At 37.5% G+C, this 230686-nt stretch carries 198 protein-coding genes, 25 tRNA genes, 3 rRNA genes, 1 other RNA gene, 2 pseudogenes and 2 riboswitches (1 of these 231 only partly in view); of the genes and pseudogenes, 186 read left to right on the plus strand and 43 right to left on the minus strand.

The annotated features are described in order from the left end of the window. The 3 genes in view from MKX29_RS11925 to MKX29_RS11935 are tightly spaced (at most 20 nt apart) and all read left to right on the plus strand, a layout consistent with a single transcriptional unit that may run on beyond the window. A protein-coding gene (locus MKX29_RS11925) for an HIT family protein (protein WP_224937188.1) crosses the window boundary here: on the plus strand, positions 1 to 229 show its 3' portion. 191 nt of this gene lie to the left of the window's left edge; only the last 229 of its 420 coding nucleotides appear in the window; its start codon lies beyond the left edge, outside the window; it ends in the stop codon at positions 227 to 229. Positions 230 to 249: 20 nt separating this feature from the next. Beyond that, positions 250 to 2454, plus strand: a complete 2205-nt coding sequence (locus MKX29_RS11930) for a capsular polysaccharide export protein, LipB/KpsS family (protein ID WP_341105662.1) — start codon at positions 250 to 252, stop codon at positions 2452 to 2454. Next, the gene (locus tag MKX29_RS11935) at positions 2451 to 3563 is read left to right on the plus strand and encodes a capsular polysaccharide export protein, LipB/KpsS family (protein ID WP_341105665.1); all 1113 of its coding nucleotides are present in this window, start codon (positions 2451 to 2453) and stop codon (positions 3561 to 3563) included. Before MKX29_RS11930 ends, MKX29_RS11935 begins: the two co-directional genes overlap by 4 nt. Here the strand turns inward: MKX29_RS11935 and MKX29_RS11940 are convergent. Next, positions 3560 to 4066 carry a sigma-70 family RNA polymerase sigma factor gene (locus MKX29_RS11940; RefSeq protein WP_341105667.1) on the minus strand — a complete coding sequence of 169 codons (507 nt, stop codon included), beginning with the start codon at positions 4064 to 4066 and terminating at the stop codon, positions 3560 to 3562. The two genes, MKX29_RS11935 and MKX29_RS11940, sit on opposite strands and share 4 nt — an antisense overlap. Before the next feature lie 270 nt (positions 4067 to 4336). Here MKX29_RS11940 and MKX29_RS11945 point away from each other — a divergent pair, with 270 nt between their 5' ends. From MKX29_RS11945 to tagH (MKX29_RS11995), 11 genes and pseudogenes are all read left to right on the plus strand, one after another. Beyond that, the gene (locus tag MKX29_RS11945) at positions 4337 to 5980 is read left to right on the plus strand and encodes a hypothetical protein (RefSeq protein WP_341105669.1); all 1644 of its coding nucleotides are present in this window, start codon (positions 4337 to 4339) and stop codon (positions 5978 to 5980) included. A gap of 102 nt (positions 5981 to 6082) precedes the next feature. Further along, the gene (locus tag MKX29_RS11950) at positions 6083 to 7438 is read left to right on the plus strand and encodes an IS1182 family transposase (RefSeq protein ID WP_191817413.1); all 1356 of its coding nucleotides are present in this window, start codon (positions 6083 to 6085) and stop codon (positions 7436 to 7438) included. A gap of 339 nt (positions 7439 to 7777) precedes the next feature. Further along, positions 7778 to 8662, plus strand: a complete 885-nt coding sequence (gene galU, locus MKX29_RS11955) for a UTP--glucose-1-phosphate uridylyltransferase GalU (protein ID WP_341105671.1) — start codon at positions 7778 to 7780, stop codon at positions 8660 to 8662. 78 nt (positions 8663 to 8740) lie between these two features. After that, complete coding sequence (locus MKX29_RS11960) at positions 8741 to 9922, plus strand: glycosyltransferase family 2 protein (RefSeq protein ID WP_341105673.1); 1182 nt, start codon at positions 8741 to 8743, stop codon at positions 9920 to 9922. Between the two features lie 23 nt (positions 9923 to 9945). Continuing rightward, complete coding sequence (locus MKX29_RS11965; protein WP_341105675.1) at positions 9946 to 11550, plus strand: CDP-glycerol glycerophosphotransferase family protein; 1605 nt, start codon at positions 9946 to 9948, stop codon at positions 11548 to 11550. Between the two features lie 16 nt (positions 11551 to 11566). Then, the gene (locus MKX29_RS11970; RefSeq protein WP_341105677.1) at positions 11567 to 13573 is read left to right on the plus strand and encodes a CDP-glycerol glycerophosphotransferase family protein; all 2007 of its coding nucleotides are present in this window, start codon (positions 11567 to 11569) and stop codon (positions 13571 to 13573) included. 20 nt (positions 13574 to 13593) lie between these two features. Then, the gene (locus MKX29_RS11975; protein WP_341105679.1) at positions 13594 to 15597 is read left to right on the plus strand and encodes a DUF6270 domain-containing protein; all 2004 of its coding nucleotides are present in this window, start codon (positions 13594 to 13596) and stop codon (positions 15595 to 15597) included. 33 nt (positions 15598 to 15630) lie between these two features. Continuing rightward, complete coding sequence (locus tag MKX29_RS11980) at positions 15631 to 18156, plus strand: glycosyltransferase (protein ID WP_341105681.1); 2526 nt, start codon at positions 15631 to 15633, stop codon at positions 18154 to 18156. 165 nt (positions 18157 to 18321) lie between these two features. Beyond that, a complete protein-coding gene (locus tag MKX29_RS11985) occupies positions 18322 to 19155 on the plus strand; it encodes an ABC transporter permease (protein WP_289434674.1) in 834 nt (277 codons plus the stop codon). 14 nt (positions 19156 to 19169) lie between these two features. Next, a pseudogene (tagH, locus tag MKX29_RS11990) lies at positions 19170 to 19955 on the plus strand (teichoic acids export ABC transporter ATP-binding subunit TagH); the annotation flags it as partial. Positions 19956 to 20076: 121 nt separating this feature from the next. Further along, positions 20077 to 21672, plus strand: coding sequence for a teichoic acids export ABC transporter ATP-binding subunit TagH (gene tagH / locus MKX29_RS11995; RefSeq protein ID WP_289434673.1), 1596 nt, complete (start codon positions 20077 to 20079; stop codon positions 21670 to 21672). Positions 21673 to 21723: 51 nt separating this feature from the next. Here the strand turns inward: tagH (MKX29_RS11995) and tagU are convergent, their stop codons facing one another. Continuing rightward, positions 21724 to 22647: a polyisoprenyl-teichoic acid--peptidoglycan teichoic acid transferase TagU gene (gene tagU, locus MKX29_RS12000; protein WP_251162155.1), complete on the minus strand. Its 924-nt coding sequence runs from the start codon at positions 22645 to 22647 to the stop codon at positions 21724 to 21726. Positions 22648 to 22900: 253 nt separating this feature from the next. Between tagU and MKX29_RS12005 the strand changes: the two genes are divergently transcribed. Then, positions 22901 to 25318: an N-acetylmuramoyl-L-alanine amidase gene (locus MKX29_RS12005; RefSeq protein WP_340976538.1), complete on the plus strand. Its 2418-nt coding sequence runs from the start codon at positions 22901 to 22903 to the stop codon at positions 25316 to 25318. Positions 25319 to 26339: 1021 nt separating this feature from the next. Here the strand turns inward: MKX29_RS12005 and MKX29_RS12010 are convergent. Both MKX29_RS12010 and tagD read right to left on the minus strand, forming a co-directional pair. Further along, positions 26340 to 27524, minus strand: a complete 1185-nt coding sequence (locus MKX29_RS12010) for a CDP-glycerol glycerophosphotransferase family protein (RefSeq protein WP_340976536.1) — start codon at positions 27522 to 27524, stop codon at positions 26340 to 26342. Then, positions 27524 to 27916 carry a glycerol-3-phosphate cytidylyltransferase gene (gene tagD, locus MKX29_RS12015; protein ID WP_340976534.1) on the minus strand — a complete coding sequence of 131 codons (393 nt, stop codon included), beginning with the start codon at positions 27914 to 27916 and terminating at the stop codon, positions 27524 to 27526. Before tagD ends, MKX29_RS12010 begins: the two co-directional genes overlap by 1 nt. A gap of 249 nt (positions 27917 to 28165) precedes the next feature. Between tagD and MKX29_RS12020 the strand changes: the two genes are divergently transcribed. The 4 genes and pseudogenes from MKX29_RS12020 to MKX29_RS12035 all read left to right on the plus strand — a co-directional run bounded on the left by MKX29_RS12020 (position 28166) and on the right by MKX29_RS12035 (position 36940). Then, positions 28166 to 31051 (plus strand): CDP-glycerol glycerophosphotransferase family protein, encoded by a 2886-nt coding sequence (locus MKX29_RS12020; protein ID WP_340976532.1) that lies wholly within the window; start codon positions 28166 to 28168, stop codon positions 31049 to 31051. A 101-nt stretch (positions 31052 to 31152) separates the two neighbouring features. Further along, positions 31153 to 32349, plus strand: a pseudogene (locus MKX29_RS12025) (CDP-glycerol glycerophosphotransferase family protein); the annotation flags it as partial. Between the two features lie 348 nt (positions 32350 to 32697). Then, positions 32698 to 35475, plus strand: coding sequence for a glucosaminidase domain-containing protein (locus tag MKX29_RS12030; protein WP_340976530.1), 2778 nt, complete (start codon positions 32698 to 32700; stop codon positions 35473 to 35475). 166 nt (positions 35476 to 35641) lie between these two features. Next, positions 35642 to 36940, plus strand: a complete 1299-nt coding sequence (locus tag MKX29_RS12035; RefSeq protein ID WP_341105685.1) for an O-antigen ligase family protein — start codon at positions 35642 to 35644, stop codon at positions 36938 to 36940. A gap of 61 nt (positions 36941 to 37001) precedes the next feature. On the opposite strand, the gene murJ is transcribed toward MKX29_RS12035, so the two are convergent. Next, positions 37002 to 38537 carry a murein biosynthesis integral membrane protein MurJ gene (gene murJ / locus MKX29_RS12040; RefSeq protein ID WP_289434666.1) on the minus strand — a complete coding sequence of 512 codons (1536 nt, stop codon included), beginning with the start codon at positions 38535 to 38537 and terminating at the stop codon, positions 37002 to 37004. A 99-nt stretch (positions 38538 to 38636) separates the two neighbouring features. Between murJ and MKX29_RS12045 the strand changes: the two genes are divergently transcribed. From MKX29_RS12045 to MKX29_RS12065, 5 genes are all read left to right on the plus strand, one after another. Beyond that, a complete protein-coding gene (locus tag MKX29_RS12045; RefSeq protein WP_341105688.1) occupies positions 38637 to 39368 on the plus strand; it encodes a WecB/TagA/CpsF family glycosyltransferase in 732 nt (243 codons plus the stop codon). 77 nt (positions 39369 to 39445) lie between these two features. Then, positions 39446 to 40552 (plus strand): glycosyltransferase, encoded by a 1107-nt coding sequence (locus MKX29_RS12050; RefSeq protein WP_224937167.1) that lies wholly within the window; start codon positions 39446 to 39448, stop codon positions 40550 to 40552. 144 nt (positions 40553 to 40696) lie between these two features. Then, the gene (locus tag MKX29_RS12055) at positions 40697 to 41746 is read left to right on the plus strand and encodes an MraY family glycosyltransferase (RefSeq protein ID WP_224937166.1); all 1050 of its coding nucleotides are present in this window, start codon (positions 40697 to 40699) and stop codon (positions 41744 to 41746) included. A 528-nt stretch (positions 41747 to 42274) separates the two neighbouring features. Further along, complete coding sequence (locus MKX29_RS12060; protein WP_341105691.1) at positions 42275 to 42607, plus strand: hypothetical protein; 333 nt, start codon at positions 42275 to 42277, stop codon at positions 42605 to 42607. Positions 42608 to 42843: 236 nt separating this feature from the next. Then, positions 42844 to 44192, plus strand: a protein-coding gene (locus tag MKX29_RS12065; protein WP_224935613.1) for an IS3 family transposase whose coding sequence is annotated in 2 segments (ribosomal slippage) — positions 42844 to 43288 and positions 43288 to 44192 — 1350 coding nt in all. Because the reading frame shifts where the segments join, the coding sequence is not laid out codon by codon here. A gap of 69 nt (positions 44193 to 44261) precedes the next feature. Here the strand turns inward: MKX29_RS12065 and MKX29_RS12070 are convergent. After that, entirely contained in the window at positions 44262 to 45368 is a 1107-nt protein-coding gene (locus tag MKX29_RS12070; RefSeq protein WP_341105694.1) for an LCP family protein, read from the minus strand. 88 nt (positions 45369 to 45456) lie between these two features. Next, positions 45457 to 46095: a YigZ family protein gene (locus MKX29_RS12075; RefSeq protein ID WP_341105696.1), complete on the minus strand. Its 639-nt coding sequence runs from the start codon at positions 46093 to 46095 to the stop codon at positions 45457 to 45459. A gap of 337 nt (positions 46096 to 46432) precedes the next feature. On the opposite strand from MKX29_RS12075, the gene MKX29_RS12080 reads away from it, so the two are divergent. The 21 genes from MKX29_RS12080 to hpf all read left to right on the plus strand — a co-directional run bounded on the left by MKX29_RS12080 (position 46433) and on the right by hpf (position 64538). Next, positions 46433 to 47575, plus strand: coding sequence for a sensor histidine kinase (locus MKX29_RS12080; RefSeq protein WP_095371820.1), 1143 nt, complete (start codon positions 46433 to 46435; stop codon positions 47573 to 47575). A gap of 73 nt (positions 47576 to 47648) precedes the next feature. Continuing rightward, positions 47649 to 48332, plus strand: coding sequence for a response regulator (locus MKX29_RS12085; RefSeq protein ID WP_224937162.1), 684 nt, complete (start codon positions 47649 to 47651; stop codon positions 48330 to 48332). A 309-nt stretch (positions 48333 to 48641) separates the two neighbouring features. Then, positions 48642 to 49241 carry a hypothetical protein gene (locus MKX29_RS12090; RefSeq protein WP_341105698.1) on the plus strand — a complete coding sequence of 200 codons (600 nt, stop codon included), beginning with the start codon at positions 48642 to 48644 and terminating at the stop codon, positions 49239 to 49241. 452 nt (positions 49242 to 49693) lie between these two features. Beyond that, positions 49694 to 50533 (plus strand): DegV family protein, encoded by an 840-nt coding sequence (locus tag MKX29_RS12095; RefSeq protein ID WP_341105699.1) that lies wholly within the window; start codon positions 49694 to 49696, stop codon positions 50531 to 50533. Positions 50534 to 50616: 83 nt separating this feature from the next. Beyond that, entirely contained in the window at positions 50617 to 52104 is a 1488-nt protein-coding gene (locus tag MKX29_RS12100) for a DEAD/DEAH box helicase (RefSeq protein WP_289434661.1), read from the plus strand. Next, entirely contained in the window at positions 52097 to 52780 is a 684-nt protein-coding gene (locus MKX29_RS12105) for a ComF family protein (RefSeq protein WP_289434660.1), read from the plus strand. The genes MKX29_RS12100 and MKX29_RS12105 overlap by 8 nt, the downstream gene beginning before the upstream one ends. Positions 52781 to 52838: 58 nt before the next feature. Continuing rightward, positions 52839 to 53246, plus strand: a complete 408-nt coding sequence (locus MKX29_RS12110; protein ID WP_095371824.1) for a TIGR03826 family flagellar region protein — start codon at positions 52839 to 52841, stop codon at positions 53244 to 53246. Between the two features lie 146 nt (positions 53247 to 53392). Further along, on the plus strand, positions 53393 to 53668 hold the full coding sequence (gene flgM / locus MKX29_RS12115; protein ID WP_095371825.1) for a flagellar biosynthesis anti-sigma factor FlgM: 276 nt from the start codon (positions 53393 to 53395) through the stop codon (positions 53666 to 53668). 12 nt (positions 53669 to 53680) lie between these two features. Continuing rightward, the gene (locus MKX29_RS12120; RefSeq protein ID WP_251162137.1) at positions 53681 to 54163 is read left to right on the plus strand and encodes a flagellar protein FlgN; all 483 of its coding nucleotides are present in this window, start codon (positions 53681 to 53683) and stop codon (positions 54161 to 54163) included. 24 nt (positions 54164 to 54187) lie between these two features. After that, entirely contained in the window at positions 54188 to 56047 is a 1860-nt protein-coding gene (gene flgK, locus MKX29_RS12125) for a flagellar hook-associated protein FlgK (RefSeq protein WP_341105703.1), read from the plus strand. A gap of 14 nt (positions 56048 to 56061) precedes the next feature. Next, positions 56062 to 57114, plus strand: a complete 1053-nt coding sequence (gene flgL, locus MKX29_RS12130) for a flagellar hook-associated protein FlgL (RefSeq protein WP_251162135.1) — start codon at positions 56062 to 56064, stop codon at positions 57112 to 57114. Between the two features lie 63 nt (positions 57115 to 57177). Further along, positions 57178 to 57756: a DUF6470 family protein gene (locus MKX29_RS12135; protein WP_289434657.1), complete on the plus strand. Its 579-nt coding sequence runs from the start codon at positions 57178 to 57180 to the stop codon at positions 57754 to 57756. Between the two features lie 12 nt (positions 57757 to 57768). Then, the gene (gene fliW, locus MKX29_RS12140) at positions 57769 to 58221 is read left to right on the plus strand and encodes a flagellar assembly protein FliW (RefSeq protein ID WP_251162133.1); all 453 of its coding nucleotides are present in this window, start codon (positions 57769 to 57771) and stop codon (positions 58219 to 58221) included. Next, positions 58209 to 58436: a carbon storage regulator CsrA gene (csrA, locus tag MKX29_RS12145; RefSeq protein ID WP_251162132.1), complete on the plus strand. Its 228-nt coding sequence runs from the start codon at positions 58209 to 58211 to the stop codon at positions 58434 to 58436. The genes fliW and csrA overlap by 13 nt, the downstream gene beginning before the upstream one ends. 253 nt (positions 58437 to 58689) lie before the next feature. Then, entirely contained in the window at positions 58690 to 59913 is a 1224-nt protein-coding gene (locus MKX29_RS12150; protein ID WP_341105705.1) for a flagellin N-terminal helical domain-containing protein, read from the plus strand. 205 nt (positions 59914 to 60118) lie between these two features. After that, on the plus strand, positions 60119 to 60469 hold the full coding sequence (locus tag MKX29_RS12155) for a flagellar protein FlaG (protein WP_224937149.1): 351 nt from the start codon (positions 60119 to 60121) through the stop codon (positions 60467 to 60469). A gap of 125 nt (positions 60470 to 60594) precedes the next feature. Beyond that, entirely contained in the window at positions 60595 to 62694 is a 2100-nt protein-coding gene (gene fliD, locus MKX29_RS12160) for a flagellar filament capping protein FliD (protein WP_341105707.1), read from the plus strand. An 11-nt stretch (positions 62695 to 62705) separates the two neighbouring features. Then, on the plus strand, positions 62706 to 63104 hold the full coding sequence (gene fliS / locus MKX29_RS12165; protein WP_251162129.1) for a flagellar export chaperone FliS: 399 nt from the start codon (positions 62706 to 62708) through the stop codon (positions 63102 to 63104). Further along, a complete protein-coding gene (locus MKX29_RS12170; protein ID WP_341105710.1) occupies positions 63101 to 63451 on the plus strand; it encodes a hypothetical protein in 351 nt (116 codons plus the stop codon). Before fliS ends, MKX29_RS12170 begins: the two co-directional genes overlap by 4 nt. A gap of 9 nt (positions 63452 to 63460) precedes the next feature. Continuing rightward, on the plus strand, positions 63461 to 63838 hold the full coding sequence (locus MKX29_RS12175) for a hypothetical protein (RefSeq protein WP_180316929.1): 378 nt from the start codon (positions 63461 to 63463) through the stop codon (positions 63836 to 63838). Between the two features lie 151 nt (positions 63839 to 63989). After that, positions 63990 to 64538, plus strand: coding sequence for a ribosome hibernation-promoting factor, HPF/YfiA family (hpf, locus tag MKX29_RS12180; RefSeq protein ID WP_095371838.1), 549 nt, complete (start codon positions 63990 to 63992; stop codon positions 64536 to 64538). A 128-nt stretch (positions 64539 to 64666) separates the two neighbouring features. Here hpf and MKX29_RS12185 read toward each other — a convergent pair whose 3' ends face one another. Beyond that, on the minus strand, positions 64667 to 65314 hold the full coding sequence (locus tag MKX29_RS12185; protein WP_224937145.1) for a GntR family transcriptional regulator: 648 nt from the start codon (positions 65312 to 65314) through the stop codon (positions 64667 to 64669). Between the two features lie 214 nt (positions 65315 to 65528). On the opposite strand from MKX29_RS12185, the gene MKX29_RS12190 reads away from it, so the two are divergent. The 7 genes from MKX29_RS12190 to MKX29_RS12220 are packed head-to-tail and all read left to right on the plus strand — an operon-like array spanning position 65529 to position 72379. Further along, positions 65529 to 66503, plus strand: coding sequence for a metallophosphoesterase family protein (locus tag MKX29_RS12190; protein WP_224937144.1), 975 nt, complete (start codon positions 65529 to 65531; stop codon positions 66501 to 66503). After that, a complete protein-coding gene (locus MKX29_RS12195) occupies positions 66500 to 67285 on the plus strand; it encodes a tyrosine-protein phosphatase (RefSeq protein WP_224937143.1) in 786 nt (261 codons plus the stop codon). The genes MKX29_RS12190 and MKX29_RS12195 overlap by 4 nt, the downstream gene beginning before the upstream one ends. A gap of 21 nt (positions 67286 to 67306) precedes the next feature. Continuing rightward, positions 67307 to 68131: a metallophosphoesterase family protein gene (locus MKX29_RS12200; protein WP_341105716.1), complete on the plus strand. Its 825-nt coding sequence runs from the start codon at positions 67307 to 67309 to the stop codon at positions 68129 to 68131. An 18-nt stretch (positions 68132 to 68149) separates the two neighbouring features. Then, on the plus strand, positions 68150 to 69475 hold the full coding sequence (locus MKX29_RS12205; protein ID WP_341105718.1) for an ABC transporter substrate-binding protein: 1326 nt from the start codon (positions 68150 to 68152) through the stop codon (positions 69473 to 69475). 24 nt (positions 69476 to 69499) lie between these two features. Next, positions 69500 to 70462 carry a carbohydrate ABC transporter permease gene (locus MKX29_RS12210; RefSeq protein WP_341105720.1) on the plus strand — a complete coding sequence of 321 codons (963 nt, stop codon included), beginning with the start codon at positions 69500 to 69502 and terminating at the stop codon, positions 70460 to 70462. A 13-nt stretch (positions 70463 to 70475) separates the two neighbouring features. Continuing rightward, on the plus strand, positions 70476 to 71291 hold the full coding sequence (locus MKX29_RS12215; protein ID WP_251162122.1) for a carbohydrate ABC transporter permease: 816 nt from the start codon (positions 70476 to 70478) through the stop codon (positions 71289 to 71291). Between the two features lie 20 nt (positions 71292 to 71311). Then, complete coding sequence (locus MKX29_RS12220; protein ID WP_289434642.1) at positions 71312 to 72379, plus strand: ABC transporter ATP-binding protein; 1068 nt, start codon at positions 71312 to 71314, stop codon at positions 72377 to 72379. A 255-nt stretch (positions 72380 to 72634) separates the two neighbouring features. On the opposite strand, the gene MKX29_RS12225 is transcribed toward MKX29_RS12220, so the two are convergent. Both MKX29_RS12225 and MKX29_RS12230 read right to left on the minus strand, forming a co-directional pair. Beyond that, positions 72635 to 73063, minus strand: coding sequence for a VOC family protein (locus tag MKX29_RS12225; protein ID WP_289434640.1), 429 nt, complete (start codon positions 73061 to 73063; stop codon positions 72635 to 72637). A 461-nt stretch (positions 73064 to 73524) separates the two neighbouring features. Then, a complete protein-coding gene (locus tag MKX29_RS12230) occupies positions 73525 to 73830 on the minus strand; it encodes a YkvA family protein (protein ID WP_095371847.1) in 306 nt (101 codons plus the stop codon). 351 nt (positions 73831 to 74181) lie between these two features. Between MKX29_RS12230 and MKX29_RS12235 the strand changes: the two genes are divergently transcribed. The 20 genes from MKX29_RS12235 to MKX29_RS12330 all read left to right on the plus strand — a co-directional run bounded on the left by MKX29_RS12235 (position 74182) and on the right by MKX29_RS12330 (position 96972). Beyond that, the gene (locus MKX29_RS12235; protein WP_341105723.1) at positions 74182 to 75249 is read left to right on the plus strand and encodes a YecA family protein; all 1068 of its coding nucleotides are present in this window, start codon (positions 74182 to 74184) and stop codon (positions 75247 to 75249) included. Positions 75250 to 75438: 189 nt separating this feature from the next. Beyond that, positions 75439 to 77964, plus strand: coding sequence for a preprotein translocase subunit SecA (gene secA / locus MKX29_RS12240; protein WP_341105725.1), 2526 nt, complete (start codon positions 75439 to 75441; stop codon positions 77962 to 77964). Between the two features lie 130 nt (positions 77965 to 78094). Next, positions 78095 to 79205, plus strand: a protein-coding gene (gene prfB / locus MKX29_RS12245; protein ID WP_157733891.1) for a peptide chain release factor 2 whose coding sequence is annotated in 2 segments (ribosomal slippage) — positions 78095 to 78166 and positions 78168 to 79205 — 1110 coding nt in all. Because the reading frame shifts where the segments join, the coding sequence is not laid out codon by codon here. Between the two features lie 513 nt (positions 79206 to 79718). Further along, positions 79719 to 80177, plus strand: coding sequence for a hypothetical protein (locus MKX29_RS12250; protein WP_341105727.1), 459 nt, complete (start codon positions 79719 to 79721; stop codon positions 80175 to 80177). A gap of 51 nt (positions 80178 to 80228) precedes the next feature. Continuing rightward, entirely contained in the window at positions 80229 to 80576 is a 348-nt protein-coding gene (locus tag MKX29_RS12255) for a hypothetical protein (protein ID WP_341105729.1), read from the plus strand. 515 nt (positions 80577 to 81091) lie between these two features. Further along, positions 81092 to 81967 carry a YitT family protein gene (locus MKX29_RS12260; RefSeq protein ID WP_289434629.1) on the plus strand — a complete coding sequence of 292 codons (876 nt, stop codon included), beginning with the start codon at positions 81092 to 81094 and terminating at the stop codon, positions 81965 to 81967. Between the two features lie 56 nt (positions 81968 to 82023). Further along, positions 82024 to 82377 (plus strand): cytochrome c551, encoded by a 354-nt coding sequence (gene cccB / locus MKX29_RS12265; protein ID WP_224937129.1) that lies wholly within the window; start codon positions 82024 to 82026, stop codon positions 82375 to 82377. A 527-nt stretch (positions 82378 to 82904) separates the two neighbouring features. Next, positions 82905 to 83591, plus strand: a complete 687-nt coding sequence (gene ftsE, locus MKX29_RS12270; protein WP_251162113.1) for a cell division ATP-binding protein FtsE — start codon at positions 82905 to 82907, stop codon at positions 83589 to 83591. Then, a complete protein-coding gene (gene ftsX, locus MKX29_RS12275; RefSeq protein ID WP_251162112.1) occupies positions 83581 to 84474 on the plus strand; it encodes a permease-like cell division protein FtsX in 894 nt (297 codons plus the stop codon). Before ftsE ends, ftsX begins: the two co-directional genes overlap by 11 nt. An 85-nt stretch (positions 84475 to 84559) precedes the next feature. Next, on the plus strand, positions 84560 to 85948 hold the full coding sequence (locus MKX29_RS12280; protein WP_341105734.1) for a murein hydrolase activator EnvC family protein: 1389 nt from the start codon (positions 84560 to 84562) through the stop codon (positions 85946 to 85948). 289 nt (positions 85949 to 86237) lie between these two features. Then, positions 86238 to 87674: a S41 family peptidase gene (locus tag MKX29_RS12285; RefSeq protein ID WP_445662695.1), complete on the plus strand. Its 1437-nt coding sequence runs from the start codon at positions 86238 to 86240 to the stop codon at positions 87672 to 87674. 497 nt (positions 87675 to 88171) lie between these two features. Next, a complete protein-coding gene (locus MKX29_RS12290) occupies positions 88172 to 89374 on the plus strand; it encodes a PDZ domain-containing protein (protein ID WP_341105736.1) in 1203 nt (400 codons plus the stop codon). A 167-nt stretch (positions 89375 to 89541) separates the two neighbouring features. Further along, a complete protein-coding gene (locus MKX29_RS12295) occupies positions 89542 to 91014 on the plus strand; it encodes an ATP-binding cassette domain-containing protein (RefSeq protein WP_341105738.1) in 1473 nt (490 codons plus the stop codon). A 523-nt stretch (positions 91015 to 91537) separates the two neighbouring features. Further along, positions 91538 to 91972: a MarR family winged helix-turn-helix transcriptional regulator gene (locus MKX29_RS12300; protein ID WP_341105740.1), complete on the plus strand. Its 435-nt coding sequence runs from the start codon at positions 91538 to 91540 to the stop codon at positions 91970 to 91972. A 42-nt stretch (positions 91973 to 92014) separates the two neighbouring features. Beyond that, positions 92015 to 92956, plus strand: coding sequence for a ring-cleaving dioxygenase (locus MKX29_RS12305; RefSeq protein ID WP_289434617.1), 942 nt, complete (start codon positions 92015 to 92017; stop codon positions 92954 to 92956). A gap of 22 nt (positions 92957 to 92978) precedes the next feature. After that, a complete protein-coding gene (locus MKX29_RS12310; protein ID WP_341105743.1) occupies positions 92979 to 93575 on the plus strand; it encodes a flavin reductase family protein in 597 nt (198 codons plus the stop codon). A gap of 14 nt (positions 93576 to 93589) precedes the next feature. Continuing rightward, positions 93590 to 94195: an alpha/beta hydrolase gene (locus MKX29_RS12315; RefSeq protein ID WP_341105745.1), complete on the plus strand. Its 606-nt coding sequence runs from the start codon at positions 93590 to 93592 to the stop codon at positions 94193 to 94195. A gap of 18 nt (positions 94196 to 94213) precedes the next feature. Then, entirely contained in the window at positions 94214 to 94816 is a 603-nt protein-coding gene (locus MKX29_RS12320) for an NADPH-dependent FMN reductase (RefSeq protein WP_224937119.1), read from the plus strand. A 73-nt stretch (positions 94817 to 94889) separates the two neighbouring features. Beyond that, positions 94890 to 95498 (plus strand): NAD(P)H:quinone oxidoreductase, encoded by a 609-nt coding sequence (wrbA, locus tag MKX29_RS12325; RefSeq protein WP_341105747.1) that lies wholly within the window; start codon positions 94890 to 94892, stop codon positions 95496 to 95498. 349 nt (positions 95499 to 95847) lie between these two features. Next, complete coding sequence (locus tag MKX29_RS12330) at positions 95848 to 96972, plus strand: AI-2E family transporter (RefSeq protein WP_224937117.1); 1125 nt, start codon at positions 95848 to 95850, stop codon at positions 96970 to 96972. A 312-nt stretch (positions 96973 to 97284) separates the two neighbouring features. Here the strand turns inward: MKX29_RS12330 and MKX29_RS12335 are convergent, their stop codons facing one another. Continuing rightward, positions 97285 to 97689 (minus strand): hypothetical protein, encoded by a 405-nt coding sequence (locus MKX29_RS12335; RefSeq protein ID WP_224937116.1) that lies wholly within the window; start codon positions 97687 to 97689, stop codon positions 97285 to 97287. A 267-nt stretch (positions 97690 to 97956) separates the two neighbouring features. Here MKX29_RS12335 and uvrB point away from each other — a divergent pair, with 267 nt between their 5' ends. Beyond that, positions 97957 to 99936 (plus strand): excinuclease ABC subunit UvrB, encoded by a 1980-nt coding sequence (uvrB, locus tag MKX29_RS12340; protein ID WP_251162104.1) that lies wholly within the window; start codon positions 97957 to 97959, stop codon positions 99934 to 99936. A gap of 9 nt (positions 99937 to 99945) precedes the next feature. Further along, on the plus strand, positions 99946 to 102825 hold the full coding sequence (uvrA, locus tag MKX29_RS12345) for an excinuclease ABC subunit UvrA (protein ID WP_224937114.1): 2880 nt from the start codon (positions 99946 to 99948) through the stop codon (positions 102823 to 102825). Positions 102826 to 102887: 62 nt separating this feature from the next. On the opposite strand, the gene MKX29_RS12350 is transcribed toward uvrA, so the two are convergent. Next, positions 102888 to 104236, minus strand: a protein-coding gene (locus MKX29_RS12350; RefSeq protein WP_224935613.1) for an IS3 family transposase whose coding sequence is annotated in 2 segments (ribosomal slippage) — positions 102888 to 103792 and positions 103792 to 104236 — 1350 coding nt in all. Because the reading frame shifts where the segments join, the coding sequence is not laid out codon by codon here. Positions 104237 to 104412: 176 nt separating this feature from the next. Between MKX29_RS12350 and MKX29_RS12355 the strand changes: the two genes are divergently transcribed. The 3 genes from MKX29_RS12355 (at position 104413) to MKX29_RS12365 (ending at position 106655) form a co-directional block, all read left to right on the plus strand. Further along, positions 104413 to 104757 carry a hypothetical protein gene (locus MKX29_RS12355; RefSeq protein ID WP_341105752.1) on the plus strand — a complete coding sequence of 115 codons (345 nt, stop codon included), beginning with the start codon at positions 104413 to 104415 and terminating at the stop codon, positions 104755 to 104757. 422 nt (positions 104758 to 105179) lie between these two features. After that, positions 105180 to 106292, plus strand: a complete 1113-nt coding sequence (locus MKX29_RS12360; protein ID WP_251162102.1) for a DUF4097 family beta strand repeat-containing protein — start codon at positions 105180 to 105182, stop codon at positions 106290 to 106292. Positions 106293 to 106310: 18 nt separating this feature from the next. Continuing rightward, a complete protein-coding gene (locus tag MKX29_RS12365) occupies positions 106311 to 106655 on the plus strand; it encodes a phage holin family protein (RefSeq protein WP_095371870.1) in 345 nt (114 codons plus the stop codon). Positions 106656 to 106675: 20 nt separating this feature from the next. On the opposite strand, the gene MKX29_RS12370 is transcribed toward MKX29_RS12365, so the two are convergent. Further along, the gene (locus MKX29_RS12370) at positions 106676 to 107299 is read right to left on the minus strand and encodes a TetR/AcrR family transcriptional regulator (protein ID WP_341105754.1); all 624 of its coding nucleotides are present in this window, start codon (positions 107297 to 107299) and stop codon (positions 106676 to 106678) included. Between the two features lie 157 nt (positions 107300 to 107456). On the opposite strand from MKX29_RS12370, the gene MKX29_RS12375 reads away from it, so the two are divergent. Beyond that, entirely contained in the window at positions 107457 to 108239 is a 783-nt protein-coding gene (locus MKX29_RS12375) for an SDR family oxidoreductase (RefSeq protein WP_224937111.1), read from the plus strand. A 162-nt stretch (positions 108240 to 108401) separates the two neighbouring features. Here the strand turns inward: MKX29_RS12375 and MKX29_RS12380 are convergent, their stop codons facing one another. Further along, positions 108402 to 108833: an amidohydrolase family protein gene (locus MKX29_RS12380; RefSeq protein ID WP_341105756.1), complete on the minus strand. Its 432-nt coding sequence runs from the start codon at positions 108831 to 108833 to the stop codon at positions 108402 to 108404. Further along, the gene (locus MKX29_RS12385) at positions 108787 to 109560 is read right to left on the minus strand and encodes an N-acetylglucosamine-6-phosphate deacetylase (RefSeq protein WP_341105759.1); all 774 of its coding nucleotides are present in this window, start codon (positions 109558 to 109560) and stop codon (positions 108787 to 108789) included. The genes MKX29_RS12380 and MKX29_RS12385 overlap by 47 nt, the downstream gene beginning before the upstream one ends. A 238-nt stretch (positions 109561 to 109798) precedes the next feature. Here MKX29_RS12385 and hprK point away from each other — a divergent pair, with 238 nt between their 5' ends. The 21 genes from hprK to MKX29_RS12490 all read left to right on the plus strand — a co-directional run bounded on the left by hprK (position 109799) and on the right by MKX29_RS12490 (position 128394). Beyond that, entirely contained in the window at positions 109799 to 110734 is a 936-nt protein-coding gene (gene hprK, locus MKX29_RS12390; protein WP_095371874.1) for an HPr(Ser) kinase/phosphatase, read from the plus strand. 34 nt (positions 110735 to 110768) lie between these two features. Then, the gene (gene lgt / locus MKX29_RS12395) at positions 110769 to 111605 is read left to right on the plus strand and encodes a prolipoprotein diacylglyceryl transferase (protein WP_095371875.1); all 837 of its coding nucleotides are present in this window, start codon (positions 110769 to 110771) and stop codon (positions 111603 to 111605) included. 27 nt (positions 111606 to 111632) lie between these two features. Further along, complete coding sequence (locus MKX29_RS12400) at positions 111633 to 112571, plus strand: nucleoside recognition domain-containing protein (protein ID WP_224937302.1); 939 nt, start codon at positions 111633 to 111635, stop codon at positions 112569 to 112571. Further along, positions 112564 to 113214, plus strand: a complete 651-nt coding sequence (gene ppaX / locus MKX29_RS12405) for a pyrophosphatase PpaX (RefSeq protein ID WP_341105761.1) — start codon at positions 112564 to 112566, stop codon at positions 113212 to 113214. The genes MKX29_RS12400 and ppaX overlap by 8 nt, the downstream gene beginning before the upstream one ends. Next, positions 113211 to 113714, plus strand: a complete 504-nt coding sequence (locus MKX29_RS12410; RefSeq protein WP_224937107.1) for an acyltransferase — start codon at positions 113211 to 113213, stop codon at positions 113712 to 113714. Before ppaX ends, MKX29_RS12410 begins: the two co-directional genes overlap by 4 nt. Before the next feature lie 574 nt (positions 113715 to 114288). After that, positions 114289 to 115470, plus strand: coding sequence for an ATP phosphoribosyltransferase regulatory subunit (locus MKX29_RS12415; RefSeq protein WP_341105764.1), 1182 nt, complete (start codon positions 114289 to 114291; stop codon positions 115468 to 115470). After that, complete coding sequence (hisG, locus tag MKX29_RS12420) at positions 115467 to 116111, plus strand: ATP phosphoribosyltransferase (RefSeq protein WP_224937105.1); 645 nt, start codon at positions 115467 to 115469, stop codon at positions 116109 to 116111. Before MKX29_RS12415 ends, hisG begins: the two co-directional genes overlap by 4 nt. After that, entirely contained in the window at positions 116112 to 117401 is a 1290-nt protein-coding gene (gene hisD / locus MKX29_RS12425; protein WP_341105767.1) for a histidinol dehydrogenase, read from the plus strand. It begins immediately after the preceding gene. Further along, complete coding sequence (gene hisB / locus MKX29_RS12430; protein ID WP_341105769.1) at positions 117398 to 117985, plus strand: imidazoleglycerol-phosphate dehydratase HisB; 588 nt, start codon at positions 117398 to 117400, stop codon at positions 117983 to 117985. The genes hisD and hisB overlap by 4 nt, the downstream gene beginning before the upstream one ends. Next, a complete protein-coding gene (gene hisH, locus MKX29_RS12435; RefSeq protein WP_341105771.1) occupies positions 117986 to 118624 on the plus strand; it encodes an imidazole glycerol phosphate synthase subunit HisH in 639 nt (212 codons plus the stop codon). Next, a complete protein-coding gene (gene hisA / locus MKX29_RS12440; protein ID WP_341105773.1) occupies positions 118621 to 119352 on the plus strand; it encodes a 1-(5-phosphoribosyl)-5-[(5-phosphoribosylamino)methylideneamino]imidazole-4-carboxamide isomerase in 732 nt (243 codons plus the stop codon). Before hisH ends, hisA begins: the two co-directional genes overlap by 4 nt. Beyond that, complete coding sequence (gene hisF, locus MKX29_RS12445; RefSeq protein WP_095371884.1) at positions 119342 to 120100, plus strand: imidazole glycerol phosphate synthase subunit HisF; 759 nt, start codon at positions 119342 to 119344, stop codon at positions 120098 to 120100. Before hisA ends, hisF begins: the two co-directional genes overlap by 11 nt. Next, positions 120097 to 120735: a bifunctional phosphoribosyl-AMP cyclohydrolase/phosphoribosyl-ATP diphosphatase HisIE gene (gene hisIE / locus MKX29_RS12450; RefSeq protein ID WP_341105775.1), complete on the plus strand. Its 639-nt coding sequence runs from the start codon at positions 120097 to 120099 to the stop codon at positions 120733 to 120735. The genes hisF and hisIE overlap by 4 nt, the downstream gene beginning before the upstream one ends. Positions 120736 to 121163: 428 nt before the next feature. Then, entirely contained in the window at positions 121164 to 122660 is a 1497-nt protein-coding gene (locus MKX29_RS12455; protein ID WP_224937098.1) for a tetratricopeptide repeat protein, read from the plus strand. 93 nt (positions 122661 to 122753) lie between these two features. Further along, positions 122754 to 123707, plus strand: a complete 954-nt coding sequence (gene trxB, locus MKX29_RS12460; protein ID WP_224937097.1) for a thioredoxin-disulfide reductase — start codon at positions 122754 to 122756, stop codon at positions 123705 to 123707. A gap of 185 nt (positions 123708 to 123892) precedes the next feature. Beyond that, complete coding sequence (locus MKX29_RS12465) at positions 123893 to 124612, plus strand: hypothetical protein (RefSeq protein WP_341105779.1); 720 nt, start codon at positions 123893 to 123895, stop codon at positions 124610 to 124612. A gap of 183 nt (positions 124613 to 124795) precedes the next feature. Next, positions 124796 to 125254, plus strand: a complete 459-nt coding sequence (locus MKX29_RS12470; protein WP_095371889.1) for an NUDIX hydrolase — start codon at positions 124796 to 124798, stop codon at positions 125252 to 125254. A 25-nt stretch (positions 125255 to 125279) separates the two neighbouring features. Further along, positions 125280 to 126170, plus strand: a complete 891-nt coding sequence (gene rapZ / locus MKX29_RS12475; RefSeq protein ID WP_095371890.1) for an RNase adapter RapZ — start codon at positions 125280 to 125282, stop codon at positions 126168 to 126170. Beyond that, positions 126167 to 127135 carry a gluconeogenesis factor YvcK family protein gene (locus MKX29_RS12480; protein ID WP_095371891.1) on the plus strand — a complete coding sequence of 323 codons (969 nt, stop codon included), beginning with the start codon at positions 126167 to 126169 and terminating at the stop codon, positions 127133 to 127135. The genes rapZ and MKX29_RS12480 overlap by 4 nt, the downstream gene beginning before the upstream one ends. A 27-nt stretch (positions 127136 to 127162) precedes the next feature. Beyond that, positions 127163 to 128110, plus strand: coding sequence for a DNA-binding protein WhiA (gene whiA / locus MKX29_RS12485; RefSeq protein WP_095371892.1), 948 nt, complete (start codon positions 127163 to 127165; stop codon positions 128108 to 128110). 20 nt (positions 128111 to 128130) lie between these two features. After that, entirely contained in the window at positions 128131 to 128394 is a 264-nt protein-coding gene (locus MKX29_RS12490; protein ID WP_095371893.1) for an HPr family phosphocarrier protein, read from the plus strand. Positions 128395 to 128852: 458 nt separating this feature from the next. Here the strand turns inward: MKX29_RS12490 and clpP are convergent, their stop codons facing one another. Next, a complete protein-coding gene (gene clpP, locus MKX29_RS12495) occupies positions 128853 to 129452 on the minus strand; it encodes an ATP-dependent Clp endopeptidase proteolytic subunit ClpP (protein ID WP_095371895.1) in 600 nt (199 codons plus the stop codon). 287 nt (positions 129453 to 129739) lie between these two features. On the opposite strand from clpP, the gene MKX29_RS12500 reads away from it, so the two are divergent. Continuing rightward, a tRNA-Arg gene (locus MKX29_RS12500) sits at positions 129740 to 129811 on the plus strand. A gap of 437 nt (positions 129812 to 130248) precedes the next feature. On the opposite strand, the gene MKX29_RS12505 is transcribed toward MKX29_RS12500, so the two are convergent. From MKX29_RS12505 to MKX29_RS12520, 4 genes are all read right to left on the minus strand, one after another. Then, positions 130249 to 130716, minus strand: a complete 468-nt coding sequence (locus MKX29_RS12505) for a hypothetical protein (RefSeq protein WP_224937095.1) — start codon at positions 130714 to 130716, stop codon at positions 130249 to 130251. 117 nt (positions 130717 to 130833) lie between these two features. Next, positions 130834 to 131691, minus strand: coding sequence for a manganese catalase family protein (locus tag MKX29_RS12510; RefSeq protein ID WP_224937094.1), 858 nt, complete (start codon positions 131689 to 131691; stop codon positions 130834 to 130836). A gap of 643 nt (positions 131692 to 132334) precedes the next feature. After that, entirely contained in the window at positions 132335 to 132589 is a 255-nt protein-coding gene (locus tag MKX29_RS12515) for a YueH family protein (protein ID WP_095371897.1), read from the minus strand. 201 nt (positions 132590 to 132790) lie between these two features. Beyond that, a complete protein-coding gene (locus MKX29_RS12520) occupies positions 132791 to 133243 on the minus strand; it encodes a hypothetical protein (RefSeq protein WP_341105782.1) in 453 nt (150 codons plus the stop codon). Positions 133244 to 133433: 190 nt separating this feature from the next. Here MKX29_RS12520 and MKX29_RS12525 point away from each other — a divergent pair, with 190 nt between their 5' ends. The 18 genes from MKX29_RS12525 (at position 133434) to ssrA (ending at position 156488) form a co-directional block, all read left to right on the plus strand. After that, positions 133434 to 133709, plus strand: coding sequence for a hypothetical protein (locus MKX29_RS12525; RefSeq protein WP_224937093.1), 276 nt, complete (start codon positions 133434 to 133436; stop codon positions 133707 to 133709). Between the two features lie 395 nt (positions 133710 to 134104). Next, on the plus strand, positions 134105 to 138301 hold the full coding sequence (locus tag MKX29_RS12530; protein WP_341105784.1) for a S8 family serine peptidase: 4197 nt from the start codon (positions 134105 to 134107) through the stop codon (positions 138299 to 138301). A 332-nt stretch (positions 138302 to 138633) separates the two neighbouring features. Continuing rightward, a complete protein-coding gene (locus tag MKX29_RS12535) occupies positions 138634 to 139866 on the plus strand; it encodes a helix-turn-helix domain-containing protein (RefSeq protein ID WP_341105786.1) in 1233 nt (410 codons plus the stop codon). Positions 139867 to 139949: 83 nt separating this feature from the next. Beyond that, the gene (locus tag MKX29_RS12540) at positions 139950 to 140963 is read left to right on the plus strand and encodes a DUF3231 family protein (protein ID WP_224937090.1); all 1014 of its coding nucleotides are present in this window, start codon (positions 139950 to 139952) and stop codon (positions 140961 to 140963) included. A gap of 9 nt (positions 140964 to 140972) precedes the next feature. Further along, complete coding sequence (locus MKX29_RS12545; protein WP_224937089.1) at positions 140973 to 141440, plus strand: hypothetical protein; 468 nt, start codon at positions 140973 to 140975, stop codon at positions 141438 to 141440. 367 nt (positions 141441 to 141807) lie between these two features. Then, positions 141808 to 141893, minus strand: a riboswitch (cyclic di-GMP riboswitch). A gap of 225 nt (positions 141894 to 142118) precedes the next feature. Further along, a complete protein-coding gene (gene rpoN / locus MKX29_RS12550; RefSeq protein ID WP_341105789.1) occupies positions 142119 to 143453 on the plus strand; it encodes an RNA polymerase factor sigma-54 in 1335 nt (444 codons plus the stop codon). 19 nt (positions 143454 to 143472) lie between these two features. Then, positions 143473 to 143721 carry a glutaredoxin family protein gene (locus tag MKX29_RS12555; RefSeq protein ID WP_341105793.1) on the plus strand — a complete coding sequence of 83 codons (249 nt, stop codon included), beginning with the start codon at positions 143473 to 143475 and terminating at the stop codon, positions 143719 to 143721. A gap of 194 nt (positions 143722 to 143915) precedes the next feature. Beyond that, positions 143916 to 144944: a sugar-binding transcriptional regulator gene (locus MKX29_RS12560; protein WP_224937086.1), complete on the plus strand. Its 1029-nt coding sequence runs from the start codon at positions 143916 to 143918 to the stop codon at positions 144942 to 144944. 15 nt (positions 144945 to 144959) lie between these two features. Then, positions 144960 to 145967: a type I glyceraldehyde-3-phosphate dehydrogenase gene (gene gap, locus MKX29_RS12565; protein ID WP_341105797.1), complete on the plus strand. Its 1008-nt coding sequence runs from the start codon at positions 144960 to 144962 to the stop codon at positions 145965 to 145967. A gap of 284 nt (positions 145968 to 146251) precedes the next feature. Continuing rightward, positions 146252 to 147436: a phosphoglycerate kinase gene (locus MKX29_RS12570; protein ID WP_341105799.1), complete on the plus strand. Its 1185-nt coding sequence runs from the start codon at positions 146252 to 146254 to the stop codon at positions 147434 to 147436. Positions 147437 to 147462: 26 nt separating this feature from the next. Beyond that, positions 147463 to 148224, plus strand: coding sequence for a triose-phosphate isomerase (gene tpiA / locus MKX29_RS12575; protein ID WP_341105801.1), 762 nt, complete (start codon positions 147463 to 147465; stop codon positions 148222 to 148224). Next, entirely contained in the window at positions 148217 to 149749 is a 1533-nt protein-coding gene (gene gpmI, locus MKX29_RS12580; RefSeq protein WP_341105803.1) for a 2,3-bisphosphoglycerate-independent phosphoglycerate mutase, read from the plus strand. The genes tpiA and gpmI overlap by 8 nt, the downstream gene beginning before the upstream one ends. A 90-nt stretch (positions 149750 to 149839) precedes the next feature. Beyond that, positions 149840 to 151135 carry a phosphopyruvate hydratase gene (gene eno, locus MKX29_RS12585; protein ID WP_095371910.1) on the plus strand — a complete coding sequence of 432 codons (1296 nt, stop codon included), beginning with the start codon at positions 149840 to 149842 and terminating at the stop codon, positions 151133 to 151135. A 796-nt stretch (positions 151136 to 151931) separates the two neighbouring features. After that, positions 151932 to 152165, plus strand: coding sequence for a preprotein translocase subunit SecG (gene secG, locus MKX29_RS12590; protein WP_224937080.1), 234 nt, complete (start codon positions 151932 to 151934; stop codon positions 152163 to 152165). Between the two features lie 115 nt (positions 152166 to 152280). Continuing rightward, positions 152281 to 153027 (plus strand): alpha/beta hydrolase, encoded by a 747-nt coding sequence (locus tag MKX29_RS12595; RefSeq protein ID WP_341105806.1) that lies wholly within the window; start codon positions 152281 to 152283, stop codon positions 153025 to 153027. A 77-nt stretch (positions 153028 to 153104) separates the two neighbouring features. Further along, entirely contained in the window at positions 153105 to 155387 is a 2283-nt protein-coding gene (gene rnr, locus MKX29_RS12600) for a ribonuclease R (RefSeq protein ID WP_445662706.1), read from the plus strand. Positions 155388 to 155487: 100 nt separating this feature from the next. Next, positions 155488 to 155955, plus strand: a complete 468-nt coding sequence (smpB, locus tag MKX29_RS12605) for an SsrA-binding protein SmpB (protein WP_095371914.1) — start codon at positions 155488 to 155490, stop codon at positions 155953 to 155955. 173 nt (positions 155956 to 156128) lie between these two features. Next, positions 156129 to 156488, plus strand: a transfer-messenger RNA (tmRNA) gene (gene ssrA / locus MKX29_RS12610). A 68-nt stretch (positions 156489 to 156556) separates the two neighbouring features. Here the strand turns inward: ssrA and MKX29_RS12615 are convergent. The 3 genes from MKX29_RS12615 to MKX29_RS12625 form a co-directional block, all read right to left on the minus strand. Next, positions 156557 to 156973, minus strand: coding sequence for a hypothetical protein (locus MKX29_RS12615; protein WP_341105810.1), 417 nt, complete (start codon positions 156971 to 156973; stop codon positions 156557 to 156559). 251 nt (positions 156974 to 157224) lie between these two features. Further along, positions 157225 to 157626, minus strand: a complete 402-nt coding sequence (locus tag MKX29_RS12620; RefSeq protein ID WP_341105812.1) for an ArsI/CadI family heavy metal resistance metalloenzyme — start codon at positions 157624 to 157626, stop codon at positions 157225 to 157227. Positions 157627 to 157641: 15 nt separating this feature from the next. After that, a complete protein-coding gene (locus tag MKX29_RS12625) occupies positions 157642 to 157944 on the minus strand; it encodes an ArsR/SmtB family transcription factor (RefSeq protein WP_095371917.1) in 303 nt (100 codons plus the stop codon). Between the two features lie 186 nt (positions 157945 to 158130). Between MKX29_RS12625 and MKX29_RS12630 the strand changes: the two genes are divergently transcribed. The 13 genes from MKX29_RS12630 (at position 158131) to MKX29_RS12690 (ending at position 172497) form a co-directional block, all read left to right on the plus strand. Further along, positions 158131 to 158466: an ArsR/SmtB family transcription factor gene (locus MKX29_RS12630; protein ID WP_341105814.1), complete on the plus strand. Its 336-nt coding sequence runs from the start codon at positions 158131 to 158133 to the stop codon at positions 158464 to 158466. A 12-nt stretch (positions 158467 to 158478) separates the two neighbouring features. Next, the gene (locus MKX29_RS12635) at positions 158479 to 159780 is read left to right on the plus strand and encodes an arsenic transporter (RefSeq protein WP_341105816.1); all 1302 of its coding nucleotides are present in this window, start codon (positions 158479 to 158481) and stop codon (positions 159778 to 159780) included. Between the two features lie 12 nt (positions 159781 to 159792). Next, positions 159793 to 160215 (plus strand): arsenate reductase (thioredoxin), encoded by a 423-nt coding sequence (arsC, locus tag MKX29_RS12640; protein ID WP_251162075.1) that lies wholly within the window; start codon positions 159793 to 159795, stop codon positions 160213 to 160215. A 161-nt stretch (positions 160216 to 160376) separates the two neighbouring features. Next, a complete protein-coding gene (locus MKX29_RS12645) occupies positions 160377 to 162278 on the plus strand; it encodes a helix-turn-helix domain-containing protein (protein ID WP_341105820.1) in 1902 nt (633 codons plus the stop codon). Between the two features lie 268 nt (positions 162279 to 162546). Next, positions 162547 to 164718 carry an acetate--CoA ligase family protein gene (locus MKX29_RS12650; protein WP_341105822.1) on the plus strand — a complete coding sequence of 724 codons (2172 nt, stop codon included), beginning with the start codon at positions 162547 to 162549 and terminating at the stop codon, positions 164716 to 164718. Positions 164719 to 164726: 8 nt separating this feature from the next. Then, positions 164727 to 165176 (plus strand): MaoC family dehydratase N-terminal domain-containing protein, encoded by a 450-nt coding sequence (locus MKX29_RS12655; protein WP_251162072.1) that lies wholly within the window; start codon positions 164727 to 164729, stop codon positions 165174 to 165176. Between the two features lie 20 nt (positions 165177 to 165196). Next, the gene (locus MKX29_RS12660) at positions 165197 to 165616 is read left to right on the plus strand and encodes a MaoC/PaaZ C-terminal domain-containing protein (RefSeq protein ID WP_251162071.1); all 420 of its coding nucleotides are present in this window, start codon (positions 165197 to 165199) and stop codon (positions 165614 to 165616) included. 13 nt (positions 165617 to 165629) lie between these two features. Beyond that, on the plus strand, positions 165630 to 166793 hold the full coding sequence (locus MKX29_RS12665; RefSeq protein WP_251162070.1) for a thiolase C-terminal domain-containing protein: 1164 nt from the start codon (positions 165630 to 165632) through the stop codon (positions 166791 to 166793). A gap of 11 nt (positions 166794 to 166804) precedes the next feature. Then, complete coding sequence (locus MKX29_RS12670) at positions 166805 to 167215, plus strand: Zn-ribbon domain-containing OB-fold protein (RefSeq protein WP_251162069.1); 411 nt, start codon at positions 166805 to 166807, stop codon at positions 167213 to 167215. An 18-nt stretch (positions 167216 to 167233) separates the two neighbouring features. Beyond that, a complete protein-coding gene (locus MKX29_RS12675) occupies positions 167234 to 168430 on the plus strand; it encodes an acyl-CoA dehydrogenase family protein (protein WP_289434553.1) in 1197 nt (398 codons plus the stop codon). 21 nt (positions 168431 to 168451) lie between these two features. Then, on the plus strand, positions 168452 to 169585 hold the full coding sequence (locus tag MKX29_RS12680) for an acyl-CoA dehydrogenase family protein (RefSeq protein WP_341105829.1): 1134 nt from the start codon (positions 168452 to 168454) through the stop codon (positions 169583 to 169585). 22 nt (positions 169586 to 169607) lie between these two features. Then, positions 169608 to 171080 (plus strand): aldehyde dehydrogenase family protein, encoded by a 1473-nt coding sequence (locus MKX29_RS12685; protein WP_341105830.1) that lies wholly within the window; start codon positions 169608 to 169610, stop codon positions 171078 to 171080. A 16-nt stretch (positions 171081 to 171096) separates the two neighbouring features. After that, positions 171097 to 172497, plus strand: coding sequence for an MFS transporter (locus MKX29_RS12690; protein ID WP_251162065.1), 1401 nt, complete (start codon positions 171097 to 171099; stop codon positions 172495 to 172497). Between the two features lie 143 nt (positions 172498 to 172640). Here the strand turns inward: MKX29_RS12690 and MKX29_RS12695 are convergent, their stop codons facing one another. From MKX29_RS12695 to MKX29_RS12705, 3 genes are all read right to left on the minus strand, one after another. After that, positions 172641 to 173276, minus strand: a complete 636-nt coding sequence (locus MKX29_RS12695) for a DedA family protein (protein WP_341105833.1) — start codon at positions 173274 to 173276, stop codon at positions 172641 to 172643. Positions 173277 to 173418: 142 nt separating this feature from the next. Continuing rightward, entirely contained in the window at positions 173419 to 174624 is a 1206-nt protein-coding gene (locus MKX29_RS12700; RefSeq protein ID WP_251162063.1) for an MFS transporter, read from the minus strand. A 20-nt stretch (positions 174625 to 174644) separates the two neighbouring features. Further along, a complete protein-coding gene (locus MKX29_RS12705) occupies positions 174645 to 175226 on the minus strand; it encodes a TetR/AcrR family transcriptional regulator (protein WP_341105835.1) in 582 nt (193 codons plus the stop codon). Positions 175227 to 175455: 229 nt separating this feature from the next. On the opposite strand from MKX29_RS12705, the gene MKX29_RS12710 reads away from it, so the two are divergent. After that, complete coding sequence (locus MKX29_RS12710; RefSeq protein WP_095371935.1) at positions 175456 to 175851, plus strand: winged helix-turn-helix transcriptional regulator; 396 nt, start codon at positions 175456 to 175458, stop codon at positions 175849 to 175851. A gap of 40 nt (positions 175852 to 175891) precedes the next feature. Here MKX29_RS12710 and MKX29_RS12715 read toward each other — a convergent pair whose 3' ends face one another. Next, positions 175892 to 176404 carry a type 1 glutamine amidotransferase domain-containing protein gene (locus MKX29_RS12715; protein ID WP_095371936.1) on the minus strand — a complete coding sequence of 171 codons (513 nt, stop codon included), beginning with the start codon at positions 176402 to 176404 and terminating at the stop codon, positions 175892 to 175894. A gap of 243 nt (positions 176405 to 176647) precedes the next feature. Here MKX29_RS12715 and MKX29_RS12720 point away from each other — a divergent pair, with 243 nt between their 5' ends. From MKX29_RS12720 to MKX29_RS12730, 3 genes are all read left to right on the plus strand, one after another. Beyond that, positions 176648 to 177439: an amino acid ABC transporter substrate-binding protein gene (locus MKX29_RS12720; RefSeq protein WP_341105837.1), complete on the plus strand. Its 792-nt coding sequence runs from the start codon at positions 176648 to 176650 to the stop codon at positions 177437 to 177439. Positions 177440 to 177500: 61 nt separating this feature from the next. Beyond that, positions 177501 to 178160, plus strand: a complete 660-nt coding sequence (locus tag MKX29_RS12725; RefSeq protein ID WP_341105838.1) for an amino acid ABC transporter permease — start codon at positions 177501 to 177503, stop codon at positions 178158 to 178160. 15 nt (positions 178161 to 178175) lie between these two features. Beyond that, complete coding sequence (locus tag MKX29_RS12730; RefSeq protein ID WP_341105840.1) at positions 178176 to 178922, plus strand: amino acid ABC transporter ATP-binding protein; 747 nt, start codon at positions 178176 to 178178, stop codon at positions 178920 to 178922. Positions 178923 to 179260: 338 nt separating this feature from the next. Here the strand turns inward: MKX29_RS12730 and MKX29_RS12735 are convergent, their stop codons facing one another. Then, entirely contained in the window at positions 179261 to 179497 is a 237-nt protein-coding gene (locus MKX29_RS12735) for an indolepyruvate ferredoxin oxidoreductase subunit alpha (protein ID WP_224937055.1), read from the minus strand. A gap of 250 nt (positions 179498 to 179747) precedes the next feature. Between MKX29_RS12735 and MKX29_RS12740 the strand changes: the two genes are divergently transcribed. Next, positions 179748 to 180125 carry an ArsR/SmtB family transcription factor gene (locus tag MKX29_RS12740; protein WP_341105844.1) on the plus strand — a complete coding sequence of 126 codons (378 nt, stop codon included), beginning with the start codon at positions 179748 to 179750 and terminating at the stop codon, positions 180123 to 180125. Continuing rightward, the gene (locus tag MKX29_RS12745; protein ID WP_341105846.1) at positions 180122 to 182455 is read left to right on the plus strand and encodes a heavy metal translocating P-type ATPase; all 2334 of its coding nucleotides are present in this window, start codon (positions 180122 to 180124) and stop codon (positions 182453 to 182455) included. Before MKX29_RS12740 ends, MKX29_RS12745 begins: the two co-directional genes overlap by 4 nt. 41 nt (positions 182456 to 182496) lie before the next feature. Here the strand turns inward: MKX29_RS12745 and MKX29_RS12750 are convergent, their stop codons facing one another. Continuing rightward, on the minus strand, positions 182497 to 182694 hold the full coding sequence (locus tag MKX29_RS12750) for a helix-turn-helix transcriptional regulator (RefSeq protein WP_341105848.1): 198 nt from the start codon (positions 182692 to 182694) through the stop codon (positions 182497 to 182499). Positions 182695 to 182812: 118 nt separating this feature from the next. On the opposite strand from MKX29_RS12750, the gene MKX29_RS12755 reads away from it, so the two are divergent. Beyond that, on the plus strand, positions 182813 to 183253 hold the full coding sequence (locus MKX29_RS12755; RefSeq protein ID WP_341105850.1) for an NUDIX domain-containing protein: 441 nt from the start codon (positions 182813 to 182815) through the stop codon (positions 183251 to 183253). A gap of 130 nt (positions 183254 to 183383) precedes the next feature. Here MKX29_RS12755 and MKX29_RS12760 read toward each other — a convergent pair whose 3' ends face one another. From MKX29_RS12760 to MKX29_RS12775, 4 genes are all read right to left on the minus strand, one after another. Continuing rightward, positions 183384 to 184433: an NAD(P)/FAD-dependent oxidoreductase gene (locus MKX29_RS12760; RefSeq protein WP_341105852.1), complete on the minus strand. Its 1050-nt coding sequence runs from the start codon at positions 184431 to 184433 to the stop codon at positions 183384 to 183386. Between the two features lie 163 nt (positions 184434 to 184596). Then, positions 184597 to 185274 (minus strand): molybdate ABC transporter permease subunit, encoded by a 678-nt coding sequence (modB, locus tag MKX29_RS12765; protein ID WP_341105854.1) that lies wholly within the window; start codon positions 185272 to 185274, stop codon positions 184597 to 184599. Beyond that, positions 185255 to 186061 (minus strand): molybdate ABC transporter substrate-binding protein, encoded by an 807-nt coding sequence (gene modA, locus MKX29_RS12770; RefSeq protein ID WP_341105857.1) that lies wholly within the window; start codon positions 186059 to 186061, stop codon positions 185255 to 185257. Before modA ends, modB begins: the two co-directional genes overlap by 20 nt. Positions 186062 to 186146: 85 nt before the next feature. Then, positions 186147 to 187205, minus strand: coding sequence for an ABC transporter ATP-binding protein (locus tag MKX29_RS12775; RefSeq protein WP_341105859.1), 1059 nt, complete (start codon positions 187203 to 187205; stop codon positions 186147 to 186149). A gap of 100 nt (positions 187206 to 187305) precedes the next feature. On the opposite strand from MKX29_RS12775, the gene MKX29_RS12780 reads away from it, so the two are divergent. The 3 genes from MKX29_RS12780 to MKX29_RS12790 all read left to right on the plus strand — a co-directional run bounded on the left by MKX29_RS12780 (position 187306) and on the right by MKX29_RS12790 (position 189669). Continuing rightward, positions 187306 to 188229, plus strand: coding sequence for a helix-turn-helix transcriptional regulator (locus MKX29_RS12780; protein WP_341105860.1), 924 nt, complete (start codon positions 187306 to 187308; stop codon positions 188227 to 188229). Positions 188230 to 188708: 479 nt separating this feature from the next. Then, on the plus strand, positions 188709 to 189359 hold the full coding sequence (locus tag MKX29_RS12785; RefSeq protein WP_341105862.1) for an alpha/beta fold hydrolase: 651 nt from the start codon (positions 188709 to 188711) through the stop codon (positions 189357 to 189359). Between the two features lie 25 nt (positions 189360 to 189384). Beyond that, positions 189385 to 189669 carry a 3-isopropylmalate dehydrogenase gene (locus MKX29_RS12790; RefSeq protein ID WP_224937044.1) on the plus strand — a complete coding sequence of 95 codons (285 nt, stop codon included), beginning with the start codon at positions 189385 to 189387 and terminating at the stop codon, positions 189667 to 189669. Between the two features lie 72 nt (positions 189670 to 189741). On the opposite strand, the gene MKX29_RS12795 is transcribed toward MKX29_RS12790, so the two are convergent. After that, positions 189742 to 190518: a 3-hydroxybutyrate dehydrogenase gene (locus tag MKX29_RS12795; RefSeq protein WP_224937043.1), complete on the minus strand. Its 777-nt coding sequence runs from the start codon at positions 190516 to 190518 to the stop codon at positions 189742 to 189744. Between the two features lie 185 nt (positions 190519 to 190703). Between MKX29_RS12795 and MKX29_RS12800 the strand changes: the two genes are divergently transcribed. From MKX29_RS12800 to MKX29_RS12835, 8 genes are all read left to right on the plus strand, one after another. After that, positions 190704 to 191633 (plus strand): 3-hydroxyacyl-CoA dehydrogenase family protein, encoded by a 930-nt coding sequence (locus MKX29_RS12800; protein WP_341105865.1) that lies wholly within the window; start codon positions 190704 to 190706, stop codon positions 191631 to 191633. A gap of 127 nt (positions 191634 to 191760) precedes the next feature. After that, positions 191761 to 193446 (plus strand): sigma-54 interaction domain-containing protein, encoded by a 1686-nt coding sequence (locus tag MKX29_RS12805; protein ID WP_251162046.1) that lies wholly within the window; start codon positions 191761 to 191763, stop codon positions 193444 to 193446. A gap of 681 nt (positions 193447 to 194127) precedes the next feature. Then, positions 194128 to 195513 (plus strand): GntP family permease, encoded by a 1386-nt coding sequence (locus MKX29_RS12810; RefSeq protein ID WP_095371953.1) that lies wholly within the window; start codon positions 194128 to 194130, stop codon positions 195511 to 195513. Between the two features lie 39 nt (positions 195514 to 195552). After that, positions 195553 to 196251, plus strand: coding sequence for a CoA transferase subunit A (locus tag MKX29_RS12815; RefSeq protein ID WP_224937040.1), 699 nt, complete (start codon positions 195553 to 195555; stop codon positions 196249 to 196251). A gap of 15 nt (positions 196252 to 196266) precedes the next feature. After that, positions 196267 to 196908, plus strand: coding sequence for a 3-oxoacid CoA-transferase subunit B (locus MKX29_RS12820; RefSeq protein WP_095371955.1), 642 nt, complete (start codon positions 196267 to 196269; stop codon positions 196906 to 196908). Positions 196909 to 197367: 459 nt separating this feature from the next. Continuing rightward, complete coding sequence (locus MKX29_RS12825) at positions 197368 to 197694, plus strand: hypothetical protein (RefSeq protein WP_341105868.1); 327 nt, start codon at positions 197368 to 197370, stop codon at positions 197692 to 197694. 116 nt (positions 197695 to 197810) lie between these two features. Then, entirely contained in the window at positions 197811 to 198386 is a 576-nt protein-coding gene (locus tag MKX29_RS12830; protein WP_251162042.1) for a TetR/AcrR family transcriptional regulator, read from the plus strand. 88 nt (positions 198387 to 198474) lie between these two features. Beyond that, positions 198475 to 201579, plus strand: coding sequence for an MMPL family transporter (locus tag MKX29_RS12835; RefSeq protein WP_341105872.1), 3105 nt, complete (start codon positions 198475 to 198477; stop codon positions 201577 to 201579). A 91-nt stretch (positions 201580 to 201670) separates the two neighbouring features. Here the strand turns inward: MKX29_RS12835 and MKX29_RS12840 are convergent, their stop codons facing one another. From MKX29_RS12840 to MKX29_RS12860, 5 genes are all read right to left on the minus strand, one after another. Then, entirely contained in the window at positions 201671 to 202342 is a 672-nt protein-coding gene (locus MKX29_RS12840) for a methionine ABC transporter permease (RefSeq protein ID WP_224937021.1), read from the minus strand. Further along, positions 202317 to 203354, minus strand: coding sequence for a methionine ABC transporter ATP-binding protein (locus tag MKX29_RS12845; protein ID WP_251162039.1), 1038 nt, complete (start codon positions 203352 to 203354; stop codon positions 202317 to 202319). Before MKX29_RS12845 ends, MKX29_RS12840 begins: the two co-directional genes overlap by 26 nt. Before the next feature lie 39 nt (positions 203355 to 203393). Beyond that, positions 203394 to 204215, minus strand: a complete 822-nt coding sequence (locus MKX29_RS12850; protein ID WP_224937019.1) for a MetQ/NlpA family ABC transporter substrate-binding protein — start codon at positions 204213 to 204215, stop codon at positions 203394 to 203396. Beyond that, on the minus strand, positions 204212 to 205327 hold the full coding sequence (locus MKX29_RS12855; protein WP_341105876.1) for an iron-containing alcohol dehydrogenase family protein: 1116 nt from the start codon (positions 205325 to 205327) through the stop codon (positions 204212 to 204214). Before MKX29_RS12855 ends, MKX29_RS12850 begins: the two co-directional genes overlap by 4 nt. 91 nt (positions 205328 to 205418) lie before the next feature. Next, positions 205419 to 205534, minus strand: a riboswitch (SAM riboswitch). A gap of 79 nt (positions 205535 to 205613) precedes the next feature. Continuing rightward, positions 205614 to 206189, minus strand: coding sequence for a hypothetical protein (locus tag MKX29_RS12860; protein ID WP_341105878.1), 576 nt, complete (start codon positions 206187 to 206189; stop codon positions 205614 to 205616). Between the two features lie 211 nt (positions 206190 to 206400). On the opposite strand from MKX29_RS12860, the gene MKX29_RS12865 reads away from it, so the two are divergent. The 3 genes from MKX29_RS12865 (at position 206401) to MKX29_RS12875 (ending at position 210204) form a co-directional block, all read left to right on the plus strand. Then, complete coding sequence (locus tag MKX29_RS12865) at positions 206401 to 206847, plus strand: GNAT family N-acetyltransferase (RefSeq protein ID WP_341105880.1); 447 nt, start codon at positions 206401 to 206403, stop codon at positions 206845 to 206847. Positions 206848 to 206966: 119 nt separating this feature from the next. After that, positions 206967 to 208382, plus strand: coding sequence for a hypothetical protein (locus tag MKX29_RS12870; RefSeq protein ID WP_341105882.1), 1416 nt, complete (start codon positions 206967 to 206969; stop codon positions 208380 to 208382). Between the two features lie 304 nt (positions 208383 to 208686). After that, entirely contained in the window at positions 208687 to 210204 is a 1518-nt protein-coding gene (locus MKX29_RS12875) for a glycine betaine uptake BCCT transporter (RefSeq protein WP_224937014.1), read from the plus strand. A gap of 85 nt (positions 210205 to 210289) precedes the next feature. On the opposite strand, the gene MKX29_RS12880 is transcribed toward MKX29_RS12875, so the two are convergent. After that, complete coding sequence (locus tag MKX29_RS12880; protein WP_341105886.1) at positions 210290 to 211312, minus strand: HAAS signaling domain-containing protein; 1023 nt, start codon at positions 211310 to 211312, stop codon at positions 210290 to 210292. Continuing rightward, positions 211299 to 211646: a PadR family transcriptional regulator gene (locus tag MKX29_RS12885; RefSeq protein ID WP_224939310.1), complete on the minus strand. Its 348-nt coding sequence runs from the start codon at positions 211644 to 211646 to the stop codon at positions 211299 to 211301. The genes MKX29_RS12880 and MKX29_RS12885 overlap by 14 nt, the downstream gene beginning before the upstream one ends. Before the next feature lie 290 nt (positions 211647 to 211936). On the opposite strand from MKX29_RS12885, the gene MKX29_RS12890 reads away from it, so the two are divergent. Together MKX29_RS12890 and MKX29_RS12895 are read left to right on the plus strand one after the other, a co-directional pair. Next, positions 211937 to 213055 (plus strand): mechanosensitive ion channel family protein, encoded by a 1119-nt coding sequence (locus MKX29_RS12890; RefSeq protein ID WP_289434516.1) that lies wholly within the window; start codon positions 211937 to 211939, stop codon positions 213053 to 213055. A gap of 88 nt (positions 213056 to 213143) precedes the next feature. After that, on the plus strand, positions 213144 to 213746 hold the full coding sequence (locus MKX29_RS12895) for a pyroglutamyl-peptidase I (protein WP_224939312.1): 603 nt from the start codon (positions 213144 to 213146) through the stop codon (positions 213744 to 213746). Positions 213747 to 214084: 338 nt separating this feature from the next. On the opposite strand, the gene MKX29_RS12900 is transcribed toward MKX29_RS12895, so the two are convergent. Then, on the minus strand, positions 214085 to 216217 hold the full coding sequence (locus MKX29_RS12900) for an MMPL family transporter (protein ID WP_341105896.1): 2133 nt from the start codon (positions 216215 to 216217) through the stop codon (positions 214085 to 214087). A 97-nt stretch (positions 216218 to 216314) separates the two neighbouring features. Next, the gene (locus MKX29_RS12905) at positions 216315 to 216881 is read right to left on the minus strand and encodes a TetR/AcrR family transcriptional regulator (RefSeq protein ID WP_224939315.1); all 567 of its coding nucleotides are present in this window, start codon (positions 216879 to 216881) and stop codon (positions 216315 to 216317) included. Between the two features lie 521 nt (positions 216882 to 217402). Here MKX29_RS12905 and MKX29_RS12910 point away from each other — a divergent pair. The 32 genes from MKX29_RS12910 to MKX29_RS13065 all read left to right on the plus strand — a co-directional run bounded on the left by MKX29_RS12910 (position 217403) and on the right by MKX29_RS13065 (position 230581). Then, on the plus strand, positions 217403 to 218476 hold the full coding sequence (locus MKX29_RS12910; protein ID WP_341105899.1) for an amino acid ABC transporter substrate-binding protein: 1074 nt from the start codon (positions 217403 to 217405) through the stop codon (positions 218474 to 218476). A gap of 100 nt (positions 218477 to 218576) precedes the next feature. After that, positions 218577 to 219752 carry an amino acid ABC transporter permease gene (locus MKX29_RS12915; protein ID WP_445662707.1) on the plus strand — a complete coding sequence of 392 codons (1176 nt, stop codon included), beginning with the start codon at positions 218577 to 218579 and terminating at the stop codon, positions 219750 to 219752. A gap of 8 nt (positions 219753 to 219760) precedes the next feature. Further along, the gene (locus MKX29_RS12920) at positions 219761 to 220966 is read left to right on the plus strand and encodes an amino acid ABC transporter permease (protein WP_341105904.1); all 1206 of its coding nucleotides are present in this window, start codon (positions 219761 to 219763) and stop codon (positions 220964 to 220966) included. A gap of 14 nt (positions 220967 to 220980) precedes the next feature. After that, positions 220981 to 221760, plus strand: a complete 780-nt coding sequence (locus tag MKX29_RS12925) for an amino acid ABC transporter ATP-binding protein (protein WP_263624454.1) — start codon at positions 220981 to 220983, stop codon at positions 221758 to 221760. A gap of 326 nt (positions 221761 to 222086) precedes the next feature. Further along, positions 222087 to 223635 (plus strand): 16S ribosomal RNA (locus tag MKX29_RS12930). 392 nt (positions 223636 to 224027) lie between these two features. Further along, positions 224028 to 226960, plus strand: a 23S ribosomal RNA gene (locus MKX29_RS12935). Positions 226961 to 227232: 272 nt separating this feature from the next. After that, positions 227233 to 227349: ribosomal RNA gene (gene rrf / locus MKX29_RS12940) — 5S ribosomal RNA — on the plus strand. The 16S, 23S and 5S rRNA genes sit together here with 24 tRNA genes alongside, the layout of an rRNA operon. Before the next feature lie 30 nt (positions 227350 to 227379). Next, positions 227380 to 227454 (plus strand) — tRNA-Glu (locus tag MKX29_RS12945). 4 nt (positions 227455 to 227458) lie between these two features. After that, positions 227459 to 227534, plus strand: a tRNA-Val gene (locus MKX29_RS12950). A 15-nt stretch (positions 227535 to 227549) separates the two neighbouring features. Next, a tRNA-Thr gene (locus MKX29_RS12955) sits at positions 227550 to 227625 on the plus strand. Positions 227626 to 227639: 14 nt separating this feature from the next. Then, positions 227640 to 227715, plus strand: a tRNA-Lys gene (locus MKX29_RS12960). Between the two features lie 9 nt (positions 227716 to 227724). Next, positions 227725 to 227806: transfer RNA gene (locus MKX29_RS12965), tRNA-Leu, on the plus strand. Positions 227807 to 227827: 21 nt separating this feature from the next. Then, positions 227828 to 227902 (plus strand) — tRNA-Gly (locus MKX29_RS12970). Between the two features lie 3 nt (positions 227903 to 227905). After that, a tRNA-Arg gene (locus MKX29_RS12975) sits at positions 227906 to 227979 on the plus strand. Positions 227980 to 227987: 8 nt separating this feature from the next. Then, a tRNA-Pro gene (locus MKX29_RS12980) sits at positions 227988 to 228064 on the plus strand. A 13-nt stretch (positions 228065 to 228077) separates the two neighbouring features. Next, positions 228078 to 228153 (plus strand) — tRNA-Ala (locus tag MKX29_RS12985). 27 nt (positions 228154 to 228180) lie between these two features. Then, a tRNA-Met gene (locus MKX29_RS12990) sits at positions 228181 to 228254 on the plus strand. 16 nt (positions 228255 to 228270) lie between these two features. Further along, a tRNA-Ser gene (locus MKX29_RS12995) sits at positions 228271 to 228363 on the plus strand. A gap of 14 nt (positions 228364 to 228377) precedes the next feature. Then, positions 228378 to 228451 (plus strand) — tRNA-Met (locus tag MKX29_RS13000). Positions 228452 to 228454: 3 nt separating this feature from the next. Beyond that, positions 228455 to 228531: transfer RNA gene (locus MKX29_RS13005), tRNA-Asp, on the plus strand. Between the two features lie 19 nt (positions 228532 to 228550). Continuing rightward, a tRNA-Phe gene (locus tag MKX29_RS13010) sits at positions 228551 to 228626 on the plus strand. A 13-nt stretch (positions 228627 to 228639) separates the two neighbouring features. Further along, positions 228640 to 228723 (plus strand) — tRNA-Tyr (locus MKX29_RS13015). 3 nt (positions 228724 to 228726) lie between these two features. Further along, positions 228727 to 228800: transfer RNA gene (locus tag MKX29_RS13020), tRNA-Trp, on the plus strand. A gap of 6 nt (positions 228801 to 228806) precedes the next feature. After that, a tRNA-His gene (locus MKX29_RS13025) sits at positions 228807 to 228882 on the plus strand. Between the two features lie 16 nt (positions 228883 to 228898). Beyond that, positions 228899 to 228970 (plus strand) — tRNA-Gln (locus MKX29_RS13030). A gap of 4 nt (positions 228971 to 228974) precedes the next feature. Next, positions 228975 to 229045, plus strand: a tRNA-Cys gene (locus MKX29_RS13035). Positions 229046 to 229049: 4 nt separating this feature from the next. After that, positions 229050 to 229131 (plus strand) — tRNA-Leu (locus tag MKX29_RS13040). Between the two features lie 17 nt (positions 229132 to 229148). Continuing rightward, positions 229149 to 229219 (plus strand) — tRNA-Gly (locus MKX29_RS13045). A 7-nt stretch (positions 229220 to 229226) separates the two neighbouring features. After that, a tRNA-Ile gene (locus MKX29_RS13050) sits at positions 229227 to 229303 on the plus strand. A 10-nt stretch (positions 229304 to 229313) separates the two neighbouring features. Further along, a tRNA-Asn gene (locus tag MKX29_RS13055) sits at positions 229314 to 229388 on the plus strand. Positions 229389 to 229403: 15 nt separating this feature from the next. Continuing rightward, positions 229404 to 229477: transfer RNA gene (locus MKX29_RS13060), tRNA-Arg, on the plus strand. Between the two features lie 120 nt (positions 229478 to 229597). Beyond that, positions 229598 to 230581: a tyrosine-type recombinase/integrase gene (locus MKX29_RS13065; protein ID WP_341105908.1), complete on the plus strand. Its 984-nt coding sequence runs from the start codon at positions 229598 to 229600 to the stop codon at positions 230579 to 230581. Positions 230582 to 230686 lie beyond the last annotated feature (105 nt).

The raw sequence follows: 230686 nt of genomic DNA on the forward strand, positions 1-230686 counted from the left end.
CAAAGTGGTTGAAAGCGCATTGAAAGAAATAATTGGCAGTGAACGTTTATATATGACTTCAATGAATGAGCTTGTACGGCATCTTCATTTTCATCTTATCCCACGACTAGAAGGTAGTGCTAAGCGGGGGCTGCCATTTATTTCTGAGGTCATTGGAGGAGTCCCATCCGTATCTCTAAAGGAAATGGATTGGGTCAAAGGATTGAAAACACATTTCGTACATGTATAAAGGAAGGAGGTATTGTACGTATGGGTTGGAAAAAGACAATAAAAAGAGGTTTAAAACAACTTTCACTGAAAAAAGGGAACGAACAAAAGCCATTTATTGAAATGGGAGAGAATTGGAGCAAAACTGAGGCAGTGCCTGTCGCCTTTATGTTCGGCTTTAATCCTTGGAAAAGGGAACATAGCAGCAAATTTTTCTCAGAATATCGCACCGCGTTTGTTTTTGGCCAAGGGGATTTAAAAAGATTGCAACCTTTCATCAGAAAGGCTTCTCAGGTAGTATTTATCGTCTGGGGATTCAAAGAACCTGGAGGGCTAACTGCTTATGCAGCTAAGAAAGGTATTAAAGTCCTTCGTGTGGAAGATGGTTTTGTCCGCTCAGTAGGCTTAGGTGCAGCCCATACGTTTCCTCTATCCATCGCTGTTGATTCAAAGACCCTTTATTTCAATGCTCGGCAACCATCAGATTTAGAAGAATTATTAAATACTTACGAGGTATCAGGAGAAATGTTGCAGCGTGCAAGAGAATGTCGGCTACAGCTTATTCAACAGGGCGTATCAAAATATAACCATACGGCGCAAACTGATATCCAAAAGATTTATGGTGAGAAAAAGTCAAAGAGAATTTTAGTTATAGGGCAAGTAGAAGATGACGCATCCATCCAATATGGACTAGAAGCGAAAATGACCAATAATGATCTCGTTCGTGCAGCTGCAAAAGAGCATCCAGAATGTGAAATCATTTATAAGCCACATCCCGATGTTCTTGGCGGATATCGCAAAGCATTTTCTAATCCAATGGATGTGACCGATGTGGCGAAAGTTGTAACTGAACCGCTTGGTATCGTTGATGCGCTCCAGACGATTGATCATGTATATACGATGACTTCTCTCGTTGGCTTCGAGGCCCTTATTCGCGGTATACCAGTTACTTGTTACGGATCGCCATTTTATGCAGGCTGGGGCTTAACAACAGATAGGCAGCCAAACGCTAGAAGGCAACGGAAGCGTACGATTGACGAGTTATTTGCGATTAGCTATCTTGTGTATCCGCGGTATATGAACCCAGATACCGGTGAACATATTCAACTTGAAGAAGCAATGAAAATCTTAATTAGACAACGTGCAGAGAGTATGGAGCTAGAGGGTGATAAGAAAAGACAAGCACTTGCCTTTTCTGAAGCTGAACAATTATATAAACAAGCATTAAGTTTAGTTTATCAACCTAGAAGAGAGCAAGTGTATATTGAACTCCTAAATGATGCGAGACAATACGAAAAATCCCTGCGGCTAATAGAAGAAAAGCAGCGACAGAACAGCTTACCTGACTCTCTATATTGCGAAAAGGGCATTGCTCATGCCGGTCTTGGGCATTATGAAGCAGCACTTATCTCCTTATTAAAAGTAGAAAAAAAATCTAAGCGACAAATGCTTGCTTTAATCAGATTACTATGGAAGATTGAAGGCCCATCAGATAGGTTATTACAAGCAACAGAAGAGACATTAAAAATGTCGGATGTAGATTTTTCTAAAGAAGATATCATGCAGTTTGCAGCTATCCTTAATCATTGCGGTCACCCCTATAAGGCGAAACGGCTTTTACGGGAGAAACAAATAGAACCAATAGAGGTGCCTTATCTTTCTTTGGCAGTCAATTTTGATTTCGATCAACTAAACGCCTCTACTTATAGTGAAAAAGTGGTTGTCAATCAATTGATTCAATCAGAAGGCCAGTTTCAACAACTGCTGACCACTCCAAAAAAGATAGGTATTATACTAGAAGCGACATCACAAGAGGCGGTGCATCATTTCTGCCAAAAATTTGATACCCTCATCTTTGTCACAAAACCAACCTTTTCATTGGTTGATCGGAACCGTTCATTCGTTATGTTTAGTGCCATTCATCCCGAATTGCATGAGCAGGTGAACTTATCACAGGTGGAATTATTATTATGTAATGAGCCGGGCCTTATTCATCGCTATCCCCATGGCTCAGATTATATGCGTACGCTGATAGAACGAGGTGTGAAGCTAGAATCTTACCCACAAGGTTTGTATCGTGAGTTAGTCAATCAACTCGGCAGAAAACCAAGCGATCGTGAATTATTACTCTTCTGGATCGTTCAACAAACAGGAGAAAAAATAGCCGAGGAACAAATCCTATACTCAGGCAACAGTAAAGACAAGGATATGCTTAAATCCTACATCGTAGAAGGTGTCCTACAGTGAACAAATGGCGAGTATTAGCAAAGAAAGGTGTTAGGAAAGTAAAGGAGCTACGAAAATATACACAAAGCGTTCGCCAAGTGAAAAGGAATAGTGGAACAAAACCGATCGCGTTAGCATTTTACTTTTCCCATTGGAAACAAGAGTGTGTGAAGGAATTTTTTCGTGAATATGAGATTATTTTTATCCCCCATACTTTTACTACTGTTTTTTTACACAGGTTGCTCCGTGTAAAAAGGGAAAAAGTGTTCTTAATATGGGGATCTAAACAACATGTACAGCTAGAAGATATAGCCGAAGCCTATCAAGTTCCCATATATCGTGTTGAGGACGGCTTTGTCCGCTCTGTTGGTTTAGGGGCGCTGCATACATTGCCATACTCCTTATGCATAGACAAGACAGGTATTTATTATGATAGTACACAACCAAGTGACTTAGAGCATTTACTGAATCATCATCATTTTGACCAAGATATCTTAGATCGTGCAGCGCGCATCATAGAAGAAATAAAAGAAAACGGCTTAAGTAAATATAACCATCTTTCAACTAAAGATGTGAATGTAGTCTACGGCAGGAAAGCGAACAAGCGGATATTAGTCATTGGACAAGTAGAAGATGACGCTTCGATTATGATGGGAGCAGCTACACGTTGGACGAACAATGACTTGGTCCGCTTAGCTAGGGAGGAAAATCCTCATGCGCAAATTATATATAAGCCGCATCCTGACGTATTATCTGGTAAAAGACCGCTGCAATCCAATCCAAAAGACGTCACGCATCTAGCACAGATTGTCAGCGAACCAATTAGCTTGCATGATTCACTTAAAACCGTTGACCATGTTTATACCATTACTTCTTTATCCGGTTTCGAAGCACTCATGCGAGGCATTCCCGTTACAACAGTCGGAGCCCCTTTTTACTCCAACTGGGGCTTAACAGATGATCGTCAAATGGTAGCCAGAAGAAAGCGACAACGCACACTTGTAGAAGTATTCGCTGCCGCCTATTTACTTTATCCCAAATATATGAACCCGAATACCAAAGAACCTATCACTCTAGAAGAGACAATCCAATTAATTAATGAAGAAAGGAATGCTCCCGTTCACACTTAGTGGCGCGTTCCTTCTCGCCCCATCTTCTTCCTTAAGGATCTCCGTGCCCCTTCCCGCCACTGCTTCACAGCAGAAATAGACACCCCCTCTTTAATGGCAATCTCTCGAATCGAGTGATCATACATGAGTGTATACCATACCCACTTAAACTGCTTCTCCGTCAAACATCCTCGACAAACCCGCAAAAACTCAAGCTCTACAGTAGAATCATCACTCGTTTCATCACCAACCACCAATAACCAAAACTCTTCCTCAGCCACTACCCACCGCTCTGCGTAGTTAATCGACCGCTTCAACTCATTCAACAATTTCCCCCTCACACAAGCATAAGCATAACTAATAAAAGGCTTTCCCAACCCTTCATCATATCGCTCCCAAGCCTCCCACAAAGCAATCACACCCACCTGATAATATTCCTCTTTCTCCCGATAAATCCCCAAACTCCTCATAATCTTAAAAATCATTGGCTCATACGACTTAAGCACAACCTCAAACTCCTGCACTCTCTATCATCCTTAAAGGAAGCGCGCTTACCGGTTTTTTCCTAGGTAGGGGTAGTTTAAGATATGGGATAGGAAATGAGCAAAACAAAAAAAGTATGGGAAACATCAGTGATTTCAATAAATTTGACATAAATAAACCGAAAATTGACCGTTTTTTTTAAAAAAACAAGATACCTGTAATAATTTTCTCACTTTTTCGATTTAAGTCTCATTGCTAAGTTTGTTTGATATAATCATGTATTGAATATAATCATTTTGGAGGATAAGTTTTTGAAACAATTACAGCTCGAGAGTTTTTATCAGAATGTGTCAAAATATGTGGAGATGGAAGAATGGCAAAATGTCTATAATATATTGAGTGATCGAATAGATGCATTTTTAATGAAGGAAGAACAATTGCTAGACGAACTTAAGAAAATAGAATCCAAAGATAATGAGATATTTCTTCAGTTAGGTTTATATAAGTTTAAAAGTAATAAACAATTTAAGGTACTTAGTTTAAAAAAATATTTTTTACAGCCAAGTATATATTTGAGAACAAAGGTGCAAATAAGTAAAGTTAAACTAAAATTAAGTAATATCCTTATATGGTATATTAACAGTCTAATAGAATTAAAAAAATATAATGAGGCTAAGATAATAATTAGTAAGAATGCTACGAACCCTTCAGATGAAATACTTACATTAGAGGCGAAGCTTGGTTATTTATTAAACGAGAAAGAGTGGAGTATGAATTGCTATCAAAAATTAATAGCAAACAATGTCAAGTTAATAGAAGAAGATTATGTTAACTATCTCGATATTGCAATAGACGATAATATAGATACTGCATATAAAATGGCTAATCAGGCATATGAATATTATCCGAGCAATGAAAAAATTGCATTATACTTCGTAAAAACATCATTTTTAAAAATGAACTGGAAAGAAACTATTAATAGGTTCGAAGAAGTAAAAAAGAAAATAAATCTTTATAATGAAGTTTTATTAATAGGTAGCGTTACAAACCAAATATTGGGAGATAGTAAACAAGCTGAGAGTATAATGAAAGATTTTCTAACAGCAAATGAAGGAGAGTCCATTTATAAATATGATAAACCCTATCTAAAAGTTAATTTGTTAGATAATGGAGAAAGCAGAATTGAATATTATAAGATGACAAAACAAACTAAAGAAATTTGTTTAACATTCGATTCTATAAATATAACTTGGGATAGAAATCCATTTTCGTTTAATTTTATACAAAAATTTGATTTAGATATTATTGCTTTAAGAAGGAGAACAAAAGATAACTATTATCAAGATTTACAGATAGAAAAGTATCATCTTGCTGTAAGGGATATTTTGAAAGGGTATGATAAAACATTTGCATATGGATTTAGTTTAGGTGCTTATGCTGCACTATATTATGCATCAGAACTAAATGCTAGCATTTTATCCTTGTCTCCTAGATTATCGGTGCATCCAAATTATAATGGAAAGCCTAGAAAAAAGACAGTTTTCACCCATCAATCTTTTTTACCTAGAAATGAGTCGATTAAGCCAATAATTATTTATGATCCAAAGGACCAGTTAGATAATAAATATATAGAGACTAATGTAAAAAAATCCTTTCCTAATGGACAATTCATAAAAACACCTTATTCTGGTCACTCGACAGCACCTTATTTGTTATCAATTGGATTATTAAAGAAAACAGTACAAAGTGTATTCGATGGAGAACCAATTCCTATAATTGATAGAAAAAAGAACTTACACTCATATATATATATTAATGAGTTAGCTTCACATTGTTTAAGGAGAAATAAGTTAAATTGGGCGAAGAAATTAATAGACTACTCCTTATCCTTAGAGCCTGATAAAGCAGATACAAAGGAAATAAGTAAAAAAATTTTACAAAAGATGGCTAAATAAATTTAGCCATCTCAGCTTGTAGACAAAGTCTAAGAATTAGACCAAGTCTACAAGCTTTTTTTGTATAATAGAATGGAATCGATTTTTTGTGGGGGATATAAAATGTTATCAAAACACGTTGAAGATGGAAGAAATCAAATTGAAATGGTTGCGTTGGATCAACTTGTTCCAGATGATCATCTGGTCAGGAAGGTTGAACAATCGATTGACTTTGAATTCATTTATGATCTGGTAAAAGATAAGTATTGCTTAGACAATGGTCGACCGAGTGTTGATCCCGTTGTTCTAATTAAAATGGTCTTCATACAATACCTTTTCGGCATACGCTCAATGCGTCAAACCATAAAGGAAATCGAAACCAACGTGGCTTATCGATGGTTTATTGGCTATGGGTTCACCGAGAAGATTCCTCATTTTTCAACCTTCGGTAAAAACTACGCACGACGCTTTCACGATACAGATCTATTTGAACAAATTTTCTATCGCATTCTAAAAGAAGCGATGACCAAGGGATTGGTCGATCCATCCATTGCTTTTATTGATTCTACTCATGTAAAAGCGAACGCTAATAAGAAGAAATTTGAAAAAAAAATAGCCCGAGTCGAAACGAGATCATATCAGAATCAGTTAGATGAAGAGATTAATATCGATCGTGAGAAACACGGAAAAAAGCCCTTCCCCCCGCAGAATAAAGAAGAGTCAAAAGAAATAAAAGTTAGCACGACAGATCCTGAAAGTGGTTATTACGTAAAAGATGAACGCGAAAAACTATTTGCGTATTCGTTTCATACGGCGAGCGACTCCCGTGGGTTTATCTTAGGGTCACTGGTCACCGGAGGGAATGTTCACGATAGTCGGATGTTGGACAAACTCGTCACTCAAGTCACAGATAAAGTCGGTAAGCCCCATTCTATCGCTGTTGATGCAGGATATAAAACACCACACATCGCTAAATTCTTAATGGACCAAGACATCAGACCTGTTATGCCTTATACACGTCCAAAAACGAAAGACGGATATCTTAGAAAATACGAATACGTTTACGATGAATATTTTGACGCCTATCTATGTCCCGAAGGACAAATTCTATCTTACCGTACGACGACAAGAGACGGGTACAAACAATACGCTTCAAATCCTTTGGAATGTAAAGACTGTCCTCTGTTAGAACGTTGTACGCAAAGTAAGAATCATACCAAAATGATTCATAGACATGTATGGCAGGAGTACATAGAGGAAGTAGATCATTTGAGACATACCGAACGTAATAAAACTCTATATGCGAAACGTAAAGAAACGATCGAACGAGTCTTTGCGGACGCAAAAGAAAAGCATGGCATGCGTTGGACGACCTTAAGAGGTATTAAAAAAGTTTCAATGCAGGCGATGCTTACGTTCGCTGCCATGAATCTTAAGAAATTGGCAAACTGGACATGGCGAGGGTCATGTCCAACCTAAAAAAGAAGAAAAATCTTTGACAACAATAGAAAACCCCACCTTCGCTTAATGCAAAGTTGGGGTTTGTCTACGGTCTGAGATGGCTAAATAAATTTAGCCATCTTCTTTTTTGAGTCAATTTATCTGGAGTAGGTATAAAATCTATGTATTTATAACAGAAAATTAAATAAATAGATTTTAAAATCTTACATTTTATGTTATTGTATTTAACATCATCAACATTGTGAAAAAATAGGTAGGAAAATGTAAAATAAATGTTATAATGTAATCTGATTGTATTTTGATATAGGTATTTATAATTATTCTGAAATAATGTTATGGGAGGATGGATGTGTTTATATGAAGAAAGTTAAAAAGGCCATCATTCCTGCTGCCGGACTTGGAACACGTTTTTTACCTGCGACAAAGGCAATGCCTAAGGAAATGCTTCCAATTGTTGATAAACCAACAATTCAGTACATAATTGAAGAAGCAGTAGCTGCGGGAATAGAGGATATTTTAATTGTTACCGGTAAAGGAAAGAGAGCTATAGAAGATCATTTTGATCATGCTCCTGAGTTAGAGTCAAATTTACGAGAAAAAGGTAAAATTGACATATTAAACAAGGTGCAATTTGCTTCAAACCTAGCTAATATACATTATATTAGGCAGAAGGAACCGAAAGGCTTAGGTCACGCTGTTTGGTGTGCACGCAATTTTATTGGTGATGAGCCTTTTGCTGTCTTACTTGGTGATGATATTGTACAAAGTGAAGTACCATGTATTAAACAATTAATTATGCAATATGAGATTACAGAGAAATCTGTAGTTGGTGTTCAAGAAGTGAATTATAATGAAACAGATCGTTACGGTATTGTTGATCCCAAATCATCTACTGGTAGAATGTATGAAGTAAATGGATTCGTTGAGAAACCAATTAAAGGGTTGGCACCTTCAAATCTAGCTATTATGGGTAGGTATATTTTAACGCCTGAAATATTTGGGTTGTTAGAAAAGCAGAAAGAAGGAGCTGGAGGGGAAATCCAACTTACTGATGCTATTGAGGAATTAAATAAATTAGATCAAACCTTTGCATATAATTTTGAGGGGAAACGATTTGATGTTGGAGAGAAGCTAGGTTTTGTTAAAACGACAATTGAATTTGCTCTTCAGCATAATGAGACTAAAGAGGAATTGTTGGATTTTTTAAGCGAAATACTGAAAGAGCAGATGGTTTCCAGATAGACTTTTGTCCCTCAAATTGAGGGACTTTTAATCTTTATAGGAAGTAAAATAATGATATCAAAAAAGAGGTGTGGGTAAGTGACAGTACCATCTATATCGGTGATATTGCCTGTTTATAATGTAGAAAAATACGTAGATGAGTGTTTTGATTCATTATTACATCAAACGATTGGTTTTGAGAATTTGGAAATAATATTTATTGATGATTGTTCAACTGATAGTACAGCAAGTATTTTACAATCTTATGTTGATAAATATACTAATGTAAAAGTGATTCGATTAGAAGTAAACTCAGGTGCTCCAGGAAAGCCAAGGAACGTAGGAATTAATTATGCACTAGGAAAGTACTCGATTTTTCTAGACCCTGATGATTTTTTGCCAAAAAATGCATATGAAATTCTCTATAATAATGCAGAAAAATATGAATCTGAATTTGTCATGGGTAAAATGGAGAGCTTTAGAGATAGCGATCCAAAAAGAAAAACATGGTTACACATAACATTTAGAGATTATTTAATGAAAAAGAGTTATTACAATGTGAATATAAAAATGGTCCCTTTTTTCTTGCAAGTGAAAACAGGGGTTTATTTAAAATTGGTAAAAACAGAATTTATAAAGAAGAATAATTTAAGCTTTATAGAGGGCATGAAAAATGGGGAAGATAAAATTTATGATATGATGCTTTTTACGAAGGCAGAAAAATTTACATACATACCTGAAACAGTATATATGTATAGGACTAGAGATGATGATGAAAATTTGTCAATGACACAGCAAGATCTAGAATCTACTATTCTAAATGATTGTAAAGCTGCTTTAAATATAAGACCCCTCTTAAAAGAAGATGAATATAAATATTTTCAAATTAACGCATTACGCTCTATCTTTTGGAAACTATTAGATCCTGCGTTTAATTCTCTATCAAAAAAGAAAAGACAGGAGTTATTACTTGAAATAAGTTATGTAATGGTAAGTTATGATTCTAATTTAATAAAGAAATATTTTACATTAGAATATCCAATAGTGAGTTTGTTGCAAAAAGGCGAAATTAACCATGCAATGAATTATATACAAATTCATGTTTCAAGAAAATATTGGTATACAGAAACGAACGCGCTAAAAAAACAGTATGATAGACAGGTAGGTTTTTTACAGAGTAAATCTTGGAAGCTTACTAAAACCTTAAGATTAATCAATCAAAAGCGAAGAAATTTATTTCGTAATATAAACTTTAAAAAATATAAAATACAAGAACGCTAAAAAGTATAAGAAGGATTTATATTATGAGAGTGAATCCATTGAAAAAAAGCCCGGAATTAATTTCATATAAACTAACTAATAAGCTGTTAAGAGGCAGAATCAGTTTACAAATTGAACCTAATACACCGTGTTACTCTATACGCTTGATTTTGAAACAAAGAGAGAATGGTAAAGAGATAAATATAGTTGAATTTAATGATGTAGTAAAAAGGGACTTTTGTTTTAATTTTTGTATGAGGTTAAATGAAGTTGAATGGCAAGTCCATTATTATGATTTTTATATAGAGTTTACAGTTGGGGAAGAAAGTAGCCTTTATAGGCTTAAGGTTTTAAAACCCAAAATAAAGCTAAGAGTACATGGTTTCTTATCAAAGCCCCAAGTTTTAATAAACAAAAAATACCACATATCACCTTATATAACATATCATAGCAACTTATCAATTCTTTTTAAGCAGAAAAAATCATATGAAAGTAAAAAAAATAAATATAAGTGGATTATGGCTTTTATTGTATTTGTTATTTTAAGGCCATATTTAGTAAATAAGAAAATTTGGCTAGGATATGAAAAAAATAGTAATTTTGCACAAGATAATGGCTTCAGTTTTTTTAAGTACTGCTATTTAAATGGCCTGAGAAAAAATTATTATTATGTTATAAAAAAGGAATCTCCCGATATTGGTATAGTTAAAGACTATGATGATAAGGTTATATATTTCATGAGTTTTAAATTTATGCTTTATTTCCTGTCATCTTCTTTATTAATTTCTTCTGAATCAAAAGCTCATATATATGATATTAGATTAAATAAAGGACCAATTAGATTCATTCTAAATAGAAAAGAGCACATTTTTTTACAGCATGGAATTATCGGTTTAAAACAGGTTCACCAAATCTTTAATAAAATGAATAAGAATAGCACAAATTTATTTATTACCTCGTCACGATATGAAAAAGACTTAATTAAAAAATATTTTCGTTATAACGAAAATGAAATAGTGATAACTGGTTTATCGAGATGGGATAATTTAAAATCTAAGACAACTAAAAACATGAAAATATTAATAATGCCCACATGGAGAAGTTGGTTAGAAGATTTATCAGTTGAAGAATTTCTAAATACGGAATATTTTTCTTTATATCATCAATTGATTATTGATATTGAAAGTGAGAGAATTCTCAAAAATAATGATATAGAAGTGGTTTTTTTCTTGCATCCTAAATTCACAAAATATAGCAGTTTGTTTAATGGATATAGACAAATAAAAATTAAAAACTATGAGGAAAATTCAGTTAAAGATGAATTAGAAGAAGCTTCACTTCTTATAACAGACTATTCTAGTGTTGCATGGGATTTTTTTTATTTAAAAAAACCAATCATTTTTTTTCAATTTGATCAAAAAGACTATTTGACAAAGCAGGGGAGCTATTTGAAATTAGATAAAGAATTATTTGGTGATGTTGTCTATAACTCTAACGATGTTTTAACTACGATGCAGTCCTATAGGGAGAACAACTTCCAAGAAAAAGAGAAATTTTCAAAAATGAGAACGGAATTTTTTGAGTATATCGATCAAGATAACAACTCCAGAATATTTTTAGCGATAAAAGATTTCTTAGATAAAAGATGATGTATAGGGGGATATTATGGGTTTATCAATTATATATCTTGGAACTAACCAAGATTATGAGACACCTGATTTCTTAAGAAGCATGGAAAGAAAAGGGCAATTAGAGATTGTTGAGAAGGTAGAGAATGGATCTATTTTTTTAAATGATATTAACACTAGTGATTTGTTATTTTTAGATAGAAATTATCAATTCAATGAGTCAAGGTTTACCAAATTTATAGATAGGGTTTTATCAAAGGATAATGAAGTTTATCAAACCGTGTTTAGTACGTCCCTAGGAGTAAAAACATTTGGTATAGATATAATAAGTCCTAGAATAATTAATAAAGCAGCATTGATTAATAAAGGTATAAATAAAATCAATAAACCTTTACTATGGGATATATATGTTGACTTTTATATAAATACTCCAAGTATATATTATTTAGAAAATGTATTAGAAACTGATCGGCATTATACAGTTGATTTAGCAATTACTGATTTATGCGAATTTATAGATGTTGCTGTATTAAAGGAATCGAAAAATAAAAAATTGTTACAAGTACTAGTACAGGATGTATTGAAAATAATTGATAATAAATATTTTACGGAAGAATTGATAGAAACTAAGCAATTTCTACTTTTGAAAAGTGTTAATTCATTATTCAACATCCTAGAAATAGAAGATATTAAAAAGTGGGGGCTAGAAGGGTACATAGATTTTATTGAACTGGTGAAAGATGGATTTTATGAAGAATCAATATATTATATAAGGATTTTAAGGGGTAAAAGACATTGGTACAACTATTTTGGGTTTCTACAAAAGGAAATTAAATCATATCCAATTGAAGAATCTTTGTCATGGAAAATAACAAAGCCGTTAAGGAGTTTGAGCAAAATATTTTCTGATCTCAAAATTAAAGTATTTAAATTATTAATACTAATGATAAGTTTTGTTTATAAAGTAAAATATATTGGAAACGAAGTCTGGTTAATAAGTGAAAGGGCTGATCAAGCCGAAGATAATGGTTATCACTTTTTTAAATATTGTAGAGAAACTTACCCTAATAAAAAAGTTTTTTATTTAATAAATAAAGACTCTAAAGATTTGGAAAAAGTTACAGAATCGGGGAATGTAATAATACATTCAAGCTTAAGACACTGGATATATATGTTAGTAGCAGATAAGTATATAAGTGCATGGGTTTTTAAAGAGACTTCATTTCCGATAGGTAAAATAAATTTCGATAATCTGTTTCAAAAACAAGTCAAAAAGAAAAAGCAAGTTACACTCCAGCACGGTGTTATAATCCATAATATTGCACCTTATTTGGCAAAAGAAGAGTATCACCAGGATTTATTTATATCTAGTTCTAAGATTGAACAAGAAATAATAAGGGATACACTAGGGTATGATGACACCGAAATAAAGATAACAGGTCTAAGCAGATATGATAACTTATACGATATTGAGAATAAAAATCAAATATTAATCATGCCAACTTGGAGAAGAGCACTTTTTCAATTAAATAAGAGTGAGTTTATTAAATCGGATTATTATAATAACTATTATAGATTAATTAGAAACAAAGAATTTTTGGATGTCATTGAAAAAAATAATATACAAGTTAAGTTCTATATACACAATCAAATGCAACAGTTCTTGGAAGATTTTCAATTCGAGCACCCTAATATTGAATTTTTATCTAAGAATGAAACGGTCCTCTCAGAAATAATTAAAGAAAGTTCATTGTTAATTACTGATTATTCTTCAGTGATGGTTGATTTTCTTTATATGAATAAACCGGTATTATTATACCAGTTTGATCCATACAATAACCATCATGGGCCAGTGAAAGAATTATCCTATTCTGACTTTGGTGAGATCCATACTACCAAATCAGAACTAATACGAAGCCTAATTAGTTATTGTGAAAAGGGGTTTCCCATAGAGAAAAAATATGAGGATTTTTCTAGTGAATTTTTCGCTTATAAGGATAAGAATAATAGCGCAAGGATTTATCAAGCCATTGATAATTTATAAAGGTTGTGTGAGTGAAATCGATGAATACCATTCTTATTAATAGTTATAGATTTACAGAAACTAATAGTGATATATATTTGGAGTTATTGGGTTTTAATTTTAACAAGTCTGAAAGTTTAAATTTATATTTCGTAAAGAAAACAGGTATAAAGTATGCACCTATTGAAAAGCTAAATGTATCTTATGAAATTGATTATAATAAGAATACTTTAATTATCAGTTTAAAAGAGGCGATCATAAATCCTCAAAAAAATATACGATGGAAAATTTGTTGTGAAATAAATGGTGAAGAAATTGATATTTCCCTTAGCTCTTTAAATAATGCAAAATACCATTATAAAATGTTTGAACTTGAGATTAACAATGAATCAAATAAACTTTTTTTTGCTGTTATTAATAATAAAAACAATTTTTATGTTGATTCTTTACTTTATAAAAATGGTTTATTAAGTGGTGAAGTGGCTTTAGAGAAAGAGTTTTCGTATAATCAAAATAGTAGTTTTCATTTTGAATTAAGAAATAGAGAGAATAATAGGGTACTTTGTATTCATGGTCAGCAAATTGAAAAAAGGAACGGAATATTGGCATTTTCATTACCAATCAATATTCCAGATAGTGATTTGGGTTATAAAATATTTGATATTATAATTGTAATTACAGAAATGCAATACACAGATAAATACCAAATGAAAATTAATAACTTAAATGAAATTAACTTTGAATATTATCCATTAGTAAATAATAACTTTTATCTTATCAAGCCTTATAAAACAAAGAGTAATACATTAAGTCTATATTTAAAGGAAGATAGTGTAAAAACAAGTGTAAAAGAAGTGTATTATAACTCTATTTCAGGAAAATTAGAATTAAAAGGTAATATAGTGTCTTTGCAAACTATTAAAGAATGTTCAATTATTATAAAACAGAGAAATATATTTGGGAAAGAGATATCTTATGGATCTGCTCAAAAATTCAAAACTGCTCTTAATGACGAAAATGAATTCTTCTTAGATCTAGATTTAAAGAATGACTTTCCGATAACATTGGCCATAATGAATAATAATTGGGATATATTTATAGAGTTGAAAAATTCAATTAATCATTCTGCTATATATATGATAGATAATTATGAACTAAATGAGCAGGGAACTTTCAATTACTTTGAATTAGATGAGTTTAAGAAAATTAAACCGTATGTAAATAAATCAAAAAAACTCTCACTTTATGTTTCTAAAAAGGTTACCCCAAGCATTAAAGTAGCAATATTAGGAACATGCTTTAGTAGGAATCCATTTAATTCTATGAATTATTTTAATCCGGATTATAAAGAAAATTATAAAGTGGTATTTACCCAATTTCACTCATCTTTAATAAGCTTAATGTCAAAGCAAATAAAAATAGATTTATCTGTAATAGAAAATTTAAAAGAATCTATGAAACCATTTATTCGTAGGGACTTCGATAAGACATTTTTTACGGATTTAAGAGAATCAGGTGCAGATATTTTTATACTGGACCTTGATATAGATGCTACCCATAATTGTTTAAGAGTAGGTGAGGATAAATATCTTACTCTATCATATATCTTGGCGCAAACTGATTTTCTAAATCAAATGAAAGGTAACGTAGAGTTAATTACTCATGATAATGAAGAAAATTTCTTTGAATTGTGGAAGAAAGCTGCAGATCTATTTATAGAAGAATTATTGACTATTTTTCCACCAAATAGAATATTTCTCACTTCTGGTCGATATGCCCAAGAATATCTTGATTCAAACAGAGTAATCAGGGAATTTCAGGACAAGGTTTATATAAAAGAAAGAAATTTATTCTGGGATAGGCTAGATAATTACTTTATTAGTAGAATACCAGGCGTGAATGTAATTGATTTAACAAAAACAAATTTTATAGGAGATGAACTTTACCCTTTAGGGAATAAAGCAGAACCTCCACACTATGAGTCAGGTTATTATAAGGAGTTTATGAAATATTTAAATGAGAAGTTAATTAAAGTTATAAATTAAACAATTATAAAAAAACCGAGAGGAGCACTATACTTGGCCAAGAGTGTCATTAAATACTTCAGTCGCAAAGTTCCTTTTATTAAACAACCTATACGTGATTATATTAAGAATGAACGGTTTAAGATTCGCGCGAAGTATAATTATTATGTGAATCATTTAAAAGTGGAAGATCGAGTGATTTTGTATGAGGCATATCATGGTAAAAGTTTTACGTGTAATCCATTAGCTATTTTTTTAGCGTTTGAAAAAAGAACTGATTTCGATCAGTTTCTTCATATTATAGTTGTGAATGAAACCGATTCTTTTGTAGACACATTACCAAAAAGAAAAAATATAAAATTTGTAGCAGTAGATGATGATCTTTATTTAAGATACTTAGCTACTGCTAAATATCTAATTAATAATACGTCCTTTCCTTATTATTTCATTAAACGAGAAGGTCAGGTATATGTGAATACATGGCATGGGACACCCCTTAAGACGTTAGGAAGAGATATTAAACAAGCGGGCATGACTGATCATATGAATATCCAGCGGAATTTATTACAAACGGATATATTGGTTAGTCCTAATCAATTTACATATGAAAAACTATTGTCTTCACATGGTATTTACGAAATTTTTCCAGGATGGGTTGCTGATATTGGTTATCCTCGTGTCGATCGAACGTTAGCTGCTTCAAGTAAGGATATATTATCTCAGTTAGGGGTAACGAGTGGAACTAAGGTGATCTTATATGCCCCAACGTGGCGGGGGACGGTAGGAAATGAGGCAGATATGAGTGAGCAACTACTTCAGGATGTCCTCCATTTAAAGAGGGAATTAGGCAGTGACTATACTGTATTATTGAAGTCTCATTATTTTACCTTTAAGTACTTTGAGGAAAACCAAAAACAAGAGCTATGTGTACCAAATGGCATGGACACAAATTTATTGCTATCAGCAGTCGATATTTTAATAACTGATTATTCTAGCATCTTTTTTGACTTCTTACCGACAGGGCGTTCAGTCATTTTCTATGGAGATGATATTGAACAATATAGTCATGAAAGAGGATTCTACCTCCCGATTGATCAATTACCTGGACTACTCACTCAAAAGCTAGAAGAAGTGATTGTGCATATTAAAAATATCGACTTAGAGCAAGAGAAATATAATGAGAAGTACAAAGAATATCAAGAACAGTTTTGTTATAATGATGATGGCCAGGCTGCTTCAAGACTGTTATCAATCTTAGTAGACAATGAACAAAAGCATTTAATCAAAACGGAAACAAAAAAAGAGAAAATTATTATGTATTGCGGAGCTTTCTATAATAATGGTATAACGATGTCTGCTTTAACCTTATTAGATGCGGTTGATTATGATAAATACGAAGTGGTTGTCATAGAGAATCCGAAAGGTTCTGAAGAAAAATGGGTAAATATTAAAAGAGCTAATCCTAATGTTCATTTTATTTATCGACCTGGGGTTCTCGGTAGAACAGTTCTTGATAGCTATAAACATCAATGGATCTTGAATCGTGGTGTCAGTGGACAAATTGTAGAAAAGGTACTACCGGCACATTTATATTATAATGAGTTTCGCCGGTTAGTTGGAGACGTGAAATTTGATCATGCAATAAATTTTGGTGGTTATAATGATTTTTGGAGTCTCCTATTTGCCTTTTCGCGAATAAAGAATAAATCTATTTATCTTCATAACGATATGATGGAAGAATTTAATAAGAAAATCAAAGGAAAATTTAAACATAAAAAGAATCTAAAAGTGATTTTTTCTATTTATAAATATTATGATAGAATCATCTCAGTAGCAGAATCGACACACGAAACGAATATGAAAAACTTAGAGCAGTTAGTACCAGATAGTCACAAAAAAATGACATATGTTAATAATCTTGTTGATAGTAACCGTGTGAAGACACTGATGAATCAATATGATTATATCGAAGTGAACGGGAATAATTATCTTGTTACGGACCAATTAGCAGAGTCTGTTAAGTTAACTATTCAAGGAGTCATAGCTCCTGAAGAGGTAGATGTAAACTTTGTCACTGTTGGTAGACTTTCACCTGAAAAGGGTCATGAAAAATTAATTCATGCATTTTGGGCTTTATACCAATATGATCAGCATATTAAGCTTTATATCGTTGGGGAAGGACCACTAAAAGAATCATTGCAATCTCTTATTAAGAAGCTAAAAATGAATGATCGCATTATATTGGTGGGACAATTATCTAATCCCTTTGCTCTTATTAATCAGTGTGATTGTTTTGTTCTTTCTTCAAATTATGAGGGTCAAGGACTCGTTCTACTCGAAACATTGATTATAGGTAAACCGATTATAGCAACAGATGTAACAGGTGTTAGAAGTGTCCTTAAAGAAGGCTATGGTGAGTTAGTAGAGAACAATCAAGAAGCATTGGCTGAAAAGTTAATTCAATTTGTTGAGCGTTACCGACAAAAATGTTTACCTAAGAGAAGTTCATTTCATGATGAACAATATAATCAAGAAGCCTTAAACCAATTTTATGGTAAAGTACTAGGGAAATCATTATAATATTGTTATCGGCAATGTAAGGGAATTATTCATCTTTTAATTCCCTTTTTATTTTTGCTCTGTCGCAACAGAAAATGACAATTTCATCATTCAATGATAAAATATTTTCTCGGGGAGAGTAATTCATTGTTAAAAGAAAATTAAAGGCACGGAAAGGAAAAACGCATGCGTTCTGTAGTGACAGTTTTAAAAGAACAAATCAAAAGTTTTTATTTAGTTAGACGCCTTTCTGTTTATGAAATGAAAAGTGCGAACAGAAACAACTATTTAGGGATTCTATGGGAAATTATAAACCCTATGATTCAAATTGCGATTTATTGGTTTGTGTTTGGCTATGGGATATTTAAAGCTGTTGGTAGACCTGATGTAAAAATGGGTGATGGGGATGCTATTCCTTATTTTTCATGGATGTTATCAGGCATAGTCGTTTGGTTCTTTATTAATCAATCGATCACAATGGGCTCGAAATCGGTTTATTCGAGAATTAAGATGGTATCCAAAATGAGTTTCCCAATGAGTGTCATACCTACCTATGTGATTTTTGCAAAGCTTTATCAACATTTAATGTTACTAGTTATTGTACTCATTATGTTCCAATTTATGGGTTATCCAATTTCTGTATATTATATACAATTACCTTATATGATGTTAGCGACCTTAATATTCTTGGTTTCGCTATCACTGATCACCTCTACTATTTCAACAATTGTACGTGATTTTCAAATGGCTATTCAATCAGTAGTGAGGATTCTCATCTATGTATCACCTTTCTTATGGCCACCATATGAACTTGAGCCTGAGATTGTGCCAACATTAATGCAGCTGAACCCGATTTATTACTTAGCAGAAGGATATCGTGCGACAATCTTAGGTCTAAATTGGTATCCATTTGTGAATTGGGAATATAGCCTTTATTTCTGGGGAATTACTATACTATTATTTGTCGTTGGTTCGATTTTACATGTGAAATTTAGAGATCGCTTCGTAGACTTTCTATAAGATGGATGTGAATTATGGAACATTCAGTTGTTTTAAACAATATAACGAAAAAATATAAAATGTATGATGGTAATAAGGAAAAGTTATTAGATATTTTATTACCGAAAAGTTATGGTGAAGATTTTTACGCGTTGCAAAATGTTAGTTTTACAGCTGAAAAAGGTGACGTTGTTGGATTTATTGGAGTGAATGGTTCGGGTAAATCCACTCTGTCCAATATCCTTGCCGGCATTATCCCACCTACTACAGGTGAGGTAACCATAAATGGGAAGACGGCATTAATTGCTGTCAATTCAGGTTTGAATAATCAATTGACCGGGCGCGAAAATATCGAATTAAAATGTCTGATGCTCGGTTTTAGTAAAGCGCAGATTAAAGAGTTAGAACCGGAAATTATTGATTTTGCTGATATAGGTAAATTTATTGATCAACCGGTCAAAAGCTATTCCAGTGGGATGAAATCACGTTTAGGCTTTGCTATTTCTGTAAATATTGATCCGGATATATTAGTGATTGATGAAGCACTTTCAGTCGGTGATCAGACATTTGCCGATAAATGTTTAGATAAGATGAATGAGTTTAAAGCAAAAGGGAAAACAATTTTCTTTATTAGTCACTCGATTGGTCAAATGAATCGTTTCTGTGAGAAAGCACTTTGGCTGGAGTATGGTGAAGTGAGAGAGTTTGGGCCGATTAAAGAAGTCATGCCAAAATATCAGGCTTTCTTAAAGGAATATAAAGCGATGAGTGCTTCTGAGAAGCGTGCCTTTAAAGAAAAGGCAATGAAGAAGCAAGCAGGACTTGTTACAAATTAAATAAATGTTTATGAAGAGTGAGGCTAAATTGATTTTTAGCCTTTTTTTCTTTGCAAAATTTGGTATAGTAAAAAGGACTAATTTAATAAATAATGGGGAAAAAGATATGGCCATTGAATCAGTTCATTTTGAGAATGTAACGAAGCGTTTTAAAATGTATCAAAACAATAAAGAAAAACTATTAGATATATTCGTACCTAAAGGATACGGTGAAGATTTCTACGGATTGCAGCATATCAACTTCACTGCTTATCAAGGCGATGTCATTGGTGTGATTGGTATTAATGGTGCTGGAAAATCTACACTGTCCAATCTTATTACAGGAGTAGTACCTCCTACCACAGGTGATATAACGATTAATGGTAGTGCATCGCTTATTGCTATTGCATCAGGTCTTAACAATCAATTAACAGGTCGAGAGAATATTGAATTAAAATGTCTCATGCTAGGGTTTAATAAGAGAGAAATTCAGCAATTGATGCCTGAGATTATTGACTTTGCTGATATAGGTAAGTTTATTGACCAACCAGTTAAAAACTATTCTAGTGGTATGAAGTCACGATTAGGCTTTGCCATTTCTGTAAATATTGATCCTGATATTATTGTCATTGATGAAGCCCTCTCGGTTGGTGACCAAACCTTTACTGATAAATGTTTAGATAAGATGAATGAATTTAAACAAAAAGGTAAAACCATCTTCTTTATTAGTCATAGTATTGCACAGGTAAAGAAATTCTGTGATAAAGCATTATGGCTAGAGGCGGGAGAAGTGAGAGATTACGGCACTATCGGTGAAATTATTCCAAAATATGAAAAGTTCCTAAAAGATTTTAAATCACTAACCAAAGAGGAACAGAAGAAATTCAGACAGGATATTTTAGATAGGCGCAGTCAGTTGAATAATTATACTGACAACATTGAAACCAATAATGCTAACGTTGTTTCTAGTAATATTCAGCGAAGTTCAAGAGTAAAAAAACGTACAAAACCTAGTCGTAAAAAATGGAAATTTATTTTAGGATTAAGTACACTCTTAATACTCCTATCCGTTAGCACTCTATTTCTTATAAATAACTATCACTCATCGAATTCGACTGTGAAGACCAACCAAAATGAATCACCTGTAGCATCAGAAGAACCAAAAGCTGTAGAAGAAGGTTTAAAGGATGAATCATTAGATATTAGGTATGTAACGGTCTCAAGTGCTAATATAAGACAAGAACCAACAATGGAGAGTGAAGCTATAGACTTTGCTGTTTTTGGTTTTCCATATGAAGTATTAGAAGAAGAAGAAGGATGGGCTAAAATCCAACTAAATGATAATGAAGAAGGCTGGGTTAGTACAACGGTTTTGGCAAGATTAAATAATACAGTTGTTGATCAAGAGATTGAGACCAAATTAAATGGCATTGTCGGTCCTAATTTCCCTCTAGAAACTGTTATGAACACTTTAGGGAAAGGGCAAGTGATGGAGGAACCTTTTGAACATGCAGAATATATTTACAAAGATGAAGTAATCAATGGTGTGATTATTGATATGAATGGTCCATCTACAGATACCTTATTTAATCAATTGGGAGAACCAGATATGGAGTTAGAGGAGACGAAATCTTTCTTATATCATGGAGAAGAATTTGATTACTTATTTCAAGGAGTAGAAGATGGAACAATAAGCTCACTTCAGTTGATTAAAAGAAGTTAAAAAAAGGTCTTATTCTTCACCTCATAGGTTGATAGAATAAGACCTTTTTTCTTATATATCTAGGTGTGATTTCAATTCTTCTTGTACTTTTAATTGCTCTTCATTTGAAACGATTAAATACCAAACATCATTGATACGCTGACCATTGCCGGATATGGTTAGCTGGTCAATTTTTCCGACTGCATTTTTATAATTTTTTTGGATATCACGCATTTCATTGAAAGACAAGTTCGTTCTAACATTCTTGCCTAACGCATCTAAGATGTCATCATAGTTTGTGAGTGTGTTAAGGCTCATCCCTTTTTTAATGACTCCTTGAATCACTTGACGCTGACGGTCTTGACGACCGAAGTCACCGTTTGGATCTTCTTTTCTCATCCTGACATAGGATAATGCTTCGTCGCCATTTAAGGTGTTTGCCCCTTCTGTAAAGGAAGAATTCCCTTGTTCAAATGAGAGGGAACTGTTAACTGTAATGCCTCCAACCGCATCAACAATATCTTTAAATCCTTCCATATTTACCTTGATATAATAATCAATTGGGATATCAAGGAAGTTTTCCACCGTGGCCATCGCCATTTCCTCATTGCCGAACGCATAAGCATGATTAATCTTATCATCAAAGCCCTTACCGACAATTTCTGTACGTGTATCTCTTGGGATGCTTAACATTTTCATTGATTGGTCATTTGGATTAACAGTGATAACAATGATTGTATCTGAACGCCCTTTGTCTCCGCTTCTTTCATCTACTCCGAGCATTAAAACAGAAAATGGCTCTTGTTTAGTCAGTGTAAGCTCCTGCTCTCTTTTCTCTGTTTTATACTTGATTGGTTGATGCATCGTTTCTACAGCCCCTGAAACAGAACGATAGACCATAAACCCATAGATGCCAACTGCAATGACCATTAACAGAACAATAGAACCAGTTATTTTTAACCATAACGGCTTCTTTTTCTTAGGTTGGCTACGCATTTCTTTTCCCCCATACGAATGTTAATTTGATTGATATATGTTATAGAATACCAAATTATTAGTTCGGTGGATATAAAATAAATGTAAAATAGACAATATTAGACAAAAGTTCTTCTTATTCGTAAAGTGAATGTAAAAAAAATAATAAATACTGTCATATTTTAATATGTTAATATGAATGTGGGGTATGTAGAATTTAGCACTACTGGAAAATTAGTTATAAAGTATCATAACTTTAGAAGAGGAGGAGAAAATGACTAAACTAAAGAAACATATTTCCATGTTTCTTATTGCTTTATTAGTATTCGGTTTAACTTCGAATATAGGATATGCGAATGAGATAAATAATAAAAGTGTTGAACAAGAACCAATTACATATGTTGTAAATGAAGAGCAACAAGTTGCTGTATATCTTGAAGATTCACAAGAAAGCGAGATTTTATTTCATTTAATTAAAGATTCAGTATTTGATATCGTAGAACTAGGGGACGAGTACTCTTATATTCAAACAAAGGACGAAGAAGATAATGAAGTACTAGGTTACGTCCTTAATGAAGAAATTGATCAATATGCGATTGTTCAAGATAAACCTGATGAAGAAGAGTTAAGCGGTGAGAAACAGGAAGAAACGATTGAGACCCCTTTGACAGAAGAAGCGCAAGAGAATGCTCCTAATGAGGAAGAGGCGGTAAGTGAGGAGAATACTCCTATCGACTCAACAGAAGGACAAGATAATCTTACTGAAGAGGATGAACTCACTGAAGAAGAAAGTCAAACAGATGAATTAAAAGAAGATGAAGCACAACAAGCGCTACCAGATGAACAGGAAGTAAGTGATGAGCAACCTGTAAAATCAAGAATGCTTATGAGTAAAGCTTTAGTTACTGTACAAGGTGTCGCACTTAAAAACCCCACAAATGTTTACACAGAATCCAGTCGAAATTCTACAGTGTTAAAGAGCTACTCTCAAGGTAAAATTCTTAAATTTGAAAAGTCGAATAATCAATGGCTACAAGCAACTGTTTATGTAAAGGGTAAGGCAGTAGCAGGTTACATCAATAGTGATGATGTTGACTTACTTGTTGAAAAGCAAGAGAGTTCGAGAGGAATCGTTTATAACGAGAATCTACATGTTTATGCTACACCGTCTAAAAACTCGAATGTCTTAAAGAGTTATAATGAAGGACATACGGTCGTGTATCAAACATATTCTTCTCAATGGAATGAAGCGAAAGTTTATGCTAATGGTAAATGGCAATATGGCTTCATTCATGAAGATGATGTGATTCCAGAAAACACACCACAATCTACGTTAAATGGTGTGGTGGAAAATGAAAAACTCAATGTGTATAGCGGATTATCAAAATCATCTAATGTGCTGAAAAGCTATAATGAAGGTACAAGTGTTAAATACAGAACACATACTGCGAATTGGTATGAAGCGACTGTCTATGTAAATGGAAAAGCGACTACAGGTTATATTCATAAAAGTGATGTAATCAATGATGATGCGAAGCAAGAGACACTCAGTGGCATTGCAAAAAAACGTGTCAATGTATATAGCAGTACTTCAACAAGCTCAAGTATCCTAAAAAGCTATAATGAAGGTAGTACCCTTAAATATAAAACTTTCACGAAGAATTGGTATGAAGCAACTGTCTATGTAAATGGAAAAGCAACAACAGGCTATATTCAAAAAAGCGCAACTATTGACGAGGATGCAGCTAGAACTGATTATAGAGGAGTGGCTTTGGCCTCGCCAACAAAGGTGTATGCAAACGAATCAACTTCAGCTAATGTGCTGAAAAGCTATGGCTCTGGATCCATCCTTAAGTATCGTTCGTATACTGACAACTGGTACGAAGCAACTGTTTATGTAAATGGAAAAGCAACAACAGGTTATATCAATAAAAAAGATGTTGAAAATAGTAAGAACCCACAACAAACATTAACAGGTACAGCACAATCAAAAGTGACAGTTTATACAAAGGCCTCTAATACGTCTAGTGTCTTGAAAACTTATAGTAAAGGTTCCAAAATTAAATATAAAACCTTTACATCGAATTGGTATGAAGTGACTGTGTTTGTAAATGGAAAAGCTCAAACTGGTTATATTAAAACGAATACGATGGAAAAAGGATTACAAGGAAAAGTTATTGTGCTTGATCCTGGACATGGTGGTCATGACCCAGGGGCAATGGGCATAGAAAAAGACTTGAATCTTAACACCGCTAATTATCTGCGTTCTTATTTGAATGCCGCAGGAGCTGAGGTAATCATGACTCGGTCTACTGATGTATATTTGACATTAGCTGAACGTGTAGAAATTAGCCATCAATATAGTGCAGATGCTTTCATTAGCATTCACTATAATTCAAATCCAGACCCTAGTCCTAATGGAATTGAAACCTATTATTTACCTTCTAATGAGAATGAACGAGAGCTAGCCCAATTGATTCAAGATGGCGTTGTCGCTGAAACAGGGTTACGAGATCGTGGGGTTAAAAATAATGGGAACTTCCATGTCATTCGTGAGAATCAAAATGTGGCAGTCTTAGTAGAGTTAGGATTTCTTTCAAACCCAGCAGAATATGATGTTGTTACGAAAGCAGCTTATCAGAAAAAAGCAGCTAAGGGGATTTATAACGGTTTGAATCAATATTTTAATTGAGATTTAAATTTTAAAGAGGTGGTTCTTATAAAAGGATCACCTTTTGATTGATGCAAGAGGTTATTTATTATGTTTTAATGATCAATTTCTTAGCTAAATAAAAAATAATAATTTGGTTATTTTCTTAATATTTTAATAAATTGTATAATTATTGTAAGAAAAACTTCTCAGTTTTAATTAATCTGGTCTTGTCGCTGTCAAGTAGACCATAATAAAAGCTAAGCAGTGAGCGCGTTTCGATATTCAATCGGCGCGCGTTTCTTTAGTTTCTTTTGTAATTGTAATGGTAAATGTAATTCTAAAGAGCTTGCTCTAGTTCTTCTCCCATACACTTTACTTATGTACAGCTTCTCGGTTTTGAGGTGTGAAAAGAATGATTCTATACAGGCATTGACCAGGCAGTTTCCATTGCGAAAGTGGCTGCTTTTGATGTCATAATCCTTTAATCGGTTGCTGTATATTTTTGACGTGTACTGGAAGCCTGATCCGAATGGAGAACGGCTCCAGCCACGTCTTTTTTCTTTGTCCATTTCTCTACTGTTTTTAACACAAGTTCCAAATCATTTCTTCGGGCTAGATCCCAACTTACTATTTCGTTTTTGAAGAGATCCTGTATGACCGATAAATAAAAATTATTCTTCGCCAACAGACATAAATGTGATATCCGTTACCATTTTTTGATTAGGTCCTAGGCCTGCCTTTTATAGGATAAGAAACTCCTTTACGCTCATGGACTACTTCTTTCCATTTCTTAACCCACACTTTAAGCTGGCTGCAGTTACGGATTCCTTATAACTTCCAGACCCACTCACATATTTCATGAAGGCATTATGTTTTAACTCTTCCGAATAGCTATTAAAAGTTTTCCCTTTTTTTTGCCATAGAAAAATCCCCTCCAAGTAGCATTCTTTCCTTCATGGTAACATGAAGGCCTTTTTGAATGTCTACTTAAAGGGGACATTTACAATCTGAGAAGTTTTTTAGTAAACTAGAGAGATGTTAATAACAGCAAAGTATTAAATTAATTGCTATTTATAATTGATAATATATATTTGGCTAGTATTTTACTAGAATTTCCCTTTGAATATTGATTCCACTTTTGATTAAACTTTTTTATTTCATGTATATTAAAGTTATTTTCAGCAATTGTTGATATAATTTCTTCGGTTGAGAAAACTATTGGTCCAGGAACTAATTCATTATACTCTTCCCAAAAACCTCTTTCTCTTTTATATTCTTCAAAATCATAGGGATAAAAAATCATAGGTTTTTCCAATATGGAATACTCGAATGGTACGGAAGAGTAATCGGTAATCAACATATCAGTAATAAAGAGTAAATCATTGGTATTATATGTTTTCGAAAAATCATAGACAAAATCAGTGAGATTATAAGGTATTTCTAACCCTTTTCTAATTGTGGGATGTAACTTAAGTATTAAAATATATCCTTTTTCATAAAGCTCTCTGTTCATTAGATGTAGATCAAGATGTAACTTGAAGTTTTCGAAATCTTCATTTCGATAAGTAGGTGCATATAGAATAATCTTCTTACCATCTAATTGAGGGTATTTAGTAAATATATATTCCTTCTTTTCTTCTATAAGCACTTTATCATAGAAGATATCTGTTCGTGGGATACCAGATTTGATAAATCTCGAATTATCTAAGCCAAAAGCTTGTTTGAAAATTTCCTGCATCTTATCTGAACCAACGATTATCTTGTGAAATTGATTATAAACTTTATGAAAACGATTCTTCGCAGCGGTGGTTCGTGTATCATTCCCAGGATCTAATAAACCAAACTTTTTTATAGCTCCATTCGCATGCCATAGTTGGACGCAAGTTACTTCCTTTTTAAACTTAATCGTTGATAAAAACCCAAAGTAATTATCTACTAAAATAACTTTAGAAGTAGCTAAGTGATATATGCCTTTAATAAATTGATAAGGTGAGCGAAAATCAAATAATAAAATATCAGCGTTATCAGCCGTATGTTGTTTGAAAAACTCTACGAAGTCTCTCCGGGTTAAAAAAATAGTGCGACAAGTATAATCTTGTCGCTTTTGTTCATTATATACATTGATAGTATTTTCTAAAAAAGAAGCAACATAAACAACTTTATTTTCCATAGGGAAAAGTTTAAACAATTGGAAAATTAGACGGAAAGTAAATAAATAAACGAATATAAAGAGTTCTCTAATCATTACTTCACTTTAAAAAGATCCTTCTTGATTTGTGAAGTAGAAATACCAACAGTTCTTGGTAAATAGATTACATCACAATATTCATTGAGATAATCGAATTTCCCTTCCCAATCATCGCCCATTACAAAAATATCAATATTGTGTTTGATTACATCTTCTACTTTTTGTTCCCAGGTGTTTTCTGGAATTACTTTATCGACATATCGAATTGATTCTAGAATCATTTTTCTGTTTTCATAAGAGTGGTAGGATTCTTTACTTTTCAATTTATTAAATTCATCAGAAGAAATAGCAACTGTTAGATGGTCACCAAGGCTCTTGGCTCTTTTTAAAAGATTAATGTGACCCCAGTGAAGTAGGTCGAATGTACCGTATGTTATTATCTTTTTCATAAGAGGTTACCTCCGAGTATTTGACATCAGCTTTATAAGATTTGATAATATTTCCTATGGATTATACTCATTATTTTATTTTATGATATATATTTTTTTTTATCAAGTATTAGTAATTATTACATAGAAGTGGCAAATATTAATTAATAAAGTAAATGTTGAATAGCAATTAATATTCGTCTAAAATTGCTATTAGATAAAATGTGGATTATATATATGTTTAACTGAAAGAAGGTTTTTACAATAAATATGAATAGTATGTTTGACTTCACAAAAAAAGTTAAAAGAAAAGTTAATCGTAAATTAAAAACTGAAAAGCAAAAGGCTAAAGAGTATATTATCAATAATTTACTTCATTACGGCGAATTAATCGATATAATTGAAGATGGCTTGAATATTATGTTTAAAATTAAATATTCAAGTAAGGTATCAAATCAGAAAAATGTAAAACTTCTCTTTCATACTAAAAACGGTGAGGTATTTCACAAAGCAGAGAGTATTATAAAGGAAAAGTCTTCAAATATATACGAATTTATTATACCCAAAAATGATTTTGATTTACCATCCAATAAACGGACATACCATGTTTCCATACTTGTTGGTAAGAAAAGGGTAAGAGTTCGGTTCGGAGATGAATTTATTTATAAAGACTTTCAATACTTTCTAAGTAATACTCATTTATTTTTACTTAGATGGGATAGACATAATCGAGTGTTCTTTAAAACAAGTTATCTAAATGGAGAAATGAAATCTGTTTATGATATCCCCAATACAATTGAATCTATTCAACATGAAGAAAATTCAATTAAATTAAGTGGCTTTATTGATAATAGCATTTTAGACAAGGAAATATTAAAAGAGCAATTCTTCTTGGAAATCAGAAGGCCTAATGGTTATAGTGTTAAAGCACCTATGTATATAAATGGAAAGCAATTCAAAGCAAATATTGCATTGGAAAACAGTACCTTTGCTGTTAAAGGGAAATGGAAGTTTTTTATTACCGTTGATTATGACACCCAAAGTTTCCGTTTCCCTATGTATGTAAGAAACGAAAAAATGAAAGAAAATACTATTGAATTTTTTATTCCTACACATCGTGAGACGATGCATTTTCGGACTAAAGTCATAAATGGAAAGATATTTTCATATACAAGATATTTATCTATTCGACCTAATACAATTAATTTTATAAGAAAAGAGAAAAAAATCACATTAACAATTGAAAGTTCGAAGGATAAATTAAGCATTCTTGATGAAAAAGCAACAGATGTATTTTTACGCCTTAGACAAAGGGATACAAATGAATTTACTAGCATCAAGATGTTTAGAGAAGTAAAAGAAGATACAGTCTTGATATACACAGAATTAGACTATGCTATATTAGGTTTTGATGCACTTGATAGGCCGAGAAGGTGGGATTTATTTATTGGTATTAAAATAAATGAATCTCAATATATCGATTTTAGAATTGTGGATCAGAATATAAATAAAGTAAAAGATGAAACAACATATGTATTCGAGAATCACATGGATTGTTATTTCTATGAATTTTATGGTACTCGATACAATAAACTTTCACTAGTATATTCTCGTGCAAGTTTGAACAAGTTTGTTAACAAATTCTATATTCAAAATCATCATTTTAACTTAGAAGGACAAATATATTTTGATTCGAAATTCGTAAGAGAAGATTTAAAGTATCAGCCTTTTGTAGAATTAATTAATAGAAGGAATATGGAAAGTGTTAGATATGAAGTGGAAGTTAAAAATGGAAAAGACTTCAAGGTTGCGATTCCGACAAATGAACTAAGTTTAATTGTTGATGAATTTAAAGAGATAATTGACTTTTATTTAATATTAGAAGGAGAGTCACTCTTTAGAAAAGTAAAGTTAGGATTAAGAGATTATACGTATTTCAAAGATAAGGTATTCCTTGATTTCACTTCAAAGAAAGATAATCAAACTTATGAGTATAATCTAACAACCACACCGAAAGGGAATATCAAATTCGAAAGCTTTATCTTTGAGACTAAGCTTTATAAAGAAATGAAATCTATTTCTGATGCATCTCAAAGTAAAGAAGTATGGCTTGTTGGTGAAAGGCCTGATACAGCTCAAGATAATGGGTATAGATTTTTTGAGTACTGTCGTAATCATTTTCCTGAGTTAAAGATTTATTATGTTATTGATGGAAAATCACCTGATATTGAGAAAGTTCTAGCATTAGGAAACGTGCTGGAAATAGGCAGTATGGAACATATTAAAAAAAGCTTACAGGCAAGTGCATTTATTGGTACTCATGATTTGGATTATATACTTCCTTTTAAAGGAATAAAATATGAGAACTATAGAAAAGCAAAAAAAATCTTTTTGCAGCATGGGGTTTTAGGTAGGAAAAATGTTCCATATCATAAGGTTTACTATGAATACCCTTTTGATTTATTCATTGTTTCATCCCAGGCAGAAAAAGATATGGTCGTAGAGCAATTTGGATATAATGAAGACGAAGTGGTAGTTACTGGTTTAGCTAGGTTTGATAAGCTCCAAGAAAATCATCATCCAAAAAGAGAAATACTACTCATACCTACATGGAGAGAGTGGATAAATAGTGAGGAAAATTTAATCCAGTCTAGTTATTTTGAAAAATACATTGGATTTATTCAATCTCAAGAATTATCTTTGATGCTAGAAAAATATAATTTGAAATTGAATTTTTATCCTCATTATAGAATGCAACAATATATTAAAGATCATGTTCCAATGAATAATGACAGAATTAAACTTGTTGAATTTGGAGAAAAAAGTGTTCAGGAGCTTTTGAAGGAAAATTCAATTATGGTAACAGATTATTCTTCGGTTTCATTTGATTTTACTTTCTTAGGTAAACCTGTGATATATTTTCATTTTGATTCCGATTTGTTTTTTGCAAACGGCATATTAAGACCAATAGAAGAAACTTTTCTCGGAGATATCGTTACTTCACATGAAGAATTAGTCGAAAAAATTGAAGAAGCAGTTTTAAGGAATTTTAAAGAGAGACCAGATATTTTGTCACGAAAATCTGATATATTTTCTGTGTTAGATAATAATAATAATGATAGAATCTATAATTGTATTAACCATTTGAGCAAATAGTAAAAGAAGATGGGGAATTAATAGGTATAAGAGAATTTATTTGGCAAAAAGCTAAATAACTTATTCCCCATCTAGTTTTTTGGGAGGAAATTTTGGTGATTAGGAAGTTGATTACAAAGGTGAAAAGGCACCGTATTATAAAAAAAGCTTATCAAATAGCTTTTAAAATAGTAGGTTTATTACCAAAAAAGAATAACCTAATCATTTTTGAAAGTTTTTTGGGTAAACAGTTTAGTTGTAATCCTCGTGCGATTTATGAGTATATCGAAGTAAATTACCCTGATTATGAAATGTATTGGAGTGTAGATCCAAGATACTCAGCTTCTTTTCAAGTAAAAGGGGTTAAAACAATAAACCGTTTTTCTATACCGTGGCTTTTAAAGATGGCCAGAGCTAAATATTGGGTATTTAATAGTAGAACGCCTTCTTGGATTCCGAAACCTAAGAATACAATATATTTGCAGACATGGCATGGTACACCGTTAAAAAAACTTGCTGCTGATATGGAAGAAGTGCATATGCCTGGAACCGATACGGATCGTTATAAGCGAAATTTCTTAAATGAATCTGGGAAGTGGGATTATTTAATTTCTCCAAATCGATATTCAACAGATATTTTTAGAAGAGCATTTGGCTTTGATAAAGATATGATCGAGTCTGGGTATCCAAGAAATGATTTTTTACTATTAAATAATGGAAAAGAAGCAGTTATTAATGGAATAAAAGAAAAATTAAAAATACCCTCTAATAAGAAGGTTATTTTATATGCTCCAACTTGGAGAGATAATGAATATTATAGTGTGGGTAAATATAAATTTAACCTAAAATTAGATTTAGAAAAAATGAAAAAAGAATTAGGTAATCAGTATATTATACTTATGCGAATGCATTATTTAATTGCGGAAAATATGGATTTATCTATGTATGAGGAATTTGCAAAAGATGTATCAAGTTATGAAGATATAAGAGAATTATATCTCATATCAGACATCTTGATTACGGATTATTCATCAGTGTTTTTTGATTATGGAAACTTGAAACGCCCAATGATTTTCTTTACCTATGATATAGATAACTACAGGGATCAGTTAAGAGGATTCTATTTTGATTTCGAAAAAGAAGCACCAGGCCCATTAGTTAAAACAACTTCAGAAGTGTTAAAAGAAATTAAATTAATAGAAGATGGTAAGAAGCTAGATGAAAGTTTTGAACCCTTCTTTAATCGATTTTGTTATTTAGAGAATGGGGATTCAAGTATGCAGGTAGTTAAGAAGGTATTAAAAAATAATGAAAGTTAAGAAACCTCGATTTGGGGTTTCTTTTTTTATAATCAAGACTAAAGAATTATAATATTTTTTGTATCAAAAGGGCTATAAACTATAATAAATTGTAAAACCATAAGACTAATTGTCGATATTAAAAGTAATGCTGGTTACTAGTCAATGGCTTTGGTAAAGTGAATTTTGTGAGTTTAGGAGGTGTAGAGTTTTATTTAGTATTAGGTGGGCGTGTAGAGGAAATCTCTTATGATAGCTACCGGTTTTTTGAAAAACTAAATATTTGCTTCAAGTGTAAATCTGATAGTTATGTAAGGACCGCTACATGTATCCCTAAGATAAAGTATAGATTTACATGGGGGAAAAGTAGTGAAAAAAATATTTGTTAGTTTTTTAGTCTTGCTATTAATTTTACAGAGTATACCACAGAATATTTCGTTTGTTAAAGCGGAATCTCTACCTGAAACATATGAGGCAATGGTATTTGCTGAAGAAATTGATGGTGATATTTCTGTCTACGAAGAAGAAAATAGTGAATCAGAAGTTTTATTTACTATAAAAGATGATTCTGAAGTATTGGTATTAAACTGGGGACAATATTTTTCCTTTGTAGAATATTCTTTTGAGGATGAAACAGAAACAAAACAAGGTTATATAGAGAATAGTAGAATTGTAGAAAAAGCGGAAGCGAGTGAATTCCGCGAAGCAAGGCTATTTGTTTTAAACAATCATGATGAAGAGGCAAAGAATGAGCCGGGCGAAACGGAAGAAATCGATGGGGCTGAAGACCATGAGGTTCCTCAAAACAACTCACAAGAAAACTTAGATAAAAGTGAGGATTCAACAGTAGAGGAACCTGAGGACAACGCTTCCTCTTTAGAAGAAACTGACTCTATTGAGATGGAAGAAAGTACACCAAGTGAAGATATCGATGGAGAATTGGAAGTTAGCCAAGAAGAAAAAGAAGAGGTTGTAGAACCGAAAGCAAGAATGTCTACATTTGCTGCGACTGTCAGTAAGCCACTTTATGGTATTGCACTAAAAAGCCCGACAGTAGTTTATGAGAGTACTAATCAAGGTGCCAAGTCTTTAAAAAGTTATTCACAAGGGTCAATCTTAAAGTATGAAACGTATAATAACAATTGGTACAGTGCGATTGTATCAGTAAATGGAAAGTGGCGTGACGGTTTCATTAAAAAGACAGATGTAGAAAACATTCAAGAGAAAAAAGCACTTCAAGGTATAGCAACTACAACAACAAAGGTTTACTCTAAAGCATCACAAAATGCAAATGTGCTAAAGTCATATAGCTCTGGTAGCATTTTGCAGTATAACACTTTAACATCTAATTGGTATGAAGCTACAGTATATGTGAATGGTAAAAGGGAAACTGGTTATATTTTTAAAGGTGATGTAGAAAATATTAATTCTAATTCTGTAGAGCATCAGGGTGTAGGTATACAATCACCTACTAGAGTTTATCAACAAGCAACTACAAACTCTAAAACTTTAAAAACTTATCCAAGAGGAAGTATCTTGAAGTTTCAAAGTTTTTCTTCTGGCTGGTATTCCGCTACTGTTTACATCAATGGTAAGGCCACAAGTGGCTATATAAAAGCATCGGATGTTTCATTAGCTACAAATAATCCTGAAACATTATATGGCATAGCATTGAAAGACTCGGTGAGTGTATATAAAAGTGCATCAAGTGTAACTAGCACTCTTAAGTCGTATACTAAAGGAACATTATTACAGTTTGAGACTTTTATTACAGGGTGGTATAAGGCTACCGTTTATATTAGTGGTAAACCGCAAATAGGTTATATCAATGCATCAGATGTGGAAATTCCCGTGAAAAATCCTGCTCGTTACCAAGGGGTTGCATTAAAATCACCTACTGCTGTATATAAAAAACCTAATTTATCTACAGGTAAATGGAAATCATATAAGGTAGGTAGTATCCTGGAATATGAGTCATTTATTAATGGATGGTATAAGGCAACGGTCTATGTGAATGGGAAAAAGCAAACAGGTTATATCGCAGCTAGTCATGTTGAAAATACAACACAAACGTCTAAGGAAGTACAATTATACGCAGTGCCAGACACTTTAAATGTATATACAATTGCTTCTAAATCATCTAATGTAATTAAGAAATATAAACAGGGTGATTTATTAAAAGTCAATAACTTTACTTCAAACTGGTACAGAGCAACTGTATATGTAAATGGGAAGAAATATACAGGCTATATCCACAAAGATGACCTCAGTACAGAAAAACCAGGTTATCTCAATCTTGACTTAAGAAAACCAGCAAAGCTGACTGTACAGGAAATCAAAGCTTTATTTGATCGCAAAGGTCATGGGGATAGTAAGTTAAAGGATTATGCCCAAGAATTTATTAATGTTCAAAATAAATATGGGGTAAACGCAACTTACTTAGTAGCGCATACAATTTTAGAGACTGGTTGGGGAAAGCAATCCAACTTGTTCGATTATAAAAATAACTTATATGGATACGGGGCGTATGATGTTTGTCCATTCACTTGCGGTTACTATTTTGATAGTGTAGAAGATAGTATTAGTAATGTAGCGTACCAAGTGAAATCCGATTATTTAACTCCTAATGGTAAATGGTACAATGGACCAGACTTAATTGGCATGAATGTAAAATATGCAACGGATAAAGATTGGCAAAATAAAATTGCTCGATTAATGGAAGATTTACAGCCGTATGATGCTAAGTACTACTCGTCTACAAATGTTGTAACGAGCAATGGTCCTGCACCATCAGGTAATTGGAGTAGGGATATTCCAGCAGGCAAGCCATATCCATCAGATGTTGTTAAAAACATGCCGGCTGGTACGAAGGCAACAATCAACACCAATGCGAATTGGAGATCGTTCCCTTATGTGAATAATAATAGTAATGTCATTGGCACATTAAAAGTTTCAACTGAAGTGATTGTATTAGGATACAACACGGATGTAAAATCTAATGGTAGTTATCCATATGATACAACTTGGTATCGCATTTCAGTTAATGGTAAACAAGGTTGGATTTACGGTGACTATTTAAACTTTACAAATGCAAAACAAGCTAAAGTTTATACTTCTTCTTATGATTTACTGCAGCAATTCAAATAATGACTATACCGAGGGGAATACCCTCGGTTTTTTTGTGTTTACATGTTTCTCTTTTCTAAAAGAGTACGGGAAAATCTGATGAACATATTTTGCACCTCTTATAGTAAATTCCCAATTTCCTCACATACTAAAACCATACAAATTCCACCAGTGAGGTTGTTTATTTATGCTGAAGACTGAAAAGAGAAATAAGGTGTTGTGGCTGAGTATGCTTTTTTTGTTATTACAGCCAATTATTGATGTGCTTACATCTTTGTCTATTCGTTTGAATGATCAAGCATTTACGCTTGGTTTAGCGATGCGTTTTTGTTTTTTAGTATTTATATGTGCTTACTTATTATTTACATCATATGTAAGAAAACCCGTGATTTTAGGCTATCTGTTGTTATTTGGCTTGTTTATTGTGATTTCGATTGGGGTTCAGTTTACGATGAAACCTGTTTTTATGTGGGGACCTGAGCTGAAATGGTTAATGAAAAATGTTTATTTTGTTGTCTGTTTTCTATTCTTTCTAGTGGCTTTTCGCAGAGGGTTTAGGATTTCTCCCCTCTATTATTTGATGATAGCTGTGATTTTGACTGGGGCGATGATGACGGTGGCGGGGCTTTCTGATACTGCGTTTCCTAGTTATGATTATTGGAAGAGTGGTCATGTTGGCTGGTTTTATGCTGGCAATGAGATTGGTGCCATTTTGGCTATGGGGTTACCGGTTGTATTGTATTTTGCCTTAAAAGGTTCGTGGTGGTTAATGGTAGGATTACTCACGGTTATGTATGGGTTGCTGGCTTTAGGGACGAAAGTGGGTTATGGGGCGATTTTGATTACATTGCTTATCAGCATTGGTACCTCTATTGTTCTTCGTTTGGTAAAAAGAGAATACATACAAAGAACTAAATTAGTTACACTTGGCATTTTGTTTGTTGTTTTTATTCTTATGACACCATATACCCCAGTTGCCCATAACATGGAGCTACAGCTTGATTGGCTTGGTGTTTCAAAAGAAGAAGGGAATACGCAAGTGATGACAAGTGAACAGAAGGATAACATCGTCTATAGCGGCAGGGAAATTTACTGGGAAGAGTATCAAGCTTATTTTCAAGAGGCGCCATGGATGCAAAAGCTTTTTGGCATGGGTTATGGTGGCAACTTTACGGATGAAGCCAAAACGATTGAGATGGATTTTTTAGATTTATTTTATTCCGTAGGAATGATAGGGTTTAGTTTATATTTGCTGCCCTTTGTCTATATGCTTTGGCAATTGATTAAACAAGCATTTCAAAATATGAAACGATTGATGGACTTAGAGGTCATTTTAGTACTCACTGGAGTAGCTCTAGGTCTTGGGGTCGCTTTTATCGCTGGTCATGTATTAACAGCACCTGGTGTGAGTATTTATTTAGCTGTACTAATGGCTTGGCTAGCCTGTGGAATCCAATCCGTGCGGCTTGAGAATTCTATGAACTAAGAATTCTCAGCTGCAAATTTCGAATGAACGCATTTTTTAAACAAACGTTTGATTGATTCTGTTAGGGCTTTCTCTTGAGTGTCCTAGCCCATTCAACGAACTTTTCCATTTCGGATATTCTCAATAATGTAGCCACTAGTATAGTGAAAATGACGGCGGTGAAGGTTGTCACTGATATCGAAAGCAGTGCTGGTAAGTAGGAATGATAGAGCTTATGTAAGCCGAAAAGACCGCCAGTTACGAGTAAGAACATCGTGAATACTTTTCCTTGAGAAAATAATAAATCCTTCATCTCTTGTCTCGGTATGTCTAATTCCTTCCGTAAAAAATATAGCAAAACAACCGTCTGTGAGACCATGCTGATAGAAGTAGCCAAGGCTACACCACCAATACCCATTAAAGGTGTTAAAATCAAACTAAAAATGATATTGACGATAATAGAGACGATTGCAGCTATCATGGTCATTTTCTCATTTTGTAAGGCAATAAATGAACGATTTAAAAATTCCTTTAATGCGATGGCGATCATACCTATTGAATAAAAGAAAAAGGCAATGCTCGTTATAGTAGTAGCGTTCGTATTGAATGCGCCTCTCTCATAAGCTACTTCAATCAATGTCCGGCTTTCTATTAACATGACCGCACTAATAGGTATGCCGACTAAGCTAATAATCGTCATACCGCTAATGATCAGTGGAATAAGCTCTTTCTTATTCTCTGCCGCCGTATCAATAATGGATGGAAACAACACGGTGATAAAGGATAGGAGAATGATACTTAACGGCAGAAACATCAGCTTGTTTGCATAGTTTAAGGCTGAAACGCTACCATCTATCAGTCCAGATGCAAAAAAGCGATCAATGACTGTATTAAACTGAAAAGCAATGGACGTAATAATTAATGGCATAAAAGAAAAAAAGGTTCTTTTAATGAATAGAGAATAGGTTTTAAAATGAAAATTAAGTCGAATTACTTTATACTTCTTTATAAACGGGTATTGTACAAGAAATTGACTAATGGCTCCTAACAAAGTGGCAATGGCTACACCGTATATCCCATAGAACTGTGAGAGAACGACAATACTAATGATAATCAGGATGTTTTGCGGGATGGCTCCCATTGCTGGTGGTGCGAATTCCTTTTCGTATTCTAAAATGCCAGTTGAAACGGCAGATAAAACGTAGAAGCAGAAGCTTGGTAGCATGATAATCGTTAATACATTTGTTACATACCACTGTTCTTCATTGAACCCTGGTGCCATCCATTGGGTAATGATAGGGGTGAATAAAATTGCGATGACAGTAATCACTAATGCAAGAATGAGGAATAAAGTCGTAAGTACCCCTACTACGTTTCGTGCTTCTAGTGAATGTTGTTTTTTTAATTCAGCATATAGAGGGATGATACCAGTTGTAATGGACATGCCAACTGCTGAGAATAATAAAACAGGGATAATGGATGCTACAAAGTAAGCATCAGCCACTGTTGAAGTACCGAAATAAGAGGCCATAAGCAATTCTCTTACAAAACCTAGAACCTTACTAATGATTGCAATACCTGTTATGAGTCCCGCAGCTTGGATAAGCTGTTTTTTCATCATGAATCTCCTTTAAGGAAAAGTGCTTTTTATTATTAGTATAATCAGAACGGTGTAAACTAAAACACCGACTATTAAGATAAAGATTGAGGTTATAAAATGAGTCATGATTACGTAAATATACTTGGGGTTCCCTTTATTAATACAAGCTTTACAGAAATGGAATCCATTTTAACCAACCATATAGATAAACAAGAAAAAACATTTGTCGTGACAGCGAATCCGGAAATCGTTATGTATGCCAAAGAGCATAAAGATTATCAAGAGATTATTCAATCAGCTCATTACGTGGTGCCTGATGGTAATGGGATTCTACTTGCTGCGAATATGCTTCAAAAGCCGATAAAAGAGCGTGTAACAGGCTTTGATTTAACAATGTCCTTATTAGAAGAAGGAAATAAAAAAGGCTGGCATGTATATCTTCTCGGAGGAAGGGAACAAGTAAATAAAAGAGCAGCTGAAAATATAGAAAAAGATTATCCGGGAATTAACCTTGTCGGTAGACATAATGGTTATTTTGATTGGGAAGATGGGCAAGTGGCTGAAGAAGTAGCAGCTTTAGCGCCAGATATCGTCTTGGTTGCTTTAGGCTTTCCACGTCAGGAAGAATGGATCACCACTAATTATCATCGCTTCTCTAAAGGGTTATTCATTGGGGTCGGTGGCACGATCGACATTATATCTGGTGAAATGAAACGAGCGCCTGAATTTTGGCAAAACCTTAAGTTAGAGTGGTTTTATCGCCTATTGAAGCAGCCCTCTCGTTGGAGAAGGGTGCTCGTTTTACCTCAATTTGTGAAGCAAGTACGGCAATCCAGAAAGCGAGATTGAAGTAAAAATCCCTAGAATCTGCAACTATTTTCTAAGCTGTTCCGTCTGATACTATGAAGAAGGATGGAATCTCAACGATGAAAGTACTCCATTTAAATGCAGGGAATGATACAGGTGGGGGCATGACACATATTCTTGATTTATTAGAGAATAGTGACCCTTCTGTTTTTACGCTAGGGATTTTTGAACCTGGACCGATTTATCAGAAGGCATTACAGCGAGGGATTCGCGTAAAGCTTTTCGCTACGAAAAAAAGATATGATCTATCAGTCATTCAGCGTTTAAAGAAATATATTGAATCAGAACAAATGACGATGATTCATACACATGGTGCGCGAGCAAATCTTTACGGTTATTTGCTAAAAAAAACCTACCGAGAATGTAAGTGGGTGACAACATTACATAGCAATCCCTATGATGATTTTCTTAATCGGGGCTTGAAAGGAAAAGCCTTTACTAAGTTGCATTTATGGCTTTTGAAGCACCCTGATTATTATTTCGCCATTTCTAATCGTTCCAAAGAGCTCTTGCTCTCCCATGGTGTGGATGGGAGTAAAGTGAAGACTATTTTCAATGGCATAGATTTTAACAGACAGATGCAGTCTTGTACGCTTGAACGCAAAGGGTTAGGGCTTGAGGCGAATGATTTTGTGATTGCTATGGTGGCGAGACTCACACCTGTAAAGGGCCATCGGATTGCCTTAGAAGCCATCAGCCGTGTCATGGCTAAAGCACCTCAGGTCAAACTCCTTTTAATAGGAGATGGCTTTTTAGAACAAGAATTAAAAGCTTTTGTGAACAACAAAGGATTAGCTAAACAAATAAAATTTTTAGGATATAGACAGGATATTGATGCCTTATTACAAATTTCAGATCTTCATCTATTATCATCATTAAGTGAGAATTTTCCAATTGTCTTATTAGAGGCAGCAAGAGCGAAAAAGCCGGTGATTTCGACCGATGTTGGTGGAGTCTGTGAATTGATTCCATCGAAAGATTATGGCTGGCTTGTTCCAGTGAAAGATGTCGACGCATTAGCGCTAGCAATTGAAGAGGCGATCAATGCCCATTATGTAGGTTCCTTGAAAAAAATCGGTGAAAATCTCTATAAACATGCATCAAGGTGGTTTAGTGTGGAGCATTTTCGGGAAAATGTGATGGACGCCTACAAAAATTGGACATAAATATTGCGGATTTTGTCAAAAAAAGTACCTTTTTAAATGGTACAACTATGATATAATAGGTTCGATATACAATTGTACGAATTTGTAAATTATGCCTGGTTCCAAGTGTGAAAGAGGGGCATGCTATCCATAAGGAGGGTCTTTATGATTTATTTGACCTTAATATTATGTTTTATATGCTCCGTTCTTTTAACACCGCTGGTAAAACGACTGGCCTTTAAGATAGGAGCAACAGACAAACCAAATAATCGAAAAGTCCATGAAAAAGTGATGCCTCGTTTAGGTGGTTTAGCGATTTATTTAAGCTTCATGCTCGGTGTGCTAATCTTCTCACCAAATAAAGAAGTGCATATCCCGATCATGGTCGGTGCATTTATCATCGTTATAATCGGTATGTTAGATGATAAATATCAATTACCTGCTAAGTATAAATTGATAGGGCAAATTGCTGCCGCATTAATCGTAGTCTTTTGGGGAAATGTGGAAGTTGAGTTTATTAACAACCCATTCTTTGGCGATAATCGGATCGACTTTGGTTATTTTGCTATCCCTATTACAATCTTATGGATTGTTGGTGTGACGAATGCAATTAACCTAATTGATGGTCTTGACGGATTAGCAGCTGGAGTATCATCGATTGCGCTATTTACGATTGCTGGGATGGCTGTATTCATGGGGAATACGTATGTAATTGCCATGGCTTCTTTGTTAATGGTAGCTACACTCGGGTTTCTTGTCTTTAACTTTCATCCAGCGAAAATATTTATGGGCGATACAGGGGCTCTCTTTTTAGGATATATGATTGCTGTCTTGTCATTGCTCGGCTTTAAAAATGTAACAGTGATTTCGTTTATTATCCCTATTTTAATTTTAGGTGTCCCATTATCCGATACGATTTTTGCGATATTTAGAAGGATTTTAAACAAGCAACCGATATCAGCACCAGATAAATCACATCTCCATCATTGCTTATTGAATGCAGGCTTTACCCATCGCCAAACAGTCTTATTAATTTATGCGATGGCAGCTACTTTTGGCATGATTGCCATTATCTTCTCTCAAGCAAAAGTATGGGGAGCCATCTTACTAATAGCCGTTGTCCTTGTCATGCTCGAATTATTTGCCGAACTGATCGGTCTACTCGGCAAAGACTACCAGCCCCTATTGAAAAGACTCAAAGGAAAAGGCAACTGATACAAAAGCTAACCAAATTGGTTAGCTTTTTTTTGTAGATTAAGAGGTTGATAAGGTTGATAGGGAAAAATTGGTAGAGTAATGCTTTATCTAGAGCCATTGGATAACTATATTGGTGGGCGAGAACTGTTTGAAGAAATGATGCGGAATAATAAATGCTCATGAATGTTGCGAAATAGAACGTAGAATGGGAACTGTGCGCAAGACTTGAGAGGTAATAGGAGAGAATTGCGAACAAATGGTATATACGCGTAAAAGATAGAGGGGACAGACAGGGAACTGCGCGTAAATGGAGTATACGCGCAAAAGAGAGAGAGGACAGGGAAGGAACTGCGCACAAGCGGCCTATACGCGCAAAAGAGAGAGGGGATAGGCAGGGAACTGCGTGTAAGCCGTGTATACGCGCAAAATAGAGAGAGAAAAGACAGAGAACTGCGCGTTAATGGAGTATACGCGCAAAAGAGAGAGGGAAAAGACAGGGAACTGCGCACAAGCGGCCTATACGCGCAAAAGAAAGAGAGAAAGATCATGGAATTGCGCGTAAGCCGTATATACGCGCAAAAGAGAGAGGGAAAAGGCAGGGAACTGCGCACAAGCGGCCTATACGCGCAAAAGAAAGAGAGAAAGATCAATGAATTGCGCGTTAATGGAGTATACGCGCAAAAGAGAGAGGGAAAAGACAGGGAACTGCGCACAAGTGGCCTATACGCGCAAAAGAAAGAGAGAAAGATCAATGAATTGCGCGCAAGCCGTGTAACGCGCAAAAGCCAAAAGGAGAAGGCAGAGAAGTGCGGGAAAGCCATGTATAAGTGTAAAGTAACAAGAAACGGAGATGCATGTATAAATTCCCGTACATTCTAATAAGAAAAGCTATCCATAGCTTTATAAAGTGCCCTTTAATTGAAGAAAAAATAGAAAGAAGTCTGGATAAACGAGAAATGCCCATACCAGTAGCTAGAAAACTAGAGAGAATGAGCCCACCTAAAAGAGAACCACAACAGTATGAGTAAGATGTGTCTGAATAAAAACCCCCAAACAGTTTTGAACTGCACCCCAATTGTTAGACACTATCTACAACTATTGGAGGTGCAGTTTTTTTGTCCAAATTTACTGCGGAAATGAAGCTACAAGCCGTGACTCGCTATTTAAGCGGAAAAGAAAGTTACAGAGAAATTGGAGAATCTATTGGAATAGATCACAAATCGATTGTTAAATGGGTAAGACAATACAACTACAATGGTGCAGAGGCATTGGTGAAACGTTGTACAAGTTATACACAAATGTTTAAACTAGAAGTACTACAATATATGACTGAAAATGGTACTTCTCTATGTGAAACGGCAGCTATTTTTAATATCCCAGCGCATTCCACTCTAGCTGTATGGAAAAGAAAGTTTGAAACACAAGGGATAGATGCCCTTCAGTCACAGGAACAGGGGCGTCTATCCATGAAAAAAGATTCAAATAAACAAAGTTCTACTGACCGTTCTTTTGAAGCACTAGAAAATCGAATAAAACAACTGGAAATGGAAAATGAGTATTTAAAAAAGTTGAATGCCTTAGTTCAAAACAAGGAAAAATCACCAAACAAGACAAAGCACAAGTAGTCTATGAGTTAAGGCATAAGTATTCGGTGAAGTCACTCGTAAAACTCGCTGGCATTCCACGCAGCACCTATTATAATTTAGTAAAACGAATGAATCGACTTGATCCAGACACCGATATAAAAGGAGAAATCCAAGCCATTTATGAAGAACATGAAGGTCGTTACGGTTACCGTCGTATTCGGGATGAGCTAGTGAATCGTGGGAAAAAAGTAAATCATAAGAAGGTTCAACGAATCATGAAAGAGCTGGGTTTAAGATGCCTAGTGCGGATGAAAAGGTATAAATCTTATAAAGGCACAGTCGGTAAAATAGCGCCAAATCATTTAGACCGTCAATTTAGTGCGGACGCACCGAATGAAAAATGGGTAACAGATATTACAGAATTCAAGCTATTTGGTGAAAAGCTGTATCTATCGCCTGTATTAGATTTATTTAATGGTGAAATTATTACGTATACCATCGGTTCTCGACCAACGTATTCATTAGTTTCGGACATGTTAGAAAAAGCATTAGAATCCTTACCAGAAAGGCATCAATTACTCATGCATTCCGACCAAGGATGGCATTATCAAATGAACCAATATCGCAACTTGCTTCAAGCAAAAGGGGTTAAACAGAGTATGTCACGTAAAGGTAACTGTTACGATAACTCTGTAATGGAAAACTTCTTTGGGATACTGAAGTCAGAATTGCTTTATTTTAAGGAATTTGAAAGTGTGAACCACTTTAAACTAGAATTAGAAAAATATATAGAATACTATAATAGGAAACGGTTAAAGGGAAAATTGAAAATGAGTCCGGTACAATACCGAACTCATTTTGAACAAGTTGCCTCATGAAATAACTGTGTCTAACTTTTAGGGGTCACTACATTTTTTGTTTGGGGGTTTCTATAAAGCATAATTCTATTAATATTCGCTATTGTAACCAGCTTCACTTGATTCAGTAGAAATTTCGCCGTCTGTTGAACTCTCGCCATTTGTCGGATCAGTAGATTCATTTTGTCCGAGGTTCGTAGTCCCTAAATCAAGATGGCTTTGTAGTTCTGAAATAACTTCCTGTAATCCAGTATCATCTATTTGATAATAATACACACGATTACCATTAGAGTTTGGTAAGTACATATCTTGACCTTTGAGATTGAGCATTTCAATATCTGGTGTCATGCCACTAGAAGTCGCATAACTAATAAGTGATTTCATTTGGTCGAAGGAAAGGTCTGTTTCCATATTGTTTCCGACTGCTTCGATGACATCCCCGTATTTCGAAATAGCATCTACTGATACGGCTTTTTTCATCATCGCTTTAACGATTTCTTGTTGTCTTTGCCCGCGCATAATGTCATTATCTTGCTTTCTCGTACGTGCTAGCGCTAATGCTTCTTCCCCATTTAATGTTTGCAAGCCCTCTTCTAATTGAATAGCCCCTGCGTTGTCATTTGAGTCTTGCTCAGATAAGGCATAAGGTACTTCTACTTCCACTCCACCTAGTGCATCAATGATCTCAATGAATGCATCAAAATTTAACTTTAAGTAAAAATCAATGGGGATATCGAGTAGCTGCTCAACCGTTTCAATAGAAGTGAGTGGTCCGCCGTGAGCGTGAGCATGGGTGATTTTGTCTTGATAACCAAGCTTAGGAATCTGAACATAAGAATCACGAGGGATGCTTAATAGTTTAATAGATTTTGATTCCTTATTAAATGTTGCGACCATTAATGCATCTGAACGCGCTGAATTACTAAAACCCCGTTTACTACTATCATCGACTCCGATAATGAGTAGTGAAAAGTTATCAACATCAGGTTGTACAGCTACATCTCGCTTGGTTTCTCTTTCTAGTGGGTTATATGTGCTGTTCATCGCTGTCTCTGCTTTATTATAGAGATAGGCACCGTAGGCAGTGGCACTTAGGGCAAGGACTAGTAGAGGAAGAAGGATAAATGCGAAAACACGTCTTCTGCGCTTCACTTTACGTCTCCTCACCTTTTGGGCATTACGACCATCATAAGACATATGATTGCTCCTTTATTAGTAAAAATTTAATCGATTCTTTACATAGTTAATGTTTATTTTACAATGGATTTGTATATACGTAAAATATTTACTCAGAAATTGTCGATTCTAAATATAACACGTCACCTTCAGTTATTTCTGCTTGTCCATTTGTTAATTCGATCATCCAGGCATTGAAGTTAGCTGTTTCTTCGTCTTTTACATAAGTTTCAATTTCAACAAGATCGGCATAATGGATTTCTTTTATTGGATAAATGGAAGCACGTAATTCATTTTCGAGTTTTCCAAGAAAGGTATAATCAACTTTTGTATGCATGATGCGCATTAGCTTTCTTTCAACAATACCTGTAGCAAGTAAACCTTCGGATGTAGCTTTACCGTAAGCGCGAATTAAACCGCCGGCACCAAGTTTAATGCCACCAAAATAGCGGGTGACTACCACGACGGTATCCTTTAATTGTCTCTTTTTTAACACTTCAAGCATCGGTACACCAGCTGTACCACTCGGTTCACCATCATCGTTAGCTTTCTGAATTAAATCATGCTCACCAATTAAATAGGCAGAACAATTATGAGTGGCATTCCAGTTTTGCTTCTTTATTTTCTGAATAAATGTTTGCGCTTCTTCTTCTGTTTCTGCTCGGTCAATATATGCAATAAATCTAGATTTTTGTATAATAATTTCATGTTCCCCGTAACCTTTGACGGTATGATATTGTGGAAGCAAAAATATCGCTCCTTCCTGCAAGTCTCTTCCTATTATAATTCGACAATCTTCGGAAAACATAAATATTAATAGATTGTAAACAAACTTTAATATTGTCGAATCGTTGAAGTGATATAATAAGTATGTATCTGAGGATAACTATAGATATTGCCAATAATCCTCTTTTTTTAACATAAAATTAGGATATATGACATATAAAAAATTTTCAAGCGTGCGACTTTTTATCGAATTTTGTGTCAAATGGTATTATTTTCTGCCGCTACACATGGTCGAATACCGCTTTTCAAGGTAAAATAAGGAATAGCAACAACAGGGTATACCCTTGGAGGAATCGCGAATGAGTATAAAAAAATTTGATACGAAGTCGCTCGATTTAATTTTAGAAAAGATGATAGAAACGGTCGGTACGAGTAAGAATGAAATTTTCCGGATTGGTGAGCAATGTCGAAAAGATTATGAGACCTTAACCGAAGAACTGAAAGATGTAAAGGTAATGGTTATTAAAGTCATTGATGAAGGCGACCGTTTAGAAAGTCAAACACGTTTTGCGCGTAAACGATTATCTGAAGTCAGTATGCATTTCAAAGATTACACGGAAGCGCAAGTACGTGATGCATATGAAAAAGCCCATCAATTACAAATGGATCTATCGATGAATCGGCAAATGGAAAAGCAGCTTCGTGACCGTAGAGACGACATTGAAAGAAGATTAGTGGGCGTTAGTGATACGATTGAGCGTGCTGAGCATTTAATTTCCCAAATTACTGTTGTCATGAACTACTTGATGAGTGACATCAAGCAAATGGGTGAGATGCTTGAAGATGCGAAGATGAAACAAGAATTTGGCTTACAAATCATTGAGGCGCAAGAAGAAGAGCGTAAAAGGCTCTCACGTGAAATACATGACGGCCCGGCGCAAATGATGGCGAATGTGATGATGCGCTCTGATTTGATTGAACGTGTTTATAAAGAGCGTGGCACAGATGAAGCCATGGAGGAAATAAGGAATTTAAAGAAAATGGTCAGAAGTGCTTTATATGAGGTCCGTAGAATTATTTATGACCTGAGACCAATGGCTTTAGATGACTTAGGTCTTGTTCCTACATTAAAGAAGTATCTACAAACAATCGAAGAATATCATAATTCGACCAAAATCACTTTCATGAATGTTGGTAAAGAGGTTCGTTTACCAAGTCAATATGAAGTGGCGCTATTCCGACTCATTCAAGAAGCTGTGCAGAATGCGATGAAGCATGCTGATGCAGAAGAGATTATTGTAAAAACTGAAATTAATAATGAAAGAATAGCAGTCGTCATTAGAGATAATGGTAAAGGGTTTGATATTAATAAGAAAAAAGCACAATCCTTTGGTATTATCGGCATGAGAGAAAGAGTTGAACTTCTGGAGGGCCAGCTTTCGATAGATTCCAATATTGGTAAAGGCACAATTATTATTATTCAAGTACCTTATATGAAATAATAGTTAATTGATGTTGAAACTGGTCAAACATCATGATAGATATAAAACAGTTGAAGATTGGGAGGGGAAGAACTTGAATACTAAAATAGTAATTATTGACGACCATCAACTTTTCCGAGAGGGCGTAAAACGTATTCTTGATTTTGAAAAAACATTTAACGTGGTAGCAGAAGGTGACGATGGCGACGAAGCGATCAGACTCGTTGAAGAAAATCAACCAGACGTAGTTATCATGGATATTAACATGCCGAATATTAATGGCGTGGAAGCAACGCGTCAATTAGTAGAGAAATATCCAGATTCTAAAGTAATCATTCTTTCAATCCATGATGATGAAAACTATGTTACGCACGCTTTAAAAACCGGAGCAAGTGGTTACCTACTTAAAGAAATGGATGCAGATGCATTAGTTGAGGCAGTAAAAGTAGTTGCAGAGGGTGGTTCTTACCTTCATCCGAAAGTAACGCACAATCTTGTCAACGAATACCGTCGCCTTGCTTCAGAAGGAACTGGCACAACAGGCGCTTATGGACAAATCGAAATCCGTCGTCCGCTACATTTACTTACTCGACGCGAGTGTGAAGTGCTCCAACTCCTTGCAGACGGAAAAAGTAACCGCGGCATCGGTGAAGCATTATATATTAGTGAAAAAACAGTCAAAAACCATGTAAGTAACATCCTGCAAAAAATGAACGTCAATGACCGTACACAAGCGGTTGTCGTAGCCATCAAAAACGGTTGGGTAGAAGTTCGCTAAACCCAGCCTTTCATACATATGAAGAAACACTCCAAATATGGAGTGTTTTTTTGTTGAAAATGGGATCGGTTCGAAAATAGAACGGTAGGTCAAGGAAAGGGAAGGCGTCCATTTAATGAAGGGAGAGACATGATTATAAGAAATATGAGCAATGTATAAATTTTGTAGATAATAGGGGAGGAGTAGAACATATGAGTAGCGTGAAAGAAGGAATCGCGACTAAAAAAGGAAGAGAGAAAGAGATGAGTAGCGTAAAAGACAAGAACCGCGACTAATAAAAGAAAAGAGGAGAAGATAAGTAGGGCAAAAGTGAGAATCGCGACTAAAAAAAGAAAAGAGGAGAAGATAAGTAGGGCAAAAGTGAGAATCGCGACTAAAAAAAGAAAAGAGGAGAAGATAAGTAGGGCAAAGGCAAGAATCGCTACTAATAAAAGAAGAGCGGGGAAGATAAGTAGGGCAAAGACAAGAATCGCGACTAAAAAAAGAAGAGCGGGGAAGATAAGTAGGGCAAAGACAAGAATCGCGACTAAAAAAAGAAGAGCGGGGAAGATAAGTAGGGCAAAAGTGAGAATCGCGACTAAAAAAAGAAGAGAGGAGAAGATAAGTAGGGGAAAGGCAAGAACCGCGACTAATAAAAGAAAAGAGGAGAAGATAAGTAGGGCAAAAGTGAGAATCGCGACTAAAAAAAGAAGAGAGGAAAAGATAAGTAGGGCAAAGGCAAGAACCGCGACTAAAAAAAGAAAAGAGGAGAAGATAAGTAGGGCAAAGGCGAGAATCGCGACTAAAAAAAGAAAAGAGGAGAAGATAAGTAGGGGAAAGGCAAGCACCGCGACTAAAAAAAGAAAAGAGGAGAAGATAAGTAGGGCAAAAGCAAAAACCACGACTAAAAAAGAAGAGAGGAAGAGCTAAGTAGCGTAAAAGCAAGAATCGCATTTAATTTCTCGGGCCCCTCTCGAGCGTAAGATATTGGATATAGATATCCCTAAATTCCCCAAGAAAAGGAACCTGAGCTGAGAGTTGCAACACACATATAAGGGGGGATTATCATATAAAATGTGTAAATCCTAATTGACTCTAGGTGTTTCAAAATTGAGTTTTTAACTGGATCATGGAAAGAGTTGACTCATGACTGGAGAAGGAGCTACTTTACAATCAAAGCCTGCGCTCTTACATCACCGCAAAAGTTAAAACCCCAGACTTCGAGTATGAATCAAACCAACCACCCAACCACCCCAAAAGCCCACCAAAAAGTAAAAGATTTCCCATTAAACCTCTCTAAACTTAATGCATTTTTATTAACTTTCATATAGAATGGTAACAGAACATATAGTAGAGAAAAAAGTGAAGGAGTCACTCTATTTATGAAAACGGCCGTAGTAACGGATAGTACATCTTATATCCCACAAGAATTGAGAGAAAAGCTGAATATTCACATGATCCCGCTGAGTGTGATATTTGGCAATGAATCATATAAAGAAGAAATAGAAATCACTGCAGAAGGTTTTTATGAGGAAGTCAAACATAAGGATTTGCCGAAAACATCACAGCCATCTGTAGGTGATTTTGTCACATTGTTTGAAACGTTGAAGCAAGACTATGATGCCATCATCTCCATCCACTTATCAAGCGGGATTAGTGGCACCTATCAAGGGGCAGTCTCTGCCGGTAATATGGTTGAAGGCATTCCCGTCTATCCTTTTGACTCAGAAATTAGCGCGCGTGTACAAGGTTTCTATGTCGTCAAAGCAGCCGAAATGGCAGCTGACGGGAAGTCGCCAGCAGAAATTATGGACAAACTGAATGAAATGAAACAATCCATTCGTGCTTATTTCATGGTTGATGATCTGTCACATCTACAAAGAGGTGGCCGCTTATCGAGTGCGCAAGCAATCTTAGGAAGTCTTCTCCAAGTGAAACCATTGCTTCATTTTGAAAATAAGCTCATCGTGCCTTTCGAAAAAATCCGTACGCGTAAAAAAGCAATGAAACGGATCGTGGATTTGTTAGCGGAAGATGCAGCGAGTGGAGAAGCTTATGAAGCCTCTATTATTCATGCAAATCGTTTAGAGGAAGCGCAGAAATGGAAGGAAGAGCTAGAAGCACAATTACCGAATGTCACTTTTGGTATTAGCTATTTTGGTGCAGTTATTGGTACACATCTTGGCGAAGGCTCAATGGGTCTTGGCTGGGTAAAAAAATAATACATCTACTAAGGAGTTATTATCGCAGACAAAACGAACCACTGCTGAAATAACTCCTTTTTTTAGCCACGAAAGGAGTCTATATGCGAATACTCATGAAAGATTACCTACTCATCCCCGTATTTCACCACGACTCAGCTTCTTACACTATTACAGAACTTCCGAACATTCCTCACCATAACCACAACCCTACATACCGCTTCAATCCACAAATTCAGACATTCCTATTCGGTAAACAATTACTGCTAGATGAAATCCCTCACCCTGTAGAAGAACTATTCACCCATGTGAACGAAGGTTATATCACGCTTCGTCGACCCTTTATAAAAGAAGGTAGAAAAATCAAATGTGCTCGCTGTGGTAGTAGTCATCATCTAGCGACATATCCTTGTGCTCGTTGTGGAAATGAGCAGTGCCATTATTGTCGCAATTGCTTGATGATGGGAAGAGTGTCGGCTTGTACTCCACTTCTTAGTTGGAATGGACCAAACCCGAGCACCCTAATAGACGACCAACCGTTAAAATGGGATGGGACGCTTTCTACAGGACAGCAACAAGCATCTACAGCAGTTGTCGCAGCCATTGATAACAAAAAAGAGTACCTGGTTTGGGCGGTATGTGGCGCAGGTAAAACCGAAGTGCTTTTTGCAGGAATTGCTCATGCACTAAAGCAAGGACAGCGCGTGTGTCTTGCTACTCCAAGAACAGATGTCGTCTTAGAACTGGCACCCCGTCTGAAAAAAGTGTTTCCCCACACCACGATTGCCGCACTGTATGGTGGAAGTGAAGACCGGCACCTTTTTGCCAATCTAGTCATCAGCACAACACATCAGTTGTTCCGCTTTTATTGTGCTTTTGATACAGTCATTGTTGATGAAGTGGATGCCTTTCCTTACACAATGGATGCCACGCTGCAGTATGCTGTTCAGCAAGCGAAAAAGTCTGCAGCTGCCACAATTTATTTAACAGCTACTCCTTCAAGGAAGTGGCAAAAAGAATGTCGGCAAAATAAAAGAGCATACATGACCATCCCTGCTCGTTTCCATCGGTTTCCTTTACCGATTCCCCAATTTAAATGGATTGGACAATGGACAAGCCCCCTAAAAAACGCCCGTCTCCCTTTTGTGTTAAAAAAATGGTTACAGCAACGCATTGAAAAAGAGAAACAGGTTTTGCTGTTTATTCCTAAAATTAAGCTAATAGATGATATGCTACCTCTCATACAAAAACTTCATCCTAAAGTGGAGGCAGTGCATGCGGAAGATCCTTTACGAAAAGAAAAAGTCCAGAAAATGAGAAAGCAAGAGACGCTTATTTTACTCACAACAACGATTTTAGAAAGAGGAGTGACTTTTCCTCATATAGATGTTGCTGTATTAGGAGCAGAAGAGCGCATTTTCACAGAAAGTGCACTTGTTCAAATAGCTGGAAGGGTTGGGAGAAGTGTTGAAGCACCAACAGGGGATGTTGTTTTTTTTCATTATGGTAAAACAACTGCAATGGTACGGGCTAAAAAGCAAATACTGCAAATGAATAAAGAAGCAAAACAAAGGGGCTTACTTCATGAATAGCTGTCTCTTTTGTCAAAAAGAAATGCAACTTCCTGGTGGATTTCAAGCATTGTTTCAAAAAGCTGCGCAGTCATTTTGGTGTGAAGACTGTATAGCAAAATGGGCATTTATCAAAGGTCCTACTTGCCCTACTTGCCACCGGTGGATGGAAACGGCTGAAATCTGTCTCGACTGTAAGAGGTGGCAAGCGGACCCAATATATAGCGGTTGTCTGGACGAGAATATTTCTGTGTTAGCATACAACTCTTTTTGTCAGCAAGTGCTCGCTCAATATAAGTATCGGGGTGATTATATCCTCGCAGTTGCAATTGCTGATTTGCTAAAATCGAAATTAAAACAGATAAGCTTTGATCTTATTACACCGATTCCGCTGAGTGAAGAAAGACGCTATGAAAGAGGGTTCAATCAATCAGAAGCACTGATCACCGCATTAGGCAAAAAGCCCACCATTCTCCTCACCCGTATGCATACAGAAAAACAATCAAAGAAAACAAGAAAGGAAAGATTAGAGACACCACAAGTTTTTCGATTCACGGGTCAACAAGAAATGAGCGGGAAGAAAGTGTTAATCGTCGACGATATTTATACGACAGGTACGACTCTTTATCATGCAGCTAAATTGCTAAAAGAGGCAGGAGCAAGTGAGGTTCGATCATTGACGATGGCAAGAAGTTAAAAAAGTTAGCCGATCCTGACGATATATAGAATAGAAGCTATCAGTAGAGGTGAAAAGAATGGCGGAGATCGCAAACTGCCCTAGATGTAATGCCTTATTTATGAAAAATCAAGTCAGCACCATTTGCCAAGCATGTTTTAAAAAAGAAGAAGAAGCGTACGAAGTCGTATATGCCTTTCTAAGGAAAAGAGAAAATCGTGCTGCGACTATGCAAAGAATAACAGAAGCAACAGGAGTAGAGGAGTGGCTCCTGCAGAAGTTTGTTCGATCAGGTCGATTAAAGGTGGCGCAATTTCCCCAGCTAGGCTACCCTTGCGATCAGTGTGGTACATTAATTCAAGAAGGAAGAATTTGTGAGTCTTGTCGCAAAGCATTACAAAAAGAATTAGAGCAATTTGAACGAGAGCAGGATCGGATAAAAGAAAGAGAGAGAACCTACTATTCTTATAGAGGTAAACAGTCTTAAAGAAGGGAGTCTAAAGAACTAATGTTTTCTTTTGGAATGATAGTATGTATGTAAAATTTACTAAAAGTGTAATATCACTTTAAACTCATTCTATTTATACCGATAATAGGAGTAATAAAAGGGACGAAGAAAGCGGGGGATTTATAATGAAGGTTAATCATTTTAACGCGGCAAACCAGGTCAATCCCTACCAACGCCAAGCGAATATGACAAAGCAAGTAGAGCAAGCGAAGACGAATCAAGCAGATAAACTTGAAATTTCTTCAAAAGCATTAGAAATGCAAAAAACATCACAATCAGATCCTGCTCGCCAAGCAAAGGTGGAGCAATTAAAAATGCAAGTGGAAAATGGTACGTATCATGTTGATGCGAATGAATTGGCGAAAAGCTTAGTTCAACATTTTCAACAAAAACGCTCTTAAGGAGGATGTGGTATGTCTGCTGAAGCACTTCTCACTGCGATGGAACGCTTAATATCTTATCATCAAAGCCTTTATGAGCTTGCAGGCCAGAAGACAGATATGATTAAAAAGGGTGATATGGCAGCATTAGATCAGATGCTAAAAGATGAACAAAGCCATGTCGCAACAATTAAGAAGCTTGAACAAGCGCGTATCCAGATCGCAGCAAGTCTTGTACCAAGTATAGATAAGCCAACATTAGCAGACTGTATACTAGTACTGGAACAGCATGAACAACAAGCTTTACTTGAAAAAAGAGAGCAGTTATCATCCGTTATTGACAAACTAAAAGAGAAAAATCAATTGAATCAACAATTGATTTATCACTCCTTGCAATATGTGAATTTAACTATGAATCTCGTCAATCCGAAAGCAGCTGCGCAAAATATGAATTATATTCATCCGCAAAAAGCGAAATCTCAGGCTGCAACAGGAATGTTCCAGTCGAAAGTGTAGGATAGAGAAAAGAGAGGAAACGTTATGAAATCTACTTTTATGGGGTTAGAAACGGCGAAAAGAGCCATACATACACAACAAAGTGCACTCTATACAACCGGGCATAATATCGCCAATGCGAATACTGTAGGATATACGAGACAACGGGTGAACTTTACACAAACAAATGCTTTTCCGTCTGTTGGAATGAATGCGCCATACATGCCAGGACAAATTGGAACGGGTGTTCAGGCAGGATCGGTTCAACGCATACGCGAAGACTATTTGGATGTACAGTACCGTAATGAGCACAATAAATTCGGTTATTGGAATACGAGAAGCAGTGAGCTTTCCCGAATTGAAAGTGTCATGAATGAGCCGTCAGATACTGGCCTTGCGAATACATTAGATCAGTTTTGGAATGCTTTGCAAGATTTATCTACTAACCCTGAAGATTCAGGTGCACGTTCGGTTGTTCGTCAGCGTGGGATTGCCGTGAGTGACACTTTTAATTATTTGGCAGGACAACTGAGCGCTCAAAAAGCAGATGTCGGTGAGCAAATTGATATGAATGTGAAAACAATTAATTCAATCCTCACACAAATTAACCAGATTAATGAGCAAATTGCCAGCGTAGAACCACATGGCTATTTGCCGAATGATTTATATGATAAAAGGGACGTCCTTGTCGATCAACTCTCAGGCTTAGTCAACATTAAAGTGAGTGCTACACCAAGTGGTGGGAATGCAAGTAGTCAAGCTGCAGGGAAATATTCGATTGAATTAGTCGATGGGAATGGTAAAAGTGTCGGTACTTTACTCGATGGGAAAAATGATATCGTCCAATCATTGAGTGTCAAAAAAGACCCTGAAACACAAGCTATTGCTAGTTTGCAAATCGGTAATAAATCGATGGCAGCATCAGATTTCACTTCGAAAGGGAGTTTACTTGCGAATATAGATATGTACGGCAAAATAGATGCCACTGGAAAGGAAACAGGTGTTTATTCTGATATGCTTGCGAATCTGGACTTAATGGCTTTCCGCTTTGCCACGGCCTTTAATGCTGTCCATCAAAGTGGCTGGAGTTTATCTGAAATTGAGAGTGGCGTAAAGAACGGTGTGGACTTCTTTGAAATTGGCGATAATGCAGCAGGGGCCGCAGCCAATATAAAAGTGTCTGATTCAATCATGAATAATTTAAATCATATTGCCGCTTCCTCAAGTAGTGAGTTATTTACGGGTTCTATTACGAAACATGCGGACAACCCATCGACTGGTAACCCAACGATTCTGGGTGCGTTCAGTGGTATTCAAACATATGATACCCCGCCGATCACGATTAGTGAGGCAAAAATTGAGTTGACTTATGATAATGGCTCATGGAAGTACTCCGCTTATGATTTAGACGGCAACCCAATAGCCGACCATCAAAATCAAGCAGTGAAAGAAAATATGAATCTCTTTGGCCTTAAAATCGATACTAGTACAATCTCTAACTTACAATCTGGTTCTACTTGGTCATTTGAGTTAACAGGTATTGGACAAAACCCTTCGAGCGAAAGTTTTGTTGGTGACGGTTCTAATGCAGTTGCTCTGGCAAATGTAAAAGACATGATGCTCGATTTTAATGGATCAGATACAAATATGATGAGCTTCTACCAAGGGATGATTGGGGAGTTAGGAGTAACTACACAAGAGGCTAATCGAATGACGGAAAATGCTGCTACGCTAACCGATACGGTCCAATTTAACCGTTCTTCAGTAAGTTCGGTTTCTCTTGATGAAGAAATGTCCAATATGATCATGTTTCAACATGCTTATAGTGCAGCGGCTAGGCAAATCACTGCAATAGACGAAATGCTTGATACCATAATTAATGGTATGGGCAGAGTTGGAAGATAAGGAGGTAATGACTGATGCGCGTAACACAATCCATGCTTTCACAAAATTCACTAAAACATATTCAAAACAACTATCAAAAGCTTGGTAAGTTAGAAGAGCAGCTATATACCGGCAAAAAAGTGAATCGCCCGTCTGATGATCCTGTAGCAGCGATGAAAGGGGTCAATTACCGTTCCCAAGTAACGGCTGTATCCCAATATCAACGCAATTTAGGTGAAGTATATAACTGGATGGATAATACGGAATCGGCACTGGATGAAACGAATAAAATTATCCAGCGTATCCGTGATCTTACGGTACAGGCTTCCAGTGATTCATATGATGCGGGTCAACGTAAGAACGTGGCTAGTGAAATTGAACAGCTGCGAAATCAATTAGAGACGATCGCCAATACAAAAGTGAATAATAAGTATATTTTTAACGGCTCAGATACAACGAATAAGCCAGTAGATTTAAAGAAAATTGATCAAAATGTTGATATCAGCACAATTGATGCGAATAATGCCAAGGATTATGTACTTTTCGATGAGAAGGGTAGTCAGCTTGTTTGGAATGAATCTTCGAATGCATTTAAAGCTCAAGATGGCACTGAAATCGGATTCCCGATACCAGATTCTTTTGTAGCGAAAGAAAAAGGAGCGGTTGCTAGCAATGCTGAAGGCGTAAAAATTGAAGTTTCTGCAGGCATTCATCTCGATGTGAATAGTAAGCCGCAAAATGTCTTTTCATTAGATTTATTTAAAGATATTGGCAACTTAATTGATAAGTTGAAATCACCTGATACAACAGCGGATGATTTATCTGGGGAGCTGGATATGATTGATCATCACCATAATAATGTAATCTCTGAAATGGCAGATATCGGTGCTAAATCTAATCGAGTAGAGATGGTGGAAAGTCGTTTAGGGAATCAAGAGATACTTGCCAAAACCATGATGTCTAATAACGAAGATATCGATGCAGAGAAGGTCATTATTGAATTAACATCCCAAGAAGCTCTCCACCGTGCTTCTTTAGCAGTAGGAGCAAGCATTATTCAACCAACATTAATGGACTTTTTACGATAAAAAACGCTGACGACGGTTCATCTCTATAGATGGGCCGCTCGTCATGTAAAGAGCGGTGAATCTATGCATACACCTTATTTAGAAATAACGACAAAACAAGCGCAACTTGGTATCAATTATTATCAACCTGTGATGAAAATCAAACAGTCGCAAGCAGACGTTTCGATGCATCAGCCACCAGCTAAGCTTACCATTAGTCATGAAGCATCCCGGCTTTTTATTGATCAATCAGAGGCGCGAGCTGACCTGGATAATAAAGGGGCAGGCAGGCGAGTCGCAGAGGCGGCTGAACAGGCAAAGATGACGGCAATAACAGGGATCTCTAGGCGAGTCCGTGAAGGTGATGCGATGATGAAAATTGAGAACGGAGCAGGCGCCATCCCACAAATTGCGAAACAAAATAGTGAGCCCAACCAAAAGACACCAGGGATCGGCTATTTACCAAAAAACCATTTCCGGGTACAAATCGATTATGATCCAGGGAACGTCGATGTGAACGTAACCCCGCAAACGCCAGCCATTGATGTAAGTATCAATCGACCACAAATCGCTCATGAAAACTGGCAAGCACAAATTTATTTACAGCAAAAAGAAGCGATTAACTTTGAACTAAGAGATTTTCAAGTGGATCAGCTTATTTAAGGAAGTGTTACGATGAAAATTGAGACAAAATATCAAGGGACAGTGGAAGTGTCAGCAGAGCAACACCTTCATTTTCCGGTAGGCTTGCCAGGGTTTCCAGAAGAACAGCAATATGTGCTTCTTCCCTTTTTAGAAGAACTCCCTTATTTTATTTTACAATCAATCAATACGGCAGAGTTAGCGTTTGTCGTTGTCGACCCGTATGCCTTTTTTGCTGATTACGAATTTCAGCTCAATGAAGCGTCGCAACATGCGCTGCAAATTGAACAACCGGAAGACGTAGCTACTTTTGTCATTCTCACATTGAAGGAACCGTTTAAGTCATCAACGGCGAATTTGCAAGGTCCATTGGTGATTAATATGAAAAAACGAATGGGGAAACAGCTTGTCTTAAATGATGCGCGCTACAAGACAAAGCATCCGTTATTCCAGCTGAAGGAGGAGGATGCCTCATGCTCGTACTAACCCGTCGCAAAAACGAATCGATTATCATTAATGAAAACATCGAAATCACGATCGTCGCTGTCGAAGGAGACCAAATCAAACTTGGCATCCAAGCACCAAAAGACATCGACATCTACAGAAAAGAAGTTTACCTACAAATTCAGACAGAAAACAACGAAGCCGCGCAAAACCCTGTTGATTTAATGGCACTATTGAAACATAATACTGAGAAATAAACCGGTTGGAGATATCGGTTTATTTTTTTATATTTGTTTGATGATAAACAAACGAATCAAGAATACATGTTGAAGTAATGATAAGGGATGTAATCAGAAGGCAATAGAGACAAGTAATTTCTTAATTATTAATTTAATTATAAAAAAGTATTAAACAAACTTTATAGCACTCCGATAATAAATAAGAATAAAGCGACAAGCTTTACTTCAATCCACAAGGACGTGGAAAAATACAACTCATGGAGGAATTCAAATGATTATTAACAATAATATTTCAGCATTAAACACGTATCGTCAATTAGGCGTAAACAACAATGCAAACGCTAAAGCGATGGAGAAATTATCTTCAGGTCTTCGTATTAACCGTGCAGGAGATGACGCAGCAGGTCTTGCAATCTCTGAAAAAATGCGCGCGCAAATCCGCGGTTTAGACCAAGCTAGCCGTAACTCTCAAGATGGTATCTCAATGATCCAAACTGCTGAAGGAGCGCTACAAGAATCACAAAACATTCTTCAACGTATGCGTGAACTTGCTACACAAGCAGCCAATGACTCAAACGTTGGATCTGACCGTGAAGAAATCCAAAAAGAAATCAACCAATTAACTTCAGAAATCAACCGTATCGGTAATACGACAGAATTCAATACACAAAAATTAATCGATGGTGGAAAAGATGGATCAGAAGCAGTAACTGCTGTTGCAGGTGAACATACTTTTTCATTTGGTGATATCGGAAGTGTTGATGGAGTAAGTACTATCACAATTGATGATGAGGTATTTACTTATGTTGCTGGTGGCGGTACGGCTGCTGATGGAACATTTAGTGATGCAGATGAGTTAGTTGCTGCTATCGAAGCTAATGATAAATTAAAAGATAAATATGCTGCTACAAATACAACAGGAACGATCTCTCTTGAACAAGAAGCTGGTCAAGAATCATCAGTTGCTCCAACTATCTCAGGTGCGACTTTAACAGAAGTAACAGCTGGAGTAGAAGGAAAAGCTGCTGGAGCAGGTTCTAGCATTACATTCCAAATTGGTGCAAACGAAAACCAAAGCATGAGCATCAATATCTCTGATATGAGAGCTTCTGCGCTAGGAATCACTACTGCTGGTACTACAGATTCTAAATTAGGTGTAACTGACGGAACAAGCTCAACAATTCAAGAATCTGCACTAAGTGTATTAACTCACGAAGATGCAGCTGCAGCGGTTACTAAATTCCAAGAAGCAATTGATAAAGTATCTGCAGAGCGTTCTAAACTAGGTGCTAGCCAAAACCGTCTAGAGCACACAATCTCTAACTTAAACAACTCTTCCGAAAACCTTCAAGCAGCTGAATCACGTATCCGTGACGTAGATATGGCTAAAGAAGTTATGGAAATGACACGTACAAACATTCTTTCTCAAGCTTCTCAAGCGATGCTTGCGCAAGCAAATCAAAAACCACAAGCGGTTCTTCAATTATTAGGTTAATTCGTCGCTTATTGGTATTTTCATCTAAGAAGTCTCAGCTTTGTCTGGGGCTTCTTTTTGTCTTTTTAGGCAAAAAGACCTTATATATAAGAAAAAGGTCGCTGTTTTTTCTCTAATAAAAACCGAACTTTAGATTGATAGAGAGCCTTATGGTTGTTTCCGATATAAAGAGAAAATAGGTGATTTCGGTAAGGGGCGAATAGGGATGAGAGTAGAGTCGAATATGAGAATGATGGTGGACTCGCCTTTTGTTATTCAGCAGAAAGAAAAAAGCCAACATGAAAGAAATTTTACAATAAAAGATAAAGCAAAGATGTCTGCTCCTGAAGTACAAAAAGACTTCTTGCAATCAAAGGTGGAGCAGGCAAATAGTCATTTGCAGACGCATTATACTTCGGTACAGTTCCAATTACATGAAAAGCTCGATCGCTATTATGTAGAAGTCGTTGATGCAGATACAAAAGAAGTCGTTCGTGAAATACCTCCGAAGGATTTCCTCGATATGATTGCAGAAATGACAGAATTTCAAGGACTGATGGTGGATCAAAAAGTCTAGAAGCTACTGGCTGATGCTAGTGGCTTTTTATTCGTGAACAGTGGCGATTAGTCAAATTTTTACTGTAAACGATAGGACTATAGTCGATATAATAAATAGATAGAGAGAAAAGGGGACGGATGGTCATGGCGAATTTTCGAATAGGTGGTTTAGCATCTGGTTTAGATACAGAATCCTTAATTAATGATTTAATGAGAGTACAGAGAGTGCCGATTGATAAATTGTCACAAAAGAAACAAACGCTCGAATGGCAGCGCGATTCATATAGAGATATTAACTTAAAACTAGCATCATTCCGCGATATGACTTTAAATATGCGCTTGCAGTCTTCATTTTTATCAAAAATCACGTCTTCTTCTAATAGCAACAAAGTCACAGCAACGGCAGATTCGACAGCAGGGAACGGATCTTATACATTGTCTGCCGTGAGTAGATTGGCGACTTCTGCTACGAATGCAAGTGCGGGAAGAATAACTAGTACAGGTGAAAAGCTAGATACAACGAAAAGTCTATATAGCCAAAAGGACATTTTTGAAAATAGTTCATTCGATTGGAAGAGTACTGAACAAAGTATAAACGAAGAAATCACAGTAAAGAAAGCAGGAACCGAATTTTCATTACAAAAGCTTGGTAAGCATACTATAGAACAAATGGATAGTGTTACAGTTGGTACAGACAACTACCAAGTGGTGACGAGCCTAGATGACTTAGATGCTAGTCGAAAGCAAGTGTTTGTAGATGAGAAAACAGGCAAAATGACTTTCAGCCAACAAATTCCCGCCGACAGTAAAATTGAAGTGGAATACAGTATGGTTCAAAAAGATGCAATTTCTGTTGGCTCTGCAACAAAAGAAGTGCAACTTTCACAAATAGGGATCACAGAATTTGAGGATAGCATTACTTTTACATGGGACAAAAAAGATGCAGCTGGTAATATCATTAAAGACACGAATGGTGACCCAATAAAAGAAACGAAAACATTTACTGCTGGTACGGATGTGAATAATTTAGCAGAAGATCAATTTTATTTAGATAAAGAAACAGGCAAAATCACTTTCGGCTCTGACCTACAAGCAGGTGCAAAAGCGGAAGTGAGCTATGACCACCAATACTTTGAATTCAGTATGTCTACATTCAATGAAACAGGTGAAGTGAGCCAAACATTTACTTTTGATGCCCGTGATTCTTTAACGACAGTAATCGATAAAGTGAATAAATCGTCCTTAGGTGTCAATATGTTTTATGACCAACATTCTGATAAAGTAACGATTGCCCGAACGTCAACAGGCGATTTTAATCAAAGTGGCGATGGGAAAGAGATCTCTTTTAATGGTAGTCCGTTTTTAAATAATGTTCTAAAACTTGATAGCAATAATGAAAAAGGTGGAGAAAATGCGAAATTTACTTTAAATGGTTTAGAAACGGAGAGAACTTCTAATACGTTTACAGTAAACGGTGTTTCTTTTACTTTGAAGGATACATTTGATGCTGTTAATGGCGATTCGCCAGTTACCATTTCAATTAATAACGACACCGATCAAGCCGTAGAAAAAATCAAAGAATTCGTAGAAAAATACAATGAATTAATAGATAATATACAAGGACAGTTATCTGAAGAAAAATATCGTGATTATGCACCGTTAACAAGTGAGCAGCGTGAGGCGATGTCTGAAAAAGATATTGAGCTTTGGGAAGAAAAAGCGAAAAGCGGTTTACTTCGTTCAGATCAACAATTAAGTAGTTTACTAAGCAATATGCGTATGAACTTTTATACACCGCTAGAAGGTGCTACGAGTGAATATAACCAGCTGTCAGCTATTGGTATTACCACAACGAAAAATTATTTAGAAGGTGGTAAGCTCGAAATCAATGAAGATAAGCTGAAGGAAGCATTGGAAAATGATGCAGAAGGTGTATTTAATTTGTTCGCAGCAGATGGCGATACACTTGGTGAACAAGGGATTTCTAGACGATTGCGAGATACCGTTACACAATCAATCGATGCGATTACCTTAAAAGCCGGAAATGGCATGAAGACAAATAGTCAATTTACAATTGGAAAAAATTTAGATGATATCAATAATCGTATAACTGAACTAGAATCGAAATTAGCAGATAAAGAGCAAAGGTATTGGTCACAATTTGCAGCGATGGAGACACAAATGCAAAAAATGAATGAGCAAATGAATTATATGCTCACACAATTCGGTTATAGCTCGCAATAAGGAGTGAAAAGATGACAACCAACCCGTACCAAAAATATCAACAAACTTCTATTAATACAGCCACACCGGCAGAACTAACGATGATGCTTTACAACGGTTGTTTAAAGTTTATTAGCATTGCCAAGCAAGCAATGGAGCAAGGTGAAGTTGCGAAGCGCAATGAAAATATGCAGAAGGCGCAAAATATCATACAAGAATTTATGGTGACACTCAATCAAGAGGTTGAATTATCTAGTGATTTGCTACGAATCTATGATTATGTGTTGAGAACCTTAGTTGACGCCAATACACGCAATGATCTCACAGCTTTAACAGAAGCGGAATCAATGATTATGGATCTTCGTAATACATGGAAAGAAATGATGTTAGCGCAGAAAAAACCTCAAATGGTTGGCAGTGAACAATCATGACAGCGACAACTGATTTGATCGTTTGTACGCGTGAGTTATTACTTCATTTAAACCAAGGATTACCTGAACATGAACGAGAAGCTTACATAAAGAAGACGGATGATTTGCTTGATCAACGATTTATTTTAATGAAACAAGTTGATTTTCAGTCAACAGAAGCTCAGAAGATGAAAGACGTGCTATTGAAGCAGGATCGTGCGATTAAACAATTATTAGATCAGCACCAGCAAATCATTAAGGATGATATCAAACGATTGAAGGTGCAGAAAGTAAAGAGTAAGCAATATGCGAATCCGTATGAAGCTATTGGGATGAGCGACGGTGTTTTTTATGATAAACGAAATTAGGTGATGAAGTTGAAGGAGGAGCAGTATATTCTCCTAAGAGAGTATTGTTCTGTGTTAAATACACTAGAAGAAAGCTTTACCTATATTGTAGATAGCTTCACAGATTTAGATAAAGATGATGGTGATGCGCTTCTTTTTGAGGTGATTGATTCTTTTCCACAAATCAAAGCAGTGAACGAGCAATTACTGCATTTGTTTAAGGAAAACAGTGAAATGGTTCATATTATGCATGTGTTTGAAAAGGTGCAGGAACAAGCTGATCGACTGGAGCAAACCATCGGCAACGCGCCAGAAAAACAAGAAATATTACGTGAGCAATTTTTCCCTTTGTTTGCAGCTTGGCACCGAATGATAGACTATGAATTGCAACCTTATTTATTTTCTTAATACCGTTAAAAAGGTTTTAGCAGGACTTTTTACGGGTAACATAGAAATATAGAGTATAGTCTTATATAAAGACTAGCTTATAAGGATTAGCTGAAGAAGGACAGGCTAAATCATCCTTATGACTCTTATAAAGAGAAGGAGGAGTTCACTTATGAATTTTAACATTCGGGGTGAAAACATTGAGGTAACTCCAGCAATCAGAGACTACGTCGAGAAGAAAATTATGAAGTTGGAAAGATATTTTACTGAAACTCCTAATGTAAATGTAAACGTAAACCTGAAAACCAATAATGATAAAACGTCAAAAGTTGAAGTAACGATTCCGATGACGAATCTTGTACTTCGAGCAGAAGAGGCTCATGCTGATATGTATGCAGCCATCGACTTAATCAACGACAAGTTGGAGAGACAGATTCGTAAACATAAAACGAAAGTCAATCGTAAATTCCGCGAAAAAGGCGGCATTAACGAATTATTCGCTACTTTTGAGGAGCCTGAAGAACACCCAGAAGAAGACAATGACTTAGAGGTCGTTCGCCAAAAGCATTTTGACCTTAAGCCAATGGACAGTGAAGAGGCCATTTTACAAATGAACATGCTCGGCCATAGCTTCTTCGTATTCACCAACGCAGCCACAAGCTTAACCAACGTCGTATACAAACGAAAAGATGGACGCTACGGACTCATCGAAGCGCAATAATATAAAAGGAAGCAGGTAGGTGCTATGGCACTACCTGCTTTTTTCATGTGCGAAGAGAAGTTGATGCTACAGAAGATAAATAGTAGCAGAACATTAATATGTCTTCCCTACGTAAGTCTTGCAAGTATTCATATCGCTCCCATTATTAAGATGCGTTCCCTTATTTGTGCTCGCCATTCTTTTAGTAGTTCTTTTGTTTGTTCGTACTCCTTTGCTTCAATGGATAGGTAAAGTGCTTCATTATAATGAGCACCAGAAAAGATCCGTTTTTCTGGGTAAAGCAAGTAATTGGCCATAGAACCAATGATGATTTTGTCCATATGCTGATCCATAATTTGAAGCATGATTTGGTTTTGTCCAGCAGCTATGATTTGTCTTATGAATTGTAATGAGTGAGTTGCATAAGAGAAATAACGATCGTTCTCTTTATCTAGTAGTTGTTGCTCTAAATGTTCATTTAAAAGTGATAAATTAAATGAATAAAGCGGATTTGTTTCTACCTTTTCAAGCGCATACATTTGATGGGTGAAAATGACTTCGAACATATCTAGTATCTCTTTAGATGATACTTCTTTTACCATCACGCCTCTATTTTTTAAGGAGATCACTAACCCTTCTAGTTCAAGTTTAGCCATCGCATTAGAGATGGGTGTGCGACTCATAGCTAATTCCTCTGATAATTTATATATGGATAGTAAGCTTCCCGGTAGGTATTCACAAGTAAGAATTTTCGTTCGAATGGTGTGATAAGCGGTATCTATTAAAGATTTTGTCATTGTCGTAATTCCTCTCTGTCTAAATCCATTAATTGAACATCCTATGATTATACAATTATAGCGATGATTTCCTAAGAATACATCTTGTAACCTTTGAATTTACACTAAATTTAAAAATTTCACCAAACTCATAAAATGATTCATGTGAGATTAACATCTTATTAACATGCTAGTTGTATACTTCAGTTGTATTTAAATAAAGGAGGACAAATGGATGCATGTTATAGATCAAAAAAAGCTTGGGACGCAACATTATTTTAAAGAAGATTTTTCTAAGAATGGTAAGAGACCTTGGTTTGGAAACATGTCCACTCACCTTGAAAATGATTTTTCGTTTGCAGTTGTTGGTGATCGCTGTGGGATTACAACACCAGGCATTTTTGAGAAAGGTTTGCAGGTAGTAAAAGGCCTTAATCCTGATTTTGTCCTTTCGGTAGGTGATTTCATTGAAGGTTATTGGGATCAAGAGGAAGCGGCCCATGGAGAGTGGGACTATATTGATCAGTTAATTAAAGATGTAGACATTCCATTTTATTTAACAGTTGGTAACCATGACTATGGAAATGACACTATGGTTAAAGTTTGGCGTGAGCGAAAAGGTTTTGAGTATTACGCTTTTCGATTAAATGATTATTTATTTCTAGTGATGAATACAGAGGAAGATCCTTTAGGTATGCCTGAATCATTTGTAAAGAGTTTTAGAGATATTACCAATCAAGTAGTTGAAAATCCAGCAAAAGCAAGAGGGTACATTGAAGAATTCTTCGGACAAATGACTGAAGGGGCTTCGGAGGAAGATATTGAGAAGGGGAACTTACCTCATATTTCAGATGAGCAATTACAGTTTTTTGCTGAAGTGTTACATGAAAATAATGATGTGAAACATACTTTTGTATTTATGCATAAGCCAGCATGGAAAACGAAGGATCCTAAGTTCAGCCAATTTGAAAATATGCTTGAATCAAGAATGTATACGATGTTTGCAGGACACCTTCATCAATTGGAAGTAATGAAAAAAAATAACAGAAATTATATTCAAATGGGTCGTACGGGTGCATGTTGGCACGGTGATAGTGTAGGATCGATCGATCATATTCTTTTAGTAACAGTAAAAAATGGCGAAGTTGGTTTTCAAGTTATCGAACTAGATGGTGTCAGTGATTTGGAAAAGTATGAGGTGAATCAATGACAACAACAGGACTTTATTCTCAAACTGTTCCCCTAAAAGGGGCTCTGAATTTTCGTGATATGGGAGGGCTCGTTACCGTAGATGGTCGAAAAGTACGAAGAGGCATCTTATATAGAGCGGGAGATTTAAGTGGATTAACGACAGATGATATTGCTCAACTGTCTAAACAAAAGATCAAATATATATTTGACTATCGTAGAGAAGATGAAGCAAATGAAAAACCTGATCCGGAAATTGGTAGTGCCAAGCTTTTACGCGTACCGGTAATCGCTGAGGATAATATCGCCGAGCAAGTATCGAAAGTAAAGAAAAAAGAAGATGTATTCAAACACTATACTAAAGAAACATTTTTAACACTCTATTCTACTTTTCCGGTTCGAAATGCTTCTTACCAAGCTTTGATGAATTTATTAAAGGAACCAGAGAAAAACTTGCCGCTAATCCATCATTGTGCTGGAGGAAGAGATCGAACAGGTATAGGCGCCATGATTATTTTACTTACACTCGGTGTGCCATTTTCAACTGTGATGGAAGATTACCTTTATTCTAATGTTGCTTTAGCCACCTTTCATGAGCAAATGTTTCTGCAGGCAGAAGCAGCACTTGTGGAAGAGGAGGTATTGCAATTAAAAGCAGCTTTTTTATTACAGGAAGAATACTTACTTGCAACTAAATCTGCTATAGAAGAAATATATGGCGATTTTGATACTTATTTGTATCTAGAGTTTGGAATAACAAATGAAATAAGGAAAAAAATAAAAGATTTTTGCTTGCAAGAGTAATTTTCTAAAGGGGATATGAACATGGAGAAATTAAGGTTTGCTCATTTATCGGATACACATATTTTAAGAGAATACAAAGGCAGTTTAATTGAAACATTAACAGGTGTTGACAATAATCCAACTGAAACGTTGAAAGGAATATTACAAGCAATCACACAAGATGAAAAAGCGCCAGATTTTATTTTAATTAGTGGGGACCTTGTTCACGAAGGGACAGTTGAAGATTATGCTTTTTTAGCTAAATTACTAGAAGATCATATCACAGATATTCCTTATTATTTAGCTTTAGGGAATCATGATGTGACAGAAGCTTACTGGGAAGGTGTAGGCAACGTAAAAGGAGAGAAGCGGGACTTATTTTACGAAGCAATTATTCAAGGCTATCGCCTAATCGTGCTAGATTCTAGCTATGATCATAGTGGAAAAGGTGTAGTAAGTGAGGAACAACTACAATGGTTAAAGGAGACATTAGCTCAGCCTGCCCCTAATGGTTCGATTGTTGTTGTCCATCATCCATTGGAAGCTGGACATGTGGTCGATGGCCATAGCTTATCGAATTCAGCAGAGGTATTGGCTATTATAAAAAATACCGATGTCAAACTAGTTCTTAGTGGTCATACTCATCAGAATAAAGTAACTACCTATGAAAATATTCTATTATCTACTGCGGGAGGAACTTCTTTTAGTATGGAAATTGGTCAAGAATTAGCTTCGTTTAATAATCGTACGGGCTATAGCATATGTACATTAGGCGAAAATGGTGCAAGTGTAGAACATGTTAGGTACCCAGATAAGTTTGATACATTTTTATCAGTAGAATTGAAGCAGATGCTTCAGCATTCTTAAGCGAAGGGGGAGGGGTAAATGGTTATATTAAAAAGTAAGAGGCTATCGATTATGCTCACTCTATTGTTAGGTATCGCTACAGTGTTAAGTGCTTGTAGCTCTTCTGACGCTTCAACCGTCTCACAGGAAATGGGAGAATTAGATCCTGAGAACCCTACAAAGATAACTTTTTATTCTTATAGTTTAGCTGCTCCAACAATGAAAGAGGGTATGGAACATCTAATTAATGAGTTCAATGACACAATTGGTAAAGAAAAGGGTGTCATTGTTGAAGGGGTTGCTGATGCCTCTTATCAACAGTTTAAGGCAGATATTGCGGCTGGAAAAGCGGTTGATATTGTTCAACATACTTTTTCAACATTAGATAATTCAAGAGAAACTCTCGGATTCCAAGCTTATGAAGATGTGTTTCCAGCAGAAGAATTAAACAATCATCTCAGTGGCATTTCAGACAATGCATTGAGTTTAGGAAAAATAGATGGAAAGACATATGGGTTGGCATTTACATTTAGCACACCGATTGTTTTTATGAATGGAAAATTATTCGAAGAAGCGGGCTTAGATCCAACCAAACCACCACAAACGTGGGAAGAGATTAAGGAATATTCACTTAAAATAAATGAAGAGACAGGCAAAGATGGCTTTGCGTTAGCACCGGATAATGGTTGGACAACTGAAGGTGTGATATTAAGTAATGGAGGCAAAGTACTTTCTGATGATCGTAAGGAAGCGCAATTCGCAAATCAAGAAAGTATTGAAGCGATTGAAATGTGGAAGGATCTCTATCAAAATGGTGCCCATGCAGTTGGGAGTGATACGGAGTTACCCGAGCAATTTATGGCTGGTAATCTAGGAATGTACATTACTTCTACTGCATTGCATAGCGGATTTAAAAACGCTTCCGAAGCGGGTGGCTGGGAACTTTACGGCGCTGGTTTACCATCATTCGGAAACAATCCGTCTGTACCAGTGAACTCTGGCAGTGTTTTAGCTGTTAGACCAGATAATGATGTGAAAAAGGCAGCGGTTTGGGAGTTTATTAAATATGTTACTGGTAATGAAGGCTATACAATCATAACTTCTGAGGTAGGGTATTTACCGCTCAGAACAGAGTTAGCTGATGATCCCAATTATTTAAAAGGATTTATTGACGAAAATCCATTATATAAAATCAACTTGGAGCAATTGAAAAACATCCAACCAGCAGTAATTTGGCCAGCGGAATATGCAACTGAAATGTCCAATATATTTAGAGATGCGATTGTTCAATCGGTTTCAACGGATGCAGATGTAGAAAAAACTTTAAAAGCAGCAGAAGAAGAAATTAACCAATTAATACAATAGGTGTTCATGAGAGAAGGGAATCTTATGAGTGAGGTAAAAAGCATAATCGTATCAGAGCAAGGAAAAAAAGTGAACGAGCAGAAAAACAGACGTGTTGCTCGTTCACTTATAAAATGGAAACCTTATTTATTTTTACTACCTGCTATTCTTTTATTAGGGGTTTGGATGTATAAACCGTTACTATCTACTTTTGTTTTAGCCTTTCAAAAGTGGAGTATGGTCCCAGGCACAGAACCTATTGCAGTAGGGTTAGATAATTTTATTCGCTTGTTCCAAACTAAGGACTTCGTTCAGTCTATCGAAAATACAGTTTTTTATACAGTGGGTATACTACCTTTCTCTATCATCATTCCAATGCTTTTAGCTGTAGCAACAAATGGGTTAAATGGCAGAGTGAAAAATGTGTATCGGGCAATGTTTTTCATCCCAATGATATTGGCACCAGTAACTGTAGGGGCAATCTGGAGATGGCTCTTTCATCCTGCCAATGGATTAGTCAATATTACATTACAAAAACTTGGAATCACCGATGCAAACATCTCTTTCTTTACTGATCCAGTCTATGCGAAATGGCTCATTCTTTTGATGACAGGCTGGGGCTTGATTGGATTTAGTACGATTATTTTCTCTGCAGCATTGACCAATATTAACAGAGATTATTTTGAAGCAGCAGCTTTAGATGGTGCGACGAAATGGAAGCAATTAATAACGATCACTATTCCTTTATTGTCACCAACAATATTATTTATGCTCACAATGAGTATTCTATTTTCTAGTCAATTTACTTTCGCTTATATTGATATTTTAACAGCAGGCGGTCCGTTCGGTACGTCAACGAATATTTATTATGAGATGTATAAATATGGATTCAGTAACTTAAATGCAGGATTAAGTTCAGCAGCCGCGATGTTATTTTTTATTGTATTTGCGATCATTGCTATCGGTTTAAATGTGTTAACGAAAAAATTTGCATTCTATGATAATTAAGGGAGTAAAAGTGATGAAACGGATAAAATCAGTAACGGTACTTCAGCATTTTCTATTAATAATGATGAGTATCATCGCTATTTTCCCACTTTATTGGATGATTATCTCTTCATTTAAAAATGAATCTGAAATTTTCACAAGTTCTTTTATACCACAGGCACCAACATGGCAAAATTATCTATATGCATTCGCAGAAATGCCTATCATACAAATGTTATTTAATTCATTTGTAGTTGCTACTTTAATGACGATTTTGCAGTTGTCAACCAGTTTATTAGCGGGGTTTGCATTAGTCCGATGGAATTTTAAAGGGAAACTTTTAATTTTTACATTACTTAGCTTAACTTGGCTGATTCCTTTTCAAGCGGTAATGATTCCAAACTATGTATTGATTAATCAAATAGGCTTAAATGAAAATCCATTAGGTATTGTCTTACCATTCGCTGCATCGACCTTTGCCATTTTATCAATCTATCAAAGTTTTAGGTCATTTCCTACAGCACTAATTGATGCGGCGAGGTTAGATGGAGAGTCTGACCTCGGTATTTTATTAAGAATTATCCTACCAAATATTCGTTCGACCGTCATATCATTGGGTATCATTCTTTTTATTAATGCTTGGAATGAGTATTTATGGCCAATGTTAGTGACCAAAGAAATGGAGAATGCACCCATTCAAATTGGCTTGAAGTCTTTTGTCAATTCCGATGTGAATATGTGGGGATCACTAATGGCAGCTACAACTATCTCATGTATACCGATACTACTTATCTATTTATTTTTACAAAAACATATCGTTGACTCTTTTGTTCGATTTGGCATCAAATAAATAAGCTGGGGGCGTAAATTATGGGGAGTATCAAAGTTGAACAAATGAAGAAATCTTTCGGTCAAAAAGAAATACTAAAAGGAATCGATGTTGATATACCAGATGGATCATTTGCCATTTTACTAGGTCCCTCAGGATGCGGTAAGTCAACGCTATTGCGTATGATTGCTGGTTTAGAAGAACCGACCAGTGGGTCTATTTTTATTAATGACCAAGATATTACCTATAGCGAGCCTAAAGACCGTGATATCGGGATGGTTTTTCAAAATTATGCATTGTACCCGCATATGACAGTGTTTAAGAACATTGAATACGGATTAAAAATAAAAAAAATAGAGAAAAACAAACGTCTGAACATGGTAAATAAAGTGATTGAGATGGTGGAGTTAACAGAACACGCTAATAAGCGTCCAGGTGAGTTATCAGGGGGACAAAGGCAAAGGGTAGCGTTAGCGAGGGCTATTGTTAAAAGGCCGCACGCGTTTCTAATGGACGAGCCTTTGTCCAACTTAGATGCAAAACTGAGAAATCAAATGAGACAAGAACTTATTGAATTACAAAAAGAATTACAAACTACCTTCCTTTATGTCACACATGACCAAATTGAAGCGATGTCAATGGGGTCATATATCATTATTATGAACAATGGTCATATCATGCAAAAAGGGACACCGAAGGAAATCTATACAAATCCAGCCAATCTATTCGTAGCACAATTTATTGGCTCACCCCCTACAAATATATTGTCTTATGGTGATTATTCCATCGGTATTCGACCAGAAAATATGAGTATGAAGGAAGATGGCCCTAATGTGAATGCTGATTATGTATTAACAGGTGCCGTTGTTTCTACTGAACATTTAGGTGGAGAATCTATCTATTGTCTTACAACGGATTGGGGGAAAGTTTTTGTAAAAGGTGAGTCCACGTGGCAAACACCTACTAAAGAAACCCAAATCGCATTTTCAAAAGAAGATGTCTTGGTATTTGATAAAAGTGGGGAAAGAGTGAGAGATGTTAATTTGGTAGAAAATCTTTTAGCAGAAATGAAGGTAAGTAATAATAGAAGAGAACCAGTGGTTTTATAACAGGTATGCGCAATTCCAGGTAGGAGATTGCGCTTTTTTAAGTTTTGTGAGGGTCACCGGGAATCATTCATTTGCCGAGTCCTAGGAATCGATTTTTTCTGGTGCTTCTTTTATTTGTGCCTCACAGTAAAATTTCGACGTTTGTTGTATCGCTCACAACCTTTGCTAAATATCGCTTATTTTAGGATACATGACCAAAAAGCTGAATAAACAAAAGCCCCTTCTAAAGTAGAAGAAAGGGCTGATTTAAAACTTTCATTCGTCTTGCGGAAGAGCTGAAACTTGCCACTCTACTCCATATTTATCAGTTACTTGTCCATATGATGGGCTCCAAAACGTTTCTTGTAGAGGCATTGTAACTTTCCCCTCTTTAGACAATTTCTCAAATATTTGTTTTGATGAATCCACTGAATCGATTTGAATGGCAATGGTTACTTGATTTCCAATCGTATAAGGAGCTCCAGGAAAATTATCGGAAAGCATCATAGTGGTATTGCCTACTTTAAATTGAGCATTCAATACACGGTCCTGTGCTTCACTTGGAAGTGGGTGATCCGGATCCTCTGGCATCTCTCCAAATGTTTGTAACGAAATAAGCTCTGCGTTAAAGACATCAACATAAAATTGCACTGCTTCTTTTCCATTTCCATTTGTTACTACATAAGGGTTTACTGCTACAATCATTTTTAGCACCTCATCGTCTCATTTTTTGACCACAGAATATTTATTTGATACCTTGTATCAAACTTTATTTCTATATTTCTACTAAAACAGATTTACACCTTCTTATTTCGTCAAAAAAAGAGAAGCATTTAAGCTCTCTCATAACTTCATACTTTAGATAATCCGAAAATAGTGTTAATAAGTACCCTCTACTATAGCCTTCATCTGCCTGTGAAAACCAACAGGCATAAGTTTCTTTAAATTCCCCTTCATATCAGGTATACGAACTGGGAGATTACGTAAGGAATATTCTTTCAAAAGTCACTTCGACTTCACTTAACTTACGGACAGCCTTGAGTAAATAAAATTCTTGCTTCAATAGCTTCCAAAAAGTAACATAACCAACATTGATTCATTGTCTTAATTAAACGCAAAAAAGCCCTCAACAAGAACAGAGGGCAATCCATATATAAGCATTTATTTTATTTCTTCACGGGCTTCTGGTTGTCATCCAAGAGCTTCGAGTACTTCAGTTTCAACCGGTCCGGTGCATATTTAACCATGCTTTGAAGGATAAAGGTTGTGAAGAGTACATCATCTGTGATACCGATGATATAAAGAAAGTCTGGAATGAGATCTATTGGAATGAGGATATAGGCAATCGATACGCCTACAGGAAGTAGTTTCTTCCATAAAGGAATATCTTTAGCTGCTAAGTATTCAAAGAAAAAAGGAATGAATCTCCAGAAGGTTAGGACAAACCCAACACGTTTAAAGAATTTCTTCATCTTCCTCTTCCTTTCCGATTGTTGTCTGTTATTTCCCTCATCATACCTGTTGAGACGATTATTGACAATCTAAATGCTGTTTATGTTTCATTACCCCTACTCTTTAGAAGATATCCTTTACTCTATCATTTTAATTATACTGAATCATTCCATCTTTTATAATTTTCTATTAAATGACCTTAGCCCTAGATTAATGTTAGTATAGAATAGCGATAATTTTGTAGGTGAGCCGGGGGCACTTATTGTGAGTCGGCTTTTAGTTGAGTTGGAATATCCGCGATCAACGAAAGTAGATAACTAATCATATATAATAGAACAAGCTGTTCCTAGGTGATGAGAGGAGAATGAAATATGCAAACAGCTGTGAAAATTAATCGAAATGACCCTTGTCCTTGTGGCAGTGGAAAAAAATACAAAAAATGCTGTGCGAAAAAGGAAACAATTACTATTACAGAACTCATTGATAATGAAGTGAGCGAGTTACAAAAAGAATTACGTATTTTTGCGTATCAAAGATATGGTAATGCCATTAGAAGTGAGTATCAACAATTAATGGAAAAACTGGAAGATACCGATAAAGATGACGCGGAATTTTTCGAATTTATGATGCCTTTCTGGTATATTCCGTTTAAAACGGTTGAAGACGGTGAAACGATTCTTCATAAGTTTATTGAACATAAAAAATCAGCTGTCTTAAGACCAAGATTACAAGAAATTCTACAATCTTGGAAAGTGGCGATCCCGGTAGCTGGGAAAGTGATTGGACTTGATGATAGAGACTTACATTTTGTAGATACACTGACAAATGAATCGTATACAGTCGTATTAGATGAAGCAATGAATGATTTTTCTGAAGGTTGGTTTGCTTTCGGTGTATTATTCCCATATGAGGACAAATATACCGCTTTTCCTTGCTTATTCGAAGTATCAGAAGGAAAAGCAGCAGATTATGAGGGTTATCTAAAAGATGATTTTGCAGCAATTGGAAATAATCATGCTATCCAATATCTCGAAGATCATTTCTTGGAGCTCATGCATCGCCTTCCAGAGGCAGCTGCAAGTGTAGATATGGATGCTTATGAATGGCCAACCGAAGGGGCTAAACAAGTGGCAGAGCAATTTGAAAAAGATATGACTGTAGCGGGAGAACCGCAATGGGTCATTAATTTCGGTGTAGGTGTGTGGGTAGAATACATTAAACAAACGAATAAACGTATTCAAAAAGCAGAAAATTATATTGCTGCCCTACGTTATTTTGTTTATGAACAGTCAGGTGTCGAATCAAGTATGACACAAAAAGAGCTTGGGGAAAAATACGGGCTAACAGCTGGCCGAGTATCTACTTACTACAGGGATATTCAGAGCCAAGTAGCTGCATTTATTGACGATATTTTTAATAAAACAAAGCAAGATAATTAAATGGGAAAGAAGCTAGGAATGAATCTAGCTTCTTTCTTTATTATTTCGCCGCCCTAAATGACAAAATTACTCCTTCACACCTGACAAAAGTTGTCTCTACCCATGCGAAGTGGTATCATTAATACCATATATCATTGTTTCAGGAAGACTTTTTAAATAGACATCTCCAATAGATAAAGGAGCGTTTGTATGCTTGGGATTTTAAATAAGGTTTTTGATGTGAATAAACGTGAATTAAAACGCCTAACGAAAACGGCGGAACAAATAGAAGCATTAGCTTCGAAGATGGAAGCGCTGAGTGATGAACAGTTAAAAGCGAAAACGGGTGAGTTCAAAGAGCGTCATCAAAAAGGTGAATCGCTTGATGATTTACTAGTAGAAGCATTTGCTGTGGTAAGAGAAGCGTCAAGACGTGTGTTTGGCTTATATCCTTATCCCGTACAGTTAATGGGTGGGGCAGCACTTCATGATGGCAATATATCTGAAATGAAAACCGGTGAAGGTAAAACTTTAACTTCGACGATGCCGGTTTATTTAAATGCGATTTCAGGAAAAGGTGTACATGTTGTAACAGTCAATGAATACTTAGTGACTCGTGATGCTACTGAAATGGGACAACTATATGATTTCCTTGGACTAACTGTCGGTTTGAACTTAAATGGTATGTCTAAAGAGGAAAAACAAGCAGCCTATGCAGCTGATATTACTTATAGTACAAACAATGAATTAGGATTTGATTATTTACGAGACAATATGGTGCTTTATAAAGAGCAAAAAGTGCAACGGCCGTTAAATTTTGCAGTTATTGATGAGGTTGACTCGATTTTAATTGATGAAGCGCGTACACCGTTGATTATTTCTGGATCCGCACAAAAATCAACGAAACTTTATTTACAAGCGAATGCCTTTGTTAGCCGCTTAAAGGTAGAGGAAGACTTCACTTATGATGAAAAAACAAAAGGTGTGCAATTAACGGAAGAAGGGATGACAAAGGCCGAGAAAGCTTTTGGCATTGACAATTTGTTTGATGTTTCTCATGTTTCTTTGAATCACCATATTACGCAAGCGCTAAAGGCACACACAAGTATGCATAAAGATGTGGACTACGTTGTACAAGAAGGCGAAATTGTGATTGTCGACCAATTCACTGGCCGTCTTATGAAAGGTCGTCGTTATAGTGATGGTCTTCACCAATCAATTGAAGCGAAGGAAGGCTTAGAAATTCAGAATGAAAGTATGACCCTTGCTTCCATTACATTCCAGAACTACTTCCGTATGTATGAAAAATTATCAGGTATGACAGGTACAGCAAAAACAGAAGAAGAGGAATTCCGTAACATTTACAATATGAATGTCATTGCAATTCCGACAAACCGTCCTGTTGCACGTGATGATCGTTCTGATTTAATTTATGCAACGGTGGATGGAAAATATCGTGCTTTAGTGGAAGACATAGCAGAACGCCATAAAAATGGGCAACCAGTCCTTGTTGGTACAGTTGCCATTGAAACGTCTGAAATTATCTCAAAATACCTAACAAAAAAAGGGATTCCGCATAATGTCTTGAATGCGAAAAACCATGGCCGTGAAGCAGATATTATTTTAGATGCTGGTAAGTCTGGCGCCGTTACGATTGCTACAAATATGGCTGGTCGTGGTACTGATATCAAACTTGGTGAAGGTGTCAAAGAAGTCGGCGGATTAGCTGTTATCGGTACAGAGCGACATGAAAGTCGTCGAATTGATAACCAGCTCCGTGGTCGTTCTGGTCGTCAAGGTGATCCTGGTGTTACCCAGTTCTATTTATCAATGGAAGATGAATTAATGCGTCGTTTTGGTTCGGATAATATGAAAAACATGATGTCGAAGCTTGGCATGGATGATTCGCAACCGATTCAAAGTAAAATGGTTTCACGTGCAGTTGAATCTGCACAAAAACGAGTAGAAGGAAATAACTTCGATGCCCGTAAACAATTGCTTTCATATGATGATGTGTTGCGTCAGCAACGTGAGATTATTTATACACAAAGAAATGAAGTGCTTGATTCAGAGAACTTAAGAGAAATTGTCGAGCGTATGGTTCATAGCGTCTTAACACGGAACGTCCATGCTTTTGCTTCACAAACAGAAGAAGATGGTGACGATGAATGGAACTATGAAGGATTAATTGATTACGTTAAAGGAAATCTTCTTCCAGAAGGAACGGTTACAGTGGAAGATATTCGCAGAAAAGAAGCGGATGAAGTAATCGATCATATTTGGGATAAAATCATTGCCTTCTATAATGAAAAAGAAGAAAAAATGCAAAGTGAACAAATGCGCGAATTCGAAAAAGTGATTATGCTTCGTGCTGTTGATACAAAATGGATTGATCATATTGATGCCATGGATCAACTTCGTCAAGGGATTCACCTTCGTGCGTATGGACAAATTGATCCACTGCGCGAATATCAAAAAGAAGGCTTCCACATGTTTGAAATGATGATTGCTGCTATTGAAGAAGATGTAGCGAAATATGTGATGAAAGCAGAAATTCGTGACAATCTTCAACGTCAAGAAGTAGCAAAAGGCCAAGCTGTCAACCCGAAAGAAAGTGAAGACGGTAAACAGAAGAAGAAAAAGCCTGTTGTCAAACAAATGGATGTTGGTCGTAATGATCCATGTATTTGCGGCAGTGGAAAAAAATATAAAAACTGCTGTGGTGCAAAAGGTTAACAATATCTGAATAAGAGCCGGCAAAAACCTGTTTATAAGGGTCGCTGCCGGCTTTTTACACGAAGTGTTTCACTTTGCCTGGAGAAGTTATATAATATAAAGGTTAAAAATATGTGTAGAGGTGACCAAGATGGAATTAGCAGAGATTCGTCATGAGTTAGAGAAAACAGCTAAAATTTTAGCGGACTTTAGGGGGTCTCTTTGACTTAGAAAACAAAGAGGCACGTATTGCAGAACTTGATAACGAAATGCTTCATCCTAGTTTTTGGGATGATCAACAAGCCGCACAAGTAGTGATCAATGAGTCCAATGCATTAAAAGAACAAGTCAATGAGTTCAATGATTTAAATGAGACGTTCGAGAATCTCGAATTAACATATGAATTAGTAAAAGAAGAAGCAGATGCAGAACTTCAAGAAGAGCTTGAAACGGAGATCGTCGCTTTATCTAAGCGTTTAGCTGATTTTGAGCTGCAATTGCTTTTAAGTGAAGAATACGATAAAAATAACGCGATTTTAGAACTTCATCCAGGTGCTGGTGGTACAGAGTCTCAGGACTGGGGTTCGATGTTATTACGTATGTACACTCGTTGGGCAGAGAAAAAAGGATTTAAAGTAGAAACATTAGATTACCTGCCAGGTGACGAAGCGGGAATTAAGAGCGTAACATTGTCTATTAAAGGACATAATGCATACGGCTATTTAAAAGCGGAGAAAGGCGTTCATCGACTCGTACGTATTTCGCCATTTGATTCTTCTGGCCGTCGCCATACTTCCTTCGTATCTTGTGAAGTAATGCCAGAATTCAACGATGAAATTGAAATTGATATCCGGACAGAGGATTTGAAAATTGATACGTACCGTGCCAGTGGAGCAGGTGGACAGCATATCAATACAACGGATTCAGCGGTAAGGATTACGCATTTACCGACAAATGTCGTTGTTACATGCCAGTCAGAACGTTCCCAAATTAAAAACCGCGAACAAGCAATGAAAATGTTGAAAGCGAAACTTTACCAAAAGAAAATCGAAGAACAAGAGCAAGAATTACTAGAGATCCGTGGAGAACAAAAAGAGATTGGTTGGGGAAGCCAAATTCGTTCCTATGTCTTCCACCCATACTCTATGGTCAAAGACCACCGTACAAACACCGAATCAGGCAATGTACAAGGCGTCATGGACGGAGACCTAGACATCTTCATCAACGCTTACCTACGTTCTAAATTGAGCTTAGGTGAATAAGAAGAAAAAGCAGCGTCCACAATGGAGGACGTTGCTTTTTTTATATTGGTGATAATTTTAAGCCGAAAACGAGGTTTGGTAAGTGGGGCAGAAGTGAGGTTGGGGATGAACGCTATGTGAAGTGGGTTTGGGAGTCACTTGGAAAGAAGAAGGGAGATGAGAGCTTCGTAAAGTGGATTAGTGAGCGGCTCAGCAGGAACCCTGAAAATGAGAGCCTCACAAACTGGAATTGTGAGTCACTCAGGAAGAAAACGAAAGCTGAGAGCTTCACAAAATGAATTAGCAAGTCACTCAGAAAGAGAAGCGAAAATGAGAGCTTAGCAAACTGGAATTGTGAGTCACTCAGTAGGAAAATTGGAAATGAGAGCTTAGCAAACTGGAACTGTGAGTCACTCAGAAAGAAAACGGAAGCTGAGAGCTTAGCAAACTGGAACTGTGAGTCACTCAGAAAGAAAACGGAAGCTGAGAGCTTCACAAACTGGAATAGCAAGTGACTCAGAAAGAGAAGCGAAAATGAGAGCTTCGCAAACTGGAATTGTGAGTCACTCAGCAGGGAAATTGGAAATGAGAGCTTCGCAAACTGGAACTGTGAGTCGCTCAGAAAGAGAACCGAAAATGAGAGCTTCACAAACTGGAATAGCAAGTCACTCAGGAAGAAAACCGAAGATGAGAGCTTCACAAACTGGAATAGCAAGTGACTCAGAAAGAAAACGGAAGCTGAGAGCTTCACAAACTGGAACTGTGAGTCGCTCAGAAAGAGAAGCGAAAATGAGAGCTTCACAAACTGAATTAGCAAGTCACTCAGAAAGAAAACCGAAGCTGAGAGCTTCACAAACTGGAATAGCAAGTCACTCAGAAAGAGAAGCGAAAATGAGAGCTTCACAAACTGGAATAGCAAGTCACTCAGGAAGAAAACCGAAGCTGAGAGCTTCACAAACTGGAATTGCAAGTCGCTCAGAAAGAGAACGGTAGCTGAGAGCTTCACAAACTGGAATAGCAAGTCGCTCAGAAAGAGAACCGAAAATGAGAGCTTCGCAAACTGGAACTGAGAGTCACTCAGAAAGAAAATCGAAGCTGAGAGCTTCACAAACTGGAACTGAGAGTCACTCAGAAAGAGAAGCGAAAATGAGAGCTTCGCAAACTGGAATTGTGAGTCACTCAGCAGGAACCCTAAAAATGAGAGCTTCACAAACTGGAACTGAGAGTCACTCAGAAAGAGAACCGAAGCTGAGAGCTTCACAAACTGGAACGGTGAGTCGCTCAGAAAGAGAAGCGAAAATGAGAGCTTCACAAACTGAATTAGCAAGTCACTCAGAAAGAGAAGCGAAAATGAGAGCTTCACAAACTGAATTAGCAAGTCACTCAAAATGAAAATCAGAAGCGGAAGCACAGCTCCCCCGTATCACGTAAAAGGTTTTCACATCTATGTTGAGGAAGAACAATTAGCACATCCACTCAAGAAGATTCCACAATGGAAAAGGATTGAGGTTCTATACGAATTATCCTGCTATTCATGGCTACATACAACCAATAAACATAACTAGCCGAGACCAAGCAACTCACTTTAAAGAAGCCTCTACTTAGACCCTCCACATGCATCCCTAAAATAAATCTAAATAGAGAACGTATAGTCTTCTCGCATAATCCCACCCACCACAACTCATAATAAATTTTATATCTTTGTTTATTCACCCCTTTAACACAGTAGTTGAATGTCATTTACATAGGATAAAAGCCATGCTATACTCACTCTCTGAAAAGACAAAGGTGATGAAAAGATTGAATTGTGCGCATATACTCGTAATTGAGACGATTTCTTATTGCCTCGTGTCCTTTAGCAAATGAACATCATATTAGACTTGGCACTAAGGAGGCATTTTACGTAAATGAATAGTCAAAAAGTAAATAAAAAGAAGCGAAAGACTGTATCAGGGAACTCAAAGTTAGTTGAATACGTATTCGTATTGATTGGATCGGCACTTGTCGCTATCAGTTTTAACTTATTTTTACTACCAAATGAAGTGGCCTCAGGGGGAGTAAGTGGGATTAGCACAATTTTGAAGGCTATTACAGGATGGGAGCCAGCTTATGTGCAGTGGGCACTAAATATTCCCCTATTTATTGCTGGGGTCATATTATTAGGTGGATCATTCGGTATTAAAACATTAGTAGGAACCATATTCCTTCCTTTCGTCGTTTTCTTAACAAAAGACTTGGAGCCTTGGACAATGGATCCGCTACTTGCCTCTTTGTTCGGTTGTATCGGTGTCGGTTTGGGTCTAGGTATTACTTTCCGCGGGAAGGCATCTACAGGTGGGACTGACTTAGCAGCTCAGATTATTCATAAATATACCGGATTATCTCTCGGTGTATGTGTGGCACTGATTGATGGATTGATTGTGATAGCAGCTGCTGTTGTGTTTGATATTGAAAAAGGTTTATATGCATTAATCGGCCTATATGTAACGAGTAAAACCATTGATATCGTTCAGGTTGGCCTTGGTAGGAAAAAAATGGCACTCATTATTACGAACCGTCAAGATGAAGTTCGTGATGGAATTTTGAATAAAATTGATAGAGGTGTGACAAAACTATCAGCATACGGTGGATATACAGATCATGAACGTCCTGTTTTAATGTGTGTGGTTGATCAGACAGAGTTCACGAAATTGAAACAACTCGTTCAATCAATTGACCCATCTGCTTTTATCATTGTTAGCGATGCTTCAGAGGTACTTGGAGAGGGTTTTAAACGGGCGTAATATTGGTATAATTTCACTGTAATCTGTAAATTTTCCTATAAAGGGAGGTAAATGTAATGAAGAAAAAGCTTTTATCAATTCTTTTCGGCTCAGCTCTTGTTTTTTCACTCGCTGCATGTGGTGGCAATGATGAGGCAGGTGACGACACTGCAACAGATGATAATACGAGTGGTGAAGAGTCAACAGCGGATGCGGGAGATGCACAAAAACTGTATGACAATAACTGTATGAGTTGTCATGGTGGAGATCTTTCAGGGGGTGCTGGACCTGCGTTAGATAAAATCGGTGCTAACTACTCTGCTGATGAAATTCACGACATTATTATCAACGGTAAAGGTGCAATGCCTGGCGGACTCTTGAATGAAGAAGAAGCGAATACAGTTGCTGAATGGCTTGCAGCTAAAAAGTAATAAAAGAGAAAAAAACGCGCTCACTCACAGCGCGTTTTTCTTTGGAGAAAATAAAGAAAAATCGACAAATGTTCACATTACCCTAGGGTGAAAAACGTCACTAGCATATCCAGTCAATTATAGAGCTGCTTACATAATATTAAACGGAAAATTGCGACAAAAGAAAGGTCTAATTATCTAATATTGGAAAATAATTCTATTATAATTCCTCAAAAGTAGACATATTTACCTATAATATTACTGTGTTGAAAAGAAAATGTAATAATTTTATGCGTTATTTTGACAATATATGATGTTATAATGAGTGAAGTAAACGTAAGAAATGTTGTTTGATCCCTCGAGTCAATGGTTTTTAGAAGAAGATGTCAGTTTATGTCGATTAAATGCATCTTTATCATTCACACACCGCAATTGCCCCGCCTAAGGAAAAGAAACCCACTTTAACTGATGATTATTTTATAAAAAATAATTGGGTTAGGCTTGCGCAATTTTTACTAAAAATAAACTCCGGATATAAGGTGATCTACATGTTAGAAATGAAAAATGTATATAAAAAATATAAAAATGGTGTTACTGCAACAAATGGCATTGACGTGAAGATTGACCAAGGTGAGTTTGTCTATATCGTTGGTCCAAGTGGTGCAGGTAAATCTACATTTATAAAAATGATGTATCGAGAAGAAAAGCCAACAAGCGGTACAATCACTTTAAATGGCATAGATATGGGTTCATTAAAGAACAGTAAAGTTCCACTCATTAGGCGTAATATCGGAGTTGTCTTCCAGGACTTTAAGCTGCTACCGAAGTTGAATGTATATGAAAATGTAGCGTATACACTTGAAGTTATTGAAGAGAATCCGAAAAATATAAAGAAAAAAGTAATGGAAACATTAGATTTAGTTGGTTTGAAGCATAAGGTGCGCATGTTTCCAGATGAGCTTTCAGGTGGAGAGCAACAGCGTGTTTCCATCGCTCGATCAATTGTCAATCAGCCAAAGTTGGTTATTGCCGATGAACCAACAGGAAACTTAGACCCTGATACATCTTGGGAAATCATGAATATCTTTGAGGAAATCAACACGAGAGGTACAACGGTTATCATGGCTACCCACAACAAAACGATCGTTAATACGATAAAGCATCGTGTCATTGCGATTGAGAGTGGCAGAATTGTCCGTGATGAGCAAAGAGGTGATTACGGATATGAAATCTAATACTTTTTTAAGGCATATAAGAGAAAGTTTCAAAAGCTTAGGTCGTAACGGTTGGATGACATTTGCTTCTGCAAGTGCCGTCACAGTTACATTGATTCTTGTTGGTGTATTCTTTGCCATTATGATGAACCTTAACCATATGGCTAGCAGTATTGAAAGTGATGTTGAGATTCGAGTTTATATTGACCGAACCGCAACAGAAGAAGATGCCACAGCATTAGAAGAGAAGATTGCAGCAATGCCGAAAGTTGATTCTGTGACATTCTCTGGGAAAGATGAAGAACTAGATAGTTTAATTAGTAGCTTAGGTGAAGAGGGAGAAGCGTTTAAGCTTTTCCAACAAGACAACCCATTAAATGATGTTTACGTTGTGCAAGCAAAAACACCAAATGATACGATTCCATTAGCTGAGGAAATCGATGAAATGGAATTCACTGCTAACGTGAATTATGGGCAAGGAACGGTTGAGAATTTATTTTCTACCATTAACTTTGGCCGTAATATAGGTATTATTTTAATTGTTGGTTTATTATTTACCGCTATGTTCTTAATCTCAAACACGATTAAAATCACTATCGTTTCAAGGCGTCACGAAATTGAGATTATGAGATTAGTTGGGGCAACAAATTCCTTTATACGCTGGCCATTCTTTTTAGAAGGGTTATGGCTAGGGTTACTCGGATCGATTATTCCAGTCGCTGCTGTAGGTACAGCTTATTATTACTTTTATGATTACGTATCGCCAAAACTTCAAGGCCATTTTATTCAACTGTTAGAGGTAACGCCATTTGTTTACCAAGTAGGTGCGATTCTCATACTATTAGGCGCAATTATTGGCGTTTGGGGAAGTTTAATGTCTGTTCGTAAGTTTTTGAAAATATAAGGATGCTTGAGCTGGGTTGGCATGAGATGCTGACTTCAGCTCTTTATACATATTTGCCACGGGGAGAAACATACGAGAGGGGAAAATGAAATTGAAGAAAAAGATGGTAACATTATCTTTAGCCGCAATGATGAGTGTTGGAACGGTTACGGCAACATTGCCAACGAATGCTTTTGCCGATAAGCTTGGGGATTTAGAAAGTCAAAGTGAAGAACTTAAGAAAGAGCAATCTAATATTGATTCGCAGATTGATAAGTCTCAAAAAGAGATTGAAAGATTAGTAGGCGAACAAGAGGATGCTAAGACTGCTGTAGAAAGACTAACGAAAGAAATCTCAGATGCAGAAGCGCAAATAGATGAGAAAAACAAAGAGATTGAAGCAAAGAAAGCAGAAATTAAAAAGCTTGAACAAGAAATAGAAGATTTAAAAGAACGTATTAAACAAAGAAATGAACTTTTAAAAGACCGAGCACGTTCGATGCAAGAATCAGGTGGAACAGTTAATTACATAGACGTATTACTTGGCGCACAAAGTTTCAGTGATTTTATTGGACGAGTTGGTGCAGTAGCGACAATTGTTGAGGCTGACCAAGAGATTGTAAGACAGCAAGAAGAAGATAAAAAATCACTAGAACAAAAACAAGCAAAAGTAAAAGAAGATTTAGCTTCGCTTGAAGGTATGCGTAAAGAATTAGAAAAAATGAAAGCAAATCTTGATAACCAGAAAAAAGAGAAGGCTAATCTTATTACAATTTTAAAAGAAGAAGAAGATCATCATCACGCTGAAAAAATAAGTGGTGAAGAAGAAAAAGAATTATTAGCTGCACAAGAGAAAGCTGTTGCAAAAGCAATACAGGCAGAAAAAGATCGTCAAGCTGAAGCAGCACGAAAAGCTGAAGAAGCGAGACAAGCCGAACTCGCAAGACAGGCGGAAGCAAAAAAAGCAGCTGAAGCAGCCAAATCAGCAAAACAAAATGCAGGCACAACTAGCAGTTCCGGCAACAGTGGTTCCGATAGTTCTTCAGGATCTAGTGGTGGACAAGAACAAGTACAAACACCACCTCCATCAAGTGGAGATTGGATTCGTCCTTCAGCAGGTGTATTAACTTCAGGTTTAGGACAAAGATGGGGCTCTTATCATGCTGGAATTGATTTAGCAGCTGCAGGAACAGTGCCTATTTATGCGGCAGCTGATGGTGTGGTCATTCAATCTTACCATTCATCTAGCTATGGTGAAGTCGTATTTATTGCACATTCTATTAATGGACAAACGTATACAACGGTTTATGCACATATGAGAAGTGGCTCAAGATCTGTAAGTAATGGCCAAACGGTTTCACAAGGTCAACAAATTGGTTTAATGGGTAACACAGGACAATCGACAGGACAACATTTACACTTTGAATTGCATAAAGGTGGTTGGAACCAATCGAAATCCAACGCAATTAACCCAGTTGGAATTGTACCATTGTAAGAGAGGAGCTTTTAAAGCTTCTCTTTTTTCTTTTACCCATCGTACGATATATAAAACAATTTTAGCATAAAAATGGCCCTTTTGATACCTCAACTGAGGTGAAAAAGAGTCATTTTTCACTTTTTTGGATATTTAAAGACTTTGTGTTGCCTTTTTCAAGAACAGGTGGGATATAACAGAGCTCTCTTCGCTTACTTTGGGGTTAAACAATTTCCCAATCATAACTCGTCCTATTCATTCATATATTGATGAAAGAGCCACAGTTGCTTAAAGAAGGGACGGCGGTTAAGTGGGCAATAAGAAAGTAGTCATATTAATGGTCATATCGTTACTTGTGGGCGCGATAGGTTCTTATGCAGGCTTTCAATTAAAGTTAAATATATCGCAAACAAAACAGTTAGAAGAAATGGGAGGTAGTCAACAGCTTGCATCTGATTTGGAGAAAATGAACGCTGCTTATCAGCTCATTTACAAAAATTATGTTGAAGAAGTTGATGCACATAAGTTAACAGAAGGTGCGATTCAAGGGATGCTTTCCACGTTAAACGATGATTATTCCGTTTATATGGATGAAAGTACAGCAAAACAATTTAGTGAAACACTCGATTCTTCATTTGAAGGGATTGGAGCCGAGGTTAGTTTAGTAGATGGTAAGATTATTATTGTATCCCCAGTAAAAAATTCACCAGCAGAGCAAGCTGGGTTGAAACCAAATGACCAAATCATCAAGATTGATGATGAGAGTGTGGAAGGTTTTAATTTATTGCAAGCGACCTTAAAGATAAAAGGAAAAAAAGGGACAAAAGTCAAATTGACCATTATGAGAGAAGGTTTACAAAACCCGTTAGAAATAGAAATTGTCCGGGCAGAAATACCTCATATTACAGTTAATTCTGATGTTATAATGCACGACAAGGAAAAAGTTGGCTATGTTGAGATTACTTCTTTTGCAACAGATACAGCTAAGGAATTTAAGATTGCTCTCAAGGACCTAGAAGAACAGGGAATGGACAGTTTGTTAATTGATGTACGAAATAACCCTGGTGGACTATTAAAAGTAGTTGACGAAATATTGGAAGAGTTGGTTACAAAGGATAAACCATATGTGCAGATAGAACAAAGAAACGGTGAAAGAATGATGAATTTCTCTCCTTTAGAAGAGAAGAAATCGTACCCTATCGGTGTCCTTATTGATAAGGGTAGTGCATCTGCTTCAGAAATATTAGCAGCAGCCCTCAAAGAAGCTGGTGATTATCCGTTAATTGGTACACAAACATTTGGTAAAGGAACAGTTCAACAACCTGTTCCAATGGGGGATGGCAGTAATATTAAATTGACCTTATATAAATGGCTTACACCTGACGGAAATTGGATTCATAAAAAAGGTGTCGCACCTACTTATGAAGTAAAACAATCTGAACTGTATGAGACTCACCCGATCCAAGTGGAGAAAACGTTAAAAACGGACATGAATAATGATCAAGTGAAGAATGCGCAATTCATATTAAAAAGCTTAGGTTATGCACCTGGTCGAGAGGATGGCTATTATAGTGCTGCAACTGCAACAGCAGTTAGAGCGTTTCAACATGCGTCCGGACTAACAGCAAACGGACAAATTGATGAAAAAACAGCCGAATCTCTTGAAAAAGAAGTCATTAAGCAAAGAAATAATCAGGACAATGATATGCAATTACAAACAGGCTTGCGTATTATGGCAAACCAATAGCGCTTACTCTCTATATATCAACGCCGGACAAACTCAATGTTTGTTCGGCTTTTAATGTGAGGTTGATAAAAAAGGCTACGGAGGAAATGGCAAAATAGGAGAAGGGGAGCATATATAGAAGTACCTGTGTACAGTGGATGAACGAAAGCGAAAATCTTCGCTTTTTGGAAAAAAGGTTTTGCGAGTTACTCAAATATAAAAAGGGATGTAACTGTCAGGTAATAGCGTTAGTGTGTCTTCAAGTTAAAAAACAGAAACGAGAAACCGCCCGGAAACTGCGTGAAAGAAGAAACCCCTTTCCCATTTGAAAGTAAATTCTAGCGGAAAGCGATTTTCTCTCACTATTTGTCTATATTTTGAATACCGGACATCTATTCCTTGTCATTTTAAGAAAATGTATTTACAAGTAGGAAGAAGACAATGGGTTGGCTATGTTTTTAAAGGGATATTTGGTAGAATATAGTCAGATTAGTAGATTAGATAAATGGTAGAGGTTGGTGGGAAGCTTGGCTGAGGCTTGGGCAATAGAGTTATTGAAGGGGTTAGGAAGGTTATTTCTAAACCCGGTCTTTTATTTAGTATTTCTAGCAGCTGCTTATTACGGTATACAAAGAGTCAACAGGGAAAGACAGCATTTCTTAGTCCGTGCTGAAAATGCCTATTTTGAGCTGAAGCAATTATTGCCTTTAGGGCTCATTCTCGGTATTTCTCTTTCCCTTATTACCGTACTAGCTGGTTTAACTGTTCCTATTGAGTTACTTGTTTTTGCAACTGTTGCAACAATTATCTTGATACTGACTCCAAAAGCAAGATGGGCGACACCGGCTTATACGGTAAGTATTGGTTTTATTCTTACCTTCTTTGCATTAGAACAGAACTGGCCACTGCCTGCCTTCATCTCAACACAAGTAGAGGGCGTAGAGTACCTATTGCCAGCTGCAGCAATGATCATTGCCTTGCTTGTGATTGCTGAGGGAATAATGATCACCATCAATGGTCCAAAAGGGACGTCTCCAAGACTAATGAAGAGTCGCCGTGGTCAGGTTGTGGGTATGCATGAAGCAAAAAGAATGTGGCTTTTACCACTGTTTTTACTAATACCTGGTGACGCCATTAGTTTGGACTCAACATGGTGGCCATTATTTTCAATTGGAGATCAATCTTATGCTTTAGTAGCTGTTCCTTTCGCTATTGGTTTTCAACAACAAATCCAAAGCAAATTTCCGACTGTAGCCGTCGCAGCTTATGGAAAAAAAGTAATCTTCTTTGGTGTATTGCTACTCCTAATTGCCAGTGGCGCATTTGTTTATCCAATTGTAAGCTTAGCGATACCATTACTAGCAATAGTAGGGAGAGAGTGGTTAAATTATCGTCAACGATCTGTAGATGCAAAGGCAGCGTTTTACTTTGCTAAAAAGAATGATGGTTTAATGATTATTGGTGTTGTTCCTCATTCACCAGCAGACAAAATGGGGTTAAAAGTAGGAGAAACTGTTCTTAAAGTGAATGGTTTGCAAGTGAATGACGAAAAGGGATTTTATCAAGCATTGCAAAAAAATGCAGCTCATTGCAAACTTGAAGTCATTGACACCAATAATGAAAACCGATTTGTGCAAAGGGCACTTTATAAAACAGATCATCATGAATTAGGTATTCTCTTTATTAAAGAAGAATTTAAGAAAAGTCACCAAGCAGTTTAATATTTTTACCGGTTGTCTCTATGGGGCAATCGGTTTTTTTTATCCAAGAGAATGAATCAAGAACATGTCCTTGATTCATTCTATTTATTCCTAACTTATGGTAATAAAGATAAAATATAACAAAATTCAGATAACTTGTGTTAAATTAATCAAAAGGAGGTATTTCATTGACCCATTCGATATTAATCAAAAATATGTCTTTTCAGTATCATTCAATGGATAAAAAGATTTTTAGTGATGTGAATGTAAGTATTGATGAGCATTGGAAGCTTGCGCTGCTAGGGCGAAATGGTCGTGGAAAAACGACATTTATGAACATTTTAACAAATAAACTTCAATATACAGGGACGATTCAAACGCCACTGACATTTAAATATTTCCCTGCCTTTCCACTACAAGAGGAGAATTTAACAGTATTAGAGTTATTGCTTAAAGAAAATCCTAATGTTGACCGGTGGAGAATTGATTATGAATTATCACTCATCGGATTACCACCTCATATTAGTCAAAGAAAGTTCCATCAATTAAGTGGTGGGGAACAAGTGAGAGTGTTACTTGTAGAGCTATTCTTAAATGAGGATGCTTTTCCTTTAATTGATGAACCGACAAATAATCTTGATAAAGAGGGTCGTAACATAGTGGGGAATTATTTGAGGATGAAAGAAGGATTTATTGTAATTAGTCATGATGAATCCTTTTTAAACCAATTCGTCGATCATGTGTTAGCAATCGAAAAGCAGTCGCTCACCTTAATTAAGGGAAATGTGGATGTGTGGCGAAGAGAGAAAGAGAATGCGGATCAACTTGCTGAATCTAGAAATAGTAAGTTAAAGTCAGAAATCAAACGGTTAAATGAAGTGTCTAGTAAGGTAAACCAATGGGGAATGAAACGAGAAAACAGCACAAAGGATGCGTCGGAAAGACGTTTAGCCGCGAAACAAATGAAAAGGGCGAAGGCAATAAAAAAACGCACAGAAGCAATGGTTATTGAAAAAGAAGGACTTATCGATAATCGGGAGAAGGTCTCACAATTGAAAATGCTTGTGAAACAACCTGAAAAGCAAGTTTTATACTTCCGTGATTTTTCGATATTAAGAGACGGAAACCCCTTATTCCAACCAATTTCCATCGATATGTATCCTAATGATCGCTTATTTATTGAAGGGAGTAACGGTGTCGGGAAGTCAACACTACTCCAATTTATATTAGGGGTAAAGCATTTAGAGACAATAGGGGAGTATCGCATTCATTTACCGCGACAGATATCCATTTTAAATCAAAAAAATGAGCAAGATGTAGATTATGCGTCTTATATACAACAATTGACTTCAAAAGAAGAAAAACAAGCTTTTTGGCATTTACTGTATCAGTTAGGCATAAATAGACACAGTTTCACTGATACATCTAGTCAGCATTGGAGTGCTGGGGAACAGAAGAGGGTATTTTTAGCTCATGCTTTATTAGGGGAAAATAATTTATTTATATGGGATGAAGTCACCAATTACTTAGACATATTTGTCATTCAGCAATTAGTTGAGACGATTAAGGTGTATCAGCCGACGATGATTGCAGTTGATCATAATGAATCTTACATAAATGCAATTGCAACAAAGACGATATCATTAATTCCTTACGAATAGAGGTTCTTGCATCATGTTATAGGCAATATATTAGCAAGAGAAGATGCGGATAGGAAAAAACAATGCTGTTAATGCTATTTATCTATCGACAGCTAATCGTTTATATTATCGTATGTATTTAATAGAAGTCAGCAATATTTCTTTTTTATTGGAACGAAATATGTTTTTTGTCTAGGCTAGTCGGGGTGAAGAAAAAATGTCTCTGTTTTCACAAGGTAAAAGACTCGATCTTAAAATGTAGAGAAAGTCATTTGAAAATGGTGCACAAGCAATATGAGTAGGTGTCCTTTACCTATTGAAACCTTTGCTAGAAGATAAGGCTGCTACCTATTCTAAAAGGTAGTACATCGAATTAGTTATTTAGTTTTCTACCTATATTAGAAGAGCAAGAGCCCCTAGAATGAACACGATGGTTAGAAATTGAAAAAAAGTTGAAAATGGGATTGACATTAGTTTGAATTCGAGATATTATTATCTCATATTCAAGATAATTAAATTAAAGATAAAAAGTGAGGCGATGAAAATGGTTCATAAGAAGACATTAGATTCATTCGCTTGCTTAATGCAAACCAACAGATACATGCAAGATCAGATGAAAGACTGGTTACACAAATATAAGCTCACCTTTACAGAGTATTCCGTACTCCAAGTGCTGCATCAAAAGGGGAGACAATCGGTCCAGCAAATTAGTAAAAGCGTTTGGTTAACGAGCGGCAGTATGACATATGTGATTGACCGCTTGCAAGAAAAGGGCTATTTATCTAGAAGTGATTGCAAAGAGGATCGCCGGGTTGTTTTTGTAACTATAACAAATGCAGGGAAGGAATTAATGGATCTAATCAGTCCATATTTATTAGAACAGATTTCAACCTTATTTCAACAAACAACAGAAGAAGAACAACAATTATTAATTGATATTCTTCATAAAATAACACAAAATAAACTAACTCACACCTAATATCTCAATTTCGAGATACTTGAAGGTTAGGGACATGGAAGGATGTTCAAAATGGAAAAACAAACGATGGGAATTCATCACATTACAGCTATTGTCGGTCACCCACAGGAAAATGTTGATTTTTATGCTGGTATTTTAGGTTTACGTCTTGTTAAAAAAACAGTTAACTTTGATGACCCGGGAACGTATCATCTTTATTTCGGTGATGAAGGAGGTAAACCAGGTACAATTATTACTTTCTTCCCATGGGCAGATGCGTACCCGGGCATCATTGGTGACGGGCAAGTGGGAATTACTGCATATGCTGTTCCATCTGGCGCCCTACCATTTTGGGAGGAACGCTTAACGAGTAAAGGCATTTCTTTTGAAAAACAAGTACGTTTTGGCGAACAAGTACTAAGCTTCGATGATCCACATGGCTTACATTTAGAGCTTGTTGAAAGAGAAGCTGGGGACGAGAATACTTGGACATTTAATGGGATAACTCCGGATGTGGCGATTAAAGGTTTCGCCGGGGCCGTTCTTTATTCTAGCAATGGTGGAAAAACAGGTGAGCTAATTGAAACAATGGGTTTAACCAAAGTGGCTGAAGAAGGTGCATTCGTCAGATATCAATCAAAAAGCGACATAGGTAATATTGTCGATGTGAAGATAACAAGCTCAGGAAAAGGAAGAATGGGTGTAGGAACTGTCCACCACATTGCATGGCGCGCAGCAGATGATGCTGACCAATTAGATTGGAAGAAATATATTGAAAGCTTTGGTTATGGTGTCACACCCGTGCAAGACAGAAACTATTTTAATGCGATTTACTTCAGAGAATATGGCGACATTCTTTTTGAAATTGCTACTGATCCGCCAGGTTTTGCTCATGATGAAAGTCAGGAAACGATGGGGACAGAATTAATGCTTCCTGAGCAATATGAAAAATACCGTGGACAATTACAGAGAAGGTTAATTCCGATTGATGTGAGGGAAGTGTAATTGCAAAAGGAGGAGTTACGCAATGGTAAGTATTGATCCGAACATGCAAACCGAGAGGGAGAATTACAAATTATTGATCGGAAGTATTATCCCGAGGCCGATTGCCTTTGTCACTTCACAATCAAACACTGGTGTGATGAATGGTGCACCATTTAGTTTCTTTAATATCGTGTCTTCTAATCCGCCGATGATTGCTGTTTCAGTAGCAAGAAGAGCGGGTGAGATGAAAGATACTGCTAAAAATGTGTGTGATACGAAGGAGTTTGTCGTTCATATTGTTGATGAGTCGAATGTTACGCAAATTAATGAAACAGCGGCTACTGTCTCACCAAATGTGGATGAATTAAAGCTCAGTGGATTAGAGACAATTTCAAGTACAGTTGTCAATGTACCAGGAATCGTGAAAGCGAAAGTGAGGATGGAATGTCAGCTTGCTCATCATATTGAACTTGAAGGGAATGCTGATCTTCTTATCGGTAAAGTTGTCTACTTCCATTTCGATGATGGCATTTATGAAGCGGGCAAAATTAACGCTAAGAATTTAGGCGCAATCAGTCGCTTGGCTGGAAATGATTATGCGAAAGTAGGAGAAGTATTTACAATGGTTCGACCGAAATAATGGAGGGGATTTACATGAAACATATTTTTGAAAAGGGTAGTGACGCATCAAAACCAACCCTATTATTACTTCATGGTACAGGGGGAAATGAGCTAGACCTTCTACCGTTAGCTGGCAAAATAGATGAAAGTGCATCAGTGCTAAGTGTTCGAGGTAATGTGCTTGAAAATGGGATGCCGCGCTTTTTTAGAAGGTTAGCAGAAGGGGTCTTTGATGAGGAGGACTTAATCTTTCGTACGAAAGAGCTTTATCAATTTTTAGATGAAGCAGCTGACAAATATGGTTTTGACCGCCATAATATCGTTGCTTTAGGATATTCAAATGGTGCTAATATTGCAGCCAGTATGATGTTCCATTATAAAGATGCTGTGAAAGCAGCAATCTTACACCATCCAATGGTACCAAGAAGAGGTATAGAATTGCCTGATTTAACAGGACAAAAGGTGTTCATTGGAGCAGGGACAAATGATCCAATTTGTTCATCCGAAGAATCTGAAGAGTTAAAGAGTTTATTAGAAAATGCGGGAGCCGATGTTCATCTTCATTGGGAACATATGGGACATCAGCTTTCATTCAAAGAAGTTGAAGAAGCAGCAAAATGGTTTAAAGCCAGCATCTAAGAAATGGGGAGAAACAATATGGGCTTTTTAAATAAATTATTCAATAAAAATAATCAACATCCTAAGGAGGAAATGAAAATGGAAAAATTAAATATCGGTATTATTTTAGGAAGTACAAGAGAAGGTCGCGTAAGTCCACAAGTAGGTCAATGGGTGAAAGAAATAGCTGATGCACGTGGGGATGCAAATTATGAAATTATTGATATTGCTGACTTTCATCTTCCGTTCCTTGGTACAACAGATGGCACAGAGCCTGGTATCGCAGCATGGGGAGATAAATTAGATAGTATGGATGGATTTGTGTTTATCGTACAGGAATACAACCATAGTATTAGTGGTGCTTTGAAAAATGCGATTGACTTTGCTCGTGATCAATGGGCGAATAAAGCAGCAGGTATTGTCAGTTATGGATCTACTGGTGGTGCCCGTGCAGCAGAACATCTACGTGGCATTTTAGGTGAGCTACAAGTCGCAGATGTACGCACACATCCAACACTTTCACTTTTTACTGATTTCGTAAATGGTAATGAATTTAAGCCACAGGACTTGCACCAAGCAAATATGAAAATGATGCTTGATCAAGTGCTAGCATGGAGCGGTGCATTAAAAACATTAAGATAAGTTTAATGTATAGAGCTGAAAGGAATAGAAACAATATATATGTATGTGAGAGATCAAGGAGGATTCCATTCAAATGAGTATTAAATTAGCAGTCATTTATTATAGTTCAACAGGCACCAACTATCAAATGGCACAGTGGGCAGAACAAGGGGCAAAAGAAGCCGACGCTGAAGTGAAGTTGTTAAAGATTCCTGAAACAGCACCTGAAGCAGCCATCGATTCCAATCCTGCATGGCGTGCCAATGCTGATGCTACGAAAGATGTACCAGAAGTTACACTTGCTGACCTTGAATGGGCAGACGCGATTGTTTTTAGTTTCCCAACTCGTTTTGGTAACATTGCTTCACAAGTGCAAGCTTTTATTGATACTGCTGGGGGCCTTTGGGCACAAGGCAAACTTGCGAACAAAGTAGTAAGTGCAATGAGCTCTGCTTCAAATCCTCACGGAGGTCAAGAAGCAACCCTTCTTTCATTCTATACAACTATGTTCCATTGGGGCGCGATTGTTGCCGCACCGGGCTTCACTGACCCAAGCATATTTGCTGGTGGCGGTAATCCATACGGTGCAAGTTCAACCCAAGGACAAGATGGTAAAATCGTTGAAGATAATGAAGCAGCAGTTAAACATCAAGCCAAACGTACGGCAACTGTTGCTGAATGGATTCAAAAAGGCCAAGAATAATCATGCTTTAAAAAGGTATTTTAGGGAGACTCCTAAGATACCTTTTTTTTAACTTGGGATATAAGTGAAATTTCCTATCTAGTTCCCATGCGGTTGTGTGAATGGATAAAGAGATTTCCTTAACACGTGGCTGATTATATAAATGACTGTTGATTAAAAAAGCCAAAAGGAAATATTTGTCGAAAAAAATTCATGGAAAATATCCTTATGAGGCGACATTTTGTGGTGGAATGCATTACAATAATACATACAAATAAATCCTAGTGGTTTTCCTTTTTGAGAAAAAGGGAACTACATATGAAAATGTAGTCTATAGAGAAAAATTTATTTTTTGGGAAAAGGTGAGAATGTGAACAAGAAGAAATTCCAGTACTGGTCTCTTCAAATTCTAATTATTGTGTCCGTCATTTTTGTAGCTTCAAAAATTTCTTTTTTATTTGAACCGATTGGAATCTTTTTTTCCACGTTGTTCTTCCCTATTATTATCTCGGGGTTCTTATTCTTCATTTTAAATCCATTTGTGCATTTAATTGAAAAAGCAAAAATACCTAAGATATTATCGATTATTTTACTATTTGCAATTGTTGCTGGATTGATGGTGCTTGTTGTTAGTATTTTTGTACCAAAAATTTCAGCTCAATTGGCAGGGTTATTAAATGAACTACCTACCTATGTTAAACAAACAGAACAGTTCTTTAACAACTTCTCGCAATCTGAGGGTTATCGCTGGTTAATGAATCAAGATTATGTAACACAAGAAGAAATAATGGGTTATTTAGTTGATTACGCTAATCAACTTCCACAAAGGATTACGAATGGTCTCAGCGATTTAGTTGGATTAGTTGCAAATATAGCCATTACGATTATTACTGTACCATTCCTTTTATTCTTTATGTTAAAAGACGGGGAGAAGTTCCCACCTGCACTAGGGAAATTTGTTCCCAAAAGTTATCGTGCTGAAGCAATTGATACATTAAAAGAAACAGGTAAAACTCTTTCTTCTTATATTCAAGGTCAGATTACGGTCGCATTATTCGTCGGGACAGCGTCTTTTATTGGTTTCTTAATTATTGACCTACCATACGCAATTGTTTTGGCATTAATTATTTCAGTAACGAATATTATTCCTTATGTTGGACCATTTATTGGTGGCGCACCGGCGGTTATAGTTGGTCTATTTGAATCGCCTACGATGGCGATTTTAGCAATAATAGTCATCGTCGTCGCACAACAATTAGAAGGTAATTTAATTTCACCATTAATTTTAGGGAAAACATTAAATACCCATCCAGCAACAATCATTATTATCTTATTGGTAGCAGGAAACTTAGCTGGTATATTAGGCATGTTACTTGCTGTACCAACATACGCCGTTGGGAAAACCATTGTTTTAAGCGGTGTTCAATTTATAAAAGCAAGGAAAATGGCAAAAGAGATGGAAGCTGAAAAAGGTCCGCATCCAGCAGATATATAAATAAGTAGAACCCCATCAAAGTGAGATGGGGTTCTACTTTTCTTAGGGGAAAGCGTTTAGTTTTAAAGTTTTTAATAAAAGAAATGTTAACTAATCAGATTGAGAAGGATGAGCTGAGGTGCGTGTGGTTGATTAAGAAGATGGGGATGAACTATCCTTTATTTTTGGTGGGTGGTTGTAATTGACTTGTTTATAACTTTTGATTCAATCATTGTTGTTCAATTAAACTTGGTTAGGTTTTCAAGTTTACTAGATGCCCCTAACTATGGACTCATTCTATTACCCGTTTATGTAGAAGGAAATGCCATCCAGTTAGCTAACCCAAATCCAAATACTAAATACACCTATGGGGAATAGAAAAAAGAGAGGGATAAGCCATTTTCGATATTTATAACTAAATGTATAATCTCCTTTTTTACGGTCAAAGGTGTTTTTAGAAAAGAGGATCCTGTAGGTGAAAAAAACGTAAATGATAACGAACAGCAGTAGAAATGTAACGAGAAAGAGCCATTTCATATCAACGAAGCCCAAGTTTGTGACACGAAGTATTTCTGCAATAACAAAAAGCCCCGAAAGACATACAGCACCAACAATTTTAATGACGAAGTCTTTTTCATATGCTTTTTCCTCGTCATTACTGTTCATATAATCTTTAATGGTTTTTAGGGCATAAATAAAAACGGCTAGCCACGCGAATGCAAAAATAAAACCAAACAAAAAATCACCTCGTCTATTTCGCCATATAACAAAAGACGATTTTATATAGAATAAAGTTTCAAAATAAATGAAAAGTTAATTTGGACCTTCATACCCTTTTATATTAATCCTAACCTTCTTTTCATCTCTTTGTCGAATGATAATCGAATATTTGTTCGCTTTTTTGTGGTTTAGATAAGAGGATTTGTGGTAGAATGAGGATATAGAAAATCGGAATGCAATAATGATTGGACACGCTTTACTTTTTACATAGAGGAGGTTTCTGATTTGGATCAAACATTTGAGTTAGTTTCAAAATATTCCCCACAAGGTGATCAACCGGCAGCGATTAAAGAGCTTGTAAATGGGATTCAAGAGGGGAAAAAGCATCAGACATTACTAGGTGCAACTGGAACCGGGAAAACGTTCACTGTTTCTAACGTCATTAAAGAAGTGAATAAACCAACGTTAGTAATTGCTCATAATAAGACGTTAGCAGGTCAATTATATAGTGAATTTAAAGAGTTCTTCCCCAATAATGCGGTAGAGTATTTTGTTAGTTACTATGACTACTATCAACCAGAAGCATATGTTCCATCCACTGACACATTTATTGAGAAAGATGCGAGTATTAATGATGAAATAGATAAGCTCCGTCATTCAGCTACCTCCTCATTATTTGAAAGAAATGATGTTATTATCATCGCCAGTGTTTCTTGCATTTATGGTTTAGGATCCCCTGAGGAATATAGAGAACTTGTCTTAAGCTTAAGAACGGGAATGGAAATAGAGCGAAATCAATTATTAAGGAAACTAGTCGACATACAATATGAGCGCAATGATATGAACTTTATACGTGGGACATTTCGTGTACGTGGTGATGTCGTAGAGATATTCCCTGCTTCGAGAGACGAGCATTGTTTACGTGTGGAGTTTTTTGGAGATGAAATAGATCGGATTCGGGAAGTCGATGCTTTGACCGGAGAAATATTAGGCGATCGTGATCATGTAGCCATTTTCCCGGCATCTCACTTCGTTACCCGAGAAGAGAAAATGCGTGTAGCTATCGAAAATATTGAAAAAGAATTAGAAGAAAGACTGGCATACTTACATGAAGAAGGTCATTTATTACAGGCACAACGCCTAGAACAAAGAACGCGATATGATCTAGAGATGATGAGAGAGATGGGTTTTTGTTCAGGGATTGAAAACTACTCTCGTCATTTAACTCTTCGTCCAGCTGGTTCAACTCCTTATACTTTACTTGACTACTTTCCAAAGGACTTCTTACTTGTTATTGATGAATCTCATGTGACATTGCCGCAAATAAGAGGGATGTATAATGGTGACCAAGCCCGTAAGAATGTATTAGTAGAACATGGTTTTCGTCTTCCTTCTGCAATGGATAACCGTCCTCTTACTTTTTCTGAGTTTGAAGATCATATTAGCCAGATTGTTTATGTTTCTGCGACTCCAGGTCCATATGAATTAGAACAAACACCTGAAATGATTGAACAAATCATTAGACCTACTGGATTGTTAGATCCTATTATTGATGTCCGACCAATAGACGGCCAGATTGATGATTTAATTGGTGAAATTAATGACAGAATTGAGAAAAATGAACGTGTTCTCATTACGACTTTAACGAAAAAAATGTCTGAGGATTTAACGGATTATTTAAAGGAAATTGGTATGAAGGTTCAATACCTACATTCCGAAGTGAAAACCCTTGAGCGAATTGAGATTATTAGGGAGCTTCGTATGGGTACCTATGATGTGTTAATAGGTATTAATTTATTGCGAGAAGGGCTTGATATTCCAGAAGTTTCACTCGTAGCGATCCTTGATGCCGACAAAGAAGGATTTTTACGTTCAGAACGTTCACTTATCCAAACGATTGGGCGTGCTGCTCGTAATGCAAATGGTCAAGTTATAATGTATGCTGACCGAATGACAGACTCGATGACAAAAGCTATAAGTGAAACGAAACGCCGCCGTAGCATCCAAGAAGATTACAACACAGAACACGGTATCACGCCACAGACGATACAAAAAGAAATTCGTGATGTAATTAGAGCGACACAAGCAGCGGAAACGCCAGAGGAATATAATAGTGCTGATAAATTAAGTCAATTAAATAAAAAAGAACGTCAAAAATTAATAGCAGATATGGAGAAAGAGATGAAGACTGCAGCAAAGGATTTAAATTTCGAACGAGCGGCAGAGCTTCGTGATCTTATTCTTGAACTGAAGGCGGAAGGATGATGAACGGAAATGGCAATGGAGAAATTGATTGTTAAAGGTGCTAGGGCACATAATTTAAAAAATGTCGATGTAACAATCCCAAGGGATAAGCTTGTTGTCCTAACGGGATTATCAGGATCGGGAAAATCGTCCTTAGCGTTTGATACGATTTATGCAGAAGGACAGCGCCGTTATGTTGAATCCCTCTCTGCCTATGCAAGACAGTTCTTAGGACAAATGGATAAGCCGGATGTGGATACGATTGAAGGTTTATCTCCTGCGATTTCTATAGACCAAAAAACAACTAGTAAAAACCCTCGTTCAACGGTAGGAACTGTAACAGAAATCTATGATTATTTACGTCTATTATTTGCGAGAGTAGGACACCCAACCTGCCCTAATCATAATATAGAAATTTCTTCCCAAACTGTTGAACAAATGGTAGATCGCATTATGGAATATCCGGAAAGAACAAGATTGCAAGTACTGGGACCTGTTGTGTCTGGTAGAAAAGGAACACATGTAAAGGTATTAGAAGAGGTAAAGAAACAAGGGTTTGTTCGTGTTCGGGTTGATGGTGATATGCTCGATTTAGGAGAAGAAATCGAGCTTGAGAAAAATAAAAAACATTCTATTGAAGTGGTTATTGACAGAATTGTTGTGAAGGAGGGCGTGGAGGCCAGATTAGCTGACTCGCTCGAAACAGCACTGAAAATGGGAGAAGGAAAAGTCATAGTTGATGTGATTGGAGAAGAGGAATTATTATTCAGTGAAAATCATGCTTGTCCTATTTGTGGTTTTTCAATTGGAGAACTTGAACCGAGAATGTTCTCTTTTAATAGTCCTTTCGGTGCCTGTCCCGATTGTGATGGCTTAGGTGTAAAGCTAGAAGTAGATCCGGATTTAGTCATCCCTAATAAAGATCTCACATTGAAGCAGCATGCGATTGCACCTTGGGAACCGAATAGTTCACAATACTATCCACAGCTTTTGGAAGCAGTATGTACGCATTATGGCATTGATATGGATATCCCCGTATCAGCTATTCCAGATGAACAAATAGATAAAATCCTTTATGGTTCTGGTAAAGAAAAAATATATTTTAAATATGAAAATGATTATGGCCAAGTGCGTGAATCACATATTGCCTTTGAAGGTGTGATGAATAATATAAAGAGAAGATATAAGGAGACAAGCTCTGATTATATTCGTGAACAGATGGAGAAGTACATGGGGGAACATAAATGTCCTACGTGTAAAGGCTACCGTCTAAAGAAAGAAAGCTTAGCAGTCTTGATTGATGGACATCATGTTGGAAAGCTTACAGATTTATCTGTTGAAGAAGCTTATGACTTTTTTGGGCAATTACACTTAACAGAAAAAGAAATGAAAATTGCTAATTTGATCATGAGAGAAATTAAAGAACGTCTTGGATTTCTTATTAACGTTGGCTTGGATTATTTAACGCTCAGCCGGGCTGCTGGAACTCTCTCAGGTGGGGAAGCCCAACGAATTCGTTTAGCAACCCAAATTGGTTCACGGTTGACTGGAGTGTTGTATATTCTTGATGAACCTTCTATTGGATTGCATCAAAGGGATAATGACCGATTAATCGAAACGTTAAAGAACATGCGTGATATCGGTAATACGTTAATTGTGGTAGAGCATGATGAAGATACGATGCTTGCAGCGGATTATTTAATTGATGTGGGTCCAGGTGCAGGGGTGCATGGTGGTGAAATTGTTTCCAAAGGTACACCAGAAGAAGTTATGAAAGATGATTACTCTTTAACCGGTCAATATTTATCAGGGAAAAGATTTATCCCACTGCCGATAGAAAGAAGAAAAGGTGACGGTCGTTTTATTGAGATTAAAGGGGCTAAAGAGAATAACTTGAAGAATGTGAACGTCAAGTTCCCTCTTGGTACATTCACGGCTGTGACTGGTGTCTCAGGCTCAGGGAAGAGTACGTTAATCAATGAGATTCTCCATAAAAGCTTAGCGCAAAAACTACATCGAGCGAAAAGTAAGCCGGGTGCACATAAGGAAGTGAAAGGAATTGATCAATTAGACAAAGTCATAGATATTGATCAATCGCCTATCGGAAGAACGCCACGTTCTAATCCGGCTACCTATACAGGAGTATTCGATGACATTCGTGATGTGTATGCTTCTACAAATGAAGCAAAAGTTAGGGGCTATAAGAAGGGGCGCTTTAGTTTTAACGTCAAAGGTGGCCGTTGTGAGGCCTGTCGTGGAGATGGGATTATTAAAATCGAAATGCATTTTCTTCCTGATGTATATGTGCCATGTGAAGTCTGCCATGGAAAACGTTATAATCGCGAGACGTTAGAAGTTAAATATAAAGGGAAGAGTATTGCAGAAATCTTAGAAATGACCGTGGAAGATGCACTTACCTTCTTTGAAAATATCCCTAAAATTCGTCGTAAGTTGCAAACAATCTATGATGTTGGATTGAGTTATGTTAAATTGGGCCAACCAGCGACAACCTTATCAGGTGGAGAAGCACAAAGGGTAAAACTGGCTTCTGAACTACATCGTCGTTCTAATGGTAAATCATTTTATATTTTAGATGAACCAACCACGGGCTTGCATGTCGATGATATCGCTCGTTTACTTAATGTCTTGCAGCGCCTTGTTGAAAATGGAGATACAGTGCTCGTGATTGAACATAATTTAGATGTAATTAAAGCTGCTGACCATTTAATTGATTTGGGTCCTGAAGGTGGACTTAAAGGGGGGACAATCCTAGCTACAGGTACTCCTGAAGTGATTGCAGAAACAGCCGAGTCTTATACAGGAAAATATTTAAAACCGATTCTTCAACGTGATCGCAAAAGAATGAAAGAGCAAATTGAGCATAAAGAAGCAAGTGTAACGAATGCTTAATGGTTTTAATAGAAAATACCACGGGTCTATGTAGTGACCCCTAAAAGTTAGACACAGTTATTTCATGAGGCAACTTGTTCAAAATGAGTTCGGTATTGTACCGGACTCATTTTCAATTTTCCCTTTAACCGTTTCCTATTATAGTATTCTATATATTTTTCTAATTCTAGTTTAAAGTGGTTCACACTTTCAAATTCCTTAAAATAAAGCAATTCTGACTTCAGTATCCCAAAGAAGTTTTCCATTACAGAGTTATCGTAACAGTTACCTTTACGTGACATACTCTGTTTAACCCCTTTTGCTTGAAGCAAGTTGCGATATTGGTTCATTTGATAATGCCATCCTTGGTCGGAATGCATGAGTAATTGATGCCTTTCTGGTAAGGATTCTAATGCTTTTTCTAACATGTCCGAAACTAATGAATACGTTGGTCGAGAACCGATGGTATACGTAATAATTTCACCATTAAATAAATCTAATACAGGCGATAGATACAGCTTTTCACCAAATAGCTTGAATTCTGTAATATCTGTTACCCATTTTTCATTCGGTGCGTCCGCACTAAATTGACGGTCTAAATGATTTGGCGCTATTTTACCGACTGTGCCTTTATAAGATTTATACCTTTTCATCCGCACTAGGCATCTTAAACCCAGCTCTTTCATGATTCGTTGAACCTTCTTATGATTTACTTTTTTCCCACGATTCACTAGCTCATCCCGAATACGACGGTAACCGTAACGACCTTCATGTTCTTCATAAATGGCTTGGATTTCTCCTTTTATATCGGTGTCTGGATCAAGTCGATTCATTCGTTTTACTAAATTATAATAGGTGCTGCGTGGAATGCCAGCGAGTTTTACGAGTGACTTCACCGAATACTTATGCCTTAACTCATAGACTACTTGTGCTTTGTCTTGTTTGGTGATTTTTCCTTGTTTTGAACTAAGGCATTCAACTTTTTTAAATACTCATTTTCCATTTCCAGTTGTTTTATTCGATTTTCTAGTGCTTCAAAAGAACGGTCAGTAGAACTTTGTTTATTTGAATCTTTTTTCATGGATAGACGCCCCTGTTCCTGTGACTGAAGGGCATCTATCCCTTGTGTTTCAAACTTTCTTTTCCATACAGCTAGAGTGGAATGCGCTGGGATATTAAAAATAGCTGCCGTTTCACATAGAGAAGTACCATTTTCAGTCATATATTGTAGTACTTCTAGTTTAAACATTTGTGTATAACTTGTACAACGTTTCACCAATGCCTCTGCACCATTGTAGTTGTATTGTCTTACCCATTTAACAATCGATTTGTGATCTATTCCAATAGATTCTCCAATTTCTCTGTAACTTTCTTTTCCGCTTAAATAGCGAGTCACGGCTTGTAGCTTCATTTCCGCAGTAAATTTGGACAAAAAAACTGCACCTCCAATAGTTGTAGATAGTGTCTAACAATTGGGGTGCAGTTCACTATCGGCTCGTGGTATTTCCTATTAAAAAAGATAAAGATTTGTAACTCTATAGCAAAAGGGATGTAACTATCCTTCGTTATAATCATAGTATTATAAGGGGAGAGGGTGACTATACGATTATGGAAGATTATTTAGCTAAATCATTAGAGGAATGGAAAGAAGATATCTCTGAAGTGCTTAGTCAAATTAATGAGGAATATGATCAAATTAAGCTTGAGCTAAAACTTTACTCCTATAAATATGGAATAACTAAACAAGTCATTCAATCTACTGTCAACGATGAGATTATTGAAAGTATAAGAGAACGTTATCACAGACCGTTTGAAGAGAAGTATAATGATTTGAAGGAGCGTGCAAAAGATTTGGAAGAAAAAAGAAAAGTATTTCAAATGTTCGTTAACAAGATTGATGAGGTTAAGCGTAAGGAATCTCCTCGCACAACTGACTTGGCGGCCTATCAATAAATTTTTATAGGTACATAGCTTAAGCAGGTCCTAGGTCATAAATATCCAGGACCTGTTTGGGTTTTACTAATTTAATTCGCAACGATTTACCTTCTTTAACTCTTCATTTTCCCTATACCACAGGAAACGAACCTTCAAATCTAGACCTCATGACATAAATCCCAGTCAGACTTGAGACTGGTTTTTTTATTTAAGTGAAACTTTTGCCCCTGACTATCGTACAATTGAGTAAAGAAAAATTGAAGTATAAGCCTAATTTTCGCTGATTAGGGGTAAAAATGAAATATAACCAACTTTCATTTTTCAATACTAATCATGCTGGAGATTGTCCTAAGCATACTTATTAGATATTGATACTTATTTAGCCTAAGATAAAAAGGATAATAGGGCATAGACAAAATGAACCTTATGGAGGGAATAGAATGAAGGAAGAAAGAAAACGCATTTTAAAAATGGTGGAGGATGGAAAATTATCTGTTGAAGAAGCTTTAACTTTATTAGAGAAATTAGAAAAAGCCGAAGATACGGCTGAGCAAAAGCAAGAAGAAATTATTAAAGAATTGTCTACAGCAGTAAAATTTGAAGAAGAGAAAAAAGAAGAACCTTTTAATTATAAATTTAATTCAGCAAAAGATAAGATCATTGATTTTGTCGACTCTGCATTTAAAAAGATTAAAGATGTCGATTTAGACTTTAACTTCGGACAGTCACATAGTATATCCCATATTTTCCATCAATCTGACGGTACCTTTAATGAAATTGAAGTAGATGTCGCAAACGGAGCTATCAAAGTTGTACCGTGGTCACAGACTGATGTAAGAGCAGAGTGTGAAGTAAAAGTGTATCGTGCGGAGTCTCAAGATGAGGCTCGGAAAAAATTCTTGGAGGATGCTGTATTTACCGTTGTAGATGATAAGCTGAAGTTCTCTACTCAACAAAAATGGATAAAGTTAGATGCGATACTATATGTACCTGAGAAGGAATATAATAAATTAAAACTTCGTACCTTTAATGGACCGATTGAAAGTGAAAAGCTAAAAGCGAAAACCTTTAAGGCAAAAACGGCAAACGGTAAAATTACAGCAAAGCAATTACAAAGTAAACATGCAGAGTTAGAAACCGTTCATGGAAAAATCCATGTTGAAAATGGCACGGTTGATATACTTGAAGCAGAGACGATAAACGGTGCTGTACATGTAGATGGAGATTATGAGAGAGTGAATGCACATTCTTTTAATGGGAATGTAGCTTGTGCTGTTGGGGGTTCCCGCTGTGAATCGATTGAAGCAAAAGCAACAACTGGAAATGTAGAAGTAACACTTCCCCCGTTTGCAGAAGTAAGTGGTGAACTTAAAACGAATTTAGGAAGTTTTGATATTCATATTGAGGGAATTGAGATATTAGAGGAAAAGAGTGATGTTATTCAGAAGGTGCTTCGTTTCCGCTCTATTAAAGATCCTCAAGGTGGTTTAAGGTTAAATGCAGATACAAAAACAGGGTCTGTCACAGTAAAAAAATCTAGCTCAGTTTTCTAATGGAAAGGTGTCATATGTATGAAATGGTTAATTGGTATTGTCATTAATGCCATATTATTTATTGCTTTATCTGGCTTTATAGGAGATTCTTTTTATTTATCAGGTTTCGGATCTGCCTTGTTAGCTAGTTTTATCCTATCCATTCTTAATATAATTGTTAGACCGATATTGATTTTATTGACATTACCAATTACGGTCATTTCGTTAGGGTTATTTTTATTCGTTATCAATGCAGTAACCTTAATGATTACGAGTGGATTAATGGGAGATACTTTTGAGATTGCCGGCTTTGGCACAGCTATTCTGGTGGCAATTATTATGTCAGTAGCAAATTTGATTATACAAAAGGTTCTCTGGGATTAAGTAAAAACACACCGCCTTCTTTAAATGGGTGGTGTGTTTTTGCTTTTAGTTGCAATTGAAAACTCCTTAGCAAATGAATGTAATATTTGAATCAAGCGCAGACTCATGTCATCAGGGCTGACATCATAACCATTTTCAATCCAGTTGACGAGTAGTCCTGCTGTCCCATGGGCCATATAGAGTTTATGGACCGAGTAGTTAATATCTAGTTGATTAATCGCTGATAAGATAAAGCTCTCTTCCAATACTTCATAAATCGCTTTAGGTAGATCTCGATGCAATCCTGGGATGGTATCGTTTTTTAATAAAAGATTGAAATAAGCTTGCTCAGAGTATATGAAGTGTGTTAGTTCAAATGATTTTGGATCCATCTCGGTAATACTGATGGCTTTGCCTTTTTCATATTTATTCATGCTTTTTTCTTTTACTTGTTTGAACATTTCTCTTTGCAATTCATCCGTTAGACCTTGCTTATCTTGAAAATGAAGATAAAACGTCGTGCGATTATAATCGGCTCGCTTAATAATATCCGTCACTGTTACATGGCTATAGCCTTTTTCATGAATAAGGTCAATGAAAGCTTTTTTGAAAGAGGATTTCGTCCGCTCACTTTGCTTAGAGATATTACTTTTATACTCAACCAATGTATTTTTCCTCCTAAAATAAACACATTATAGTAATGTGTAGATTCTATCGACAAATTCAAAAGAATTACTGATTGTTGCTAATTATGAATCCGTTTACACTAAAAGAGAAGTTGTGAAAATAGTACCACAACGCATATGAAAGGGGTAGTTTTATATGAATCGTTTTGAAGATAAAGTCGTTATCATTACAGGTGGGGGATCTGGACTTGGTAGAGCGGCAGCAAATCAAGTAGCAGTAGAAGGCGGTAAACTTGTTTTAGTAGATTTAAATGCAAAAGGCTTAGAGGAAAGTAAACAAGAAATACTTACAGCAGCACCTCAAGCAGAGATAGAAACAATCGAAGCGAACGTAGCGAATGAAGAAGATGTAAAAAAATACGTGGCGTTTGCTGTTGAGAAATTTGGTAAAATCGATGGCTTCTTCAATAATGCAGGCATCGAAGGGAAACAAAACTTAACAGAAGACTTCGGTATCGAAGAATTCCAACGTGTAGTTGATATTAACTTAAACGGTGTATTTTACGGTATGAAGCATGTGTTAAAAGTGATGAAAGAACAAGGTCATGGTTCAATTGTTAATACCGCTTCCGTTGGTGGAATCCGTGGAGTTGGTAATCAATCAGGGTATGCTGCAAGTAAACATGGTGTAGTAGGCTTAACAAGAAACTCTGGAATCGAATATGGCCAATTTGGTGTAAGTATTAAAGCAATCGCTCCTGGTGCGATTATGACGCCGATGGTTGAAGGATCATTGAAACAAATGGGCGGAGACAATTGGGAAGAAGCAGGAAAAGAATTTGTTAGCGTCAATCCAATGAAACGCTTTGGTAAACCAGAAGAAGTCGGCTACCTAGTAGCATTCTTACTATCAAACCAAGCAGACTTCATTAATGCAACGGTTGTACCGATCGATGGTGGACAATCTTATAAATATTAATAATGATGAATGAAGCAGGGAGATGAGACATCTTCCTGCTTTTTTGAGCTTAAAATCTAATAACACCTTCGATTCAAGCAAAAACCACGTCGACTACCAAAGACCCTATAAATCACCGTACAATATAGAATAGTCTTTGAATCCCCGGGCAGAATGCCTTAATTACATCCTTTCACCTTTACAAAAGGTATCTATTACATTTAATTCCCTATTTAAAATCACTAAATCAGCTTCCTTGCCACGATCGATACTACCGATGCAATGAAACTGGCCGATTTTCTTTGCTGGGTTGACGGTAGCCATATGGATGGCTTCATGCAAAGCGATATCAGTAAAATGTATCATATTTTTAATCGCTTCATTCATCTTTAGTATACTTCCGACAAGCGTTCCATCGACTAATGTCGCTACACCTGATTGCAGATGAACTGTTTGTCCACCTAACTCATATTCCCCATCTTCCATATGCTTTGCCCTTATACTGTCAGTAATTAATATCAGGCTTTGATATCCTTTAACCTTCAACAGCAGTTGAATCATTTCTGGGCTAATATGGTAGACCATCGGCAATGATTTCAGCAGTAAAGGAATCAAGTAAAAGTGCGGCACCTGCTGTCCCAATTTCGCGATGATGTATGCCAAGCATACCATTGAAGAGGTGAGTCATATGAGAGACGCCGTAAGAATGAACGGTTTCGACTTGTTCGAAAGTAGCTTCTGAATGACCAATTGATGGGATGGCTCCGTCTGCAATTATTTGGTGTAATAACCTTTGGTGTGGATCCATTTCGGGTGCATACGTAACCAGTTTTATTTGACCTTGAGCCAGTGATTGCCAGTAGGAAAATAAATGGGGATTGGACTCTTGTATATCTGCTTTTGGCTGTGCACCTGCCTGATGTAGATTGATAAAAGGGCCCTCTAGATGTATGCCAAGTACTTTTGCCCCTTTATAAGCATGAAAACGGGCGATATTTTCAATGGCTTGAGTTATTTTTTTTGTTGGAGAAGTAATGGTTGTTGCTAAGAAACTTGTTGTTCCTTCTTTAGGTAATATCTGTGAAATGGTCTTTAAGGCAGTGGCTGTACCATCCATCGCATCGGCACCAGCCACACCATGTATATGGAGATCAATAAAGCCAGGACTAATATAGCTACTGTTTTTTAAATCATATATGTAATCGTAGCGAGTAGTCTGTGGACATGAAGCCATTTCACCGAAATCTTCAATCAGATGGCCATTTAATGTCAGATAACTGTTTGGTGAAACATAATGTTGAAAAATAATATCGGCATTAATAAAAAGGGTCTTCTTATCCATTAACTAAAATCCCTCCCTTTTGTTCAATGTATTGATTAGTCATTCTCTCCATTTATTTCGTTTCAGTGTATAATAAACAACGAGAGTCGACAATGATATGGAACGGGTTTTTTTGTATACAATGACAGTTTCAATTTAAAGCGTTTGGTTCTCGCGTAAAAAGTGCTAAAATAAAAAACGTATCAGATGAGAATGGATGAAAGAAGAATAGATAACTACAGGGTAAGGAGGGGTAAGAGTGGCAAAGGTTCGCACAAAGGATGTTATCGAAAAATTCGGGTTAGAATTACTAAGCGGTGAAGAAGGTATCAACCGTCCGATTGTTACGAGTGATATTTCTCGACCAGGTCTTGAATTGGCTGGCTATTTTGATTATTTTCCGGCAGAACGCATACAATTATTAGGGAAAACAGAACTGTCATTTGCTGAAAAACTAAATGACGAAGAGAGAGAAGCAAGACTGGAGATGCTATGCTCTGACATTACTCCAGCAATCATTATTACGAGAGAGCTAGAAGTACCAGAAGAATTACTTGAAGCGGCTGAGAGAGAAGCCGTACCGATTTTAAGAACAAAGCAAAAAACCACGCGTTTTTCTAGCCTTTTGACGAATTTCCTAGAAAGTAAGTTAGCCCCTACGACTGCCATTCATGGAGTGTTAGTCGATATATATGGCGTGGGAGTCCTCATTACAGGAAAGAGTGGTGTCGGTAAGAGTGAGACGGCATTAGAACTTGTCAAAAGAGGACATCGCTTAGTAGCGGACGATTGTGTAGAAATTAGACAAGAAGATGAGGACACATTAGTCGGTAGTGCACCAGAACTCATTGAGCATTTATTAGAAATTCGTGGACTCGGTATTATTAATGTCATGACTTTATTTGGTGCAGGTGCCATTCGCCGATTTAAAAAGATTTCCCTTGTGATGGACTTAGAAATATGGGATGCTCAAAAACAGTATGATCGTTTAGGTTTAGAAGAAGAAAAGATGAAGATTATTGATACGGAGTTAATTAAAATGACCATTCCTGTCCGCCCAGGTCGAAACTTAGCGGTTATTATTGAGGTAGCGGCAATGAATTTTAGATTAAAACGTATGGGTGTAAATGCAGCAGAGCAATTTACAAATCGATTAACGGATGTAATTGAAGATGGCGATCATGAAGATCGTTGAGATTTATTAATACATAATTAAAGGAGATATGACTATGTTGTTAACAGTGGCGCCAATTGATCCGGTTGCCTTTAGTTTAGGGCCATTGTCTGTTAGATGGTATGGCTTAATCATCGGTATCGGCATTGCACTCGGTCTTATTTTGGCGATGAGAGAGTCAGAGAAAAGAGGACTAGGTAAGGATTTATTTGCTGATTTATTGTTATGGGCTATTCCGATTTCGATTATTTGTGCAAGGATTTATTATGTGATCTTTGAATGGGACTACTATTCTCAGTATCCAGGTGAAATCATTAAAATTTGGAACGGAGGCATCGCCATTCACGGTGCATTAATCGGAGCAGTTGTCACTGCGATTATTTTTGCAAAGAAGCGTGGTGTATCCTTTTGGCAATTAGCGGATATTGCTGCACCTAGTATCATCCTCGGCCAAGCCATTGGACGTTGGGGGAATTTCGTCAACCAAGAGGCGCATGGTAGTGAAGTAAGTCGACAATTCTTAGAAAACATGCATCTACCAGAATTCATTATTAACGGGATGTATATTAATGGGGCTTATTATCATCCGACATTTTTATATGAGTCAGTTTGGAATTTCGCTGGATTTGCACTGCTACTACTACTAAGACGTGCTAATTTAAAAAGAGGGGAATTATTCCTTAGTTACGTGATTTGGTACTCTATCGGTAGATACTTTATCGAGGGAATGAGAACCGATAGCTTAATGGTGACTGAAATGTTAAGAGCAGCACAAATGCTATCGATCATATTAATAGTTGGGGCTATCGTAATTATTATATATAGAAGAGTAAGTGGGAATGCAAAAGAGAGGTATTTAGATCCTCCACAGAAACAAGCAAAAGCAAAGTAAGGGTCAGCATAGGGGGAGTAGCAGGTGATACATTCTGTTAAAGCAGGATTAAAGGTTGGTTTTAAGACGACTTGGACATTGGGGAAAATTATCTTTCCTGTTACGTTAATTGTGGCGTTATTGCAACATACGCCAGTTTTACCATGGGTGATTGAATTAATCGCACCGATTATGGGAATATTTGGTCTATCGGGGGATGCGGCCATTCCTTTAGTTTTAGGAAACTTCTTGAATGTTTATGCTGGTATTGGTGCGATTCTCACGTTGGATTTAACGGTAAAAGAAGTATTTATACTGGCAGTCATGCTTTCGTTTTCTCATAACTTACTGATTGAAACAAGTGTAGCCATGAAAGTAGGCGTTAAACTATGGATTGTGCTCGCTGTTCGGCTCGGTTTAGCCTTTCTATCGGGGATTATTATTAATCTCGTTTGGAATGGCGGTTCTGAGATGGCAGAGTATGGTTTTGTTGGAGCAAGCGAAGAAACGATTGAAGGCATATGGCCGATTGTATGGAATGCAGTAGAAAAAGCAGGTCTCGGTATTTTTCAATTAGCTATTATTGTCATTCCATTAATGGTAATTGTACAGATTATGAAAGACCGTAAATGGCTTGCAGTATTTTCTAAATGGATGGCCCCATTAACAAGAAAGCTAGGGATGAGAGAAAATACATCGACAACTTTAGCATCAGGATTATTGTTTGGCTTAGCATTTGGAGCCGGTGTGATGATTCAAGCAGTAGAAGAGGATGGCGTTAGTCAAAAAGATGTCACTTTAGCGTTTATTTTCTTAGTAGCTTGTCATGCGGTTGTGGAGGATACTCTTATCTTTATACCTTTAGGCATACCTGTGTTACCACTTCTTCTTATTCGCATCGTAGTCGCTGTGATTTTAACAATGATTGTCGGGATGATTTGGAGGAAGCTTGAAGCAACACCGAGAAAGGAAGCGTATTATGGCTAAAATTGATACAATATTATTCGATTTAGATGGAACGTTAATAGATACGAATGAACTAATTATCTCTTCATTTTTGCATACATTAAATCATTATTATCCAGATAGCTATCAGCGTCAGGATGTACTACCTTTTATGGGTCCAACATTAGTCGAGACATTTACATCAATTGATAGGGACCGTGCGGATGAGATGGTTCATATGTATCGTACATTTAATAAAGAAAACCATGATGTATTAGTGAAAGAGTTTTCAGGCGTGTATGAGACGGTCCGCACACTAAAGGAATCGGGTTATAAATTGGGCATCGTAACAACAAAGATGCTAGACGTTGTTGAAAAGGGTTTACGCTTAACAAAGCTGGATGAATTTTTTGAAGTGATTGTTGCCCTTGATCATGTAGAAAAGCCGAAACCGGATGCTGAGCCTGTTTTAAAAGCATTATCACTATTGGACTCAGAACCACAAGAAGCCATCATGATTGGTGATAATCATCATGATATTATAGGTGGCAGAAATGCAGGTACGGTGACAGCAGGTGTTGCTTGGTCAAGTAAAGGAAGGGATCATCTTCTTCAATTTGATCCTGACTATATGTTAGAGACAATGCTGGACTTATTAACCATCTTAGAGGAATTAAACAGATGAGGAGAACCGAACGCTATCCTGTTGAAGGAGCGAACTCCCTTTGGCATGTGTATAAAACGGTCCCTTTTTTGAAAGTAGTAAAGAACTTTGTTGTGATTCAGCTGGCACGTTACACCCCGTTCTTAGGGGTGAAAAGCTGGCTTTATCGTACCTTTTTACGGATGAAAATCGGTGAACAGACGTCATTCGCGCTTATGGTAATGCTCGATGTCATGTTCCCAGAGAAAATCAGTGTGGGGCGTAATAGTGTAATTGGATACAATACTACTATTTTAGCCCATGAATATTTGATTAAAGAATATCGTCTGGGAACTGTAGAAATCGGTAACGAAGTCATGATTGGTGCCAACTGCACGATTCTTCCAGGAATAGTAATCGGAGATGGTGCGATCGTTTCCGCTGGTACACTTGTACATAAAGACGTACCCGCTGGTGCTTTCGTAGGTGGTAACCCAATGCAAATCATATTTACAAAAGAAGAAATGGAACAACGGTCATAAGCATCTGCTAACTTCACTTTCGAAAAGAAAGGGGGACAGCGGATGTTTTTTTGTTACGGATGATGGTTAACAAGAAAAAAAGACTGAGTTACGTAAAAAGATTTTTACAGAGAGATTTGGCGCCAAGGTGCCATGCCCTCACTTGACATGAAGATTCACCACTTTCGTGAGGTCGCTCGAAGCGGATAGCAGCGCAAAGGAGAAATTCCTACTGCCCGTTTAGATTATCGTAAATAAGGACCTGACTCCCTCGTCCCCTTTTTAGCAATGAAACAAGCTTTTGCACTCCTCCTGTTTTGTTTTCTCACACCTGCCCCCTTAAAGATAAGGACGTTGAACAAAAGTAGAACCCTCTATTATCGTAAACGCCCTGAAGTTGAGACTATGGCAACAAGCGGGATTATTACATCCCCCATTAGAATATTTTAGATTACATCCCTTTGTTGTGAATTTCTTTCATTTTTCTCAAAATTAAGTGTTTAGGGTTGACGTTTAGAGGTGAGAAGCGTACACTACTAAGTAACTTCAATTTATTAGCATGGTAGCGAACTAAAGTAAAAATGAGGTGAACGAGTTGAGTCGGTTATTTATGTTTGAAAAGCCTTTAGGCATGAGGGATACATTGCCTAATCTATATATGATGAAAGAAGAAGTACGGGTGACAATGGCCAATGAAATGAAACGCTGGGGCTATCAATTTATTGAAACGCCTACGTTGGAATATTACGAGACAGTTGGTACGGCTTCAGCTATTCTCGATACACAATTGTTTAAACTGCTGGATCATGAGGGACATACACTTGTACTAAGACCAGATATGACAGCCCCTATTGCTCGTGTGGCTGCGTCTAAGTTATTAAAGGAAAAGTTGCCACAGCGTTTAGCTTATTCGGCTAATGTTTTTCGGGCACAACAGCGAGAAGGTGGACGGCCGGCAGAATTTGAGCAAATCGGTGTCGAATGTATTGGTGATCCAACAGTTAGTGCGGATGGAGAGTGCTTAGGATTAATATCCTCCGCTCTAATGAAAACAGGATTGGAGCAGTTCCAGATTTCCGTTGGTCATATTGCCTTTGTAAGGAGTTTTTTCCAAGAGATACTCGGTACAGATGAAAGAGTGGAGCAATTGATGCGATTCCTCTATGAGAAAAATTATGTTGGTTATCGTGTACATGTAGATCAGCTATCATTGTCATCTATTGATAAACAAAGGTTAAAACAGTTTCTAAAATTAAGAGGCGGACCAGAAGTCATTAAGGAAGCGGAAGACCTATTAGAGTGCAATGCAGGCGTCGAAGCGTTAAATGAATTGAAAACCTTATGGGGAATTATAGCTGACTATCAACAGGATGCCCTCATAAAATTGGACCTAACATTAGTCAGTCATATGAGTTATTACACAGGTATTGTTTATGAAGTGTATGCAGGTAATGTTGGTTTTCCAATTGGCAGCGGTGGGCGGTATGATTTATTACTAGAAAAGTTTGGGAAAGCCAAAAGTGCAACTGGCTTTGCCATTCGATTAGATCATTTACTTGAATCGTTAGACAAACCATTTGAACAACCACCTCTTTCCTGTATTGTGTTTAGTTTAGAAAGAAGAAAAGAAGCTTTTATGTTAGCTGAACAGCAACGACTTGAAGGGAAGAAAGTCGTTTTGCAAGATATTAATGGCGTAGAAGATATTGATGCTTGTTCAGCACTTTATGAAGATATCACTTATTTAGTTGGTAAACAGAAGGAGGGGGCGCGATGAAGGATTGGTTAACAGTTGCGATGCCAAAAGGAAGAATTTTTACTGAGGCAGCGGAGATGTTGAGAATGGCTGGCTTCGAGTTGCCTCCTGAATTCGATGATTCGCGGAAATTAATTATTGATGTACCTGAAGAGTGTTTCCGCTTTATTTTAGCTAAACCGATGGATGTGCCAACATATGTGGAATATGGTGTTGCCGATCTTGGAATAGCCGGGAAAGATGTCATGCTTGAAGAAGAACGTGATGTATATGAATTGCTTGATTTACAGATTAGTGCTTGCTATTTAGCTGTTGCTGGCTTGCCTCATACGCAAATGAATGATGTCGCACCGAAAATCGCTACGAAATACCCGAATGTAGCAGCGGCTTATTTCCGTGAACAAGGTGAGCAAGTCGAGATTATTAAATTAAACGGTTCGATTGAATTGGCACCGCTTATTGGTTTAGCTGATCGTATTGTTGATATTGTTTCTACAGGAAGAACATTAAAAGAAAATGGATTAATAGAATATGAAGACATCGTCAATATTACATCAAGGCTCATCGTCAATCCGGTTAGTTACCGCATGAAAGACGCACGTATAAGTGATGTGGTTGAGAGACTGACAGAAGTGATCGAGCAGGAAAAGGTGGTTAAGTAAGTGGACATATTAAAAGTAACAAACGACCTTTCTATCAAGCGTTCCATTGACGGTGGTACAGAAGAACAAAGGCAAACAGTAAAGGAAATCATAGCAGCTGTACGTCAAGAAGGTGATCAAGCGGTCATTCGTTATACAGAAAAATTTGATGGGATTCTATTAGATGATTATCAAGTGAAAGCAGCAGAAATAGACCAAGCTTATAAAGAATTATCTAAAGAAACCATTTCAATTATAAAAGAAGCAGCAGAAAATATAAGAAACTATCATATGAAGCAATTGCAAAATTCATGGATGACGACTGAAGTCGATGGCACCTTGCTCGGACAAAAAATAACGCCGATTGATTCTGTTGGTGTATACGTGCCTGGTGGGAAAGCGGCTTATCCATCTTCTGTGTTAATGAATGTTTTGCCGGCAAAAGTAGCAGGAGTAGAAAGAATTGTGATGGTTTCTCCTGTAGAGCGCAAAACAGGAAAAATACCATCTGCTGTCCTTGTTGCAGCGAATATTGCCGGGGTAACAGATATATATAAAGTAGGTGGAGCTCAAGCGGTAGCTGCACTTGCCTATGGTACAGAGACAATCGCACCAGTGGATAAAATAACAGGCCCAGGTAATATTTACGTCGCATTGGCGAAGAGAGAAGTGTATGGTGAGGTCGATATCGATATGATTGCTGGACCAAGTGAAATTGCTATTCTTGCTGATGAATCAGCAATTCCAACCGAAGTAGCAGCAGACTTATTATCACAAGCAGAACATGATGAAATGGCTTGTAGCATCCTTGTTACGAATAGCGAACAACTCGCTAAAGAGGTAGCCATCGAGGTGGAAGAACAGTTAGCTACTCTACCAAAATACGATATTGCCAGCCAATCGATTCAACAATTTGGTCGTATTTATGTGACAGAGACAATAGAAGAATCGATTGCAGTGGTTAATACAATTGCTCCTGAACATTTGGAGGTTTTAACAGTCAATCCTTTATCACTTTTAGGAGCTATCCGCCATGCGGGTGCAATATTCTTAGGTAGATATAGCCCAGAGCCTGTTGGTGATTATTTTGCTGGTCCTAATCATGTCTTACCAACTAACGGCACAGCAAGATTTTCAAGCCCGTTGAATGTGGATGATTTTCGAAAAAAATCGAGCATTATTTACTACAGTGAAAGTAGATTTACAGCAAATGCGGAAAAAATCGCTTCATTTGCAAGACTAGAAGGTTTAGAAGCTCATGCAAGATCGATTGAAAAAAGACTCCAAAGTGAAAGGAAAGAAGGGAAATGACAAGAACGGCTGAGTTGCGAAGAAAGACTAATGAAACAGAAATTCAACTATCACTCAATATTGATGGAGAAGGAACAAGTGATTTGGAGACAGGCGTTCCTTTTATGACACATATGCTTGATTTATTTGCTAAGCATGGGCAATTCGATTTAACGATTGATGCAAAAGGCGATGTCGAAATTGATGATCACCACACGACAGAGGACATAGGGATTTGTCTCGGACAGGCATTGCGAGAGAGCCTTGGTGAAAAAAGAGGAATTAAAAGATACGGCAATGCCTTTGTTCCGATGGATGAAGCACTAGCACAAGTGGTTGTCGACTTAAGTAATCGACCACATTTAGAAATGCGTGCTATCTTTCCTAATCAAAAGGTAGGTACATTTGATACCGAACTAGTGCATGAATTCTTATGGAAATTCTCCCTTGAGGCGAGAATGAATCTTCATGTGATCGTTCACTATGGTCAGAATACCCATCATATGATTGAAGCAGTCTTTAAGGCACTTGGTCGAGCCTTAGATGAAGCAACAACGATTGATCCAAGAATAAAAGGCATTCCTTCCACGAAAGGGATGTTATAAATGATTGCGATCATTGATTATGGAATGGGGAATTTATTCAGTGTCAGTAAAGCACTGGAAAGGTTAGGCGAACCTTATCTTATTACAAATAAAAAGGATGAGATCCTCTTAGCTGATGGTGTGATTGTCCCTGGAGTTGGAGCCATTAGTGATGCCATGCGACTTTTAAATGAGACGGGTATAGCAGATGTCCTCAGAGACTATGCGGCTAGTGGTAAACCAATATTAGGCATTTGCCTAGGGATGCAATTACTGTTTGAAGCAAGTGAAGAAAACGGTGGATGCCGTGGATTGGGATTGCTTCCTGGAACGGTTGTGAAAATACCGGGTGTAACAACTCAAGGTGCAATGTATAAAGTCCCACATATGGGCTGGAACTTATTACAGTTACGACGACAATCACCGATTTTAAAGGATGTCGAAGAGGGGTTTGCATATTTTGTTCATTCTTATTATGTAACAACAGAGACAGATGAAATTATTTTGGCCGATAGCTTATATGATGTTTGTGTCCCAGCAGTTGTAGGAAAAAATAATGTCTTTGGTACTCAATTTCATCCGGAAAAAAGCAGTATGACTGGCATGAAAATCTTAGAAAACTTTACAGTGCTTGTATCAGAAGGGGTGAGTGTAAAATGAGTCTGACCATCTATCCTGCGATTGATATGCGGGGCGGGAAATGTGTTCGTTTATTACAAGGCGACTACGATAAGGAAACGGTATACGGGGACTCTCCTTTTGATATGGCAAAAACCTTTGTAGAAGATGGGGCTAGCTGGGTGCATATGGTGGACCTCGACGGAGCAAAAGCCGGAAAGCCGGAGAACGATCGTTATGTCATTCAAGCAGCAAAGCAGTTAAATGCAAATATCCAAATTGGTGGCGGTATTCGGACCGAGGAAGATATACATTTTTATCTAGATGCTGGGGTATCAAGAGTAATTATCGGCAGTGTAGCCATTTCAAACCCTAAATTTGCTATTGAAATGATTAGGAAGTATAAAGAGCGTATTGTAATTGGTCTAGATGCTAAAGACGGTTTTGTTGCAACAAATGGCTGGTTGAATACATCACAAGCAACAGCTGTTGAGGTGGGCAAACGATTCGCGGACGTCGGTGCTGAAACGTTTATTTTTACAGATATTGCTACAGATGGTACGTTATCTGGGCCGAATATTACAGCAACTGTCCAATTAGCACAAGCGACAGGAAAAGAGGTCATTGCTTCTGGTGGAGTCAGTTCTCTTGCTGATCTCAAATTAATTAACCAAGCAGGTATTCCTGGAGCTATTGTCGGTAAAGCCATCTATGAGGGGCGTTTTACTGTGAAGGAAGCATTGGAAGGGGGGCCTTTTCGTGCTTACTAAACGAATTATTCCTTGTCTCGATGTAAAAGAAGGAAGGGTCGTAAAGGGTATCCAATTTGTTCAATTAAGAGATGCAGGTGACCCAGTGGAATTAGCACGTTTTTATGACGAGCAAGGAGCAGATGAGCTTGTATTTCTTGATATCTCTGCTTCACATGAGGGAAGAAAAACAATGGTTGATGTTGTTCAAGCAGTAGCGGCAGAACTAGCCATCCCTTTTACAGTTGGTGGTGGTATTCATACACTTGATGATATGAAGAAGATTCTTCGAGCGGGTGCAGATAAAGTTTCATTAAATACCGCAGCTGTCAATCGGCCAGAGTTAATTACAGAAGGTGCTGATTTCTTCGGGGCACAATGTATGGTTGTCGCTGTAGATGCTAAGTACGATCAAGATTGCGGTACATGGGTTGTGTATACACATGGTGGAAGAGTAAAAACAGAGTGGAAAGTGCTTGATTGGGTTAAAGAAGCTGTGCGAAGAGGTGCTGGTGAAATTCTTCTCACAAGCATGGACTGTGATGGTGAAAAGAAAGGCTTTGATATTGCCTTAACAAAAGCTGTAAGTACGGCAGTAACCGTTCCTGTCATTGCTTCAGGAGGAGCAGGGGGAGCTAGTCATTTTTCTGATATATTCCTTGAAGGGAAGGCAGATGCAGCCCTCGCTGCTTCTATTTTTCATTATAAAGAAACTTCCGTCGCAGAAGTGAAGGCATATATAAAAGATAAGGGAGTGTATGTAAGATGATTGATCAAGTGCAATTTAATGATCAAGGCCTTGTGCCAGCAATTATCCAAGATAGTGAAACGAAAGAAGTCCTAACGCTTGCGTACATGAATAAAGAATCTTTAGCAAAGACGATTGAAACAGGGGAAACTTGGTTTTTCAGCCGTTCACGCAATGAACTTTGGCATAAAGGAGAAACTAGTGGTCACACGCAAAAGGTCGTAGAAATGAAGTGGGATTGTGATCAGGATGCTATTTTAGTACAGGTCTTACCAAATGGTGTTGCCTGCCATAAAGGCGAAATTAGCTGTTTTCATGAAACGATTTATACGAGGAAAGAAAAAGCTGTAATTGCAGATTATCAAATTCTAAAACGGTTGGAAGAAGTTATTGCTGAGCGCGAGCATGCACGTCCTGAAGGAGCTTATACGACCTATTTATTCGAGAGTGGTGTCGACAAAATATTGAAGAAAGTCGGCGAAGAATCAGCAGAAGTAATCATCGCAGCTAAAAATCGTGATCGTGAAGAACTAAAATGGGAATCTGCTGATTTACTTTACCATTTAATGGTGCTTTTACGTGAACAAGAACTGCCATTTGCCGAAGTATTAAACGTCTTGAATAAAAGGCATGAAGAGAAAAAGCCAGTTTCATAAATGGTTGAATGGGACGATTTCTGTAAGTAGAAATCGTCTTTTTTGAGTGCACGATTTTTTAAGATTAGTTTAATCGGGCAATATGATCAAATCGTACTTTTCCACTTTAAATTATCAAAATATACCTTGTTAACTACCGTCAATGATATGCACATACAAAACTTATTCTGTACTCTTATTACCTTCTCGTTCAATTTATATGAATGCTAATTAAAGAGTGATGTTCGAGAAATCCGTGCGCTTTATTAGCATGTTACACTTTCTTAATAAAAAAATCATAAAATAGTCACATTTTTGAAAGTGTTGATTTTTTAAGCTGAGTTAGATAATCATGCTATCTTCACTTTTTTCCTTATCTTGTCACCCCCTTCTCGAGCGATTATTCGTATGTTATACTCAATTAGTTAATATATTTTATGGAGGATTCCATGCGTAAAGACTCTAAAGCAAGAGATCATAAAGGAAAAATTTTATCATTTATCCCTACGGGTGAGTATTATTTTTCAAAAGGCATTAAAGCTTACCACCGCAGGGATTTTCATAGAGCGAAGAAGTACCTCCAACGTGCGATGCATTTAGAGCCAGGCGAACCGATGATTGTTTGTCAGTTGGCAGTGGTGCATGCCGAAATGGGAGAATATCAAGATTCTAATCAGCTACTCCGATTAATATTAGAGGAATTAGATGAAGAGATGGTTGAGTGTCACTATTTTTTAGCTAATAACTATGCACATTTAGGTTTTTTCAAAGACGCATACCATCATGCTACATTATATATAGAACTAGATCCAGAAGGCGAGTTTGTTGAAGATACAGAAGAGTTGTTGGAGCTCCTTACGTTAGAGGATGACGATCTAAACGAACATCTATATGAGCAGGACGACTTAATGGTCAAACAGGAACAAGCAAGGGAGTTACTTGAGACCGGTTATTTTCCAAAAGCTGTGGAACTACTCAATGGTGTCATTGAAGAGTACCCAGAATATTGGTCGGCTTATAATAATCTAGCCCTAGCTTATTTTTATCTAGGCGAAACAGATAAAGCCTCGGATGTGTTGAAACAAGTATTTAAAGACAATCCGGGGAATTTGCATGCCCTTTGTAATAAGCTTGTTTTTGCTTTTTACGAAAACGACTTTAAAGAGGTGCGAGCGCTAAAGGATGCTTTATTAAAAGTACATCCCATCTCTGTTGAGCATCAATTTAAATTAGGGGCAACGTTAGCACTTATAGGGGAATATGATAAAGCATATGCATGGCTCGGTCGTCTCTATAAACTAGGGTTTAACGGGGACGCTTCTTTTTACTACTGGCTCGCATACGCTGCCTATCATACTGGTAAAGAGTCAGTGGCTCAAGTGGCGTGGAGAAGGGCTGTTGAATTAAATCCGGAAAAAGAAGGATTGGAGCCTTGGAGCGATACGTCAAAAAGTGCTCAAGGGTTCGAAGATCATGTTTCTTCTATTCAACAAAGGCTAGATAGTGACTATCCAGAAGAACGATTGTTTGCCTTGTTTTTAACAGCAGTTTCAGGTAAAAAAGAACAATTATTAGAATCTGACCGTTTAAAAGGAAATAGGAAGTTCTCTGCGTTAGAGAGGGATTATGTAGCTTATCTAAAATTTGGTGAGGCATCTCAAGATACGTCTACAGCACATGATATAGCTGGATTGCTTTATGAAAATTACTCACCTGTTGGGGCAAAAGAAGCAAGTTTGTATTTAATGTGGTTTTCTGCGTATTTACAGTTAACCCAAGCTGGGGTGACGATTAAAAACCCTCATGCATATGCCGGTGCAATCACTTACTCTTGGCATAAGCTAAGAAATGAGACTGTATCACAAGCAACAATCGCAAAAAATTTCGGAATCTCTACATCAACTTTAAGAAAATATTTGCGATTATTGAATGAATACCTTCGTTGAGCAAAAACTTGGACGTTTTCCTATAAATTTTATAGGATAAAACCAAGAAGGTCATAATAGAACAGAAGGCTTCAAGACAAAGGAGTGGGAATGATGGCTGAAGAAAAAATTTACGATGTCATTATTGCAGGAGCAGGTCCAGCAGGAATGACCGCGGCAGTATATACATCTCGTGCAAATTTATCAACATTAATGCTTGAACGCGGGGTACCAGGCGGACAAATGGCGAATACAGAAGAAGTGGAGAACTATCCAGGATTTGATCATATTCTTGGACCTGAACTTTCTACAAAAATGTTCGATCATGCGAAAAAATTTGGTGCGGAATATGCATATGGAGATATTAAAGAAATCATCGATGGCAAGGAATATAAAACAGTCATTGCTGGTTCTAAAGAATACAAAGCACGTGCGGTTATTATTACAACAGGTGCAGAATATAAAAAACTAGGTATTCCTGGTGAAAAAGAGTTAGGCGGCCGCGGTGTTTCTTATTGCGCGGTTTGTGACGGTGCATTCTTTAAAGAAAGAGAACTAGTAGTTATTGGTGGAGGCGACTCTGCTGTTGAAGAAGGTGTTTACTTAACACGATTTGCAAGTAAAGTAACCATCATTCACCGTCGTGATAAATTACGTGCACAACAAATCTTACAACAACGTGCCTTTGATAATGATAAAATTGATTTCATTTGGAACCATACAGTGAAAGAAGTTAACGATAAGGACGGAAAAGTAGGCAGTGTCACGATTGTATCAACAGAAACAGGTGAAGAAAAAGAATTCAAAGCGGATGGCGTGTTCGTTTACATCGGTATGAATCCACTATCGAAACCATTTGCAAGCCTTGGTATTACGAATGAAGAAGGCTATATCGTAACCAATGACCAAATGGAAACGAATGTTCCTGGTATCTTCGCTGCTGGAGATATTCGTGAAAAAACATTGCGTCAAATCGTTACCGCAACAGGCGATGGTAGCATTGCCGCTCAAGCTGCTCAGCACTATATTGAAGAGCTGCAAGAAAGTCTAAAAACAGCTACAAATTAACGAAAAAGGGGATCATAATCCAACTTTATTCATCATTTACAAAAAGTCATTTCGTTTTAACTCTACTGTAACCTGGGTGAAACAAATTTCGGTTATGATAATAATAGAAATTGACCCCCTTTTAAAGATATATTCCTTTTACAGCACAGGTAGCTCCTGTGCTCTTTTTTTTTGTTTTTGAGCAAATGAGGAAATGGTTCACTCAGTATGAAATCACGAATGAGAGCGGAGTAAAAGTGAATTGCACGTCACTTAGAATGAGAAATAGAAGTGAGAGCGAAGCAAAAGAGATTTGCGCATCACTCAGAATGAGAAAAAGAAGTGAGAGCGAAGCAAATTGGGTTAGCGAGTCACTCAGAATGAAAATCAGGAATGAGAGCGAAGCAAAGTGGGTTAGCGAGTCACTCAGAATGAAAATCACGAATGAGGGCGAAGTAAAAGAGATTTGCGCGTCACTCAGAATGAAAATCACGAATGAGAGCGAAGCAAAAGTGAATTGCGTGTCACTCAGAATGAGAAAAAGAAGTGAGAGCGAAGCAAAGTGGGTTAGCGAGTCATTCAGAATGAAAATCACGAATGAGAGCGAAGCAAAAGAGATTTGCACGGCACTCAGAATGAGAAAAAGAAGTGAGAGCGAAGCAAAGTGGGTTAGCGAGTCACTCAGAATGGAAATCACGAATGAGAGCGAAGCAAAGTGGGTTAGCGAGTCACTCAGAATGGAAATCACGAATGAGAGCGAAGCAAAGTGGGTTAGCGAGTCACTCAGAATGAAAATCACGAATGAGAGCGAAGCAAAAGTGAATTGCGCATCACTCAGAATGAGAAAAAGAAGTAAGAGCAAAGCAAAATTCTTTTTTCCACAGATCGAATGTAGCACACCGGTTGGATATTATAATAATGGATAGACACTTACTATAAAGAAGTCTAGGCAATTTGCTTAGGACGAAGAATCATGTTCAACCTGTATCGTTGTAGCGCTATGACAAAAATAGTATAATATAATGATAAATACTATGCTTTCATTCATTAGAGAATTTAGGTTCATCTGTTCTCTAATAATGAGTGGCACGAAGTAAGAGGTGAATAGGATGCAGCGGGTCACAAACTGCGTATTATTAAAAGATGATCAAGTATTGTTGTTACAAAAGCCACGCCGAGGATGGTGGGTTGCACCGGGCGGAAAGATGGAGCCAGGTGAATCGGTGCGTGACTCTTGTATCAGAGAATATAGAGAAGAAACAGGGATTTACTTAAGGAATCCAAACATAAAAGGGATATTTACTTTCATTATGAAGGATGGAGATCAAGTACTTTCTGAATGGATGATGTTTACCTTTTTTGCTACAGATGCGGACGGATTAAATGTAGATGAGTCAGAAGAAGGAAAATTGCGATGGGTCGAAGTGGACAAAGTGAAGGATTTACCAATGGCTGCAGGAGATCATCATATTCTTGAATATATGATTAATGGCAATCGCATGATTTACGGTACATTTACTTATACACCTGACTTTGAATTAATTAGTTACCGCTTAGATCCAAGCTAAAAATGAATACAGGGGGAAGCGAGAAATGAGTTCGGTTGCAGCAAAAGAAACACAAATGGTCATTATTACGGGGATGTCTGGCGCAGGTAAAACAGTGGCGATTCAAAGCTTCGAAGATTTAGGCTTTTTTTGTGTAGATAATTTACCACCGACCTTATTACCGAAATTTCTTGAACTGATGAAGGATTCAGGGAATAAGATGAATAAGGTTGCGCTTGTGATGGATTTACGTGGCCGTGAGTTTTTTGAGCATCTTTTCAAGGCGTTAGATGATTTAGCAGATACGTCATGGGTCACACCAGAAATTCTTTTTCTTGATGCGGACGATGCGACCCTTGTAAGTAGATATAAAGAAACGCGTCGCTCTCATCCATTAGCGCCATCAGGTTTGCCAATGGAAGGCATCAAGTTGGAAAGAGAATTATTAGATGATCTAAAGGGTAGAGCGCAGATTATCTATAAGACATCTAATATGAAGCCGCGTGAATTAAGAGAAAAAATACTCCATGAGTTTTCTGTTAATAAACAATCTATTTTCACTGTAAATGTGATGTCATTTGGTTTTAAACATGGATTACCGATTGATGCCGATCTTGTATTTGATGTTCGCTTCTTGCCAAATCCGCATTATATTGAGCATATGCGTCCGAAGACAGGCTTGGATGAAGAAGTGTCTAACTATGTTTTGAAATGGAACGAAACAAATAAATTTTTAGAAAAGGTCACGGATTTACTAGCATTTATGCTCCCGCATTATAAGCGTGAAGGAAAATCACAACTTGTTATCGCGATTGGATGTACGGGTGGACAGCATCGATCAGTAGCACTAACCGAGTATATCGCTAACCATTTTAAGGAAGACTACAACACTCGCATCACTCACCGTGACATTGAGAGGAGAAGGCAAACAACATGAATAGAAAGCCGAGGGTCGTCATCATTGGCGGTGGAACAGGGTTGCCAGTTTTATTAAGAGGATTAAAAAAATATCCCCTTGATTTAACAGCCATTGTCACAGTTGCTGATGATGGTGGTAGCTCTGGTAGGTTGAGAGAAGAATTAAATATCCCACCTCCAGGAGATATTCGTAATGTTTTGGCAGCGTTATCAGATGTGGAACCCCTTGTAGAAGAAATGTTCCAGCATCGTTTTAAAACGTCCAATGAATTATCGGGTCATTCTTTAGGTAATCTGATTCTAGCAGCGATGACTTCTATTACTGGCGACTTTGTTCATGCGATTCAAGAGATGAGTAAAGTATTGAATGTGAATGGGAGAGTCTTACCTGCAGCTGAAAAGAGTGTTGTATTACATGCAGAAATGGAAGATGGAAGTATTGTATCAGGAGAATCTAAAATCCCTTACTCTGGCAAGAAGATTAAGAAAGTATTTTTGACTCCTGAGAAGGTAAGTCCGCTTTCGGAAACGATTGAAGCTATTCGAGAGGCTGATCTCATTATCATTGGCCCTGGTAGCCTGTACACAAGCATACTTCCTAATCTACTTGTACCGTCTGTAGGTAAGGAAGTGTGCCGTTCTCATGCAAAAAAACTGTATATCTGTAATTTAATGACGCAGGCAGGGGAAACTTTGGACTATCGCGCGAGTGACCACGTACAGGCAATATTTGATCATATGGCTGAGCCATGTTTAGATCTGATTCTTGTCAATCATGAAGAAATTCCAGAAGATATTCAAGAGCGTTATGAAGAGGAACGAGCGAAGCCTGTCTATTATGACCGTGATCGATTAGTCGAACAGGGGTTGGAAGTGCTACAGGGTGAGATTGTTAGCCTTGAAAAAGGGGCAATTCGTCATAATACGAATGAAGTCGCTAAAAAGATTTATCAATTAATTGTTAATGACATAATGAAAAACTAGTATTTGTCTGGTTAGGGGGGAGAAGGTATGTCTTTTGCTTCGGAAACGAAAAAAGAATTAACGAACTTGGAGACAAAGGATTGTTGCGGAAAGGCAGAACTATCCGCTTTGATTCGTATGAACGGATCTCTCTCTTTTTCAAATAAAATGTTAATTGTAGATATTCAAACGGAGAATGCAGCGATTGCCAGAAGAATCTATACGCTGATCAAAAGGAATTATGATGTGCAAGTTGAGCTGCTTGTTCGAAAGAAAATGAGACTTAAGAAAAATAACGTATATATTGTTAGGCTAATGGAGCAAGCACAAAAGATTCTTGATGATTTGCATATTATTAGTGCTGGCTTTCAATTTATCCATGATATCTCAATGGATTTAATTAAAAAGAAATGCTGCAAACGTGCTTATTTAAGAGGGGCTTTTTTAGCAGGGGGATCAGTCAATAACCCTGAAACCTCTTCCTATCATTTAGAAATTGCTTCAATGTATAAGGAGCATAATGACGCCTTGTCGAAATTAATGAATACTTTTGGATTGAATAGTAAAACATTGGAAAGAAAGAAAGGTTTTATTACCTATTTAAAAGAGGCGGAAAAAATTACAGAATTCCTTAATATTATTGGGGCTCATAGCGCGCTTTTACGATTTGAAGATATCCGCATTGTTAGAGATATGCGAAATTCGGTTAATCGCTTGGTCAATTGTGAAACAGCCAATTTAAATAAAACAATTGGTGCTGCCTTAAGACAAGTCGAAAACATAAGATATATTGAGAGTACCGTTGGGCTAAAGGTGTTACCAGAGAAATTACGCGAAATTGCTGAATTGCGTGTTACGTATCAAGATGTGACTTTAAAAGAACTTGGAGAAATGGTCTCTGGTGGCACGATAAGCAAATCGGGTATCAATCATCGCCTAAGAAAAATTGATGAAATTGCAGAAAAAATTAAAACAGGGCAATGGAAGGAATCTTAAAGTTTTTTGGAGGTTAGGACATGGTAGAAAGACAAGTGGAAGTCAAAATTAAATCAGGCTTACAGGCGCGCCCTGCTGCAAAGTTAGTGCAGGAAGCCAATCGCTTCACAGCAGATCTCTTTATCGAAAAAGGCGGAAAAAAAGTAAATGCCAAAAGTATCATGGGATTAATGAGCCTATCTCTAAGTGCTGGTTCCACCGTAACCCTCCTCGCTGAAGGCAGCGATGAAACCGAAGCCTTAAATAAACTGACTGCACTCCTACAAGAGGACATTGTTTCATAATCTGTATAATACACAAATAACCTGCGCAGCACCCCCATTGCTAGATTGCTTCCTTCTAGCAATGGGGGTGCGTTTCTGCACAGCTATCTAGGTAGAAAATTGAAAAGAAGCCGTAGTAAAGAGGAATTGCACAGCTATCCAGGTGGAAAATTTTAAAAGAAGCCGTAGCAAAGAAGAATTGTACAGCTAACTAGATAGAAAACCACAAAAGAAGACCGAACAAATTAATTTTTCCTCTTATATCGGTTACGATTGCCACTCTACAAATTACGCTATTTCTACTTCTTTTTATCTCACCATTTTTCGTTCACCTCCCAACTATTTGTAAATCGACAATGAAACGTAATCTTATTCAACTATGTATTAACTCTAAATAGTCAATCTAACAACTATTCATTCATCGCAGAACAAAAGCCATCAGCAAATGAAATGCTGATGGCTTTTGTTATTTGTGATGCTTATTTTTTCTCTTCTGGTGTATTGTTTGTAATGATTTTGTCGATAAGACCATATTCTAGTGCTCTTTCTGCTGTCATGAAGTTATCACGATCTGTGTCTTTAGAAATAACATCTAAAGGTTGACCAGTACGTTCAGCTAGAATTTGGTTCAATTTTTCACGTAAGAATAGGATGCGTTTAGCAGCAATCTCGATTTCAGTTGCTTGCCCTTGAGCGCCACCTAGTGGTTGGTGAATCATGACTTCACTGTTTGGAAGCGCAAAACGTTTCCCTTTTTCACCAGCTGCTAGTAAGAATGCACCCATGGATGCAGCCATACCAGTACAGATTGTTGAAACATTTGGTTTGATGTATTGCATCGTATCATAGATAGCCATACCAGCAGTGATACTTCCACCTGGACTATTAATATAAAGCGTGATGTCCTTTTCAGGATTATCTGCTTCTAAGAATAATAGCTGTGCCACAATTGAGTTAGCCACATTATCGTCAATCGCACTGCCTAACATAATAATGCGATCTTTTAATAGGCGAGAGTAAATGTCATAAGCGCGTTCCCCTCGGTTTGTTTGTTCGATTACTGTAGGGATTAAGTTCATTTCCAATTCCTCCTTTAAAGGTCAAAAAAGTTTTGGAAAGGTATTTTATACCTCGCCATTGGTAAATGTATGTAGTTTCATCATACATGGTTGGTCAATTAAGGTCAAACGAATCGCTTGATTATTTCAAGAGAATTATTCGACATTTTTTTCTAAGTTGATTTCCTCGTATCCATGATACCCACAAATTTTTGCTTTTAAACAACGAATGCTTGCATATAAAGGGTTTTTCCCATATAATTAATATTCGTAACACCAAGAAAAACGTGTTCCTACATATGAAAAATGCCCTCGTGGTGCAACGGATAGCACGTAAGATTCCGGTTCTTAAAATGGGGGTTCGATTCCCTCCGAGGGCGCTACATGCTTATAATATAAGGGATTATGGGAGATGTTTAATTTTTGTCCGACTTTTGTCCGACGAAGTTAAAAATCTCCTATTTTATTTATCCAAATCGGAAATTCATCAATCGATTATCCTTTAATTATTCTTAATATTCCTACATATAGATTATCGCTAATGCTTAAAAGAAGGTTAGTTTTAATATTTGAGGTGAAAAAAATTGAAAAGATAATTGAAGGAAAGGGGAGTTTAAGAGTTATTACAATATGTTTTCTAAAATTCACCAATCTCAAGAGCAATTCTCAAAAGTTGTACATAAGCGATCTACCAGAAAAAAGATGGTCAAAAGGTAAAAGAGCCCTATGGTATGTTTATCTAAATAAAATACAATGCATGTAACAACTAAATATTTAAGCTACATGAAAAAGTGTGCAATAGCCTTCTACTAGATCCTTAATTTTCGATAGGTTCTACCGGTTTTTCAATGTATTTTTGAAAGCCATAATTCAAAAGAGAAAGGAAATAATAAAGGATAAGTATTCCAGTTCTTGTGAATTTTTTGAGTTTAAAGTGTCCAATCTTTTCGAAAAGAGGAGTTAAGAGATAGGCAAAAATAACATCCATAATTAAATTGGTAGTCGCATATAAGGGGAATTTGCCATAAGTAAAGTGAAACACCCATAAATTTATCGTGAAGAATGGTCCTAAAATAAATGCTAATGCATCAAATAACATAAATTTATAACCACCTTTTACTGTCCACCAATTAAATATTGGACTTAACATTTCGACAATGAGTAAAAGAAAAGAGCAAAATAATGTCACTGGTAAAAATCTTTTAAACGAATTTTTAGGTAGAAAAATAATAACGATTAACCATAATACAATTGCATTAAATATTCTAAAAAAATTAGCAAGCATTCACTTCACCTCTATTTTCCTTTAGATTATGTGGATGTTAACTAATTTATACAGGTTTAGTTAATAGAAGGTTTGAACGATATTATCGAAAACAAATAAAAAGAGCCTATAAAGGCCCTAATTATCTAAATCATATAAACCTGGTGCATGTTCGTTTGGCATATCGGGCATTGTTGGCACAGGAAACCCTTTAGGTGGTTCAGTAACTGAAAGGTCTCCACCATTCCTACTAGGTGTTGTTCCAGTGAATACTTCCCCAATAAGTGTATCATCTAAACGGAAATTAAATTGGGCGTTGTGAAAGCCCATATCAACATATTTCTTACATTCAGGATATTTATTCAAGTCGTAGTTAGGAACAGGGAAGATTTTTCCCCAATCGACTCCTAATGTTTCTAATGCTTTTGCAAAAGCATTTTGATGCGCATTATCTCTAACCATAAGAAAAGCTACTGTTTCTCTTAGAGTTTTATTACTGCTCATCTCATAAATTCTTGATTTTTGAAGTACACCAGTTGATTCTAATGAAACATTATTGATTAAATTTGCTACTAAATTACCGTGGTCATAAACCCAGGAACCATTCCATGGGTTACCTCCTGCATCAACTGGTAAGGATGCTTTAGCACCTATAATGAAATGATGGGGATTTGCCCCATCTTGAATAACATCATCTAACGGAGCATTATCAAATGCTTGGTTACCTGGGCTAGAACCACCAGCACCATTTAAAAGTTGATTTATTGTCGATTGTACTAATTCTATATGACTAAGCTCTTCTATAAATACCCCTCTTAATAGGTCTCGATATTTTTTTGCTTTTCCTCTGAAGTTGGCACTTTGAAATGAATATTGCATCATTGTCCGTATTTCTCCAAATTGTCCACCTAGAGCTTCTTGAAGCACCTTGGCTGCATGTGGATCTGGTTTATCAGGAACAATCATATTAATTAAATCTTCTTTGTAAAAATACATGAATGTATTCCTCCGTTTTTGAGTTGTAAATTCTAATAATAAATCTATTTTGTGTTAAAAAAATCGTTTTATCCATTTATCCATTTAAAAAGCGCATCTGGGGAGAAATCTTTCTTTGTGAAATTAAGGCTTTAGCCCACATTTTTTAAAAAACTAACCAAAAAAAACACAAAATGTGAACAAAAAAGAAGAGTCATGCATTGACTCTTCTTTAAATGAAATTCCGATGAAACTACTCTTATTATGCGATTTTTATCATGCAGAAAGGATGAGTAAAGAAAAGAACAGCGAGCGTGAGGGATGCACTCTTTGAAGAATCATTGGTTGGCAAACCAATGTAACCATTGTATTTTATGTTCAATCATTTTAATGCTGGGGTTAAATAATGATGTTTCATAAAAAGGTTAAAAATTCATTTATAAATCTATAAGAACGCTAAAGAGAAACATTACAACCAAGATATTTATGTACATGGCTGCTATAACTATGCCATAATGAATTTTTTTAAAAAGGAATAATGAAGTTGGGGCTAGTAATCCCCCGAAAATGAGCATGCCGAATATTTCATTTGAATAGAAGAAAATAATCACCTACAGACAATTTTCTACTTAGTGTATTTAATTGATAAATTTTTATACGAAGGTTAACGAAATATGTTTAATTCAGTAAGCTTGGACAGTCTATAGGCTAGCTCGTATGAATTGCCTTCATAAAGGTGAAATGAGAGTGAATCATTGAGGTATTCCACTTTTTGTTGGAATTCCTCTAAACAGCCTATTTGTGCTGACCAATGGAGATCAGGAATAGAGACAATATATTTTTCTTCTGGAGTTTTAATAATGTATACATTTGAGTGTCTTTCTCCTAATAAATGCATTTTTTCTTGAAGATATTTCATCTATTCTACACCTCAACTTCTCCATTTATTAAAAGTATTATATAAATGAAAAGGAGACAAAGAAAGCAAAATCTATTAGAAACACTGAAAAGGAGACTAAAGGCTCTAGGGAAAAAGTCTACAATAATGGGAATCGTTAACTTCTTCAGTATGAATTAATAAAAGAAGAGCCGATGGGCTCTATAAACCTTGATTAACTTCTCATTTGTATGGATCAATATACTGCCACTTTTGAAATAAGTAAATGAGTGAAGCACAAATAATACAAGTGATAAAAATGATGATATGGATAGAATCATCCATTTTATAAATCCCGAAATATTCATAAAGGTTCATGATACCAAAAGAAAAGACTGCATCGCTAATTGTATTAATTGTTATATAAATCCAAAAGTTACCAAATGTAAAGTATAGAAATATAGTAGGTAAGACTATGTATAAGCCGTAGACAAAAGGAGTTGTATTAGTTAATGGGAAAATGGTTTGCACAACTTCAACTAGATGATATCTTTGATATAGTTGAAATACTATTGTTAAAAGCAGGGCACTTACTAATCCACCGGGAATGAAGGACTTTACCCTTTTAGGATCTAAAAAAAGGAGAAAGAACCAAGGTAGAATCAACATAGTCCACAAGAAAATATGGGTAAACATTCAACTATACCTCCAATAAGTAGATAATTATACTCTTACCGATAACACCTTAGTCTATGCATAAAAAGTCGGGAATCGCCGGAACCCTTAAATGAGTTGAGATGAGAAAAATTCTCGAATAATTTGTTCTGCAAACAATAAAAATAGGTTTCTAAATTTTATAATAAAAAATTTAAAAAGAGGTGATTGTATGAGAGAAAAATTATTAAGTATTCAACTTCCTGATAGATATGAAGAAAATTTGTTTGAATATATTCCTACACTAGATGGTGTTCCAGAGTTAATTGATTACTTAAACCTCGGATACTCCAAAAACCAATACAAAAAAATGACATCATTAGTCACAATTGAAAGTATGAAATTCAATTTAATTGAAGCAAAAAAAGACAATGCTCTTTCAAAGGAGGAAGTGGAAAAAGGAAATAAATTGATTGTAGAAGCGATTGAAAGATATAACTCAATATAAAGCACTAAATAATCTTCATAAGATAGGTACTAGAAAACAAAAAACAATCATACAGCCATTTTAGCGCCGGAAAGTGATAGTAAAGCTGAAACTGTTCCTTTTCAGCTGTCTTTAGCAATTCTCATGTATACATCTTCATAAAAACCAGAACTAGCATATCTCAAGTTAGATGTGTTTTTTGTGTTGGGGTAATTCCGTCAAACATCTCACTAAAAAACGCAAGGAGCCGCAAAAAAATAACCGAAAATGGTCCGTTTGTTTTCTTTTTTCGACAAATTCTTCGCTTTTTTGTACCGAAGTACCTAAAAATATTACCCCAATTTACAAGTAATAACTTCACAACCTATCATTAAATTATAAAAATAATAAATTTTCAAAAAAATAGGGGTGGAGTTATGAAGTTTAAAAAGCTAAAGCCGTTACTTACGTTGACGATGGCCGCTGGTATGATATTTTCGTTCAGTGTACCTAGTCATTCAATGGCAGCTGAGAATGATCAGTTCAATATGAAACAGATTGAATCTATGCTCAGTGGTTTATCCAAAGAAGAAAGAGCGACTTTGAATGAATTAAATGCGTCACCAACATTTACAATTTCTCCAGATATTAAGCAGGATAGTGCAGAATTAGTTTCTGTTATTGTAGAATTTAAAACACTTCCAGCAAAAGTGGCTGTTAAACAGCAACTTTTATTAGGTAAGCAAAAAGCGGTTAATAATGCAGAACAGCAAGTTGAGGCTTCTCATAAATCCTTTTCAACATTTATATCCTCAATGAAAAAGAAAAAATCTATTGATAAGTTTGATGCCAATAAGCTTGAGATCATTCATGAATACAAACACGCTTTTAATGGGGTATCAATGACTTTACCTGGTACGGCTGTTCAATCATTACTTGCCTCTGATGAAGTAAAAAGAATATGGAGTAACAAAGAAATCAAATTAGATTTACCTAGTGAAGATGAGAAGGTTAGTCCGAAAATGGCTGATAGTGTACCTCAAATTGGGGTGGATCAATTGCATGATGAAAATATTAAGGGAGAAGGCATTAAAGTCGGTGTAATCGATACAGGAATTGATTATAACCATCCTGATTTAATGGATGCTTATAAAGGATATCGCTATACCGATGGCGAGAATCCTGCTGAGGTAGAGCCATCTTCAGTTAAAGGCTGGGATTTTGTTGATAATGATGCTGACCCAATGGAAACTACCTATGAAGATTGGGTTGGAAATGATGAAGGGTATCCTGAAGAATACGGTGGAGCGACTTATTATACATCTCATGGTACTCACGTATCAGGAACGATAGCAGCAAACCCTGATAACACTGTAGATTATGCTGTAACCGGGGTAGCACCAGAAGTTGATTTATATAATTATAGAGTGCTGGGTCCATACGGATCTGGAAGTAACGAAGATGTTATGGCTGGTATTGATAAAGCAGTTGCAGATGAAATGGATGTAATGAATTTATCACTTGGAACTTCTGTCAATGACCCACTAGACCCGACCTCTATTGCGATAAACCAAGCGATGCTTTCTGGGGTTGTTGCGGTAGTGGCTGCAGGAAATGCAGGTCCAGATGAAAAAACACTCGGTTCACCTGGTACAGCTGCTTTAGGTATTACTGTAGGGGCAAGTGACTCCGATATGAGTATCCCGACTTTAGATGTAACCGTTAAAGGACAAAAACTATCCTTAATGTTACTAGCGAAGAATTTTTCTGATAAGTTGGCATTACTAGAGGGTAAAGAGTTACCGATTGTTGAAGCTGGGATTGGCCAAGAGACGGATTTCCAAGGGTTAGATGTGAAAGGGAAAATCGCATTAATTGAAAGAGGCACTTTGACATTTGATGAGAAAATTAAACATGCGAAAGATGCAGGAGCAATAGCTGTTATTATCTATAACAATGAAGAAGGGCAAATCCCATCCTACTTGGGAGAAGGAAGTGAATATCTCCCATCTTTCCGCCTGTCAAAAGAAGATGGAGAGAAATTGAAAGCGAGTGGAGTCAATAAAATCACTTTAACAAATCTTGATGAAACGACAACAGAGGGAGATCATTTAGCTGACTTTAGTTCAAGAGGTCCGGTGAATGGAAACTATGATATTAAACCAGACGTTGTGGCGCCAGGGGTAGCGATATTTTCGACGATTCCAGAGTATATCCATAGTCCTGAAGAAGGAGTCGCATATGACAATGCCTATGCTAGAATGCAAGGAACGTCGATGGCAACACCTCATGTAGCAGGTGTAGCAGCGTTGATTCTTCAAGAAAATGAAGCTTATGACCCTTTCGAAGTGAAGGAAGTATTGATGAATAACTCAGTCGATCTGAATGGCGATTATTCAGTGAATGAAGTTGGAGCAGGAAGAATCAATGCCTATGCATCTGTACATGCTGAAACGACAATTAAAGTACTTGATGAAACGGAAATGATGGAGGGAGAAGGTACCGTTGTTATAGATGAAGAGACAGCTTCTATAGCATTTGGTAGGGATTATTTACGTGATGATGGTGAAGCGATTAACCACTCTAAAGATATAGTAATCAAAAATAGCGGTAAGAAAAAATCTTATGACCTTACAGTAGAGTTTAATCAATCGATTGATGGGGTCGAAAATGCAAAAGAAAATAAGGTCACTTTAAAAACGAAGAAGTCTGTTACAGTCGGTAAAGGGAAAGAAAAAACGCTAAACGCCACCATCAATGTACCAGCGAATGCGAAGCCGGGTGCATATGAAGGCTATATTCGTATAAGTAATCAAGAGGATGCCCAAGAGAAATATCAAATTCCTTTTTCCATCTTTGTTACAGATAAAGGAATTGATTCTTTTGAAACGGATCGACCAACACTAGCGAATGATGTTGGGTTTTGGCAAAACTACTATCCAATTATTAACGGATTATTTACTTTGAAAAGTCCAATGGAAAGCATCGACGTGATCGTGAAAGATAGTCAGTCAGGTGAGGCACTCGGATATATTGGTTCGTTAAATGCTGAGAATATGATGCCAGATCGAGAATATTTCTTGCTGTATATGTTTACAGGAGCAATGTTGCCATTTACGAAAGACCCTAATCAGCCAATTGCTGAAGAATACGTAAAATTACCAGAGGGAGACTATGAAATAGTCATTTTAGCGAAGGATGATAGTGGAAAAACGTATACAGTTGACGCACCAGCAATCATTGACAATACCGCACCTGAGATTGAGTGGGATCACGAGCCAGGTGTGTATGAACTGAATGACTCGATGTTTACAGTCGAGGATGGGGAAGAGGCATTTTATGTTCATGGTAAAGTAGAAGATGAAACAATCGGACTATTAAATGAAAAAGGTTTACCGTACGATCAATCATCTAATACGATGTATTTTGGCACTTCTAAATACGCTTATTTTGCAAGGACATTCCCAATTGATGCAGAAGGAAAAGTGAAATTTGGCATTGAAAAAAGTGATATTGAAAATCAAGAGTTATATTTACGGTTAGCCACTTCCGATTTAGCGACAGCTGTTAAGATGGAGAACTATATTTTTGTGAAGGAAGGAACTCCATATGTTTCCGCTAGTTATGATAAGGAAGCGATAAAGAAAAAAGACAATATTACAATGACTCTTTCGCTAAACAATGTTCAAGATATGATGTCAGGGGAATGGCAAGTAAGTTTCCAACATGACTTATATGATTTCAAAAAGGCAAATTTGACGAAAGAGATAGAGCAATACACAAAACAAAAGGGCATTAAAGTGAATTTAGCTAAACCGGTAGTAGAAAAAAGTGATATTTGGAATAGTACGGTTACATTAAGTACTGCTCTATCTGGAAAAGCTTTTGATGGGCTAGATGGGGATATGCCATTAATTGATGTGACATTTAAGTTGAAAGATGATGCTTATTATGCTAAAACAAGTAGCTTTGAAGTAGTAAATGGAAAGTATACACAAAAAGACGAGCAACAAGTTGATATTCCTTATTATAGTATCGATTCATTTGATGTGATTTCTAAACATACGACTGTTTCAGGCTCAGTAAACTTAGAAGCCTTTAATAGTGAGGAAGGATATTTTAACCGCGTTGGAGAAGCAAACGATTTAGGTATTAAAGTGTATGCTCAAACACGTTCAGGTAAGAATTATAAAGGTACGCTGGATGATCATGGACAATTCACTGTAAAAGGAATTCCAGCGAGCAGTCAGGATTATACGTTAGTTATTGAAGCACCAGGCCACCTAAAGAGCGCCACAACTTTTGTGCCTGGTAAGAAAATCGATGGCGAACTCTTTGGTCAACATCAGACCATCCGTCCAAAACTAGGGTTAGCCGGTGATGTGAATGGTGATAAGGTCATTGATATTAAAGACATTCGAAAAATCGTTGATGCATATGGAGATGAAGATACCTCGAAGAAGAAAGAAGATATTAATCAAGACGGAATTGTCGATGAATTAGACATAAGAATAACAGAAAAGAATTTCTTAACGAAAGGTCCTGATGCTGAATCGAAACAACCAAAAGAAAAAATCGGTAACAAAGACCTTGAATATTTTCTTCGATTAATTGGTTTAACACCAATTGAATAGTACGAATCCTATCGACACGACTTATTGAACTGCCCCCTGTTAAGTAGACAGTGGAAATAATAAAAACAGTCTAAGCGGCTTTAGCTCTATATTCTTTAGGGCTAAGGCCGCTTAATCGTTTCTGATTTGCCCCCTCATTAGGTTATTTTTTTCGAGATAAGTTTCATGGTTTACTCTACCGTATAAAACTTGGTCCTCCTAGTTTGTCTATTACTTTTCCGTCATGTGTAAGACTGTTAAATAGGATTTCCTTGCCTTTCTCCATCATTTTTCTCTGCTATAATAGCCAAAAAGAGACATGATTAACTTTTCACTTATTGGGAGGTTCAAGGATGGAAGGAAGAATCATCAAATACTATCGAGAAGCAAAGAAGCTTACACAGAAGGAGATTGTACAAGGCATTTGTTCTATTACCCATTTAAGTAAAATTGAAAGAGAATCTACTCAATACTCCAGTGAAATTATTTATATGCTTTGTGAACGGTTGGAAATTAACATGGAAGAAGAAATTGAACGATTTCACCAATTTAAGCGAAAGATGACTGACCTACAAAAGCAAATTATTATTCAAGATGATGAGAGAATTGAGCAATTAAAGAAAGAGTTAACAGCAAACTCGTTAAGAAAAGTACCTGATTTTCAAGCGAGTTACTTTTTAACAATGGCGAGGTACTTCTTATATAAGATGAAAGTGACAGAAGCTTATTACTTTATCAACCAACTTCAAAAGGAAGTGATAGAGCTAACCTCTTTTGAAGAGAATTCATTAAAGCATCAATTAGGGATATATTATTTTTTAACGGGGAGAAATAAAGACTGTATTCGAGAATTAAGTTCTATTGACCATGATAGCTATCATCAAAATGAATATTATTACCATCTAGCACTCGCTTATTATGCTGCTAATCAGAACGTACAAGCCTATTATTATGGTAAAAAAGCTGCTGATTATTTTCATTCAACGATGAATGTTAATCGCATGATAGATTCGGAAACATTATTACTTGTGCAGTTAAATGCGAAAGGTGCTCATGATTTTAAAGAGACGAAAGATAGGTATGAGGCTCTTTTTCGTTTATGTGAAGAGTGTGGCGAAGTAGAGAGAAAAGCAAAGGTATATAACAACTTCGCTTATGACCTTCATAAAAGGAAAAAATACACTGAAGCACACTATTACTATTTGAAAGCATTAGAAATTGCTTGCGAAAACTCTCCATTATACGCCATGTTTTTAGAAAATTATATTCATAATGGTTTTATTAGTGGGTTAGTACATAAAAAGGAATTGTTACAAGAAGTAAGAAAAGGGATTGAATTAGCTAAGACTTACCAATGGAGTGGGCTTTTTACATTTGAGTTTTACTCCTTCTTAATTGAGGGCAGAGAAGAGGAAGCATACGCCATAATAGAAAATAAATTATTACCTTATTATCGTCAGTCGGGTGATACGCTTATGATAGAAAAATACGAACAACGTTTATTTGCTTATTATAGGAAAATTGGTGACGTTGAAAACGCGTTTGAATTGGCAAAAAGTTTAATTGCTTCACCGACATTAGTTTAATTGTATATGGATGTAAAAAAACTGGGAATGTTTCCTTGAAGTTAAGGACACGCTATAGATAATCTTTCAATGGGAGGGTTAATATGGCGGAGAAAGATCAAAGGTTAACGGCATCTGAGTTAGCACAGCTATGGAATGCCTATATGAATAATAAAATGTATAAATGCGTCCTGCAATATTTTTATGAAAAAGCTGATAAAGGAGAGATTAAGGAATTTATTGAGACGGCTATCGAGATGTGTGATGAAATTATTTTTGATATTACGACGATCTACAATAAGAACAACCATCCATTGCCGAAAGCCTTTAGTGAAGAAGAAGATGTCAATGTAACTGCTCCAAAGCTTTACTCAGATGTGTTTATTCTTGCGTATATGCATGATATGACTCGTTATGGCATTATTGGTTATGGAACGGCATTAGCTATTGCGATTCATGAAGATGTGGATCAAATTTTCACAAAAGCATTGGAAAAAGGTTCACAATTATATAGAAGGGCAATTAAATTGCAGCAAGATAAGGGTGTTTTTCACCCCTCACCGTCTATTCCAATCCCTGAAAAAATTGAAATCGCTGAAAAAAATAGTTATTTAAACGGCTTTATAAGTGAACAGCGAGCATTATCAGTCGTTGAGATTATGAATGTGTACAATGATATGCAAAGAAATGCTTTAGGAAAGGCCCTGTTTTTAGGTCTTTGTCAAACAGTTACTTCCAATGATATCAAGAAATTCTTGCGGAAAGGCCTTGATTTGTTCGATGAAAATGTTCAAGAATTTGCTAATACTTTAATTAAAGATAGCATTTCTGTTTCACCGACTTGGGACTCAGAAGTGCTTAATTCTACCACACCACCTTTTTCAGAAAAGTTAATGCTATACCAAGTAGTAATGTTTATTGCTACGTTATCCGGCTATTATGGGACAGCATTAGGTACGACTACAAGACGGGATTTAACGGTAATGTATGCAAAGATAATGACCGAAACATTAGACTTAGGCAATCAATCGGCAAGTTTATTAATTAAATACGGTTGGCTTGAACAAGCCCCTCAGTCAGTAGACCATAGAAATATTTCCAAAAAGAAAAGGAAATAGGGATGTTCTGTGAGAAAAAATAACCCGATTGAGAAATTGTTTTGGTCGATTGCTTTTCCCGGTTTTGGTCAATATTTAAATGGTAAATTGTTTAAAGGGACTGTATTTTTAGTTTTAGAAATTTTATTTAATGTCATGGGTAATTTTAACGAAATTATTATGTTGAGCTTTCAAGGGAAAGTTCACCAAGCTGCTGAAGCCGCTAATTATGGATGGTTAATGTTTTATCCGTGTTTATACTTCTTCGCTATTTGGGATGCTTATAAGGATGCCGGGGGTGAAGGGAGTAAGTATTCATTCTTACCATTTGTATTTTGTGCTTATTTTGTAACGGTTGGTCTTATGTATTCAACAGAGGTATCAATATTTGGCGTGTTTTTTGGGCCTGTATGGTTACCGATGTTAGCTGTCATTCCTGGTGTCATAATCGGGTGGCTCATTCGAATGGTCATCCTTAAATTTTCAACTTCATCATAAAAGCCAACCCTTCGCATGGATATATGGTTGGCTTTTAAATTTGGTATGTATACAATTAATCCTCATTTACTGTTGCTTTGCATACGGGACAAGTAATTTTTTCATTCGATCTAAATTGGATTTTCTTCAAATCTTTCCTCGTAAATGTAGCAAAAACATTATAGCGGAAACCGCATATACAAGAGTGTTGGTCTTTTACAATGTGGGTTAAATGGGTTTCTTCGCTTTGAACGGTTGGATAGATCATAAGACACACCTTTCTTTTTTGTGGGAAATTTAGGCAAAATTAGAAAGGTTTTTATATAGGAGACCTTTAGAAAGTCCATAAGAAGTAAAGGTGATTCAAGCGAAAATAATCACCTCACACATCTGCAACCCGGCTGCCATGACAATATATGCTTTAGGCCCGTGGCTTTGCGTCTTTTACTTTCGTAAAATTTGCCCAATATGATAGATTCTATCACATATTCATAGAGTATGGTCGATAAACGTCCTTTTTGTAACTAAAGGGAAAAATAACTGAAAAATCTAATAATTGTTTAGTTTCCACAAATCTTCCTTTTTCTTTTTTGATGATATTTACTCTACAATCTGAATAGTTATGTAGTGAGCTACCAATTTATTTCTATACACTATTTCAGGTGATTATTGTAGAATGGGAATAAGGGGGTTTTTAGAATGAACTTGAAAGCAGGGTTATGGCAACAGCAAACATTAAAATTGACCATGACACAAGAGCTTACACAAGCGATTGCGCTGTTACAATATAATACACAAGAATTATCTGCCTTTTTGGAAAGTAAGGCGTTAGAGAATCCCCTTATGCAAATTGAAGCGAGTCCTGCACAAGCAGCCGATTCGAGATTTGATCGAATGAAACCATCAAAACAAAAAGTAGATGACAATAAACAGGACTGGATTGAACAAATCGGTTCAAAAAACCATACCACATTACAAGAATACTTACATTCGCAGTTAGCGATCGCAGAATTAAATCATATGGAATATAAACTCATTTCCTATCTCATTGGATGTTTAGATGAAAACGGTTACTTACAAACAGACTTACAAACTGTTGCGGGAAAATTCAACGTAAGTGAAGAGGATATGAATGAAGCGTTGATTGAGATTCAAAGTTTAGAACCCGCAGGAGTAGCAGCGAGAGATTTACAGGAATGTCTATGGTTACAATTAGAGAGACTTCACCCTTATAATGAAATCGCTGAGAAAATCATTAGTGATTATTTTATTCTTTTTGCTGATAAGAAATGGAAAGAAATTGCGAAAAAAATGAAGATAGACATAAAAGAAATCCAAGAAGTTTTTGATCTTGTGCAAACACTTAATCCAAGACCAGCTGCAGCCTTCCAAAATGAGTTAGCACCATATATTACACCAGAAGTCGTTATTCAGTGGGAAGATGGGACTTTTTCTGTAAGTATATATGATGATGTGCTACCAAAGATTCGCTTTAATGAGAGCTATTTTCGTAAGTTTCAAGCAGGCGGAGATCAAGAAGTGAATCGTTTTTTGCAAGAGAAAAAAACGGATTTTCAATGGATTGCTAGAAGTATAGAGCAAAGAAAAGAAACATTATTAAAAGTAGCATTAAAAATTGTTGAAAAACAGCCTGATTACTTCTGGAAGGGCCCAAATTATTTGCAACCGATGACAATGAAAGAGATAGCCGATGAATTAGAGATACATGAATCAACGGTCAGTCGTGCGGTCCGTGAAAAATATGCGCAAACGCCATTTGGAACGATTGAATTGCGATCCTTTTTTTCTAGTACGATTAAGACAACGTCATATGAGAATACATCATCTGAGCAGGCGAAAAACGCAATAAGTGACATGGTCAAAGGTGAAGATAAGAAGAAACCTCTTTCAGATCAAGTGATAGTTAAGCGATTAGAAGAGGAAAAAGGTATTGTGATATCAAGAAGAACAGTTGCAAAATATCGTGATCAATTAAAAATTCCATCTTCTTCAAAAAGAAAAAGATACGAATAAAGAGTGGGGTGGATGATTATTGCAGGTTGTTAAACTGTATACAAGAAAAGGATGCCCCTTATGTGAGCAAGCTCAGCTTGTCATTGAGATGGTCCAAGAAGAAAGTTTATTTCAATATGAAGCCATTGATATTGAAACAAGTGATGATCTAACAGAACGCTTTGGTTTAATGATTCCAGTTATTGAAGTAGACGGTGAGATCCTTCAATATGGACAAGTAGATTATGCCACTCTTTCTGAGAAGTTAAGTGGGGAAAATGATAAATGATTGAAAAATAAAAATAACCCTGCTAATATAAAGTTGTAGGGTTATTTTTAAAGATTAATGATTAAAATAGTGTAAAAAGGGTATAAGAATAAAGAAGAAAAAAATGAAGTTTTGACTTCATTATATATTTTTATTCTCGTGGGACACAAAATGTCTTGCGTGGACATATAATGTCCATGTAAAGGAGTAAGAAATTGAATAAGTGGATGAATGTTACTCAAAAAGTAATTCCAGACTTGATGGAAATAATGAAAAGACGATATGAAATTTTGCAACAAACCTCTTTAATGGAGCCTGTAGGAAGAAGGAGTTTAGCGACAAAAGTAGGCATGACCGAAAGAGTATTACGCGGAGAACTCGATTTTTTAAGAGAACAAGGCTTAATTATTGTAGATGCACAAGGAACGAAACTATCGGAGGCTGGAAAGCATCTCCTTGTAGATCTCCACGAGGTGATTAAAGAATGGTCGGGATTAAATGATAAAGAAATAAATTTGACTAAAATGCTTCAAATAGAAAAGGTACTACTTACTTATGGGGATACTGATAAGGATGAAACAGTAAAGTCAGAGTTAGGAAAAGAAGTAGCCCGACTTGTTCAGGTGATAGCTAATGGAGGGATGACCATTGCAGTAACGGGTGGATCCACAATTTCAACTGTAGCTGAAGCGCTTAGGAAACAGCAACATATGTCGGATGTCTTATTTGTTCCAGCCCGTGGAGGCGTCGGCACAGATATGAGATTCCAAGCCAATACATTAGCGGCGCGAATGGCAGAAGAATCGGGCGGCACATACCAAACATTGTATGTCCCAGATGTCGTCGGTGAAGAAATGTATCAATCTATCATCAAGGAACCAGAAATTAAGCAAGTCCTGAAAGTGATAAAAAAGGCGAATATCGTTATTCACGGTATTGGCAATGCACTTGAGATGGCAGAAAGACGTGGTACCCATACGGGAAATATAAAGGAATTAACAGAATCAGGTGCGATTGCTGAAGCATTCGGGTATTACTTTAATGAAGAGGGTAAAGTGGTCCATCGTTTGCAAACGGTAGGACTACAACTAGAAGATTTGCAACATGCAGACTATGTGATTGCCGTTGCAGGTGGATCAACAAAGGCTAAAGCGATTGCTGCCTACATGAAACAAGCACCGAAACAAACCATACTTGTCACAGATGAGATTGTGGCACAGGAATTACTAAAAACAATTAATTAACGGAGGTTTCATACTATGACAATCAAAGTGGGAATAAACGGATTTGGAAGAATTGGCAGAAACGTATTTCGTGCAAGCTTTGAAAAGGAAAATGTAGAAATCGTTGCCATAAATGACTTAACAGATGCGAATATGCTTGCTCATTTATTAAAATACGACTCCATTCATGGAGCATTTCCGCACGAGGTAAAGGTAGACGGCGATAACTTAATCGTAGGTGGCAAAAAGGTTAAAGTGTTAGCAGAAAGAAATCCAGCTGATATTGGTTGGGGTGATTTAGGTGTTGAGTTAGTTGTTGAATCTACAGGCCGCTTTACAAAACGAGCAGATGCAGCGAAACACTTAGAAGCAGGTGCGAAGAAAGTGGTTATATCTGCTCCGGCAACCGATGAAGATTTAACGATTGTAATGGGTGTGAACCATGAGTCATATGATCCTGACAACCATCATATCGTATCAAATGCTTCCTGTACGACGAATTGCTTAGCACCGTTGGCGAAAGTTTTACATGATTCATTTACAATCAAACGTGGAATGATGACAACTGTCCACTCCTATACAAATGACCAGCAAATTCTTGATTTGCCTCATAAAGATTATCGTCGAGCAAGAGCAGCTGCAGAAAATATTATTCCAACAACAACTGGAGCAGCAAAAGCCGTTTCCCTTGTTCTACCAGAATTAAAAGGGAAATTAAATGGTGGAGCCATTCGTGTTCCAACACCGAATGTTTCTCTAGTTGATTTAGTTGCCGAGCTTGATAAAGATGTCACAGTCGATGAAGTGAATGAAGCATTGAAATCTGCCGCAAATGGAGAGTTAAAGGATATTATTAGCTTTAGTGAGGAACCATTAGTTTCAGGTGATTACAATGGCAATCCTGCATCATCAACCGTTGATGGATTATCTACAATGGTCATGGAAGGCAATATGGTCAAAGTCATTTCATGGTATGACAATGAAAGTGGTTATTCTCACAGAGTAATTGATTTAATGGAATATATGGCAGAAAAAGGATTATAAATGTAGGTTTGGTAAACATTAAAAATAAAATTTTGCTTACAAACTCACATCTTTATGGATATTAGATGAATGAACGTCTATAATGATAAATGGTGAAGGGAGAAAGGGACCATACCTCTCCCTTTTATTTTGACTTTTTCTAAACGTTTTCGCGCTTTTCTTGCGCGAGTAAGAAAGAAAACGGTGATTTTTATACATATAAATGAATGAACATTCGCCTTTCTTGTAGTACAAGCAGCTAACTAGAAAATAGTCTATTATTATGTTTAGGAGGGCCTTTTACTATGAACAAAAAGAGCGTAAAAGATGTTGAACTAAAAGGAAAACGCGTATTTTGTCGTGTAGACTTTAATGTGCCAATGAAAGAGGGTCAAATCACGGATGAAACACGTATCCGCGCAGCGATTCCGACAATTAACTATCTAATTGACCAAGGAGCGAAAGTGATTTTAGCTTCTCATTTAGGGCGTCCAAAAGGACAAGTAGTAGAAGAGTTAAGGTTAACTCCTGTTGCAGAAAGATTATCTGCCTTGCTAGGAAAAAATGTTGCCTATGCAGATGAGGCGTATGGAGAAAAAGTAGAACAGGCAGTAGATGGTTTAGATGAGGGCGATGTTCTATTACTAGAGAATGTTCGCTTTTACCCAGGTGAAGAGAAGAATGATCCGGAACTTGCTAAGGCTTTTGCCCAATTAGCAGATGTTTATGTAAATGATGCTTTTGGTGCGGCACATCGTGCACATGCATCAACAGAAGGAATTGCCCACCATATCCCAGCGGTTTCTGGTTTACTAATGGAAAAAGAATTAGAAGTGTTAGGCAAGGCACTGTCAAACCCAGACAGACCATTTACAGCTATCATTGGTGGTGCAAAGGTAAAAGATAAAATCGATGTCATTGATAATCTATTAGATAAAGTAGATAATTTAATTATCGGTGGCGGTTTAGCCTTTACGTTTGTAAAAGCACAAGGCCATGATATCGGCAATTCTCTATTAGAAGAAGATAAATTAGAATTAGCGAAAACGTTTATTAAAAAAGCGGAAGAAAAAGGCGTGAAATTTCTGATGCCAATTGATGCTGTTGTTGCCGATCGTTTCGCTGAAGACGCAGATAGTAAAACAGTGGCTATTAACGAGATTCCAGGAGATTGGATGGCATTAGATATTGGTCCTGAAACGGCTAATTTATATAGTGAAGTAATTGCAGATAGTAAGCTAGTCATTTGGAATGGACCGATGGGTGTATTTGAAATGGATCAGTTTGCTGGTGGAACAAAAGCAGTAGCAGAAGCATTAGCGGAAGCAAATGACACATACTCTGTTATCGGTGGTGGGGATTCTGCCGCAGCAGTCGAGAAATTCCATTTTGCTGATCGTATGAGTCATATTTCAACAGGTGGCGGTGCATCATTAGAATTTATGGAAGGAAAAGCCCTTCCAGGTGTTGTCGCTTTAAATGATAAATAAGTAATAAAAAGAAAGGACGAGATAGTATGCGTAAGCCGATTATTGCAGGTAACTGGAAAATGCATAAAACAATGAATGAGGCGAAGTCCTTTATTGAAGAGATTAACGGTCTTGTTCCAGATGAAATGGATATGGATACGGTCGTATGTGCACCTGCCCTATTTTTAGAGCGTCTTGTTGATTGTGTGGAAGGTTCGCCTATTGCCATTGGTGCACAAAACATGCATTTTGAAGATAATGGCGCATTTACTGGCGAAATCAGTCCTGTTGCACTTCAAGACTTAGGTGTATCATATGTCATCATTGGTCATTCAGAACGTCGCGAAATGTTCAATGAAACGGATGAGACTGTGAATAAAAAAGCGAAGTCAGCATTTGCTCATAACCTCACGCCAATCATTTGCGTAGGTGAAACACTTGAGCAAAGAGAAAACAATGAAACAATGAGTTTTGTTGGACATCAAGTTGAAGCAGCGTTGTCGGGGTTATCTGATGAGCAATTAACACAGACGATCATCGCTTATGAACCGATATGGGCTATTGGTACAGGAAAGTCATCTTCAGCGGAAGATGCAAACGAAGTATGTGCCCATATTCGTTCTGTCGTTAGTAAACAGTTTTCTGAGGAAATTGCCGAAGCTCTTCGCATTCAATATGGTGGTAGTGTGAAACCGGCAAACATTAAAGAATATATGAGTCAAGCGGATATTGACGGTGCACTTGTCGGTGGCGCAAGTCTTGAGCCCTCTTCTTTCCTGCAATTATTGGAGGCGGGTAAGTATGAGTAAATCACCTGTTGCTTTGATTATTCTTGATGGCTTTGCCCATAGAGAAGAAGTCAAAGGCAATGCTGTTGCTCAAGCGAAAAAACCGAACTTTGATCGGTTATGGAATGAGTATCCACACGCTTATTTAACAGCAAGTGGAGAAGCGGTTGGTTTACCACAAGGACAAATGGGGAACTCCGAAGTCGGTCATATGAATATCGGAGCAGGGCGCATTGTTTATCAAAGCTTAACAAGAGTAAATGTGGCTATTCGTGAGGGGCACTTTGAGCAGAATGAAACATTCCTTGCAGCGATTAATCATGCAAAGAAAAACAATACAAGCCTTCATCTGATGGGATTATTGTCAGACGGTGGTGTGCATAGTCATATTAACCACTTGTATGCCCTCCTTCAGCTAGCTAGTGACGAAGGATTAAAAAAGGTCTATGTCCATGGTTTTCTTGATGGACGTGATGTTGGTCCGCAGACAGCTAGAGGATATATTCAAGCAGCAGAAGCGAAAATGAAAGAAATTGGTGTAGGTGAATTCGCCTCTATTTCAGGTCGTTATTACTCAATGGATCGTGACAACCGCTGGGAACGTGTGGAGAAATCTTATCGTTCGATGGTGTATGGCGAAGGTCCTGCTTATCATAGTGCCCATGAATTAGTCGAAGATAGTTATGCGAACGGTATTTATGACGAATTTGTTATTCCTTCTGTTATTGTGAAGGAAGATGGATCACCTGTTGGAAAAGTTAGTGATAATGATGCCATGATTTTTTACAACTTTAGACCTGACCGCGCAATTCAGATTTCAAATACGTTTACAAACAAAGACTTCCGTTCATTTGATCGTGGTATAGGCCATCCAAAGACTTTATTCTTTGTTTGTTTAACCCATTTTAGTGAAACTGTTGACGGGTATGTTGCATTTAAACCGACAAACCTAGATAATACTCTTGGAGAAGTACTTTCACAAAATCACTTAACGCAACTGAGAATTGCAGAAACAGAGAAGTATCCTCATGTTACATTCTTTATGAGTGGAGGAAGAGAAGCGAAATTTCCTGGTGAAGAACGGATTTTGATTAACTCACCTAAAGTTGCTACTTATGATTTAAAGCCTGAAATGAGCGCCTACGAAGTAACAGATGCTTTGCTTGATGAAATTAGTCAAGATAAGCATGATGCCATTATATTAAATTTTGCTAACCCTGATATGGTGGGGCACTCAGGCATGCTAGAACCAACAATTAAAGCTGTTGAAACGGTTGATGAATGTCTGGGAAAAGTGATAAACGCCATTATTGCTAAAGGTGGAAAAGCGATTATCACCGCTGACCACGGCAATGCGGATGAGGTCATTACTCTTGATGATCATCCAATGACAGCTCATACAACTAATCCAGTACCTGTTATTGTAACGGAAAAAGGTCTAATATTACGTGAAGATGGTATATTAGGAGATTTAGCTCCAACTATACTTGATTTATTAAAAGTGTCTAAACCTGAAGAAATGACTGGTTCTACATTAATTAAATAAGTGCCGGTGTTCACTTCTTTGTGAACATCCGTGCCTTACATATAAATGAAGTTTGACAAGATGACAGCCAATGAAAAAGGAGAGATTATCATGCCATTTATCCAACATGTATATGCTCGTGAAGTATTAGATTCACGTGGAAATCCAACAGTAGAAGTAGAAGTATTAACCGAGTCTGGCTTTTTCGGCCGTGCGATTGTACCATCTGGTGCATCAACTGGTGAATATGAAGCAGTTGAACTTCGTGACGGAGACAAGGACCGTTATTTAGGTAAAGGTGTTCAAAAAGCAGTAGATAATGTGAATAACTTAATTTCTGAAGCAATTATTGGTTTTGACGTAACTGATCAAGTAGGTATTGACCGTACAATGATCGCACTTGATGGCACAGAAAATAAGGGCAAATTAGGTGCAAACGCGATTCTTGGTGTTTCTATGGCTTGTGCTCATGCAGCAGCAGAGTCTGTTGGTTTACCACTATACCGCTATCTTGGTGGTTTCAATGCAAAACAATTACCAACACCAATGATGAATATCATTAATGGTGGTTCTCATGCGGATAACAATGTTGATTTCCAAGAATTCATGATTATGCCTGTTGGCGCTCCTACATTCAAAGAAGCGATTCGTATGGGTGCTGAAGTTTTCCATTCATTGAAAAAAGTTCTTTCATCTAAAAGCTTAAACACGGCAGTAGGTGACGAGGGTGGATTCGCTCCAAACCTTGGCTCAAACCGTGAAGCGCTAGAAGTCATTATAGAAGCGATTAGCAATGCAGGTTACGAAGCAGGTAAAGATATTTACCTTGCAATGGACGTTGCTTCATCTGAATTCTTTAACAAAGAAACAGGCAAATATGATTTAACTGGAGAAGGTCGTCTTGGATTATCTTCAGAAGAAATGGTTTCTTTCTACGAGGAGCTTGTTTCTGAATTCCCAATCATCTCTATTGAAGATGGGTTAGATGAAAACGATTGGGAAGGCCACAAATTATTAACTGAACGTATCGGTGGTAAAGTTCAATTAGTAGGGGATGACCTTTTCGTTACAAACACGAAAAAGCTAGCACAAGGAATTGAACAAGGTGTAGGAAACTCAATCCTTATTAAAGTAAACCAAATTGGTACGTTAACTGAAACATTTGAAGCGATCGAAATGGCGAAACGTGCTGGTTACACAGCAGTCGTTTCTCACCGTTCTGGCGAATCAGAAGACGCAACAATTGCTGATATCGCTGTTGCTACAAATGCTGGTCAAATCAAAACAGGTTCAATGAGCCGTACAGATCGTATCGCAAAATACAACCAACTTCTTCGCATTGAAGATGAGCTTGGTGATTTAGCTGTGTATGATGGATTGAAATCTTTTTATAACTTGAGTAAATAATGTCTTTAAAAACAAACATCATTTTGTAAATGGTGTTTGTTTTTTTAGGCTATTTTGGTTTTAAGAGTTGTGTGAGCTTCGTAGTGGAAATACGCGTAAATACATGGCGGGAAAAATAAGGAATTGTAAACAAAACCAAAAGCCCTGACTCGTTTATTATGGACTTGTGTCAAATTTTTGGATTTTTACTTCGAATGCTGACTCGTTTATCAAGGAAACGCGTCAAATTTTCGGGTTCACTTCGAATTTTGATTCATTTATCATGGAATCGTGTCAAATTTTCGGATCCACTTCGAATGCTGACTCGTTTATCATGGAATCGTGTCAAATTTTCGAATTCACTTCGAATGCTGACTCGTTTATCATGGAATCGCGTCAAATTTTCGGGTTCCCTTCGGATGCTGACTCGTTAATCAAGGAGTCGAGTCAAATTGTCGGATTCCCATCGAATACTGACTCGTTAATCAAGGAAACACGTCAAATTTTTGAATCCCCTTCGAATTTTGATTCATTTATCACGGAAACACATCAAATTTTTGGATCCTCTTCTTAGTATACTTTGAAAAGAAAGGTCAAAAATACAGAAATATACATAATAGAGACTTTCCTAAAAAGCGACTAATCACATCGTACAAAAATATGATCATCGTTTTTGTGAATAATTTGTAGTGTGAGCATCTAGGCATGCGGGCATGAACTTGACATTTCATGATAGATTAACTTGTCTGTACATAGTAAATATGCTAAAATTTGAGTATTAATATTGTACGTAAATGGTTGATATGGAGGTGCCCACATGCATACACTTTTAATTACACTGCTAATCATTGTGTCTATCGGTTTAATTGCCGTTGTGTTACTTCAATCTGGAAAAAGTGCAGGTCTTTCAGGTGCGATTTCTGGTGGAGCGGAGCAACTTTTTGGGAAACAAAAAGCACGCGGCTTAGATTTGATTTTACATCGTTTGACGATTGTTTTAGCTGTTTTATTCTTTATTTTAACAATCGCAGTTTCTTATTTTGCTCTATAAATAGAGACGAACAATGCAATGCCTGGCCTCAACGAAAGGTCGGGTTTTTATTTTGCCTATTACAGGGAAAACTAATCATATTAAACAAACGTTTGATTGAAAGGAAGTATACATAATGAAAGTAGTTCAACCCAAACCATTCACATTTGGAGACGGTAAACGAGCAGTATTATTATTACATGGGTTTACTGGTAATACAGCAGATGTCCGCATGATGGCAAGATTCCTAGAAGGGAAAGGTTATACTTGTCATGCGCCATTATATAAAGGCCATGGCGTCCCGCCGGAAGAACTTGTCCATACGGGACCAGAAGATTGGTGGCAAGACGTCATGAATGGTTATCAACACCTAAAGGAAATGGGCCATGAAGAAATCGCGATTGCCGGCTTATCTCTTGGTGGGGTATTTTCCTTGAAATTAGGTTACACTGTACCTGTAAAGGGTATTATAACCATGTGTGCACCTATGCATATTAAGTCTGAAGAAGTGATGTACGATAATGTCGTTGATTATGCCCGACAATATAAGAAGCTAGAAGGAAAATCACCCGAACAAATCGAAGAAGAAGTAGCTAAGTTTAAAGAAACACCAATGGACACATTAAAGGCATTACAAGCATTAATTGCAGATGTCCGTCATAATGTGGATATGATTTATTCTCCGACTTTTGTTGTGCAATCAAGAGAAGATCATATGATTAATACTGAAAGCGCAAATATTATATACAATGAAGTAGAAAATGATCAAAAACAGATTAAATGGTATGAAGAATCCGGTCATGTCATTACACTTGATAAGGAAAGAGATCAGCTGCATGAAGATGTGTATCAATTTTTAGAGCAGCTTGATTGGCAAGTGTAAGTTGGATCGAAGTTTGAGGAGTGTTGTCAATCGTGGATAACCACAAAAAAGAGCTAGTCGATAAACTATTAAATTATATGAAGGACGAGGCGTACAAGCCTCTAACAGTACAAGAAATGGAGGAGGCTTTTGGGATAGAAGACTCCACCCAATTTAAGGATTTTGTAAAGACTTTAGTCATTATGGAGGAACAAGGCTTAGTTGTGCGTACAAGAAGTAATCGCTATGGATTACCTGAAAAAATGAATCTTGTGCGCGGAAAATTATCTGGCCATGCCAAAGGATTTGCCTTTGTTATTCCAGATGAACCAGGACTCGATGATTTATTTATCCCACCAAATGAAACAAATAATGCCATGCACGGTGATATTGTCTTAGCCCGTGTAGCAGCAGAAAGCGCTGGTCAAAGAAAAGAAGGAACCATCGTCCGCATTTTGGAACGTGGTGTGCAACAAATCGTTGGTACATACACTGAGAGTAAGCATTTTGGCTTTGTTATTCCAGATGATAAAAAGTTTGCCAGTGATATCTTTATCCCAAAAGCTGCTTCTAAAGGGGCAGTAGAAGGACATAAAGTCGTTGTTAAACTCACAACTTATCCTGAAGGAAGAAAGAGTGCGGAAGGTGAAGTAATGGAAATTCTGGGTCATAAAAACGATCCAGGTGTGGATATTCTTTCCATTATTCATAAACATGGCTTACCGATGGAATTCCCTGATGATGTGTTAAAGCAGGCAGAAGAAACCCCTGATGAGATCGATGAAAAAGAAATTGAAAACCGTCGTGACTTAAGAGGCGAAACGATTGTGACGATTGATGGTGCAGATGCGAAAGATTTAGATGATGCTGTTACTGTGACGCAGCTTGATAATGGTCATTATAAATTAGGTGTGCATATTGCTGATGTATCTTATTACGTAACTGAAGGATCACCAATTGATGTGGAAGCAGAGGAACGAGCAACAAGTGTGTACTTAGTCGATCGTGTAATACCGATGATTCCCCATCGCCTATCGAATGGGATTTGTTCATTGAATCCAAAAGTAGATCGTCTCACACTTTCATGTGAGATGGAAATTACGCCTGATGGTGAAGTCGTCAATCATGAGATTTTCCAAAGCGTCATTAAAACAACCGAAAGAATGACTTATTCGGATGTGAATAAAATTTTGGAAGACAATGATGAACAATTAATTGAGCGCTATGAGCCACTGGTACCAATGTTTAAGCGTATGGAGGAATTAGCTGCGATTCTTCGTAAGAAGCGTATGCATCGTGGTGCCATTGATTTTGACTTTAAAGAAGCGAAAGTGTTAGTGAATGAAGAGGGTGATCCAAAAGATGTCGTCATTCGCGAACGCTCAGTAGCAGAAAGACTCATTGAGGAATTTATGTTAGCTGCGAATGAAACGGTTGCCGAGCATTTTCATTGGATGGAAGTACCGTTCATCTACCGTATTCACGAAGATCCGAAAGAAGATAAACTCAGAAGATTCTTTGAGTTTATTACAAACTTTGGGTATATTGTGAAAGGAACAGCCAACGCTGTTCATCCGCGTGCATTACAGGATATTATAGAAGAAGTACAGGGGACACCAGAGGAAATGGTGATCTCCACAATGATGCTTCGTTCCATGCAACAAGCGAAGTACGATCCAGAAAGCTTGGGTCACTTCGGACTATCAACAGAGTTTTATACACACTTCACCTCGCCAATTCGTCGATATCCCGATACGATTGTTCACCGTCTCATTCGTACGTATTTGATCGAAGGTAAGATAGACGATCGCACCCAAGAAAAATGGAATGCGATGTTACCTGAAATCGCGGATCATGCTTCTGAAATGGAGCGCAGAGCAGTCGATGCCGAACGTGAAACCGATGAATTGAAAAAAGCAGAATACATGCTTGATAAAATTGGTGAAGAATATGATGGTATGATTAGCTCTGTTACAAATTTTGGGATGTTTGTCGAACTACCAAACACGATAGAAGGTTTAATCCATGTCAGCTATATGACCGATGATTATTATCGCTATGAAGAACGACAAATGGCAATGATCGGCGAACGTACAGGGAATGTATTCCGCATTGGGGATGAAATTACCGTTCGTGTCATTAATGTCAATAAAGATGAACGTGCGATCGACTTTGAGATTGTCGGAATGAAAGGCACGCCTAGAAGAGAACGCCGACAAGAAACAAAAGTGTTTAAAACAGGTAGTTCAGAAAGAAAGCCAAGGAAATCTGCTGCGCCAGAACGAGGAGAAAAATCTGGTAAGCCAGAGGGTAAGAAAAAGAAAAAACGCAAATTCTATGAGAATGCACCGAAAGCAAAACGAAAAAAGAAACGTAAATAGTCTAATGGAGGAAGCCTTTTTTGTAAGGCTTTCTTCCTTCTTTCCTTTGTTTTTGCTAAAATAAATAAAACTGCTGTGATTTAAGGGAGATGAGAAAGAGATGCCAAAAGGTGCAGGGAAAACAATCGCCCAAAATAAAAAAGCCTATCATGATTATACTGTCGAAGAAACATATGAAGCGGGTATTGTTTTACAAGGAACTGAGATTAAATCCATTCGTAACGGACGTGTGAACCTAAAAGATGCCTATGCACGAATTGTTAATAATGAATTATTCATTATTGGTATGCATATTAGTCCTTACGAGCAAGGGAATATTCATAACCACGACCCATTAAGAACGAGAAAACTTTTACTACACCGAAAAGAAATTAACAAATTAATAGGTGAGTCAAAAGAAAGCGGCTATGCCCTTGTTCCATTAAAACTATATTTAAAAAATGGCTTCGCAAAGGTTTTAGTTGGATTAGCGAAGGGTAAAAAGAAATATGATAAGCGTGAAGACTTAAAACGCAAAGAAGCGAAACGAGAAGTTGAGCGTGCCTTCCGCGAAAGACAAAAAATGTAATATGCCAAAAGCTTACAATTGATATTTCGTTTGTTTGTGCTATAATAGTAATTGTCACTTCAAATAGAAGTGCACAATCTTTGCTCAAAGTTTATCGAGCATTCCGTATGCTGCAACGACTCAGTTGCGCACCTAATACAGTTAGCAGCTTTAAAAAACTGCTACTATCCAATGGGGACGCTACGGATTCGACAGGGATAGTTTGAGCTTAGGTTGCGAGTCGAGGGGATCGTCCTCGTTAAAACGTCAAAGCCTATAACTGGCAAACAACAAAACAACTTCGCTTTAGCTGCCTAATAGGCCTTTAGCGGTTCCTCCCTCCATCGCCCATGTGGTAGGGTAAGGGACTCAAATTTAGTGGGCTACGCCGGATTCCACCGTCTGAGGATGAAGGAAGAGAACAACCAGACTAGCTGCCCGGACGCCCGTCGATAGGCATAAGGAGCAGCGAAACACGAATATATCGACTACACTCGTAGAAGCTTAAGTGCCAATATCTTTGGACGAGGGTTCGACTCCCTCCGTCTCCACCAAATACATATTTGGTGGTTTTTTATTTGGTTAAAACCAATAACATATAAAACCAAGCTATTCAAAAAAATCAATGATCCTCCAATAGGTTAACATCAAACGTCTCTTTATGGCCATTCCATTCTATTTCGAATGTATGCATTTTATTTGGCGTAAACATGAATGTCCCTTCCTCTCTTTTACTAAGCTGGTTATTATCATCAAGCGTTTCCCCACCGCCGCCGGTGCCAAACAGTGAAGAATGAAAATACCAATGGTCAACTAATACATTTTTTTCATCACCAGTATATTCTATTTTTATCTCATGCCTATAGTTATCCTGATGAATAGATGTATATTTAGAGGTAACAACCCAGTATTGTCCTTCACCCCTAAAAGAATAAGCTTCACTAGCAAATCTATAATTGTTTATATAGTTATAAATCAAAAAAGTAATGATACCTAGCAGAAATAATAAGGCAAATATTTTATAGTATCTTTTTTTCATTAGGGCTTACCCCTCCTTTTTCTCCTACTATACATCATATTATAATTGAATATTAGGAATATGATGTACATTAATAAGCAGGATTTGAGAGGCACTAAGAAGTACAGTATTGTTGTTAAGCAAACATATTAATACTAAAGGTAGTTATATTTCACTTTATGCAGGATTATAGTAAGTTAAAAAACAAGGCACTGATTAGTATCTATGTTTTTTAAATTACTTGTTATTTTAGGAAATGAAAGAACTATCCCTTAAATATCTACACAGCATCTCTCACTCTGAACTCCGCGATCCGCCTTCGTATAAAAAAACTCCCACTCATTCCCATCTGGATCGGTGATCCAAAACTTGTCTTGTAGAGCGTAGCAGCAAGTGGTATCTCGTTCTTCACGTGCGAAGAATCCTTCTTGTTCTAATCGTTGTTTATGGTGATCGATTTCTTCTTGTGTTTCTACTTGGAAACCAAAGTGATTCACTTGATTACCGTTTACTTCGTCTTTAACATTAAGGGTAAAGTTGAGTCCAGGTTGTTCTAGTAAAAACTTACTGTAAGTGGGTTCGACCTTGATTGGAGAAACACCAAATACTTTCGAATAAAAGGCGATAGATGCTTCTAAATTGGTTACGTTAATACCGATATGCACATATTTCATTTGAAATGCCTCCTTTTAATTGCAACAAGAATTACTTGATTTTCTAAAGATACAACAAAGTTCTTCTGATAAGAGATGGTTAACGGATTGCTCATTTAATTCATAGTAATTCCATTTTCCTTTTGTCTCTTTTGTAATTAAACCAGCATCGAGCAAAATCTTTAAATGATAGGATAATTTCGATTGCGGAAGAGAGAAAATCTCGGATAAATCACAAACGCATGTTTGTCCCCGTTGGCATAGCTCATACATAATTTCTAGTCTCTTTTGGTCGGCTAATGCTTTAAATTGTTTTTCATATTCAATGAATGGTTTCATGGGTTGCACTTCCTATCAAATTTTTTTGATGTGTTATTAGTATACTTTAACTATAATTGGAAAATCAAGAGATAAATCAAAAAAAATTGATGCGTTTTTTTCTAAAAGGGATTGCTTAACTATAGATTTATCTATAAAATAGCATAAGAATATAAGCATTTACTTATACGATAAAGGAGTACCTTAATGAAAAGTACAATTGAGGAAGTTGCGCTTGTGTTAAAGCTGTTAGGTGATAAAACCAGGCTAAAGATGGTGAAGATTCTTGAATCAAGGGAATGCTGTGTATGTGAGCTTGTTCGTTTATTTGATATGAGCCAGCCAGCTATTAGTCAGCATTTACGTAAATTACGTGATGTTGGTTTGATCATTGAATCAAGAAAGGGTCAATGGGTCTATTACGGTTTAAATAAACAATATGAGAACTTTCCCTTCGTTTGTACTTTATTAAATCAGCTTCCAAGTCAAGAGGGGCTACTTGAAAGTCTTGAAAAACAAGGTTTGCGCGTAATGTGTGATTAAGGAGGAATGGGTATGACAACGTCAGTGGTTTTGGCATCAGTGATTTTTTTAATCACACTTATTTTAGTCATCTGGCAACCTAAAGGGTTGTCTATTGGTTGGTCTGCCTGTGGTGGAGCGATATTGGCTTTACTAGTTGGTGTGGTAGATTTCCAAGATGTTTTGGATGTGACGTCGATTGTATGGAATGCAACGTTAACATTTATCGCTATTATTATTATTTCTTTAATTTTAGATGAGATTGGTTTCTTTGAATGGTCTGCTTTGCATATGGCGAGAGCGGCAAAAGGGCATGGTGTAAAAATGTTTGTCTATGTGATTTTGCTCGGAGCGATTGTATCTGCTCTGTTTGCGAATGACGGGGCTGCCTTGATTTTGACACCGATTGTTCTTTCGATGGTAAGGAACTTGAATTTTAATGAGAAAATGGTCTTTCCATTCATTATTGCAAGTGGTTTTATCGCTGATACAGCGTCATTACCCCTTGTGGTAAGTAATCTTGTTAATATTGTATCGGCCGATTTCTTTGGCATCGGATTTGTGGAATTTTTCACTGTCATGATTGTACCGAATTTATTTTCTGTTGCGGCAAGTATTTTGGTTCTCTATTTGTTTTTTAGAAAAAGCATACCCGGTCGTTATGATGGTACGCAATTACGGGAGCCACGTGTAGCGATAAAGGATCCACGATTATTCAAGTACTCATGGTGGATTTTGGCGATATTACTAGTTGGTTATTTTGCAAGTGAGTTTGTTGGTTTGCCTGTATCGATTATTGCTAGTATCATTGCTTTTATTTTTCTTATGATCTCTAGAAGAAGTGATGCAGTTGATGTGAAAACCGTTATGAAGGGGGCTCCGTGGAATATTGTTTTCTTCTCAGTCGGTATGTATGTTGTTGTGTATGGTTTGCGGAATGTTGGGCTAACGAGCTTGTTAACAGATGTTCTTCAATTGACCGTTGATCAAGGATTGTTTGCCGCAACAATGGGCATGGGCTTTATTGCCGCCATTTTGTCTTCGGTCATGAATAACATGCCGACAGTGATGATTGATGCGTTAGCCATTGCAGATACGAATGCAACAGGTATGATGAAAGATGCTTTGATTTATGCCAATGTCATCGGTTCTGACCTTGGTCCAAAAATCACGCCAATTGGTTCACTTGCTACTTTATTATGGTTACATGTGTTATCGCGTAAAGGGGTGAAGATTTCTTGGGGGACCTACTTTAAAACAGGTATCATTCTAACGATTCCCACCTTATTTATCACCTTAGTAGGTCTTTATATATGGTTATTAATTATTCATTAAAGGAGTGTTCATATGACGAAAAAAATCATTTATTTTCTTTGCACAGGGAATTCTTGCAGAAGTCAGATGGCTGAAGGTTGGGCAAAGCATTATTTAAATGGGGATTGGCAAGTCTATAGTGCAGGCATTGAGGCACATGGACTCAATCCAAAAGCTGTAGAAGCGATGAAAGAAGCGGGGATAGATATTTCACAGCAAACATCGGATGTGATAAATACCGACATCTTAAATCAAGCGGATTTGGTTGTCACCTTATGTGGCGATGCTGCTGATAAATGTCCTATAACACCGAAAGAAGTGAAACGAGAACATTGGGGATTTGATGACCCTGCCAAAGCAATTGGCACGGAAGAGGAAAAGTGGCAAACGTTTACTCGTGTAAGAGATGAGATAGGCGAGCGGTTGAAGCGGTTTGCTGATGCTGGTGAAAAGTAGTCATACACCGTCATGGAAGTACCTCCATGGCGGGTATTTTTATTCTGAATAGTTAAAATATATAGTTAATTAAACTTTTGTTATGCTACACTTGTAATAAATAACGACCAACATTGTCTAAGTCACTCAATGAAATAAGGGTAGGAGGGAATAGACGGTTTATGACTAAAAAAGTTGTTCGTAGGAATGGGAAGCGTAATGAAGGCAAAGCTAGACAATTGACAAATGAAATTGATAATTTTTTAATTCTATGTATTTATGAACAGCAAAAAGAAGCAATTGCCAAACAAGAGTCGATTGAAAAAGAGAAGGCACCTATTTATTATATCTCAGGTGTCAAATCTTTTATGATTTGGGAAAAGGCATATCAAGAAAATCCGGCTGTTTTTAATTCGTTAAGACAAATCGCAAGAGATCGCTTTATTCATCAATTGGCAGATCATATCGTGCATTTTCTTATCGAGAAAAACAAAAATTATTCCTCCCTATTTACAACGGTTTTTTTAGATCATCAACTAAGGGGACTTGCCATTTCAGCAATTGAAAATAGGCTAAGGACGGATACCTTTTTAAATGAGGAAGCTGCTTGGGAAGAGTTTTGTCAGTGGTTTCAGCGGGGAATCGCAGAGTGGGTATTAGATGTAATGGCTGACGAACTTGGGATGGAGCACCTCAGTCAACTAAAGAAAGCTGAATTAAATCAGCTCTTTTATCAATACCTGTCTAATTTTTTGCTGAACAGTAAAGAATTTCTTTCTATGTTCACGATAATCGTAAATGATTATGCTGATAAATGGATCAATCAACTTTTTAAATATAGTAAATGCACTGTACAGGAATTAGAAAAGGCTATCGCTCATGGAGTAGACTGGAGAAATTCATCTCTAGTCCCTTCTCAGAGAGAGAATATTTGTGTAATGAATAATGCCCCTTATCAAGCGGTACGAGAGGCGCTATATCAAGTTTTTCATTGGGATCAAGAGAAAGAAAGGTATTGTAGAAGAATCCAGAAAGGTCATGTGCAAGGCTTATTGATGATTAACGAGATAGTAGAAGATCAAAATGTAGATCGCTTTACGTTAACAGATTTGGATGTTGATGTACTCGATATGTTATGTGCCAACTTTCTTGCTATCGCCAAGCATCATGAAGATGTTATTACGATAGAGGTGGATGAACTGCTTCGGATGAGGGGCTTGTTACCTAAACGCGGTGGAGAAGGGAGACGCGGAGGGTATGAACGGAGTCAACGTCTAAGAATTATGAAATCGCTTACAATCATAAAAAATCTTTGGATCGATATAGAGACTGTGGTATATCAAAAAGGAAAACCAGTCAAGAAAAGGTTAATGGGTAATGCTTTTGACGTGTATGACCAAAATGAATCACAGCAAGTGTTGAAATATAAAATGGGTCCTATATTTTCCCCATTTCTATATGGATCCGGTAGGCAGGTTATACATCTACCACTTAAAATATTGCAGTATGATCCTTACAGAAGGTCTTGGGAGAAGAGGTTAGGGAGATATATGCATTGGCGTTGGAGAGTCCAGGCAAAGAAGGGCGATTATTTAAAACCACATTATATTTCAACATTACTCGCAGCGATAGGTGAATCATTAAATATAAGATTGCCTTCAAGGACAAGAGAACGATTTGAGAGCGCGCTTGATACGCTACAAGAGGATGGTTTACTCTCTGCATGGTATTACGAAGCATGGGAAGAATCCATTGTGGATAGTAAAGGCTGGGGGAATACTTGGAAGCAAGCAAAGATTATTATTCAGCCACCTGAGGAAGTTGTTGAAAGGTATGCTCAATTGAAGAAAACGACTTTTGAAGTGAAAGTGAAAGACCATCAATCGTTAACAGATCACGTCCTTTTAGGTAAACGTGTAAGAGAAGTAAGAGTGACAAATGGCTTGTCGTTATCACAATTAGCGCAAGAAGTTGAGGTGTCACAAGCTTATATCAGTACGATAGAACGAGGAATTAAAGTCCCATCTAAACGGGTGGAAGGTAAGTTATTACGCTGGATAGAGATAATGGAAAAGAGGCAATGAGCACAAGTTGTGTGATCATTGTCTTTTTTTCGTGGTAATCCCTTGCCATTGTCGAGGTGATCTTGTGTCATAGTCGAGATGATGTAGTACGTAAAAAAATAATTGTGAAAGTTTCTGCCTACGGTAAGTAAAGGTTTAGTTGTTATTTACTTTTTTTTACTACCTAATAATTAAATGTTTAATGTTTTCTTTACGCCTGATCCATTAGCGTTCATTTTGTAAGCTATCGATAGAAAGAAATTGATTTTTATTTAGTGAGGTGAATGTAATGATAAATGAAAACGTTTCCGCAAAGAATGAGCTACATTCTTTTTTTTATCCGCAATCAGTAGCCGTGTTAGGTGCATCTGAAAACCCGAAGAAGCTTGGCAATATCCAGGTGAAGGCATTATTAGATGGGGGCTTTCAAGGAGATATTTTTCCTATTCATCCTACTTCAAATGCAATTCATGGAGTGAAGTGCTACTCATCCTTACAAGCGGTTTCACATGCAGTTGATTTAGTCATCTTTTGTTTAAGTGCTCACCAGATTCAGCAAGGGCTAGAGCAATGTGTAGAAAAGAAAGTGAAGGCAGCGATTATTTTTGCTTCAGGATTTTCTGAAACTGGAGAGTCGGGAGAAAAACAACAAAAACAAATAGCGGATTATGCAAAAAAGCATGGTCTCCGTTTACTTGGTCCAAATTGTGTCGGCCTTGTTAATACGCTGAATGGTCTAGTCGGTACATTTTCTCCTGCTGTTATGAGCTATCCTCTTAGTGAACGACGCGCAGTTGGTTATGTATCGCAAAGCGGCGCCTTTGGTGTGCTTACGTATATGGCTGCTGCCCAACATGGATTAACGTTCAATTATTTTGTGAGTGTTGGAAATGAAATGGATACCAGTTTTGAAGATGTAGTCGAGTATATGGTTCATGATAAGCAAACGAAAGTGATCAGCGGTTATTTGGAAGGTGCGAAAAAACCTGAAAAATTAAGGGGATTGGCATACGAGGCGCTTGAAAAAGGGAAACCGATTATCGTTATGAAAGCAGGGCGAGGAACTGCAGGAAAAAGAGCAGCCGCTTCTCATACGGGTTCATTAGCCGGCTCGAACGATATTTATGACGCATTTTTTAAACAAACTGGCATGATTAGAGCCAATGATTATGATGAAATTATTTCATTCTCGAAATTATTCTTATCTGGCAAACTGCCAACAGGGAGAAATACCGTAATTATTACAAGCTCGGGTGGCAGAGGGATTAACGAAGCCGATCGTTGTGAAGCTAATGGCTTGTTGATTCCAAAATTAAATGAGGAAACACAACGGAAAATCAAACAAGTGATTCCTTCCTTTGCTAGTGCAGCCAACCCAATTGATCTAACTGCAGCGGCTTCTGTATCGGCACCAGAGCTATTTACTGCGCCATTAAAAGCCTTAATGGAGGATCCGGATGTAGACAATATCATTCTTACAGAGTTCCCCTTATTTTGGGATGAAGAGACGAAGGAATTACAAGAATTTGTTGAGATGTGTAAAAACACGAATAAATTTGTGTTAGTAAGTACATTTCCGTTAGAAGGAATGAGTATACCTAAAGGGCAACAATATATGGTCGACCATGGTGTGCCAGTGATACCGGGTAACTTACAAGCGATATCTGCGCTCGCAAAGTTAGTCGAATATAGCGAAAAATATCGTGCGTATCAAAAAGAGAGTGTTCGAGAACGGGCATCTATTCAGAAGAAAGAGAACGTAGCGTATTTACTGCAAGAGAATCAAATTTTAAGCGAATGGGATGCAAGCAAAGTGCTACAGGCTTACGAAATTCCCACTACAAAAAAGAGCTTAGCAACTACCGTGGATGAAGCGGTTCAGCAAGCGAACAGTATTGGTTATCCTGTTGTATTAAAAATTGATTCAAAAGACATTTTGCATAAAACAGAAGCAGGTGGTATACGTCTTTCCTTGCAAAATGCAGAGCAAGTAAAGCAAGCATTCGATGACATTCTTCTGTCCGCTCACAAATATCATCCTGATGCCCACATTAATGGGGTGATGGTGCAGGAAATGGTGGCAAAGGGGACGGAAGTTATCGTTGGTGTGACGAGAGATGCCAGCTTTGGACCGGTGATTATGTTTGGTTTAGGCGGCATTTTTGTTGAAGTGTTCAAAGATATTGCTTTCCGGGTTGCACCGATCACAAGACAAGATGCGCTTGAAATGATAAATGAGATTAAAGGAAAAGCCATTTTCGACGGTGTACGAGGTGAAGAAGCGCTTGATGTAGAGGCGATTGTCGACATCTTACTGCGTGTATCCTCACTTGTACAAGATTATGACATTGAAGAGCTAGATTTAAATCCAATCATTGTGACTGAAAAGTGCGCAAAAGCGGTAGATGCACTAATTGTAACAAGCGCTGCACAAACAGAAAATATGCTCGCTAGGAGGTAGTGGTAACGATGCTCGATCAGACAATTATCGGTAAGACTGGGCCAACGTTCATGTTTGAAGTGGATAAAAGACATGTTAAACAATTTGCTCAAGCTATAGGTGATGACAATCCATTATATACGGAACCAACTTATGCTAATCAGAGTCCCTATAATGGGCTGATTGCGCCACCTACTTTTCCGGTGGTAGCAGGGGTAGAGGGTGAAGGAATAGAGCTAGATTTAGATAAAAAGAGAATGCTTCATGGTGAGCAGTCCTTTATTTATCATCGCCCACTAAAAGTAGGCGAGTCTCTTACTTGCCAAATAAAAGTAGCAGACCTTTATGAAAAAGAAGGAAAAAAAGGAAAGATGCAATTTATTATTCTGGATACCAAAATGAGAGACACAGAGGGGGATTTAGTGGTTACAAGTCGCATGAATATCATCTATACCCAGCCTCCAGTCCAGGCAGTATAACGATACGAGGAGGAATGACAATGCTAAGATTTGCCGATTTGGTAGACGGTCAAGAGTTAAAACCATTAGTGAAGCCTGCGGTATCGAAGGTTCAACTCGTCAAATACGCGGGAGCATCAGGAGATTACAACTTACTGCATACAGACGATGCTTTTGCTAGAAGTATGGGATTACCAGGAGCCATCGCACATGGCATGTTAGTCATGGGATTTTTGGGAGAATATATCCAACAATTAGCGGGTGTGACTGCAAGAGTAGCGAAGTTTAACATGCGTTTTGGAGCGATGACTAAACCAGGAGATGAGATTACTTGCATGTCTACTGTAAAACGCGTATACGAGGACGAAGGAAAGAAATATGTGGAACTTGAGTTGCAAGCGGCTAAATCAATAAAAGAAATCGTTGGATCAGGTTCTACATTGTTGGAATTCTTTGAATAAGGGGGAGTTGACGATGGAAAACATTAAAAACAAATATGCAATCGTCGGAGTTGGAGAAAGCGAACGTTCAAAAAAGTCGGGTACAACCCCGTTACATTTGGCGTTAGATGCAGCGCGAGCAGCTATTGCTGATGCTGGACTTGAGACAAAAGAGATTGATGGATTTATGAGTTACAGTGAAAACGATTCATGTCCGGCACATCAATTATCTACCTATTTAGGCGTGAGACCGAAATATGTAAAAGATATTATGGGTGGCGGAAGTAGTACAGAAATGTTAATTGCTGACGCGATTGGTCTGATTGAAACAGGTCAAGTAAATACCGTCCTTATTTATCGATCTATGAATGGCAGATCAGGCGTAAGAATGGGCGGTGGTGGCTGGGATGTGAACATGCTGCAAAATGCGATGGATGGCGGTAGTTTTCTCATCCCATATGGAGCAGGTAGTCCTGGGCAATGGTTTGGCTTATTTGCCACACGTCATATGCATGAAACAGGGTTAACGAAGGAGCATCTAGGTCATATTTGTGTGAGTTTTTATGAGCATGCACAAAGAAATCCGAAAGCCTTCTTTTATGGAAAGCCATTAACAATGGAAGCTTATCATGATACGCCTGACTTAAGCTTCCCTTTTAATAAGCATGATTTCTGCTTAGAGTCAGACGAAGCAAATGCAATCATTGTTACGTCCGCCAAACGAGCTGAACAATTATCGAAGCAGCCCGCTTATATTATGGGAATCGCCGCTAGACAATGTGTTTCACACGCACATTATTGGACAAATGTTGATGAAGTTGCTTCAGACTATGTTGCTAAGGATGTATACAAAAAGGCAGGGGTTACCGCAAAGGACCTCAATGTCGCCTCTATTTATGACTGCTATAGTTGGGTTGTGTTGCGGCAGTTAGAGGCATATGGGATAGCGAAAAGAGGCGAAGTGGGGGACTTTGTTGCCGATGGACAACTCAAGATGGGTGGGAAGCTGCCGAGTAATACAGCTGGTGGCATGCTTTCAGAAGGATACACCCATGGAATGAATAATGTGATTGAAATCGTGCGACAGATTCGTCACGACTATGAGGGATCAGACCGACAAGTGAAGGATTGTGAAGTTGGTTTATGTACGGGATGGGCAGGTCCAGATATTGCTGGTGCGATGATTTTAAGGAATTAGGAGGAATACGAATGAGCTATGAGAAACCGATACCGTTAAAAAATGAAGATAATGCCCCCTTTTGGGATGCGGCTGACCGCCATGAACTTTTTTTGCAAAAATGTCATACATGCCAACAGTTTGCCCATCCACCTGGACCGGCATGTGCAAAGTGTGGCAGCAGTGATCTGACATGGGAGAACTTAGGGACAGATATTAAAGGGCGTGTGTATTCTTACGTCATTTCCCACCGCCCTTTCCTGCCAGGATTTCAAAATGATACGCCACTTGTCATTGCCGTTATTGAATTGGTTACCTATCCAGAAGTGAAAATGATTGGTAACATTTTGAATCATGCGATAGAGGATATCCATATCGGGATGGAAGTTGAAATGACATGGCAGAAGATCAATGATGGGCGTTCCCTACCACAATGGGAATAGGTTGAGAGGAGAGAAGAGATGGACTTTTCATTTTCAAAAAAAGAAGAAAAGTTTAGACAGGAATTACGCACATGGTTAGAGGAAAACCTGCCACAAGGGTGGTTGCATGGAGACAGAGAATTACCAGAAGATATAAATGAGTATTCTCGCTTTTTAAGAGATTGGCAGCGCAAGCTTTATGAAGGTGGCTGGGGAGCGATTGCTTGGCCAAAAGCGTACGGGGGAAGAGAAGCTAGTTTAATTGAAGAAATCATCTATCAACAAGAAATGGTTCGCGTCAGTGCACCGCCTCTAGTAAATTATGTCGGCATCCATATGGTTGCCCCTTTGCTTATGCAAATGGGAAGTGGCGAACAAAAGTCAGCTTATATTACTAAAATCATTTCTGGAGAAGAGATTTGGTGCCAAGGGTATTCTGAACCAAATGCGGGCTCAGACTTAACAGCTATTCAGACAACCGCAGTAAAAAAAGGCGATCGTTGGGTCATTAATGGGCAGAAGGTTTGGACGAGTTTTGGTCATTTAGCAGATCGCTGTTTCCTATTAGCGCGTACTTCAAAAGGGGAGAAAAAACATCATGGTATTACCGTTTTCCTTTTGGATATGCATCAAGAAGGTGTAGAGACTAGGCCCATTATCCAAATGGATGGGGAACATGACTTTAATGAAGTCTATTTAAATGATGCGATTGCTTATGATAGTGATATTGTTGGTGAGATCGATCGTGGATGGCAAGTAATGATTGCATTACTGATGCATGAACGTACGGGTATTGGTGGTCAAGTGTTTACATTAGAGCAGCAATTTCAAGATTTAGTAACGATGGCTAAGGAATGGACGGAGGACGGGCAGTCTGTCATAAAAAAGGAAAGTGTAAGAAATGCATTAATTGATTTATATGCAAAATCTCGGGGATCTTTGTTGAATTATTATCGTAATTTAACGAAAACATTGAAAAAAGGTCAACCGGGCTCTGAGGGCTCTCTAGATAAACTGATTGTAAGTGAGGCGACACAAGAACTCTTTGCCTTATCCTTATCTATTCAAGGTCCACACGGGATTCTTTGGAAGCAGGATGCGGCTATTGGTGATTCGTATTGGCAGAATAAGTATCTTTATTCTTTTGGTATGACCATTGGCGGGGGAACAAGTGAGGTACAAAGAAATACTATTGCAGAAAGAATACTTGGACTGCCTAAGGATCTAGGACGCTAACAATGTTGGAGGTGAAAAAGAATGGATTTCGCATTAAATAAAGAACAGGAATTATTCGGTAGTTATGTAAGGAAGTATTTAACTGAGCAAGGTACAACCAATATTGCCCGTGCTTTTATTAATGGTGATAGACAAAGATTTGATCAAGCATTTCAAGGATTAGTTGAATTAGGCTATCCAAGTATCAATGTCTCAGAAGACTATGCGGGAATGGGCTTAGGATTATTAGACATGGTATTACCACTTGAGGAGATGGGGAGAAGTGTCCTACCGGGTTTGTTTTTGGAAACGAATAGTTTCGCTGTACCACTTATCGAAAAATACGGTACAGAGAAACAAAAACAAAAGTATCTACCTGCAATTGCCGATGGTTCCCTGCAGATTTCGGTTGCTTGGATAGAGCCAAAAGGAAGCTACACGGCGTCATCGATTCAATTACGTGGGGTAGAAAAAGGTGATGAATTTGTTCTTAACGGCGTGAAATCGTTAGTAGCAGATGTTGAACTAGCCGATACTTTTCTCGTTCCGATTCGAACCACTTCACCTAGCCATAAAGAGGGAATTTCACTTTTTCTAGTGGATAAGGCAATGATAAAAAACGTGACACAGCAGCAAAGTATTGATGAAACACGGAAGCTATCGCAAATTTACTTTGAGGATGTAATCGTTAATAAAGAGCAATTAATAGGAGAGCTAAACGAAGGTGATAACATGCTCGAGGAAGGACTGCTATCTTTTAATGCATCAATTTGCGCCATTATGGTGGGTTGTATGGCTGCGATCGTGGATATGGCAGCAGAATACGCAAAGATACGGGAACAATTCGGGCAACCGATTGGCCGTTTCCAAGCCATTAAACATGCGATTGCCAATATGAAAGTGGATTTAGAACTGTCAAGGTCGCTATCCTATTATGCCAATTGGGCTTACGATACAACAGCTGAGGATCGTCAGGAATCGATATTTGTGGCACGTATTTTCATTCATAACGCCCTGCAAAAAGCAGCAGCAGCTAATGTGCAAATACATGGAGGGATTGGATTTACTGAAGAATTAGATTGTCATTTATATGTGAAAAGAGCGCGCTATTATGAACACTATCTAGGTAGTAGTGAGTGCTATTATGAAAAGGCAGCAGCAGCTTTAGGATGGTAAAAGAAAAAAGAGGAGTGATTGAATGCAGACCATAAATGAAATCGAACATTATTTAAATGTAATCAATGGAAAGCAATTGCCAGCTACTCAAGGAAAACAATTAACAAGTATAAACCCTGCAAATGGCAAGGTGTGGGCAACGATCCCTTGTAGTACAGAAGAAGATATTGACTTAGCAATCAAGCATGCCAAACAGGCCGTCCCAGCTTGGTCGCAATTATCAGCAATGGAACGTGCAAAATATTTAAGAGAAATTGCGTTACAGGTTGAAAAGTATGGCGAAGAGTTAGCAATGTTAGAAACGAAGGATAATGGGTGGGTTTATCGGGAAACATTGCACGGTCTCATTCCATCATTAGTGAGTATTTGGTTAGACGCAGCAGGAGCGGCGTCACATGTCAGTAAAGGTGAAACGGTCCAACTTGATGAGGAAACAATCGGGTACACGCTTAGGGAACCGTTAGGCATTGTTGTTGGTATTCTTCCATGGAATGCCCCATTATTTACCTTTACGATTAAAGCGGCGTATGCCCTTGCAGCAGGCAATGCCGTGATTATCAAACCTTCCGAGCATGCGAGTGTATCGAGCTTAAAATATACAGAACTGCTTAATCAAATTCTTCCTCCGGGAATATTAAACGTCATCTCAGGAGATGGTTCTACAGGTTCGTACTTGGTCGGTCATAGAGATGTTGATCGGGTGACGTTAACGGGATCAGGTCAAACTGCTCGTGCGATTACAAAGAAGCTGGCACAATCGCCAAAGCCTGTCACTTTTGAACTTGGAGGGAAATCCCCCAATATTGTGTTCGCTGATGCGGATGTAAAGAAAGCGGCAGAAGGCGTCACATTAAATGGTATTTTTACGGGGAATGCTGGACAAATTTGTGTCGGCGGCTCTCGCATTCTTGTACAAAAAGATATCTTACCCGATTTTCTTCCTTTAATGAAAAAGTCCATTGAAGAGTCAATTCATTTTGGTGATCCTATGAATCTAGCGACATCGATGGGACCAATTGCGAACAATGTCCAATATAAAAAGGTTTGCGACTTTATTGAATTAGGAAAGCAGGAGGGGGGAGAAGTCATCTTTGGAGGAAATTACGGTGGGGAGAGCTTCTTTGACGATCAAGCAGATCTTCAAAAAGGATACTGGGTGGAACCAACGCTGCTACTAGTGAAGGATTCTTCTCTACGAATCTGTCAGGAAGAGGTTTTTGGTCCGGTGGCGGTCGTCTTGCCATTCGATAATGAAGAAGATGCCCTGCGTCTTGCCAATGATACAAGCTTTGGCCTCGGAGCGGGCATATGGACAAACAATTTAGGGAGAGCCCATCGTATGATGAAGAAAATTGATAGTGGAAATGTTTGGGTCAACACGTATCGAAGAGTAGGACCAGAATTACCGTTTGGTGGATTTAAGGAGAGTGGATTTGGTAAAGATTCCTTATTAGAGAACACCCGTGAAAAGGCGTGCGTGATCCATATCGGGTAATTAAGGAGGGAATGGAGTGGAGGAAAAGTCTGTTAATCGTTCGTTTCATATTCTTTGCATCGGCATTTTACTTGTCGTGTTTGCAGAGGCAACACACATCCCAGCTTATCCAAAAATGCTCGAACATTTCGATTTAACTGCAGGCTATTCTGTCTATATGCAGCTAGGGTTTGCTTTAGGATTAACAGGCTTTCAACCGATGATGGGCTGGTTGTCTGATTCGTTTGGCCAAAAAATAGTCATATTGATCGGTTCAGGATTACTAACAATCGGTTCGATTATGGTGGCCATTGCTCCATCTTTTTGGTTGTTGGTGTTCGGTTTATTTTTAAAAGGCTTCGCCGGAGCGGCTGTGATTCCTGCCGGCGTGAACTTTGTCGGTACCGTATATACCGATAGTATGCGTGGTAAAATGATGGGTGTATATGGATTTTATACGGTTGTAGGTGGTCTCATTGGTCCTATATTAAGTGGGGTTCTCGTGGATCGCATCGGTTGGTCGTCTATCTTTTGGCTCTGCTCAGTCTTTGGTATTATTGCTTTCCTGCTGTTTACTTTTGGCGTACCTTCTGTACAAAGAAGCAAGAAGAGCACAATTGATTGGTTAGGCGTAATATTTGTCTTTCTTCTTTTAGCAGGTCTACTTACGATTCCAACATTTATCAATCAGTATGGTGTGACATCATGGATGTGGTCACCAGCATTAGTAGTTGCTGTTGTTTCATTCATCTTTTTAATTATCGTTGAAAAGAGGACTAAGCAACCGTTACTGGATATTGACTATGCAAAGACACGTCATTTTTGGGTTCCATCTATCATTGCTATTATCATGTACATGTCTTTTAGTAGTGTGATGTATTTATTAACGTTCTTCGTGCAAAGTGTTCAAGGCCATTCCTCTACGGTGGTAGGGTTATTGCAATTTCCATTATTCCTAACTATGGCTATATGCAACCTCATTAGTGGGCGTTTAATGAGTAAAACCCAACCAGTGCATTTAATTCTCTGCAGTATTTTCTTGCTGAATGGTGGGGTTAGCATGTTGATTTTTGCTAATGAGGATACCTCTTTTGTCTATTTATTTATCTCTATGAGTCTTATAGGTTCTGCAATTGGGACAGTAGGACCAATCGTAAAAGCACTCGTTGTCTCTCGGGCACCTGTTACAAGGGTTGGCGTGGTCTCCTTTACTTATTTAACGATAGAAAATGTCGCTTCTCGTGTAGGGGCATCGTTTGCTTTAGTTACTTTCGCAATCTTTGCCGCTGGAGGAAATGGCGCGAAAGGATTATCATCAACCGCAGTTTTACTGACAATCTTTACGACTTTGAGTCTTTTTTTCATCTTTCTCATGCCTAAAGGGGAAGAAAAAGAAGCCCCCGCATCTGTTTCTCAAAAACAAACGATAGAAAAATAGATAGATTTAGCATTGTTGCACTTCCTAATGGGAGTGTTTTTTTGTCTAAGATTATGGACGATGTTAAGAAATAGTCATCCTTTAAATAGTAATAAATGAAATTATTAATAAGGTTGGGTTACTACCATGTACAATGCTTAAATTTACTTCTTGTTTATTTTTCTTTTCATGAGGAAAAAAACAACCGGAATACTAAAAGGAATAAGCGAAAGTACCAAAAGCGAGGCAACAAGATGTTGTTCTACAATGGGCATTTGCCCCAATAAAAGTCCTGCTAATAACCAAAAAAACACCCAGAGGAATCCGCCAAGGGCATTATGTCTAAAGAAAGATCGATAGGAATAATTCATTATTGCACTTGCTAACGGGACAGTTGTACGCATAAGTGGAATAAACCTAGCGGTGATAATAGATATTTTACCGTAACGGGTCATAAATTGCTCAGCCCGTTGGAGTTGTGTTTCTTTTAATAAAATTGGCTTTAATCTTTTACTATTCCAGCCTTTGATTAATCTTCCAATAGAGAAGTTTTGGTTATCTCCACAGATGGTAGCAAGAAAGAAAACAATGGCTAGTGTTTCGATATTCAAGCTACCCACTGCTGCAAGAGCGCCACTAGCAAATACAAGTGAGTCCCCTGGAATAAATGTAAGTACCACGAAGGCAGTTTTTAAATAAACAAGCAAAAATAACAGTACATATATATATAATCCATAAGAAGTAAGGAACTCCCCCAGTTGTTTATCAAACGTGCTCATCGTGTAAAAGAATGTTCCCATTATACCCGCCCCTGATAGTAGACTCATTAGAGGCATCATATTCATCCAAGGTGAAGAAAGAAATAAGGAATTCGCCCTTTTTTGTTATATAGAAAAAGAGTCATATGTGTTCCTTAACGGTGACACATAATGACTCTTTCAATTATTCTGCCGTGCTTTCAACAAACTCCTTCTCACGCCATATATATGTTATCCCTAAGCCCAGAAGCATGACTACACCTGCAAATAGGTAAGGATAATGGATATTTACATCGAATAGAATGCCTGCAACTGCTGGTCCGGCAATGTTACCGAGACTTGTGTAAGTTGAGTTCATTCCAGCGACAAAGCCTTGTTCTTTCCCCGCTGATCGGGAAAGGAAAGTGGTAAGTGCCGGACGTAGTAAATCAAATGCTAAGAAGATGAAGGCCGTCACTAATAGTACCATCCAAAATCCAGATATGACTGTTGAGGCAAATGCTAAGACTACACCCATGATTAAACAGGCCTGGATCACTTTTTTCTCTCCGAGTTTCTCGACCATTTTTCCGAATAAGAAAATTTGGACGATGACGCCGAATATCGAGCTGATGGTTATAATGATCGCAATATCTTGCGGTGTAAAGCCAAATTTATGGTCTGAGAATAAGCTAAATACTGTCTCATAGGCAGATAGACCGAACGCTAGGATAAAGACGATGATAAACGCAATAAAATATAACGGATTGAACGAGCGTTTAAAATCTGCGATAAAACTGCTATTCGTTGCTTTTTCAGAAAGCTCTTTCATCTGCTCTTTTGTTAGTGGTTCTTTTAATATAAAGATAGATAAAATACATGCTAAGAAAGCAATACCGGCTGCAAAGAAGAAAGGCAGGCGAATACCATACTCGGCGATAAAGCCACCGATTCCTGGCCCAATGATGAATCCAGTGCTAATAGCTGCTGACACGTAACCCATTGCCTTTGGTCGCTCTTTTAATGTAGTGATGTCGGCTACATAGGCTGTTACCCCAGGCATAATAAAAGCTGCACTGATTCCACCCAAAATTCTTGATAGATATAAAGCAGAAATATGAGTACCTAATCCAAAAACCAATTCACTGATAGCGAATAGAAATAACCCGATTGTAATGATTTTTTTTCGGCCAAATCGGTCAACGAATCTACCTGCAAATGGGGAAGTAATCAATTGAGCGAAAGCAAAGACAGCGACTAAATAGCCCATTGTACTTCCAGATAAATGCATAATATTCATAAATGAAGGCATGACTGGAATAATAAGTCCGATGCCTAAAAAGGCAATGAAAATATTACTTAATAAAATAAGTAATACAGCTTTTTGTTCTTTTAACGGTTTTTGTTCCATTTGAAACACCTCTTTTTTTCTCAACGTATCGAGATGCCTCTCCAGAATACTTTCCATGAGGCTTCTAGTTTTTCTTGTAATCGTTTTGTATCACTCATATAGACAAGCTCAAGCATGATGCTATCGACAACACCAAAGAATGCGAGTGTAGGTATGCGTGGATGTTCTACATGCAATAGCCCTTCATTTATCCATTGCTGAAATTTTTCCTGTAATAAGGCTTGCGTTTTTTCTTCTATATCAATGACTTCAAGGTCAACCTCTTTTTGTAGATGAGCTGGTGGGAAGAATGACATTCTTAGCCAGAACTTCAATTGCTCATTTTGTTGAAAGAGATCTACAATTAGTTGTAAAAATCCATATAAATCTTTTTCTGGTTGCGAGCTTCGTATGTTGCTAAAATATTGTAATTTGCTTAGTAGTTCAGTTTCTTTGGCATCATGTAACACTTGAAGAAATAAATCATCTTTACCGCGAAAATGCGCATATAATGACTGTTTCTTCATGCCCACTTCTTCTGCTATTTGGGAAAGGGAAGCACCTTCATATCCATGAATCGTAAAATATTTCAAAGCTGCTTCCTTTATATCATCACTTTTCATTTCACTCACCTCTAATTAACGAACGTTCGTAAGTTATCTTATCAGAGGGGTTAAGTAAAAGCAATAAAAATTAGTTGGCAAATTTCAGCAATATCAGTAGCTATAATAAGAAATGACATTACTTAGAATCTGTAGATGATGTGATAGAAATACCATTAGATATACACGGGGTTTGATATGTTAAAATAAACTCTTAAAGGATGGATAGATGCGAGGGAGGTGGATAAGCATGTGTGAGTCTCTTCGGGAAGATATAAAAGAAAAGCTAGAAAGTGGTTATTACCACTGTGCGAAGGAGTTCACTTTATCAGTGATAAGTGGCAAGTACAAAGTTGTGATCCTTTGGCATTTAGGTATAGAAGGTCCTTACCGTTTTAATGGTCTACAAAAGCTTTTTGATGGTGTATCGCATAAAACGCTATCTAATCAATTAAAAGAGTTAGTAGAAGATGGGATAATCAGTAGAAAAGTGTATCCAGAGATGCCGCCGAAAGTGGAGTATTCTATGACGGAATTAGGTTATTCGCTATTACCTATTATTGAAATGATGTATGAATGGGGTACGAACCGCATCCAACAGCTACAAGAAGAAGGCATATTAAAAACCAGCTTTGAGGAGAAGTAATCCTAAGCTGGTTTTTAATGTTAGTTATGCTTTGACCTTATTAGTTATTTAATAATTTTAATGCTTCACGATTAAAAGCGGGTAAGTCATCTGGTGTACGACTTGTTACAAGTTGCTGATCAACAACTACTTCTTCATCGACAAATTGAGCCCCAGCATTAATTAAGTCTTTACGTACAGAAATGAAGCTAGTCACCCTTTTTCCTTCTAATAAATCTGTATCAATTAAAAATTGAGGTCCATGGCAAATAGCGAATACCGGTTTGCCTTCTGCGATAAAATGTTTGGCAAAACTGGCGTGGTCAGGATTAATTCTTAATAAATCCGGAGAAAACCCTCCAGGAATAAGCAAAGCGTCAAAGTCTTCTGGACTAACTTCATCAAGCCCTTTATCCACAGTGAAATTTTGACCATTTTTTCCTCTGATTTCTTTTCCTGCTTCAGCATTTACAATGGAAACCGTGTGGCCAGCTTCTCTCATTTTCTCAGCCGGATCAGTGAATTCAATTTCTTCCACCATATCTGTTACAAGTGCGGCAATTTTTTTACCCATTCCATATCACTCCTTCTTTGTCATCTATTCTTATCGTAAATGGTTAAACAACAAATGTGAAGAACGCACTTTCGTTACACATAGTTACATTAAAGTAACTATGAAAAATCAGAATATACATTCGATTTGCATATATTAAAATAATGATTGACATAGATTTGACTCATATGGTAGATTTATTTTATCACTCTAATATATTAGCATACTAAAGTATTTTATATATTATAAATGGGGGGCTTAATCATGGGGAAAAAATTAACGCTTTTTGTTTTATCACTTTTAGTAGTTGGGTTTTTAGCTGCTTGTGGCTCAACAACATCTAGTGAGGAAAACGGTTCAGAAGAAGGAAAGGAAATCGTTATCGGAATAGATGATAAGTTTGCACCAATGGGGTTCAGAGATGAAAATAATGAGATTGTCGGTTTTGACATTGATTTAGCAAAAGCGGCAGTAGAAAAAATGGGTGCAACACCTGTCTTTCAACCGATTGATTGGAAAACAAAGGAGTCTGAATTAAGTAGTGGTCGTATCGATCTCATATGGAATGGTTATACGATTACAGATGAAAGAAAAGAGAAGGTCTTATTTACTAAGCCATATTTAAGTAATGCACAAGTGGTTGTGACACAGGCAGATTCTAATATTCAAACGATTAATGAGTTAGAAGGAAAAGTAGTAGGCTTACAATCATTATCATCGGCTGCTGATGCCTTAAGTGGAAATGAAATTAGTGAAAAAGTAAAAGAGGTTACAGAGTTCTCTGATAATGTACTAGCATTAGCGGATTTGAGAAATCGCCGAGTTGATGCAGTAGTCATTGATGAAATTGTCATTGATTATTATATGACAAAAGAAAATGAAAACTTTAAAGTTCTTGAGGAATCACTGGCACCAGAAGAGTATGGTATTGGTGTGAAAAAAGGAAACGATGAATTGTTAGCAGATTTACAAACAGCATTAGATGAATTGATTGCTGATGGTACGGCGGCAGATATTTCTGAGAAATGGTTTGGTGAAGATTTATTATTGAAGTAAATGAATAACAACAGGTTTTCCTAATTGGAGGAAACCCTGTTTTGTTTTTGGAGGATGAACGATGTCACTTGATTATATTATGACGTTACTTAAACCTATGCTAGAAGGCGCGCAAATTACAGTGTTACTTTTTATCATTGCCATTATTGCCTCAATTCCACTTGGATTTTTATTAACACTAGCAGCTCGCAGTAAGATAAAGCCTTTATCTTGGTTTGCCCATACGTATATTTATGTGATGCGGGGAACACCATTACTACTACAATTATTATTTATTTGTTTCGGGTTACCAATGCTTCCAGTCGTAGGTGAATATTTAGTCCTTGATCGGTTTTTTGCCGCATCTTTAGGGTTCATCTTGAATTATGCCGCTTATTTTGCTGAGATATTTCGCGGGGGCCTAATTTCAGTAGATAAGGGTCAATATGAAGCTGCGCATGTACTAGGGTTAAATCGTTGGCAAACAATGACACGTATCATCATTCCTCAAATGATCCGAGTAGCATTACCAGCGATTGCGAATGAATCAATTACGTTAGTAAAGGATACAGCGTTATTATATGCAGTCGCTGTTCCGGAACTTTTACACTTTGCTCAAACGGCAGTCAATCGTGATTTTACTATCATGCCATTCTTCTTAGCGGGCATCATTTATCTATTGATGACACTTGTACTCTCGTTTATTTTTAAATGGATTGAAAGAAGATTTAGATACGCATAGGAAGGAGCGCTTAGTATGACAGTTATTTCTGTGGTTGATTTAAAAAAGTCATTCGGTAAAACAGAAGTATTAAAAGGAATCAACCTTAATATTAAGAAAAATGAAGTTGTGTCAATTATCGGTCCTTCAGGTTCAGGAAAAAGTACGCTACTTCGCAGTATGATTAAATTAGAAGAAATCAACAGCGGTTCAATCATGATTGATGGGGAGGCATTAGTCGAAGATGGAAAGTATGCTAAACCTCAAAATGTGAAAAATATGATCGCAAAAATGGGTATGGTGTTTCAACATTTTAATTTATTCCCACATTTAACCGTCCGAGAGAACTTAGAAATCGCACCGAAAATGGTCAAAATGGGGACAAAAGCGGAAATTAGACAACGAAGCGAGACTTTATTAGCTAAGGTAGGATTAAGCGAATGGATGGATGCCTTTCCTGGTAATTTATCCGGTGGGCAAAAGCAACGGGTGGCCATTGCAAGAGCTTTAATGATGGAACCAGATATTCTATTGTTCGATGAACCAACCTCGGCATTGGACCCTGAGCTAACGGTTGAAGTATTGCAAGTAATGAAGGATTTGGCGAAAGAAAAAATGACGATGATTGTCGTTACCCATGAAATGGGCTTCGCCAAAGAAGTCTCAACAAAAAGCATATTTATGGATCAAGGTGAAGTCGTTGAAGAAGGTAAGCCAGATCAATTATTTACTTCACCTCAACATAAGAGAACAAAAGCGTTTCTAAAGAGAAATCTAAAATAAAGTCTTACACCCTCTATCTAATTGGTAGAGGGTGTTACTGTGCTGACTTAAACGATTCAGAAGAGGAACAAGAATAAAAGAAGTTTCCTTCGAAGCAATGTTAAACGAGACAGAATAAGTAAAGAGTTAGCAGTCTGCCACGAATTGAAACTAATTAGATCAGGTCTACTAAGGAACAAAGAAACTCGCCACTTTTAGGAAAAGAATAAAAAGGAGTCAAGTGCTTCGTAAAAAAAAGAAACCTGTTCTACCAAAACAAACGGTTTACCACCAGCTATAGTCTAAATACAAAAATGTGAACGGAGTGCCATTGTTTGTACACTCCGTTCACATTTTCATTAGGCATCAAAATAGGCTTTTGCCTTCGCAATAAAAGACTCTTCCTCATCAGGTACATCTTCTTCATAGAAGATAGCATCTACTGGACAAACAGCTTCACATGCTCCGCAATCAATACAAATTGAAGGGTCAATCAAATATTGATCTTCCCCTTTTTCAATGCAATCGACTGGGCATGAGTCAAGGCAATCAGCAGCTTGTTCATCAATACAAGGAGATGTAATTACATACGCCATTTTTCTCTTCCCTCCCAACGTTTATATCTGAAGTGTTTTCTTCACAAATGTGTGTCTATTGTATAATTAAATATTTTTATCTGTATTCCTCTTTTCTCCAGCATTTAAACCTATTTTTGGTAATTAGTATGGAGTATTAAGGAAGTGCTATTATTTTTCAAATATTCTTCATTTTCCTTTGACAATAACCACTTCCATTACATAGACTGAAGTTATAATCAAATATTCGTTTGAATGAGGTGCTTTTATTTTGGTTGCCAAGGTGAAGCTAGATCCTGAAGTTTGTGAAGTTATTTGTAATGATGAAGAAAAGGTTAGTCGAGTCAAACAAGAAATGAGTGATATAACAGGCCTTGAGCTAATCTTTAAAGCTTTATCGGATGCTACACGTATAAAAATTGCTTATGCTCTTACAATAGAAGAAGAACTTTGTGTATGTGATGTTGCAACAATCATTGATTGTTCAATGGCAACAGCCTCCCATCATTTAAGATTATTAAAAAATATTGGGTTAGCGAAATTTCGAAAAGAAGGAAAGCTTGTTTATTATTCTTTAGATGATCTCCATGTGAAACAATTAATTCAGATTGCCTATCTCCATCATCAAGAAGGGCGGCCAAATCAATGAGTGAAGGTGAAGCTAAACAGAACTATCGGATTGAAGGATTTTCATGCGCTCATTGTGCGGGAAAATTTGAGAAAAACGTACAAAACATACCTGGAGTGAAAGAAGCGCATGTGAATTTTGGTGCTTCTAAACTTTCAATTGTAGGAGATGCCTCTCTTAGCGACATTGAAAAAGCGGGTGAGTTTGAAAAACTTAAAGTCATTCCTGAACAAAAAATAAATGAAAAGACTTATCGTGTACAAGGATTTTCCTGTGCAAATTGTGCTGCTAAGTTTGAAAGAAATGTAAAGAATTTGTCTGGTGTACAAGATGCCCATGTGAATTTTGGTGCAAGTAAACTCTCTGTACAGGGGGAGGTATCGATTGCAGAGTTAGAACAAGCAGGCGCTTTTGAAAATTTAAAGGTAGCCGAAGAGAATGCCTATGTCGGATTAAATGAAAAGGAGCCAACCTCTTTTATAAAAAAATACAGTCGTGTGCTTATTGCTAGTTTGTTTGTTCTGTTTGGCTATCTATCTTGGATTGGGTTTGGAGAGAGCCATTATCTTACGGTTTCAATGTTTCTTTTCTCAATAATTATTGGTGGCTTAGATTTATTAAAAATAGGGGTAAAGAATCTAATAAAGCTAGACTTTGATATGAAAACATTAATGACTGTAGCCGTCATTGGCGGGGCAATCATTGGCGAGTGGGGAGAAGTAGCTGTTGTTGTCATTTTGTTTGCTATAAGTGAAGAACTTGAGCGTTATTCGATGGAAAAAGCCAGACAGTCTATTCGCTCGCTCATGAGAATTGCTCCGAAGAAGGCAATAATTAGAAGGAGCGGTATAGAGCAGGTTGTGTCTGTTGAAGAAATTCTAGTTGGCGATATTATGTTAGTAAAACCAGGACAAAAAATTGCCATGGATGGCATGATTGTTAAAGGTATATCATCCATCAATCAGGCATCGATTACTGGTGAGTCCATTCCAGTTGAAAAAGGTATAGATGATGAGGTATTTGCAGGTACATTGAATCAAGACGGTTATTTAGAAGTGAAAATTACGAAATTGGTCGGTGATACGACAATTGCCAAAATCATTCATTTAGTAGAGGAAGCACAGGGTGAAAAAGCACCTGCACAAGCTTTCATCGATCGTTTTGCGAGATACTACACACCAGTTATTATGTTAATAGCTGTCCTCATTGCCATCATCCCGCCATTATTTTTAGATGGGAGCTGGGAATCTTGGGTTTACCAAGCATTAGCTGTTTTGGTTGTAGGTTGTCCTTGTGCCCTTGTCATTTCGACACCAATTGCACTCGTTTCAGCAATCGGTAATGCAGCTAGACACGGCGTTCTCATTAAAGGTGGTATCTATTTAGAAGAGTTGTCGCATATACAAACAGTAGCTTTTGATAAAACAGGGACGTTAACAAAAGGAGAACCGGTTGTTACTGATTTTAATGTGCATGATGATGAGAAAGAAAGTGATGAATGGCTACGAATGATTGCTAGTATTGAAAAACTTTCCCAACATCCATTAGCTTCTGCTGTTATTCATTTAGCAGATGAAAAAGGGTTAAAAGGTAAAGACATCGAAGTAACAGACTTTGCTTCACTAACAGGTAAAGGGGTCCAGGCAAAGATAAATGGAGAAAAATATTATATTGGAAACCCACAACTTTTTACACAATTACAAGTAATGCCTGAGACTATAGGTGAAATGATTGGAAGACAACAAAGCGAAGGAAAAACAGTCATTGTTTTCGGAACGGAAAAAAAGATACTCGTGACAATGGCCATTGCTGATGAAATCCGTCAAATAAGCAAAGCAGTAGTAGAAAAGCTACACCAATTAGGGATGAAACAAACGGTGATGTTAACAGGAGACCATCATAAGGCAGCCAGTAGAATCGGGAAATTAGCTGGGGTATCGAAAGTGTATGCAGAATTATTACCGGAAGAAAAATTGGCACTGGTAAAAAGACTACAAAAAGAGTCAGGACATGTGGCAATGGTCGGTGATGGCGTAAATGATGCCCCTGCTCTTGCTTCTGCACAAGTGGGAATTGCGATGGGAGGAGCAGGTACAGATGCTGCCTTAGAAACGGCGGATATTGCTCTCATGGGTGACGATTTATCAAAGCTCCCATTTGCGATTAAGTTAAGTAGAAAAACCATGAGAATTATAAAAGGAAACATTACCTTCTCACTTACGATTAAACTCATTGCTCTACTACTTGTTGTCCCAAGTTGGTTAACTTTATGGATTGCAATTGTAGCAGATATTGGTGCTACTTTAATTGTAGCCTTAAATAGTATGCGCTTAATGAAAGTGAAAGAGTAGGGGGAGGCGTAAAGCCTCCTTTTTGCTTGAATAGGAGAATATTATTTCAGCAGTTGCTCTATTGTTTTTCCGAAAAATTCTGCAAACTTCATTAAAGTTTTTTCCTTTGGATTTGCTTGATTCAATTCATACCGTGAAATCGTACGGGCACTAATGCCGATGTGCTCACTTAATTCCTTTTGCGTCATATGCTTCTTTAATCTTTCTACTTTTAAGTTGAATCCTAATTGTTTAGACATAGAGGCTCCTTGTGTTTTATGGGTATAATTAACTGGTTATATAGTACCATAAAAGATGGGTTTTTTCAGTATTATTGTGCATTTACACTGTGCTAATAGGAGAAAAGGTGGGTAATAGATGGAAATAAGAAATGCGAGTAGAGCGATCATGATAGAAAATGAGCGCTTGTTATTAGTTAAATGTATGGATGAATTGGGTATCTTTTATGTTTTTCCTGGAGGAGGACAAAATCACGGGGAAACCCTTGAAGAAACAGTAAAAAGAGAGTGTTTAGAAGAAACTGGAGCTATTATAAAAGTAGGAAACCTTCGTTATATTCGCGAATATATAGGGGGAAATCATGAATTTTCATCGCAACATAAGAATGTACATCAAGTTGAATTCTTCTTCACTTGTCATCTGGTAGACCAGAATGATGCTATACTGGCAGATGATCACCAAGTGGGGATAGAATGGATACCAATAAAAAGCCTTGAGGCACTTCGGATCTATCCACAAGAGCTAACAAAATACCTACTCGATGATCACTCTCCCGTATATCTTGGGGATGTGAACTGAGATTAAAGAATGTAGTTTATAAAATTGCCATGCCTATTTAGAAAATGGTCAAAAGTATCGATACTTTTGACCATTAATGCAAGCGAATATTTTACACTTTCTCCATATAGGATCTATTTATAACGTGAAATTATTTATAGATCTTCTTCTTCAATTCTTTATTCCGCTCACTAAACAATTCGTTATGTGAAGAAACCATTCCGAATCCATTGGCTTCTGGATCGATGTATGTCTTCGCATGGTTAACAGCATTGGCAGCGTCTTGGAAGGCGCCGGCAATGAGGTGAACTTTACCATCATGCTTCAGAATATCTCCTGCAGCATATAACCCAGGGATAGATGATTCACTTCTGCTACTACCTGCAATATAAAAATCATCAATCATGTCAATTTGCATATCACAATTATTGAGGAGTGCTGAGTCTCTTTCGTATCCATGGTTGATAATTACATCATCTATCGCAAGGGTTGATACCTCACCCGACTCATGATTAGTTAACTCCACATACTCAATACGGTCCTGTCCATCACCAGCAACAAGCTTAGTAATAGAAGAGTGGAAAATGACCTCAGCTGAGCTATTCTTAAGTTGTTCTACTTGTGCCTCATGTCCGCTGAGTTCACCTTTACGGTAAGTCAAATAAACTTTTTTTGCATAAGGAACAAGTTCATTTGCCCAATCGACAGCTGAGTTTCCTCCACCTGATATCACAACCGTTTTATCACGGAAGCTTTGAATGGATTTAACTGTATAGTGAAGATTTGATACTTCATATTTTTCTGCACCTTCGATTTGAAGCTTCTGTGGTTTTAAAATACCCCCACCTACAGCGACAATGACCGTTTTGGAATAATGTATTTGTCCTGATGCGGTATGTAGATGAAAGATACGGTTGTCATCTTGGTCGATTTTTACAATTTTTTCATTTAATACAACAGTGGGATCAAATGTTAAGCCTTGAGTAATGAGTTGTTCGATTAGTTTCTCACCAGGTACAGGAGCTAGGCCACCTACGTCCCAAATCATCTTCTCTGGGTACACATGGATTTTCCCGCCAAGCTGTGGTTGAAATTCAATAATCTTGGTCTTCATGGAACGTAACCCACTATAAAAAGTAGAATACAAGCCTGCTGGACCTCCACCAATAACTGTCACATCAAATAACTCATGCTGTTCCATCTTGATCCCTCCTAAATTCCGCAATTGATTATCATTCTCATTAAAGGATAACGCTTATTTCCCTTTTCTGCAAGAGAAACTTCCTACTTTTTCATTATAAGATAAATAGGCCAATGGATTTAACAAAAAAATCGCAGAGTGTGTGGATATCTCTACGATTTTTTTATTCCTTTACTCTAATCGTTAAAAGGATGATAAATGAAATAATAATCATAGCCCCTACCCATAGCCAAGCCATGGTCATTTGTCCGGAATCGATGGCTAGATAGATAGCAATAGGGATCGTTTGTGTTTCACCAGGAATATTACCTGCAAACATCAATGTTGCGCCAAATTCGCCTAGTGCTCTGGCAAAGCTTAAAATAGCGCCAGAAATGAGCGCCTTAGAAGCTAATGGAACAGATATTAGCCAAAATACTTTCCAATCATTTGCACCATCCACACGTGCTGCATCCTCGATATCACGATCAATACTGAGAAAGCCAGATTTAGCTGATTGATACATTAAAGGGAAAGAGACAACGATGGCGGCAAGGACTGCAGCCCACCAAGTGAAAATAATGGGCCGGTCGAATAGCCAAGTTATGGCTTGACCAGCCCAACTATTTTTACCAAAGATGACAATTAATAAGAAGCCAACGACAGTCGGTGGCAGTACCATTGGCAACATTAAAATCGTTTCGACGACTGCTTTGCCTTTAAAAGACCTCCTTGCGAGATAATAGCCAGCAATTGTTCCAATTATAACGACGATTATTCCAGCGAGAATGGCAATTTTTAATGAAATCCATATGGGACTTAGAAAGGTTGAACTGGTAATATTATTGAGCAGTGAATCCATATTCCTCAAAGGCCTTTAATGCTTCATCAGATTGTAAGAAGGTATAGAATTCTTTCGCTGCATCGTAATTTTTCGTGTCTTTTACGATACCAACAGGGTAAATAATTGGTGTATGTGTATCAGCACCTGCTGTATCAATAATTTCAACCTTATCAGAAGCGAGTGCATCTGTTTTATAAACAATGCCTGCATTTACGTTGCCAGTTTCCACATAAGAAAGAACTTGTCTTACATCTTTTGCGTAAACAGTTTTAGCTTCTAGTTCGTTCCATAAGCCCATATTTTCAAGTGATTCGACACCGTAAGCACCAGCAGGAACAGATTCAGGTGTGCCAAGTGAAATTTGTTCAACTTCCTTTTTTGTTAAATCTGTAAAACCTGTTAGATTTTTTTCATCGGCTGGAGTGATTAACACTAAGCTATTCCCTAATAAATCAACACCATCTTCTTTTGCAATATTTCCTTCTTCTACTAAAATATCGAATTTATCTTCTGCAGCTGAGAAGAAGAGGTCAACGGGTGCCCCCTGGGATATTTGCTGTTGGAGAGAACCTGATCCACTGAAATTGAATGTGAGTTTTGTCTCAGGGTGTTGTTCTGCGTACATTTCATCTATTTCTGACATGGCATCTTGCAAACTAGCAGCAGCAGAAATGGTTAATTCTACCGGTTCTTTTTCTTTATTATTCGTTTCTTTTAGGGCAGTTTCTCCTTCATTTGAAGAACACGCTACGGTAAATAAAGTAACTAAGAGCAATAAACAAATCAGCTTTAAATGTTTTAACAAGTTGAATCATCTCCATCTTTCTTCTAATTAATTATATCTTTTTATATCTTATTATAACTAGTTATGAAATAAAATACTTTTTATACTAAAGGATCACTTTTTTTGACTCTTTATCAAATAGGAGGAGATGTTCACCAGTGAGTGATAAAGGTAAAGGGTCACCTTTACTGAAGGATAATAATCCAGGTGCTTTTATCGATAAATGAATGCGGTTGTGTTTTGCATAAATAATAGTATCTGCACCAAGAGTTTCTAAGTCTTCAACGGTGGCGGTCAAGAGTGGATTATATTCATCTATGATTAAATGCTCTGGACGAACACCGATTAGTGCCTCATTAGTTGTTTTTAAGTTTTTACGCGAAAAATGAGTCGGAATTCCGTCAATTGTAATGACATTGGATTCGACTTTTCCTTCTAAAACATTGATAGCTGGTGATCCAATAAAGCTGGCGACAAAGAGATTAGCTGGCGTTTCATAAATTTCATGTGGTGTACCCACTTGTTGAATACTTCCATCTTTTAGTACGATAATACGATCAGCCATTGTCATTGCCTCTGTTTGATCATGTGTGACGTAAATGGTCGTAGTTGCTAGCCTTTTATGCAAAAGTGTAATTTCTCTGCGCATTTGTGTACGCAGCTTGGCATCCAGGTTAGAAAGTGGTTCATCCATTAGAAAAACGGGATTATCGCAAACGATTGCCCTAGCAAGGGCAACCCGCTGCCTTTGTCCGCCCGATAGATCTGTCGGTTTTCTTGTTAATAAACCTGTTAAGCCAGTAATCTCTGCGGCTTTCAACACTTTTTTCTTAATATCAGTTTTCTTTTCTTTCCTCATCTTTAAACCGAAAGCGATATTTTGATATACTGTCATATGAGGATATAATGCATAATTTTGAAAGACCATTGATAGATTACGTTCTCTAGTAGGGACGTTATTCATTTCTTTCCCATCAATTATTAATCTTCCAGAAGTGATGTTTTCTAAGCCGGCTATCATTTTTAGGATTGTTGATTTTCCACAACCAGATGGACCAACAAAGACAATAAACTCTTGTTCTTTTGTTTCAAAGTGGAAATCTTTTATGACCGGTTCACCTGAATGATAAGATTTAGAAATATGTTCAAAGATTAATTGTGTCATTTTGCTCACCTTTTAATTAGTTATAATTAGTTATTGTTAATTATAATAAAAACATAAACAAAAAACGAATCCTTTTTGAAATATCCTGGAGGTGATACTTTTGACGAACGATGCATCTTATACAATAGAAGAAGTTTCACAATTATTAAAGGTTTCAAAGTTAACAGTATATGATCTTATTAAAAAGGATCAACTTCCTGCTTATCGTGTAGGGAGGCAAATGAGAATTGATGCCGTCGACTTGGAGCGTTACAAATCCAAGAGTAAAACAGGTATCACCAAGAATAAAGCTGTGAAAGAAGTAAAAGAGAAAGTTCATTCAATTGATGATGGTCATGTGATTATAAGTGGACAAGATATTGTTTTAGATATACTAGCTAAGCATATAGAAAATGAAAAAGGACAACCGCCATTAAGGCTATATAGTGGTAGCTTGAATAGTTTATTTTCGATGTATCGTGGAGAATGTAATGTCGTTAGTTGTCATTTGTTTGATGGTGATACAGGAGAATATAATACATCTTATGTGAAGAAAATTCTTGTCAGTCAACCGTTTATTCAGCTGAATCTTGTTTACCGTACGGCGGGTATTTACGTACAAAAAGGAAACCCTCTGCATATTCAAGGATGGGCAGATCTTGGGCGTGCGGATGTTACCATCATGAATAGGGAAGTTGGCTCTGGCGCAAGAGTGTTATTGGATGAACAACTTAGAGTTCATGGATTCAATGCGAGCAAGCTTAATGGGTATGATCATGTGTTAACAAGCCATTACTCAGTGGCTTCAGCTGTCGCGAGTGGTCAGGCGGATATTGGTATAGGTATTGAAAATGTAACAAAAATGGTCAATGTTGACTTTATTCCATTAATATCTGAGCAGTATGACCTTATCATTCTTAAACAAAATCAAGAACTTGTACAATTGTTGAAAGCAACGGTTAATTCCCCAAGTTATAAAAAGGAAATCGAACAGCTATACGGCTATGATTTAAGCAAATGTGGAGAAGTTATTTATGAATCATAAGTGAAGAAGAACCTATTGTCAGAAAATTAGACAATAGGTTTTTTTGTAGATCATAAAAAGCTTTTACCTACAGTCCCTTATTTCTATGGTAAAATATTTATTGAAAATTATGATTCTTTTGAGTGGGGATAGGTATACATATTTGTGGATAATCATTCAAGCTAATCCAACCCATGTTAATGGGATGATTAAGGTGTGTTCGGATGGATACCGGGTGACCTATAAGGAATGATACACGAAGGAATATATTGAGAAAGTAATCAGTGATTTTTATCATGATGCTAAAGTTTCAGCAGAAGTTGAAACAAGGAATCGACAATGGGGACGTTCCTTTGTAGCGGTAACAATGTGTATGAAAACTCTGAGATATGCGCGGTATATAAGAAGAAAAAAGAGTTGGTGAAATTTAGCTCGAGGTAATCAACTAAACAAAGTAACTAAGCTACAGGGCATAATTAAAAATCGGTGGTGAGAAACGGATGAAACTAGTTTTTTTGCATGGATTAGGCCAGACCAATGATAGCTGGATAAAGGTTAAGAAGTTTATGGGGGACGGATACGATGCTAGGCTCATCTCTATAGATGAATTAGTGAAAACATCTGAAACTATTACTTTCAATCAGTTATCTAAATCTTTAACTAATGTGCTTCATACAATAGATGGCCCGTTTATCATCATTGGACTATCATTAGGAGGATGTTTTGCATTACAACAATCCCTTATCACAAACCCTCATTTAAAAGGTATGGTATTATCGGGAACGCCATACTCCTTAGTAAATGGATGGAAGATTAAAAGCATATTTCAGTTGCAAAAATATATATTTAAGCTCATACCAGCAAAAGTATGGAGGAAGCAAGGGTTAGAAAAATCAACCATCATTCCCCTTTACCAATCAATGGAAAGTTATGATTTATCTCATTCATTACATCAAATCAATATTCCTACCTTAGTATTGGCTGGTTCTAAAGACCGTATAAATATGCCTACTGCAAAAGAATTGGCAGAATTGATTCCTCATGCGCAATTACAAATCATAAATAATGGTAGCCATGAACTGAATACACAAATGCCGCAACAGTTTGCAGAGGAAGTGGATACTTTCTTAGCGAATGCGGATTTAAAATAAGCGATTTGACTAAGGAGGATAAATGGTGATTCTTTCAATTTTGATGATTGTTTTTATTGCCATTGCCAATATAGCAGGGGCATTTGTAGTTTTTAAAAAAAGAAGTGTATACAAGGGAGCACTCATTATTCTAGCATTTGCCCCTGTATTTGGTGGTATGGGGAGTTTAATAGCTATCTCTATAATCCGCGATCCGTTTACCGTTTTTTATGGTCTGCAAATAGGCTATATGTTGCTTGTTAATAGTGGGATAGTATTATTTATCGCCGTGATAGTAAGTTGCTTACAAAAAGTACTCAAAATGATGTAAATATAATCAAAAGAAGTACTGTTAAGGAACAGCACTTCTTTTAGTTTGATCTTAGTTTTCTCTTTTTGTCACTTATTGCGCCGTATACCCACCATCCATCACAATCGCCTGGCCAGTTACGCCTCCAGCTAAATCACTGGCTAGGAACATGGCATAGTCAGCAATTTCTTTTACTTGTAGTAAGCGCTTTTGTGGAACGAGTGGATAGATGACTTCTTCAAGGACATTTTCTAATGGCACATTTCTTGTTGATGCTAGGTCTTGTAATTGGTTTTGCACAAGTGGTGTGTCAACATAACCAGGGCAAAGGGCATTGACTGTAATGCCATCTGCTGCGGACTCTAGTGCGGCCACTTTTGTTAAGCCGATTACACCATGTTTCGCACTATTGTAGGCTGCTTTGTTGGCAAATCCAATTAATCCGTTAATGGATGCAATATTTAAGATACGACCAAATTGTTGTTCTTTCATAATTGGTAATACGTGTTTGAGTGAAATAAATGGTGCTGTAAGCATGATTTTAATCATCAGCTCAAATTTCTCAGTAGGGAAATCTTCAATGGGTGCCACATGTTGCAAACCGGCATTATTAATAAAGATATCGATTCTTCCATGTGTTTTCTGTGTTTCTTCAATCAAGCTGATAATGTCTTCCTCTTTTGTTACATCAGCTTTCAGGCCAAACACTTCTAGCCCTTTTTCTTGAAGGGATTGCGCAGATTTTTTGACTTCCTCTTCATTAATATCGGAAAGAACGACCTTGGCTCCGTTTTCGGCAAAAATTTTGCCAATCTCATAACCAATGCCTCGTGCTGAACCTGTTATAATTGCCACTTTATTAGATACCATTTTGACATTCCTCCATATCAATCTAGTGGCTTATTTCAGTATGAAGATGTGTAAAGTCAGTAATAGGGAGTTGGGGAGTTAAAACTGGAAAAATCGTAACATAGATTCACGGTTTTCGCAATTATTTTATTTTTGGCACAGTAATTGCATTTTTAATTTTTGAAAAGTTAAAGGAGGTTACAACGATGATAAGAAATATTACTGTGATTGGTTCAGGTGTAATGGGGACAGGTATTGCGATATCGTTTGCAACTAAAGGATACGACGTAATACTGAATGATTTAAACGATGAATTATTACATAAAGCAGAAAAAAGAGTAGCTGCAGATGTAGCATTACTTGTTGAAGAGAAAGTATTATCAGAAAAGGAAGCGGATACAAGCTTGAATGCCATTGGATATGTCACTGAATTATCTCAAGCAGTTCAAGAAGCAGATTTAATTATTGAAGCAATACCAGAAGTGATTGAATGGAAGTGGGATTTATATAAACAGTTGGAAGAATTGAAGCAACCAACAGCGATCGTTGCCTCAAATACATCGACTTTTCCAATTACGAGATTAATGGAGAAGTGCACGTTTGCTAATCAAATGGTGATCACCCATTTCTTTAACCCAGCACATTTAGTTCCGTTAGTAGAAATTATTAAACATGAACAGACTTCTGATTCAATTGTTGAAGAAGTGAGAAACATCATGAAAGAAATCGGCAAAGCACCTGTTATTTTACAAAAAGAAAAGTCTGGCTTTATTGCTAATCGATTACAAACAGCCTTAATGAGAGAAGCTTTTTCATTATTGGCTGAAGGTGTGGCAACAGCTGAAGATATAGATACGGCTATTACCGCAGGGCCAGGGTTCCGCTGGGCATTTACAGGGCCGATTGAAATTGCTGACTTCGGGGGATTGGATACTTGGGAAAGAGTATTTAATAACGTTGCTCCAGAATTAAATGACACAAAGGAAGCGCCAGCAATCATCTCTGACTTAGTAGCCGAGAAGAAGCTTGGTGTAAAGACAGGTGAAGGGATTTTCCAATATGAAGGAGAGATGGTCTTTAATAAACTATTAGAAAGAGACCGTTCCTTTATTCGCTTAGCAAAAATGAAAAAATAATGCGTAGGTGTAGAACGATAAAAAGTTCTACACCTTTTATGTGATTAAAAATATTCATTTGCCTGGCTATGATATAATAATGAAAATTATCAGATTGTAAAAAGTCGAGTGTAAGGAGAGATCTAAGATGCAAAACAGTCATGCCATCCGGAATGAACAGTTATTTAACAAAATCATAGATGAGCTGCCGTTAGGGGTGATGATACTTAATCATCAAAAGGAGATACTGTTTTGTAATCAAAGATTGTTGTGGATGATGGATGGCGATGAAAACGAAATGACTCATCTTCTCCAACAAGATTTCCTTCTCAGTACAATCGTGAAGATGAAAATAAATAAAAAAGAGCTATTAATTAAGGGTGAACGGTTAGAAGGTATAAATGGTGCTGCTTATATGTATCTTTGTGCACTGTCAAATGAAGCGACTGCAGATTTGCTACCTACCGGCCAAGGACAGCAAGAGAATGAGATGTTAATAGAAGACATTCTCGAATATGCTTATGACGGCTTAGTGCTTGTCGATGCAAAAGGCTATGTCGTTCTGTTGACGCAAGCATATGCGGAGTTTTTGAAGGTCGATCAGAAAAGCTCAATAGGTAAGCATGTTACAGAAGTGATCGAAAATACGAGAATGCATATCGTTGTAAAAACAGGTAAGCAAGAAGCAGCTTCCTTACAGAAAGTAAATGGCGGCTATATGATTGCTACTCGTTCGCCTATTTTTAAAAATGGAAAAGTAGTAGGTGCGGTTGGAAAGCTCCTATTTAAAAATGTTGGTCAGTTTTCCGCCTTATTTAAACGATTACACTCATTGGAAAAAGAGTTGAAGAAATATAAAGGTGATTTTAGAGAAAGTAATAAAGCATCATACTCTTTTCATCATTTAATTGGTGAATCGCCTGCTTTTAAACAAGTAAAAGCCCAAGCAGTCAAAGTGGCCGAAAATGACTCTAATGTGTTGCTCTTAGGTGAGAGCGGGACAGGCAAGGAGTTATTTGCACATGCGATTCATCAGGCAAGCAGTAGGGGAATGGGGCTGTTTGTGAAAGTAAATTGTGCTGCTATCCCAGCTGAATTAATTGAATCCGAACTATTTGGCTATGAAGAGGGAGCATTTACAGGTGCAAGAAAAGGCGGCAAAGCAGGAAAGTTTGAAACAGCAGATGGAGGCACGATTTTTTTAGATGAAATAGGTGAACTGCCCATTCATATGCAAGTGAAGTTATTGCGCGTGTTACAAGAAAAAGAAGTGGAACGAGTCGGTTCAACTAATAGTAAAGCCATTGATGTTCGTATTATTGCAGCAACTAACCGTAATCTAGAGGATATGGTTGATAAAGGAGAATTCCGATTGGATCTTTACTATCGCCTAAAGGTGATGGAAATAACCATCCCTTCTTTGAAAGATAGAAAAGAAGATGTTTCACGACTGTCTCATTATTTTACAGAAAAATACGCAACAATGATGGCAAAACCAGTCAAGGGGATTGACGAAAAGGCGCTCCATATCTTGAAAAACTACCATTGGCCAGGCAATATTCGAGAACTTGAAAATGTAATCGAGCGCGCGATGAATATGGTTGATCTTAATTGTTTTATTGAACCGAAGCACTTGTCGGCAAATATTAAATTACAAGAAACAGTAGTACCTACGCGTACATTAGCAGAAGTCATGGAAGAAACAGAAAAACAGACCATTATTCAATGTCTAACAGCAGTTGGTGGCAAGAAAACAGAAGCAGCCAAACGTCTCGGCATTAGCCGTACGACATTGTATGAAAAAATGAACAAATATCATTTGCTAGAAGAGTAAGTAAGGTTTAGAACGGGATCCTACCAAATACTTGTATCGTGTTTGGTAGGATTTTTTTGTGTATGATACCCCAAACGGTCAAACGCAAGATGATGTTAATTATCCACACAAAAAGATTGGAAAAACCCGAAGGAATGAGTTTGCCCACACAAAAGAGTGGAAAATCCAGAAGAAATGCGGGGAATAAATGATGATTTGTCCACAAAAAAGAGTAGAAATCCCAAGAGAAGTGTGGATATCAACGTTTATCCACATTATCTGTACCCCCCTATCTCACAAAAACAAAAAAGATAAATGAATCGATATTACGTAAATGTGTTAAGTAATCCGTACAATAACTGAGTGGATATGCTTAAAGTGTGCGTAAATCCATACAGAAAAACAGCGGTGTTTTAAAAGTGACAGTTTTTCTGAACGGTTTTTGCGAAAAAATGTGAATGAATATAAAAAAGAATAAGAATAGAGGGAATTTTTAAGTTGGCACATTCATTGCATAGTTTTGACAGACGGTTTATTGTCAGTATGACTCCAAAAGAAATTTTGGGGGAGATGTATATGGAAATGAAAACGTTTTCTACAGATGAAAGTAAGAGGGAGTTACAAAGGGGGAGAAAAGCAACAATCGGACGACTCTGGGGAGAAGTCAGTTTGATTTGTTAGCGAAAATAAAGGGGGATTTCATTGTTTATTGAGATTTTTGCTATTATACTAGCATTAGGACTTTTAATTTTCTTAGCTTATCGTGGTTATCCAGTTATTATTATTGCCCCAATTGTTACGTTATTAGCTGTTGTCATATCTGGCGGGTTATTATTACCAAGCTATACAGAGACGTATATGTCGAATGCAGCTAATTATATCAAATCATTTTTCCCAATCTTCTTACTAGGTGCGATTTTCGGAAAAGTGATGGAAATGACAGGAGCAGCAGCAGCCATTGCAAGGACAATTGTATCCTCACTAGGGTCAAAACATGCTATTTTAGCTGTTGTACTTGCATGTTCTGCGTTAACATATGGAGGCGTTTCCCTATTTGTCGTCGCATTTGCTGTTTATCCGTTTGCTGCAGCTATCTTCAAAGAGGCTGATATTCCTAAACGGTTAATTCCAGGCGCTATTGCATTAGGAGCATTCACGTATACAATGGACGCACTACCTGGTACGCCACAAATTCAAAATATTATACCAACGAATTATTTTGGAACAGATGCTTATGCCGCACCTCTTGTAGGTATCATAGGAGCAATTATTATCTTCACTGGCGGGATGATTTGGTTAGAACGTCGTAGAAGGAAAGCGCTTGCGAATGGCGAAGGTTATGGTACAGGGCATAAAAACGAGCCTGAAAAAGTCGACCCGAATACGTTACCAAGTTTTTGGTTAGCAATCTTACCACTTGTTGTCGTGATTGCATTAAACTTTATTTTTAGCCGCACAAGTTGGTCTGCGAAATTCTGGTATGATGCATCGCAGCTTTCTGAACAATACAATATTGCTGATCCAAGTACAGTCACTTCAACATGGGCACTCGTTGCAGCATTAACAATCGGAATAATTGTCGCAATGCTCACGAATGTGAGAAAAATTAAAACAGGTTTGGCAGCAGGGTTAACGACAGCCGCTATGGGTTCATTACTAGCAATCTTTAATACTGCCTCTGAAGTTGGTTTCGGTAATGTTGTGAAAACGCTACCGGGTTTTACAGCGATTCAAGACTGGGTATTTAATGCAAGCAATAATCCGTTAGTCTCTGAAGCAATTGCCGTAAACGTACTCTCAGGGGTAACTGGGTCTGCCTCAGGTGGGTTATCAATCGCATTAGAGGTAATGGGTGCACAATATTTACAGATGGCACAAACATTAGGTATTTCGCCAGAGTTACTTCATCGAATTGCTTCTATGGCTTCTGGTGGAATGGATACCCTTCCTCATAACGGTGCTGTTATTACATTATTAGCGATTACAGGTTTAACACATAGACAATCATATGGAGATATCTTTGTGTTGACAATATTAAAAACGATTACTGTATTTGCATTAGCTTTTGCTATTTCACTATTTATTTAAACTAATAGTTTATAAGGAAGATGGAAGGAGAGTCATACCATGAGTAAAATAATTACATCTTTAGATGAAGTGTTAGAACAAGTTCAGGACGGTGCTTCTATAGCAGTAGGTGGTTTTGGTTTATGCGGAATTCCAGAGAAACTAATTATAGCCCTGCAAGAAAAAGGAACGAAGGAACTAACGGTATACAGTAATAACTGTGGTGTGGATGACTGGGGATTAGGCTTACTTCTACAAAATAAACAAATTAAAAAAATGGTCGCCTCTTATGTAGGAGAGAATAAAACATTTGAAAAACAATTTTTAAGCGGTGAGCTTGAAGTTGAACTCGTTCCTCAAGGTACATTAGCTGAAAGGTTAAGAGCTGGTGGCGCTGGAATTCCAGGATTTTATACAGCAACTGGTGTAGGCACAGAGGTTGCTAAAGGGAAAGAACATAAAGAATTTGATGGGAAAACATATATTTTAGAAAGAGGCATTGTAGCGGATTTCGCTTTTGTAAAAGCATGGAAAGCAGATCCATTTGGCAACTTAGTCTTTAGAAAAACAGCTCGTAACTTTAATCCAACTGTGGCGACAGCAGGAAAAATAACGATTGTTGAAGTAGAAGAGTTAGTTGGTGCGGGAGAATTAGATGCAGATGAGATTCATACACCGGGCGTATATGTTCAACATGTATATGAAGGAAAAGCTTATGAGAAAAGAATAGAGAGACTAACAACGAGAAAAGAAGCTTAAAAGGAGGACATAATCATGAGTGGAAGAGAAAAAATACTCAATAGAGCAGTAAAAGAAATTAAAGATGGTATGTGTGTAAACCTTGGTATTGGCATGCCTACTTTAATTGCAGATCGCATCCCTGAAGAATTTGATGTGATGCTTCAATCCGAAAATGGTTTATTGGGCATTGGTAGCTACCCGAAAGAGTCTGAAGTAGACGCTGATCTTATCAATGCTGGAAAAGAAACAGTGACAGCTAAACGCAATGCTTCGTATTTTGATAGCGCAGAATCCTTCTCTATGATTCGTGGCGGTCATATCGATCTTGCTATCCTTGGTGGTATGGAAGTATCTGAAACAGGTGATTTAGCCAATTGGATGATACCAGGAAAAATGGTTAAAGGTATGGGTGGCGCCATGGACCTTGTTCAAGGAGCAAAACGCATCGTTGTCATCATGGACCATCGTAATAAATATGGTGAGTCTAAAGTGAAAAAGAGTTGTGAATTGCCACTAACTGGTGAAGGAGTTGTTCATGTACTTATTACGGACATGGCAGTCTTCGAATTCACTGAAAAAGGAATGGAACTGGTAGAACTACAAGAAGGTGTAACATTAGAAGAATTGAAAGAGGCAACTGCCGCTTCTTTTATTGTACGTGAATCGGTGAAGTAAATTTGTAGCAAAAAGACTGACTCTATTCTTGAGTCAGTCTTTTTGCTAAATGAAGGAGGGGTTAGGAAGATAAGTAAAGTAGGAGTTTGTGAACAAGTCAGGCATCGTTAGGTGAGTTATTCTTTAAGTAATGAATACACACAAAAGTGGGAAGGAAAAGGTAGGGAACTGCGTGCAAATCAAGAATACGCGCAAAAGTGAGCAGGAGAAGCAGAAGAACTGCGCGTAAATCAAGTATACGCGCAAAAGTGAGCAGGAGAAGCAGAAGAACTGCGCGTAAATCATGAATACGCGCAAAAGTGAGCAGGAGCAAAGAAAGAATTGCGTGCAAACCATGAATACGAGCAAAAGTGAGCAGGAGAAGCCGAAGAACTGCGCGCAAATCAAGAATACGCGCAAAAGTGAGCAGGAGAAGCCAAAGAATTGCGCGCAAACCATGAATACGCGCAAAAGTGAGAAGTGGCAAACAAAGAACTGCGCGTAAACCATGAATACGCGCACAAGCGAGCAGGAGAAGCCAAAGAACTGCGCGTAAACCATGAATACGCGCAAAAGTTAGAAGTGGCAAACAAAGAACTGCGCGTAAACCATGAATACGCGCAAAAGCGAGGATTAGCAAACAAAGAACTGCGTGCAAATCAAGAATACGCGCAAAAGCGAGGAGTAGCAAAGAAAGAATTGCGCGCAAACCATATACGCAAACTCCACAAAAACGTAGATGGTGTGGTAAAAAGTTGTTTGTGTACAACTTCCTATAATCATGGCAAGTCTGCCATTTTTACTTAAAGTCCAAATACCTCTCTCTTTTCTCTTGTAAAATATAAAAAAATATATTATTCTATTCCCAAAAGGAATGAATGTTCATTCCGAATCATATATTGACTAAAGTGAGGAGCGAGTATATGACGGACGCAAAAAAGTCGAAGCGGCAAGATATATTGGATGCCGCGATTGTTTTATTTGCAGAGAGGGGGTATAACGGGACGACGGTACCAATGATTGCTGATGCTGCAAAGGTTGGGGCAGGAACGATTTATCGTTATTTTGATCATAAAGAGAACTTAGTTAATGTGCTCTTCCAGGAAAAACTAAATGCGTTATTTGAACAATTATTAAAGGATTATCCGACTGATGCAAGTATCCGTGAACAATTTCATCATATCTTTGAGAGTATTCACCACTTTGCGATGGGAGATACACATGCGTTACATTTCATTGATTCTCATTGTAATGAAATGTTTTTAACAAAAGAGAGTCAGGAACTTTTTGATGCGTTTATAGAGTATATCTCTAATGTTGTTAGGGTTGGTCAAGAAAGAGGAGAAATTATTGTTCTACAAACAGAGGCTTTGATAGGTGTTGTTTATGGTGCCATTGTACAAATATTAAAAATGGTGCGGGCAGGAACGATTGATGGTAGTTCTCCTTTAATGGATAACTTAGAGGAATGTTGTTGGAATGCGATTAAAGCCAACTAGTTAAGCTAGCTTGAAAGTTGATTTCAAGCTGAACATAAATAGGAATGAATATTCATTCCGTATATAAAAAAGAGAAAGGAGCCAGAACGTGTCAAAGTTTAAAAATGTAAGAACCCTATTATTTTTCGGGTGGGTTGTTATCTCAATATTAAGTTTCCTTTGGATGCCGAATATGGATGACCTTGTTAGAGAAAAGGGGCAAATAACCATACCAGATAATGCCTTAAGTAGAGAAGCTTCACATATGTTAGAGGAAATGGATGAGAATGCAAATACGTATGATTTTATAGCAGTAATAGGATCAAAAGATGGCAAGAAAATGTCTAATCAGGAGAAAGAGGAATTAGATAAACTTCTTTCAGAATTAAAAGCCAGACAATCAACACTTGGCATCGAAGAGATGACAACGCATTTAGATGGTGAAGAAGCAGCCTCGGTTCTAACAGCTGAAGATGGTTCGACCATACTAGCGCAGATTTCTATTGACCGAGAGCAAGGAGAATTACAGGAAGTCGCTAATTCTCTTAGAAGTGAGCTCATAACAGATTCACTCCAGGTTTCTATTACTGGCAACGAACTTGTCATGGAAGACTTTGTTCAGGCGACGCAGGATGGGATTAAGAAAACCGAGGCAATTGCCGTCGTATTCATCCTACTCGTATTAATTCTTGTTTTCCGTTCACCGATTATACCGTTTATCTCATTATTATCTGTGGGTGTATCCTATATCGTCTCTATGTCTATTATTGCCAACTTAGTAGAATCATTTAATTACCCATTTTCAAATTTCACGCAAGTATTCTTAGTAGTGATTTTATTTGGAATAGGTACGGACTATAATATTTTACTTTTTACGAGGTTTAAAGAAGAGCTGAGTAAGCAGGAATCCATTTTAGAGGCACTGAAAGTTACCTATCGTACGGCAGGAATTACTGTTTTATATAGTGGTTTAGCGGTATTTATTGGTTTTATTGTATTAATGTTTGCTCAATTTAGCTTGTATCAAGCTAGTTCGGCAGTAGCTATTGGTGTAGCAGTCCTTGTCGGAGTGTTGTATACATTTAATCCATTTTTCATGTACGTATTAGGGAAGAAAATGTTTTGGCCATCTAAGAAATTTGATGGTCATGCAGACAGTAAATTTTGGGGATTTCTATCAGGACATTCAATAATGCGTCCTTTTCTCTCATTACTTATTGTCCTCCTTATCTCTTTGCCATTTGTATTCAAATACTCGGGAGAATTAAGCTATAACGACCTTCTTGAAGTAGATGATTCTTTTGAATCAAAACAGGGGATCAATCGGATAGAAGACCATTTTCCTTCTGGGTTCTCAGCACCGGCAACATTAGTTATAAAAAATGAGCAATCACTCAATCAACAAGAGTCATTGCAAGCGATAGATGAATTGACAGAGAAAATATTAGCTGTAGATGGCGTATCCAAGGTACAATCTGTAACAAGACCAGCTGGAGAAAAAATACCAGAACTCTATTTAAATGATCAAACAGATCAATTAAATCAAGGGATTGGGGATGCTAACAAAGGGGTAGGATCGATACATGATGGTTTATCTTCTGCTGAAGGAGAATTATCAGCCAATCAAAATAGTAATCAATTAGAAGATGTGCAAACACTCATTGATGGAACAACAAATGCTAAAAACGGAGCGTCGACCTTAGTTGAGGCACTGAATGAATTAACAACTGGAATTCAATCAGGTAGTAGTGGGGCAAGTGAGTTAAATCAAGGGGTTGCAGATGTGAAGGCAAGTGTGGAACAGCTTTCTGGTGCAACTGGCACATTATTGAGTGGCTATACAGAACTGCAAACAGGTCTTTCGAATACAGGCAATGTATTTTCGCAGATGAATACTGCTGTAACAAGCATGACTTTAGCATTTACGCAAATTGAGCAATCATTAACAAACTATATTGAAGAAAATCCCGAAGCTGCTTCAGATGAACATATGCAATTAGCATTAGGAACAGCAGGGGAGGCGAAGCAACAAGTTGAGGAGTTAAATGCGCAATTAGAAGCTGTCCATCCGCAATATGAAGGAGCGATGACGCAGTTTGCAGAAGCGAATGCAGGACTAGAGCAAGTGGATGCTGGTTTAGAAAAACTGCAAAACGGTTTAGTTGCATTAGAGTCAGGCGCAAATGAATTGCAAGCAGGGTTAGCAAATGGTGCAAATGCATCAGACGAAATGGCAACAAAAACGGGTGAATTAGCGTCTGGTTTAGCTCAAATTAATGAGGGGCAAACCATGCTCCAAACAGGTTTAAATGATTTAAGTGAGAAAATGGTGGAGTTACAAAAGGGATTAGCAGAAAGTACAGATGGACTAAATCAAGTAGGAGAAGGTTTACAGGATGCAAATAAGTATCTTAGTGGCTTAAGTGACTCGAAAGCTTCAGAGAAATTCTTTATTCCAGAGGAAGTGTTAAAAGGAGAGGAATTCCAGCAAGCACTTGATATGTATGTATCAGATAATCAAAAAATGACGACGTTGACGATAGTGTTAGAAGAAAATCCTTATACAAATGAAGCGATGAAGGTAATGGAGGAAGTCAATCGTCAAGTACCGGCAAGCTTGAATGCAACCATTTTACAAGATGCTGAATATGCAATCGGTGGGCAAACACAGCAAAATCTAGATTTACAAAATATTGCTACAGAAGATTTCGCTCGAACGGCAACAATAATGTTAATTGGCATTGGCATTGTTCTAATGGTCATTACCCGTTCTGTTATGCAGCCGTTATATATTATTGCTGCACTTCTATTAGCCTACTATACTTCATTAGGTATTAGTGAATGGATGAGTCAATCTATTCTCGGCGTAGGTGAACTCGCCTGGAATGTGCCGTTTTTTGGCTTTATTATGATTATCGCTCTTGGGGTCGATTATAGTATCTTTCTTATGATGCGTTTTAATGAAGTGGATGGTAATCCAGTAAATGCGATCTTAACGGCAGCGAAAAATATAGGTGGAGTAGTGATATCGGCCGCTATTATTTTAGGAGGAACCTTTGCTGCATTAATCCCTTCAGGTGTTATTACACTGATCGAAGTGGCGCTAGTTGTGATAATTGGGCTAATCATGCTGAGCTTGCTTATGCTACCAATCTTAGTCCCATCATTTTTAGCAATTGGGGAGAAATTAAAGAGAAGAAGAGAAGAGAGATAAAGTTAAGAGGAACAATTTCATCTCCAGTTTTCTTAAGAATTTGCAAGCAGAAATAAGAAAAGAGCCGAACATTCGCTTCGGCTCTTTTGTTTTAATCTTTCTTTAACTTCGCAGCCCAGAAATTCCCTAATGACTGTAATCCTTGTACTAAAATAATCAGTAAAATGACTGTGACATACATCACATCAACTTCATATCTTAAATGTCCATAACGGTAGGCTAAGTCACCAAGTCCTCCGCCGCCAACGAGTCCTGCCATTGCAGTAGCACCAATTAATCCAATTGTTGCAATCGTTAGTCCAAGAACGATTGAAGAGCGAGATTCTCTAACCAGTACATTCCATATAATATGTCTTGTTTTAATTCCCATTGCTTCATAGGCTTCGACAACCCCACGGTCAACCTCAAGTAATGCTGATTCCATTAAGCGTGCAATATATGGAGCAGTATAAATAACAAGTGGGACAATTACGCCTTTTACACCAATCGATGTACCGACAATAAACTTGGTAAACGGTAGAATGAAAAATAATAAGATAATAAAAGGTACGGAACGAATGACGTTAATTACTATGTTGAGCACATTATATACAAATTTATTATCTAGGGCTTTACCTGGTCTAGTCAAAACAAGAAGAATCCCTAATGGTAGCCCGATCAGAATGGAAATAGCGAGAGAGATACCAACCATTTGGAAAGTTTGTATCGTTGATTCCCATAAATCAGCACCCCATGCATCAAGAAATTCGTTGATGGCGTTCATTGAGTGTCACTCCTTCCACATGGACTTGTTTCTCTTGTAAAAATTGTATGGCTTTGTTAATTTCTGCTGTATCGCCTTTAAAATGGACAAGCAACTGTCCGAATGCTTCATCTTTTAATCTTGTAATATTACCAGATAAGATATTAGGGAAAATATCATATTTTTTTGTTACTAATGCAAGTGCAGGATCACCTGATGATTCACCAAAGAAAGATAATGTTGCCACTTGGCCACTTTCACTTAATTCCTCTAATAGATCATCGGGGATATCATGTGAAAATAAGCTATTAACGAATCTTTTTGTTGTACTGTGTTGAGGAGAGGTAAAGATATCCTTCGTTCGCCCCTCTTCAATAATTTCCCCATTTTCCATAACGGCCACACAATCGCAAATCCTTTGGATAACATTCATCTCATGTGTAATAAGGAGAATCGTAATTCCTAATTCTTTATTGATTTTTAAGAGCAAATCAAGAATTGCCTCTGTTGTATCTGGATCTAAGGCGCTTGTTGCTTCATCGCTGAGTAATACTTCTGGTTCATGCGATAATGCACGTGCAATAGCAACCCTTTGCTTTTGGCCACCAGATAACTCAGCTGGATAAGCATTTTGTTTTTCACTTAAACCGACAATCTCTAAATATTTATTAACGCGGCTCTTTACTTCTTTCTTATCTAATCCTGTTAGTTTAAGAGGGATAGCAATATTATCATAAACTGTTGCTGTTTTTAATAAGTTAAACCCTTGAAAAATCATGCCGATATGACTTCTTGCTTCACGGAGTTTTCCTGGTGTCAGCGTGGTTAAATCCACCCCATTAACTTTTACAGAACCACTATCAGGTTTTTCAAGTAAGTTCACACAGCGAATTAATGTACTTTTACCAGCGCCGCTGTATCCGATAACCCCGTAGATTTCGCCTTGATTCACTGATAGTGAGACATCCTTTAATGCATGGATGCTTCCTTGTTTTCCTGTAAAGGTTTTGGTTATATTCTTAAGCTCTATCATGATTTGATGCTCCCTCCGTAACGCTCATTTTTAATCATTTTACCAAGAGACGATAACTGATCCGTCAAATTCCTCTTCAACAAACTTTTCAATTTCTTCACTGCGGTAGATATCAGCTAATTTTTCAAGAATTTCATCATCTTTATTCTCCGTACGGACAGCAGCGTGGTTTACGTAAGGTGAATCTTTAGGCTCGATAAAGATAGCGTCTTTAGAAGGAACAAAACCAGCTTCAATCGCAAAGTTCGTGTTAATAGCTGCAGCGTCAAGCTCTTCTAGCTGACGAGCGATTTGAGCAGAGTCAAGTTCAATAAATTCATAGTTACCATTGTTTTTTTCAATATCACGAACTGTTGAATTAATACCTGTTTCAGGATCTAATTCGATTAATCCAGCTTTTTCAAATAGTAATAGAGCTCGGCCACTATTTGTTGGGTCACTCGGAAGACCGATTTTTGCGCCGTCTTTTAATTCAGCTACATCTTTTACATTGAGTGCATAGATGCCCATCGGGAATGACACGGTATCAAAAGATTTAACTAAATCTAAATTTCTATCTTCTTTAAATGCATTAAAATAAGGCTCTGTTTGAAAAATGTTTAAGTCAATCTCTTTTTCAGCTAATGCAACATTTGGCATCACATAATCAGTAAATACTTGTGGTTTAATATTGATATCTTCTTCTTTAGCTAATTCAATTACTTTTTCTAAGATTTGCTCATGTGGACCTGCAGTGACACCAATGACTAATTCTTCATCGTCATATAACCCTTCTGTAGAGTTGCTGGCTTCATCACTACCACATGCAGCTAAGCCTGTTAAAGATAATAAGAATGTTCCAGTTAATAACCATTTTTTCATGATGTTTGAACTCCTTTTTGTTCATTTTGTTTCTCTAATAATCGAAGTGCTTGTAAAACAGATTGTTCACTTATCTCGTTTTTCATAAAGTGAATCGATTCAGTTGGACGTATCGCCTTTTTCACAATTGTTTTCATTAATTGCTCGTCATTCACATCTATATTTAGAGTAGAGAGACTACTTGGCAATTGCCAGCTCTCATAAAACGGGAGAAGGTAATCAACTTCCGTCCATTTTTCTTCAATGGCCAATTGACCAAGAATCCCGTAAGCGACTAATTCCCCATGAAGGAAATCTTTGGCTGCATTCGCTACGGTTAGTCCATTGTGAAGCGAATGGGCACCAGCGATTCGTCCTGCCTTTTCGCCGAATCCACCGACCATACCCCCAGTCATGATAATCGTTTCAATCACTCGAATAAGTGCTGGTGAGGTTTCGTTTTTTGCTACTGATTGTAGTGCTGCTTCACCATCATTAAGCAATGTATCTCGGCAAATTTTGGCTGAAAATTGCGAAACTTGTTTAGGTACAGGTAGTGTTTTTTCATGGTAAAGACTTTCAATTAGAGCTTCAGCTTCATAAAATTTGGCTAATGTATCCCCAATTCCTGCTTTTAAATAAGTAATAGGCGCTTTAGCAATAATTTCCGGTTCAATCAATACGAGGGTTGTCGCAATAGGAAACTCGGTATAATGAGTAAAGCTGCCTTCTTCATTATAATAAACACTTAAAGGTGTCCATGCGGCACAGGTAGCTGCGATTGTCGGTATAAGAATGGATTGAACAGATGCTTCAATCGCAACTGCTTTTGTTATATCTAATGCTGTCCCACCACCAATACCAATTACGCCATTAGCACCATCATTTGTTAATAATTCTTGGATGTCATGGACCTTTTTTAAGGTAGTGTGACCATCTATGTAATGAAGGTGAATGTTGTTATCTATTACTTCCTTGGGCAAGTAGGGCTGCACGGCTTGCCAAGCTTTTTTACCGGTTATGATATGGTATTTGGAAACAGAAATATCTTTAAGTAGGTCGGGGAGTTCTGTTAGAATGCCTGAACCTAATAAATAATATCCTGGAGCCCCTTTTACGATTGTTGCAGTCATTTCTTCTCCTCGTTTCTCTTTTGATGTAATTATAAAAACAAAAATGCCTCTCATCATGAGAGGCATAAATATACTAGAATAGTAGTAACCTCTCTCATATATCAAAATACCAAATAGTATTTTGCAGGATTTAGCACCTGTTCATATGGGTATATGAATGGTTGCCGGGCGTCGCAGGGCCAGTCCCTCAGCCGCTCTTTATAAGAGAAAATGCTTTATTAAATTATATTCATAATATTATCTATTACATGAAAAGTCAATAACATAATTGAAATTAATCTTTAAACTAGTGATGGTGTTCTACTTGTGGGGTGTTTTCTTCAATCGGATGAATTGAGTTCTTCGCTTCTTGATGAATTCCCGATGCGCAGATAATGGCGATGCTTAATAGGAATGTTAGATAGAAGGGCACAGGTCGATTTTTCAATGCTTCCTTTAATGAATGTTTTTTGTGCATGAGAAGCATCATGGCAAAAATACTAATTAAATAAATCAGATCCATGCTAATGATCATAAATGTAACTTCGCTTGGTACTAACATAATACCTAGCATTGCCCCCATCATACTTCCCATGAGACTTGACGCTTGAGCTTCAACGAGTCCGTTTGTTTTAAACGGTAGTCCTATAAAAATGGCAATGACAGCGCTAATGAGAATAGATAATACAGTTGCTTTAGCCATTTCTGGTAACCACACAGATATAATCAAACCGATTGTTAAGCTACTCGTCATACCAACCACCATGGGAATACATTTAGAATATTGGGTAGCTATTTCTTTGTTTTTTCTAACGGCACTAATAAAGAAAAAGAAACTGTAGCCGACAACTAAAAAAAGACTGAACAAAGCAAGCATATTCAAATTACCCTCCTTTAGATGCTCATAAAATATCTCGATGCCTCCTTTCATATATATTTTGTATCGTAGTGATTATGTCAGTGCAATGGTAAGAAACTTTTTATACTGTTCATTCGTAAATAGGTAAAGCAATATTTTTCAAACTAAAAAAAGTGGTAGTCTTAGTTTATAAGTTTTCATTCAGAACAGTTTGACAAAAAAAAGGAGTTTTTACATGGGGGAAGAAATAAAGATTAGACCGATACATATAAATGATGCAAGAGATATTCATGAAATGCATAGGCAAGATGCTATTATCGAACAGACAATGGCCTTATCATCGGGGAGATTAAAAGATATTGAAGATTATATTGAAGGACTTACAAAAGAAGACCATGTATTTGTTGCAGAATATAACGGTCATGTTCGAGGGGTAGCTTCCTTAGAAGAGAGAAGTGGAAAGTTGAGATATAGCGGTAATGTGTCCATCTCTATTAATGAAGAAGTACAAGGAAGAGGGATTGGTAAGACGCTTCTTGAGCGAATAGTAAAGCTTGCCGATGAAGAGTTAGGGCTCATCAGATTAGAGTTAGATGTATGTGCAGATAATATAAGGGCGTTGGCGTTATATGAAATGTTTAACGAGGCTTTGTCTAGCTCCGGACGCCCTGCGCTTTTCTAATTTTATAGATGTCATTATTATGGGAAGAATTAAAGAGAACCTTTAAATAGAAACGATCTAATGTTAAAATTTCACTTCCTGCACGTTAATTAAATCATAACTAAAGGAGAACAGCTGCTTTGAATCACTTAATAATGGAACAACTAAAAACCTATTTTAAAGGAATCAACCCAGATGATTTAGTTATGGAGCAGATGGAATTTGAAGAAAATGTGTATGATATCCTGTTGGAAGATTGGGGAGAGTCAATTGGCTCGGTTCGTATGGATGAATTAGGTGTGGCAGAGTTTTTCATTTATACGGATGAACTAGATGAAATTCCAGGGGAAATGAGTAAGTTTGATATGATCATGCAAGCAGAGCATTTTATAGAAAGGTTCTATGATTCGACTTTCAGACATGGGTTATATTTGTCAGCATATATTGACTTAGGTGAATATCATATGATTTTATATAATCGCAAAGATGAGCGATTGAATAAGGAACTCCCTCATTCTGGAATTAGTTTTACAATGCTTAGTAATGGGGTTTTAAGTGCAGTCGAAAGAGAAAGCATGGATTTTGAACTTGTCTATCCAAAAACACTGATTACGAATGAAGAAGCAAAGCGGATTTATTTAAATCATTTAAGGATTCTACCTGTTATTGCAAAGTATGATAAAGACATATTTGTTAATGGTGATGATGAGTATCACTATGTTTATCAGTTGGAGGATTTTATTCTTGGTGTTCACACAAATGGGGGGGTGCTTACCTCGGATTCGTTTGGTGTAGGCAAAACGCTGGTGACATCCTTACCCCATTTAGCCGAATTTATAGATATTTATACTTTGGCGGGAATGACGGAAGACCATATGCTTGTAGCTGAAGCAAAAAAGAAAAGTGGTAGACTAGAGGTGTGGAGTAAGTTACCTAAAGAATCCTTACGGGTGAGTGAGGAAGATTTATTAGATGATGAATTAGACATCCCTGGTGCGATAAAATTTGTATTCAATGCGGATGGAAGACTGCTTAAATTAATGGGCTTAGATGATTCTGAAACGTTTGCTTCTAGACCTGTTAATTCGAAAGTGGCGCTTTTAACTGCTACATCAGTGTTACAAGCAGTTTGTGATAACCCTCATGATTATTTTAAACTGCAACAATTAGACGATCATGTTATAAGTCAAAAACCCGCAAACGGCATATACGATTTTACGTTTATTCGACAAGAAAGAGGCGTTCAAGTAGCTGATGCTTTTGTTCATATTCAAATAGACGATACAGGTTTGGTGAAGTATGTAGATGTAGATAGTGATGTCCTCCAAGATTTCTCACATGTATCATTTGTCGCAAGCCTTACATTTAAAGTTGCAACAGAAATGATTAAGGAAAAGCTTTTTATGGAATTAAGCTGGGGAAAGAATATAGAGAAGCATCAATACACATTAACATATTTACCGACCTATCCACTTACTACAGGTCATATTAAGATGATTGATATGACTACAGGGGAACCGTGGGTTATTGACACAAGTTGTATGGATCAATATTGAGAAAATTCAGCACTTTTTTTGCTTTCAGAGAATGGCTTAAAAAGTGTTTTTTATGTTCTATCAATGTTAAGCTTGTATATAGAGCAGATTATACCTACCTGAAAAGGATATAAGTATTTCTAGTTAAAAAGATGTTTAAATCTGTTTTAGTTGGGTAAATATTTGTAAGAAATTTGTCGAACGGTGCGTATTCTTTTAAACAAAGAATAAATAAAAAAATTTGTCTCAAACTAAGAAAGAATAAGGTGCAAATCTTTATTGTTTAGAATTACGTGGACAAGAATTTATTTGAAAGGACTATTCTATGAAGCGAGTATCAAATGTGTTTTGGATTACCGTATTTATTGTTTTTATTTTTGTTATTTTAGGTGTAGCAGTTCCAGATTTGTTTGAAAGTGTAACTGCAAATTTACAAGCTTTTTTAACAAATAGTTTTGGCTTTTATTACCTTATATTAGTAACTATTATAGTTGCTTTTTGTTTATTCCTCATTTTTAGCCCCATTGGTTCTATTAAGTTAGGAAAACAAGATTCTAAACCAGAATTTTCTACCCTATCATGGTTCGCGATGTTGTTTAGTGCGGGTATGGGAATAGGGTTAGTCTTTTGGGGTGCTGCTGAACCGCTCTCACATTATGTAAGACCTCCACTAGCTGATGGTCAAACCGATGAAGCTTTTAGGGAATCACTTCGTTATACATTTTTTCACTGGGGTATACATGCTTGGGCGATATACGGATTAGTTGCATTAGTACTGGCTTATTTTCAATTTAGAAAAGAAGAGCCAGGTTTAATTTCAGCAACATTGAAACCTCTTTTTGGAAAAGCAATGGATGGTATTTGGGGTACAATCATTGACGTGTTGGCTGTATTTGCGACTGTGGTTGGTGTGGCAACGACTCTAGGGTTTGGAGCAGCGCAAATTAATGGAGGGCTAACGTATTTGTTCGGAATTCCTGATAGCTTTGTGGTCCAAATAATTATTGTTGCCATAGTTACTGTATTATTTATGATCTCGGCATGGTCTGGATTGAGTAAAGGGATTCAATATTTAAGTAATGCTAATATGGTGTTAGCTGTTATTTTAGTCTTACTTGTCTTTGTGTTAGGACCTACAGTACTCATCTTAAATATGTTTACAGATACGATTGGTGGTTACATACAAAATATTATACGCATGAGTTTTAGTATTTCACCATTAGATGGAGAGCATCGTTCATGGATTAACGATTGGACTATTTTTTACTGGGCATGGTGGATTTCCTGGTCACCATTTGTGGGGATTTTCATTGCGCGTGTTTCTAAGGGACGAACAATTAGAGAGTTTATATCTGGAGTCCTACTTGCTCCAGCGCTAGTCAGCTTTTTCTGGTTTGCTGTATTCGGTACGTCATCTATTAATGTGCAGCGAAGTGGGGCTGTAGACTTAAGTCAATTCCCGACAGAGCAAGTACTATTTGCTGTATTTAATGAGTTTCCATGGTCTATGGTGATTTCTATCATCGCTATTCTGTTGGTATCGACATTCTTTATTACATCAGCAGACTCTGCGACTTTTGTTTTAGGAATGCAAACGACTTATGGCTCCTTAAACCCTCACAATTCTGTAAAGCTTACATGGGGTGTTGCACAGTCTTTAGTAGCCTTAATACTCCTATATAGTGGAGGATTGCAAGGTCTGCAAAATGCATTAATTATTGCAGCCTTTCCATTTTCAATTATAATGATATTAATGATGATTTCCATATATCGTTCATTAATGCAAGAAAGAAAAGAGCTCGGCTTATATATAAAACCAAAGAAAAAGAAACCAGAGAAATAAATAGGAAAAAGCCCGAACCATGTTCAATGTTTTAACATGGTTCGGGCTTTTTCTCTTTCACTTATCGGTAAGGTATTTTTTTGATTTACAGCAAAGTATCATTCTTTATTTTACTTTTCCTAAAACCTTCATATGAAGCATAAACAGCTGAAATGATGGTAATAGCAATAGATACCCCAATAATTGTATCAAGAATTGAACTTATATTTGTTGCTGTTGTGTTAAAGAGCTGACTAAGTTCATTGATAAAATTACTATGGAAAAGATTTGGTTGCAGAATAATTAACAGGAACAAGATCGTATACAAGAGTTGATAGATAGTGTTAATGGTTGCTAAAGATTTGGTCCACTGCCTCTTTACCCATTTATATACCGTTAATGTGAGCTCGCATAAAATAACAATCAAAACAAGTGGCCAGAATGAGAGAAGAAGTTCTTGGTTGAAAATCGGCGTCAGTAGGGTTAACCCTGTTTCTTGATTATTTTGTGTATAGATACCGACCCTATCAAGTGCGAAGAAGTAAATGGTACCCCATATGGCTGTCCAGAGGAACGCAGCAAAAATATCGATCTTCGTGATCCCTTTTTTCTTGGGAATAACAGTAATATTTTTCAAATCATCTGGTGTCCATTTTTCTCCTGTACCGGCGATTTCATAAGGCGCGACGCCAGTTCGTTCCATAATAATGAAGACAATAGCGACCCAGAATACGACTTGGATAGCTGTAGATAGAACCGTCCAAATCCCTTTGCCGAAGACAGTGAATATATAGGTCCAATCTTGATTGCTGTTTAGGTAAGTAATTACTCCTTCAAAAACGATGAAAGCAACAGCAAACCCAATGGCAAGTTGTAAAATCATCTTCATAGTGGTCATGAATAAGTCATAATAATCAGGACCGATTAAATAGGAGGGTGCATCGCGATAATTCTTCGCGATTTCTGCTGGATCTCCTAAGTCCTCCAATACAGCTTTTACATCTTCGAGCGAATAATTCTCTGGTAGTGCATCTAAAATGGATGATTTTAGCTCTAATGCAATGTCATTCCGTTGTTTTTCAGGTAGACGCTTTGTAACCTCATGGATATAAACATCAATCCATTCCATTGTTGTTTCCCCCCTCTAATAATAAATTCATTTCAGTAGACATTTTTGCCCACTCCTCCTTTAATGCTGCGAAGATCTTCTTCCCATATTCACTAAGCTGATAATATTTTCTTGGTCTGCTTTCGGTTGTGTCCCAACTACTAGTGACAAGTTCTTGTTTTTCCAGTCGTCTAAGCAAAGGGTATAAAGTACTTTGTTCTATTTCGATGCCCGATTGTTCTAAGTTTTGTACTAAAGAGTAGCCATATTGTGGTTCGTCTAACTGACTTAAAACCGCTAATGTAAGTGTTCCACGTTTTAGCTCTGTTGTAAGGGAATGTAATAAGTCTTTCAATTGTAATCACCTCGTTAATAACAATAGTGTATATCATACAGTATTATAAAATCAATAATAATGTGCATAATATTTTTCGACAGCATTTCTTAACATAAATCTCCAAGGTAGAATAGCTGAAAATGAGAAAGAATAAGAAGGCAGATGACAAGATACATTCGACATTATTTTCAATCATCAGGTTTGTTAACGTGTGGAACGGTTATTTACATAAGGTAATATCTTTTTACTAATGGTAACAAGCGGTGTTATGGTATGATAAACACTAGATTATAAGGAGGGGCAGATAAATGGAAGGCGCTTTTTCATTCCTTGATTCTGAGAACACCTGGATTCAGCTAGGGATATCAATAGGAATCTTGATACTTTTTTTAATTTTTCGCGGTATTTTTGCAAAATATGTTTTTAAATTGTTAATGAAGGTGAGTAATAAGGCCAATTCACAGCTTTTATCTCACATTTTTCTTTCATTTGAAAAACCGGTGAAATGGATATTCATCATTGTCGGATTGTATATTGCCATGGGGTTTTTCCCATATTTAGAGCAACATAATACGCTGTTTGTTCGCTTAATAAGATCAGCGTTCATGATAATGATTGGTTGGGGCTTCTATAATATTGCTTCTGCATCATCTGCAGTTTTCATTAAGATGCGTGATAAATATACACTTGAAGTCGATGATATACTCATTCCGTTTTTATCAAGGATGTTAAGAGTTGTTATTATTGTAATTACTGCAAGTATTGTCTTACAAGTGTTTGAATATAATATCAGTGGTCTTGTAGCAGGGCTTGGTATCGGTGGTGCTGCAATTGCTTTTGCAGCGAAGGATGCTATTGGTAATTTATTCGGAGGTTTTATTATCATAACCGAGAAACCTTTTACAATGGGTGATTGGATTATGACGCCGAGTGTTGAAGGGACCGTAGAAGATATTTCCTTCAGAAGTACAAAAGTCCGGACATTCGCTCAGGCGATTGTTACATTACCAAATGGGACAATTGCGAATGAACCGATTACGAATTGGAGCCGAATGGGAAAAAGACAAATTACCTTTAATTTATCGATCTCACATGAGACACCTAGACATAAGCTGCAACGTATTGTTGATAGGATTCATTCAACTTTAGTGAATAATGATGATATCCATCCAGAAACCATCTTTGTTACTTTTGATGAAATTAAAGATAATTCATATGACTTATTTTTGTATTTCTTTACGAACACAACCAATTGGGGAGAATTCCTTAAAATTAAAGAGAATATTAACTTTCAAATCATTGATATTCTTGAGCAAGAAGGTGTCATCATTGCGCTAGAAAGCACTCGCGTATATGTTGATTCCGACAAGCTCCTTGCCGATCAGAAGGAAAACAAAGATCAATTAATGTTAGGGAAAGATTCTTAAAAACGAAATCGCTTCTTGTTTAGAAAAGAAGCGATTTCTCTTTTTTTATAAAATAATTGAATATTCTACATAATGAAGGGTGAGATAGATGCAAAAATTATTATTAACCGGTTTTGAACCTTTTTTAGATTTTCCAATTAATCCAACCGCAGAAGTTGTGGAAGCATTAGATGGCAAAAACATTGGGAATTATCATGTGCAAACGGCCTTGCTCCCCGTCTCGTTTAAACATGTAAAGCAAACACTTATAACAAAAATGGAAGAAATGAATCCAGATGCCGTGATACTTATGGGGCTAGCGGCTGGTAGAGATAAAATAACACCCGAGCGGATAGCGATTAATGTAAATGATGGACCTGTTGATAATAACGGAGTTCAACCAGTGGATGAGCCTATTCACATGGATGGCGAAGATGGTTATTTCTCTACGCTACCTATTAGGCAAATGGTCGAAAGGCTTCATCATCATGGTTTCCCTGCAAAAATATCTAATACAGCAGGAGCTTATTTATGTAACCATGTGATGTATCAAGTACTGTATTATATAAAAAAACATAACATTAATATCCCAGCAGGGTTTATTCATATTCCTGCGTCGCATCGATTAGCTTTGACCAATAGTAAACTGCCTAGTTGGAGTCAATATGATTTAACAAGGGCGATCGAAATATGTATAGAAACGTTAGAGTAGTTAGGAGAATCTAATGTCATTTTTGATAATAGGTTGAATAAGCATTTAAAGTAACAAATCCGAATAGCGTTAGAGTCTGAAGAGGTCTGGCAAGTGAAAGATATATCCTATATTGGGAGAGGTGTAGTAAACGCTGTTTATCTAATTGAAGACCGTTCAAAAGGAACGTTTGTAGTAAGAACTCCTTGGCAAGAAGGAGAGAGTAGTGATATTTCTTGTAAAAAAGAAATTCACCTCTTTACATTAGTATTATCAATCTATGTGTTATATTCTCAGCGTATAAAAACTGCCACAGAACATCATCTGTGGCAGTACAAACATAAATTAATTTTTGTATTCTATCCGTTATTAACAGATTTTGATTTTTGCTTATCTCCTTGTTTATCTTTCTCTAATAAAACAATTAATCCTGGTAAAAGTACACCTCTTATAAGGAATGTATCTAATAGAATTCCGACAGCTACAATAAATCCGAATACAAATAGTAACTCGATAGGCTGTGTCATTAGAACAGCGAATGTTGCGGCTAGAATCAAGCCGGCTGAAGAAATGACTCCACCTGTATGAGAAACAGCTAATTGAACAGCTTCTTTGACACTATGGTGCTTTCTTTCTTCTTGAAAGCGAGAAACGAGCATAATATTATAATCGATTCCAAGTGCGACAAGAAATACAAAGGCGTATAAAGGAACGCGGTTACTTACAGCATCGATTCCGAAAAATATCTCTGTCAAAAATGTTCCCAATCCTAATGCTGCTAAGAATGATATGAGAATAGTTCCCATCATATAGATTGGCATTTTGATCGATTTTGTCAAAGCGATAAGGAGTAAGAAGATGAGGACCGTTTCAAGTGTAACAATCAAAAGGATATCATTATTGTTCACTTTACGATCATCTAATGATGACGCTGTTTCACCTGAAAAATAAATGTCGCCATCTATATTACTGTTATCTAATAACTCATCTTTCTCATTTACTATTTTTTCTAGTTCATTAATACTTTCAATCGCATAAGGACTGTCATTGAAAGTCAAGCTCAGTTGAAGAACTTGATTGTTTTCAGCTGTCCCAGAAGGTCTAACTTCATTTACTTCTGACCTTGTTGAAAGTTGTTCGACAATAGAAGAAACTTGTTCTTCAGATAATGCTTGTGATGATTCAACTAAAACAGTTGTTGGTGCAAGATCTCCGCTAGAGAAGTTTTCTTCTAATACTTCATAACCGACACGAGATGGCATATCTTCAGGGAAAGATTTTATCGTATCAAATTCATAGTCTAAGTTTGAAATATTTAATGCAGAGACGACCAAGATAACCCCGACAGATATAACGGATACAATCGGTTTTTTGACAACGAATTGTCCTACCTTACTCCAGAAAGAACTTCCTTTCACTGAATGGTCTCCCATTTTCGGTACTTTTGGCCAAAATGCTTTTCTGCCAAATAACGCAAATAAAGCAGGAATGAGCGTTATGGATGAGATCATGATAATCGCCATGGCTGTTGCGAAAGTTGGAGCGAAGTTTCGATAATCACCAAACTCGGCAAAGAAAAGAACAAGCATAGCGGCAAGAACCGTGCCTCCAGAGAAGAAAACAGGCATGCCAACACTTCTCATAGCCACTTTCATCGCTTCAAAAGAGTTTTCATGGTTTTTTAATGCTTCTCTAAAACGTGAAAATACGAAAAGCGAATAATCAACTACTGCTGCAAATAACAAGATCAACATAATCGAAATGGTTTGTTGACTGAGATCTAATCCTAGGCTTCCTAAAATACCTAATGACTTCATAACAACTTCATAAACAAATCCAGCAGCCAATAAAGGAATGATAGCAAGCAGTGGTGAGCGATAAATAACAATAAGTAAGACTAATATTAAAGCGACAGTAGATAAAATAAGGACAACATCAGCTCTTGAAAATAGGTCAAGAGAGTCTGCACTAATGCCAGCGGGTCCAGTTACCCAAAAGTTTAGGTCTGTTTGATCTTCGATCATATCTTGCATTTGATGAATGGAAGTTTGAATATCTCCGCTTTCCATACTAGATGCAAATTGTAGTGGAATGACTGCTATGGATTGATCATCAGAAAAGAAGCCTTCGAGTGCTTCAGGTGGTAATTGTTCTAGTGGAATGACCTCAGTTATTCCTTTAATTTCATTATTCTTAAAGCTATTTAGTTGTTCTGCTAAAACAGAGGTTTCAAGTTGCTCATCATTTTTATCCTGAAAGACAAGGATGGCAGGAATACCGTCAGCGCTTGGAAAGTATTCTTCTAATTTGTTTTGGGCGATAATCGATTGGCTATCTTCAGGGAGAGTAGCAATTCTTCCCACTTGATAATCTTTCGCATTAGGAGCAAAAAATGCTAACCCTAGCGCGATAACTAGCCAACAGACGATGGTAATCCACGCCCCTTTTTTCGTTGCTACTCGATCAGTAATAGTATGGAGCAAGTTTTTCATTTGATAGGACATCCTTTCAAGTTAGGTTGGGGTGGAAAATCATAAAAATTCCATGGTTCTATCATATTTTGCTCCAAAGTGACACATGTGTCAATTATTAAGTGCGTATCCCGTTACTTACCATTTGAATAATGGATTGAACCCATTGCTCACGTGGTAACTGAAAATGATTTGGAATGGCTACTGATTGAAAAATAAAGCCTAATATCATTGTGTCTGGCAAGGATGGGTTTAACTTTCCTTCTTGCTTACCTAGTTGGACAAAGTTTTGTAAGCATGTATACATATTTATACTCATGTTTTTAAAATAAGATTGATTTGCAGCTGTTTTTTCGTTTGTTGTATTCACTTGCTTTGTAATATTGATTAATTCCTGAATCTCACTTCTTTCAAAGATAATTTCCATTAAGTAAGTAAATTGCCGTTCAAAATCTCCTTTTTCCTCAATTTGCTCGAGTTTTTGCATAAATTGATTCATTTCATAAATCATAAAAGCTGTAATAAGTTCATCTTTATTTTCAAAATACTTATAAATTGTTCCTCTTGCTACATTTAGCCTTTCTGCCAATAAACTAAACGTAAATGCTTCATATCCAACTTCTAGTAATAATGCTTGTGTATGTTCGTATAATTCTGTAATGGAGAACTTTCTATCTCTACCCATATTTATTCACCTCATCAATATTATAATCGTTTGTCATTTATAATCGAAAGTTATATCTTTTTCATTCATTATTTCTTCAAAAGAAAGAAGGTAAAGTGTTATATTGAAAAATTACTTTTATGAAATAATCGCGGAAAAGCGAGAGAAGAAAAGGGGAAGGGTAAATGTAGTTCGTTTTGGTAAAAAAGATTATTAATCCGGTGTATAGAATAGGTATTTAGAATGAGTGTTAGTAAAATGATAAATATTATTAAGAAATACTCTTCATTTGTAATTAAACCTGATTAGACTCCAGTAATATAGGAAGAGATTAATAAGATTAATATTCTAGTAAACTGTTAAATGCATTTAATTTATTCTAAATATTTATATTTTTAAGAAAATTAAAAATATAAAGTTGACTACAAAAAACAATAAAGTTAATATATAACATATAGTGATAGACAATCTTACATGTGGATCTATTACTATTGTTAAATATCTAAAAATTCTGTTAATTAACAGAGTAAAGGGGGGTAATTATGAAGAAGATTTCATTTGGTTTTATGAGTTTCGTTTTAGTAGTTTTGCTTGCGCTAACTGGTTGCTCGAATGAAGAGGCGGGGGGAAAGGAAGGCGGGGATTCGAATAATGGATCATCCGGAAGTTCTATTCTTAGTAAAGTGATTGATAATAAGAAGCTAGTTGCTGGAGTGAATGATGAATTGCCAGGGTTTGGCTACATCGATGAGAGTGGTAAGAACGTTGGGTTTGATGTTGATTTCGCTCGAGTACTAGCAGCGGGTGCGATAGGGGATGCCGAATCCGTTGAGTTTAGACCTTTATCTGCTCAAGAGAGATTTACAGCTGTGCAAACAGGCGAAGTTGATGTGTTAATTAGAAACACAACATGGACAACAAACCGTGATTCGGAAGTTGGTTTGAATTTTGCGCCAACAACTTTCTATGATGGCCAAGGTATTATGGTGAGAGCCGACAGTGGGGTAGAGTCTCTTGAGGATTTAAAAGGTATGCGTATTGGTGTAGACACAGGAACAACAACGGAGTTGAACTTAGCAGATCAGATGAGAGCGCTTGGTATTGAGCATGAGGCGGTTGTGTTTGATGGTCAAGATGCAGTAGTAGCGGCGTATGAATCAGGAAGCATTGATGCTTGGACAACAGATAAATCTGGATTAGTTGCAAGGCAGGCAGTAATGGAAAAGCCTGATGAACATAAGATTTTGGAGGAGAACTTATCGAAAGAGCCACTTGGACCGTCAGTAAAAGGTGGAGATGATAAGTGGTTTGATGCGGTGAACTGGATGGTTTTTGCTACTATTCAAGCTGAAGAATTTGGCATCACTTCTAAAAATGTTGATGAATTTTTAGAATCGGAAAATCCTGAAATTAGAAGATTGTTAGGAACTGAAGGAAACCTTGGAGAACAGTTAGGGCTCCCAAATGACTTTGCCTACCAGATTATTAAGCAAGTAGGGAATTATGGCGAAATTTTTGAGAAGAATCTTGGAGCAGATACCATTTTCAAATTAGATAGAGGGTTAAACGCATTATACACTGATGGCGGAATTCTTTACTCTCCTCCATTCCGTTAAGTAAAGATAGACCTGCTTGATGAGAATTCTCTATAGCAGGTCTTTTTTAAACTATTAGTTAAATAGGTACCTCTAGAAAGGAGTGTAAGATGTGAGTGAACTGTCGAATCAGAAGAAATCGATTTCTCCACCATTTTGGCGAAATAAAAAGATTATCCCAATTATCTTACAAGTAGTATTTGCTATTATCGTTTTAGTATTCGGATATCTTTTAATTGACAATGCTTTAAGTGGGCTAAGACAAATAGGTTTACAGTTAGGATTCGATTTCCTTGCCAATACAGCAGGGTTTTCTATTTCGGAGGCGATGATTGATTATCAACCGACTGATACATATGGAAAAGCTTTACTCATAGGCATGCTTAATACATTGAGGGTTGCATTCTTTGGGATTATTTTAACGACTATTCTTGGATTGATTGTCGGCTTGTCGAGAATGTCGAATAACTGGTTATTAAGTAAAATTGCCGGAGTGTACATTGAGATTTTTCGAAATACACCATTGCTTGTACAAATATTTATTTGGTTTTATGCCGTGTTTTTACCAATGCCGAAAATTCAAGAAGCCCTTCAGATTGGACCGATGCTTTTCTCGAATCGCGGTACAGCTATTCCTTGGTATGAAAAAAATCAAGGAATTTTACTCTGGGGCATTTTATTCCTTGTTTCACTGGTAATTGCTCTTTTTGTCTATCGTTTGATGTTAAAGAAACAAATAGAATCTGGGAAAAAGAATTTTCCATCATTGTGGGCGCTTGGCGTTATCGTGGTGATTGCTATTATATCTTACGTAGTCACTGGAAATACACCAGTAACCTTCCATGCTCCGTCTGTTGCAGGAAATGGGTTTGATGGTGGTTTTGTCCTATCACCTGGATTTTCCGCTATATTACTCGGGTTGGTCATTTATACATCTACATTTATTGCAGAGATCATACGAGCTGGGGTCAATGGAGTCAATAAGGGGCAGTCTGAAGCTGCGAAAGCATTAGGGTTAAAGAATTCAACAGCTCTCAGATTGGTGATTTTCCCACAGGCCATTAGAATTATCATCCCACCTTTAACCAGTCAATATTTGAACTTAACTAAGAACTCAAGTTTGGCTGTTGCAGTTGGTTATCAAGAGATTGTAAGTATTGGAAACACAGTAATGAATCAAGCGGGGCGTCCAATAGAGGCTATTGCGATAATGATTGCTGTTTATTTAACATTTAGTTTAATTACTTCTTTATTTATGAACTACTTTAATAAGAAAGCGCAACTCGTTGAAAGGTAGGTGTAAGCATGAACAATGAACCTCAAATAAACGTAACTACTGGTACTTCGGTTGTGGGACCGCCTAAAAAAACAGTCGGTGTAGGTAGTTGGTTAAAGACAAACTTATTCGGTACTTGGCCAAATATTATATTAACCATCGTATCAACTGCCATTATTTTATATGTTGTCTTCCATACAGGGAAATTTATTTTTACAGCTGATTGGAATGTGATCGAAACGAACTTTCGTTTACTCATGGTTGGGCAATTTCCATTAGAGGAGACTTGGAGAGTTTGGGTAGCTATTTTTCTCATTTCTGCTCTTTTAGGAAGCTCATGGGGGCTATGGCGAGGAGTGATGAAGCATGTGGCATTGGTTATTGGTGGGCTAATGGTCGTTTCGCTTGTCCTACCATTTATCCAAACAAATACGAGGCTTATTCTTGTAGGGAATATTATTTGCATTTTCCTCTTTTATATAATAGGAAGAAAAGTGAAAAAGCTAAAAATACCAGTTTTATTATTATGGATATTGTTTATTCCGCTTGTTATTTCTCTATTCAATGGTTTCGGAATTTTACCAAAAGTGAATTCTAATATTTGGGGAGGTTTCTTATTAACGCTACTTATTGCAAGTGTGGCAATTGTTTGTTCTTTTCCCTTGGGAGTTTTATTAGCTCTAGGAAGACGAAGTAAACTCCCTGTAGTGAAATGGTTTTGTATCATTTATATTGAACTGATAAGAGGAATCCCTCTAATTACCATACTATTTGTATTTCAGTTAATGTTGCCGCTTTTTTTAGGTAATAGTATTGATGTGAGTAATGTCCTCAGGGCAATGGTTGGTTTCACATTATTTAGTGCTGCATATTTAGCTGAAAATATAAGAGGTGGATTGCAATCAATTCCGAGGGGACAATTTGAGGCAGCGCAAGCTTTAGGTTTGAATTCCACATATACCATGGGTTTTGTTGTTCTTCCTCAAGCTATCAAAGCTGTGATTCCAGCTTGTGTTGGTCAGTTTATCTCAATTTTCAAAGATACTTCTCTTGTAGCAATTGTAGGATTAACTGAATTATTAGGGATGGGACAAAAGGTGATCGCAAATCCCGCCTTTTTAGGTAAGAACATGGAAGTATTTCTGTTTATCGCGTTTATTTACTTTATATTCTGTTCGCTTATGTCGTATGTAAGTAGAAGATTGGAAAATACTTTAGGTGCCGGAGAGCGTTAGGAGGATATATATAGATGGAAAGTATATTTGGAGTTGAGAAAATAGATATACCTATTGAAAAAAGAGAAAATATAATAGAAGTAAAGGGATTAAATAAATGGTTTGGACAACTGCATGTTTTAAAAGATGTAAATATTAGTGTGAAACAAGGTGAGGTTGTTGTTGTCCTGGGGCCATCTGGTTCAGGGAAATCTACTTTTATTCGCACCCTTAATGCTTTAGAAGAGTTTCAACAAGGACAAATAAAAATAGATGGTATTGAGTTGACTGATGATTTAAAGAACATAGAAGAAATAAGAAAAGAAACAGGGATGGTTTTTCAATCTTTTAATCTCTTTCCACATATGACGATTCTAAAAAACATCTCTTTAGCACCGATTTGGGTGAGAAGGTGGAAGAAGACTAAAGCTGAACAAATCGCGAAAGAGTTGCTTGAAAGAGTAGGTATTCCTGAACAAGCTGATAAATATCCAGGTCAACTTTCAGGTGGGCAACAACAAAGGGTGGCTATTGCAAGAGCGTTGGCGATGCAACCGAAAATCATGTTGTTTGATGAACCGACCTCAGCGTTAGATCCTGAGATGGTAAAAGAGGTATTGGATGTAATGAAGACGTTGGCTGAATCAGGAATGACAATGGTAGTTGTTACACATGAAATGGGGTTCGCTCGCCAAGTAGCTGACCGTATTGTTTTATTTGATTACGGTGAAATTGTTGAAGAGGGAACGCCAGTAGAATTATTTGATAACCCACAACATGAAAGGACGAAAGCGTTCTTATCGCAAATACTATAATAAAAAAGGAGTCAGCATAACATGAAAGTGCTGACTCCTTTTTTATTTATGTAATAGATTAATTTTTTTAAAAAAGTTATTGACGAATAATAATAACAGGTGATATTATATTAAAGCAGTCGTTACTGACGCAGTAACTTACATAAGGATTTTAAAAAAAGTTATTGACATCAAACGAACTGAATGATATATTAAGAAGGTCGCTTCTGAAGCGAACGAGATTGTTCTTTGAAAACTGAACGAACGTAAAACGTCAAGCGTAATTCTAAAAAAGCTGATTTATCAGCAACAAAGCACCATAGGTGCAAATGAGCTAATCAAACACTTTATTGGAGAGTTTGATCCTGGCTCAGGACGAACGCTGGCGGCGTGCCTAATACATGCAAGTCGAGCGAATCTGAGGGAGCTTGCTCCCAAAGATTAGCGGCGGACGGGTGAGTAACACGTGGGCAACCTGCCTGTAAGACTGGGATAACTCCGGGAAACCGGGGCTAATACCGGATAATATCTATTTATACATATAATTAGATTGAAAGATGGTTCTGCTATCACTTACAGATGGGCCCGCGGCGCATTAGCTAGTTGGTGAGGTAACGGCTCACCAAGGCGACGATGCGTAGCCGACCTGAGAGGGTGATCGGCCACACTGGGACTGAGACACGGCCCAGACTCCTACGGGAGGCAGCAGTAGGGAATCTTCCGCAATGGACGAAAGTCTGACGGAGCAACGCCGCGTGAGTGATGAAGGTTTTCGGATCGTAAAACTCTGTTGTTAGGGAAGAACAAGTATCGGAGTAACTGCCGGTACCTTGACGGTACCTAACCAGAAAGCCACGGCTAACTACGTGCCAGCAGCCGCGGTAATACGTAGGTGGCAAGCGTTGTCCGGAATTATTGGGCGTAAAGCGCGCGCAGGCGGTTCTTTAAGTCTGATGTGAAAGCCCACGGCTCAACCGTGGAGGGTCATTGGAAACTGGGGAACTTGAGTGCAGAAGAGGAAAGTGGAATTCCAAGTGTAGCGGTGAAATGCGTAGAGATTTGGAGGAACACCAGTGGCGAAGGCGACTTTCTGGTCTGTAACTGACGCTGAGGCGCGAAAGCGTGGGGAGCAAACAGGATTAGATACCCTGGTAGTCCACGCCGTAAACGATGAGTGCTAAGTGTTAGAGGGTTTCCGCCCTTTAGTGCTGCAGCAAACGCATTAAGCACTCCGCCTGGGGAGTACGACCGCAAGGTTGAAACTCAAAGGAATTGACGGGGGCCCGCACAAGCGGTGGAGCATGTGGTTTAATTCGAAGCAACGCGAAGAACCTTACCAGGTCTTGACATCCTCTGACAATCCTAGAGATAGGACTTTCCCCTTCGGGGGACAGAGTGACAGGTGGTGCATGGTTGTCGTCAGCTCGTGTCGTGAGATGTTGGGTTAAGTCCCGCAACGAGCGCAACCCTTGATCTTAGTTGCCAGCATTCAGTTGGGCACTCTAAGGTGACTGCCGGTGACAAACCGGAGGAAGGTGGGGATGACGTCAAATCATCATGCCCCTTATGACCTGGGCTACACACGTGCTACAATGGATGGTACAAAGGGCTGCAAGACCGCGAGGTTTAGCCAATCCCATAAAACCATTCTCAGTTCGGATTGTAGGCTGCAACTCGCCTACATGAAGCCGGAATCGCTAGTAATCGCGGATCAGCATGCCGCGGTGAATACGTTCCCGGGCCTTGTACACACCGCCCGTCACACCACGAGAGTTTGTAACACCCGAAGTCGGTGGGGTAACCTTTTGGAGCCAGCCGCCTAAGGTGGGACAGATGATTGGGGTGAAGTCGTAACAAGGTAGCCGTATCGGAAGGTGCGGCTGGATCACCTCCTTTCTAAGGAATATACGGAATTAACTTGATGTTAGACTGTTCGTTCAGTTTTGAGAGTATAATCTCTCAAAATAAGATGAAAATAGCGAAGGATTCAAGGAAGCGTAAGCTGACGAGAATACCAAAGCTTACCATTCATTAATCGTTCTTTGAAAACTAGATAATGTAATGAAGAAGATTACCGAGTAATCGCCACCTTAGTTATTTTCTCTCTATTTAATAGTAATAGAGTAAAGATACTAAACTTTTTTAAGAAAACACAACCGTGAGGGTTGTGAGAAGCAAGCAGTTCAAGGAAGCGAGCGAGGAAACACCGGAGTGTGCGTCTTGTGCACATGAGGATGTTGACGAGTGAGCTGACGCCGAAATGCGTAGCTTATCGCAAGCCGAACAATGGTTAAGTTAATAAGGGCGCACGGTGAATGCCTTGGCACTAGGAGCCGATGAAGGACGGGACTAACACCGATATGCTTCGGGGAGCTGTAAGTAAGCTTTGATCCGGAGATTTCCGAATGGGGAAACCCCCTATCCGTTATGGGATAGGATCCATACCTGAATACATAGGGTATGGAAGGCAGACCCGGGGAACTGAAACATCTAAGTACCCGGAGGAAGAGAAAGCAAACGCGATTCCCTGAGTAGCGGCGAGCGAAACGGGATTAGCCCAAACCAAGAGGCTTGCCTCTTGGGGTTGTAGGACATTCTATACGGAGTTACAAAGGAACGAGATAGACGAAGAGGTCTGGAAAGGCCCGCCATAGGAGGTAAAAGCCCTGTAGTTGAAACTTCGTTCCCTCCAGAGTGGATCCTGAGTACGGCGGGACACGAGAAATCCCGTCGGAAGCAGGGAGGACCATCTCCCAAGGCTAAATACTCCCTAGTGACCGATAGTGAACCAGTACCGTGAGGGAAAGGTGAAAAGCACCCCGGAAGGGGAGTGAAAGAGATCCTGAAACCGTGTGCCTACAAGTAGTTAGAGCCCGTTAATGGGTGATAGCGTGCCTTTTGTAGAATGAACCGGCGAGTTACGATTACATGCGAGGTTAAGTTGGACAGACGGAGCCGTAGCGAAAGCGAGTCTGAATAGGGCGAATGAGTATGTGGTCGTAGACCCGAAACCAGGTGATCTACCCATGTCCAGGGTGAAGTCCAGGTAACACTGGATGGAGGCCCGAACCCACGTACGTTGAAAAGTGCGGGGATGAGGTGTGGGTAGCGGAGAAATTCCAATCGAACTTGGAGATAGCTGGTTCTCTCCGAAATAGCTTTAGGGCTAGCCTCATGCGTAAGAATCTTGGAGGTAGAGCACTGTTTGGACTAGGGGCCCTCATCGGGTTACCGAATTCAGACAAACTCCGAATGCCAAAGATTTATCCATGGGAGTCAGACTGCGAGTGATAAGATCCGTAGTCAAGAGGGAAACAGCCCAGACCACCAGCTAAGGTCCCAAAGTATACGTTAAGTGGAAAAGGATGTGGAGTTGCTTAGACAACCAGGATGTTGGCTTAGAAGCAGCCACCATTTAAAGAGTGCGTAATAGCTCACTGGTCGAGTGACTCCGCGCCGAAAATGTACCGGGGCTAAACGTATCACCGAAGCTGTGGATTGAACATCGTTGATGTTCAGTGGTAGGAGAGCGTTCTAAGGGCGTTGAAGCTAGACCGTAAGGACTGGTGGAGCGCTTAGAAGTGAGAATGCCGGTATGAGTAGCGAAAGATGGGTGAGAATCCCATCCACCGAATGCCTAAGGTTTCCTGAGGAAGGCTCGTCCGCTCAGGGTTAGTCGGGACCTAAGCCGAGGCTGAAAAGCGTAGGCGATGGACAACAGGTTGATATTCCTGTACCACCGTATTCTGTTTGAGTGATGGGGGGACGCAGGAGGATAGGGTAAGCGCACGATTGGATGTGCGTCTAAGCAGTTAGAGGGACCATGAGGCAAATCCCATGGTCATATACCTTGAGCTGTGATAGCGAGGGAAATTTAGTACCGAAGTTCTTGATTCCACACTGCCAAGAAAAGCCTCTAGCGAGGAATAAGGTGCCCGTACCGCAAACCGACACAGGTAGGCGAGGAGAGAATCCTAAGGTGAGCGAGAGAACTCTCGTTAAGGAACTCGGCAAAATGACCCCGTAACTTCGGGAGAAGGGGTGCTCATTAGGGTGTTAAAGCCTTGATGAGCCGCAGTGAATAGGCCCAGGCGACTGTTTAGCAAAAACACAGGTCTCTGCGAAGCCGCAAGGCGAAGTATAGGGGCTGACGCCTGCCCGGTGCTGGAAGGTTAAGAGGAGAGGTTAGCTCACGCGAAGCTTTGAATCGAAGCCCCAGTAAACGGCGGCCGTAACTATAACGGTCCTAAGGTAGCGAAATTCCTTGTCGGGTAAGTTCCGACCCGCACGAAAGGCGTAACGATCTGGGCACTGTCTCAACGAGAGACTCGGTGAAATTATAGTACCTGTGAAGATGCAGGTTACCCGCGACAGGACGGAAAGACCCCGTGGAGCTTTACTGTAGCCTGATATTGAATTTTGGTACAGCTTGTACAGGATAGGTAGGAGCCTTAGAAGCCGGAGCGCTAGCTTCGGTGGAGGCGTCGGTGGGATACTACCCTGGCTGTATTGAAATTCTAACCCACATCCCTTATCGGGATGGGAGACAGTGTCAGGTGGGCAGTTTGACTGGGGCGGTCGCCTCCTAAAGAGTAACGGAGGCGCCCAAAGGTTCCCTCAGAATGGTTGGAAATCATTCGTAGAGTGTAAAGGCACAAGGGAGCTTGACTGCGAGACCTACAAGTCGAGCAGGGACGAAAGTCGGGCTTAGTGATCCGGTGGTTCCGCATGGAAGGGCCATCGCTCAACGGATAAAAGCTACCCCGGGGATAACAGGCTTATCTCCCCCAAGAGTCCACATCGACGGGGAGGTTTGGCACCTCGATGTCGGCTCATCGCATCCTGGGGCTGTAGTCGGTCCCAAGGGTTGGGCTGTTCGCCCATTAAAGCGGTACGCGAGCTGGGTTCAGAACGTCGTGAGACAGTTCGGTCCCTATCCGTCGTGGGCGCAGGAAATTTGAGAGGAGCTGTCCTTAGTACGAGAGGACCGGGATGGACGCACCGCTGGTGTACCAGTTGTCTTGCCAAAGGCATCGCTGGGTAGCTATGTGCGGAAGGGATAAGTGCTGAAAGCATCTAAGCATGAAGCCCCCCTCGAGATGAGATTTCCCATAGCGCAAGCTAGTAAGATCCCTGAAAGATGATCAGGTTGATAGGTTAGAGGTGGAAGTGTGGCGACACATGTAGCTGACTAATACTAATCGATCGAGGACTTAACCAAAACGAAAAGCGAAAGCGCCTTGCACAGGTGCGACAAGCATAAGACGGATTTGACAGGAGGTTGTTCTTTAACCTCATGACAAATTTGACTTATGACCTCGAGCACCTAGGCGCTGTAGCTGGACAATTCGAAATGCGGGCGGCTACTAGCCGCCGCAGCTAGACAGCACTACGTAAGTAGTAGCCTACAGTACGCATTCAGGCGATTACTCAATAACAATCTTCTTCAACATTACCTAGTTTTGAGGGAACGATTCCCTTACAATTTTATAGTTCGGTGGCGATAGCGAGAAGGTCACACCCGTTCCCATACCGAACACGGAAGTTAAGCTTCTCAGCGCCGATGGTAGTTAGGGGCTGTCCCCTTGTGAGAGTAGGACGCTGCCGGGCAAACTACCCCATTTTTTGGGGTTATTTTTTGGCCCCTTGGTCAAGCGGTTAAGACACCGCCCTTTCACGGCGGTAACACGGGTTCGAATCCCGTAGGGGTCACCATTTTGGAGGATTAGCTCAGCTGGGAGAGCATCTGCCTTACAAGCAGAGGGTCGGCGGTTCGATCCCGTCATCCTCCACCATTTTTTTGTATATTTGCCGGCCTAGCTCAATTGGTAGAGCAACTGACTTGTAATCAGTAGGTTGGGGGTTCAAGTCCTCTGGCCGGCACCACTCGTGCTTTGTACGAGCCATTAGCTCAGTTGGTAGAGCATCTGACTTTTAATCAGAGGGTCGAAGGTTCGAGTCCTTCATGGCTCACCATTTAAATTTGCGGGTGTGGCGGAATTGGCAGACGCACCAGACTTAGGATCTGGCGCCGCAAGGCGTGGGGGTTCGACTCCCTTCACCCGCATTAGTTTTATAATGAATAGTTGCGGAAGTAGTTCAGTGGTAGAACATCACCTTGCCAAGGTGAGGGTCGCGGGTTCGAATCCCGTCTTCCGCTCCAGATGCGCCCGTAGCTCAATTGGATAGAGCGTTTGACTACGGATCAAAAGGTTAGGGGTTCGACTCCTCTCGGGCGCGCTTTATTTCGGGAAGTAGCTCAGCTTGGTAGAGCACTTGGTTTGGGACCAAGGGGTCGCAGGTTCGAATCCTGTCTTCCCGACCACGAATACTTTTTAGGGGCCTTAGCTCAGCTGGGAGAGCGCCTGCTTTGCACGCAGGAGGTCAGCGGTTCGATCCCGCTAGGCTCCACCAATTTAATTTTTATAAAATATATTTTATGGCGGTGTAGCTCAGCTGGCTAGAGCGTACGGTTCATACCCGTGAGGTCGGGGGTTCGATCCCCTCCGCCGCTATTGCTTTTTTATTAATGGAGGAATACCCAAGTCTGGCTGAAGGGATCGGTCTTGAAAACCGACAGGGGTGTTAAAGCCCGCGGGGGTTCGAATCCCTCTTCCTCCGCCATTAATATTTATTATCGCGGGGTGGAGCAGTCCGGTAGCTCGTCGGGCTCATAACCCGAAGGTCGCAGGTTCAAATCCTGCCCCCGCAATCTGGTCCGGTAGTTCAGTTGGTTAGAATGCCTGCCTGTCACGCAGGAGGTCGCGGGTTCGAGTCCCGTCCGGACCGCCATTTACATATTTATTATTTTGGCTCAGTAGCTCAGTCGGTAGAGCAAAGGACTGAAAATCCTTGTGTCGGCGGTTCGATTCCGTCCTGAGCCACCATTTATTCTTTTTTGGAGGGGTAGCGAAGTGGCTAAACGCGGCGGACTGTAAATCCGCTCCTTCGGGTTCGGCAGTTCGAATCTGCCCCCCTCCACCATCTAGGGGTATAGTTTAATGGTAAAACGAAGGTCTCCAAAACCTTTGATGTGGGTTCGATTCCTACTACCCCTGCCATTCATGGCGGTTGTGGCGAAGTGGTTAACGCATCGGATTGTGGTTCCGACATTCGTGGGTTCGATTCCCATCAGCCGCCCCATTTTTAAATATTTTGTTGGGCTATAGCCAAGTGGTAAGGCAACGGATTTTGATTCCGTCATTCGTAGGTTCGAACCCTACTAGCCCAGTTATGGCAGCATAGCCAAGTGGTAAGGCAGAGGTCTGCAAAACCTTTATCCCCGGTTCAAATCCGGGTGTTGCCTTTATGCCGGTGTGGCGGAATTGGCAGACGCGCACGACTCAAAATCGTGTTCCTTCGGGAGTGTCGGTTCGACCCCGACCACCGGTATGTTGAAGTTCTTAAATGCGGGTGTAGTTTAGTGGTAAAACCTCAGCCTTCCAAGCTGATGATGAGGGTTCGATTCCCTTCACCCGCTTAAATAGGGGCCTATAGCTCAGCTGGTTAGAGCGCACGCCTGATAAGCGTGAGGTCGATGGTTCGAGTCCATTTAGGCCCACCATTTATATTATTCCGCAGTAGCTCAGTGGTAGAGCATTCGGCTGTTAACCGAACGGTCGTAGGTTCGAATCCTACCTGCGGAGCCATACATATTTTAGTTTGCGCCTTTAGCTCAGCTGGATAGAGCAACAGCCTTCTAAGCTGTGGGTCAGAGGTTCGAATCCTCTAAGGCGCGTCAAAGCTCTCGCTGAAAAGCCCGCTATATCAACCTTCTAGCCCGTCAAATGAAACGGTCAGTGTAACGGTCAAATTGCCGATTATACTCGATATTTGACTTAGCTAGGAGGTTTTTATTTTGCCGAAAAAGAAGGAAATATTCTCAGTTTCCGACGATTTAAACGGAATATTTTCGAATAATGCCGCGCCTAAAGCCAAAGCGATTCCGCCTAATGACCGAATGCTTTTAACGCGCGCTCTCGAAATTATCACGCGTCAGATGGAAATTAGCGGTAACAGACCGAGGACAATAGGCGACTATGAGCGTTATGTAACGTTGTTTATTAAGCTTACGGGCGTTAACTATCTCGATGAAATTGACAGCAATAAAATATACGAGTGGCTTTCGCTCATGGACGTAAGCAATCAGACGAAGCTTACGCGACTAAAATGTATAAAAGCGTTTTTATCGCGTTGCCACGGAAACGGTTGGATAGACGCGCCGTTTTGGAAAAAGGTCACTATTCGCGTTGACCAAAAGATTAAGGAGGGCGCGACAGAAAAGGACGTTAAGCGCCTGCTATCCGTGCTCGACCTAGGAGACTTCGTTCAGTTGCGCGATGCGACCGCAGCCTATCTAATGTTTAAGACGGGCATACGTATTGGCACCGTTTCGTATCTCGAAGGCAAGCACGTCGATTTTAACGAGCGATTGCTGCGTCTAGATGGTGCAATACTGAAAAATCATAATCAGATACTTTTACCGTTCGACGATACGCTTGCGAAGTTGTTGGACGTGCTTATGCGTCAGAACGATCAGATTAGAAAAGCGTATTGTCGCAAGAATGATTATGTGTTTATTACGAAGCATGGCGGTATCATATCGAATAGTCCTACACATAATAATATTCAGAAACGGCTTAATTATTACGCTAAAATGTACGGGCTAAAGAACATTAATCCTCACGCGCTGAGAAGGGGCTTTGCGAAGTCTTTGCTTAGTAAAGGGGCTAATGTTGCGGAGATTAGTAAAGCGCTAGGACATAGCAATCTAGCCGTTACAACGCAATATTTGCATTTAGATAAAGAAGAAGTTGCGGAAAATTTGCGTAAATATTTATAGAAGATATCGTCAGTCCTTCGGGATTGGCGATTTTTTTTGCCTAAAAACATCCACTTTACGAAAGTTATCCGTTATTTAAACTGTAAGACGAAAAAAATTTGCGAT

The organism is Cytobacillus sp. FSL R7-0696 (assembly GCF_038006865.1).
GTDB lineage: Bacteria > Bacillota > Bacilli > Bacillales > Cytobacillaceae > Cytobacillus > Cytobacillus kochii.

What these genes read in the sequence shown, in the direction of transcription:
- MKX29_RS11930 (WP_341105662.1), top strand. Translation starts at nt 250, where the DNA reads ATGGGTTGGAAAAAGACAATAAAAAGAGGTTTAAAACAACTTTCACTG.
- MKX29_RS11950 (WP_191817413.1), top strand. Translation starts at nt 6,083, where the DNA reads ATGTTATCAAAACACGTTGAAGATGGAAGAAATCAAATTGAAATGGTT.
- galU (WP_341105671.1), top strand. Translation starts at nt 7,778, where the DNA reads ATGAAGAAAGTTAAAAAGGCCATCATTCCTGCTGCCGGACTTGGAACA.
- MKX29_RS11965 (WP_341105675.1), top strand. Translation starts at nt 9,946, where the DNA reads ATGAGAGTGAATCCATTGAAAAAAAGCCCGGAATTAATTTCATATAAA.
- MKX29_RS11970 (WP_341105677.1), top strand. Translation starts at nt 11,567, where the DNA reads ATGGGTTTATCAATTATATATCTTGGAACTAACCAAGATTATGAGACA.
- MKX29_RS11975 (WP_341105679.1), top strand. Translation starts at nt 13,594, where the DNA reads ATGAATACCATTCTTATTAATAGTTATAGATTTACAGAAACTAATAGT.
- MKX29_RS11985 (WP_289434674.1), top strand. Translation starts at nt 18,322, where the DNA reads ATGCGTTCTGTAGTGACAGTTTTAAAAGAACAAATCAAAAGTTTTTAT.
- tagH (WP_289434673.1), top strand. Translation starts at nt 20,077, where the DNA reads ATGGCCATTGAATCAGTTCATTTTGAGAATGTAACGAAGCGTTTTAAA.
- tagU (WP_251162155.1), bottom strand. Translation starts at nt 22,647, where the DNA reads ATGCGTAGCCAACCTAAGAAAAAGAAGCCGTTATGGTTAAAAATAACT.
- MKX29_RS12005 (WP_340976538.1), top strand. Translation starts at nt 22,901, where the DNA reads ATGACTAAACTAAAGAAACATATTTCCATGTTTCTTATTGCTTTATTA.
- MKX29_RS12010 (WP_340976536.1), bottom strand. Translation starts at nt 27,524, where the DNA reads ATGATTAGAGAACTCTTTATATTCGTTTATTTATTTACTTTCCGTCTA.
- tagD (WP_340976534.1), bottom strand. Translation starts at nt 27,916, where the DNA reads ATGAAAAAGATAATAACATACGGTACATTCGACCTACTTCACTGGGGT.
- MKX29_RS12020 (WP_340976532.1), top strand. Translation starts at nt 28,166, where the DNA reads ATGAATAGTATGTTTGACTTCACAAAAAAAGTTAAAAGAAAAGTTAAT.
- MKX29_RS12035 (WP_341105685.1), top strand. Translation starts at nt 35,642, where the DNA reads ATGCTGAAGACTGAAAAGAGAAATAAGGTGTTGTGGCTGAGTATGCTT.
- murJ (WP_289434666.1), bottom strand. Translation starts at nt 38,537, where the DNA reads ATGAAAAAACAGCTTATCCAAGCTGCGGGACTCATAACAGGTATTGCA.
- MKX29_RS12045 (WP_341105688.1), top strand. Translation starts at nt 38,637, where the DNA reads ATGAGTCATGATTACGTAAATATACTTGGGGTTCCCTTTATTAATACA.
- MKX29_RS12050 (WP_224937167.1), top strand. Translation starts at nt 39,446, where the DNA reads ATGAAAGTACTCCATTTAAATGCAGGGAATGATACAGGTGGGGGCATG.
- MKX29_RS12055 (WP_224937166.1), top strand. Translation starts at nt 40,697, where the DNA reads ATGATTTATTTGACCTTAATATTATGTTTTATATGCTCCGTTCTTTTA.
- MKX29_RS12060 (WP_341105691.1), top strand. Translation starts at nt 42,275, where the DNA reads ATGGAATTGCGCGTAAGCCGTATATACGCGCAAAAGAGAGAGGGAAAA.
- MKX29_RS12070 (WP_341105694.1), bottom strand. Translation starts at nt 45,368, where the DNA reads ATGTCTTATGATGGTCGTAATGCCCAAAAGGTGAGGAGACGTAAAGTG.
- MKX29_RS12080 (WP_095371820.1), top strand. Translation starts at nt 46,433, where the DNA reads ATGAGTATAAAAAAATTTGATACGAAGTCGCTCGATTTAATTTTAGAA.
- MKX29_RS12095 (WP_341105699.1), top strand. Translation starts at nt 49,694, where the DNA reads ATGAAAACGGCCGTAGTAACGGATAGTACATCTTATATCCCACAAGAA.
- MKX29_RS12100 (WP_289434661.1), top strand. Translation starts at nt 50,617, where the DNA reads ATGCGAATACTCATGAAAGATTACCTACTCATCCCCGTATTTCACCAC.
- MKX29_RS12105 (WP_289434660.1), top strand. Translation starts at nt 52,097, where the DNA reads ATGAATAGCTGTCTCTTTTGTCAAAAAGAAATGCAACTTCCTGGTGGA.
- MKX29_RS12110 (WP_095371824.1), top strand. Translation starts at nt 52,839, where the DNA reads ATGGCGGAGATCGCAAACTGCCCTAGATGTAATGCCTTATTTATGAAA.
- flgM (WP_095371825.1), top strand. Translation starts at nt 53,393, where the DNA reads ATGAAGGTTAATCATTTTAACGCGGCAAACCAGGTCAATCCCTACCAA.
- MKX29_RS12120 (WP_251162137.1), top strand. Translation starts at nt 53,681, where the DNA reads ATGTCTGCTGAAGCACTTCTCACTGCGATGGAACGCTTAATATCTTAT.
- flgK (WP_341105703.1), top strand. Translation starts at nt 54,188, where the DNA reads ATGAAATCTACTTTTATGGGGTTAGAAACGGCGAAAAGAGCCATACAT.
- flgL (WP_251162135.1), top strand. Translation starts at nt 56,062, where the DNA reads ATGCGCGTAACACAATCCATGCTTTCACAAAATTCACTAAAACATATT.
- MKX29_RS12135 (WP_289434657.1), top strand. Translation starts at nt 57,178, where the DNA reads ATGCATACACCTTATTTAGAAATAACGACAAAACAAGCGCAACTTGGT.
- fliW (WP_251162133.1), top strand. Translation starts at nt 57,769, where the DNA reads ATGAAAATTGAGACAAAATATCAAGGGACAGTGGAAGTGTCAGCAGAG.
- csrA (WP_251162132.1), top strand. Translation starts at nt 58,209, where the DNA reads ATGCTCGTACTAACCCGTCGCAAAAACGAATCGATTATCATTAATGAA.
- MKX29_RS12150 (WP_341105705.1), top strand. Translation starts at nt 58,690, where the DNA reads ATGATTATTAACAATAATATTTCAGCATTAAACACGTATCGTCAATTA.
- MKX29_RS12155 (WP_224937149.1), top strand. Translation starts at nt 60,119, where the DNA reads ATGAGAGTAGAGTCGAATATGAGAATGATGGTGGACTCGCCTTTTGTT.
- fliD (WP_341105707.1), top strand. Translation starts at nt 60,595, where the DNA reads ATGGCGAATTTTCGAATAGGTGGTTTAGCATCTGGTTTAGATACAGAA.
- fliS (WP_251162129.1), top strand. Translation starts at nt 62,706, where the DNA reads ATGACAACCAACCCGTACCAAAAATATCAACAAACTTCTATTAATACA.
- MKX29_RS12170 (WP_341105710.1), top strand. Translation starts at nt 63,101, where the DNA reads ATGACAGCGACAACTGATTTGATCGTTTGTACGCGTGAGTTATTACTT.
- hpf (WP_095371838.1), top strand. Translation starts at nt 63,990, where the DNA reads ATGAATTTTAACATTCGGGGTGAAAACATTGAGGTAACTCCAGCAATC.
- MKX29_RS12185 (WP_224937145.1), bottom strand. Translation starts at nt 65,314, where the DNA reads ATGACAAAATCTTTAATAGATACCGCTTATCACACCATTCGAACGAAA.
- MKX29_RS12190 (WP_224937144.1), top strand. Translation starts at nt 65,529, where the DNA reads ATGCATGTTATAGATCAAAAAAAGCTTGGGACGCAACATTATTTTAAA.
- MKX29_RS12195 (WP_224937143.1), top strand. Translation starts at nt 66,500, where the DNA reads ATGACAACAACAGGACTTTATTCTCAAACTGTTCCCCTAAAAGGGGCT.
- MKX29_RS12200 (WP_341105716.1), top strand. Translation starts at nt 67,307, where the DNA reads ATGGAGAAATTAAGGTTTGCTCATTTATCGGATACACATATTTTAAGA.
- MKX29_RS12205 (WP_341105718.1), top strand. Translation starts at nt 68,150, where the DNA reads ATGGTTATATTAAAAAGTAAGAGGCTATCGATTATGCTCACTCTATTG.
- MKX29_RS12210 (WP_341105720.1), top strand. Translation starts at nt 69,500, where the DNA reads ATGAGTGAGGTAAAAAGCATAATCGTATCAGAGCAAGGAAAAAAAGTG.
- MKX29_RS12215 (WP_251162122.1), top strand. Translation starts at nt 70,476, where the DNA reads ATGAAACGGATAAAATCAGTAACGGTACTTCAGCATTTTCTATTAATA.
- MKX29_RS12220 (WP_289434642.1), top strand. Translation starts at nt 71,312, where the DNA reads ATGGGGAGTATCAAAGTTGAACAAATGAAGAAATCTTTCGGTCAAAAA.
- MKX29_RS12225 (WP_289434640.1), bottom strand. Translation starts at nt 73,063, where the DNA reads ATGATTGTAGCAGTAAACCCTTATGTAGTAACAAATGGAAATGGAAAA.
- MKX29_RS12230 (WP_095371847.1), bottom strand. Translation starts at nt 73,830, where the DNA reads ATGAAGAAATTCTTTAAACGTGTTGGGTTTGTCCTAACCTTCTGGAGA.
- MKX29_RS12235 (WP_341105723.1), top strand. Translation starts at nt 74,182, where the DNA reads ATGCAAACAGCTGTGAAAATTAATCGAAATGACCCTTGTCCTTGTGGC.
- secA (WP_341105725.1), top strand. Translation starts at nt 75,439, where the DNA reads ATGCTTGGGATTTTAAATAAGGTTTTTGATGTGAATAAACGTGAATTA.
- MKX29_RS12250 (WP_341105727.1), top strand. Translation starts at nt 79,719, where the DNA reads ATGAGAGCTTCGCAAACTGGAATTGTGAGTCACTCAGCAGGGAAATTG.
- MKX29_RS12255 (WP_341105729.1), top strand. Translation starts at nt 80,229, where the DNA reads ATGAGAGCTTCGCAAACTGGAACTGAGAGTCACTCAGAAAGAAAATCG.
- MKX29_RS12260 (WP_289434629.1), top strand. Translation starts at nt 81,092, where the DNA reads ATGAATAGTCAAAAAGTAAATAAAAAGAAGCGAAAGACTGTATCAGGG.
- cccB (WP_224937129.1), top strand. Translation starts at nt 82,024, where the DNA reads ATGAAGAAAAAGCTTTTATCAATTCTTTTCGGCTCAGCTCTTGTTTTT.
- ftsE (WP_251162113.1), top strand. Translation starts at nt 82,905, where the DNA reads ATGTTAGAAATGAAAAATGTATATAAAAAATATAAAAATGGTGTTACT.
- ftsX (WP_251162112.1), top strand. Translation starts at nt 83,581, where the DNA reads ATGAAATCTAATACTTTTTTAAGGCATATAAGAGAAAGTTTCAAAAGC.
- MKX29_RS12280 (WP_341105734.1), top strand. Translation starts at nt 84,560, where the DNA reads ATGAAATTGAAGAAAAAGATGGTAACATTATCTTTAGCCGCAATGATG.
- MKX29_RS12300 (WP_341105740.1), top strand. Translation starts at nt 91,538, where the DNA reads ATGGTTCATAAGAAGACATTAGATTCATTCGCTTGCTTAATGCAAACC.
- MKX29_RS12305 (WP_289434617.1), top strand. Translation starts at nt 92,015, where the DNA reads ATGTTCAAAATGGAAAAACAAACGATGGGAATTCATCACATTACAGCT.
- MKX29_RS12310 (WP_341105743.1), top strand. Translation starts at nt 92,979, where the DNA reads ATGGTAAGTATTGATCCGAACATGCAAACCGAGAGGGAGAATTACAAA.
- MKX29_RS12315 (WP_341105745.1), top strand. Translation starts at nt 93,590, where the DNA reads ATGAAACATATTTTTGAAAAGGGTAGTGACGCATCAAAACCAACCCTA.
- MKX29_RS12320 (WP_224937119.1), top strand. Translation starts at nt 94,214, where the DNA reads ATGGGCTTTTTAAATAAATTATTCAATAAAAATAATCAACATCCTAAG.
- wrbA (WP_341105747.1), top strand. Translation starts at nt 94,890, where the DNA reads ATGAGTATTAAATTAGCAGTCATTTATTATAGTTCAACAGGCACCAAC.
- uvrA (WP_224937114.1), top strand. Translation starts at nt 99,946, where the DNA reads ATGGCAATGGAGAAATTGATTGTTAAAGGTGCTAGGGCACATAATTTA.
- MKX29_RS12355 (WP_341105752.1), top strand. Translation starts at nt 104,413, where the DNA reads ATGGAAGATTATTTAGCTAAATCATTAGAGGAATGGAAAGAAGATATC.
- MKX29_RS12360 (WP_251162102.1), top strand. Translation starts at nt 105,180, where the DNA reads ATGAAGGAAGAAAGAAAACGCATTTTAAAAATGGTGGAGGATGGAAAA.
- MKX29_RS12365 (WP_095371870.1), top strand. Translation starts at nt 106,311, where the DNA reads ATGAAATGGTTAATTGGTATTGTCATTAATGCCATATTATTTATTGCT.
- MKX29_RS12375 (WP_224937111.1), top strand. Translation starts at nt 107,457, where the DNA reads ATGAATCGTTTTGAAGATAAAGTCGTTATCATTACAGGTGGGGGATCT.
- MKX29_RS12385 (WP_341105759.1), bottom strand. Translation starts at nt 109,560, where the DNA reads ATGGATAAGAAGACCCTTTTTATTAATGCCGATATTATTTTTCAACAT.
- lgt (WP_095371875.1), top strand. Translation starts at nt 110,769, where the DNA reads ATGTTGTTAACAGTGGCGCCAATTGATCCGGTTGCCTTTAGTTTAGGG.
- ppaX (WP_341105761.1), top strand. Translation starts at nt 112,564, where the DNA reads ATGGCTAAAATTGATACAATATTATTCGATTTAGATGGAACGTTAATA.
- MKX29_RS12410 (WP_224937107.1), top strand. Translation starts at nt 113,211, where the DNA reads ATGAGGAGAACCGAACGCTATCCTGTTGAAGGAGCGAACTCCCTTTGG.
- hisG (WP_224937105.1), top strand. Translation starts at nt 115,467, where the DNA reads ATGAAGGATTGGTTAACAGTTGCGATGCCAAAAGGAAGAATTTTTACT.
- hisB (WP_341105769.1), top strand. Translation starts at nt 117,398, where the DNA reads ATGACAAGAACGGCTGAGTTGCGAAGAAAGACTAATGAAACAGAAATT.
- hisH (WP_341105771.1), top strand. Translation starts at nt 117,986, where the DNA reads ATGATTGCGATCATTGATTATGGAATGGGGAATTTATTCAGTGTCAGT.
- hisA (WP_341105773.1), top strand. Translation starts at nt 118,621, where the DNA reads ATGAGTCTGACCATCTATCCTGCGATTGATATGCGGGGCGGGAAATGT.
- hisIE (WP_341105775.1), top strand. Translation starts at nt 120,097, where the DNA reads ATGATTGATCAAGTGCAATTTAATGATCAAGGCCTTGTGCCAGCAATT.
- MKX29_RS12455 (WP_224937098.1), top strand. Translation starts at nt 121,164, where the DNA reads ATGCGTAAAGACTCTAAAGCAAGAGATCATAAAGGAAAAATTTTATCA.
- trxB (WP_224937097.1), top strand. Translation starts at nt 122,754, where the DNA reads ATGGCTGAAGAAAAAATTTACGATGTCATTATTGCAGGAGCAGGTCCA.
- MKX29_RS12465 (WP_341105779.1), top strand. Translation starts at nt 123,893, where the DNA reads ATGAGGAAATGGTTCACTCAGTATGAAATCACGAATGAGAGCGGAGTA.
- MKX29_RS12470 (WP_095371889.1), top strand. Translation starts at nt 124,796, where the DNA reads ATGCAGCGGGTCACAAACTGCGTATTATTAAAAGATGATCAAGTATTG.
- rapZ (WP_095371890.1), top strand. Translation starts at nt 125,280, where the DNA reads ATGAGTTCGGTTGCAGCAAAAGAAACACAAATGGTCATTATTACGGGG.
- MKX29_RS12480 (WP_095371891.1), top strand. Translation starts at nt 126,167, where the DNA reads ATGAATAGAAAGCCGAGGGTCGTCATCATTGGCGGTGGAACAGGGTTG.
- whiA (WP_095371892.1), top strand. Translation starts at nt 127,163, where the DNA reads ATGTCTTTTGCTTCGGAAACGAAAAAAGAATTAACGAACTTGGAGACA.
- MKX29_RS12490 (WP_095371893.1), top strand. Translation starts at nt 128,131, where the DNA reads ATGGTAGAAAGACAAGTGGAAGTCAAAATTAAATCAGGCTTACAGGCG.
- clpP (WP_095371895.1), bottom strand. Translation starts at nt 129,452, where the DNA reads ATGAACTTAATCCCTACAGTAATCGAACAAACAAACCGAGGGGAACGC.
- MKX29_RS12505 (WP_224937095.1), bottom strand. Translation starts at nt 130,716, where the DNA reads ATGCTTGCTAATTTTTTTAGAATATTTAATGCAATTGTATTATGGTTA.
- MKX29_RS12510 (WP_224937094.1), bottom strand. Translation starts at nt 131,691, where the DNA reads ATGTATTTTTACAAAGAAGATTTAATTAATATGATTGTTCCTGATAAA.
- MKX29_RS12515 (WP_095371897.1), bottom strand. Translation starts at nt 132,589, where the DNA reads ATGAAATATCTTCAAGAAAAAATGCATTTATTAGGAGAAAGACACTCA.
- MKX29_RS12520 (WP_341105782.1), bottom strand. Translation starts at nt 133,243, where the DNA reads ATGTTTACCCATATTTTCTTGTGGACTATGTTGATTCTACCTTGGTTC.
- MKX29_RS12525 (WP_224937093.1), top strand. Translation starts at nt 133,434, where the DNA reads ATGAGAGAAAAATTATTAAGTATTCAACTTCCTGATAGATATGAAGAA.
- MKX29_RS12530 (WP_341105784.1), top strand. Translation starts at nt 134,105, where the DNA reads ATGAAGTTTAAAAAGCTAAAGCCGTTACTTACGTTGACGATGGCCGCT.
- MKX29_RS12535 (WP_341105786.1), top strand. Translation starts at nt 138,634, where the DNA reads ATGGAAGGAAGAATCATCAAATACTATCGAGAAGCAAAGAAGCTTACA.
- MKX29_RS12540 (WP_224937090.1), top strand. Translation starts at nt 139,950, where the DNA reads ATGGCGGAGAAAGATCAAAGGTTAACGGCATCTGAGTTAGCACAGCTA.
- rpoN (WP_341105789.1), top strand. Translation starts at nt 142,119, where the DNA reads ATGAACTTGAAAGCAGGGTTATGGCAACAGCAAACATTAAAATTGACC.
- gap (WP_341105797.1), top strand. Translation starts at nt 144,960, where the DNA reads ATGACAATCAAAGTGGGAATAAACGGATTTGGAAGAATTGGCAGAAAC.
- MKX29_RS12570 (WP_341105799.1), top strand. Translation starts at nt 146,252, where the DNA reads ATGAACAAAAAGAGCGTAAAAGATGTTGAACTAAAAGGAAAACGCGTA.
- tpiA (WP_341105801.1), top strand. Translation starts at nt 147,463, where the DNA reads ATGCGTAAGCCGATTATTGCAGGTAACTGGAAAATGCATAAAACAATG.
- gpmI (WP_341105803.1), top strand. Translation starts at nt 148,217, where the DNA reads ATGAGTAAATCACCTGTTGCTTTGATTATTCTTGATGGCTTTGCCCAT.
- eno (WP_095371910.1), top strand. Translation starts at nt 149,840, where the DNA reads ATGCCATTTATCCAACATGTATATGCTCGTGAAGTATTAGATTCACGT.
- secG (WP_224937080.1), top strand. Translation starts at nt 151,932, where the DNA reads ATGCATACACTTTTAATTACACTGCTAATCATTGTGTCTATCGGTTTA.
- MKX29_RS12595 (WP_341105806.1), top strand. Translation starts at nt 152,281, where the DNA reads ATGAAAGTAGTTCAACCCAAACCATTCACATTTGGAGACGGTAAACGA.
- rnr (WP_445662706.1), top strand. Translation starts at nt 153,105, where the DNA reads ATGAAGGACGAGGCGTACAAGCCTCTAACAGTACAAGAAATGGAGGAG.
- smpB (WP_095371914.1), top strand. Translation starts at nt 155,488, where the DNA reads ATGCCAAAAGGTGCAGGGAAAACAATCGCCCAAAATAAAAAAGCCTAT.
- MKX29_RS12615 (WP_341105810.1), bottom strand. Translation starts at nt 156,973, where the DNA reads ATGAAAAAAAGATACTATAAAATATTTGCCTTATTATTTCTGCTAGGT.
- MKX29_RS12620 (WP_341105812.1), bottom strand. Translation starts at nt 157,626, where the DNA reads ATGAAATATGTGCATATCGGTATTAACGTAACCAATTTAGAAGCATCT.
- MKX29_RS12625 (WP_095371917.1), bottom strand. Translation starts at nt 157,944, where the DNA reads ATGAAACCATTCATTGAATATGAAAAACAATTTAAAGCATTAGCCGAC.
- MKX29_RS12630 (WP_341105814.1), top strand. Translation starts at nt 158,131, where the DNA reads ATGAAAAGTACAATTGAGGAAGTTGCGCTTGTGTTAAAGCTGTTAGGT.
- MKX29_RS12635 (WP_341105816.1), top strand. Translation starts at nt 158,479, where the DNA reads ATGACAACGTCAGTGGTTTTGGCATCAGTGATTTTTTTAATCACACTT.
- arsC (WP_251162075.1), top strand. Translation starts at nt 159,793, where the DNA reads ATGACGAAAAAAATCATTTATTTTCTTTGCACAGGGAATTCTTGCAGA.
- MKX29_RS12645 (WP_341105820.1), top strand. Translation starts at nt 160,377, where the DNA reads ATGACTAAAAAAGTTGTTCGTAGGAATGGGAAGCGTAATGAAGGCAAA.
- MKX29_RS12650 (WP_341105822.1), top strand. Translation starts at nt 162,547, where the DNA reads ATGATAAATGAAAACGTTTCCGCAAAGAATGAGCTACATTCTTTTTTT.
- MKX29_RS12655 (WP_251162072.1), top strand. Translation starts at nt 164,727, where the DNA reads ATGCTCGATCAGACAATTATCGGTAAGACTGGGCCAACGTTCATGTTT.
- MKX29_RS12660 (WP_251162071.1), top strand. Translation starts at nt 165,197, where the DNA reads ATGCTAAGATTTGCCGATTTGGTAGACGGTCAAGAGTTAAAACCATTA.
- MKX29_RS12665 (WP_251162070.1), top strand. Translation starts at nt 165,630, where the DNA reads ATGGAAAACATTAAAAACAAATATGCAATCGTCGGAGTTGGAGAAAGC.
- MKX29_RS12670 (WP_251162069.1), top strand. Translation starts at nt 166,805, where the DNA reads ATGAGCTATGAGAAACCGATACCGTTAAAAAATGAAGATAATGCCCCC.
- MKX29_RS12675 (WP_289434553.1), top strand. Translation starts at nt 167,234, where the DNA reads ATGGACTTTTCATTTTCAAAAAAAGAAGAAAAGTTTAGACAGGAATTA.
- MKX29_RS12680 (WP_341105829.1), top strand. Translation starts at nt 168,452, where the DNA reads ATGGATTTCGCATTAAATAAAGAACAGGAATTATTCGGTAGTTATGTA.
- MKX29_RS12685 (WP_341105830.1), top strand. Translation starts at nt 169,608, where the DNA reads ATGCAGACCATAAATGAAATCGAACATTATTTAAATGTAATCAATGGA.
- MKX29_RS12695 (WP_341105833.1), bottom strand. Translation starts at nt 173,276, where the DNA reads ATGGGAACATTCTTTTACACGATGAGCACGTTTGATAAACAACTGGGG.
- MKX29_RS12700 (WP_251162063.1), bottom strand. Translation starts at nt 174,624, where the DNA reads ATGGAACAAAAACCGTTAAAAGAACAAAAAGCTGTATTACTTATTTTA.
- MKX29_RS12705 (WP_341105835.1), bottom strand. Translation starts at nt 175,226, where the DNA reads ATGAAAAGTGATGATATAAAGGAAGCAGCTTTGAAATATTTTACGATT.
- MKX29_RS12710 (WP_095371935.1), top strand. Translation starts at nt 175,456, where the DNA reads ATGTGTGAGTCTCTTCGGGAAGATATAAAAGAAAAGCTAGAAAGTGGT.
- MKX29_RS12715 (WP_095371936.1), bottom strand. Translation starts at nt 176,404, where the DNA reads ATGGGTAAAAAAATTGCCGCACTTGTAACAGATATGGTGGAAGAAATT.
- MKX29_RS12720 (WP_341105837.1), top strand. Translation starts at nt 176,648, where the DNA reads ATGGGGAAAAAATTAACGCTTTTTGTTTTATCACTTTTAGTAGTTGGG.
- MKX29_RS12725 (WP_341105838.1), top strand. Translation starts at nt 177,501, where the DNA reads ATGTCACTTGATTATATTATGACGTTACTTAAACCTATGCTAGAAGGC.
- MKX29_RS12730 (WP_341105840.1), top strand. Translation starts at nt 178,176, where the DNA reads ATGACAGTTATTTCTGTGGTTGATTTAAAAAAGTCATTCGGTAAAACA.
- MKX29_RS12735 (WP_224937055.1), bottom strand. Translation starts at nt 179,497, where the DNA reads ATGGCGTATGTAATTACATCTCCTTGTATTGATGAACAAGCTGCTGAT.
- MKX29_RS12745 (WP_341105846.1), top strand. Translation starts at nt 180,122, where the DNA reads ATGAGTGAAGGTGAAGCTAAACAGAACTATCGGATTGAAGGATTTTCA.
- MKX29_RS12750 (WP_341105848.1), bottom strand. Translation starts at nt 182,694, where the DNA reads ATGTCTAAACAATTAGGATTCAACTTAAAAGTAGAAAGATTAAAGAAG.
- MKX29_RS12755 (WP_341105850.1), top strand. Translation starts at nt 182,813, where the DNA reads ATGGAAATAAGAAATGCGAGTAGAGCGATCATGATAGAAAATGAGCGC.
- MKX29_RS12760 (WP_341105852.1), bottom strand. Translation starts at nt 184,433, where the DNA reads ATGGAACAGCATGAGTTATTTGATGTGACAGTTATTGGTGGAGGTCCA.
- modB (WP_341105854.1), bottom strand. Translation starts at nt 185,274, where the DNA reads ATGGATTCACTGCTCAATAATATTACCAGTTCAACCTTTCTAAGTCCC.
- MKX29_RS12775 (WP_341105859.1), bottom strand. Translation starts at nt 187,205, where the DNA reads ATGACACAATTAATCTTTGAACATATTTCTAAATCTTATCATTCAGGT.
- MKX29_RS12785 (WP_341105862.1), top strand. Translation starts at nt 188,709, where the DNA reads ATGAAACTAGTTTTTTTGCATGGATTAGGCCAGACCAATGATAGCTGG.
- MKX29_RS12795 (WP_224937043.1), bottom strand. Translation starts at nt 190,518, where the DNA reads ATGGTATCTAATAAAGTGGCAATTATAACAGGTTCAGCACGAGGCATT.
- MKX29_RS12800 (WP_341105865.1), top strand. Translation starts at nt 190,704, where the DNA reads ATGATAAGAAATATTACTGTGATTGGTTCAGGTGTAATGGGGACAGGT.
- MKX29_RS12805 (WP_251162046.1), top strand. Translation starts at nt 191,761, where the DNA reads ATGCAAAACAGTCATGCCATCCGGAATGAACAGTTATTTAACAAAATC.
- MKX29_RS12815 (WP_224937040.1), top strand. Translation starts at nt 195,553, where the DNA reads ATGAGTAAAATAATTACATCTTTAGATGAAGTGTTAGAACAAGTTCAG.
- MKX29_RS12820 (WP_095371955.1), top strand. Translation starts at nt 196,267, where the DNA reads ATGAGTGGAAGAGAAAAAATACTCAATAGAGCAGTAAAAGAAATTAAA.
- MKX29_RS12830 (WP_251162042.1), top strand. Translation starts at nt 197,811, where the DNA reads ATGACGGACGCAAAAAAGTCGAAGCGGCAAGATATATTGGATGCCGCG.
- MKX29_RS12840 (WP_224937021.1), bottom strand. Translation starts at nt 202,342, where the DNA reads ATGAACGCCATCAACGAATTTCTTGATGCATGGGGTGCTGATTTATGG.
- MKX29_RS12845 (WP_251162039.1), bottom strand. Translation starts at nt 203,354, where the DNA reads ATGATAGAGCTTAAGAATATAACCAAAACCTTTACAGGAAAACAAGGA.
- MKX29_RS12850 (WP_224937019.1), bottom strand. Translation starts at nt 204,215, where the DNA reads ATGAAAAAATGGTTATTAACTGGAACATTCTTATTATCTTTAACAGGC.
- MKX29_RS12855 (WP_341105876.1), bottom strand. Translation starts at nt 205,327, where the DNA reads ATGACTGCAACAATCGTAAAAGGGGCTCCAGGATATTATTTATTAGGT.
- MKX29_RS12865 (WP_341105880.1), top strand. Translation starts at nt 206,401, where the DNA reads ATGGGGGAAGAAATAAAGATTAGACCGATACATATAAATGATGCAAGA.
- MKX29_RS12875 (WP_224937014.1), top strand. Translation starts at nt 208,687, where the DNA reads ATGAAGCGAGTATCAAATGTGTTTTGGATTACCGTATTTATTGTTTTT.
- MKX29_RS12880 (WP_341105886.1), bottom strand. Translation starts at nt 211,312, where the DNA reads ATGGAATGGATTGATGTTTATATCCATGAGGTTACAAAGCGTCTACCT.
- MKX29_RS12890 (WP_289434516.1), top strand. Translation starts at nt 211,937, where the DNA reads ATGGAAGGCGCTTTTTCATTCCTTGATTCTGAGAACACCTGGATTCAG.
- MKX29_RS12895 (WP_224939312.1), top strand. Translation starts at nt 213,144, where the DNA reads ATGCAAAAATTATTATTAACCGGTTTTGAACCTTTTTTAGATTTTCCA.
- MKX29_RS12900 (WP_341105896.1), bottom strand. Translation starts at nt 216,217, where the DNA reads ATGAAAAACTTGCTCCATACTATTACTGATCGAGTAGCAACGAAAAAA.
- MKX29_RS12905 (WP_224939315.1), bottom strand. Translation starts at nt 216,881, where the DNA reads ATGGGTAGAGATAGAAAGTTCTCCATTACAGAATTATACGAACATACA.
- MKX29_RS12910 (WP_341105899.1), top strand. Translation starts at nt 217,403, where the DNA reads ATGAAGAAGATTTCATTTGGTTTTATGAGTTTCGTTTTAGTAGTTTTG.
- MKX29_RS12920 (WP_341105904.1), top strand. Translation starts at nt 219,761, where the DNA reads ATGAACAATGAACCTCAAATAAACGTAACTACTGGTACTTCGGTTGTG.
- MKX29_RS12925 (WP_263624454.1), top strand. Translation starts at nt 220,981, where the DNA reads ATGGAAAGTATATTTGGAGTTGAGAAAATAGATATACCTATTGAAAAA.